Below are 230,686 nucleotides of genomic sequence, written 5' to 3' on the forward strand. Positions count from 1 at the left end.
CCGCGCCGGTCATCTCTCTTAATTCTTTTACCATTCCAGCTGTAACTGCTGCCATTTGATTTCCCTCCATCATTAGATTCATTTCGTATTATTCACAGGAACATTTTTCCAGTAAAAAATGCCTCGACCCGCTTCTCAAAGCAGGTCGAAGCATTCAATCGCCTGAATAATTAAGCCTCTACAGTCTCTTCTGTTTCCTGAGCTGCTTCTGCTTCCTCTGCTACTGCCTCGCCCTGGTTTGCTTCGATTACTGCGTCTGCCATCTTGGATACAATTAATTTAACGGCTCTTATCGCGTCATCATTTCCTGGGATCACGAAATCAAGTTCTTCAGGATCACAGTTTGTATCAGCGATACCAATTAACGGAATTCCCAGTGTATGAGCTTCCTGAACGCAGATTCTTTCTTTCTTTGGATCTACAACGAAAATCGCATCTGGAATCTTCTTCATATCTTTGATTCCGCCTAAGTTCTTCTCTAATTTCTCCCACTCTTTCTTAAGAGCAATAACTTCCTTCTTAGGAAGAACATCAAATGTGCCGTCCTGGGACATGGTCTCGATCTGCTTTAATCTTGCAACTCTGGACTGGATTGTCTTAAAGTTTGTAAGCATACCGCCAAGCCATCTCTCGTTAACAAAATACATACCGCAACGCTCTGCCTCAGATTTGATGGCATCCTGAGCCTGCTTCTTTGTTCCTACGAAAAGGATCTTGCCGCCTTCTGTAGCAATATCGGATACTGCTTTGTAAGCCTCATCTACCTTAACTACAGACTTCTGTAAGTCAATGATATAGATGCCGTTTCTTTCTGTGTAAATGTATGGAGCCATCTTAGGGTTCCATCTTCTGGTCTGATGACCGAAGTGTACGCCAGCTTCTAAAAGCTGTTTCATTGAAATAACGCTCATGTTACTACCTCCATTTGGTTTAACTTCCGCCCGCTTCTTATGCTTCCGGGGAGACCGGTATCCGGCACCTTCCTCTGGAATCCGCAGACGTGTTTTTTATCAGCTTAGCCAGTATAGCATATCTTTTTACACGATGCAAGTATTTTTTTACATTTTGTGTTCAAATTAAACAGAACCTACCATATTTTGTGTACAGATGAAACAGTTGGATCTATCGGCATATTAGGCTGATACGTAAATTCTGGTCTGAACATTTTTTCCTTAACCTTCCATATAAAAAAGAGCAGTTTTTCACTCTGCTCCTTTTTCTCCTGAAATCGGCTTTACATATCTTTGATATCCCGGCGCTCAGGCATATTTTTAATGGTTCCGGCCTTAATGGTTTTCAATTCATCAAACACCACATCATTCAGTACCTTAATATAAGTTCCCTTCATACCGGAAGATCTGGATTCAATCACTCCAGCACTTTCAAACTTCCGTAGAGCATTGACAATAACGGAACGGGTGATTCCTACGCGGTCAGCGATCTTGCTGGCTACCAGGATGCCCTCATTGCCATCTAATTCCTCAAAGATATGGGTAATTGCCTCTAATTCGGAAAAAGATAAGGTACTGATTGCAGATTTGACAATCTGCACTTTTCTGGTCTCTTCCGCATTCTCCTCATTAACAGATCTCATCATTTCCAGTCCTACCACGGTAGTGCCATATTCACTTAAAATGATGTCATCGATATCGTATTGAGAATCGGATTTATAAATAAACAGGGTTCCTAACCTTTCCCCTGCAATATCAATCGGTGTGATGATAGCCTGGTATTTTCTGATATTGTCACCAGTGAAACCCAGCGTTTCCAGATTAACGTTCTCCTTTGTTGATAAAATGCTGAGCAAACGCTCATTTAACATGGTATCAACATAACCGCCAACCTGGTCCGCGATCAGCTCCTGAATTTCCTCGATGTCCGGTGTAAGGCCTATGCCTAACACCTTTCCCTTCTTGCTGATCACAAGAATATTCGAATTCAGGATCTCGGTCAGCACTTCACAGATATCGTTAAATACAACCTTATGCGAATTATTGTTATGCAATAATTTATTAATTTTTCTAGTTTTGTCCAACAACTGTACGCTCATAGCCGAAAACCTCCTTAAGAATTTATGTGAAAAACTAAAATACACCTCTAATGATTAAATATTAACATTATTATATTCAAATAACAATAGTTTTTTGAAGATTTTCGATTTTCTTAATAATTATTCTTTTTCCTATTTGTCAGCGCTATATCCACATTGCTCATTTGAGCAAAGTAATTTGCTTCCCTTTTCAACCATGTAAGCTCCGCACTTGGGACAGGCTTTGGTGGAAGGCTTCTGCCAGGACATAAAATCACAATCAGGATTTGCCTCACAGCCGTAATAAATTCTGCCCTTTTTCGTTTTCTTTATTACTACCTCTTTTCCGCACTTCGGACAAGGCACGCCGATCTTTTCCAAATAAGGTTTTGTATTCTTGCATTCCGGAAATCCGGGGCAGGCCAGGAATTTACCATGAGGGCCGTACTTTATAACCATGTTCCGACCGCACAACTCGCAGATTTCATCCGTCACCTCATCAGCGATCGTCACAGATTCCAATTCCACAAGAGCTTTATCCACCGCTTCTTTTAAATCGGGATAGAAATTTTTCACAACAGTCTTCCATGGAACAGACCCATCTCCCACCTTATCAAGAAGGTACTCTAAATTGGCAGTGAAGGTAATATCCACGATGCTGGGGAAGCTTTGCTTCATCATGCTGTTAACTACTTCTCCAAGCTCCGTCACATAAAGATTTTTATTTTCCTTTGCCACATATCGTCTGGCGATAATGGTTGTAATCGTAGGGGCATAAGTACTTGGGCGTCCGATTCCTTGTTCTTCCATAGCCTTTACAAGGGAGGCCTCCGTAAAGTGCGCCGGCGGCTGGGTGAAATGCTGTCCGCTCTCAAGTTTATCCAGTTTCAGTATGCTGCCTTTTTCCAGATTACCTAACAATACATTGTTGTCTTCCTTTTCATCTTCCTGAACATATACGGACATAAAACCATCAAAAGACAGTTTGGAAGCGGAAAGTGTGAAAACGTAGTTTCCTGCTCCCACTTTAACTGAGGTGGTCGCGTAAACGGCAGGCTGCATTCTGCTGGCTGTAAAACGTTTCCAGATCAGTTGATAAAGCCTGAATAAATCCCGCTGCAGGGATTCTTTTACCATAACCGGTGTAAGAGCAATATCCGTAGGACGTATCGCCTCGTGGGCATCCTGGATCTTTGCATTGCTTTTTTTCGCCTGTTCTCCATTTGCTACGTACTTGCTGCCGTACTGCTTTCCGATATATTCCCTTGCCGCAACATCTGCTTCCTCTGCGATTCTGGTAGAATCTGTTCTCAGATAGGTGATAAGACCCACGGTACCATGTCCTGCAACCTCCACACCTTCATATAGCTGCTGAGCCAGACGCATGGTCTTCTGGGTTGAAAAATTAAGTACCTTGGATGCTTCCTGCTGAAGGGTACTGGTCGTAAATGGTATAGGAGCCTTTTTGACTCTTTCCCCATTTTTAACTTCCTCTACCTGATAAGTCTGTTTCTCAAGACCTTTCAGTATCTTATCCAATTCTTCTTTTTTTCCTATGGCAATCTTGCCGTCTTTGTCACCGTAAAACTTTGCTGTTAAAGATTTTTTGCTTCCTTCCTGCTTTAAAACAGCTTCCAGGTTCCAGTACTCCTCAGGAATAAATGCATTGATTTCTTCTTCCCGGTCGCTGATCAGACGCAATGCCACTGACTGGACCCTGCCAGCACTTAAGCCTCTCTTTACTTTTGCCCAAAGAAGAGGACTGATCATATATCCAACCATTCGGTCCAAAACTCTTCTGGCCTGCTGGGCATCCACCAGATCCATATCAATCGCTCTCGGAGTTTTTAAAGAAGCTTTTATCGCATTCTTTGTAATCTCGTTAAAGCTGATCCGGTAAACCTGCTTATCCTTGAGTTCATCCAGCTTTAAAGCCTTCATCAGATGCCAGGAAATGGCTTCTCCTTCCCGGTCAGGGTCAGTCGCAAGATAAATCTTATCGGCCTTCTTCACTTCTTTCCTAAGCTTGGCCAGGATATCGCCTTTTCCTCTGATTGTTATATATTTGGGATCAAAGTCATTCTCCACATCAATTCCCATCTGGCTTTTCGGAAGGTCTCTCACGTGTCCGTTAGAGGCATCCACTTCATAATTCGCTCCTAGGAACTTTTTTATCGTTTTTACCTTTGCAGGTGATTCCACAATTACTAAACAGTTCGCCATACCAAACTCCTCGCCTATAGTTTCTTACCATAATATTGATAGGATGTCTGTACAACACAGCCTTTGAGCTCTAATTCCAGAAGAGTGCTCAAACAATCACTGACAGACAATCCGCTTAAAGATATAATCTCTTCCAGATTCTTCGGTTGCAAATCTAGGCAACTATACACCATTTTTTCTTTTTTGACAAGTCCGTTCTCATTTTTTTCATGAACTCTTAATATATTACCACTCTGCAATTTGAAATATTCCAGCACAGAATCAGGACCTAACAACATTCCTGCGCCTTCGGAAATAAGCCGATTGCAGCCTGCACTTAAGGGGTCTTTCACCCTTCCCGGAAGTGCAAAAATTTCTTTTCCCTGCTCTAGTCCTAAGTTCACCGTGATTAAGGAACCGCTTTTTTCCCTTGCCTCAATCACTAAAATTGCATCCGACAGTCCGCTTATGATCCGGTTCCTCATAGGAAAATTACAAGGCCTTGGTGCTTCGCCTGGCATAAATTCCGTGATAATTCCGCCCTGAACCGCCATCCGTTCATACAATCCATAATTTTCTCTGGGATAGCAGATATTGATCCCGCAGCCTAGAACTCCAAAAGTATCACCGCCGGCCTCCAGCGCTCCCTGATGCCCTGCACTGTCAATTCCCCATGCCAATCCGCTTATGATCTGGATTCCGGCCCCGGAAAGCTCCCTGGCCAGATAGGAGGCCATTTGCTTTCCGTAATCAGTACAATTCCTGGCTCCGATTATGGAAACCGCCGGTTTTTCATCATCAGGCAGCTTTCCTTTAAAAAAAATTCCCATAGGGTATCCATAAATTGAAAGAAGCCGTTTCGGATATTCTTTGTCATATGGCGTAACAAAATGAGTTCCTCTATTTTCCAACTTTGTCAGCTCTGCTATGCAAGCGTCTTTTTTACGTTTCATCTCCTCAAAAATGGAAACTTCTGTCTGTTTTAATAGTCCTGACTGTTCCAGTTCTTTTCCTTCTATATTATATATTCCTTTATAACTTCCAATGTAATCATAAAGTCGTTTTATTTTTACTGCTCCCAGAGCGGGAACATGACAAAGCCAGTATAAATACTCCCGTTCCTCATGACCGTCCATATATTCCTCCCCAATACTTACCTTCCATGCTGCGCAGTCCCACCGCCTCTGCCAGATGTTCTTTTCTTATCCTCTCAGAGCCGACCAGATCCGCAATCGTCCTGGATACCTTTAGGATCTTCTCATAGCCTCTCACACTAAGTCCCAGATTTTCATATACCTTCTTTAAAAACTCCTGCTCCTCTTTCCCAAGACAGCAGTATTCCTCAATCTGGGCCTTATTCATGGAACTGTTAAAGTATATCCCATGCACTTTCAATCGTTTTTTTTGAATCATTCTTGCATCTTCAATCCGTTTCCGGATAGAGGCAGAGGATTCACCGCCTTTTCTTTCCCGCAATTCCTCGTATGTAACCGCTCCGGATTCCGCGCAGATATCGATCCGGTCCAATAGCGGTTTTGAAATCCTGCTTAAATATTTGCGTACCTGCAGTTCTGAACATCTGCATCTTGTCCGATCCGGATAAAATCCGCAGGGACATGGATTCATAGCCGCTGCCATCATAAAGTCCGCCGGGAATTCATAGGCACCGAGCATTCTGGAAACAGTTATTTTCCGCTCCTCAAGAGGCTGCCTTAGAAGTTCTATGGTATTTCTTTGAAATTCGGGTAGTTCATCCAGAAACAGAACGCCTCCGGATGCCAGGGAGATCTCGCCTGGTTTGGGTATTCGTCCTCCCCCGGACAGAGCCGTTGGACTGATGGTATGATGAGGACTTCGAAAGGGCCTTTTTATCACCAAAGGCTCTTCTTTGGAAAGGAGCCCGCATACACTGTATATCTTTGATATTTCCACAGCCTCCTCCATTGATAAGGACGGCATAATCGTTGGAATCCGCTTCGCCAGCATAGTCTTTCCGGTTCCTGCGGGGCCGATATAAAGAACGTTATGCATACCTGCCACTGCCACCTCTGTGGCCCGTCTTAGGAAAAGCTGGCCTCCAATCTCTGAAAAATCAACGTCATAAGCCTCCTTCCGCCTCATCCGCTCATCTTTTCCATAGGAGCCTGCTTTTTGTTTCTCCGGATGGTTCAGTTGATCCGTTAAATCTTTCAGATGATCCACACCAATAATTTCCATTCCTTCTATTATTAAGCCCTCCCTGACATTTTCACTTGGAAGAAAACATTGGCTCTTTCCGTCCTTTTTTGCAGCAGCAGTAATGGAAAGCGCTCCCCTTACAGGCTTAATCTCTCCATCCAATCCTAATTCCCCGGAAATCACACAATTACATAAAGCCTCAGGCTTAACCATGCCGGAAGCCGCCAGAATAGCCACCGCAATTGGCAAATCAAAAGCAGTCCCCTCCTTGCGTATGTCAGCCGGGGACAAATTAATTGTGACTTTTCTTGCAGGCAGCCGAAAGCCGGAATTTCTCAGTGCTGTTCTTACCCGGTCCTGAGCTTCCTTTACCTCAGAAGAGAGATAACCTACCATGGAAAAGCCCGGAAGCCCATCACTGACATCCGCCTCCACCAGGATCGGAACCCCTTCCACTCCCTTAATTCCCACACTATGAACTTTACTATACAAAAACCGCCTCTCCTTTCCTCATTTATGCCCGTGTTTTTTGGCATAAAGGTATACCCGTAGGGTGTTTCATTCTTCCTGCCCGCACTTTCTGGGCAGGGCCTAGCTTTACCGGTGTAAGTATACCCGCATGGTATTTCATAATTCTGTCTCATAAACAATAAGCTTGGAAAACATGCAGAAACGCATCTGGAATGTTCCTGAACCGGAACCTGATTTTATGATAACCGAAAAAAGGCAAAAAGGCAATGTTTTTCTCTCATGACCTGAAATCAGAAAGAATCAGGAATCCTTTAGACCATGGGAAAATTCAGGCATATAGGCCCGGTATCGGAGCGGCATATGATTACGCTGACAGACCGGATTTGTCCGCTCTTTTATGGATATGCTTTTTCTAAAACACTGAAAAAGCGCCTCATATTCGTCCTCATCCGACGCTTTTTTCATTCGTTCCTCCCATTCTGACGAAATCAGATCCACCAAAAACCAAGGCCGCAATGCCGGATGCATAACTGCCTTTTTCCTGTTTTCATCATAGATAACCCAATTCTCTCCTGACAGGCGGTCCATAAAATGAGGAGCAAGAAGAACAAGAACATCATTCTTTGGTCCGATCCGGCTTACCAAAATATCCCCCTCCATCTCCACAAATCGCACAAAGCCTGTGAGCAGATGAGTCTCATTATCAATATTACGGCACATCTGAAAAATTTCGAATACCTCCGGAACCTGAAGCATATGAACAACTTTGGCGCCTAAATGAAAGCCGTAAATTAAAAAACGGTATATTTTATCCCCGCGGTCCCTTTCCTTGCTTAATGCGGCTTTGTATACAACAATATAGGCTTCCTCCGATATCTTCTCCCTGATTGCCCGTACCACCTTGTCTGCATGACCGGCATTGACCGGGACCTCCTCATACTGACAGAACAGCTCCATGGTATCCTCATCTCCTATAAGCCCAAGTTTCACATTCGCATGTCCTTTTCTGCTGGTCCATGCCGCATATACGCCGCTGAGAATGCCTTCTACGCTATTCTCACACAAATAGACTGTCTTCATAGCCGGACTCCTCTCAAGTCTGTCAAAGCAGGTACATTCATGTCATCAAACAAAGAAAGCTGTCGGAAGGTTCCTGATGAACCGATGTCCCATACCTTCTTCTGCTCCTCTCCCAAAAGGTGACTGGTAATAAAGTCCTCCTCGATCTTAATGGGATACATCATCCTGCCGGAACAGGTAATAAAATAAAGCGCACGCTTTAATACAACACCAATTTTCTTTAAAGCATCAAAATCAAGAGGGCCATTCCTTCTGGCTGCAATGATGCGCTTCACCGACTTCACTCCCATTCCCGGAACTCTCAAAAGGGTATAGTAGTCTGCCCGATTCACTTCCACCGGAAATATCTCCAGATGACGCAAGGCCCAGTCACACTTTGGATCAAGAAATACATTGAAATTAGGACGATCTTCGGAAAGCAGCTCCCCTGCTTGAAATCCATAAAAACGCATGAGCCAGTCCGCCTGGTACAACCGGTGTTCCCGTAAAAGAGGAGGCCCGCCCGGAAGGGCCGGCAAACTGCTGTCCTGATTAACTGGAACAAATGCAGAATAAAAAACCCGTTTTAAATCATAGTTCTGATAAAGCGCCTCTGCTACCATCATCATCTGAAAATCATTTTCTCCGGTGGCTCCTACGATCATCTGAGTGCTCTGACCTGCGGGCACAAAGGACGGAGCCTTTTTGTATTCCATCAACTCGTAACGATTGGCGGTAATTCCTTTTTGAATCTGCTTCATGGGAGTAAGAATCTTACTCCTGCTTTTGCCGGGGGCCAGCTTCTTAAGACCATCGGCAGTCGGAAGTTCCAGATTGATACTCATACGATCTGCCAGAAATCCTGTCTTTTCGATCAATACCGGATCTGCACCCGGAATCGCCTTCACATGGATATAACCGTGAAAATGGTATTCCTCCCGCAGCTTTTTAAGGGTCTGATAAATCAGGTCCATGGTATAGTCTGCACTATGAAGGACTCCTGAACTGAGGAATAGCCCTTCAATATAATTGCGGCGGTAGAACTGGATCGTCAGCTGACACACCTCTTCCGGAGTGAACGCTGTCCTCACAACATCGTTAGAGCATCGGTTAATACAGTATTTACAGTCATAGATGCACTGGTTCGTAAACAATATTTTTAAAAGGGAAATACATCTGCCGTCTGCGGAAAAGCTATGGCAGATTCCGCATGCCGCCGCATTCCCAAGAGTCCCTGCTTTTCCCTTTCGGTCCACGCCGCTGGATGTACAGGCAACATCATATTTTGCGGCATCTGATAATATTTCAAGCTTTTCCTGAACACTTAATTCTTCCTGTATGAGCATTTCGTCACCTCGAACACACGTTCTTTTTCTATATTGTAGCATAGGCAAATACTTTTTTCAAGCACTTTCGAATGTATGTTCTTAAGTATTGAATTTTAATGCAATCCAAGCTTATGATATTTTTAACCATGACATAGGAATGTGGAAATACTTATAAAAAAGCAACAGAAAAAGAGAAAGAACACATGATCCTTCTCTTTTTCTGCTGCTATTTTATTATCTCAAATCTCACGTTATTTAAAAACTGAAGTAATGGACCTCCAGATATATTTGAAAATATTTCCGATCCGGTGGAAAATATTTCCGTCAGCATGAAAGTCTTCATCAATATTTACGTCTTCACTCTCCTGCTTATCTTTTATTTCCTCCGTACGCAGGATCATCTGGATGCTCCTGGGAGACGGATTCTTTGCCGATGTCATGGACACCGGAGAGGCCTCCAAATCAATGTTTAAAATGGTTGTATCTTCTATCGTATATTCATCCCATTTGTCATCAATCATCCCTTTGATTGTATCTTTTGCGTTTCTCAACACCTCAGTCTGATTCAGCCCAGTCCCTGCCTCATCTAACGTACCGGCAAGGCCGTTTAAGGTTTTTTCCGTACTGGTGTTTAAAGAATCGCCTACCACCTTCATCTGATTTTCAAGAGACCGGAAGAATACATTCATGGAATCAATGCCTCTGGAAGCGCTGTCCGTCATTTTTCCAACATCATTTAAGGTCGCAATCATATCATCATGGTGACGGTTTAAAATGCCATTTAATTCATCTGTGGAGTTGATCAGATCATCTGCCGTATCACAGATACGCCCTGTGGCAGTGGCTATGTCAATCACTCCGTCAATCGCTCCATTGATAGGGCCTCTTAAGGAATGTAAGTCTGACATCAGCATCTCGGTCATTCCAAGCATTTTTCCTAAATCTCCGGTCAGTCCTGCACCGCTGTTAACAATCTGCGGAAGAAGCGCGGCTATAGGTGCGGCTGCTTCCAGCATTTCCTTAGATCCATTGCTAGGCGTGGCCGTACGACCGGTAGCAAAAGCGGAAGACATATAGCCGGTAAGAGCATTGATTTCCGGAATCGAATAGTCCTTTTCATTAAACAAATAGGAAGATATCTCGTCTTCGTCCATCAGCCCTTCATCCTGGATCTCCTGGATTAACTCCTGCAAGTCAATGCCTTTCATTCCTGCCGCCGATTTACTGAGGGAATTGCTAAGGCCCACCAGCATTGGAAGCACCTGCCCAAGGGAAGCAAGTTCCTTTGCCAGCTGCTGTTGTTCCGTTGTCAGGGTATTTAAGTGACCTTCTATTTTTTTAACCTGCCCCATAAAAGCCTGGGACTTCATATCCGTCTGGGAATTCTTCGCCATTTTCCGCAGTTCTTCCACTTCATCTCTTAAGTACCGGACACCATCCTGCAGATCACCTAGATCTGGTGACAGGTCATCAAGAATTCCCACCATATGATTGGTCTGGGTCCTGATCTCATTTAAAGCATTTCCAGCATTCTGCGTATGGTTATAAAAGGGCCGCAGAGTCTGGGACAGATTGTCAAGAGCTGCCAGAGCCTCGTCTGCATCCTCATACACCTTACCCTTGGAAGCGGCAAATATCTGTCTGGTCTTATCAAGTCCCCTGAGACCATCTGCCGTATCTGCAATGCCTTTTTGCATGTTTCCCATGGTGTCTAACACCACATCCAGACTGTCGCTGATCGCATCTGCCGAATCCTCCATGGTTTCCTTAGCATCTCTTAAATCTGCAACCTTATCAAGCTGGCTTACCGTCAAAGGTACCATGGCAAAGACAATGCCAGGAAATTTAAAATCATCGGAGCCGATGCGAATGGAATAATGTCCTTCCTCTCCAGGCAGTTCAAAGAAAACAACCATATTTAAATTACCAATGGACTGTACCTGGGCGCCTTCCGCTTCCAGGCTTAAGTTTTTATCCATATCTACAACTGTACTGGCCATTAACGCCATATTATTCCGGTAGTAATCGGAAACACCTTTATTGGGAACCAGATCTACATTGATTTCGATCAGGCCCTTTTCACCGGCCAGTTCTTCTGCCTTTTTCTCTACACCATTTAAACGGTAACTTACTTTAATATCCCAGGGAAGCTGAGATTTCTCTGTTTGGGTCCGGCCTTCAAAATAAAACCGGCTTCCAGTCTCTTCCGGAGAGAAAGTGATAGAGCCATCCTCCCCTACCACGGGCTCCGAATGATCCGTTAAGTTCATTACTTTATCGTAAATCCCGTAATCCACTACCTTACTGTTTCCATTCATCTGGTAATTCTTTACAATGCTGCTTTCCTTGATCCCCCCATAAGGATCCATGGTCACATAAAGAGTTTCATCATACTGGGGCACATCAGGCGAGGCCAGGGCCGGCAGTACGGACTCAAGGGAGACTATGACAGCCAGACCCATACTTAGGATTCTATTATACTTCTTCATGATCGTTCACTCCTTTGATTTTCACTTTTCCATATCTTAAACGTCGTTTTTCTCTTCTCTTTGCCGCACGGAGCTGCTGATTCTGGATCTGCTTGTCAAAGGTGCTAAGCAAGGCAGGAAGAAGGGAAAGTACCAAAACCATGCTTAAAAGCGCTCCCCTTCCCACAAGGCGTCCCACCTGGGAAATCGCTTGTATGGACGACGTAAAAAACAAAAGATAACCTACTACCGTAAGAATACCGCCTGACGTCAGAATGGAAAGAGTACTTTTTGAAATAGCCGCCTTGGCGGAGTCCGTGTTGTTCATGGTTTTACGGAAGCCCAGATAATTATTGGTCATCAGGATGGAATAATCAATGGTAGCTCCCAGTTGCAGGCAGCTTACGATGATGTATCCGATGTATACCATGTAGTCTCCCATCACATAGGGTAACGTCATGTTTAAATAAATGGCCACTTCAATCGGTATAATTACAAGGATCGGTACCAGAACAGACCGGAAGGTTGCAAAAACAACCAAAGCCACTCCCGCCAAAGACAACAGGGAAACCTTATTGTAGTCATCAGTTAAAATGTCACGGATATCAATCGTCGTGGGGGTCATGCCTATCACATAGGCATCTTCCGGATAGTACTCCCTGATCAATTGTTCCAGCTTTTGACTGCAATCAAAGGCATACTGACTCTCCTGGACTGTATTTAGAGAAATCAAAAGCCTGGCGTACTTTTCACTGCGAAGCTGTTCGGTCACTTTATCCGGAAGAAAACTTTCCGGTATTCCCTTCGGAACGGTCCCTGCCATGGACATGGCATAATTTACAAAGTCTAAGTCCTCCAAAGCATCGGTCAGCTGCCGTTCCGTCACAACAGATCCATTTGGAACAATCCCGATGATCATATTTGATTTTCCAAATTCCTCATTAATGGCCCTGGTATCCTCATAAACCCTGGTACCCGGTCCGGCTCCAATGGCATCATCCCCGTAGTAAAAAACGTTCATACTCTGACCAAAGTAACAGGGAACAGCCAGAAAAATTGCAACAATAAATACTGGCTTCCGGATCTGGTTCATCAATTTAGCGAACCGGTCAAAAGAAGGAATGAACGGTTTATGGGCTGTTTTTTCAATCTTATCATTAAAGTGCAGGATCAGAGTCGGCATAAGGAATAATACAGTAGCCAAACTGCAAAGGATCCCCTTGGTCAGAACAAATCCCACATCCTTACCAATGGTAAAGCGCATGAACGCAATTACAAGAAACCCTACAATTGTGGTAGCCCCACTTGCCAGAATGGAACTGCAGGATTCTTTTACTGCCAATTCCATGGCTTCGTGTATCTCAACGCCGGTATTCTTGATTGCCGTAAAAGTATGTAATAGGAAAATGGAATAATCCATGGATACTGCCAATTGTAAAATGGCTGCCGTGGAAAACGTAAAGAATGATATGGATCCGAACATCAGGTTGGATCCCATATTCAGGACAATGGCTATGACCATAACAAAAATAAACAAAAACGGTTCCATCCACGATGTCGTGGTAAGGGCTAATATCACCCAGATGATTATCAGCGCCATTCCAATGGCCATGGTAATCTCTTTTGTTATGGACTCTTCCCGCTCCTTACTTGACACGGCGCTTCCTGCAAAATAGCCCCTGTCTTTTCCCACAATTTCATAAATCCCGTCTACCGCTTTCCGGGTCACCTGACTGTCATCGCCGTTTTCAAATATTACATCCATCAGAGCATACCCGTCACGATAATAATCTTCCATGGCAAATGCATCCACAGACATCATATCGGTAATCCCCTGGTTTACAAAGGAGGTTCCCATATAAACATCCGTAGTCAAATCCGGACCTATGACCAGATCTACCCCTTCCAGATCAGATATCTGCTGTCTTATTTTTTTTGCTTCCTGAAGGCTTACATCCTCAACCATAATCCGGGCCATTCCAGGATATCCAAACTCATCCTCCATCACATCAAGAGCCTGTTTCGTTTGGGCAAACTGCGGCAGGTATTTGCTCAGGTCATAATTGACCTTTACAAAAGGAAAACAGATGGCACAAATAATGGCTGCAAGAAAGAAAAAAGTCTCTATTTCCTTCCCGCGGAACACAATAATATGTACCATTCTATCAAATAAGCTTCTGTCTCTCTTCATAGTTTCCTCCACTACACTATTCTGTTAATAGATATATTATTGACTTTTGAACACCTGTACATTATAATACTCTTGTAGATAAGTTTCAATAATCAATGAATCAAGAAAAATCTATTAACGATCACGAAGTGATTATCAGTGCAATACTCAACACTTATTTATGTAATGTTCATGATTTTCGGAGATTCAAGCTCTGGAATAAGAAGCAAGCCAAGAAACACAATTGGAGGAATCGTATGGAAACTCAAAAACAGGATCGCCGCATCCGAAAAACACAGAAGGTATTGAAGGAAAGCCTTCTTGAACTTATGGAAAAAAAGGAATTTAAGAATATTTCCGTAAAAGACATCACGGAACTGGCAGACTTAAACCGGGGTACTTTTTATCTTCACTATGCCGATACCTACAATCTGTTGCAGGAGATGGAATCCGAAGTCTTAGATGATTTTCAGGATATGGTCAGTAACTGCCGCTATGCCTTTAAAAAGGGGTCACTTCTGCCCGTTGTCATACCAATCATTCATTATATAGAGGAGAACAAAAAGATATGTAAAATCCTTTTTGAGAACAGCTCCTCTAATGATTTCGTAAACCGCTTCCATACCCTTGTCTTAAATAACGGCACAGCAATCATCAGGGAACAGTATCCAACTGCCAGAGAAGTAATCCTAAACTATTACCTTGAATTTATCACCTATGGACTGACCGGTGTCCTAAAACAATGGCTTGATACGGACATGCAGCAGCCAAAGGAAGAGGTAGCAGAATTTGTGGATAAGATGATCATGGGAACTGCGCAAAAGCTCCTCGCCGTATAAAAATTCATTTTTTATCCGGAATCCTTATTTTTCATCTGGAATCAACCGATATATGGATAGCGATGTCATACAGCCATTTAGCTGTATTTTGCATCAATAATTACACAAGGATGAACTTTATGCAAAAACTTATAAAATCCAAAAACGAGAAGATTCCCAAGACACAACCGCAAAAAGGGAAGGCAGTAAAAAACAAACAAAATAAAGCGAAACCGGCCAAAGCTCCAAAAGAAAAAGGAAAAAAAGAAAAAGGAAAAAGTCTATTACCTAAAAATAAAAGAGTTCTTGTCTTAATGGCAGCTGCCCTGTTGATCGTTATTATGGGATCTGTTCAGGCCATTATTCTGCTCACATCCCAAAAGAAGGTACTGAAAGAAAAGGCGGAAGTAGCACCAACTTACTACTTTTCTAAAGATGAAGATATTTCTTCGGTGACTGAAATTGTAGGGGAACGTGATTTTGTAAAGCAGGAAGCTTCTGAAGCCAGCCTTGAAACAGAAACAAAAGAGACCGGTAATCAGACAGAAAAACCTATAGAATCTTCTGCCGACGCCGCCTCACAAACCTCTAGCCCGGGAGAGAGTTACAAATATCTCCATGTGGAAGATACTTCTGCTGATATAAAAAGCTACATGGATTATCTGGAAGGAAAAAAGAATTTCATTAACGTTACGGATAAATCCCAGCAAGCAGAGTCCGGACAAGCTTCCGCCGACGAAACTACTAAGGCCAGCTCAGAGATCTATCAGCTTGCCGGGCCGTCTAAAGATTCCGCTTCTTACCTTTCCATTACTCTGGAATCCGAAGCGGACAGCTATACCGTGACCACCAGTAAGGAAAGCCAGCCCTGGGGCACCTATTTTAAGGACCAGTGGAACCAGCAGAAAAAAATTATCGAAGATTTTGAAAAGCAGCCAAAAGCCGCTAATACCATAGAACAGGCAGAGGATGCTGTCCGCTCTCAGAGCCGGGAAAAACTAGGCCTGCCGGAAGCTTCTGATTCTTATGAATATATCGCATCACCTGGAATATCTAAAATAGATGGAAATAATTATTATACGGTCAGGACATATAAACGGCAGCCAGACGATACTTTGATTTATATTGCCACCTATTTGTTTGATTATAATACCAGCAGTGTAGCCTTTCAGTACAATGAAGTAACAGGAAAGGCATCTCCGCTGAACTGATTTCACGCAAAAAAGACGGACAGTCCTTACGGACTGCTTCCGTCTTTTCCTATTCTCCTTTTTATGTTATAGTAATCATATAAAAAATTGAAGGAGATGTTGTTATGGAATTTTTACAATTGGCAAAAGAACGTTACTCAATGAGAAAATTCAGCGACCGAAAAATAGAAAAAGAAAAACTGGATTTGATCCTGGAAGCCGGAAGAATTTCTCCTACTGCAGTGAATTTTCAGCCTCAACGGATTCTTGTCATTGACACGAAAGAAAATCTCGCCAAATTAAAATCCTGCACCCCTTATCATTTTCATGCTCCTCTGACTCTGCTGGTATGTTATGATTCCACTGTCAGCTGGAAAAGATCTTACGACAATAAGGATATGGGTGAAGTTGACTCAAGCATTGTTGCCACGCAGATGATGCTTGAAGCGGTAGAATTAGGATTAGGCAGTACCTGGGTAGGTCATTTTGATCCGGTATGCATCCGGACATCATTTGATATCCCGGAACATTTCATTCCAGTTGCTCTGCTTCCTATGGGCTATCCCGGGGAAAATTGTGCTCCCCACCCCCTTCATGAGAAACGGTTCGAGATAGACCATACCGTTTTCTTCAACTCCTTTGATGGCATTGACTCTCCCAAAGATCGGTAACCTTTCATGAACCCCCATATGTATGCATAAGATAACTATATACTGCGTTTTAAATTGCAGGATGGGGGCTTTATCATGAATAAAATATTGGATAACGAATATTATGACCTGATCATCAGTAATTCTTTAGTTCCCGGTTTTGATACCGAAAATAATATCACGGCCTTAAATGACAAATACTCTTTACTGCATATACGAAGAAACAATATGGATGCCTGTGATCTGGGACGATATCCTTATGATAATTTCCCTTCTCTTTTTACACTTACTTCTAAAGTGAGCATGGAAAAATCAGGCATCACCAGTGTCAGGAGGCATCCTGATTTAAACCTGATGGGGTTGGGAGTGGTGATCGGAATCATAGATACCGGCATCGACTACCAGCATCCCGCATTCAAAAACCATGACGGTACCACCCGTATTCATTCCATCTGGGACCAGACTGACCAGACCGGCATGCCTCCCAAGGACTTTAGTTTCGGTTCAGAATACACAAAAAAACACATCAATGCCGCACTGAAATCCAACGCCCCCTTATCCATAGTACCTACTTTTGATAACTATGGACATGGCACGGCAATAGCCAGTATCATCTCCGGTACTCCCGATGAAAAAAATTCCTTTACCGGCGTTGTTCCCCAATCCGAGCTTATCGTAGTAAAATTAAAAGAAGCAAAGCAAAATTTAAAAAGTCTGTTCTTTGCCCCGGAAAACGTCCTCTGCTATCAGGAATCCGACATTATGCTGGGAATCCGTTATCTTCTCTCCGTTTCAGAAAAAGCAGATCTTCCTCTTGTCATATGCATCGCATTGGGAAGCAATCAGGGAGGCCATGATGGGCTGGGAGTTATCAGCTCTTACTTAGAACACATCGTAGAATTGCCCAGAACGAACGTATTGGTAGCTGCAGGAAATGAAGGGAACAGCCGCAGGCATTATTACCATCATTCTACGGCAGCACCTTTATGCAATGGATTTAACTTAAAAATAGGAAGAAACGATAAAAAGTTTACAATGGAAATCTGGCCCTTCCCACCCGGAAAAGTATCCATTGAAATCTTCTCTCCTAACCGGGAAATCATTCGGAGCATATCCCCTTCTGCCGGAGTCTGCCAAAAATTCAGCCTTTCCATGGGCCAAACTACCATTTGGATCAACAATATCCTTTTGGAAGGCTCTACCGGTGATCAAGTTATTTTAGTGCGGTTTGACAATCCAATTCCGGGAATCTGGTATTTCCAGGTCTCAAGCATAGAAAATGAACCGTTTTCCTTCCATTCCTGGCTGCCGTCAGGAAATTTGATTTCAAACGAGACTTATTTCTATCAAGCAAACCAAAGCACCACCATTACTGCCCCGGGGAATGCCAGAAATCCCCTGACAGTTGCCGCCTATAACCAGTTTGATGGCAGTATTCTGGGAGAATCCGGAAGAGGCTATTCCAGATTCGGCCAGATCAATCCTGATATCGCCGCTCCCGGTTACCAGATCCCCTGTGCACTCCCAGGAAATCAATATGGAAGCCTTACAGGTACCGGAGCCGCCGCAGCCCACGCTGCGGGAGCCTCTGCCATGGTCATGGAATGGGGGTATTGCAAAGGCAACCATACTACCGTCACCGGCATCCAGATCAACCATATGATTATACGAGGGGCGCAGAGGGACAGCACCTATACATATCCCAATGATAATTGGGGATATGGGCAGGTCGACGTATATAAGCTGTTTCAGAGGATATCCATTATCTGATGATTCGCGGAATTAAGAATGGAAAAAGTTGTTTTAGCTGCCTAACCTATGGTTGGCAGCTTCTTTTTTATAATGCATCACTGCCCCAATGCCACCCAGTAAGGCAATCCCGGCCAGCAGCAGATACCCGGTCAATATTCCTTTCCTGGTGGCCAGGGCCCCGGTAAAGATCGGAAAGGTTGTCATGCCCACCGCATATACGGCCTGATACATTCCCATTGCCGTAGATTTTCTGTCTGCCGGAATGTCCCGCATTGCTTCCGAGGTTGCAAAAGAGAATAAGATACCAGTGGACATTCCCGGTAAAATTTGCAGCAGCAAAAGCACAGGGATGCTCCCTGCGGCCGGAACCAGAATACAATACGAAGCCACAACAACAAATACCAGCGGGATCCAGAACCTTGGACCTTTGCGGCTGCATGTCCCGGAAGCTGCGAAAGCTGCAAATCCGACTGATGATATCATGTAAATAACAGAGGATATCCCCACAATCCCGTCCGATGTGCCCAATTCTTTTAATATCTGGTTCGTAAATGACATGGCAGTTGTCAGCTGGATCCCCTGCTGGATCAGGGCCATGAAAGAGAACAGCCACAAGCGCCTGATATTACAGACTAAAAGCAGTTCTCCGGTCTTATGTATGCTGGGATGAACATCTGTTTCTTTAATCCCAATTGAAAGAAGAAAAGCCATCAGGCCCGCACATATACTTAACATGCAGATTCCTGCCATGCCGATGCGATGATAGCTGATTGTACTGCACAGAAAACCAAGAAGCATTCCAAAATTATTAAACAGTACGATCCGGCTGGTAGCGGCCTGCTGATCTCCGGCAGAAAAATGATTGGTGTAGAACACCATATAAGAAATCCACATGGCAGAAGCCAGTCCGGAGAAGAAATTGGCAACCAGAAACCCTGTGCCATTACACCAGAATACCCGGAAAACTGATGCAGTTCCGGAGGCAATCGCTCCTGCCATTATAAAATATTTATGCCTGCCAACAGAATCCGCACAAATGCCTATGGGAAACCTTAGCACCAATTGGGAAATTCCATAAGCCCCCACAACCATTCCGGTAAATGTGCTGCTGGCTCCGCTGGCAGTCAAAAAAGTTGTCTGGTATGGAATGTATACATATTGTGCAAACCAGAACAGAGATACCATAGCAAGGTAGTTGATTTCCTGTTTGCGCGTAAATGGAAGTTGTTTTAAAGTCTGTTCTTTCATGTTTTCTTCCTTTGAGCATATTCCTCTAAAATCCGGTGAATGTGGACAGCCAGGTACATCTCTTCCTGTTTGGACAGCTTTGATTCAAACTTTTCTCTGATAAAAACGCCAATTTTCTTCACGCATTCATACTCCCTTGGACAGCTTTCAAGCACATGAGTATAAAAGGAATCCTCATAATCATATAAATCCTGACCGCCGTTTACAAGCCTTTGCGCAAAGAGGCGTAAATGTGTCACAAAGCGGGTGTAACCGATTCCGTCCTCATCGTAAAGAATGGAGAAGTTGTATTTTACAATATCCAAAATGCCCTTGACTGTCTCAAATATCTTCTGGTTATCCGTACTGTTTAAATTATTTGTCTGTGCATTGATAAAATGAAAAGCAATATTCCCAGCCTCATCTTCAGGCAGTTCCACTGACAGCCGCTCCCTCACAAGTTGCAGGGCATATAAGCCAACTTGGAATTCCTTTGGATTGAAACGTTTTAAGGTCTGTGTATAAAAATTTTGTATTAGAATCCCCTCATTATTCCTTTTTACAGCAAAAGACAAATGGTCTGTCAGTCCCAGATAAATGTGCTCCATCAGTACCATTCCATAGGTATCAATGGCATAATCAATGACCTGTTTGGCCAGTTCAAAATAGGTACTGTCTATTTCCGAGGCAAGCCGGATGATATTCTTTGATATCGACCGGTCCTTTAAGACAAATACCTTTTCTATGTCTTCACTTTTTAAATGATGCCCAATAGACTTATTAAATCCAATTCCCTTACCCATCAGGATCACTTCCCTGCCGCTGTCATCAAGTGCCAGCAGCAGGGAATTATTCATTACTTTTACAACCCTCATAACCCAACCCCATTTCTGTTATTTTCACGAAAGCAAACTCAGAGTTCATCTCCATTGGTTTCAATCACTCGCTTATACCAGAAATAACTGTCCTTTTTTATGCGGCTCATATCTTTTAAATCATGGTCATCCCGATTGACGTAGACAAAACCATACCGCTTGCGGAAGCCCTCATGGGAACTGAGAAGATCCATAAACGACCAGGGAGAATATCCCATGACCGAAACCCCATCTTCAATTGCCTGGCTTATCGCCTTTATGTGTTCTCTTAAATAGCTGATCCGGTACTCATCATGGACTTTGCCGTCTTCTGTCAGGGTGTCGGCGGCTCCCAGGCCATTTTCCGTGACAATGAGAGGAAGGTGGTATTTCTGATAATAACTGTTTAATACGGTCCGAAGACCCAGCGGATCGATCTGGGCTCCATATTCGCTGGAAGCCAGATGCTCATTTTTAATATGATGGAAATAACCATATTGATCAAAATCCACTTCATTGATGGGGAATGCCCTCTCCCCTGCCGGATGTCCCTCATCAGTCGGCAGGTACCGGACACACAGGGTTCGGTAATAATTCAGGGCAATAAAATCCATCTTTGCGTCTTTTAATATTTCCTCGTCTTCCGGCTCCATAACCGGTACGATCTGTCTTTCTTCCAGATAACGCATGTAATATCCTGGATAACGGCCGTAGTAATGCATATCCAGGCAGTAGTCCGTCTTAAACCAGTCATTCATCCGGGCTGCCCAGACATCTTCCGGTTTGTTGCTTTCCGGATAGGTGCAGGTGGAGGATACCGCAGGACCGATCTTTCCGTCTGGTATGATGGAATGGCAGGCTTTCACCGCCAGGGCATGAGCCAGGAACATGTGGTAATCCATCTGGGCTCTCTGGCGGTCGGCTTCCCATGCATCGTCCGCAGTGATGTTCACCCGTTCGTTTACTCTCACCATAAGATTCTGCTCGTTGTGGACCTGCCAGTAAGTGACTTTGTCTCCAAAGGCTTTAAAACATACACTTGCGTAACGCTCAAAAGCCATTACACATTCTCTGGATTCCCAGCCATTGTATTTCTTAACAAGGGCATAAGGAAGGTCAAAATGATATAAGGTGATAAAAGGTTGGATGCCCTGTTCTAACAGACAGTCAATGATCTTATGATAGAAATCAATCCCTGCCTGATTTACCTCTCCATCCCCATCGGGTATGATTCTGGCCCAGGAAATAGAGAACCGGTAAATCTGCATTCCCATTTCCTTCATCAACCGGATATCTTCCTCCCAATGGTGGTAGAAGTCACTGGCCACCTTGCTGTCAGCCTGGATTTCCGAGCGTTTAAAGGAATTTACATCAGCAACTGTGATGCCTTTTCCCCCTTCAGCCCATCCGCCTTCTATCTGAAATGCCGAAGAGGAAGCTCCCCATAAAAAGTTTTTTGGAAAATTTGTTTTTGTTCCTTCCATATCTATATTTCCTTTACTGATTATTTTTAATTGCGATCACCGGTTTTTCAAGGGAAGCCCCTGATCCGGCAATTCCCGTTACCTCATGAAAAGCTGCGGTATTACTGATGATGATCGGAACAACCGTATCATATCCTTCCTTCTCTAAGGCTTCTATATCAAAGGATAAAAGTCTGGTTCCCTTACTGACATGGGCACCCTCTTCCACATGTTTTTCAAAATGCTTTCCTTCCAATTGGACCGTATTGATTCCAACGTGAATAATCATTTCAGCTCCGCTGTCCAGCATAAGCCCCAGTGCATGAAGTGTGGGGTAAACCAAGGTCACAGTACAGTCTTCCGGAGCGACAACCTCACCCTTTTCCGGGACAATCGCAATACCATTTCCAAGCGCCATAGAGGAAAAAACCTCATCGTTAACCGATGTCATGGGCACTGCCGTACCTTCTACCGGTGAGCCGATTAGTATGTCTGCCCCAGAAGTAATATCCAAAACATCCTGGGTTTCGGCGGCTTCTTCGTTTGAACCGGAAACTCGTCCGGTTTTTCCATTGATATCATCAAAGCCAAACAGGTAAGTTAGCCCCATTGCTCCAAAGAAAGATACTGCCACACCGACCAGATAATAAATAAAGGTCTTCATACCGAATGCTGCATAGGTTGCAAAGGTAAGCACCCCGTTATTGGCAAAGGAATCGCCGTACACGCCTCCCACACCCATAATAGCACCACCAATGGCACCGCAGATAATGGCATAGATCATGGGCTTTTTTAACCTCAGGTTACAACCGTAAATGGCAGGCTCCGTAATACCGCAAACAGAGGCGGATATGGCCGCAGAAGCTGCAACCGTTTTTAAATCCTTGCTCTTCGTTTTTAACATAACTCCAAGGGCCGCACCGCCCTGTGAGAAATTTGCAGCACCGGCAAAAGCCAGCAGGTTTTGGTGCCCAAACTGGGCCACATCATTGATACCAATGGGAAGCAGGGCTCTGTGTGCTCCGAATATAACAAATACACACCACATGCCGCCTACAAAAGCTCCGCACAGAGCAGGACTTAAATTCATCATCCCGGTGTAGATAAAATTAATTCCGTTACCGATGTAAATGCCGATAGGGCCAAATATCATAAAGGTTGCAGGAATCATAACCAGGAGAGATATGCCTGGAACCAGAATGATCTTTAATACTTCAGGAATTATCTTTTCTAAAAACTTCTGTACATATGCAAGTATAAAAACTCCGATAATAATAGGAATCACGGATGACGCATAACTCGCCTTGGTAATGGCAATACCGAACATGCTTACCGCATCTTGCCCGGTCATCAGGGAAACAACTGCCGGGTAGCACATGGTTCCGCCAAGAGCCATGGCAATAAATTCATTTGCCTTAAACACCTTTGCACTGGTGTAAGCAAGAATAATCGGCATGAAATAAAACAATGCGTCTGTGGCAGCCATAATGAGAATATACGTCTGGTTAACCGTAATATCCATTCCATGATTGGAAGCCGTAATTCTTGCAATGGTCAATAAACCCTTTAAAAGGCCGGAGGCCGCAATGGCTGGAACCATGGGAGTAAACATGGAAGAAATGGCAATTAAAATCCGGTTCCAGACAGACCCCTTTTCTTCACTGCCGTCTGCTGTATTTTCCTCTAATGATACCATGGGAAGGATTGCTTCGTAAACCTTTGTGACTTTTGTTCCCAGGACAACCTGGAACTGCCCGCCGCTTTCCACGACGGAAATAACACCTTCCAGATGTTCAATTACCTCCCTTTTTGCCTTCTTTGAATCTCTTAACTCAAACCTTAATCTGGTAAAACAATGGGTAAGACCCTTTATGTTTTCGGAACCGCCGACATTTGTTATGATGTCTTTGGCTATTTGATTATAATTCATTTTCCAAACCCCTTTCAAGTGATATCATATCTTATCATCCGGCCGGAATGACAAAATAAAAAAGACCCGATCAAGCGATATCAATCATAAGACTAAAAATAATAAGCCTTATCATTCTTTGCTCAATCCGATCTTGCCTGCATTACCAGTAACACGTCTTCCTGTTTTGCTATTTAGTTGTACTCAACTAGATACAATATAACACCATTTGTAAATTGATGCAACTATTTTAAATTTTTTCTGCATTTTCTCCAATTTTTTAACATGATAATCGTCTATTTCTTACAAAAAACTTGTTGTTTTTATTATCTGCTCCCTTTATTTTTAAAACTTTTGTTTTTCCGTCCTGATCGCAAATATTCTGAGAAACCGGAGCAAAACATCTCTGTCTGCTCCGGTCATTTATTTTTATTTATCTGCAACCGCCTTCATGATAAGTGCCGCTACAGCAGCCCCGGGATCTTTTAAGGAGCGGGACGCTTCTCCTCTTGTTGCCGCTCTTCCATGAACGGCTATCATGGTCGTGGTATGTTCAAAGCCTTCCCATGCAGCCGATGCTGCTTTCTCAAAGACTTCCTCAAGGGACTCTCCGGCTTCCACTCCAGCTTTTAGTACCTGCACTCCGGGATGAAATCCATCCAGAAAGGTTTTATCCCCTAAATTCGCTTTACCAAGATCTGCAACACCTGCTTCATAAGCTTCAAACAAGGCAGTAACATCTGTGCCGGACAATTCTGTCTTTCCTTTCAGCGTCTTTCCGGCGCGCATCAGTCCTGCTGCCATCAATGTCCCCATGGTAGAAGGAACTTTATTTCCCATGGTCTTTCCTGCTTTGTACAATAGCTTGCCCAGGTCCGGCTCCGATCCATCTGTAACCGCGTCGTAAGCCGCCTGGAATCCATCCGTCATCGTAAGTCCCAGATCACTGTCTCCCACAACACTGTCCAGTTCAATTAAGTAGTTTCGGTTTTCCACCATGATCTTACTTATTCTGCCAAGCATGGCTATCAGTTCCTGCTGGTTCATATCAGCCTCCATTCTGCCGCTGATACCGGCGGCATAATTAATCGTGACAAACGGTATGCGCTTATGTCATCTGCTCCAATCGGATCTTTAGACAATTCCCTGCTTAAAGAATGGTGTATCAGCCGGAGCATCCAGATAGCCCTTCAGTTCCTCATCCATTTTTAAAAGGGAAATGGATAAGCCTGCCATCTCAATGGAGGTTACATATTCACCTACATAATAACGATGTACCTTAATTCCCTTCTCTTCCAGAATCAGATTGACCTTTCTTGCAACAATATACTGCTCGTCAAGAGGAGTAGCGCCCAGTCCGTTTACCAGAACCGCAACCTCATCTCCGGCGCAGTATGGAATATCTTCAAGGATTTTCTCCATCATTTCCGCTGTGATCTCATCTGCCGTTTCTAGTTTTCCCCGGCGGATTCCAGACTCACCATGGATTCCCATGCCGATTTCCATCTCATCCTCTCCGATCTCAAATCCCGGATGACCGACTCTCGGAACGGTACAAGGGGTAAGTGCCACTCCCATGGTCCTTACATTAGCAGCCGCTTTCTCTGCGATCCGTTTTACTTCCTGTAAATCCTTCCCGGCTGCAGCAGCTGCTCCGGCGCACTTATATACAAAAAAGATACCGGCTACGCCTCTTCTGGTGTTCTTCTCTCCGGGAGCTGCCTTGGGAGATGCCACATCTTCCCCTGCAACAACGCTTTCAACATGAATATCCTCTTCCATATCCGCCATCTCTGCGGCCATATCAAAATTAAAGATATCCCCGTTATAGTTGCCGTATATATAAAGAACACCTGCTCCGGAATCAATGCTTTTCGTCACATGAAGCATCTGCTCTGCGCTGGGAGACTGGAAAACATCCCCGACCGAGCAGCCATCTAACATTCCTTTTCCTACATAACCCAAGAACAGAGGAAGGTGCCCCGAACCCCCTCCGGTTGCAATCCCCACTTTTCCCTCTACCTTATTGGAAGTGACCAGGCAGCGTAAGTCGCCTTCCGTGTATGTAACATAGTCCGGATGAGCAAGATAAATTCCCTCCAGCATTTCATTTACATAATTTTCCGGTACATTAATCAGTTTTTTCATTTATTCCTTCTCCTTCCCACAATTTATTGCAGTTCAGTCATGCCATTCATATGCGTTCCGATATACTTCTATGACCTGTTGGACAGTCGGTTTAAAAGGATTGTCCTCCATACAGGAATCCTTAAGCGCAACTTCCGCCAAAGCTCTAAAATCCTCAGGATTTACTTTAAGCTCTTTGAGACTCTGTGTAATCCCAACCTCTTTTGACAGCCGCCTGATACAGGCCACCGTTTCTTTCACGGCCTGTTCCCCTGTCATTGCAGCTGCCCCGGGAAGCTTAAGTCCCTCAGCCACCTTTTTATATCGTTCTGCAGCTACCGGCTTACTCCCGTTAAATTCCATAACAAAAGGCAGCAAAACCGCATTGCAGATGCCGTGAGGCAGATTCATAAGTCCTCCAAGGGAATGAGCCATGGCATGCACCATGCCAAGTCCTGCATTGGAAAATGCCATGCCCGCACTGTATTCCGCATAAGCCATCATCTCTCTGGCTTTTTCATTGTTTCCGTCAGCCACCGCTTCCGGAAGATATGTACCTATCACACCCATTGCCCAAAGGGCATCCTTATCCGTATATGGGGTTGCCCGCTTTGCCACAGCCGCTTCAATGGCATGGGTCATGGCATCCATTCCCGTGGAAGCGGTGAGGGCTTTTGGCATACTCATCATGAAATCCACGTCATTGACGGCAATGGTGACCAAGCAGTTTGGGTCCACCATACACATTTTGGAATGTCTCACCGGGTCAGTCACGATATAAAACGAGGTGACCTCAGAACCGGTCCCTGCTGTAGTATTCACCGCAACAATGGGAATTCCCGGATTTAAGGAACGGTCCACCCCCTCGTAATCCTCTACCCTACCACCGTTTGCCATCACTATGCTGACGGCCTTTGCAGTATCTATGGCAGAGCCACCGCCCACCGCCACCAAAAGATCCACTTCCAAAGTCCTTGCAGCCTCCAGGCAGTCACCCACAACCATGGTGGTGGGATTTGGTTCAACCAGATAATAAATGGCGTATTCCACCCCGGCTTTTAACAGACAGGCTCCTACTTTGTCTCCGGTGCCATTTTTATACAGGAAGGGGTCCGTAACGATAAGTCCCCGCTTGAATCCCCTTTTCTTAAGCTCATCCGGCAGCAGTCCGATGGAGCCGCGGCCAAAAAAGCTGGTTCCTACTGCATTGATTCTCTCAAGTGCCATGAGTGGCCTCCTTAGAATTCTATATTTCTGAAATCTCCCGGATCGATCCGTTTCAGCGCGCTTAACTCTTCCTTTGTTGGAAGGGGCGTATAGGCGATATTGGAGTATTTTATAGGAAATCCGGTCTTTTCTTCTACCTCTTCTAAGCTGGAAGTCGGGTGAATGGTTTCTAAAACCATTTCCCCATGTTCCATTTTAAAGATGCATAAAGGGGTGATGATCCGCTCTACATTTCCCCTGGTAGTTACAAAATCTACCTGGTTCACAAAGGTTCGCTTGTCATGCTTTGTTCTCCAAAGAATTGCTCTTTTCGCAGTTGGAATGAGAACGGCACTGCCTGCTCCTCCCGGCATCCTCACCTTTGGTTTTTTGTAATCTCCAATAACCGACGCATTGACATTGCCGCGGGAATCAAACTGGATTCCGCTTAAGAATGCCACATCCAGTTCTCCCCTCATAGCCAGGTCAAATACTTCCATTAAAGGAAAATAGGCTGTTGCTCGTTCCAAAAGCTCCGGACCTGCGCTGGTATACTTTTTAAGCCTCACCGGATCCGGATCTGTTCCGCCCGGAATATTCAAATGCACCGCCCCCGGCGCATGAAGGGCTTTTGCCAGAAGCAGCGCAATCATGGGCATATGGGAGGACACTCCGTGAAACACCTTGCTGCCGTCAGGTATGAGGCGGGCCATGGCGCAGACCATAATATCGCAGACTCTGTATTTTTCTTCCATCATGCCATGCCCCCTTATCCTTTGTAATCGGACTTTTCAAATGCCTTTAAATAGGCATTCAGGCCGCCCAAATCTTTCAGACCTTTAAATTCCTTTAAATTTTTTCCGTCAATATCATAAGAACCCGGACACGAACAGGGTGCAGCCCCTTTGGGAACCCTGACAACTGCTTCCACCAGAAAATGGGGAATATCAGCTTTTTTAGAACTGCCGGTAAACGCAGATCCATGGACAATATTCTCTGCCGTCAGGATGATTCTTTTCGCCGCCCTGGAGAATAAAACATCCTCAAATAATGGACCCGTGATCCTGGCGTTCCCTTCTTCATCCGCCTCTTGTACATGGATGACCGCAACATCCGGCCTTATGGCCTTTACCACTGTCACCGGTTCCTTTGTAAACGGATCCTCTACCCGCATAAAATAATCATTGGCGTCTATTAAGTCGCTGATCACAAGTCCCTTTACAGGCATAAAGCCTACTCCGTAACTGGCTGCCCGGAGCGCGGAGATCACGGTATAACAGGCATGTTCATTACCTTTTACAGTACCGCTTTCAACAGCCTTTCGGTAATGTCCGGCCAGGGAATATTCGCTTTCATAACTGATAAAGCCGGCATCTACGCTGGAAACGCAGCCTCCGAAGCAAAGCATGTCAACATCCATAGCCCCTGCAGTCTTTACAAGCTTTAAGTCCCTTTTATTCTGACGCACCAGTTCCCTGACCATTGCCATGGGCGCCCGATGGAGCACATTGCCGCCAAGACCCAGGATATCCCCGTCATGAATCCGGGCGGCCGCCTCCTGCAAAGTCATTATTTTGCTCATGGTCTGACCTCACTTTCTATCCTGCACTCCTTTATTTTGCTGCATTGCAGGCAATCTGGATGGCATCCCAAACACCGGAAAAGGGAGGTGCATATATGAGATCCGTCATTCCAAGCTCTGCCGTTGTCATCTTGCAATGAATTGCCACAGCAAATACATCTGCCCGTAAAACAGCCCCCTTTTGTCCGCAGGTCTGTGCGCCAAGCAGTCTTTTTGTTCCTTTTTCATAGATCAGCTTAATGGTGATGGGTGTTGGATCCGGATAGTACGCCGGATGGTCATTTGCCTGGATAATCAAAGTCTTATAATCTTTTCCCAGACGTATGGCATCTCCTTCTCCCATTCCCGTACGTCCAAGCTCCAGCCCGCAAACCTTGATTGCAGCAGACCCAAGGGCGCCTATAAATGATTCATGGCCCCCTGCCATATTGGTGCCTACGATCCTACCGCATTTGTTTGCTACGGTTCCGAGAGCCAAGAAGCTGTCTTCCTCTAAAACTTCATGATAGACAAGAATACAGTCTCCCGCCGCATACACATCCGGTATAGAGGTTCTCATTTCCCGGTCCACGATGAGACCGCCGTTTTTGCCCATGGAGATTCCTGTATTCTTTAAAAAATCGGTACAAGGACGGACCCCCACAGCAACGATCACCAAATCCGCCTCATAGGTTCCTTTATCTGTTTTTACACCCTTCACATAAAGACCGTCTCCATAAAACCCTTCCACCTTTTCTCCGGTGTTAAGAAGGATCCCTGACTTTACCAGTTCTTCATGGGCCAGGGAAGCGATTTCCTCATCAAAGGGCATAAGAATTCTGGGAGCTGCCTCAACCATGCGGACGTTCTTTCCAAGGTTTAAAAACGCTTCCGCACATTCTACCCCGATATATCCGCCTCCAACGATGACGATATTACGGATTTCCGGCATTTTTACATATTCCTTTAAAAAGATCCCGTCTTCCATGGATTTTAATACATGGACTCCCATAAGCTCCTTGCCCGGAAAGGGGGGAACCACAGCCGATGCTCCCACCGCTATCATCAATTTATCGTAGGAATCCGTAAATTCCTGACCGGTTTCCAGATTTTTTACAAGGACCTCTTTCTTTTCCACGTCAACGGATAGTACTTCGTGGCGGAGGAAGGTTTCTATGCCCATCTTGGTAAAGGTCTCTTGTGAACGGGCGATCATTTTGCGGTAATCATCGTTATAGTCTCCCACATAGTAGGGAAGTCCGCACGCTCCATAAGAGAGAAAACCTCCCTTTTCATAGACCGTTATTATCGCGTCCGGGTCGACCCTGCTGATCTTGGAGGCGGCACTCATTCCTGCCGCTACTCCTCCAATTATAATAATCTTCATGTTTTCTCCCTGATCAATCGTTACCGTTCAGTCATGCCATTTATCATTTGCCCGGCTTCCTTCATGGCTTCTTCTGCTGTCTTTATTCCGGAAAACGCCTCAAAAATTTTCTCATAAAGGACTCCGTTTTTCTCCCCTGCCTTTGACAGATTGGGAAGTGGCTTTGCAAGTTCCATCATCTTCTGCTGCACCGGAAACCAGGGGCAATCACCGGCCCCTTCCAGATAGCTTCCTCTTCTTATTGGAGCACCGCTCTTTCTCCCCACCTTCTGATCCACCTCAGGCGACCGAAGGTAGGAAAGAAATTCCTCTGCAGCTTCTTTTTTCCTGCAGCTTGCACAGATTCCAAAGGACCAGGTTACATTCCAGGCCGTAGAAAACGTGGAAAATCCCAGATCTTCTGGTTCCAGACAGCCTTCCTTAAAGACTTCTCCCATCTGGCCGCTCCAGGTAACCGCCATCGCTGCTCTTTTTTGCCGGATCTCTTCTGCAATTTCCCCGTTGCCGAAGCATTCTGTACCATCAACTGCACAGGCGTTCAGTTCCACGTAAGACTGAAGCCCCTTGATCACATCTTCCTTTCCGCAGGCCGCAGATCCATCGGGATCATAAGCATCTCCCCCGTACATGCGAAGGAAGGGAAGGGCATCGGTAAATATCTCGGACTTATCTGCCTTCATGGCCACAGCCTGTTCCCCGCAGGCCGCCTTGTAGGCTTTAGCCGCCTCTATGTATTCCTGGGGAGTGATGACGCTTCCAAGCTCCTTACCAAGCACCTGATTAAGCAGGCTTTTACGGTAGAGAATCATATGTCCGTCACAGAAAGAGGGAGATAGATAGGCCTTTCCCTTGTACTTCATTTCTTCTGCAATAACCGGAAGGATGTCCTCTTCCTTAAGTTCCAGTTCCGAAAGGTATCCTTTTTCTACAAAGTCACGAAGCCATAAATGGCCTGCAACCATGACAATGTCATAATCTGCCTCCCCGGCAAAAGCTTTCATCATCATTGGATAGTAATCCGCCCAGGGCACGATATGAAAATCCACCATTCCTCCATATCCGTCTAAAACCCCCAGTTCTTTATCCAGATAACCTTCCACCGCCGGATCAGCCACTGCCAAAACCTTAAGCGTTTCCTGTTCCATAAGCTAAACCTCTCCTATTACAATAAACCTTACCTTCCCGGCTGCGGCGGTGCATCTACAATGCCCACAATGTAGGCATCAATCGGTGCCGAACGGTCCAGCGCATATTGAGTCGTATTATCCGTGGTTACCAATACCAGTTCTCCAATCCCTGCACCAATGGTATCGGCCGCCACAAAAATATCCTTTTTATCCCCATAAAAAGGTTCTACCAAAAGAAGCTTGAACCCAACCAGGTTCCTGCATTTTCTCGTGGAAACCACAGTTCCCATTATTGTTCCTAATATCACCTAGCCTCTTCCTTTCTAATGGTTACCCACTGCCCCTGCTTTAACTGGAATGCATTGGCATCATCTGTGTCCACATGGAAATCCAGCCTGCTGTCATGAGTAACACGAATAAGCACATGACCGAGTAAACCGCCCTTTGGCCCATCGACCGCAACGCTTACCCTGTCCCGATCCGATACCCCGAACCATTTGGCATCTTCCGGTGTCATATGGATATGACGGTCTGCGATAATAACGCCCTCTGTCAGCAGGATCTCTCCCTTTGGTCCTTTGAGCATTACCCCGGGAGTTCCCTTTAAATCTCCTGACGATCTTACGGCCGGCTGTATTCCCAGGATCCTGCAGTCACCGGAGGCCATCTCCACCTGGCTTTGTTTTCTCTCCGGTCCAAGAATCCGAACCTTAGGAAGTGTTCCGGCTGGGCCGGAGACGGCAACCTGCTCTTCACAGGCAAACTGCCCCGGTTGGCTTAATGCCTTCATGGGAGTCAGCCGATAGCCGGCTCCGAAAAGTATTTCCACATGTTCCTTAGAAAGATGCACATGCCTTGCTGAGATTCCTACGGGAACCTGGTAAGGCTGTGTGCTAAGCCTCTTCCAGTTATCCAGGACCAGTGCGGTTACCTTCTGAATCAGTTCTTCCCTGTTTTCCATTGTAAGCCTCCGCCCTTAAGCACTTTCCTGTTCTTATTATTTAAGGAACGGAAGGATTCCGCCTATGGAATTATGTGGTCTTGGGATCACATGAACTGCTACTACCTCTCCCACTCTGGATGCTGCTTCCTCTCCTGCTTCCACTGCAGCCTTAACAGCTCCAACATCTCCCTGAACCATAACTGATACCAAACCGGAGCCGATTTTCTCAGTTCCAACCATTTCAACGTCCGCTGCTTTTAACATGGCATCTGCCGCCTCGATGGATGCGGTAAGGCCCCTTGTCTCAATCATCCCTAATGCTAACATTCCCTTTTTTACTGCTGTCTCTGCCATTTACTTTTCCTCCTTAAGTTTGTGTTGTTCTTCCTCAGGTTTTACAGATACCTTCTCGTTTTCATGCTTATCTATCATATTTAAAAGCTTGAGCACCTCCGGATGAGGGTTTTCAATGGATATGGATACTTTTACATTGCCATCTCCCACGATCCGTCCCGCATCTCTGGCCGCCTCCACGGCGGCACGAACCGCCGAAGTCTCACCCGCTAATACCGTGTGGCACATCCTTCCCCCCAGTTTCTTATGACAGCTTACGATTTCCACTTCAGCTGCCTTTAAGGCCTGGTCTACCACCACAACGGTATTGGCATAATAATTGATTTCTAAAACCCCTATGGCGTTTCGGTTTGTTTTCATGACGCCCACCTTTGCTGATGTCTATTTGATCCTTGGCAAAATTTTGTCAATGTCCTGATGCGGCCTGGGGATCACATGGACTGCTACCAACTCACCAATTCTGGACGCTGCCGCCTCTCCTGCTTCCGTAGCTGCCTTTACCGCGCCTACTTCTCCGGTTACAATGACGGTTACCAGACCAGAGCCGATTTTCTCGGTTCCCACAAGCTCAACGTCCGCCGCCTTTAACATTGCATCTGCTGCTTCGATGGATGCTGTTAAACCCCTTGTTTCAACTAACCCAATTGATGTGGATGCCATATCTTGCTACCTCCTGAAATTTATAATGTTTTTTTCCTCTAAAGATACTTTTGTTATATGAGACAACGCTTTTGTTCCCTCATATGGGTTTTCTATAATCTCTGTTAGAACCTCATTCGGACTGTTAAATTTAAGAGCTGCCCGTTCTGCCGTTTCACAGGCCTCTTTCACATCATCAATTCCGCCTTCAAATTTCACCTGAACCGTAAGGGGAATGAATGCGGACGTATCTTTTGGATTGATGGTGTCAATACCGATGATCCGAATATTTGCCGCTTTACAGGCCTTATCCATGGCATAAAGAACAGCACCATATCCTGCACACTCCAAAAAGCCGATTGCCATATGTACCTTCCCCTCTCTAGATGATCCGCAGGCCTCCTTCTGCCAGCATACACCTCCGTCTTCTGGTAAAGCTTCTTGCACAGGTAAGGCCTTCTCCGGTAGGACCTGCGATCGTCATGGTCGTATGGCCCTCTCCGCCGATCCCTACCCCTTTTAAGGTTGAGCCGTTCTTCGTAAAAATGGTTGTTTCAATCACTTTTCCAAACTTCGTCATGTTCTCAACATTTCTGGAGAACATGGATGCCGTATGGCGATTGCCCGATTCTGCCGCTACTGCGCACTCCACACATTCCTCAAAAGTCCTCAAACGTACAATGGGAAGTATGGGCATCAGCTGCTCTACCATCACAAAGGGATGGCTTCTGTCTGTCTCACAGATCAGAAGACGGACATCCTTGTGTCCGGAGACCCCTATAGCTTCTAAAAACAGAGCCGCATCCTTTCCGACCCATTGTTTATTCACTTCATAGCTGCCGTCTCGTTCAATCATGGCAAATTTAAGAATTTCATTTAACTCCGTGGAATTAAGCAGGTACGCGCCTTCCTTTACCAGCTTATTTACCAGTTCATCAGCAACACGTTCCATGACAAAAACTTCCTTTTCCGCCAGGCACAAAATGTTGTTATCAAAAGAAGCTCCACGGTAAATCTCTTTTGCCGCAAGATCTATATCAGCCGTATCGTCTACAATGACCGGCGGGTTTCCCGCACCAGCTCCGATAGTCTTCTTTCCGGAGCGAAGCAGGGCATTAACCATGGGCATTCCTCCAGTTCCAACCATGAGGCGGATTCTGGGATCAGCCGTCATTTTGCTCACTGCCTCCATGGTCGGCTCTTTCTGCATGGTGATTAAATTTGCCGGACCTCCGTTTTCCACAATGGTCTGATGAAGAAGCTTCAGACAATAGGCACAACATCTTTTTGCCCCCGGATGGACATTAAACACAACAGAATTTCCTCCAGCTATCATACTGATGGTATTATTAATTATGGTTTCTGTGGGATTGGTAGAGGGTGTAATCGCTCCGATCACTCCAAAAGGAGCATATTCCTCTATCATTAACCCTTCATCACCTGAAATGGCATCTGTGGTCAGACATTCCACGCCAGGAGTTTTATCAATAACAGCCATGTGCTTCTGGATCTTATCCTCAAAACGCCCCATTCCGGTTTCTTCCCAAACCATTTTTGCAAGGGTTTTTGCGTGGCTTTTTGCGGCCAGACGTATGGCTTCAATGATTCTTCGCCTGTCTTCTACCCGGTAACGCTGTGCCCACTCACGTTGGGCTATGTAGGCCGCCTGGATGGCATCCTCCACCCGTTCAAATACCCCGTTCTCACTTTGGGAAGGAATATTTATAGGCTTTGTAATTTTATTTTCAATGCCTGCAAGCACTTCCTTTACAATCAGTTCTATCTCTTTTGCCCCAATTTCCATGATTGCCTCCTAGTTTAGCTGCTCTATCACTCTTCTCACTACTTCGGCTATGATTTCCTTTTTTGCCTTTCCTAACGCTTCGGCCTCCACAGGCTTCTGATCCTCTATGGTCAAGGTCTTCTGCGCCACACCGGTACAGCCGCAGCCGGAGGCTGGCAAGCTCTCTCCCGGCCTTACAATGGATGTTACCCCTTTTAGTGACGTCCCTTTTCCTATCTGCTCTGCCGGACGGACATCTGCTATCGTGACCACATCCTTCATATTCGTTTCTTCTGCAGAACACGGGGGAATCCCGCCTGCCGTGATACCAAGCTTATGACGGATATCCAGCAGCTTATTTACCTGATCGCAGGAAAGCAGATTCTGGCGTCCGATGATATTGCCGGTATACATCAATATAGTCGCATAATATTCAATGGATTCCAGCCGGTAAAACGCCTGGTAAATATCTTTTCCCCAAGTCAGCGCTCCGTGGTTTGCAAGAAGCACGCCATTGTGAGTATTCACAAAGGGTGCAATGGAATTAGGAACTTCGTCAGTACCCGGTGTGGCATATTTTGCAACCGGGATAGACCCAAGCCCCAGCACCGCTTCCGTAAGGATTGCGGCATCCAGACTGATCCCGGCAATGGCAAAGCTGGTCGCCACCAAAGGATGGGCGTGGGTAACTGCCAGTACATCCGGATTTTCCTTATAAACCCTTAAATGCATTTTTACTTCCGAGGAGGGCTTCCATCTTCCCATCAGCACTTTTCCGTTTAAATCCATTTTCACCAGCATATCCTGAGTCATAAAACCTTTTGATACCCCGGTTGGCGTCGTCCAGATGGTGTTTGGCCCTACCTTACAGCTGATGTTTCCATCATTCGAGGCTACAAAGCCTTTTTCGTACATACGTCTGCCGATATCCAAAATTGCCTTTTTGGCTTCAAAATCAGACATGTACTTTACGCCTTGAACTGTCATCATATCTTTACCTCCAAAGTCCAAACAACTACGTGTTCTTTCTGTCCGAACTTTCATCTTTTATACTGTATTTTTACCATTTTTGTGTCTGTTTGTCAATGTTTTATGTTGTTTTATTTCTGTTTTTACTGTTTTATTTTTATTTCAGCTATTTCTTCTTTACATTTAAACAAAATAATTATACAATATACATATATGCCACATGATTTTTATGGTTTTATATTGCATTTTATTTTAATTAACTTTTATTGCCAGAAAGAAAGGAACATGCCTATGTTAGCAGTGACAAGGAAAGCCAAGATCAAAGATATTATTTTAGAAAAGAAAAGTGTTACGGTGACCGAACTTTCCAAGATCTTTTCCGTGACCGAAGAAACCATTCGGCGGGATTTAAAGCAATTGGAGGATGACGGATTCCTGACCAGAACATACGGCGGTGCATTCATTCAAGACGGGGTTGAGAATAATGTAGAATTAACGATCCGGGAAACCGCATATATGGAAAGCAAACAGATCATCGCAAAAAAATGCCTGTCAGTCATCCACAACGGTGACTCTATTTTCTTAGATGCCTCTACCACGGCCCTGCAGCTGGCAAAATCTCTCCAGGGGATGCGCCTCACCGTGGTGACAAATTCCCTGCTGATCATCAATGAACTTTATGACAAAGAGGACATCCGCCTCATCTCCATCGGAGGCTCTTATACGCCCCGGGACAAAGCCTTTGTAGGTACTACTGCGATCCGGAACTTAGAATCCTTTTACTTAGACAAAACCTTTATGTCCTGCAGAAGCGTTTCCATGGAACACGGGATCACCGATTCCAACGAAGCCATTGCTGCCATACGCCAGACACTGATGACCCGGAGCAATCATGTGTATCTGATCGCCGATCACTCCAAATTCGATAAAACCTCATTCATCCGGATATCCGGCTTCGAAACCATCAAAGGGCTGGTCACCGACAAGCAGATGAATGAACAATGGAGAGAATATCTTTTAAAGAACAACGTAGAGCTTCTTGAAGCTGCGGAAGCATGATCTGATTTTGGCAAGAGGATGTCTCAGTTCCTATGAGACATCCTCTTTTCATTTGCCAGGTTCAGCCGGCAATCACTTACATTTTCTTTGCTTTCAGGGCCTCTTCCTTCTTCTTAAATATTTCTTTTAATGATTCTGTATAGGGTGCTCTGGCGATCCCGTATTCCGTTACGATCCCTGCGATTAAATCATGATCAGTCACATCAAATGCCGGATTGAATACCTTTACACCTTCCGGTGCCATCCGTTTTTTATACCACATTTCCACTACTTCCTCTGCCGGACGTTCCTCAATGTGGATCTCCTTACCGGTAAAAGTGTTCAGATCAATGGTGGAGGTTGGGGCGCAGATATACATAGGCACACCATAGCGTTTGGCTGCAAGAGCCACCATGGAGGTTCCGATCTTATTTGCAGTATCTCCGTTGGCAGCCACCCGGTCACAGCCTACAAATACGGCATCAACCCAGCCATTTCTCATGACGGTCGCCGACATGTTGTCACAAATCACTGTGACATCAAGACCTGACTCCTTTAATTCGAAAGAGGTCAGTCTCGCTCCCTGAAGAAGAGGTCTTGTCTCGTCTGAAAAGATGCGGAAGTTATAGCCTCTTTCGTGTCCTAAGTACATGGGAGCCGTTGCAGTACCGTATTTTACCGTCGCCAGCTGCCCGGCATTGCAGTGGGTCAGAAGGCCGTCACCCGGTTTTACAAGAGACAGGCCATATTCCCCGATCATCTTGCAGACCCAGATATCTTCTTCCCGGATCTCAATTGCCTCTTTATGGAGAAGCTCAACGATCTCAGGGACGGTTTTCTCTTTGTTTTCTAAAACCACCTGTTCCATCCGTTTAAGTGCCCATGACAAATTGACGGCAGTGGGGCGTGCGGAATCAAGATAGTCCTTTGCCTTTTGAAATTCTGCATAAAAATCATCAAAACCATCTGCTCCTATCTCTCTCGCAGCCAGATAGATGCCAATGGCTGCCGCCACACCGATGGCAGGCGCCCCTCTTACCTGAAGAAGATAGATTGCATTCCAGATATCCTCCTGTTTTGTCAGGGAAAGGATTTCCGTATGATACGGAAGCTGCGTCTGGTCTATGATTACCAGGGCATGATTCTCTTCATCAAGGGCAACAGTATCATAGTCCATGATGGATTTTTTTGTTTCTTCGCTCATTTGTTATCCCTTTCTTGTTACCGGCTTTCAATCCCGCATTACCGGCTTTCAAACGTTCCTATTGCCTCTTTTATTGCATTTAAATAATCCGCTCCGCTCCGGAAGCTGCGACGGTTCATAATATAATTCTTTGCAAGCGTAATGACGATCTTTTCGGCCCTGGCCCGTTTTTCCTCATCAGGAATTGTAGTGATATCAATCACATTCGCCATTCCAACGGTACGGCGGATGGATTCAAGTCCTGCCACACCTGCAGTGTCGGAAAGGATGCCTTCTAAATACCACTCTTTAAATCCCGGGACTTTTGCCATGGTTTCCGTTACGTATTCGTCAAAAACCTTGTTGTATTTTTCAATGAATAAGTCCACAATATCGGAAATGGTCCTTAAGCACCAGCCGCAGAACTCTTCTTTTTCCCCTTCGTCTTCTATGGAAGCGTCGCCGTTGCACCATGCAAAAAACATATTTGCAATGACGTTGCCGATATCATAGCCCATGGGCCCGAAAAAGGCGAATTCCGGATCAAAGATGTAAGTGTGCTCTTTATTGATAAATACAGAGCCAGTATGTAAATCCCCATGGATCAGAGACTGGGCATTGTTCATGAACTCAAATTTTAACTTGGCAGCTTCCAGATGCAAGGCCTGATCCTCGTACAGTTCCTTCTTAACAAAATCCGCATTGGGCGGAAATACATTGTTCCTGTTGTTGTAATCAATAAAGGGCTCGCTGTATACTAAGTCCTCTGAAATCTCACATAAGTCCGGATTAATAAAGCTTTTAACCAGCTCTTTTTTCTCTTTGTGTCCCAGGACAATATCCGTTGTGCGCAGAAGGGAATGAACCATAAAAGTGGTCACATGATCCGCAAATTTGGGATAAATCTCATGCTTTAACAGACCGGTTCGCATCATGGTATGACCGATCATATCCTCCATAACCATGGCACACATGGTTCCGTCATATAAGTAAACCTTTGGAACCAGTCCCGGTGCATAAGAATCCTGGATCCCAAGAATCTTTGCTTCAATTCTTCCGCGGTCGGTGGAAACATGCATTTCTGCTGAAATACGAAGCGCTTCTCCTGCCTGCTTTACAATGATGGTTTTCCCGTTTGCAAGATCCTTTACACGGAATACGTAATTTAAGTTCCCGTCTCCGATCTCCTTACATTCCAGCCTGGCATCCGCATCAAAATAGGAGAGCTTCTCCTGAACGTAATCCGATACCTCTTCTGCTTTCATCAAAAAATAACTGTCGTATTTAGACATTTCTGTCACCTTCCCCTGATCAATATAACGTTTTTAGTTTACATTTTTTGTCTTGCCGCTTGCATAGGTCATGGCAAGGGCAATGGCAAGGACTGCTCCCTTTATAATGTTCATGGCATAATAAGGCACGGACATCATGATAAGACCATTTTCCAGCATACCCACAAGAACCGCTCCCGCAAAGGTACCAAAAGCATTGGCTTTTCCGGCTCCCAATACAGAAAATCCGATATAAGCCGCACATACAGATGGCATTAAGTACGCATCACCTGCTGAAATCTGCGCCGTTCCCACACGGGCCGCCAGACAGATTCCGCCGATTGACGCAAAAGTAGCTGAAAGAAAGTATGCAAGGATCTTATACTTTGCCACCGGAATTCCGGAAAGCTGGGCTGCCTCAGGATTTCCGCCCACCGCATACATGTATCTGCCGTGTTTGGTATAATTCAAGAAAAAGTATGCGAACAGCACCACACAGATCATGATGATGATCAGCCATGGTTCCTTTCCCAATGCCCGGAAGGCTTCAGGAACAAGACCGGGAGCCTGGGTCCCATCGGCGCGGGTCATGCGCTCGGTGATCGCGCCGCCCTTGGAGTAGGTCATGGAAACTCCCTGATACATGAACATTACGGAAAGTGCCGCAACCATATCCGGTATCCTGAATTTAACGATCAAAATGCTGTTGATGACCGCAACGCTTAAGCAAACGAGCACCGTAAGTATGATGGAAACACCTATATTGATATTGTGCCATACAAAGCACGTCATAACAAAAACATTGGCAAACTGAGCCGTAGCTCCAATGGAAAGATCCATGCCGTTTACCGCCAGGGCAAACGTAAGACCAATTGCGATAATGGTGGTAATGGATACCGCACGAAGGATCGTGATCATATTAGACTGGGTCAGAAACATGCTCGCTCCCGTATCCTTACTCCAGTTCCCAAACGTAAACAGGATGAACATGATAAGCATCGTTGCGATGGTACCCCATTTTGTCACAAAATCCCCAACGTTCAATTTCTTTTTTACCTTCTCTGCCCCAGACATATCATTTACCTCCTGTCGAATAGTAAAGCAGTTCTTTTTCGTTCGTATCTGCTGCATTTAATTCTTTAATGATTTCTCCGTCATACATCACATAGATGCGATCGCAGATACTTAATATTTCCTGGAATTCGCAGGTGGCATAAATAACGCCTTTTCCTTTGGCCGCCAGCCCTTCGATCAGCTCATACATATCCTGCTTGGCCCCCACATCGATTCCTTTGGTGGGTTCATCAAAAATATAAACCTCCGAATCCTTGTTCAGCCATTTTCCCACGACAACCTTTTGCTGGTTTCCGCCGGACAGCAGGGCTACGACCTGATTCTCTGACGGAGTCTTGATTCCAAGGCCCCGTATCATATTTCTGGCGTCCTCTTTTTCCCGCTTTTTGTTTACCACAGAAAGCCGGTTCGTATATTTTTCCATGGCAGCAACGGAAATATTGGATACAACCGGGTCCGTAATCAGAACGCCTTCTCTTCTCCGTTCCTCCGGCACCAGTGCAAGCCCATGTTTCACAGCCTGGGTCGGCCCTTTTGCCTTAATCACTTTTCCGTTAAGCTTCATGGTACCGCCTGACTGCTGGTAAGCAGAAAACAACGTCTTGCAAAGCTCTGTTTTACCTGCGCCAACCAGTCCTGCCACTCCGATAATTTCCCCTTTGCAGACGGTCATGTTGATATCTTTTACTTTCCCTTCCTTTTCCGAAAGGTTTTCTATCTCAAGCAATGGCCCGCCGATCTCGCACTTTTTCTTGATGTAATTATCCTCATAGCTGCGGCCTAACATATATTCGACAAGAGTATTCACTTCCAGTTCCCTAGAAAGCGGCAGTTCAGTCACCAGTTTGCCGTCTCTCATAATGGTAATATTTTCACAAATTTCATAAAGCTCACTTAAACGGTGGGAAATAAACACGACTCCCACGTTCTCTTTCGCCAGTTCACGCACCACCCGGAACAATTCCAATGTCTCAGAATTGGAAAGAGGGGCTGTCGGCTCATCTAAAATCAGGAACCGGCACTTTTCCGCCACGCATCTGGCAATGAGAATCATCTGCTTTTGTGCCAGTGTAAGGCTTGATACCTGTTTATTAATATCCACATCTACATTTAATTTCTTTAATACTGTTTCTGCTGCCTGCCTGATTTCTTTCCAGTGCACGATTTGCTTCCGCCCCATTTTATTGACCAGCGTGTTGAACATTACATTCTCAGCCACGGACAGATAGGGAATCAGCGCGGTGTCAACTTCCTGAAATACGATTTCTATCCCAAGATTTTTAGCGTCTTTGGGGCACCGGATTTCCACCGGTTCCCCTCCAACGTAAATTTGTCCTGTATAATGCGTATTGACACCGGCAAGCACTTTCATTAAGGTGGACTTACCTGCGCCATTGGCACCCACAAGCGCATGAATCGTACCACTTTTCAGACCAAAATCAACTCCATCCAAAGCCTTAACTCCAGGAAATTCGATGGATATATCTTTCATTTCAAGTTTTACTTCGGTCATGGCATCTCTTCCTTATTATGTAATGAATACAGAGCGTTTCTTTAATTTACATATTTGTTCTTGATCTCATCAGTATACAAAGCGCCCTTAGGATCTTCGGCATCGCCCCATCCATCAATGATGCTGCTCAAATCACTCATGGTTGTCTGAGCATTGAGCTGGGTTGTTTCGATGTTGCATGCATTTAAATTAAAGTAATCCGGTGTTTCTTCTCCCATAAATTTAAGAGCTAAAAGACGGGCATCTACAATACCGATCAGTTTCGGATCAACGGCTGCGGTAGATTTCCACACATCAGGATTCTTTACCATTAACTGAATGTCATCGTTTGATACGTCAATGGTGTACATCGGGATATCGGTACGTCCTGCATCGTTTAATGCCTGTAACACACCCTTAGCCAGCTCATCGTAGCATCCCCAGATGGCATCTACAGAACCTTCCGGATATTTTGGAAGAATAGCAGCTGTCTTATTGGTCATATCGCCGCGGGCATTAGCTGAATCAGATGGTGCGATTACTTCCAGAGTCTGGATCTTTCCCTCTGCTTCTAACTTGGTATAGATTTCGTTACGTCTGTCTAACGGAGGGATTCCAGGGCCCATGAAGGTCTTTAAAACTTTCATCGGGTACTTTCCGCCCTTTGCTTCAAACTCTTTCATCATGTAGCCAAGGGAAAGTTCGGCCAGTGCCTGATCGTTCTGAGCGGTAGAAGTTACTCCGGAAAGAAGCTCGCCGCTTGCATCGCCACCCTTAAATGGCATAGTATCAAAGGTGACAACCTCCATGCCTTTGTCTCTGGCAGGTTTTAACATATCATAGGAATAGGACAGCTGTCCGTGAGATACGATAATTCCCTGATAATCCTTTGCAATGACCTGAGCAACCGTCTCCTGAGCTTTTGCATCATCGCCGTCCGTTACAAAAGTGTCTACGGTCCAACCAAACTTCTTGCCCTCTGATACACAGCCGTCTAAAAACTGCTGGGTATGGTCTCCTGCTGCCAGGTTTCGCACAACTGCGATCTTCTTTCCTGCCAGAGAGCCTGTGGACTGGGCGTTTTCAACCTTCTCCGCTGTAGTTGCCTCAGTCTTAGCTGCTTCCGTTTTTGCTTCTGTGGATGCCGGTGCAGCTGTTGCGGCTGTGCCGCTGCTGCCGCATGCAGTTGTTGACAATACCATTGCCGCTGCAAGCACCATTGCTAACCTCTTTTTCATAAAGTAAACCTCCTTTAAAAATATAAAATATAGTTTTCTATTCCGGACACACCCAACCTGTCCTTCCTGTAGAAATTGTAGCATATTGTATCCGGTTTTGCAATATTTTTATTTGATTTTATTTATTTATTTTGTTTTATACTGTATTTCATTGTGTTTTATGTTGTTTTATGTCCTATTTAGGATGTGTTTTTCATTATTATATATATCGACCCATTTTCTTCCAACTAAAGTAGTATTAAATTAATAAAAATTATTTGCAATCAAGCTTATCGCTGTTTTACTTATGTTTAAAGTTATGCATTAGCTTTTTTCTTTTACCAAACTCTATTCTTTCATAGTCGATGATACGGCAAAAAAGGAGGAAACAGCAGCCTGCAAGCAGATCCAGCAAAAAGCTGTTTCTAACCGGCAGGGTACTGTTTCCCCCTTTCCCTATTCTATATGAAAGTCTTCTTTAAGGCATGGATAAATATTCTGCCACATCTTCCACAATCATTGAGGCAGCAGCCCGAACATCCGAATCTCCGTTCCGCAGTGTTGCACCGTTATAATCCTTAATCATCTGCAAGTCATTGGCACTGTCTCCAATTACCCTGATTTCATCGATTCCACCCCAATGCCTGGCGATCCATTCCACAGCAGCCGATTTGTTTACGCCCTTTGCCACAATATCCCCATTCCAAACATTTGCGTAAGCGGATATCTTGGGGAATCGGTCGTTCAGCCGGGCACACAATTCTCGGATCCACGGAACGTCTTTCCTGCGCCTGTGAATCTGAACAATCTCTTTCAGACAATGGATCTGGTCTATGGAAATCTGCCCGTCACAGGTTTTTTGGGTGGTAGCTCCGGAGCTTGAGAGCACATTTACCTTTCCGCCTCGCATGGATACGCCGCTTCCTTCTTCTCCAAGACCATGGAGGTACCAAAGCACTTCTCTGGCCGTATGATCATCAATGGTTCTGCAAAAGAGTTCTTTTCCTGTTCCATCTAATAAGATAGCGCCATTGTTGAGTATAAGGGCATCGGGCTTTATAGAATATTTCTCCAAAAACACACGGACAGAAGATTCATTGCGTCCTGTGGCAATGATAAACCGGTTTCCTGCTGCCTGCCACGCACCAATCGCATTCAAGTTATTGGCACTGATACAGCCGTCAATATACAAGGTCCTGTCAAAGTCACTTACCGCACATTTCATCTCTTTCCCGTATCTCCTTTCCACGGCAGAATACGCTGACCAGATTCAAATCTGAATCCACGATTGTAAGGTCCGCATCCTTGCCGGGTGCTATGCTGCCCTTCCTGTCTTCTGCATGGATATACCGGGCAGGATTTAAGCTGGTCATCCTCATGATATCCAACCAATCCACAGAGGTATGTCTGGCCATGTTCTGAATAGAGCCGATGTAACTTAACTCCAGTTCTCTGACTGCCTGATAATCCTTGGGATCCATCCATTCCTCCCTGCCGTCATAGTGTTCAATCCGTACCTTATCTCCCTCCTTTATAAATTTCATTTTCCTGACATAATGGTCAAATTCCGTCCGGGTCTGTGCAAGGCCGCTGCAATCCGTGGTCATGATGATGCGTTTACTGCCTTTGATCCGGTAAGCGATGTCAAAGGCCTCATGAGACACCGTCATACCAGTCTGCTTGGCAAATTCACACATCATGTCATCAAAATATAGGGCAGCGCCTGCCACTCCCAGCTCCCGGTGATGAAATCCGCGCATCCCGCTGAAGGTATGGGTAAAACCGCCGACTCCGGCATCCTTTATCTCTTTGATTTGGGAAAAGGTGGCTCCGCTGTGGCCGATGGAGGTCTGTATTCCCTTCTCTTTGCAGAATCCCAGCACCTCTCTTGCCCCCTCCTGTTCCACGGCAATGGTCATATACCGGCAAAGCTCTTTGTTCCGGAAGCTGTTATACAGATCTTCCATCACCGTAAGGCTTGGCAGAATGCAGCAGTCCTCCCGCTGCATGCCCCGGTAAAGAGGATTGATAAAGGGCCCTTCCAGATGAACTCCCAGCAGCTCAGCCCCAGAATAATCCGCCTCATAAGCATCATCAGCAGCTTCAATGCAGCGTTTGATTTCCGGAATGGTATCCGCTCCTGAGGTTGCCAAATAGGACGTAACCCCTGCATAAGGAAGGGTGCGGCACATCTCTTTTATTGCGGCCGCGCTTTTCTCAAACCAGAAAGAGCCTGTCGCCCAGCCGTGAATATGAATATCAATGAATCCAGGCAGAATGACAAAATCAGAATAGTCCTCATATTGCCCTGTAAACTCCTTATGCAGTGCCTTTATTTTCCCATGTTCCATCTCTAAAAATCCGTCAAATTCCTGATTCTCAAGAATTATATGTTTTGAATAAAGTACCATAATCCACCTACCTTAATGTCCAATAATCTTTATTTGCTTCCATCAGGTCATCTAATACCGCTTTTGCCTTAGAAGGATCCACAACCGTACGGTTTAATGTCAGCGCCATTAATGCCTTTGTATAATCTTTTTCTAAAAATGCTTCCACAGTCAGGAGTTCATAGGCGTACTGTCCTTCCATCAGTCCCTTGTAATAGGGCTTTATTGGTCCAAAGGGATACCCCTTTGCTCCGTCCTTTCCAATGGTTCCAGCTACCTCTACAATTGCTTCCGGTTCAAAGTTATCAATGATCCCCTGGTTTTTCACCATCACAATGAATTCCCTGTTTAAGTCATAGGCAATGGATTCCGCAACCTCTACCATCAGGTTCCCAAACACGCTGTTGGTCAGCATTTCCAGTCCATCCATATGATCTTTCCCTGCAGCCCCGGCGCAGAGTTCAAACACTTCCCTCTCCCTGGAATCCCGGGATTCATCGGCACGGGTGTAATCCGGGTCGCTTTCCGCCACGATTTCATCTGGAAACATGTAATACTGCATGTAGGTGGTAGGGATATATTCATCCATTAATTTCATGTATTTGTTCACCCTAACATAGGTATCCAGCCATGATTTTGAACGCTGCTCCGCATTAAAGGGCTTAAAGTCATGGTCTTTTAGATAAGACCGCAGCGTATCAAAGTAGTCATTTCCCTCCGTGTCCTTGAGTTCCGTAAACCACCCGAAATGATTCAGTCCAAAGTAACGTGCACGAAGGCTTTCCTGGGGCACTCCAAGAATTTTGGAGTAACTCTTCATCAAGGAAAAAGGCTGATCGCACAGGTTTAAAATACGCTTATCATCTGGGAACAGTCTGTCAAGTCCCAATGCCACAATAGCGGCAGGATTGGTATAGTTTAAAATCCAGGTATCCTTGGAATAGGAACGAACCTTTTCCACCATCTCCTTCATAGCTCCCAGAGATCGCATTCCGTAAGCAAATCCTCCGGGACCACAGGTCTCCTGTCCGACCAGTCCGTAACGCAGGGGAATCTTTTCATCCAGAGAGCGCATCGCAGTCTTTCCTACCCGCATCTGGCAGAAGATAAAGTCAACATTTCTGTATGCTTCGTCCTCATCCGTTGTAAATACCACTTCACACTCCGGATAATAGGATCTTAATACCAGGCGGTTATAAGCCTCCATGAATCCCATGCGTTCTTCATCTATATCATAAAAGATAATTTTTGAAAGGGGAAAACGTTCTTTATAGTTGACCAGCGTACCCACAAGCGCCGGAACACGGGCACTCCCCGCTCCGGAAATTGTAATCACATGTTGTTTTCTCATGTTACTCTCCTTGCATTCTTAATCATGAAAGGGAATGCCGCAATACACCGCCGCATTCCCTTGTTTGAATAAATACTGTTCTTTTATTCGCCAGCCGCAGTTTCCGTATCGCCGATTTTCTTTTCCGACTCCAATTTTTCTTTCAGCTCTTTTGCTCCTTTCAGAGCCTTCTGGGCCATCTCCTCAGCCAGCACGCTGCATAGCCCTGTGTAGTTTGCCGGATCGATCATGGTTTTTAATTCATCTGCCGTAAACATGGAAGTAAGCATTTCATCCTCTGTCAGCACATCATAATAATCCTTTCCTTCCAGTTCCACCTTCATGGCTTTCTCGTACATAAGCTCATGGGCCCTGTCCTTGCCGATTCTTTCAGCCACATTCATCATCACCAGTTCGCTGTTATCAAGGCCTTTATTTAGATTTACGTTTTTAAGCATCCGCTCTTTGTTAATCCGCAGGGTGCGGCTCAATTCCTCGGCTCTTATAAGCACCTCGGTAGTCAGTTGAAGACCTTCTTCCATAATACCATCAAACAACATATAGGAGCTGCTGTCTCCTTCAAACATCCTCACTGCCGAATAAAGCCCGACAGAAGGAAGGGAGTAAAGCTTTTGGGAATTGGCGATAATCCCCTTGGCTAGCTTGGGATTGATCTTCTGCGGCATGGTGGAGCTGCCGATGGTTCCCGGGGTGAAGGATTCGCTGACCTCAGAGAATTCTTCAACGCCGGTATAATAAACCTCTTCCGCCATTTTGTGAAACGTATTACATAGAAGAGACAGATTCATTAAATATTCTAATTTCATCTGACTCATGTTTCGGCTGGGCACATCCATAGAGCCCATACCCAGTTTATGAGCAACCCGATTCTGGATTTTCCGGCCCACAAGACCAGTCGAATTAAAGCCTCCTACGGCTCCTCCCATCATTGCTACAAATACTCGCTTCTCGCTTTCCTCCAACCGTTCCAGAGTGTTCATCAGCTCGCTGATCCAGACGGAAACTTTATAGCCATAAGTAATGGGTATGGCATGCCTGCCATGAGTTCTCCCTGCCATAACTGTATCTGCATGGTCATGGGCAAGCCTGCCCAAATTCTCCAGGATATCTGCAAGAAAGCTTTTAAAAACAGAATTTACCTGTTTTGCGATATAAAGCTGGGAAGTCTGCTGGATGTTCTGGGTTGTAACCCCGTAGTGGACATATTTTCCGCTCTCTTCACTGCATGCCTTCACCAGTACCTTTACAAAGGGGACAAAGCCATGGCCTACCTTTTCTTTGATCCGATCCATTTCCTCAAGATCCAGATCTTCAAATCGAACCGCCCCAATGCCCTTAGCAGCTTTTATAGGTATGAAGCCTTCCTCTGCCTGGGAAAGAGCCAGAGCAGCCTCCACCTTCAGCCAGGTCTCATATTTGAATGGTTCACTTAACAGTCTTTTAATCCCTCTGTCATCCAGTTTACTCTTAGAATCATAGAAAGCTCTCATCGTACACCTCTTATTTCTTCATAGCATCGTCTACCGCATGACGGACAAATTCCACATGAGGTCCAAATACAACGTGAATGTGATCCGTTGACGGGAAGAAGATACCCGCACAGCCAGAATCCTTGATTTTCATCTGATCCACCTTGGTTGGATCCTTTAAGTCCACCCGCAGGCGGGAAATACAGTTTTCCACACTCAGGATATTGTCCTTGCCTCCCAATCCCTTAATTACAACTTCCGCAATTGCCGGCCAGTTCTTTTCTTTCAGAAGAATGCTTGCAGATTCTTCGATTTCAAACCCTTCCCGTCCTGGTGTCTCTAAATTGAATTTCACAATAAACCATTTGAATACAAAGTAGAACACGATGAAGTTTCCGATTCCCAGAAGGATAAGGTTTAACCAATGTGTATTTTCATACAAAAGTCCGAAGATACCAAAGTCAAAAATCGTACCGCGGATATAGCCAATGGAGATATGAAGCATCTGGTAAGGAATCGCACCAATACCGCTCATGATGCAGTAAAGAATAAACAAAGACGGTGAAATAAACAGGAATGAGAATTCCAACGGCTCTGTGATGTTGCCTAAAAACGCAGTCAGGCAGCAGGTAAGGATTACGCCTTTTGCGATCTTTCTGTTCTTTAAGTATGAGGTTCGGTACATTGCCAGTCCTACAGCCGGTACACGGAATAAAGTAGTTAACATCTGTGCGCCTCCCAGATAACTGGTAAGGGTAGGCATGAGCTGGCCCCAGTACTCACTGCTGGGCCCTAAGTTAAACAGAACTTCATTGGTGGCATTTAAGATACCCACATATTCGGTCCCGTTAATCATATAGGTGCCACCGGCCTCGGTAAAACGAACCATGGAGGAAAGAACGTGATGCAGGCCAAATGGAATCAGTGCTCGGTTTAAGGCATAATAAATGGCGTTTCCTATGTACGGCGTTGTAAAGATAAAGGAAATGCTGATAAGGAAATTGGTCAGCAGACTCCAGAACACCGGAATGATCAGTCCGATAGGGATCATTGATGCAAACGTAATGATAGGAATGGATTTCTTCCCTCCAAAAAAGGCAAATGCAAGGGGAAGCTCCAGGCGGTAAAACCGGTCCGCCACTTTGGCAGCCACCAAACCTGAGATCAGGCCTCCCAGTGCCTCAATCTTAAGTGTCTGAATACCAAGAACCGTACCCTGCCCCACCTGAGCCGCAACTTCCGGATCAGCCAGAGTTCCCGTCTGTTTCAGATAAATACCCATTACCACGTTCAGTGTTAAATAGCCGACGACTGAAGAAAAGACAGCAATTCCTTTTTCATTCTTTGCCATTCCCTGAGCAACGCCCATGGCAAACAGCAATGGAATATTGTTAAATATAATACTTGTAATGGTTTGTAGGCTGGATAAAACAAGCTTTAAAACCTGGTTTCCCAAAAACGGGAATTTCTCTATCATGTAAGACTGCCCTAACGCACTGCAAATACCCATAACCATACCAATAGGTGCAAGAAGCGCGATTGGCAAAAGGAGCGACCGCCCAAATGTTTGGATGCTGTCTTTCCAGTTAGACTTTTTATTGCTCATATTTTTTCCCTTCCTTTGTTATGACATTGTGTGTTTAAGGCGCCTTATAAACTGTGTACATTATGGCAGATTCTATGAGTTGCTTCAAGGCAAAAAATTTACATTTTATTGTTGCGTTTAGTTGCCCTTAACTTTATAATGAAACCATTATAAGCATAACAGTACTGGAGGAATGTATCATGGGATTAAGCTACAATGATTTAAGCCTGCTGCGGTATATACAAAAAAGACAGCGCATTTCCCTTTCAAAGGTTGCCCTGCAGTTTCAAAAGGATGAAATATCCATACGCCGGACCATTGAGCGGATCAACCTTTTCTCCCACAAACCCTTGGTGGAAATACAAAAGGGCTTTTGCTTAAGCCCCTTAACTTACAAGGAATTTGTAGACTTTATTCAGCAGATCACCATGGCTGACTACACCAGTTCTTACATTGAGCGGATCCGTATCATGATCGTGACCATTTTTTTCGGCGGTTATGTAAATGCTTCTTCTCTATATGAAAACTGGGGGCTTTCCCTGACCACAAAAAAGCAGGATACCGCCCATTTAAGACAGCTCCTGGCCGGGCACGGTCTCTATCTTGTTACCTTAAAGAAAAAGGGGCTTACCATTGAAGGAGATGAACTGCAGCTCCGGTTCCTTGTCATCGACATTCTTCATCCCTTGTTAGAGTTTACGCCGGAAAACCGGATTGCGGCCCGCAGGGCCAATACACCCCTGGAAAAACAATGCTATGATCTGGCCAATGCCGATCTCCAGCCTGTCTCTCATCAGGCCGTGGAACAGTTGAACTTCTTTTTAACCGAATACAATCTTTCATTAAACTATCCTTCCAAAAAGTTTCTTCTGCTGTTTATCTGTATCATGGAGATTCGGCCTATTGATGAAACCATGAAATTTTGTTACCGCCTGCCGTTGGCGCCATTAAACATCCGCTTTGTTGATGACATCAAGAAAAACAAGCTGTACAATGTGGCCTTCAGCATGATGAACTTTTCCCGCAGTCTGGATTTTCCTTTTGACAAGCGCCTGTGGTATACCACCGAGCAATTTACCGAGCAGGTGGTGAGTCATCTAAAAAACCCGTTTACCATCCAGGAAGAATTCATCAATGAGCTTTACAACTATTTATACCGAGAAATCACCCTGAATCACTTTCATTGTACGTTTGTGGACAAGACCGTAGAAAATACGAAAGAACAGTTTTCAGACCTGTATGAAACCGTCGGAAAGTATGAGGTGTATTTTAAAGCTTCCTATAATTTTTCTTTCATGGATGAGCACCTTTCCACGCTGACCCTGCTGGTGCAAAAACACATTCTCCGCAACCGTACCATAAACCGCCAGTATAAGAAAATCGTTGTGATGACCAGCATTAACTTTGAGCGTGTCAGCTTTTTTCTGGAACAGATCAAGGAATATGTAGAGCTGCAGTGGATGGGGATCTTAAACATTAACGAAATCCACAGGCTGAAAGACTTAGATTATGACTATATCCTTTGCTTTTCATCCCGGATTTTTAATATCCTTCATGCCCATAACCTTCCTGTCCTCCGTATGAATTTCTTTGTAGACAGCAATGATATGAAAACCCTTCTGGCTAATGGCTTTTCTACCCGGAAACACCGGTTCTTAACCACCAGCTTTGTATCGGAAATCGGAGGAAAAAGCGAATCTGAAATGGAAGCATATTTAAAAGAGAATTACGGAGATTATTTTGTATAAGAAATCGAAGCAAGGATACGTTCCAAGGAAAGCACAAAAAAAGCACCTGACTTTGTCTATGATAATTTTTGAATTCATCATAGACAAAGCGGTGCTTTTAGAATCTTAAAGCAATTCCTCTATTGACTCTCCAATCATATCCTGAGCTTTTTGCAAACCGAAATTATCCAACACCGTTGCCCCGATCACTGCAAATGTATTCTGTTCCTTTAATTCTTCGCAGTTGGCATAAGAAGCCGAATAGGCCAGGAAAGGCACCTTTTCTTTTGTATGGTCGCTTCCCTTAAAGGTGGGATCATTGCCATGGTCTGCCGTAATCAGAAGCAGATCGTCCTCTTTTAAAAGCGGTAAAAGTTCTCCCAGCTTTTCATCAAATCGCTCTAATTCTGCACCGTATCCAATTGGATCCCGGCGATGTCCCCACAGGGCGTCAAAATCTACCAGGTTTACAAAGCACAGCCCGTTAAAATCCTTCTTTGCAATCTCTATGGTCTGTTCCATGCCATGAACGCTGCTTTGGGATTTATTGCCTTCTGTAAGACCTTCGCCGTCGAAAATATCAAAGATCTTGCCTACGCTGATCACATCCAGACCTGCATCCTTTAATATATTAAGAGCAGTGGTCCCAAATGGCTTTAAGGCATAATCATGACGGTTTGGAGTTCTTTTAAACTCGCCTTTCTTCATGCCAACATAAGGTCTTGCAATGACCCGGCCCACCTTCCATTCATCCCTTAAGGTGAGTTCCCTTGCTATTTCACAGCAGCGGTAAAGCTCCTGTAAGCCAAAGGTTTCCTCATTGGCACAGATTTGTAATACGGAATCCGCAGAAGTATAAACGATCATGTCCCCGGTAGCAATCTGATGCTCTCCCAGTTCATCCATGATTTCCGTACCACTGGCGGATTTATTTCCGACAATCTTGTGTCCGGTGCGTTTCTCCAGTTCATCCAGCAGTTCCTTAGGAAAACCTGTTTCCGTAAACGTCTGGAACGGCTTTGTAATGTAAAGCCCCATCATTTCCCAATGGCCTGTCATAGTATCTTTTCCCACGCTGGCTTCATTCAGTTTTCCATAATACGCCTTAGGCTCAGATACCGGTTTTACATGCTTTAAGGAACGTAAGTTTCCTAAACCAAGAGTTTCTAAATTCGGCAGATTCAGATGATCCACTGTGGCATCAATATGTCCAAGGGTATCGCTGCCCACGTCGCCATACTCGGCGGCATTATCCATCTCACCGATTCCTAAAGAATCAATTACAACTACAAATATACGTTTAAATCGTTTCATATTACCTCCCCGCGCTTTGATCGCATATAAAAGCAATCGAATTATATGATGGAAGTTTGTCTGACTGTCCTGGACAGAGACTTCTTCCTTGGAAAAGACTCATAATATTTAAATTAGGATCAAGTATATCTTTTCACCTTCATTATACAATTTTGTAGAATTTTTGCAATCTTTTTCTCTATTTTCTCTGAATACTTCAAATGTATTCCTTTGATTTTTAATTATACTAAAGATTATACAGGTGCAGGATCATACCCAATCACAGTCCAGATTCCGGTATCATCCTGACGGACCAGGCGCTTTAAATAAACATACTTTGCAATCGATTTTTCGTCTTTGATTTCTGCAATAGCATCAATTCCGTTATTTGAAATAATTTCGATATTCTCATAAGCAATCGGATAATCTCCCACAATACCTTCCGGCGACAGCAGCAGGCTCGCAAATACCTGGGCCACAAATGCCGGATCCAGTTTCCAAGGGGAATGACCTGCATCAACACTCTTCTGTTCATTTTCTTCTGCCAACTGATCCACCTCGACCTTGATTTTTGGTTCTCCTACAGTCTCAGTGCTTGCCGGCAGCTCAACCTTTCCACTCGCCAGACTCTCCGCGAAAACGGTCAGTTTCTCTAGAGGTACAGTCCCAAGTATACTGTATTCCATACCGCCCTCCTGCCAGCGGATCGATTTATCCGGTTCTGCAGTAATGATCTCGGCTTTGTTGTGATTCAGAGTTCCAAGAATTGCAGCGGAAGAAGGTGCAAGCTCTCCTGTTATTTCTGACTGGGTAAAGAGAATGGTATTTGCCGAATCATTGCTTGAGTAATATAATTTTACCGCTGCCCTGTCTCTCTCTACAGCAATCCGATTCAGTGTATACCCTTCTGCTGCCTGATCCGGAAGCCTGAGTGTAAAGCCGGCCAGCCTCTCTGCTTCTTCAAGGGAAGCCACCTCCTGCTCCATATTCGTATCAACCGCTTCATAGCCGTCCGGCATCTCATAAACAAGAAGGTTCTTTGGAATTTCATCAATAAATTCCATGGAGGTATATTCTGCTTTCATCTGTATGCCATTTTGCATTGCCGAAACCCTTTGCAGAGGCAGGTTTGTCTCCTCATCAACCCATAGGAAATATGGGTCCCCTCCCTCTGGAATGATTTGAAGCTTTGTAGTCTTTCTTCCATTGAGGGTCTCCAACCCGGCTTTTTTAACTGTCTGTGCCCTTGTGATGCTTTTAATTTCATTGCCAAGTTCAAAGGTAAAACGGGAAGCATCCGGAAATGCCGGTGAAAGGTAAGCGGCTTTTTTCTCAGGCAGAAGCTGCCACTTCTGTTCCCCATTGTTTGCGGTTATGGTACCTTTCGAAGTCCCTTCAAGATCTATGATATAATAATTCCCCTTCTCATCCGCCCATACTTCTCGCTTTGACTGGGTTATGGTTTCTCCCAAACCATTCGTCTCACTCACTTCCAGTATCCCATGATAGGCCCGGATTTCTTTCATTGCATTTTCCATTGCATATACGATTCCGGCGTCCCGGTTGGGAAGAACATAATATGCTGTCACGAAAAGCAATATAGCTGCGGCAGCAGAAGTGCAAATCATTGCATATTTTCTGATCCGATTCCTTTTTGTTTTTCTTTCTGTCAAAGAATTAACAAGATGCTGTTGGAACGAATCATCCGGATATTCCACCTCCCGCAGAAGCCTTGCTTTCCTTATGGCCGCAAGCAGAAGCTCATCCTCCTTCTGCAATTTCTCTTCATGCTCCCCGGGTTTCTTTCCGGCATTCAGATGATCAATATATTGAGATAGTTTCCTTTCATCCATTTTATCTTTCCTCCTTACCCTGTTCCGTTTCCAATAGTTTCGCCAGGGCTTTAACCGCGCGAAGCTGCATAACGCGAACAGCCCCTTCCGTTTTCTCCATCAGCTTAGCAGTTTCTACCACCGTATAGCCTTTCACAATTCGTAATTCGATAACTGTCTGCTGTTCTTGGGTCAAACGGTTGATAGCCTCTTCCAGCCTATTCTTTTCCGTTAACGAATCCGCAAAATCCTCCAAGGCTACCTCCTCTGGATTCACATCCTCGATATTGATACTGTTACGCCGCTTTTTCGATCTCCATTGATCACGAATGACATTCATTGCTATGAACTTTAAATATTTTAAACATTCAAGAATATTAACATCATTCCTATTCAGAAAAGAAATTGCCTTTACATAGGTTTCCTGTGTTATATCCTCCGCTTCTTCACGGTTTTGGACTTTATAATAAATGAAGCTGTACAGCTCCCGCCAGGTGTCCGCACAAAGTCTTTCAATCATTTCCCTGTTGTCCTGTCTATTCCTCATTCCTGCCTCCATAATGCTGCAACATGGCATCCTGTATTTTTAATAGCTAATATAATCCGGATTATGGTACGTACAATTATATAGACGTCCGCTGTATATGAAATGTTACGTGCTGATTTTATTTTATATAATGCTAGTTTTAATACAAAATTACTCTATTTCTTTGATAGACCTATCATCCGAACTTCTTCGTTGACAAATATCATTGGAAGAATTAAGATGTTTGTAATTATGAGTAATCGGAATTCGTATTAGCTAGATCTGATGAAGCTCAAATCGGCATTGATCATCAGATCGTATGCCGGTATGGCGGTGAGGAATTTGCCATATTTATGAAGGGTGTAGCCATGGAGAAGGATTGAGACAAATTGTAACCATTGTCAGTAGCACTGATCAATGCTGACCGAAAGCTTTATGAGGCAAAGGAAAATGGTAGAAATCAGACCAGGTGCTGGAATTACATATAAAGGAATATTTTGCAGGTGAGAACATGAAAATACGTGACGAATACACTTGTCCTTTAGAATTGACACATGATATTACGAAAGGCAAGTGGAAACCAATCATTTTATGGCAGCTTGGCAAAGGAGTTATGTCTTTGACCAAGCTTGAAAAAGACATTAAAGGCATCAATCAAAAAATGCTGCTGGAGCATCTGAAAGAGCTGCTGGATTATGGAATGATAGGCAAGCATTCTTTTGAAGGATATCCGCTAAAAGTTGAATATTATTTGACCGAACGCGGCAAAAAACTGTTGGATGCCATCACGATCATGCAAAGCATAGGCATTGACATTATGAAAGAAAACAATATGACTGACTTTTTTAAAGAAAACGGGTTTATAGACTGAGCATACCTACAAAAATGTGGGTAATTTACAGCCTGACTCTTTTGTGGTATCGTTTTCCTATAAAAACTCAGGAGGAACTTCAAATGATGAGGGATGCAGGGCAAACAATTGGCAATTTGATTGACAGGCAGGGAGTTGCATTTATAAGCTCCTTGGATGAGGACGGATTCCCCAATACGAAAGCAATGCTGCCGCCGAGAAAACGGGTTGGGATTAAGATCTTTTATTTTACTACAAATACCTCTTCCATGCGTGTCAAACAATTTCGCAGCAATCCAAAAGCATGTATCTATTTTTGTGACAAACGGTTTTTTCGCGGAGTTATGTTAAAGGGAACAATGGAGGTATTAGAGGATGCCGCCAGCAAGGAAATGATCTGGCAGGATGGGGATACCATGTATTATCCGAAAGGCGTTACGGATCCTGATTATTGTGTGCTTAAGTTTACTGCCCAGACAGGCAGGTATTATGCCAACTTCAGTTCTGAAAATTTTATGATTGAATAATCCTTGCGGCCAATAAAGGAGTCAACTAAAATCAAAGTTTTAGTTGACTCCTTTATTCATATCGTTTTTCATTTTCCGCTCAAAACTGCCAGAGATCCCCATCTCTTCCCGATATTTGGCAATAACTCTTCGAGAAAGACGACACCCCTTTTCACTCAGTAATTCTGCAAGCTTCGAATCACTGTACGGCTTTTCTTTCTTTTCTTCATTTATGAATTCACGTATTAATTCTTTGACGCCATCCGAATTAATCAAGCTGCCGTCACCTGCGGGAACTGACGCAGAAAATAAGTTTTTCATCAGAATACAACCTGCGGGATACTGAAGATATTTGTCTTTTACGGCACGGCTTATGGTCGAGGTACTAACCGACAGCTTTTCTGACATTTGTGTCATGGTACAAGGTTTAAGTTTTCCGGAATATCGAAAAAATTCATCCTGCTCTTCCAATACTGCATTTGTTATTTGAATAATCGTCCTGCGCCTCTGTTCAACCGCATGAATGAGAAATTTCGCCCGCTCCAACTTATTCTTAAAGTATTCAAAAAGTTCCTGCTCTTTTACTTCTGCCATCATCTGGAGATAATAATCGTTTAACTGATAGTCTCCGCACCAATGATCATTGATTTCTATATTCCATTTCCCCTCCGGACCCATAGAAACGATAACATCCGGAATAATATATTGCTTTTCATTCTCTCCAAACCCCTGCAGCGGCCTTGGATTTAAGGTACTAATCAGAGCAACATATCTTCTGGCTTGTGCAGATGAGATATCGAGTGCTCGGGTGATTGAGCTTATTTTCCCCTGAGATATGTCCGTTAAATGATATGAGATAATATTTTTTAGGTTTTCATCATCAAGTCCTAGTATTTCAGTCTGAATTAACAAGCATTCTACCAGATTCTTTGCAAAAATACCATTTGGTTCCAACTTTTTTAAATCGAATAAGCAGCTTTCGATTACCTGCTCATTCACACCGGTCAACTGAGCAATCTCAGGAACCTCCAAATCGATAAACCCATTACGATCCAGGCTCTGAATCAAAAAATCAATTACACGTAATTGTATATCCGAATAGCGTTCTAACTCCAGCTGCTCATAAACATAGGTATAAATATTATTCGCGTTTGAAGTATCAAACTCCTGAGTGCTCCCCTCATTGCCTTCTTCGAAATACCCTGCTGTATTTTTTAAAGGCTTGCTGTAATTTAATTGATACCACGCTTGATAATCTTCCTGAGTATAAGATTCAGTTCCAGAATTGGTTTGCTCCAGCAGAGGATTTTCCATATATTCATTTTCCATATACCGACTCAGCTCACTATTGCATAATGCAAGCAATTCCAGAGAAGAGATCTGGCTTTGAGACAGTAGCTGACGCTGCTCCACCGTTAATTTATGTTTCATGGCAACCTCCCTTTGCAACCATTGTATTATAAATATTATACCATAATACCTACAGACTTTGCAAAAAGAGCGAAGTTATCACCTCACTCTTTTTTATCACGGAGAACGTTACACAATTTATTCAAGAATTGTAACCCCATCAATTAATTCCTTTTCAAACTCCACTCTATGATGCTTTGTGTATAATCCAGGAGCTCCTCCTGTATGGATCATGATTATCTTCTCACCTTTTTTGATTTTCCCGTCCTTAACCATATCAATAATTGCGGCAAAACATTTTCCTGTGTAACAGGGATCTAGCAGGATGGCTTCTTTTCCTGCCATCAGACGAACCGCATCCCTTACCTCCTTTGAAGGGAGATTGTATCCGCCCCGGACATACTCCTTTTCAATATCAAAATCTTTTAGTCCGGCACTTATTTTCATTCCATACTTTTCTTTTGTGCTGTCAAACAGTTCCACAATGCTTTGCTCTTTGAAATCATCAAAGGGGGAAATCGCTACACCGGTTAATGCCAGGCCGGAATCTTCATTATGAAATCCGCAATACAGTCCCATATAGGTCCCTAAGCTGCCTGCTGCAGAAATAACCCGTGCATCACTGATTCCCATGGCGGCTGCCTGTTTTGTAAGCTCGACCGCACATTCATAGTAACCCAGGATACCGATATCATCAGAACCGCCAAGGGGTATGTAATAAACGGTTTCTCCCTGTGCCTCATATTTTTTGATTGTGTCCCTGACCAACTCTTTATACTGTTCAAGAGACGGACGGCCGTCATCCTTTTTTATGATCACTTCTGCGCCCATTAATCTGTCTAACAGTAAGTTTGCCGACAATTCTCCCGGGTAATCCCCGATTGCAACAATCGCACACCTCATATTGTACTTAGCAGCCACAGCAGCTGTCAACCGACCATGATTTGTTTGTACGCCGCCCTCAGTAATAAGCATGGTCGCGCCTTTATCTTGCGCTTCTTTTAAAATATACTCCAGCTTCCGAAGCTTATTGCCTCCCATACCCAGACCCGTCATATCATCACGTTTTAAATATAACTGGATCCCTAACTCTTCTGATATATTTTTAAGAAACTCCAACGGAGTGGGCAAATTCAATAATGAGACTTTTTCTTGACCTAAAACCATAATAATACCTCCTGATATCGATGCTATTATTTTCACGCCAATGCCACGAAAACCCGGTCTTATATATATTACATGTGGCAATGACTGTATATATTACAGATAAATATTTGTATCCCTTACCATTACTCGCCAATCATTATCTTAACAATTTCCCGGTCCGTCTCACGCATTCCGTCCTTACCAAGCCGTCCGACATTACGTATGGTTTCCTCGACATCACGGTTAATTATTCCTTCACCGGAACGGAACTGCTGCTCCCCATTTTTAAACATGTCATGGCCTAAAAGCCCTGCCATAATACTGGTAGCTATTTTCCCTGCACAGGAAGGCTTGGCTCCGTCACAGATCATGCCAGATGTAATGACAACAGAATTTACAAGAGTATGTGCGATCTCTTCAAATCCACCGCCTAATAAATAGGCAATACCACATGCGGCGGCACACCCGGCACTGACAGCGCCGCAATACGCTGACAACCGGCCAATTCCGGTCTTTTCATGGATGGAGATCAGATTTGCAAGGGCAAGGGCACGATATAATTTGTTCCTTGTCACATCCAGATCATTTGCATACTCAATCACAGGAACTGAAACCGTAATTCCCTGGTTCCCGCTGCCGGAGTTAATGATTACCGGAAGTTCGCATCCACTCATTCTTGCATCACTGCCGGCCGCTGCCTTGGCAATTGCACGATTACGGACATCATTTCCGTAAGAAGCCAGCCATGTGCTTCCAATGTTTGCGCCATAATCATTCTTTAATCCCTCTAAAGCAATCGCCATGTTGTAATTAATTTGAGGATCTAAAATGTCTTTCACATCTTTGACCAGCAATGTATCTGCAAATTCGATTATATCTTTTAAGTTTAGCAGGCTCTTATCTGTTAAGCCAACCTCCTGAGTGTTTTCAATACTATTTTCACTCCCCTGTTCCCTGCCGGCTTCCAAATTAAATAATGTTTCTCCATTTTTCTCAATCAGAATGATGTTTGTATGATATTGAGCAATTCTCAGTTTTACATACTCATTCCCTTTAAATAAAATGAGCACGATATCAAACGTCAGTTCTCCATCTATCGCTTTCACCGTAATCGGCACATGATTCATAAAGTCTCTTATCTCTGACTTTTTATCATTACTAACGACTGAAATAACCTCCAGAAGCTTCGTTGCGTCACCAGCAACGATTCCTGCTGCTACTGCTGCCTCAATTCCCTTTAAGCCATCCGTATTGGGTACAACAACGCTTTTTACATTTTTAATAATATTATAGCTTACATTTACTTCTACTTTATCCGGCAAACTGCCAAGCACTTCTCTCGCTTTTGCCGCGCCATATCCTAAGGCAATTGGTTCCGTACACCCCATTGCCGGTACTAACTCTTCTTTTAAAATCTGAACATAAGTTGTATAACGTAAATCCTTTGTATCCATATCAATCCTCCCCATTGCTCAGGCTTCTGATTTACCAAATAGTCCATCGGATATTCGCGATCCGCTTCACTACTTGATAAGGTCAAAAAGCGGGGCATATGAGGATTACTGACAGTTTCCTATATGCCCCCGCTTTTAAGATATTACAGTTTTTCTAATACCTCATCTAAGTCTAGGGTTTTGGTTCCGTCTTCAAGAATAAAAAACGGAATCCCAATACCACCGTTTCTTTTAACCGCTTCATATGCCGGTTCCGATTCACGGGCAGCAAGATATGCTTTTAAATCCTTTAAATCTGCTGACAAATTTTTAAAATCTACGCTGGCTTTCTTATCAATCAGCTTATTCAGCGCGTAAAGAGTGTCTGGGCAAAAGTGGCTTCCAATAATTGTAATTTTCATAAGTATCTTTCCTTTCTTTTATGCAGTAATATCTGATTTTTCAATTAGTTCTTTGTTGCTATGTGTTAAGCGATTATGAATCCAGTCTTTTCCTTCAACCATTCTGGCTACCATCATGGAGGCAATGGCATCACCAGATGAATTTAAGCAGGTAGCTGCAGGGTCAAACAGGAACCCTAAGGTTGCAATTAACGGAAATGCTTCTGGTGGAAAACCAAAAAGACCGACGATCAGCATTTCGCCTACCAGACCACCCCCTGGCGCTCCGGATAATACAAATGCAGACAAAATCGCTACAACAATTGACATGGCATAAGTTCCCACTCCTGTAAACGGCTGATGAAACACTCCAAACAAAAATGCAATCTTAACAATAGAAGATAATACCGAACCATCCATATGCATGGTAGCTCCCATGGGAAGAACAATCTCTCTAATATCCTTAGGAACTCCCATTTTGTCACAAGCATCCAGATTTACAGGCAGGGTAGCCATTGAGCTTTGAGTTGCGAAAGCAGTCAATGCAGGGGTAGGAACAAATTTCAGCATACGGCGAACCGCTTCTTTTCCGCCTGCTATATAGGAATACAATGGGAAGAATATTACTACATAAATTAAGCAGAGCGGATAATATAGGATCATGGAACGACCGTAATCGCCAATTAAGCTTGGACCAAACTCGCCTACTAAGTTGGCAAAATATGCACCCAGACCGATCGGAGCAAATTTCATGATTAAATTGACCATCTTCATGATGACATCATTTAAGTTAGTAAGCATTTTTCCAACAGGGCTTTCATCACCGCCGCATGCACTTACACAGAACCCAAACATGACAGAAAAAATAATCAATGGAAGCATGTTCTGACGGCTTATCAGATCTGGAAAATCGGAAACAGTAAGAGCTCCAACAATCATGTCACCAACCGCAGCAGTTTCCCCAACTTCCGTAGCACCCATAGCAATTGTAGTGCTTGCCGCAGGCGGGAAAAGATTTACAGCAAACAGGACCAGCACAGCTGCGACAGCGCCAGTGCCGATAAAAACAACAATAAGATTCATTAAAATACTACCAAGACGTTTCATATTCACCATGCTTCCCACAGCACTGGAAATAGAAACCATGACCATCGGCACAACGATTGTAAACATCAAGTTAAGGAAAATATCGCCAAGCGGTTTCACGATTGCCGCCTTCTCACCTGCAATTAATCCAAATCCTGATCCGATTAAAATTCCCAGCACTAACAGGATAGGGAACCGATAGCTTTTCCAGATATCTTTCTTATTCATAAGTACACTTCTCCTTTTCACCCCATAATTTTGATTTCAAGTGACTTTTATCATTTCTTTCTTTTACAGACGATTTACCGCATCCTCTAACTGTTTCATGGCTTTTTCCAGCACGCATCTGGGACATGCTGCATTTAATCTCATATAGCCGGAAAGACTCCGGCCAAAGGTATAGCCTTCATTTAATCCCAATTTTGCATCTTCAATCATAAACTTTCTTAATCTTTCATTATTCATTCCCAATTCCCGGCAATCCAGCCATACCAGATAAGTAGCATCCGGTACATTAGGCTTAATTTTAGGAATGTACTTCTCACAATAATCTCTGATAAACTCAAAGTTTTCAGAGAGATATGGAAGCAATTGTTCTAACCACTCTTCCCCCTCGTTAAACGCCGCTTCCATGGCTACGGAACTAAATGCATTATTCCTGTGGATGTCTAAATTCATCCAAAACTTATCAAAGGCGGCCTTCATTTCCAGGTTCGGGAAAACATTCGTTGATGCCTGTAATCCTGCAAGGTTAAATGTCTTCGTTCCAGAAATACAACTTATGACATGATCTTTGGCCTTTTCCGATATCATAGCGGTTGGAATATGTTTCTTTCCATGAAACACCAGATCAGAATGTATTTCGTCAGAAACCATCAACACGTCATTGGCGTAACAAATATCAAACATTTTCTGAAGCTGCTCCTTCGTCCAGACAATCCCAAGAGGATTATGAGGGCTGCACAAAAGAAAGATTTTCACATTTGGATCTTTTGCTTTCTCTTCAAAATCTGCAAAATCAATTGTCCACTTTCCGTCCTCTTCAACTAGTTGGTTTTCAACTACCTTTCTTTCCCATGCCTCCGTAATATCGTAGAATTCAGAATAAACGGGAGTCTGGATCATGATAGAATCCCCTTTATTGCTAAATACCTTGACAATAGCAGACAGTGCTGGTACTACTCCCAGGCTCCAGCTTACTTTTTCCTTGTCAATCTTCCAGCCATGCCTGCGGAACTGCCAGCCTAGTATTGCATCAAAATAGGAGTCCGGCCGGTATGTATATCCCCAGATCCCTTCCATTGCTTTTTCCACGCATGCATCAATGATTGGCTGTGCCGTTTGAAAATCCATATCTGCGACCCAAAGCGGTATCACATCCTTGGTACCAAACTTTTTTTGCCTCTCATCGTATTTTCCCGCTCGGTTTTCACTTCGGTCAACTACGACGTCAAAATTATACTTCATAAAATGCTCCTTTCAGTTTTCTATTTATATATAGAGCAACACACGTGCCAACTTTTTATGAAGAAGAAAATATATTAATAAAAACATAGAAAAAGCCTGTAAATGCTGCCTTTTCTACGTTTATACTTTTTACTTCATTTTGCAGAACTTTGCCGAGGAATGAAAACCTTTTTCTTTTGGTCTTTAATTGGTTGTAAATAGGTTTGAATATGGTTATAAACTAGGTTATTTTAACCATATTAATTGGTTATCCAATCGACTCCTTTTTTGGTAATACTACTTCCACCTCTGCCCCTTGTAACAATTACGTAGCCATTTTCCTCTAATCTGCTTAATATTTTACGCACCTGAGGCTGTGTTAACTTTATCTTGCGCATCTGAGCCTCCAACAGTATTTTATCCCGTCCAATAGACTGACCTGTACGCTCTGCATGATAAAGAATTTCCAGAATTACCCGCTCCTGTTCGGTAGGCAAATGCGATGTATTTTGATACGGAAGCGGCTTATCTGTATCGTATGCTTTCGGATCAGCATCTTTTGTCTCATTGGTCTCTTCTTCATATTTACCTATACGAAAGACCGGAGGCAAATCAGCAATCGTTATTACGGTATGGCCAGTAAAGCACAAATAATCCACGACATTACGCAGTTCCCGTATATTTCCCGGCCATTCGTATTTACGAAATAACTCCTTAATATCATCACTTAAACGGAATGTTCCTCCAAGTTCTTTACGAAAGCTATCCAGAATTAAGAATACATCTTCCGCTCTCTTTCTTAGCGGTGGAATTAACACCGGCAATGCGTTCAGTCTGTAATAAAGATCCTGCCGGAACGTGCCTTCCGCCACCTTTTGCTCAAGTTCTTCATTCGTTGCAGCAACGATCCTCACATCGACATGAATAATCTGATTTCCGCCTACCCGCATGATTTCACGTTCCTGCAAAACACGCAGCAGCTTTACCTGCAGCGCAGGGCTCATGCCTTCCACTTCGTCTAAGAATAGTGTCCCTTGATGTGCAAATTCAAATAAACCTGGACGGCCTCCTTTTTTCGCGCCGGTAAAAGCTCCTTCTTCATAACCAAACAGTTCACTCTCCAACAGATTTTCCGGCATTGCTGCACAGTTGATTGCCACAAATGGCTGATCCCTGCGCTTTGACGCATTATGGACGGAGTGCGCAAACAGCTCTTTACCGGTTCCCGTTTCCCCTATTAACAAAACAGGAGATTCTGTGCAGGCCATTTTATTCAAGATAAATTTAGTCTTTAATATAAGATCGGACTCTCCGATCACATCATCAAAACAATATTTGGCTCTATGCCCCTGGCCTTTTTTCATCAATTGACCCCGGAGTTCATTTTGCCGGCGCTCCATCTCATTGAACTTCTGCAAGATGGCGAAGGCGCCAATACAGACATCCCGCCTTAACACCGGCCGCACATAAAGGCTTACCAGATTTCCTGCAACTCTTACAACTTGAGGATTTGTCTCCTTTTTCTCCTCTAAGCATTTCCGGAATGGGATATAAGGGAATACTTCTTCCCCCATGTTTGTAAGACTAAGATTTTCAGGAACACGAGTGATATCAACAGCATTTTTGTTGATTGCATATATTTCTCCATGTTCATTTACCGCGATCACACCCTGATCAAGTACTTCCATGAGAATATCAAACTGACTCTCCAATCTTCTGGAACGATTGAACATCTGGTCAAAATAGTAGGTATTGGTGCATACCGATTCCTGATACTGTTTAAATGAGGCTTCTTCCAGCAGGTCGTCAAACCCCAGCCTGAACGCAGCTTCAATCATGGTATCGGCAGAGCAGGTCCTCTGCCCCAGATTTATAATTGTAGGAATCCCGCTTGGCACATAACGCTCTTCATCCGGAGTAACAGCAATCTCTGCCATATCAGTCAGCTTGCTTCCCGGAGCATAGAGTATAAACTTTAAATGGGTAATCCCCAGCTGTTCCAGCTGTGTCACTGCTTCCCTGGCCATAACCTCAGTGATATTGACAAAAATGACCTTTGTTCCCTTCGGAATCTCTTCCAAACGGCGTACCGCTTCTTTAAAATAAGTAACCTGAATTTCCATCCGTTGTGCATCAGACGGAATATACCGATTCGGATCCCCCATGGCATCAAAAGCATCCGTCGATCCCATATACAAATCACACGGTTCCATAGTCGCTGCTGTTCCATCCATCATGCTATAATTTCGTACAACTGCCCGTTCTCCAAACACTGACCGAACCTGCTGTGCATATGCTTTTCCTGCAAATGGGTCTAATGCAATAACCGCAATACTTTTTTTCATGCTTTACCTTCCTGTGCCGACAAAAAGATCTGATATCAGCTCACGATTTTCTTACTCCTGCTGCCTTTAGTATAACATAGCAAAAAAATCAGGTAAAGCTACCTTTCGATCATTTTCATCGCTCATTATAATTTAAAGGAATAATAATAAGACTTCCCCTTTTCTGTCATCCGCCGGATATCTACCTTAAAGATATCACTGATGCAGCGATGAACCCTGTGGTCCGAAGCTTCCTCATAAGCGACCACCTTTCCATTTTCCATCACAGCCAACCGGTCTGAGTAATTGAGAGCCAGATTAAGATCATGCAAAACCAGCACAATGGTTTTTCCAAGCTTCCTGTTTAAACTGTTTATAAGCTCCATAATTTCATAGGAGACATTAATATCAAGATACGTAGTGGGTTCATCCAGAATAATAACCGGCGTATCCTGAGCCAGTACCATGGCAAGAAAGACACGCTGTCGCTCTCCTCCGGAAAGCTGGCGCATATTTTTGTTTCGCAGAGACTGGCAGTATGTCATTTCCATGGCATATTCGGTCAGCCGTTTATCCTCGGCAGAAGAGAAACTGATTGGAGACTGATGTGGATATCTTCCTGACATTACCGCATCTTCCACTGCCATATCCGGTATGTAGCTGCTTTGAAGCAGCACAGATACACTCCTGGCAAACTCCTTTCGTTTCATAACGCCAATCTCTCTATTCTCTAAAAACACCTTTCCCTTATCCGGATGCAACAGACGGGAAGAAAGCTTTATCACCGTGCTTTTTCCACATCCATTGGGCCCGATGATGGTGGTTATCTTTCCTTTTTCAAACGTTAAATCCATCCCATGGATCAGCGGCTGCCTGTTATAAGAATAAGTCACATCCTCAAGCCTGATCATAATTTCCATCATTCCTTCCGCCTGTTTTTTAGAATCAGATAAAGAAAAAACGGTCCTCCCATCAAGGACATCAAAATACCCACTGGCAGCTCATAGGGCAGGAATAAAGTTCTGGCAAGCAGATCACACAAAATTACGAAGATACCACCTGTCAGAGCGCTTGCGGGTATGACATACCGGTTGTCCTGACCGATCATTAATTTCACCCCATGGGGAACCAGAAGGCCCACAAAACCGATCATCCCGGCAAAGCTGACCGCCGCGCCTGCAAGTATGGCTGCAATGGCCAAATAGGCACAACGGCAGGCATTTACATTCATTCCCAGGGTTTTTGCACTGTCTGCCCCAAGATTTAAAATGTTTAAACCCTTGGAGCAAAGCAGTGCCAGAATAAAGCCTGCAGCTATAAAAACCGAAGGATAGATAAGTACATTTGAAGTAACAGAGGAAAGTCCTCCCACCAGAAAATTTCCTGCGCCTACGTAGGCATCGGGATATAAAATCATAATCGTATTCATTCCTGCGCTGAAAATACTGTTTACCGCAAAGCCTGTCAAAACCAACAGAACCCTTGACAATCTTCCGGTCATGGTAATGGCAAGAACCAGCATACAGGCAAGGAGGGCACCGGAAAACGCCGACAAAGGCAGGAGGAGGGGGTCTGCCGGAAGAAAAGCAGATGCCAGCAAAACAAATAGTCCGGCTCCTGCATTCACGCCTATGATATTAGGACTTGCCAGAGGATTGTTTAACACGGACTGAATGATCGCACCGGATACTGCAAGTGCGCTTCCTGCAAGCAGGGCTGCTGTTACCCTTGGCAGGCGGACCGTAAGAAGAATCCGGTATAAAAAATCATCAGGCTCTCCTGCAAACAGGGTAGTTACGAGAACAGTTGGCCGGATGTTACTGGCTCCCAGGCATAATCCCAGCAAAACTGAAACCGTAAGCATCCCAGATGATAAAAGGATAAGCAGCCTCGCCTTATTATTTCTTCCCATATAGAATCTCCGAAAGGTATTGATAGCTTTCTGCCCATTTTTCATTTGGTTTATAAAGGAACTTTTCCTTTGGCAAAAGAATGTAACGGTTATTTTTAACGGCGGTAAGGCCATTCCATGCCCGATTCTTTTCAATGCTTTCCTTTAAATTCTTCATGGCAAGGGTATCGTCATTTCCCATGGGGATCACAAAAATATAATCCGGATCTTCTTTTACGATGCTCTCCATGTTAAACTCCTTTAACAGGCTCTGATTCTCGTCAGCTATGTTTTTACAACCCAGATCATTTAACATGTTTCCTGTCATGGTCTTGGAATTTTGCGCTACCGCTCCGCCGGAATAAGTAATGAGTAGTAAAACAGAGGGAGGCTCCTCAGTTTTTGCTCTGTCGAGGATTTCCCCAATCTCTGTTTTTACAGCCAGCCCATTTTTTTCATACAGCTCTTCTCTTCCGGTTATTTCCGTACAGGTCTTAAGCATGGACAGATAGTCATCAAAATATGTGACTTTAAAATAGGCAGCCGTAATGCCCGCTTGTTTTAAAACCTCTTTAAGCGCTGCATGCTCCTTGGTTTCTGATGACAATAGAACCAGATCCGGGTTTAAGGCTATGATTTTTTCTACATTGGGATTGTTATATTTCCCCACGGATACAGTTTCCTCCGAAAGCTCCAGTCCTCTTTCATCAAATGCATCATCCGTAACACCGGCCAGACTGCCTCCGGCTGACAGCCAGACTTCTGCAAAGCTCCCCATTAACGCCACCACACGCTCCGTTTTCCTGACCGTCACTTCCTGCCCAAGGGCATCGGTAAAGCAGTATTCCTCCGGCATCACAGCAGCCGGTTCCCCTGTCTTTTTGCCGCACCCGGCAAGCATATTTACTATCATAAAAAGCATCACTGCATACACCATGGATTTTTTCTTCAATTTATTAAGGCACCTTCTTTGCATAATTGTTTTCCGTAAGCGCAATAGCTGTCTTCTGCCATATAATCGCCGTCATGATAATATCCTGCCCGCGCACGGCAGCCTCCGCACTCTTCTTCGTAAATGCAGTCACGGCATGTCCCCTTATAATTCCGGGTGCGCAGGGTTTTAAACAGGCTGCTGTTTTTCCATATTTCATCAAACGGTTCTTTGCGGATATCTCCTGCTTCCTCAACCATATAGGCACAGGGGCGGACCTTTCCAACAGGGCTTACCACGCAGTAGGAAAGTCCGGCCAGGCAGCCTCTGGTAAAACGGGTATCAACTTCCATCTCCTTTGCCACTCTTGTAAATTGAGGGGCACAGGTTGGTTTGATATCAATGGGAACTTCCTTCTGCTTCTTCATGATAGTCTGCAGAAGCCTTTCGTACTCCATGACTTTCAGCGAGGTTTCTTCTAAATATCTCCCTCTGCCAACCGGAATCAGAAAAAACAGGTAATTGGCTACAGCGCCTGATTTCACGCTGAAGTCAATAATATCTTCCACTTCCTCCTGATTCCAATCCATGACCGTAGTATGTATCTGAAAGGGCAGGCCGGCTTTTTTACAATTTTCGATTCCCTCTAAAGTCAGCCGGTATGCATTTTCATCTCCCCTGAATCCGTTATGTTTTTGTTCATCCAGGCTGTCAAGGCTGATCCCCATGACTGCAGCTTTGCATTTCTTTAAATTCTTAGCCGCTTCCTCCGTAATCAGCATACCGTTGGTGCCAAAAACAGGCCGAAGGCCCACACCGGCTGCATAGGATACCAGGGTATAGATATCCGGGCGCATTAACGGTTCCCCTCCGCTGAATATCATAATGCGAAAACCAGCCCTGGCGATTTCATCGATCAGCCTTTTGGCTTCTTCCGTTGTTAATTCATCTGCCTTTTTACTGCCGGCATCCTGGTAACAATGCTTGCACTTAAGATTACACTGGTTTGTTGTCATCCACGAAACGATCATATACTTTCTCCTTGTACTATTCTTTAAACCATTTAATTCATCATAATTCCATCAGCTCTTTTTCATTCCATAATTTTTTGATTTTTACCGATTAAATTATATTAACCATTCATGGGAAACAGGTGTTAAAATATAGTTTTTAATAAATAGTATCAATAACGTTTCCTCATGTGTTGTAATTACAACAACAAAATGGGAAATCATATGTTATGATAAACATATCGAAGAATCCAGAATTTTATCGCATACAGAAAGGAAGAAAAATGGCACATTATATAAATATTACTGACACCATTTATGATATAACCGAAAAATTTCCCGAAACAATCGGACTGTTTGTTGCAAATGGGTTTGAGCAATTAAATAATCCAATCATGCGCAGCACCCTTGGTAAGACGGTCACTCTGGAAATGGCCTTATCCATGAGAAAGCTTAATCAGGAGCTTTTCATAGAAAAACTGGAAGAAACCATTAAGCAAAACCTTCCGGACCTCACTTCCGGACTTACCCCTACGAGAAAAGAAGAAGGCGGTGATATCCGCATTGAAGGGGTACTCCCCTGCCCCATTCGCCTTCCTCTTTTGGAAAAGTTTGAAGCCTGGATGGTTTCCCAGAAGGATTCCATGGACTATAAGGTGGACTACAATTTAAAATCTGCCAACCTTGGACTTGATGATGTAAAGGAACGGATCATCGCCGCAGACGGCAACGCGGATGCCTTATCCGATCTCTATCTTTCGGCTGGCTTTGACTTGTTTTTTGATAAAAGCCTTATGGGACGTTACCGGGATTCCGGTACCTTTGAAGATATTTCTGATATGAAACAAATAAATCCTGATTTTGACAATGACTCCATTTCTTTAAAGGATCCAAAAAATCAATATGCTATCATCGGCATTGTTCCTGCGGTTATTATGGTGAATACCGCTGTTTTAGGAGACCGTCCGTTTCCTGAAAGCTGGGCGGATTTAATGAAGCCTGAATTTGAAAACAGCGTCAGCATGCCAATGAAGGACTTAGACATGTTTAACGCATTTTTGCTGCACATCCACCGGTATTATGGGGATGAGGGCATTGAAAAAATGGGAAAGGCTCTTTTGCGCAGCATGCATCCGGCCCAGATGGTAAAATCCCATATATCAAAGGATGGAAACAAGGTTCCTGCTGTTACGATTTCCCCTTACTTTTTTGCCAGTATGGCAGATGAGAAAAGTCCCCTTAGGCCCGTATGGCCAAAGGATGGCGCGATCATCAGCCCGATTTTCCTTTTGGCAAGTACAAAGAACAGGGAGAAGGTCAAACCATTTGTGGACTTCCTGTATTCCAAAGAAATAGGTGAAATCCTTTCCTCTAACGGGAAATTTCCTTCTACCAATCCGCTGGTAGACAACCACTTAAAACCAGATCAGAAATTCATGTGGCTTGGCTGGGATTATATTCACAGCCATGATATCGGAGAGCTTATCAAGACTACAGAACAGCTGTTTTATCAGGCAGCGGAAAAGGAGGCTTTATGAATCTGATTATTGTATCAGGCCCCCCTTCCTCCGGGAAGACGTCTGTTATATTAAAAACCATCGCCTCTTATCAGAGCAGAAATATAAAGGTAGGTGTTGTCAAATTTGACTGCCTTTATACGGATGACGATGCTGCCTACGAAAAGGCCGGTATACCGGTAAAAAAGGGACTTTCCGGTGCCTTATGCCCTGATCATTTCTTTGCTTCCAATATTGAAGAGGTGGTAAATTGGGGCAATGAGGAAAAGCTGGATTTACTCATCACAGAATCCGCCGGTCTTTGCAACCGCTGTTCCCCCTATTTAAAGGAAATCAAGGGAGTTTGCGTCATTGACAATCTTTCCGGCATCAATACTCCAAAAAAGATCGGTCCCATGTTAAAATCCGCAGATTTTGTGGTGATTACAAAGGGGGATATCGTGTCCCAGGCGGAACGTGAGGTTTTCGCCTCCTGTGTAAGCTCCGTAAATCCCCGTGCCGTCACCATGCATGTAAACGGCTTAACCGGGCAGGGAGCCTACGAGCTTGGAAGCCTTCTCTATGATGAAAACCAGAACATTGAATCCGTCCAGGGCATGCAGCTTCGCTTCCCTATGCCTTCTGCTCTCTGCTCCTATTGTCTTGGAGAAACAAGGATCGGAGAAGCATTTCAGATGGGAAACGTTAAAAAAATCAATTTGGGGGCAGATAAGACATGATGGAATTAAGCTTAGACCAGCTTCTTAAGGAATATCCCTTTGTAAGCGCATACTTTGAACAAAACAGACTGGATATTGCAGGGTATGGAGATAAGACCTTCCGGGAATATTTAGAACATTTTACAGAGGAGGAATTAGAGGACCAGGCCATTGACAAGGAAAAACTCCTGTCCAATCTACCTGTTTACTTAGAACAGATGAGTGCATTTCTGGGTCTTGAAAAAAGCAACCGGGTCCTTTCCATGACAATCCTTGCGGGAAATGACAAATCCGGCAATCCGGAAGGCTTTACAGAACTAACGGCGGAAACCTCTCAGATTATATCCATCGTAGGGCCTACAGGGTCCGGCAAAAGCCGCCTTTTGGCAGATATCGAATGGGCGGCGCAAAAGGATACGCCTACAGGCCGCAGCATTTTGATTAATGGAAAGAAGCCGGATAACAAATGGCGTTTCTCCTCCAATAACCGGTTGGTGGCACAGTTATCACAGAACATGAATTTTGTTATGGACCTTACGGTGGAAGAATTTTTAAGGATGCATGCCGTAAGCCGTCTGGTGGAGAATCCCCAGACTGTTATTGAACAGATCATCCTGGCCGCCAATCATCTGGCAGGTGAAAAATTTGACTTAACCACTCCTGTCACCAGTTTAAGCGGAGGGCAGTCCAGAGCCCTTATGATCGCAGATACTGCTATTTTAAGCTCTTCTCCCATTGTTCTTATCGATGAAATCGAAAATGCCGGAATTGACCGTAAAAAGGCTCTTGAGCTATTGATTTCCTCCGATAAGATCGTGTTAATGGCAACTCACGATCCTCTTCTGGCACTTATGGCAGACAAGCGGATCATCATTAAAAACGGCGGTATCAGCAAAGTCCTGGATACCAACGAGGAAGAAAAGCTCTTGTTAGAGGAGCTTGAAAAGATGGATTCCCTGATACAGACTGCACGTCAGGAGCTGCGTAAGGGAAGTACCTTGTCTGCGAAAACCCTGGATATGGGACTCTAATACTATTTAGAGAAAAAAGAATCCTGTTTGTCAGCGGATTTGTTAAGACTTCCGCCGGCAAACAGGATTTTTGCTTATCCTATCGCAACACTTATTTACAGGAATAAATCCTCACTTCAAAGATCCCTGCTTCCTTGCTTCCATATGTAGAAATGGGACTGATCCGGATAGCATCTCCTACCGTTCCGTCAATGAAAAGCTGCTGTAGCCTCTGTCCATGGGACTGGGCCGCAATATGCTCCACAACTTCCCCTTCCAGAAGGATATCCACTTCATATTCTTTTAAAAGCTCCGACGGCGGCCCAGACTTCTGTCTGGATAGCACACCCTGGTTTATAGAAGGAGTAATCTCCCTGCTTAAATTGGAATCAAGTACCATACGTATTTCCCGGATGGGCGTCTTCCCTGGCAGGGATAGAAGCAGGGAAGGGCGGTCTTCTATAGGGGCACGCCAGCAGTTTGACTCTTCATATACCGTTCTCGCCACTCCGTTTACTGCCTTTTCCGGCTCAAATCCTGGAATATGTTGAGATGCTGTCACCACTGCCCGCCTGGCGATATCATCAGGATCCTGGTTGGCAGCATAGGGAATATAGCAGTCATCCTTTAAAAGCTCCTGCTGCAGTTCCCCCACACAATCAAGGATTTCCCTGGGCCCCAGATTCCTTTTTACTGCCATGGAAGCGGCCGTACCTACCGCCTGACCAACGACCGCACAAGTTCCCATAACCCTTGTGGAGGAAAATGCCACATGAGAACAACTGATTGCCCTGCCTCCTAAAAACAGGTTCCGGATGTTTTTTGAATACAAGCACCGGTAGGGTATAGAGTATATGCCGTTTACCTGGTTCCAGACCGTAGGATCATCGTTCTCATTTAAAAAGCCTTCTACCGTATGGATATCCATAGGCCAGCCCCCATAGGCTACGGCATCCTCAAACCGGGTGCTCTGGAGACAATCCTTTTCCGTCAGCACATAATCTCCTATGAGCCGGCGGCTTTCCCTTTTTCCAGGCAGAAAGCCCACCCATTCCAATTCCATACGCTCCGCACCGTGTTCTCCGCCGTTTTTAATATGATCCCATACTCCAAATACAGCCTTTAACAGATCATCCCGAAGCTCTTCCCCTTGGGAAATCACATCCCGTTCTCCGCCTCCCAGCTCGATCCACCAGTACCCGGAGGTGACATCACTGTGATCCCGCAGCCTAAGCTGCTCCTCGGTATAGGTATTGGCCCAGAAAGGCTTAATAAAGGGCACCTCATGTCCCATGTCCCGAGCCTTGAACATGAGGGAATTTCCCATGGTATAGGGGTCTTCTTTTTCCGGAGCCAGGGTCTCTCCATATTGGGAGCTGCTTTCCCTTCCAATCCGGTACTCTGCTCCCGCCTTAGCACCCAGAACGCCGTCACCCGTGGCATCCAAAAACAGAGTACCGAAAATGCGGAACGTTTTCTCCGTTGTCAACTGCAGGGCACATACCGCCTCGATCCTGTCACCATCGCACAAGACCTCCGTCATATGAGTATTTAAATAAAGGGTCAGGTTTTCCTGATAATGAACCTTTTCCCATAGAACGGAATCAAAAATCGGATACACCATCTCTGGATTTCTCCGCTTGTTTTCCAGAAGTATTTCTTCTATTATTCCGGTTTCACGGGCATTTGAAACCGACATGTGATGATCTGCCCCACAGATATGCATCCGGATTTCGGAGCTGGCATTGCCGCCTAAAACAGGCCTGTCGTGAATCAAGGCTGTTTTCACACCTCTTCTGGCGGCAGCAATAGCCGCGCAGATGCCGGACATACCGCCTCCGACTACGACAAAGTCATAATGATATGTGTTCACGGATTCACCCCCAATTCCATAAGGCGGCTCTGAATCTTTTTCACTTCAAGGTCTCTGGGCGCTGTTTCAGAAGCGGCGCACATGGCTGCTGCAATCCCCACCGCCTGCCCCATATTGGCGCAGATCGGCATGACCCGGTAATTAGAATGGGCCATGTGAGTTCCTGAAATATTTCTTCCCGCCAGATACAGATTGTCAATTTCCAATGGTACGAAACAGCCGTAAGGTATGGTATACCCTTTTGTCTGAGGAAAATGCTTTTGACTGCCGGTTTCGTCTAGGCCATTGCCTGTTAAATTGTGTACGTCAAAATTAAAGCAGGCCTTTGCCACCACCCAGTTGTCAAATACTCTGGCCTCCAGGATATCCTGCGGACGAATGGTCTCCACTCCCTTAAAATGCCTGGTTTCCCGGATTCCTACCAGGGATGCGGAGCTGATGATATAACAGTTTTCAAAGCCCGGTACATATCTTCTAAGGAAAGCAACTATTTTATCAATCTGCTCTCTGCATACAAGGGTTGCCTTCGTCAGATCCTCGGCATTTGTACCGTCCACTCCGGTACAGTTGGTCATATTGCAGGTGACCACTCCCGGAAGCGTTGTCTTGTAAAGGAGCACATGTCCTGCAGGCTCTGGCAGATGCTTCTTCCCCAGCTCCTGTAAATCCCCGTCGGGAAGGTCAAAGCTTTCTTCAAAGCCGCCGGGAAAAACACCTCTCTCCTCATCAACACCTGCCACCTTAAACATGATCGTAGCCGGCTGCATGAGTCCGTCGTCTTCTCTGCCCTTAAAATAGGGAGCCCCGGCCTTTGCCCCTATATCACCATCACCTGTAGCGTCAATGACGATCTTCGCAAGAACAGCCTCCCTACCAGACTTGCTTTCCAGGATCACTCCCTTGATCACATTCCCCTCCATAATAACATCACTGGCAAATGTATACAGCCTGAGACTAACCCCTGCCTCCATAAGCATGCGGAGAAAAACTGTCTTTAAGCGCTCAGGATTAATGATCTGCCGTCCTTCCCCGGAAAACTCTGCCGAACGGCTCAGGATTTCCTCGTAAAATCCCCCTTCCGTGCTTCCCGTCCAATGGCTCATAAGTCCTGCTGTGGCGATTCCTCCCACATCTCCTGCCTGCTCCACCAGCATGGTCACAGCGCCTTCTCTTGCTGCTGCAACCGCTGCCCCGATTCCTGCCGGTCCTCCCCCCAGCACCAGCACATCCACCTCACGTATTACTGGTATCTCTCTCTTATTTTCCGTTATATATTTCATATTCTCAACCTTATCCTTTCACTGCACCAGCCACCAGACCCTTGACAAGAAACTTCTGCCCTAGTAAAAATACGAGAAAAGCCGGAATCAGGGCAGAGGCCGCTGCTGCCATGACCAGATTATACTCCGTCACACTCTCTTCTATAAAATTCGTAAGGGCAATAGGAATTGTATACAATCGCCAATCGCTTAAAAATACCAATGGCTCCAGATAACTGTTCCAGTTCCACAGGAACACCACCATTGCAAGAGAGGCCATATTAGGCTTGGCAATCGGCACCATGATCTTTAGCCATATGAGAAACTCGTGGGCTCCATCTACCCTTGCCGACTCTCTCAGTTCATCCGGAATCTGCATAAAATACTGGCGCATGAGAAATGTGCCTGTAATGGTAATCAGTCCCGGAAGAATCAGGGTTAAATGGGTTCCGGTGAGCCCCATTTTATTAAACATAACAAACTTGGGGATCAGGGTTACCTGACTGGGTATCATCATGGTGGCCAGATAGATCAGGAAGAGGATATTCCGTCCTCTGAACTTTATTTTAGCAAAGGCATACCCTGCCAGAGTGCTGGTAAGCACGGATCCCGTCAGATTGATGACAGCGATCTTTATGGAATTCCAGTATGCCAGGCCGAAATGGTAATCCCTGACTGCCAGGCCTCCCACATTCCACACTTTCTTGTAATTATCAGGATAAAAATATTTTGGTATCCATTCAATCGGAAGCTTCATGACATCCAGAGGAAGCTTCATTGATGCCGAAAGCATCCATAAAAACGGGGTGACCATGGAGACAGCCAGAGCCCCTATGACTACGGTAAACAGGACCCTAAGGATGATCCGTTGATGTTTCTTCATTCCAGGCGCCACCTTTCTTCTTTATTGCCCATGTCCTTTGGGCATACAGGTATACCCGCAGGGTGTTTCTTCTTTATTGCCCATGTCCTTTGGGCATACAGGTATACCCGCAGGGTGTTTTCTTAATAGCTGACCCATTTTTTCTGCCCCGCCCATTGAAACATGGTTATGCCAAAGAGGATCAAAAACAATATCCACGACATGGCGGAAGCATATCCCATCTTGTAGAAGGTAAAGGCCGAAGTGTAAATATAGTAAACCAACACATTGGTGGCCGTTCCGGGGCCGCCTCTTGTCATGATCTGAATAGGCGCAAACACCTGGAACGAAGTGATGAACGTAGTAATGATCAGGAAAAAGGTAGTAGGCGATAAAAACGGGATCGTGAGCTTAAAGAATTTCTGAACCTCTCCTGCTCCGTCAATATCCGCCGCCTCATAAACATCCTGAGGAAGTCCCTGAAGTGCCGATGTATAGATCATATTGGCATATCCCACTCCTGACCATACGGTCATAAGCATCAGCGCGGGCAAAGCCCAGGTTGTATCTCCAAGCCACTGGGGAGGATTCTCCACTCCAAATAACTTCACCAACTGGGTAAATGGCCCCCAGGGGGAATACATCATCACCCAAACAATGGCAACCGCTACGATATTGGATATGTAGGGCATAAAAAGCGCCAGCCTCATGGGAAGTCTGGCAACGCAGTATTTATCAATGATGACCGCTAACACCAGCGCCAGAAAAACGGTCACCGGTACCACTCCAACCGCAAAAATGATGGTGTTAATCAGGGAACTGGTAAACCATTTATCCTGCCACATGTCAATAAAATTTTTAAGTCCGATAAAATCCCAGTTGCCGATCCCTTTGGTATAATCCCAGTTTGTAAAGCTGATGATCAAAGAAAAGATCATGGGAAATAAGGTGAAAAGGCATACACCGATAATATTGGGCAGAATGAAAGCATAGCCGGTTAGATCCACCTTTAACTGTCTGCTAAGCCTGATTTTCTTCATGTTCAGTGGTTCCCTCCTTTCTTCTTTTTATTATCCCGGGGCTGCGTAATGGAACCAGCAGCCCCGGGGATTTTTCTCTGCTTATTTCTGCAAAAGCTCATCAGCTCTGGCTTTGGCCTTATTCATGCCTTCCTCCGCCGTCTGCTTTCCGATGAAAATCCCTTCCAGTTCTTCCACCGCGATTTTCTTTACCTCCGCAATATGGTTGGTGATGGAAGGAACCGCGTAATTGTCTGCCGGTGTTATAAGGATCTTTTGAGTAGTTTCCGCATCTAAATAATCCTCGGCTCCCATGACAAACGCCTCTGTTACCTCTAGGGCATTATAAGTATTGGAAGCCGGCACCCGGCCACCTTCCACTACGGGAAGCATTCCCTCGTTCGCGTACCATTTTGCAAATTCCCATGCTGCCTCAATGTTCTGGGATTTTGGATTGATGCACAGATGATCCCCATAGCCTCCCTGGGTATAATTTCTCTGTCCTTTTTCCACCACTGGATAAGGAGCGAATGCCGTCTTAAAGTCATGGGGATAACTGGCCTGGTCCTTAACGCTTCTTACAATCCACGGTCCCACCGTCATGGCAGATTTTCCCGTCAGGAACATGCTTTCCTGAGACAGCTTTTGGGTCACAGAATCTGTATGAGTAGGAGATGTTTTATCCACATTCATCATGTTATTGATCAGCTCAACGGATTTAAGCACCACAGGATCATCAAAGCTGGTTTCCTTGTCATTTTTATACATGGGATCTCCGCCGCTTGTCTGGGCCACTAAGTAAGTGAAAAGATAGGTCAGATCCTGCTGGGAATTCCAAAACATGCCGTAAACTTTATCCTGGCCTTCTCCATAAGTAAGCTTTTTGGCGATCTCACGGAATTCGTCAAACGTCCATTCCGTAGGAATTTCAATCCCTGCTGCTTCGAACATGTCTTCATTTAAAACGATTCCATACTGATCCAGCTTTGTAGGAATGGAATAAGGCTTTCCGTTTATGTAATACGCCTCTGCCAGGGTCCCGAAATATTTTGTCAGTTGGAAATCATCACGGGCAATCAGTTCTGAAAGATCCAGTGCCATGTTACCCTCCGCGCGCTTTGTCAGAACATCGGTGCTGTAAGTCATATAAAGGTCCACACCGTCTCCTGAGAGAAGATTTGTTTCCAGCTTTAAATTTCCCGTATCATCATTTACAAACCGTTCGTACTCTACCTGTATCCCTTTGTCCTTGTAGAGCTGGTTAAAGTTATCACAAACAGCCTGAGGACCAGCTTCCGCAGGAACGCCTCCCCACATCCGCAAAACAACAGGTTCTCCATTTCCTGCTTTTGGCGCTTCTGTTTTTGATTCATCTGTTTTAGCCGTCTCCCCAGACGCAGTTACCTGTTCTGTTTTCTGGCCGCTTTGGCAGCCGGTTATCACTGACATTGCCATTAGAGATGCCATGCCGAGTGCCCCTAACTTTTTCCACTTTTTCATTATACCTTCCTCCAATAGTTTTGATTTCTTTTATACTATAGCAAAAACAGCAGACAAGTGATATCCCTCTGTCTGCTGTCTTTCTTTCAATTCTTTCGATTTCCGGCTTCATTGGTTTCTTCTTTTGCCAATAGTTTAAAATCCTGCTATTTTTCTTTCAGATTCTGCTATTTTCCTCCGCTTTCTTTAACCAAGCCTGGCGATATTCCAAAGGAGACTGTCCTACGCTCTTTTTAAACTGGGTGCTGAAATAATTTGGATTAAAGATTCCAACCTCATCTGCAATCTCATTTACCTTTAAATCGCTGCTTTCCAGTAAGTATCTAGCATGCTCCATTCTCACCCGGTATACATATTCCAAAAAGCTAATCCCTTCCTCCTTTTTAAATACATGGGAAAAATAGCTGCCGCTCATGTTCACCATCGCCGCAATTTCTGCGACCTGCAGTTCTTCCTTCATATGACTTCGGACAAAACTCTTTGCTTCGGCAACCTCTTTTCTCAATATTCTGCCGCTGTTAGATTCATACTCCTTTTTATACTGTTCCAACAATTCCAATACGGATTGCCTGATTTTTTCAAGATATGTATAATCATTGATGGAAGCCTCCATGTTTATTCCGTTCTTATCCAGGAACAGATCTATATCAGCTCTGCTGCGGGCAAAGGAGGCTGCCAGGGTTCCATAGGCCTTTCTCAGAAGATAGCGGATTTCCTCAGGCTCCCACCGGTTCTTTTCTTTCAGAAATTCAAATAAGTCCTCCAGAAACTTCCTCATCCCGAAAAAGTCGTGTTCTGCCGCCAGACGTTCTAAAACAGAGCTGTGAAACTCGACCGGAAGAACCGCCTCTTCCTTAACGCTCCTCTCGTATGGATGAAGCTTTCCAGGTTCCGAAAAAAAGCGCATGTTTAATGTACCCCGGTTCTGAGCAATGGCCTCCTTTAACCCTTTGATCCCCGTACATTCCCTGCTCAATGCTCCGCTTACCTCCAAACCGTAATACTGTCGGGCGCAGCTGGAAAAGATGCCAAACTCCTTCTCCATTGCTGTAAAAAAGGCCTTATGATCCTGATTTTCTTCCAGGTTTACTGCCACTGCAAAATCATATTCCCCGTATTGGAACACTTCTGCACGGTGATGGCGGTTAAACAATTCACTAAGGATATTTTCCATAGTAAATATCAGGAGCTCCAAATCCATAAAATCCCCTTTTTTTCTTACCACCTTAAAATCATCGATGGTAATGGAGAGGATATGGAACGGATGGTCAAAATTTACAGAAAGAGGCAGCCTCATCAGTTCCTCTAAATATTTCTTCAAAAAGGTTTCAGAGTTTAAAATTCTTTTAAATAATCCTCTTTTTATGACTTCCATATTCCGTTCCGCCAGTACAGAGGTTTCCTGGACTGTGTCGCTCCCTTTCCCTGAGGAGGTAGCTTCATCCATGATTTTCAGCAGTTCTTCCGGCTTCACTGTCAATTTAAAAACATAATCAAACGCCCCCATTTTCATGGCATTTCTCACATTGTCAAAATCATTATAGCTGCTTAAAACAATAAACTGGATGTGAGGATATTTTTCCCTGCACTCTGAGATCAGCTCAAAGCCATCCACCGGGCTCATCTTTAAGTCCGTAAGAACGATATCGGGCTGATACTGTTTGATTTTTTGAAGCGCCTCTTCCCCATCCGATGCATCACAGACAATCTGGTATCCATGGTTCTCCCATTTGATCAATGACTGAATTCCCAGACGCACCAAAACCTCATCATCTACAATCATCACCCTTTTCATCCCCTGATTTCTCCTCTCTGATTACCGGAAGTGTGAACAATACCACCGTCCCTCTTGTTTTAAGACTTTCTATGGTCAGCCCATACTCATTGCCGAAGGTAATTCGGATATACTCATCTACAGTTTTGATTCCGATGCCCGTCAGCTTGCTTTCCTTTATCCGGCCTTCCCTGGAGGCCTCAAATTGCCTGATAACATTGGGGGAAATGCCTACTCCGTCATCCTCCACATAGATTTTAAGGCTGTCCTCCTCTGCAGATCCGTAAATCCGGATCAAGATTTCCTCCCTATCCTTGTCATATCCATGAATGATAGCATTTTCCACAATGGGCTGAAGGATGAACTTGGCTGTTTTCAAATTCATGATGTCTTCCTCAAGATCCATTTCCAGCCTGCAATGATTTCCGTAACGGCAATTTTGGATATAAAGATAATTCCTGATGTTCTCCACCTCTTCCGCTACCGTCACCAGGCAGTTTTCCCTGCTCATACTGTATTTTAAAATATGAGCCAAAGCATCGATTCCATCTACGATATTATCCGCTCCTCTTATGATCGCCATCCATCGGATGGTTGACAGGGTATTGAATAGAAAATGGGGATTTAACTGTGCCCGCAGAGATTCATAACGGTATTTTTCCTTGATCTCGTGCTCATTTTTAAGCTCTTCAAATAAATGGCGGATGTTAATGGACATTTGCCGGAAGGAGCGGTTTAACTGTCCGATCTCATCGGACCGCTTCATATCGATATCTTTTAAATCCATATCCAGCGTGTAATTTTCCATCTGGCCGCTGAGTTTTACAATGGGCTTAACCAGCATCCGGATGGAAAGATACAGAATTAAGACCAGCGCGCATATAACGATCAGGACTATCAGATTCATCCTGCTCCCAATCATTTCCACCTGATTGGTCACTTCCTGATAATTGGTAAAATGAAAGACTTTCATTTGCTGATCATTAAACACCCACGGCTTTGGAATGGTATAATAGCTTATAAGAAAGTTTCCTCCTGCAGATTGATATCGCAGGTTTCCGCTTTTTTTCTTCTCCGTCTCCCGGAACAGATTCCTGATATCCTCTTCTTGAATAAGCCCCTGAATGTCGTTTTGTAAAAGTACGGATCCTTCTCCCACACAGACATAGGCCATGTCACCGGCATAGGCATATTCCATCAAAAGGTCGCTGAATTTTTTCTGGTCAATGCTGATAATAAGCGTTCCTATTACATTTCCCGTCGTATAATCCTTGAGCAGGGATTTTGCCAGGGAAATATAGGTCTGATCTTTCTGTTCACCAATAATGTAAGCCGGATTAAACATGGCCCATACAATATGCCCATTGTTCTCCCTGCTCTTTTTCACCCAATCCTGATCCAGGAGAAACTGGTAATCCTGGTAATTCATGCTCCAGTTGGAGTAAATTCTATTGTGCTCGTCAAATAGGATGATCTTCATATCCTGAACGAAATCAAATCCGCTGGCAATGCTGAGCTTATGTATCATCTGGTCAAAGTACTTCGTATTGTCATATTGTGACGTATTGGGATCTGTAATGCGCTTTTGCAGCTCCTCGTCATAAACAAAGACATTGGTCAAAGCCGCTATGTTCTGTAAATTATCGCAGATATTCCGTTCTCCCCTTGAAATGTTCTGAATGACCTTTTCACTCAGCTTTTCCTGGATAAAATGTTCCATGCTGACTCGTACGTAAATACATGTCCCTGCCAAAGGCAGGACCACGCATAGCAGTAACAGCAGAAACATCCGAACAGATAATTTAGAAGACTTTTTCATCCCTTTTCCTCTTTCCGGTAATAATTATATGCAGCTCCATATATCCGGCGCAATGAGCATTTAGAAATATGGTGATTTTTATTATAGCAAAAATTTTATTTCCTGCAAAGATGTGCATTTTTTTTAATATAAAAGTAAATCTTAAATTCCTCTTGGTATTTTTGACGAGTACTTTATCTGTCCCGTTCCGCAAACGGGCATAATAAACGGGACGCGTTATGTTTAACCGCGTCCCATCTTGTTTTGTTAGCTTGTTAATCCAGATTCTCTTTGATTTTTATAATTGTTTTTGTGATGTAATTCTCAGGAACATTATGCCTGTCATCTACAAAATAGTCAAACAGCATATGAACAGCCTTGTATCCTTGGGTCCATGGATCTTGGCAAAGAGTAAAATTAATAACTCCCTGATGCATAAACTGACGTACAGTCTCCACATCGTCAAAACTTATTACATGCAGACTGTCATTCTTTTTTAATTCAATAATCGCTTTACAAACACCGGTAATCGCTGCTGAAGTCATATAAACACAATTTATTTCGGGATGCTGTAATAGTATTTGTCTGGCGCTATCATAAGCAGATTCTTCATTCTCGTTAACCTGCATTTGTGCAACGATTTCATAATTCTGGCAATTGTTATTCATGGTATCTACAAAACCAGTTAATCTCTGGATATGGTTTGTCATTTGCCGTGTACCAGAAACGATTAAAAAATTGAATTTTTCATGATTTATGTTTGAAAATAGTCCTGCTGCCGTACTGCCTGCTTCATAGTAATCACATCCAATATAAAATAAGCGTCTGGACCCACTTAAATCATTATTGACGGTAACAACAGCAACTCCCCTTTTCGTAAGTTCATCAATGCAATCACGTATTTGAGGCTCATCAACGGTTGAAAGGCATAATGCCCCAAAATCTTCCTCCATTAACTCTTGGACCGCTCTGATATGCTCCTCGGCATGATATGCCCTGACTGGTTTGCAAATTACAGAAACGCCAAAATCCTCCAGCTCCCTGGCTGCAGCCTGTGCTCCTTCTTCTACTGCATAAAAAAATTCATTACCAATTTGTGGTACTACATATATAATCTTTAATGGCTGCTTGCGGGCAGCCAGAATTCTGCCTGCCCTGTTTGGAGTAAATCCCATTTCTTTAGCTAATTGCCTGATTTGTTCAGCAACCTGGGGATGGACACCTGGACGGTTATGTAAAGCCCTGTCCACGGTTGCCCTTGAGACTCCTAACTTCTCGGCTAATTCTTTCATTGTGACAGCGATTTCAAACACTCCTTTCATAAAGATTTATTTCAAATTATTTATCATAAAATAGGAAAAAGTCAAGAGAGATTTTTACAATTCAAGCAAATATTATAAAAATCTCTCCTGCCTTTCATAACCAGTTTTGTATATTATACCACATTAAACTCTATTTTAGTGTAGCATTAATCTCCCCTATTTTTTTAGCAGCGGTAGAACCCGCCTGTGCGGGCGTCTCAGCATCAATCAGCACAGCCTGAATCGCAATTTGTATATTTTCCGAAATTTCACTCCACTTAGGTGATGGTCCACGAGCAATCGCATAAGCCATTTGCTGTGCAAAAACCTGCATCGCATCATTTTCTGGATATTGTTCCTCTGCTGTCACATCGCTGCGGGGTGAAATGGTTCCAATGCTAGAATTAAAAGCTATACTGATCTCCTTACTTGTTGCATATGTAAGGAAATCCCATGCTGCCTCCATATTGTCACAACTAGTGGTAATCCCTATGTTCTCACCACCCATACAGGAAGCATTCGTTCCATCGGTTGGCAGAGAAATAATCTGATATTTTAAATCAGGAGCATCGGTGGCCAGATTTGGTATTTGCCACGAACCATTTAACATCATTGCAGCATTACCCGCTGCAAATTGCTTCTCAACATCTCCTTGTGCCCAGTTGATGACTTCATTACTGGCATAACCTGTATTTACCAGTGTTTTAATATTGGTAAGAGCTTGAACGCTTCCCTCGGAAGCCATATCATCTAGAGAACCACCTGCAGAATAAAGAAACGGAATAAACTGGAACGTACCTTCTTCACTTTTTGCAGCTGCAAAAGCAAACGGATACACGCCCGGATTTCTATCCTTCAGTTTTTTACAAGTTTCCAGAAACTCTGTCCAAGTTGTTGGCATTGTGTCAATCCCTGCAGCTTCGAACATTTCTGTATTAACCCATACAGCTAATGCATTATACCGAAATGGCAAAGTATAGATCTTATCCTGATAGGTACCGGTAGCCAATGGTCCTTCCTGAAATTGATTATGGTCTGTGGCGTTAAACTGCTCTGTAAGGTCAGTAAACAATCCCATTGCAGAGTAAGCGGCTGAATCTGGATTGTCAATAACAGCCAAATCCGGAAGGTCTCCGGTCGTAATCCCGAGAGTATATTTTTTCATTAATTCATCCCTGGGAATCAACTGCTGTTTTACCTGTGCTTTTCCACCGCTTGCATTATAGTCGTCAATTAATTTGGTCAAAGCATTTTGTGTAGCCTCACTCGTATAGTAATGCCACAAGGTTAACGGAACTTTAACCGGTTCCTGACTGTTTGAAGAAGACGTTTTTTCCGGAGCAACTTGATCAGTTGGGGTTGGTGTCTGATTTTTTGCACATGCCACAAGCAATAATGCAGTGGATGCAAGCATAAGAATACTACTAAATTTTCTCTTCATTTGTTCCCTCCTAAATTTTATTTATGAATCTTTTAAACAGGGCGTCAGCCTTTTACGGCTCCCCCGGTGATTCCACTTACAACATATTTCTGGGCAAAGATAAAAAGCAATGCAGGCGGAATGACCAGCATGCAACCGTAAGCCATAATCCAGTTCCACCGGATCCCAAATTCATTCATCAGGTTATAAATAGCGGCCGTCATTGGATACAGCTTGCTATCCGTATTAAAAGTCAGTGAATAGATCAAATCATTCCAGCCATGGACAAAGCCAAAACATACACAAGTAACAATTCCAGGTTTGACAGTAGGAAGGACAATCTTTATAAAAGCTGAAAATCGGTTGCAGCCATCAATACGGGCTGCTTCCTCAAGTTCCTTTGGTGTCGTTAAGAACATTGGTCTTAGAATAAGAAGCACAAAAGGAATCGTTATAGTCATAATTCCAAGAGTTGGGGCTATATAGCTATTTAGCAGACCAAGCCTTGAAAAATTCAAATACAAAGGTGTAAGAAGTAATGATGAGGGAAGCATTTGTGTTATCAGGAAAAGCATAATAATGACGCTGGATCCTGGGAGCTTAAATCGTGAAATGCCATATGCTGCGGGTATTGCAAGGATACAGGATAAAACCATGGCACTGACAGCAATCACCACAGAGTTTATGGACGAAACCAAAATGGAATATTTTCCGGTAAGCTGCTGGATATATCCGCTAAAGTCAATCTTCTGTGCTATAAGCGTAATGGGTCTGCTGAAAATTTCCGCATCGCTTTTCAGAGAACTTACAACTATCCAATAGAGGGGAAACAAAAACACTACGGCGATGAGTAAAGACAGAATCGTCCACAAGGCCTTCTTTGTTTTTTCACTGTGAAAGAAATGTTTAATAATTTGCATATTAAGCTGCCTCCTCCTTTTTCAACAATTTTAGATAAACAAGTGCAATACAGAACAGGATGAGAAACAGGATATTTGCTACGGATGCACCCTCTCCGAATTTATACTGAGAAAAAGACAAACGGTAAGAATAAGTAGCTAAAACCTCTGTTGCATCGATCGGACCTCCACCGGTCATTACAAAAATCAAGTCAAATACTTTGAATGTATACACAAATCCAAGCACCAAAACTGATAAGATAGCCGGCCTCAGCAGAGGGAGCGTGATGTACCTGAAACGTTTGAATGCGTTTGCTCCATCAATGGAGGCACTTTCATATACTTCATCCGAAATAGAAGAAAGCCCAGTAGTCAGTAATAACATGTTAAACGGAACGCCAACCCACGAATTAGCCATAATGGGGCCCCAAATAGCTGTTGATGTCTTCAAAAGCCACGGTATTGGCTCTTTAATGACTCCCAACTGCACCAGAAAATAATTAATGACCCCCACATCAGGGCTAAGCATGTATTTAAATAACAATGCAGTAACCGTTATAGGCATCATCCAACTGATAACCAAAGCCCCCCGAAGAGGTTTTGCAATAGCAAACTTTTTACTGAATAAAAGGGCAAATAACAACCCCAGGGTAAACTGAATGCTAATACTGATCACTGTGTAAATCGTTGTGTTCCTGATTGCGACATACATAGAGGGATTAGAAAATATAGCCTTATAATTTTTAAACCCGATAAAATTCTTAGATTTTCCCTGGGCGAGATTAAAGGCAGAAAGATCCGTAAAGCTGATGGCAATATTGTATAGTACAGGATACCCAATCATTAGTAACATATAAATAAGAGCCGGAGCAATGAATGCGTAACCCACCAGTCTTTCTTTCTGCCGTGCGTTCAGCCTGCCAAGTTTTATGCTATTTTGATTCATGAAACCCTCCTTTAAATAGAGTTACCCTCTGCTGCTACTATTTTTTCGTCTTTTAAAGCTTCCAAAGTTGCCGGCATAGTTCGCCTTTTGAAGTAATCCACTATAGTTCCTTGTACTTTGTCCTTCTGCTGTGTAAACCAGTAATATTTCAGCGTAGACCAATTTATCATATCGGTAGTCAGGGCTGCTTCAACCATAGGGATAACAGTTCCTTCCCGTACTAATGCTATCCCTTCCATGTCACCAGCCTGGATTTTTGACCAGCCACTTTTATAAACACGCCGGGTAAACAGTTCAATCCATTCACCTTCCGGCAGGTAAACGTTCCGTTCCCGGATTTCTGTAAACAAAGGGGCGACTAAAATATCATCTCCAAACATATATTGATCCTCAATGCTATTACACCCCGGATCGTCCGGAAATTCCAAGAACATTGCACGCATCATTGGATGCCCTAATTCACTGCATTTTATGGCCTGTCCGAAAATATAGGGCATCAGGCGGTAACGGAACTGCATCTGACGCCGGAACAAACCCAGGAAACTGTCCGAAAAGGCCCAAGGTTCTTTGGGTGCGGCTCCATGGCAGCGCATATGAGAGGTAAAAATCCCCATAAACATCCATCTGCGATATAATTCTTCCGGAGTCTGACGGACAAATCCTCCAATATCATGGCTCCAGTAGGAAAAACCACTCATTCCCAAAGATAGCCCTCCACGTAAAACGGAAAGCATGCCCATATCGGTATTTTCCGTATCACCGCCCCAATGAATGGGATACCGCTGGCTTCCAGCCCATGCGCTGCGAGCCCAGATAACAGCTTCTCCTTTGGATTCTTTTGTCGCATCGAAAACCGCCTTATTATACCGTAATGGGTATAAATTATGTTCATAGAATCCGGACTTGCCAGAATGATATACACCGGTAATCGGAGCAGCTTCTCCAAAATCAGCTTTTATGGCTGAAACTCCCTGCTGAAATAATGTTTTCAATTTTTCCTGATACCATGTAACTGTCTGCGGATTAGAAAAGTCAAGAACGGCATCCTCAGCTGGCAATGCTCCATCTGAATTAACTACGGCAAGTTTATTTTGACACAATTCCTTAAACAACCGATTGGTAGGTGTAAAATAAGGCAATTGCCATAAGGAGATACGGTAACCATCCTGCCTTAAATCCTGTATCATTTTTTGAGGATCAGGAAATCGCTCATAGGAGAATTTATAATCACAATTCCATTCTTCCTCAAACCATCCAGTGTCCAGGTGAATCACATCACATGGGATCTGATTTTCTTGTAACTTATTTATTACTTCACGTACCTCTTTCTCGGAACGGTAAGTAATCCGGCTCATCCACAAACCAAAGCTCCATAAGGGCGGCAAAGGACTTTTTCCTGTCAGATTAGTGTAGCCTGTAAGCACTTCTTTTGGATCGCCAGTGATAAAAAACAAATCCAACGCATTTTCACCGACAAAAACAGTCTGGGCCTCCTGATAATCGCTGCCGAAATCAAATACGCAGGGTGTGGAAGTATGTGTAAAAACACCATAACCTCTGGAACTCATATAAAATGGAATAGGTTTATACATCTCCCGTGTTTCACTTCCGTGAGGATCCTTTGTATATAAGGTCAGTCGCTGGCCAGTTTTGTCAAGTCTTGTAAAACTCTCTCCGCTCCCATAAATGTGCTCATCCGGCATAAGACTAAAGCTAATAGCTGATTGCTTACTGCGTGTAGTGTATGATTGAACAAAAGAAAGAGGAATCATTTTATCATTATGGAGACAAGCACTGTCCGTAGTGTTCAGGGTCCTTGTTAACAATTTTCCATTTTTATCCTTCAGCGTAACACGAAACGGGGAAAAACTGATATGGACGGACATTTCTGTGGTGGATAATATTACATCATTTTCATACTGCATCGCATGAACCTGTGTATATTCGCTTATTGGCTCAAGGATAGGGGATTCCACCGCTTCAGGTACATGATCATCAAACACGATATACATGCGAAAAATGTTTGCTGCATAAAAAAGAAATTGTATGCGAAAAGCAGGATTTTCCGGATAAACCGCCGGAAATGTCCATGAGGTTGCTTTTTCAAATTGCGCCGAGCAGCCGACAAAAGAATATCTTCCTTTTCTCTCCATACGTAAAAAATTTAATGTACCACTTTGCCGTTCCGGGTCATAATCCGTAAGATCACTTGCTAAAAAATAGGTATTGCCTAATGTATAAAATGCACTGCTTACATCAATCTCATCACCCAGATATTCCATGTTCGTAATTTTCACTTCAGTCCTCCATGCATTCGGGCACGTGCCCGAAATAGTGTAAAAAAAATATTTTAAATAAATCGTTAGTCAATCGGATATTCGCAATCCGCTTCGCCACTTGCTTACGGCATGCCCCCATCTATCGAACATATCCTCATTTGGCCTTATTGGGCACGTGCCCGGAATAGAATAAAAAAATAAGAACGTTCTATAATTAAATTATCACAATAGTGATTTTATGTCAATACATGCGATTTATTTAGTTTTATTTTATGCAATATGTATAATAACTTCTAAATACACACTCCAAAAATCCGAAATATAGGCTTAACATTGTTCAGATTAACTAATACAAAGGGCTGTGTACTAAATAATTAGTGCACAGCCCCAGCCGGAATCTATTTATACCGCTCTATTTATTCTGAACATTTTTTAAAACTTGAACAGCCTGTTTTACTTTTTCTTCTGATGTCTGCCATAGGGCATATTCATCTCTTTCAGGAAGCCCCATGCTGCTTCCTGCTTTTCGATATATCATCATGCTGTCCACCTCAATTTTTCCTGACATATGAATAGAGGTGATTCCTGTAAGCGGAATTAATTTATCCATTACATCAGCATTAATTCCTCCTGCTGCCAGGATTTCGATTCTTCCTGCACTTTTCTCATAAAGCTCTTTTAACATCTCTCTGCCGTCCCATGCACTTCCACATTGTCCTCCAGTCAAAATGGTTTTCATTCCTAAAGAAACTGCCTGTTCCATCGTTTCCATTGGGTTTATGCAGGCATCAAATGCTCTGTGCAGTGCAGTGTCCATGTTTCCGGCTAATCTTTCCAGCTCGGACATTCTTTCCACATCCAGCCTGCCATCCGGTCTTAAGATTCCCATTACCACACCGTCAGCTCCCAACTCACGATACATCTGTACTTCTTCTTTTAATTGTTCGAATTCATAGGCATTATAACAATAATCACCGTATCTGGGACGCAAAAGGACACGGACTTTAATATCCGTATATTTTTTTACCAGCTTAAACAGCGCAATTCCTGGAGTCACACCTCCGATTACCAGATTGCTGCAAAGCTCAATCCTGTCTACTCCTGCGTTATCCGCATTTACCGCAGACTGCACACAATCTGCACATACTTCTAATACCGAATGTTTCATAATAACCTCATACTCTCAGAATCATTATTTTACCAGAAACTCGCCTGCCTATTCTATCGCTAATATGTTTTAAACCATAACTTCTTACCTTAAATGAGCGTAAAGGTAAATCGCAGGCACTCTTTGTTATTAAATATGCCAGATTCTATCCGCATATTTCTGTTCAAGAGTATTATTAAACTCTCTTCCTCCGTCAATGTTAGCACTCTTGTAAACCGGAGGCTCATATCCTTTCGACATCATATCTTGCACCGCTTCATAAATCATTTGCTGCAGAAGAAGGCATGTGCTGAGCGAAGAGGTTCCACAGACTTTGTAGTCCAGCCCTTCAACTTCCAAGGCAGCATCCCCAAATGTGGAATGGTTATCCAAAACCACATCCGCGAACTCATATAGAAGCTTACCGGAAGAATGTCTGGAGGTTGAACTTTTTGATACCTCCAATGCAGTTACTACTATTAGCTTGTTGCCTTTTTTCTTTATGTAATCAGCCATTTCTATTGCAAACGGGTTTCTGCCGGAGTTAGAGATCAGTATGAAAATATCATTCTCTCCTATGTTAACCTGGCGCATTAAAAATGGTGCATTTCCTTCCACACTCTCATACATTCCTTCTGCTTTGTCACGGATAAGCTTGCTTGGAATCAAACCTCCGGCTCTCCCGCATACTTCGATTGCACCTGCATAGGAATGCCCGCTTCCAAATGCCTGCAGGATCCCTCCGTTTCTGATAGAATCAGAAACCAGTAAGGCCGCCTCATGAATGTGCTCCTGTTCCGCTGCTTCCAGTTGTTCCATAATCTTTTTTGATTTGTTAAAAAACTCTAATCCCATAATCTCTCTCCTTACTGTATTATTTCATGTTCCACCATTCCCTGACCGGAACATTCCTCTCCTTTGCCGGGAATGGTATGTTGTCTGTTTATCCCAAAAATCCAATTGCTGCAAAAATGATGGATGCCGCCATAACAATTAAGATTGCCTTCGTAGAGGTCATCTTTTTCTTTCCAAGTAAAACATAGATCGCGGCTACAATCAGAACCGGAACAAGGCTTGGCATGATCTGATCTAATATGTCCTGTCCTGCCAAAGTAACTTCTCCTGTTGTAAAGGTTGCTGTAATATTTGCTCTGACTACAGTCGGAATCAAAGCACCGACCACGGTAATGCCAAGCAGTGTTGCAGCACTTGTCAATGCATCTAGCTTATCTTTTGCTGAGGCAATTAATTTTGTACCCTCTCTGTATCCAATTCCTACTGTCAAATAACGGAATGCCATGATTGCAATATTAACTAATATCCAGATAACGACACCAGTTACATTACCCTGCTGTCCCATATAAGCGGCTATAGAACCGCAAATCGTTGGGATCAGGACTCCAAATATGGTATCACCAACGCCTGCAAAAGGCCCCATCAGACCGGTTTTAATACCATTTGCTGTTTCAACTCCATCTTTGCTGCTGTTTTTTCCTTCTGCCTCTGTTGCAATATCAATGCCTAGAATAAATCCGCCCATATGTGGAGTCGTATTAAAAAACTGCACATGATTTTTCATTGCTGCTTTTAATTCTTCTTCTTTTTTATATAATTTACGTAAGACTGGGAGTATGGAATACAGATAGCCTATTGCCATCATTTTTTCATAATTCCATGTAATCTGTGATGCCAGAATCCATCGTTTGCTTACACTGTTTATATCCTGGCTAGTAATCTTTTCCTGATTAGTCTTCATATTCTCCATCTAACAATCCCTCCTGAACTGCACCCTGATTTACTACAACAACGTTCTGGTTTTTCGCCGCTTCCTGCTTAAATGCAATGATAGCCAGCGCCACTCCCATGATTGCCACTCCAACCATTGGTACTTTTAAATACGCTGCTGCAATGAATCCAATGAGCAGATAAGCAATATAATTTTTAACAGGAAGATATCTTAAAAGGATTGCAATACCAACTGCAGGAAGCAGTCCTCCTGCAACTGACAGACCGCTCATTAACCATTCCGGCATATACTCTGTAATGGCGTTAACAAGATTCTGCCCGAAAATTAACATCAGAAAAACTGGAATCGCTCTGGAAAGCCCCCATGAAAAAGCTCCCAGCCATGTATTCCTCGCCATCCCCTTAAAGTCCATTCTTTCGATTGCTGCTTCAACTCTCTTAGAAAAGAACACATTGGAAAATCTTGCAAGGACATCCAGCTGTACCATCAAGAGTCCTACAGGCACCGCCAGTCCCATACCAAACTCCATTCCCTTTCCTGACGTGATTGCAAATACGGTCCCAATCATGGCACCAGTCACATAATCAGGTATGGATGCCCCCCCATATGTACCCACTCCCAGGATCATCAGCTGAAGGGTCGCCCCTACTGCTAATCCGGTTCCTATATCCCCCATAACAATACCGGTAATTGTCCCTATGATAACCGGCTGGTTTGCAAATATAGATGTAGATAAGCCTTCACAAATAAAAAAGAAAGCTAAAAATGTCAATACCATTATCTGCCACACTTGAATTCCCATTTCCTATGCCTCCTCTTTAATTTATAAAAGATGTAAATTTCTTCTTATCGTCATTCGGTACCATCTGGGCATATACTAACACTCCGGATTTCTCTATATCCTGAATATCCTTCAGTTCTTCCTTCGTGCAGTAAACGGATTTAAATATTTGTTTCCGTCCGTTTTTCAATCCCATGTTCCCAATGTTTACTTCTTTTACTTTGACCCCTGCTTCAAGCAGCTCACGGATTGTATTCGTCCTCCTTACAATGAGGAATACCCTCTGTCCTGTGTAAGTACCTTTGTTCAGCTTCCTCGCTGCGGAAGCTACTGACAGGACACTTAGCCTGATCCCTGAGGGAACTGCTGCCTGCAGAGCCTTTTTGCTGATCTCATCACTAAGGATGTCGTTGTCTACTATCATAATCCTTGTGACGCCAAGGGTACGTGTCCAGAAGGTTGCCACCTGGCCGTGAATCAAACGTTCATCCAGCCTGAAATTCACAATACCGTTATTATCCACCGGCTCAGAAGATTCAACAGCTTCCTTTGACCGCTTTGCAGAGGATACCCCTTCTCCGGTAATTATTTCTCTTGACTGTTCAATCGCACTCTCTAACGTATCACCTATATTCAATGCAATCATCATACCCAGACATAATCCTGATACCAGTGCAATTGTTGGATACTCATGTCTTATAACAATTGCTGCATTATAGGGCGTCCCCCCCTTTATGTCAGAAATAATTGCCTGGCACTGTTCCTCTCCTTTTTCTGCAATAATCTTTCTGTAGGCATTCTCAACCGATTCTTTCGTCATTTCTTCTGTAAATGTCACCACTGAAAAATGGGGTGCTGCTCCGGTAATCATTTCGCAGCTCTTTTTACAAGCATCAGCATATTCCCCATGTGAAGCAATAATATAATACATATCCCTTCCTCCTAACGTTTTCACTATCTTTTTATTGGCTATGTCACCCTCCCCATAATTTACGGTCATTAGTAGCCGTACATCTTTTACTCCTTTCATGACTGAATTTTACAATTTACTATGCATAATAACTTGAAACTTATTATAAATAAAAACACAATAAAAATCTTTTAATTTCGCTTTTTGGAAACTTTTTTAGCAACTTCCCCTTAATTGTACAAACATAATTTAGTAATTTCTCACAAAAAAACAGACTCCTCATGAAAGTCTGTCTTTTCTCATTTTAACTATTTTCTCTTTTCTCTTTTTTGATTTTTCTGTAGCAGTCCACAATCAGATTCACGACGATGCGCTCAATCATCAAATGATTCTGCACTACCGTCGTTAAGTGGTATAACACAGGATACGTGATACATGGGTCATACGCAGCCTCTTTATTCGAGGTGATGAGCGCTATCCGACCCTTCGTTTTTTTGATAAATAATTTGGAAGAATTCAAAGCTTTCATCCCATCCCTATAAATGTACTGGCCTGAATTGGAGAATATAATAATCAGAGTATCCTCGTCTGCCTGATTAATAAATTGCTCCTGCTTTATATCAAAGAGATTTGTTTTTATATATTTTCGCTCCTCTGCAAACATATACATAAAATCCATAGCAACCGTTTCTGAATAAACGGCTCCGAATGCAGCAATTTTATCATATTCATAAATAGCCTCTGCCAGCTTTTGAATCTGCCCCATGTTAATTCCCGACAGGAAATTCTTAATATCGCCAGAAAGAACATTCAAATATCGTTCAATTCCTTGTGCTTCAATAAATTCGTTCATTGACAATTTTTGTTCATTTCCGGTATATTTACTTCGTTTCTTCTCATTCCTCACATTATCCCTAAACTCTTTGTAATCCTCAAAGCCAAGGCGCTTTATGAATTTAGAAAGTGTTGACTTGGAAATGTGGCATCTATTCGCGACCTGGTCAATCGGCAAAAACTCAACCTCGTATATCATATCCAGTAAACGTTTCGCAATATGCGCATCTGTAGAATCAAACTCACAGTCATTTAGTAAATTTAACAAGCGATAAGCCACAATATACATCCATCATCATCCCCATGCAAGAAATCTATATTTCTTTTATTGTAAGTATAGTGTATATTCTAAATTTGTCAACTTCTTTATCCTCAGTTATTTCGAATCATCCTACGCACTTTCAATCCCCGCGGACAAGCGTAGGGTATCAATGTTTTTGTTTATTCATGTAATATCTCTTTTTATATTTCACGCCGGCAAATTTACTTATCTTACGAATGATGTTGTAATTTACAACGCCACCCACCGCTCCTAACAATGGGATCCCTTGTATGAATTTTGCGACTAACAGCGACTCCGATAGCATTCCTGCTGTGGTTTTTATAAGTTCTTCCAAGTCAATTACCGGAATCCTCTTATCATCGATGTCCTCGCCTAATTTTTCAAGCTTTTGATAAAATTCTTTCTGCTGCTCCTGTTTCGACATTGCAGTACAGATCAAAAGCAGGATATAAGCTTTTTCTTCCTCTGTTTCATAACGATATCCATAACTTAATGCAATTTCATAAATAGATTTCATGACTAGAGATAAAAAAAGCGGAATATCCGGCAAGCCGATTCCCAATGCCCCCAAAACTCCTCCTTCCAATACAGAAATAGAAGAATTAAACATCTGGGACTGCTTGGAATGCCGGTCCAGGCGTTTCAAATATTTTCTTTTGGTTACTTTGTCAATGGCATAATTATTTAAATCATATTCCAGCTGTATTTTATCTTTATCATAAGTTTTCTCTATATAAATATATCCTTTTTCAAAAACCAGCCGGAAGCCTTTATAGAATGCCGTCTCCAGGGCGGTTTTCAGTTTGCCGGGAATATAATTTTGAATTTTATCAGCAACAGGCTCTATGGAAGCTTTTAACAATGGATTTTCCTTTTTATTAAGCAATTTATATTCATCTTTTTTTATCTGCTTCACCTGCTTATCGAATTGCCGTCTCATATATGTCAGCCTCCCCTTCAGTGTGTTCTTGGTTTTAGATTACTTTATCCAATACTGATATGACAAAAGAGCTATGTTACCATTATTTATCGTGGTCCATAGCTCTCTTATCGCCCTATTTAAAACTTCCTGGTTCCTCCTACTTTAGAAAGATCTGCCTTAATCGCTTCAAAATCCATTCCGGCAGCCGCATCAATGGAGGCAACAACCGCGCCCTCAACTAATGGGCAATCTACCATTTCCACCTTTTTGTCCTCCAGCATTTCGATTACCATCTCAGTGGTCATGACAGCGCTGCCCATATCCATGAGCACCAGTACTCCGTCGTCGGTATAAACAGATTCAATCGCAGCCTTGATTTTCTCAAAGCTGGTGCCAAAGCTTCCGTCTTCGAGTCCACCGGCCGAGACAATCTGCGCATTGGACGCCATGATTTTTGTCAGTTCCACCACACTTTTTGCCAGCGAATCACTATGAGATACGATGACTAATCCAACCATACAATGTTACACCTCCCTTCAGCCTGCTACCTTATAAATCTCTTCCAACATAAAAGAATAAGACGTAGCCCCCGGGTCCTGATGCCCCAGACCCCGTTCACCCACATAACTGGCCCGGCCTTTGGTGGCAATCAGATCCTTCGTATGCTCCGCTCCGGACCATGCTGCCTTGACTCCGGCGTTAAGAACTTCCTCTGCCGCTTTCCCTTCTTTGACAGCTTGTTCCATCGCCTGATAGGACGGTACCATGGCATCCAGCATGGTCGCCTCCTCTACCACTGCCTTACCACGAAGTTCTACTGCTTCGATGGCAGTCTTTATGATCGTCAGAAAATCGGTGATGTCCGCATCTTCTTTTCCAGCCATGGCCTGTCCGGCCTTCATGAAAGCAGATCCGTATAACGGACCAGAAGCTCCGCCGACAGTGGAAACAAGGGTCATACCTACTGTCTTTAATATGGTCCCGATATCCTTGCCTTCCAAACCGGAAAGCTTTTCATTTACCGCAGCAAAACCACGGGCCAGGTTAATACCATGATCGCTGTCACCAATCGGCTGGTCCAGCTCCGTAAGATAATCCTTTTGTTCTTCCATTTTTAAACTGATTGCTTGAATGATCTTCAATACCTTTTTACTGTCTGCCATGGCAATCCACCTTTCCTGATACAAATTTACATTGACAAAGTCCCCGCAATAAGCGGGGACTGAAAAAATACATAAAAATATCCCTTTAATTCCAAGCCGGTGTATCTGCTGCCGCATCAAGCAGCTGCTTCATTTCATCATCCAGGCGAAGAAGGGAGATTGAAAAGCCCTGCATCTCGATGGAAGTCATATATTCTCCGACAAAGGTTTTATGTATCCGTATCCCTTTTTCTGCAAGAACATCAGAAACACGATTGTTAATGATATAAAGCTCCATTAACGGGGTTCCGCCGGCTCCATTAATCATAACTGCTACTTCGCTGCCTGAATAATCAATATCTTCAAGAATCTGGCTCAGCAGCATATCAACGATCTCATCCGCCTTTTTAACCGGCTCTCTATGGGTTCCCGGCTCTCCGTGGATACCAATTCCGATTTCCATCTCATCATCAGAAAGTGTAAAACCTGGTTTCCCCGCTGCCGGAACTGTACAAGGTTCAATCGCCGCTCCCATGGTTCTTACATTATCAATTACTTTTTGCGCAGTTGACTGCACTTTATCAAGATCTGCGCCGGTTTCAGCCATAGCACCTGCTATTTTATGAACAAAGACTGTCCCAGCCACTCCTCTGCGGCCGATCGTATAAAGACTGTCTTTTACTGCCACATCATCATTCGTGACAACATGCTTCACAGTGATGCCTTCCATCTCCGCCATCTCTGCTGCCATCTCAAAGTTCATGACATCACCGGTATAATTCTTAACGATCATAAGCACACCAGCATCGGTTGCGACTGCCTTAATGCCCTCATAGATCTGATCCGGAGTCGGGGAGGTAAAGACCGGTCCCGCAACTGCGGCATCTAACATTCCGGTTCCGACAAAACCGCCATGAGCCGGTTCATGCCCGCTTCCGCCGCCGCTGATTAAAGCCACCTTACCCTCTTTCTTCTCGGCCCGCACAACGACATTACCGCAATCCAGCTTTTTCAAATGCCGGGGATAAGCCTTCACCATCCCTAAAATCATCTGTTCTTCCACTAATACCGTATCGTTAATAAATTTTTTCATTGAGAACCCCCTTGTCCATACATTATATTATGAATTTATTCATCTTCACCCAGACAATTCATATCATTTAAGCCGCAAGTTGTATCCTCTTCTTCATCCTCTACGCAGTTCATATCATTTAAACCGCAGGTTGTATCATCTTCTTCTCCAAGACAATTCATGTCATTTAAGCCGCAGGTTGTATCTTCATCTTCGGTTATCCCGTTCATATTGTTGATATCCATTTTCTTGATCTTCATAGAAAGTCCTCCTTCGACTAATTATATACAGCAACGCAGGGCCTCAAAAAGGCCCAAAGTTATCTACACCTCTTTTGTCGCTACGATATCTACTCCTGTTCCTGCCACATTAGACAAGATCACATCGCCGATCCGGACAGGCGCTTTCACAGTGATGCCTTTGAGTGCTTTTACACACTCAGAGATTTTATCTTTGGGTATATCCTCTCTGGTTTTTACCGATACCATATCGGATTTTCCGCCTTCCACCTTCACGGTGGATGTGACGATCCTGGTGGGATTGGTAACTTCCTTTCGGCCATATACCTCACCTCGCTTACAGGTATATCCTGTAATATTCACGATTTCCTGGCCTTCCAATTCCACGGTCAGAGGGCAGCCCATTGGACAGCTGATACAGATAAGTTCTCTTTTTTCCATGACCTAGGCCTCCTCTACCCTTATTGTAATCCTGTCAATATCCGGATGCAACAGTAACTTTTCTTTTTCCAGTTTTATTTCTTCCATTTCTCCTGGCGCCATCACCATCCGTTTCCGATGCAATACCCTCTCGTCATTAAAGTATACACCGATATAGCAATTTTTATAAACATTTCCAACCCGGAAGCGAACAATCTGAGTTGCCTCCATACGTTCTGGATTAATCGTGCTTGGAACCGTATAACGGACCCCATCAGTTCCTTCAAGGATGATTTCCCGGCCGTTCGGTTTTTGCTCCCCGTTTTTCACATAATTTGATGCATTCTTTCCGGCAGCAGCAGCTTCTTCTGAAACAAAATCCACCAAATCATGTACATGAAGTACATTTCCGCAGGCGAAGACTCCCTCCACATTCGTTTCCAGACTTTCATTTACAATCGGGCCTGATGTGACCGGATTCATAACAACTCCCATGGCTCCTGAGAGCTCATTTTCCGGTATCAATCCTACCGATAAGAGCAAGGTATCACAGGAATATTCCTCTTCTGTTCCTGCAATTGGTTTTCCCCTGTCATCCACTGCCGCCAGAGTAATTCCCTCCAGCCGCTCCTTGCCTCTGATCTCGATTACCGTGTGGCTTAGTTTTAGCGGGATTCCATAATCATCCAGGCACTGCACAATATTCCTTTTCAGCCCTCCGGAATATGGCATGATCTCAGCCACCACTTTAACCTTGGCCCCTTCCAGGGTCAATCGTCTGGCCATAATCAGACCGATATCACCGGATCCAAGAATCACCACCTCGCGCCCGGGCATGAAGCCTTCCATATTAACCAGACGCTGTGCGGTACCGGCTGAAAAAATACCGGCCGGCCGATATCCAGGTATATTGAGAGCTCCCCGGGAACGTTCTCTGCATCCCATCGCCAGGATGATCGCCTTGGCCTGGATATCAAACAGTCCCTCCTCTCTGTTCATTGCCGTAACTACCTTTTCAGGGCTGATTTCAATAACCATTGTATTAAGGACATATTCAATCTCATATTTTTCCACTTGTTCCGTGAATCGAGCTGCGTATTCCGGTCCAGTCAATTCTTCCTTAAATGTATGCAGTCCAAAGCCGTTATGAATGCACTGATTTAATATCCCTCCCAGCTCTTTATCCCTTTCCAGGATCAAGATACTCTCAGAGCCGTTATCCCGGGCCGCAATCGCTGCAGCAAGGCCAGCAGGACCGCCGCCAATTATCACAATATCATATTTTTTCATCCGAAGCGCGCCCCCTTTTTATATTCTGTCCTTGTTATATCCGACTAACAGCTGTGAATCCCCGCCGGATTTCGTAATCTCTGTCATTGGAATGCCCAGTTCCCGGTGCAGGATCTCCATTGTTTTAGGCGTACAAAAACCCGCCTGACAGCGTCCTGCTCCCGCCCTGGTCCGACGTTTGATACCATCTAAGGTACGAGCACCTAACGGCCGGTGAATGGCATCTAAAAGCTCCCCTTCCGTGACCATCTCGCAACGGCAGATAATATTACCATATGCCGGTTCTTTCTCAATCAGGGCTGCTTTCTCCTCTTTTGACAGAGTATCCAGATCAATATTTCCTTTGCGGGTTCCGTTAAAATCAGGATTTACATCCAGGTCCAGCTTTTCCCGTAAAATTTCTGCTACCATTTTGCCGATCGCCGGACTGCTTGTAAGACCTGGCGACTCAATACCTGCACAGTCCACAAAACCCGGTGCATCTTCCAGCTCCCGGATTATAAATTCATGATGATCTTCATGGGCTCTTAAACCTGCAAAAGAGGTGATCACTTGTCTCATCGGCAGATTCTTCACGTTCAAACTGGCCTTTGAAAGTTCATCAAGACCCTCCCTGGTGGTTGCCGTGCCTTCCTTATCTTCAATATCAACAGCAGTTGGGCCGATGATAAGATTTCCATGTACCGTAGGAGTTACCAGTACCCCCTTGCCATACTTACTCGGCAATGCAAAAATTGTCCGGTTCACATGCTTTCCTGCATTTTTGTCCAGTAGAAAATAATCGCCGCGCCTGGGAGTGATATGGATCTTTGATTCACTGACCATATTATGAAAACGGTCTGCATAAACACCGGCCGCATTCACCACATACCGGGTCTCATACGCGCCCTGGCTGGTCTCCAGCTTCCAGCCACCCTCGATCGGCTCTATACTCTCTACCTCGGTATCAAATTTAAAGTCAATGCCATTCGTATAAGCATTTTCTGCCAATGCAATATTCAAATGAAAGGGACATACAATCCCCGCTGTCGGAGCAGATAAAACTGCAACCACCTCATCTGTCAGGTTTGGCTCCATTTCCCTGATTCTTGCCTTATCTGTAATAATTTCCAGATCCTCTACACCGTTTTTAACGCCCCGGTCATAAAGGGCCTGCAGATTCGGCAGAGATGCTTCATCCAGGCATACAACCAAAGACCCGCACTGCTCAAAAGGAATATCAAGCTCCTTGGAAAGTTCTGGCATTATTTGATTTCCTTCTACATTCAGCTTGGCCATCAAGGATCCTTCTGCCGCATCATAGCCGGCATGGATGATGGCACTGTTGGCTTTAGAGGTGCCGCAGCACACATCCTCTTCTTTTTCCAGAACACAGGCATTCACCTTATATCGGGAAAGTTCACGTGCGACGGCACTGCCAGACACACCTGCTCCAATTATAATTACGTCATACATACTTTAAGTGTCCTCCCTTTCAGATATTGCCAAAAAACGGCGCAAATAAGACGTGTTTCCACGCCTATTTGCGCCGCTCCATTCTCCCGCAATCTATATATGATTATTATCGTTCAGAATGATTGTATGATTATCTTAATATTATGCCCAGGGAATTGCCTGATACAGCAGTACTGCAGCAATCGCACCAATAACTGGACCGATGATAACAACTGGTGCATAACCCCAATTAGAATCGCCTTTGTCCTTAATCGGAAGAACACTGTGGGCAATACGCGGGCCAAGGTCACGAGCCGGATTAATTGCATATCCGGTCAGCCCGCCAAGAGACATACCAACAGAAACGATAATACCAAATACCAGGAGCTTATCCAGACCAGTAGCAATGCCGCTAACCTGTGAGATACCCTTAATACTAAATACCAATACGAATGTACCGATCGCTTCGCTTAAAATATTGCGTCCCATATTGGGAATGGAAGGTCCAGTTGAAAATACACCCAGCTTGGTAGCCGCAGATTCCGTTGCATCAAATTGATCCTTGAACAGAAGATAAACAAGAACCGCCCCACAAAATGCACCGGCAAACTGAGCCACGATATAACCGGGAACCAGTGACCAGGCCATGCTTCCATCCACAGCCAAAGCAATTGTTAATGCAGGATTAAAATGAGCACCAGAAGCTGCGCCGAAGATAAAGGCCGGAATTAAAACAGCAAGACCCCATGCAAAGGTGATTTGGATTGAACCAGCACCTTTCATACCAGACTTGTTTAATGTTACGTTTGCTACAACACCATCGCCTAAAAGAATCAGAATCATAGTTCCGATAAATTCTGCTATATATGGCAACATAATGTATCCCCCTAGTTTATTTTTGTACACCTGTCAATAGTTACAAAAATTATTTTTATTCATCCTTTGACCAGCCATAAGAATACTTAACAGCTTTATTCCAGCCATTTATCATTGTATTCCGCTTTTCTTCAGAGATCTCCGGTGTAAATGTTTTATCAATTGCCCAGTTTTTAATAACCTCTTCCTTATTTGCCCAGTAACCAACTGCAAGACCTGCCAGATATGCAGCGCCCATCGCAGTTGTCTCGACACACTGAGGACGGTTAACCGGTGCATCAATGATATCTGCCTGTGTCTGCATCAGATAATTGTTGGCACTTGCGCCACCATCTACTTTAAGAGCAGCCAGCTGAATGCCGGAGTCAGCTCTCATCGCCTGCAGTACATCGTTCACCTGATAGCAGAGGGAATCAAGAGTTGCCCGGATAATATGGTATTTGTTTACACCTCGGGTAATTCCAACTAAAGTACCTCTGGCATACTGATCCCAATGAGGTGCACCAAGACCTGTAAACGCCGGAACCACATAACAGCCGTTGGTATCCTTAACCTTATTCGCCATATACTCGGAATCCTGAGCAGAATCGATCAGCTTTAATTCATCACGCAGCCATTGAATCGCAGCACCTGCCACAAAAATTGAACCTTCCAGTGCATAATTCACTTTTCCATCCAATCCCCAGGCGATGGTTGTTACGAGACCATTCTTAGAGAATACCGGCTTCTCACCAGTGTTCATCAACATAAAGCATCCGGTTCCATATGTATTCTTCGCCTCACCGGCATTAAAGCAAGTCTGGCCAAACAGCGCGGCCTGCTGATCACCTGCGGCTCCGCCGATCGGAATGATGCCGCCGAAAAACTGCGGATCACTTTCCCCATATACGCAGCTTGATGGCTTAGCTTCCGGAAGCATTGACTTAGGAATATTAAGCTCTGCCAGAATTTCATCATCCCATGTTAACGTATTGATGTTAAACATCATGGTACGGGAAGCATTGGAGTAATCCGTTACATGAACCTTACCCTTAGTCAGCTTCCAAATCAGCCAGGTCTCTACTGTACCAAACAGTAATTCACCCCTTTCGGCACGTTCCCGGGCTCCTTCTACGTTATCAAGAATCCATTTTAACTTTGTTCCTGAAAAATAGGCATCAATTACTAAACCTGTTTTCGCACGGAAGGTGTCAACTAAGCCTTTTTCTTTCAAAGAGTCACAGTATTCGGCGGTTCTCCGGCACTGCCATACAATCGCATGATATACGGGCTCCCCAGTCTCCTTATCCCATACAATTGTTGTTTCACGCTGGTTTGTGATACCGATGGCTGCGATATCCTCTGCGCGTGCGCCGATCATTGATATAGCCTCAACTGCAACTCCCAGCTGCGTTGACCAGATTTCATTTGCATCATGCTCTACCCAGCCTGGCTTTGGAAAATACTGTGTGAACTCCTTTTGTGCCACACTGCACATCTCACCCTTTTCGTTAAAAAGGATACATCTGTTACTTGTAGTACCCGCGTCCAATGCCATTACATACTTAGCCATAAAAACCCTCCTTCTTAGTAGTTGATACCATTCTTCAGTGTCATTTATACTCAACTGCTTTCCTAAAAACAGCTCAGTTCCTTCTTACATTTTCCATACCATCGGATTGGTTGTGGATACGGATATCGCACCTGCGGCGAGAGCCTCCATCACATCCTCTTTGTCCGATATCAGTCCCCCGGCTATCACCGGCACCTTGACCAGACTGCATACCCTCTTAATCACCTTCGGCATCAGACCTGGCAATATTTCAATAATATCCGGCCTGGCTATACTCATCAGCCTATCTATATTCTCAAAGGCCATAGAATCCAAAACAAATATTCTTAATGTTGTAAATAATGATAATTCTCTAGCCCGCTTAATCAGTGCCGGCTTCGTTGAGATAATGCCGTCTGCATGAGTATTATCCTTGATGAAATCGACTGCAATTTCTCTTCCGCTTAATCCTGTAATCAGGTCAATATGTACCATAGCAACTTTATCCGCATCTTTTATCTGCTTAACAATCGAACTCAAGTTGCAGATATCTCCAAACAGGATAAATACCACCCGGATCTCCTCCATGCTACAGCAGTCGGCTAAGCCTTTCATATCCTTTACCGCCGCTATAACAGGATTGCTCTCAAACAAGTCATAAAATTTCTGGTCCATTGGAGCTCCTCTCTATTTCACATCACAGCTGAAAAAGAGCATAGTTTAGAACCAACATTTCTGTTGTTCTGCTATGCTCTCATCATCTCCGCATGATTATTACCTTGAACTCAATATAGCACATTGTATATACTCTTTCAATAGTTCAAATTTTTTTCTACAAAACCAAACAGTTTCCCGGTGCAACTAGCCATATTTTTGTGCACTTTGTATATTATTTTAAGTTTTTTATTATTTTTTTAGTTATTTGTTTAACAATGTGACAATTTCCTCTATTGTCTTGTTCCCCATATGGATTTCTTTATCATTAAATATGACCATGGGAACACGCTCAATATTATACTTTTCAACCAGATCCCCATAGAGTGCCGCGTCGATCATTTCCGCCTCGATAACCGGATTTAAAATGGCAATCTGCTGGCAGGCCGTCACCACCACAGGACAATGATGACATGACAAGGATACACATATCTTAATATTGGTTTTCGTTTTGAGCTTGGATATCTTTTTTTTCAGGCCGCCGGATATCTTTTGTCCCGGGCCAGCCAGATTATAAATAGCCAAAATAAACGAATTAATTTCTTTCCCGCCCGGAATTCCGTGAAAAGCACATCGGCCATAGCTTCCCGCCTTGTAAAGACCGGTAACCGGCAGAAAAGCCGTATCCAACTCCGAAACCTGATCCCCCTCCTCTGGAGAGTAAAGCTCCAGTTGCAGTTTTTCATTGAGAGAAACAATCGTTTTCAGAAACGAAGCCATCTGCAGATCTTTCTCCCGGGAAATATCCACCACCGCTTTGATCGTCACCGGGTCTTCCATCTTTTTTAATATGTCAGACAGCTGTACTTTCAGCTCCTGATCAATCAGATCACTTTCCGCCGATATTGTTGTAATATCAAGCATAACAGGGCACCTCCTCATATGTTGTCCGTTTCTATACCTCATTGAATGAGATACAATGAATATTCTTCTGTATGCCTATTTTATCGAAAAAAATGCTGACTATCAATAGTAAAATTTTAATTTGTCTCACAATAATTATTATTGAAGAAAAAAATGCCATTCTGATTCTAATTATATCATACATAGTACTATCTTTGTCCGCAAAAAAAACACGTATCTTAAATATATTTATGCATATATTATAAAAATTAGTAAAATCCTTAAGAGGCCACGAATGCGCATAAGTAATTTAGGTACAATCACGCTAGTTGGACGAATACTGCAAGTCCATAATGCAGTGGTTGAAGAGGTTTTTCTTATTGATAGCGCTACCGGATATCTGGACATTATCTATGCCAACTATGAACAAAATGAAGCCATATCCAAATCATTAAGACTTAACGTAGACATCAACACTGTCATTCTCAATTCATTTGGCTATCATATATCCTTATCAGACATCGAAGAAGGCATGCTGGTAGATTCCTTATTTTCACCTATTAAGCAAGGACTCACTCCGCCACAGGCTGATGCAGATTTAATTGTTGCAAGAACATACGATCAGCCGCCACTGAATTTTATTATAGATCGAATCGCAAAAGTAGATATCGATAACTCTCTTCTCTTTACCGGCGATCCAAATAATGCAGATAATCAAATTAAATTTAACATCAGCGATATCACTACGATTCGAGACAAAGATAGCAACCCTGTTCCTCTTCGTTCACTTCATCCTGGTTTATTGGTAGATGTGCTTGTCGCTCATACCAATTTTCAAAATGCGGTGATTCCGAATGAAGCTGATGCACTGCATGTCCAAATATTATAAATATAATTAAAAAAGACTACTAAATAATATCACTTTTAGTTGTCTTATGATATAATTCATAGTTTTTCACTTTCGTCTTCTTTCACAAACTTTTCACAGTTTCATCAAAATCCCGTCACACTTTACAGGTATATTAATAAATGTAAAGAGGCTAATCACCCTTATAAATAAAACTTTTTTTCATACAGCCGGCAGGATTCCCCCGATCTTGCCGGCTCCTCCCTTTTTATCGGGTATAATCCAACTTCTTTCTATTTTTTCAATAATATTTTCTCTGCTTTCATTCCTGATTTTTCGCAGATTTCTGAAGTATCTCCTTTATCTGAGGTATGGTTTTGCCATCTTGGCGCATATCCCTTATTTCCTCAATTCGGATTATTGCTTCTATACGTTTGAATCTCCTGGTCAGATTCGTTTCTGCCTGTTCAAAAGGAAGCATTCCCTCTTCCGTATAGAACTTAAGGGTACTGTATCTGGTATTGGTCAGCCGCACCAATTCTCCGATTGATACATATTCCGATTCCATTATTTTTTCAAGTGTTCGCTGCCTCGACATATCCAGTTCCTCACAGATTGTAACGACGTAATCTCACTCCATGGATTGGCATTTTACCGCTAATAGCTCCAGGGATTAATTCATATTTAATATTATCAATTTTTACAACCGGTACTGCACCATCTCGAAGTACCTCATATACATGCCCCTGTGAAGATATTCGATCCAGTACATTCTTCAATCGCAACTGTGCGTTTGGAAAATATTCTTCTGTATCGATAAAAATAGATTGTCTTCTTTCAAAGAAAGGGAATATGAAATTAAATCCTTTTCCTGTCTCGGTAGCAGCTGCCTGGCTTTTTATACGTAAAAAACCAACGACTACCGTACTCCATAAAGAACGCACCGTAATGGGATAAAGTGCTCTTGCCAAGGTGCTTTCACTGCGAAGACCTGTCAACCTCTCTGTAATTTTATTTTGTTCATAGACAGAGAAAACCTCAAAGAAGCATAGGGACTCCTGCAGCAGCCATACCAAAATAATACTTTCCTCTGAGATGGGTCCTTCTTCTAAAAACTCAGCTCTTAATAAATCTAACTGGCACTCAAATTCCCTTGTTTCGCTAACATAGGTTTTTAGCTTAATATTTTCATCATAAAATAAATCACAGCCTAACAAACTAGAAACCTTAGAAAGCAGCTGTTTACTTTGTAACCGATCAGCGTACGTTCGCTCCAATGCCTTTTTATTTGCTTTTTTAATAGCAGCTTTTATTCCTTCTTCATTAAAATTCCATTTACCTGTCGCTGGGTCGTAGTTTTCCTCTAAAAATACAGCAGCAGCCAATACCTTTAATACATTCTGCTTAGCAGTTTCTCTATGCTCACTCTCTTTACCGTTAAAACTAATTAGTGCAAAACGTTCTGATAATGTTAAATCCATAATAATCCTCCTTTAGCTGTATTAATAATGGGTCCACCTACTATTCACTATGTTACTTACTACTTACTACTTATGATTTATATTACCACTTTGTGAATAAAATTACAATACCTTACGTTGTTAATTCTAGATGATCATTTGAATTATTGGATTAAATACTTTTTCTCGTTAGAACGTTACCCACTAGGAAAACCGAAAAAAGTAGCCCCCATATAAATGGGAGCTAACATTATACATCCTCCAAATCCCTACTCCATATTTTTCTGCTGTTCATCAATCAATCGGATATTGAAATGCTCTGTTTCATTCAGCACATTTTCTTCAAACTCTCTTGGGTCAATCATTCCTTCATACCAGCTGCATTGATTAAAATACCTCTGCAACTCTTCATCCGCAAACCGTCTGCCATGTCTTGCATAAATCTCATTTTTTGCAATCCGCAGCTGACTGGCGGAAAGATTCCATAAATCAGGCTCCTGCAACAGACTATCGCTGCTGTTAGGAAATACAAATTCAGATCCATCATATTTTGCCGTATCAGACTGAATACGGAAAGTGTCCTGTATTTGACTGATCTCATTATGCATTTTATTGTATTCCTCCATTATTGCATTGTCTTCCGTATAAAACGTCACATCTGTAGGCTCTGACATTACATAAACATAAGGACCATCATATCCCCATATATGATAGTCTGGCAGATTAACATAGCTGCAGTCCGAATATGCCTGAATATAGAATAAAACCCCATCCCCTATCAAGTCATAGGATTTTTTTTGATGGTAGCTGCACCCTCCTTTAAACTCATTTCTGACTGCCAGACTATTCCATTCTTTCGGCAAATCCATCTCAAAGCCCGGCGCCTGAGTATTAGAAGCCTGATAAGTCGGCTCTCCCTCCGTTTCAGATATCTCTGTTTCCATCTGCTCATCTTCTGCCTTCTCTGCAGCAGTTGTTTGTTGTATGTGTTCTTCGACTTTCGTCTCTTCATATGTTATCGTTTTACTAGTTTCCCAATGATGTGGTTCCATTAACATAAGAATTCCAAACAGCACCATGTAAATGCCAAGAACTCCGGTTAAAACAATCCGGCATACAAGGCCGGTCTTATCTTTGAGAAAGCCTGGAGATTCTACATAGGTACAAGCTCCATGTTCCATTACCTGCCTGACTGCTATATTTTCAGGGCTGTATGAAAGAAGATTGCCACAGATATTTTTTGCCTTCTCCATTTCACCTGCTTGTTCATAAACTTTCATCTGAATGGGCATTAGCGGTATGCGACGATATGAATCTGAATAACGATCACAATATACATTTACATAGGCTTCCACCTGTCCAAATTTCTGTTCAATATAAGCCTTCCTGATTTCAGATAAAAGAAGGATCGCCTCCCCCATCCTTTTTAGTCCGGGATGTTTTTTTACAAGCTGCTTCTGGTACGAATATTCTGCCTCAGCATCTAAAAGCCTGCCCAGACCTATGAAGCATACGTAACATAAATTACTGTGAGCAAGCTGCATCAGTTTCTTCTCCTGAGCACCTTTCCAGCCATAATCTGCCAGCCTTAAAGCCTGCACATATCTTCCGGCCCTGGAAAGTCCGACGGCAGCATTATGTACTTGTTTCTTAAAGTAAGACTGATGACGATAGGGACCATATGCTGCCTCCATAAGAAAAGCTACTGCTGCAGTAAGGGGCCGATTCTCTTTTGTAAGTACCTCCATATACATTTTTGCCCAACAAACTTTCAAAGTACCACCTAAACCTAGAATCACCAGAGTTAAAATAAAAACAATTCCTATATAGTCTAATGATTTCAGAATGACCCATTTGTATAAATATTCCTGGAACATGTAAAAACCTGATCCACAGGCAAAAAATAATATCAGGCACCGGTTCCAGTATCGTCTTCTGTCATGAATCAAAAACCATCGCTTTCCGGCCTCAAATGCTGCCTGATTCTCTGGGTCATCCATAAATTCCAACAAACTTTCCTTTGCATAACTTCTATTTTCACCATTGTTTCTAAAAAGCAGAAATACACTCAGTATCCCAAGTATGACAACGACATACAGGTAAAGGTACACCCGAATATTTGTCATCTCTCCTTGACTAAAGTGTATCGAAGTCACCCCCACAGAACTTAATATTTCCCATTGCCAATTATCTGTATTGTCAAGGCCAAACAGCAAAAGATGGATTGGCGTGCTGTCTAATGTTTTACCCTTGATATTTCCACCTATTGTTAGTCTCATTTGCTGCTCATCCAACCTGCCTGTATAATAGATCGCAGCATGAACGCCTTTTTCAGCAGCAAAAATATCGACATCCTTACTATTTGCCCCGATATTAATAGCAAAATTCTGCTTTGCAGGCATAATTTCTATCTCTAAAAAGTGAAGCCTCTTTCCTTCACTAAAAGAAATCCACAATAAGAAGCAACTGATCAAAATGCCCAACCCATAATACAAGAGCCGCATTCTGCTTAACTTTACTCCGCCTTTTTTATTCATTCTTCCTCCCCCGTAAAAAATATAGAATAATTTAATGATAGCATAAAAATGAATGAAAAGAATAACAAATTCATAAATATTTCCAAACGAATTACTTTAAAAGCAGGCAGGTAACCGATGGATTTGTCCCAGAATCCATGTGACATACAAAAAAACAAGGTACAGATTATTATTCCTGCACCTTGTTTTCTACTATTGGCTGATGAACAAATCATAAGCATAATTTTTGATATAAAATTCGTGACAAACATCATACTTCATTTTCATAATACAACTGTCCGCATGCAGCACTAATTTCAGAACCAAATTGCGTTCTAATGGTTACGCTTATACCGGCTTTCTTTAGAGTACTGCAAAATTGCCTGATAGCATTTGAAGATTGAAATCTAATTGTTGTTTTATCAGTAGAATTATAAGGGATTAAATCAATGTGATATAAATGTCCCCACGAACCACGACTTTTCAGTAAACCTGCAACTGCTTCTGCATGATCTTTGGAATCATTAATTCCATCAAGCATGATATAAGCAATAAACACCCGCCGGCCCGTATGAATGATATGTTCATCCAATGCTTTCATCACTTCATTCAATGGAAATCTTTTATTTACAGGCATTAAATCGCTTCGTTGTTTATCAAATGGTGAATGAAGGGAAAAGGCCAGATTCACTTGTGGGAACTCTTTGGTCAATCGTTGAATTCCCGGAATAATGCCAACTGTTGAAATAGTAACTCTTCGCTGACCTAATCCAAATAATTTCTGATCCGTTAAAATTTTTATTGCATCAAATAACTCTGGATTTGCAAAAGCCTCACCCATTCCCATAAACGAAACACTACTTAGTCTATGATTGTTAAAAAGGAAATAAAGTAATTGGTCCGTTATCTCATCAGCAGTAAGATTGCGTTTAAATCCAGCACTTCCCGTTGCACAAAAACGACATCCAAAACCACAACCACATTGGGTAGATATACAAAACGATTCCCACCCCTGTTTATATTTTAGTCCAACAGCTTCTATTTTTTCTCCATCAGTTAATTCGAAGAGTAATTTTTCAGCTTGTTTGGAATCTTGTATAAAAACAGATTTTACACTTGATACACGATTTCCAAACTCATTTGTTAAAGCCTTCCTTAACGCTTTTGGCAATATCTGCATATTATCAAATTGATCGATTTTTTGATGAAAAATAGCATTAGTGAGCTGTTCGTATCTATAATCAGGTAATTTCAAATCTGATACTATTTGATTCATTTTATTATATTTTGTTTTAGTCTGTTTCACGCAGGCTTCCTCCTCACTTTTAATTGTTAGGAAGCAAAGCCAGTATGATTAGCGACTTATACTACTCCATGCAAGCGTCGCCCAAAACATCCGGCTTTGCATGGAGCCTATTGTGTGTTGCTATTAAAAACTCCTTAATCATATTAATTTCCTTTTCTACTTTACAATTTAATTGTTTTTGTTGCTACATTTTCACAAAATGTTCTGTCATGCTCGACAAACAAAATTGTAAGTTCCTGCTCCGTTAATAACTTCTCAATCTGCATACGGGAAATGACATCAATAAAGTTCAATGGTTCATCCCAAATATATAAATGTGCCCGTTCACACAGACTTTTTGCAAGCAGTACCTTTTTCTTCTGCCCACCGCTAAAATCTTCGATATGCTTTTCAAACTGTTCTCTTGAAAAATCAAGTTTTCTAAGCATGGATTTAAATAAGCTTTCATCAATACCCTGCTTATCTGCATACTCAGATAAATCACCATACAAATCTGAAGTATCTTGTGAGACATACGAGATGATTAGCTTGTTGTTCTTTCTTACAATTCCACTATGTGGGATGTCATCTCCATAAATCAATTTCAATATACTTGATTTTCCACTGCCGTTCTTTCCTTGAACAGCAATTTTTTCACCTTGCTCGATCGTGAAACTTATTCCTTCACAGACTATTTTATCGTCATATTTAATTGCAACATCTGTAAGCTCTACAAGTCTTTTATCATGGAACGAAGACGGTGCTAATTTTAAGCTTTCATTTGATTCAATATTTTTAAGAAGCTTTGACTTTTCCTCAATCATGTTTTGTTGTCTGGCTTCAATATTTTTGGCACGCTTCATCATTTTAGCAGCTTTATGTCCTACATATCCTCTGTCTAATTTGCTTCCGGAATTAGTGGTTCCATACTTACTGCTTTCAACACTATCTGACCAGGTGGAAGTCCGTTTCGCAGCGCTGGAAAGTCTGGTGATATCCCTTTTTAATTTCTCATTTTCTGCCAGCTCGTAACGATCCTGTAACTCTTTGTTACTCCACCATGAAGAAAAATTTCCCTTTTGTATTTCAATATTAGTTTTATTAATGGATAAGATATGATCGATACAATTATCCAAAAAGGACCTGTCATGGGATATAAGAATAAATCCTTTCTTTTTCTTCAAGTAATCACTCAGCTTTTGTCTGGCTTCTGCATCCAAATGATTGGTTGGCTCATCGATCAGTAAGAAGGATTTCTCCTTCAAAAACATAGCAGCCAGTAGTGCTTTGGTCTGCTCCCCTTTCGATAGTGTGTAAAACTGCCTGTATAACGTGTCATAGTCCATATCTAATAATGATAATTCTTTAACTATCTCCCAATCCTCCGAATTTGGACTGATTTCCTTTATAACATCCATGGTGAAATTACTTTGTTCCTGCACTTCATAAGGAAAATATTCAAACGTTATATTCGCTGAAATGCTTCCGCTATATTCGTATTTACCCAGCAAAAGATTTAAAAACGTTGTCTTTCCTCTGCCATTTCTTCCGGTAAAGCCTAATTTCCAATCGGTATCAATCTGAAAGCTTACATTTTCAAAAATATTATCATAACTACCTTCATAAGCAAAGGTAAGGTTTGCAACATTTATTAAAGACATATATTTGTCCTCCTCTGAATTTAATAATTTAAATAACAAAGTCGGAACAATAGGCGACCTTATTATTACTCCATATAAGTGCCGCCTGCAGTATCCGACTCTATATGGATAGAAACATGTGTTAGTAACGTGTCTTTATTTATCATAATATAATTACTCCTCCTTTTCGATTAAATAAAAATAGAGCTGCAAGAATTAATTATTCTTACAGCTCATAAATATACGCAGTTAAGCTAAACATGATAGCACAACAAAAGTGTATAAATTAAGAGAAAAAGAATATTTTTCTTGCATGAGTACAACAAAACAAACAGGACACCCCTGTTTCGCTTCGTATTCATTGTACTGGAAAAATTAGCAAGAAAAATTAATCATCTTTTCACCTCAATTTATTTTTTACCATTGTACTATCAATTGCTTGAAAAGTCAATATGAGTTTCCTGTGTTCGATTCGAGATTTCATCCTCTATAAAGTTTTTCGAAATATACATTGCACTTATGATAGGCGCAAATCGCCTGTATTGGATTGTTTCTTTGTCATATTTATTTTGAGCCTTCTCTGTTTTGCTTATGATTGATTGAACAGGCGGTAATGCTTTTAATAAATCTGTATCCGTATACATCCCTTTATTACTATCATTTTCTATTAAGGCTTTTGAAATATACAGAGCCTTTATTCTGTTTTTTAAAAGAGAATGCTGTGATGTGCCCTCTGCAAATTTCAATTGCATCTTTTCACAATTATTTATAGTAGTAACTATGAGTTGTAAGACAGCATCCAGCTCTTTTTGTGAATGATTTTCCATGTATTTCTCCTTTTAAAATCCGATAAACCATTGGCATATCTGTATCCTATCTTGCCAGCCAGCACGAGTATGGCGGCTCCCCTTTTTATTATAACAGATATATTTTATTCGTCTAACACCTTTCACTTGTCTTTCGCAAGTTTTACTATTTTGCTGTTAGTCATAAGGATTAGAAGTGTCAAAAACAGCAAGAGTCCTATAAATACTTTACCGATATAAGACAACATCGCCGTTGTCAATGCTGTAATTTCAAACAACTGCGGCAGTATCCACAGCGCACCAAACGCCCCAAGCACCATCGTTACGCAAATAAATACACGCAACTTTGTAAATGGCATACAACTTTTAATAACCGACATCATTGATATCAAAATTAAAAGCATGTACATAATTGTCTGCCTTTGCTGTGTTTCAAATGGTAAGGTAAGGCTGATAAATATGACCCCAGCTGTTATTGTCAGCGCAAATGGTGCTGCATTTGCCAATGCTGTCCTTAAGAAAGATCTGCTGGATTTCTTTGTATTCGATTCAAAAATTGTCAGAAACGATGGATATGCTTCGATAAAGGCGTCAATCAACGTTATTTGAATTGGAATAAATGGAAACGGCATATTAAATAACAGAAAGAACAGGGACAGCAGCAAAGAATAGATCGTTTTAATAAAGAATACCCCTGCTGTTCTGGTCACATTATTAATTACTTTTCTGCCTTCCAACACCACCTGCGGCAGATTTGCAAAATCTGAGTCCAACAAAACGATCTGTGAAATCTGGCGGCTGGCATCGCTGCCTTCGGCTATCGCAATGGAACAATCTGCTTCCCGGAGTGCCAAAAGATCATTCACCCCATCGCCAGTCATTGCCACCTGATGTCCTGCCCGCTTCATTGCCATTACAAGTAACTGCTTTTGTTTTGGTGTCACCCGGGCAAATACGGCATATTTCATACATATGCTGTCATAATCCGTATCCTCTCCAAAGGAGGATAAGTCGACTGCGTTTTCCCATTCCTTTAATCCCGCTTTCTGCGCGATTTTAGACACAGTTTTGACATGATCGCCAGAAATAATTTTTACGTCCACACCTTCTTTGCGAAAATACTCCAGTGTTTTTTCAGTACCTTTTCGAATGCTATCTTCTAAAATAACGGCACACATCGGTTTAATCTCATCCGGCAGTTCTCTTTCATTATCCCATTCACCATCGTAAAAACCTATTACAACAGCACGGTATCCCTTTTCGATCTGGTGTTCCACAGCCGAAGGCAAAACGTTCATAATCCGCTCCGCCGCACCGATGAACACGGTTCCGGCAGAGTTAAAGCTGACCGCGCCCCACTTCCGAAGGGAGGAAAAAGGAATCTTATAGGCCTGCTGGTATACGGAATTTGTTCCAAAATACTCTTGGAGAGCCTGAAAGGTTGCGTTATTATCATCGCACGCAGCAAGATAAGACTGAATCAGCGGCGACAGTTTTTTAATCGGGGAATCCGATAGAGGCAGCACTTCTTTAACTTTCATCTTACCATCTGTAATGGTTCCCGTTTTATCAAGGCACAGAACATCCACATGCGCCAGCGTCTCCAGGGAATAGATATTCTGAACCAGAATCTTCATATTTGCCAGGCGGATCACGCCGGTAGCAAGGGAAACGGCAATCAGGAGTACCAATCCTTTGGGCAGCATCCCCAGTAATGCAGCCGAAGAAGATACGATCGCTTCTGAAACCAACACATGCCTGAGCGTTATTGCTTCAAGGAATAACAGAATCCCCAACGGTACAATGAGAAAGCTTGTAAAGCGGGTCACCTGTTTCATGGAGCCAAGCAATTCAGACGATACCCTCTTTGTCTTTTTTGTTTCCTCCATGAGCTTCACAGCATAATTCTCACTGCCTATGTGCGTTGTTTTTGCATAACATTTCCCTGAAACGACAAAGCTTCCGGAATAAAGCTCACTGCCCTCTGTCTTTAAAATGGCATCACTCTCGCCGGTTAACAGCGATTCATTAACTTCTGCCATACCGTCAAGCACGATCCCGTCATTGCAAATTTGATGTCCGCTTTCCAGTACCATCACATCATCTATTACGACGTCCCCGGTTTCAACGACAATTTCTCTGCCATCTCTTACCAATTTTGCCTTTGGCCGGTTTAAGATCGACAGCTCGTCTATGAGCTTTTTGGCCTTTAGTTCCTGTGCAATTCCGATCGCAATATTGACGATGATGATCACAATAAAAATCATATTAGAATAAGCGCCGACAGCAAAAAGCAAAGCTGCAATGATAAAATTGAGCAAATTAAATAATGTAAAAATATTTTCTTTCAATATCTGCGCTTTGGTCTTTGTAATGGAACCTGGTATGTTTCCCAAATCTCCGCATTCTTTTCGGTCCATTACTTCCTGCGTAGATAGACCTTGGATTGATTCTTCCATGTTATTCCTCCATTTATAACCAGACTTATTTTCCGATTACTTAACCATATTATCTCAACATAAAGTCCAGTTAAATTGAAGTTAAACTCTTCATAAACTATAAAAATGGTTTTGTTCATTTGACAAAACCACTTTTCTGTGCAATATAATAAAGTGGCAATTATTTTTATATTGTTTATGCAGGGTTTAAGTCTAACCAAAAAAATTATGTTATACTTTAGAATATTGTTTACAGGGTGGTGTTTTATATGATAATAAAAACAATATTTAATAAAAAAATAACAATAAAAAAACGACTTGTTATTTCCAATATTTTGATGATCATCGTACCGGTAATAATCACTTCATTTATTGGGATTATTTGCGCGGGCATTCTCTGGTTTGTCGTCACATCTGGCGCGGGACTGGGTTTTAATGACAGCGAAGACTTTTATAAGGCCAGTCGGGGCATTTCCATGATTGTCGAAAAATCACTGAAGAAAGATAAACATGAAAACCTTGTGAAAGATTTGTCTTGGATCAGCGGAATACTTGACGAAAACGCCATGGCGTTATCTGTGGATTCTTCCGGTAAAACGCTCTATCAGTACGGGCGAGCAACCGAAGCTGATGGAATTCTAATGGAAGCTGAAGCCATCTTGGGAGGCAAAGGCTTCGTTTCCAACGGGACACGTGAGCTATATGTTCAGCAAGTTGAAAATGATGGTGCCGTTTACCGCATCGCAATCTTTGCCAGCCCTTCGGAGCTATCCCACCGGACCCTAAAAGTTGTTCTTGTAATATTGGCGTTCATTCTTATGTTTGCCATACTCATCTCCATCCTGATTACAAACCGATTTCTCACTAAATTTGTATTCCAGAAAATCGAACATCCGCTGGACATTCTCTCTGACGGCGTAAGGCAGATCAGCGACGGAAATTTAGAGCACCGCATTGTATATGAATGTCAAGACGAGTTCGCACCTATCTGTGCCGATTTTAATGAAATGGCCGCCCGGCTCAAAGCTTCCGTGGAGCTGACTAAGCAGCATGAGCAAAGCCGCAAGGAACTGTTAGCCGGTATTTCCCATGACCTGCGCAGTCCGTTAACTTCTATACGCGCTTATGTGGAAGGGCTTTTGGATGGCATTGCCAAAACACCGGAAACCCAAAAAGGATATTTAGAAATCATCAAAAACAAAGCTGAAGACATCGATCGTATGTTATCCAAGATTTTCCTGTTCTCCAAGATGGAGCTGGGTGAATATCCAGATAACCCGGAGCTCCTACGGCTTGACGATGAAGTTCGGCAGTTCATACGTGCATTAGGTACGGAGTACGAGGAAAAGGGACTGGTTTTGTCCGCCAATGCTCTCGTACCGGCAACGGTGTTGGCTGATCCGGATCAGCTTCGGCGTGTGCTGACCAACATTATAGAGAACAGTGCTAAGTATAAAACAAAGGTTACTGGTACTCTGACCATCTCCCTGCGGGAGGATAAAGGCGGATACCGCCTTTCCCTTTGTGACGATGGTCCCGGTGTCCCGAAAGAAGCACTGTCCCACCTGTTCGAAGTGTTTTATCGCAGTGATCCTTCCCGGCAGAATCCTCATTGCGGCAGCGGTCTTGGTCTTGCTATCGCCGCCAATGCGATACTGCGTATGAAAGGAACGATTGAAGCAAAAACCGGCAAAAATGGTGGTCTGGAAATTGTGATTTGGCTGCCAAAAGCGGAGGAATAACATGGAAAGAATACTGATTATAGAAGATGATACAGATATCGCAGCGATTGAGCGAGATTATCTTGAGATCCATAACTTTAAAGTGGAAATTGCGACGAATGGGAATACCGGTTTGGAAAAAGCATTGCAGGGCTGCTACGATCTAATCCTGCTTGACCTAATGCTTCCCGGTATTGACGGCTTTACCATCTGCCGCAAACTGCGGGAGACACTGGACATTCCTATCCTGATGGTCACGGCACGATGGGAGGATATTGATAAGATACGCGGACTGGGACTTGGTGCGGATGATTACATTGAAAAGCCTTTTTCTCCCAGTGTGCTGGTAGCACGGGTTAAGGCAAACTTGGCACAATATGCCCGATTAAAGAAAACGGATAAGACTGAGCCGATACAGATTACAATCGGCAACATCCGAATTAGCTCCGATACTCGCAGGGTCTATGTAAATGACATTGAAATCGAGTTAAAAAACAAGGAATATGAGCTCTTGCTGTTTATGGCGCTTAACGCAGATGTGGTCTTCAGCCGGGAAACGCTTTACGAGCGTATCTGGGGTATGGAGGCCATAGGCGATAATGCCACTGTCGCCGTCCACATCAACCGGCTGAGGGACAAAATAGAGGAAGATCCGGGCAACCCCCGGTATATCCAGACGGTACGGGGTGCTGGTTATCGGCTTATGGCGTAAAATTCACAAACAGGCACCTCTGGCACATTTTCGTGCCAAGGGCAGCCTATTTGTGAAATCTGCTATTATGTTTAAGCGAATCCTCCCATCAGCTCCCGCAGCTGCTCCAGCAATGCGCCGCTGCCGGCTACGTTGATATTGCCGACCTGCATGCAGATTCGTTCCAAACACTCTAACTCCTTTAATTTATACAGCGTTTTATTCTCATCCATGAGCTTTGCCGTATTTAAAAGTGACCGAGTGGAAGCCACTTCCTCTCTCCTGGTGATAACATTGGCCTGAGCTTTCCGTTCGGCGATCAGTACGGTATTCATAATCTCCCGGATCTCTCCCGGTAAGATAATATCCTTAATACCTACGGTCATAAATTCAATGCAGTAGTCATCCTGCACTTCTTTCAGCTGTGTGCAGATAAAACCGGAGATTTCTTCTTTCTGCTCCAGTATCTCATCCAACCGATATTTGCCGATGTATTCTCTAACCACCAACTGCACGCAGGCATATATCTGAGCTTCTTGATTCTTAATGGTCTCAAGCATTCTTTTCACCTGAGTGACCCGGTAAGTGCATAAAAGATTGACTCTGATACCGATTCGGTCGGCTGTCAGGATTTCCTGGCCGTTGATCTCTATGGATCTCGCTCTTAAATCAATCACCTGACATACTACGTCTTTGGCATAAGTCCAATAAAAGTAGGTACCAGCCGCCAATTCGCCCACCATTAGGTTGTCAAAATACAAAACACCGGTTTCACCCGTTTTAATCTCAATTTTCTTATAATATTTTAGCGGAATATGAGCCAGATAGGACTTGGTGATCTCCGCCTTCATTTTCGGCTCTCTCATATCCAACAGTTCATAATCATATCGATTCCAATTGTTCCAATACAGATATACCGGTTCAGTCAGCACCTGCTGTACCACACCATTTAATCGCAGAATGCCGATGTGTCCCTCGGGTATCTTAATATGTAAAACTTTATCAGCAAATGTTTGATCCTGCAATAATACCTCTGCAGGCAATGTGCCAAAACCGACGGAACCTTCCATTTTTTCTATTACAACTTGATAACCGAGCATTCCTGGATACCAGTATTTTCCGCAGTATAAGGTTTTGATAAAAATACCATCCTTTATTAAAAAACCACATTGGTTCTGATTAATTATATATTTCATAGCTTTCACCTCTTATTTATGATTCACGCTTGTTATAGATGTCGTTTGAGAATGTAAGCCTGATATCTGCCGCAGAGATGCTGCGGACCGATCGGCTTCAGCCTGGTTTCTGATCTGGTACCCGGCCGCCCGGAAAGCAATCTTTTGACTTTCCTTCTGGACGGGCATGAGACCGAAAACTGTACTGCAGCGAATGATCAGTGCGAGGCTGCTCCTCTGTTGCCATAACTGCATGACGGGACCGATACCGACGTCCCCTGGTTACCGGAGCTAGTCGGTTATCTAATTCCGCTAGCAGACTGGCAGGCAGATACCATGTTTACATTTCATAAAGTGGGACACTTAACAGGTGTCTTTTTGATTTCTCTACCATTGAGATACGGTTCCATAACCGGCAGGATTTGAACCTGCAACAAATCAATTTGGGCGATTTTGTGGATTTATCTTCCACCTCGCATTTATATAATTCCTGCGGCATACCGAACTGTATTACAGCCGGCACCATCCAGCTCTGTACGCTGGTATATAGCAGGCAATTACCCTTTTACCACTGCGACGGTCTTTAGCTGAGATACAATCTCTACCAAATCAGTCTGATTTTCCATCACAGTCTGTATATCTTTGTAAGCAAATCGGCTTTCTTCTGCCACATCTGCCTTTTTTGTTTTACCCAGGACAATCCCCTGTTCTTTCAGATCATTTAAGACCTCTTCACAGCTAAACGCGGCCATTGCACCCTTACGGGAATAAGCCCGGCCTGCACCGTGGGAAGATGTGCAAAAGCTCTCTTCATTTCCCTTTCCTTTGACTACATAGCTATAGGATCCCATTGCACCAGGAATTACTGCCAGTTCCCCATCGCGGACTCTGGTGGCACCTTTGCGGTGCACCCAGACATTTTTATCATAATGATTTTCCAAAGCTGCATAGTTATGATGACAGTTAATCTCCTGACCAAACAAGACCTCCTGGTTTAAGTATTTCCGAATCTTCAAGGCAACAATTTCCTTTACATTTTCCATCATCCGGGCCCGGTTTTCAAAGGCATAGTCCATAGCCAGATTCATCCAGGTAATGTATTCCTGTCCTTCGTTTGATTCAACCGGCAGAAACGCCAGCCGATATTCATCGGGCACCTGTGAATACCACTCCGTATTCAAGGCTCTGGCTTTCTTATGGTATACATCGCAGATGCTCTTGCCAAAATGGCGGCTGCCGGAATGTAACATAATTCCTAAATAACCATCCTGATCTTCCTGCAGTTCAATAAAATGATTTCCGCCGCCCAGGGTACCTACCTGGTAATAAGCAGAATCAATCAAAGGAAACAGCTCCGGATTGCTTTGGTATTGTTCAGCACGAGTAAGAGCTTGATCCAGTACCTGGGATAGCTGTTTTTCTTTATGGGATTTAAAACCCACCGGAACATTTCGCATAATATCTGCAATGATCGTCTGTACCAACGTACCGTTACCAGTCATTACTTCTTTAAGTTCGGCAGCCTTAATATCGGTAGAGACAAAGTTCATTCCGCATCCGATATCCACGCCAACTGCGTTGGGAATAATGACGCCTTTGGTAGCAATCACACCACCGATGGGCATTCCCTTGCCGGTATGCGTATCTGGCATCAGGCATACCCACTTATGTATAAAAGGCAGATCGGCCAGGTGGTACGCCTGCTCCAAACAGCTTTCCTCAATCTGATCTATATTTTCCAGCCAGACCTTGATCGGCTTTCTTGTTTTTTCATTATAAATAACAAACATTTTTTCTTTCCTCCGTTTCCATCTTTTACCATGGCTATATCATAGCACCGTATTTTCTATTTATCATTTAAAAAAAGTTGCGAACTTAACCATTGTCCTTATATAATAGACTCAACGAATACATTTCAATGAGCAGGAGCACAAAACCATGGCGGAATTCAACGAGCTAATCAAACATTTTAATAAAGTACGCACTTATGTCCGGGATTTCTATGTCTATGGTTTCAAATCTCGGATGGATTATCCAGAATCTGGCCGGCGCACTTACGACAATGAGCGGCGACGGATTGAAAGCTGGTTTGCTGATTATATTCAGTACGACTATGATTCTAGCCATAAAAAATCGGTTGCCATCACTATGGACAGCAACCGAATCGACAGTAATCCTTTATTTAATGTATGGAAAACCAAAAGCTTTACAAATAATGATATTATGCTGCACTTTTTTCTGCTGGATCTGATGCAGGACGGGGAATCCCGCAATGTGGATGCCATAAACGATGAATTGATAGAACGTTATCAGGTTCTGTTTGAAGTACAGACGGTTCGGAATAAACTGATGGAATATGAACAGAACGGGCTGTTTATGGTAAAAAAAGAAGGCCGGCAGCACGTGTATATGGCTTACCCGAATTGGCTGACCAGCCATCCGGATCTATATACTGGACTGAAAGAAGCAGTTTCTTATTTTCAGACCGCCGCCCCCTTTGGTTTTATTGGAAGCACCATCCTGGATTCACTCCGATGCCGGAATGATCATTTTCGGTTTCGCCACGATTATCTTGCACATACCCTGGAGGATGAGGTTCTGCTGCCACTGCTTACAGCCATTAAGGAAAAACAACGAATATCAATTCAGATTAAGCATATCAGAAGTGGGCATATAAATGAGTTTGAGTGTGTTCCGCTAAAAATCCGGGTCAGTACCCAGACCGGCCGCCGCTACATATGTGTCCGCAGGCTGGCAGACAGGCGTCTGTCGACTTACCGGCTGGACAGTGTTCAAAATGTTTCACCGCTTAAATCCGAATCGGATTATGATCGATATTTAACCGGCTATGAGAAGAACAACCGCTATACCTGGGGTGTTTCCTTTGGCTGCCGCCGGGAGCCAGAACAAGTTTGCATGCAGATAAGCCTGGATGAAATGACTGAAGGCTACTTGATTAACAGACTTAATCGGGAAGGCCGTCATGGACAGCTGAAACGAATCCAGTCAGATATCTACGAATATACGATTGAGTGTTGGGACAGTGCTGAGATGATTCCCTGGATTAGAACTTTTACCGGACGCATTCTTAAATTCACCTGTTCAAATAAGCAGGTAGAACTACGTTTCTGGCATGATATGAAGCGAATGCAAAAGATGTATGCTGAGGATACCAGCGAAACCATGTCTTTAGGAGGACAGTAACATGGAACTCTTTTCAGAAATATATAATTGTTATTATCAGGTTGTTGCCAGAATACTGGAGGAAGCCTCCCAGACAACGATAAGTCCAGCCGAAATGGCTAGAATTGCCGAGAAATATGGTTACGACGAAAGTGCGCTTACCATCATTCCTCATCTGCTTGATGGCGACTGGGCTTTGCTTATACCGGACGAAGGTGGTAAGAATTTTGCTTCCCGATTGTCGCAGCCCGTCCGCGTTCCTTTTACCTCGCTTCAAAAATCCTGGCTGAAGACGCTGCTTGAAGACGAACGGATCGGCCTATTTTTCACTGACGAACAATTGGAACTGCTACGGCAGCTATTGGCAGATACCGCCCCACTGTATGATCCGTCCGCTTTTCAATACTTTGATCACTATCAGGATCGGGATGTAATTAACTCCTCTTTTCGGCAGCACTTTCAGCTGATTCTAAAAGCTATAGAACAACACCAAACACTTAAACTCTCCTATTACTCAGTTAAAGGACGACTGATGGAGTTTACCTATCTGCCCTGCAGGATTGAATATTCCGCCAAAGACGGCAAGTTCCGGCTCTACGCCCTTTATCGCCGACGAAATGGCTGGCGCATGGATATTTTACATATTGGGCGAATATTAAAGATAGAAGAAACGGGATATTATATCGAAGAGCCGATTGATATGGACCAATTTACAGAAGATTCCCTCTGTCAGGAACCGATTGTTATAGAAATTTCAGATGATCGAAATGCTTTGGAAAGAACCATGCTTCATTTTTCCTGTTACCAGAAAAAGGTCGAAAGAATAGATGAAACAGGTAAGTATCGCTGTTCCATCTATTATGATAAAACCAGGGAAACCGAGCTATTAATTCAGGTGCTGGCCTTTGGCCCAGTGGTACGGGTACTGGGACCGGATTCGTTTCTGAATCAGGTCAGGGAGCGGGTCAGCCGGCAGCAAAAACTCACAATTTCTTTCTAATGTTTTTCATGATAAACCCGCTTTCAGGCAAAGTTGGAATTCTTGAAAGGCTGTAGGTTAAGTCTTGTTCCGGAACTTCAAAGTCAACTTTATTTACAAGAAAATTTATACTTGCTTTCATCATTTCAATTGTAATACCTTCACCAGGACAGCGATGCCCTTTTCCTGGATCGCCACCGCCTTGAGGAATAAAACTAAATGTCCTGTCTTTTTGTTCTTTAAAGCGCCCTGGCCGAAACTCATCAGGATCACTCCATATTTGGGAATCATGATTCATCCCATAAACATCAAGCAATACCAGTACTCCTTTTTTAAATTCGTACTGATTCCATACAAAGTCCTTGTGTACCCTGGCTCCTAAAAATGGGGTAAACGGATAGTATCTGCGTACTTCCTGCACAAACATTTCAAAATAATTGTTATCGCCATGCATCAATTCTTCATGGCACTCAGGATGTTCATACATAGCTAAAGCTGTAAAAGTAATGTATGTTGAAATAGCAACAATAGGTCTTATTACATTAATAAGTTCTTTTGCAGCCATTGGTAACTCCATTTGGCTGCCATCAGGCTCTCTGTGAAAAGCCATTAAATGAAGTGCGGAATCTTTTTTTACTATGAGCTTCTCTTGTCTCACATCGTCTATAATTCCTCCTATCCATTCCTCGGTCCTATTGCGTGCCGCCTTTCCTTTCCAGTATCTGGGTCCGACACCACCCAGTCCGTCAACCATAGCGCAAAAGTCATCTGCCCTGCTTTCGACATCAGACTCCGCCAATGGAACTCCGGTCCAGAAACATGCTATCTTACATATAACATTTTTAGCTTCGTGAAATAGTACTACTTCTTCCATATTCGCCCATTTATTAACGGAAGCTTCCATTTCTTTCTCAAAAAGTGCCGCAAGTTCTTTTTGATGAACCTCAGTCATTAAAGACATAAATAATAGTTTTCGCTGAATATGTGCCTGATTGTCCATCCCCTGAATGGCATTAACTCCAAACAGTGTTTTTTGTATTCTCTTTGGCATTGCACCTTTTCGTTGAAATAGCTCTTCATTATAAAAAATTTTACATGCTTCTTCTCCACTAATGCAAATTGCTTTTTCTCCCATGATATGAGTTTCGAAAATATTGCATTTATAAAGATCCATTCTGTTTTTAATGAATAAATACCCTTCTTCCAATAATTTAAGAGTGTGATCTAAGCCTTTATCCTGCACAATTCTCTCTTTAACTTCCATTCCTTCTCTACCTTCAATTTCTATTATAATTTTATTTTACTGTAAATACTTTTGGGTTTATTATCGCTATATTATCGATAAATATTCATAGAAAACAGACCTTAATCCACTGTTTCTTTGCAATGAAAGCAAATGGTTTCTGAGATCAATGATATTTAAAAGGCAGCTACTATTTAACAACAAAAGGTTGTCAAATGGTAGCCGCCCACTATAGGCTTCCTGCTATTTCGTACCTGTTATTTCACATTCTCTCGGAGAACGGACTCCAATTATATCTTTCTCATCATACCAACAGACTTTGGAGCCGAATACTCAAACCCAAATTTTTTATATAGTTCATCTGCCGGAATATCAGCAATCAGGCTAACATAAGAATTTTTCGGAATGTTATTCTTCAGGTATGTATCTATTTCTGACATAATCCGTTTACCTAGTCCATTTCCTTGATATGAGGGGGCAACGGCAATGTCCACGATATGATAAAAGCAGCCTTTATCCCCTATAATTCTTCCCATACCAATTAGTTTTTCAGAATCCCTTAAAGTAACAATAAAGATGGAGTTTTTCAATCCAACTTCTGATCCCACTTCATCTTTTGGACTCAATCCGGAAATTATTCGTAAATTATTATATTCCTGTGCATCTGGAATTTCGTATGAAACAGCTATATCCATATTCATAGTTCCTTTCCCTGATTTTTATATTGAAAATCAACTATCTATTCTAATCTCAAATATATCCGCTATTAAGTGGCAGGTAATTATACTACTTTTCTGCTCTCCCTTTAAGTCTTAAATTAATAAAATAAAGAATCCCCGCCAAAAATGGGAATATAGCCATCCATGCAAACATCATTTCATATCCTGCAAAAGTGGATATGATTCCTGCCAAAACTGCACCGGCCCCGATCCCGCCATCAAAACCCGTAAAAAATGTGGCATTTGCGGCACCGGTTCTTTCCTTAGGGACTTTAATAATTGCCATTGTCTGTAAACTGGATTGGGCTGCACCTATGCCAGTACCATAGATCACCGCACAAATCAGAAAAGTAATTAAGCTGTTACTTACTGAAAGCAACAGTAATGCGATCGGTATTAGAAGTACCCCCGACCAGATACCTACGCCAAATCCCCTGCGATCAACCAGCTTTCCAAAGAATGGACGAGTAATTAGCATACTGATAGCATATACAGTAAAAAAGGCTCCTGTACCTGAAATGGATTTTTGTACTCCATACAGCGCCAAAAAGGTAATGATCGCCCCCCATGTAATCATAATTAAAAATATAACTACGGAGGGTAAGGCAGCTTCTTTCGCATACAAAGATGGTCTTGGAGTCATCGAACTCTGTACAGCAGGACGGTTATTAAAATTCATGATAAATACCAAAAAAATAGCAATTATTAGAAAAGCAGCTGCCAGTATAATATTTTTCTGCATCCCAAGCGACAAGGAAATCGCCGGAGCAAGAGCCATAGCAATACTGCTCGCAAGGCTAAAATATCCCATACCCTCAGAAAAACGTTCTTTTTGTATGTTATCGGAAGCTGTCGTGCTGCACGCAGTATTAGCGATTCCCCAGGCCATTCCGTGAGCGCATCTGATGACAATGATAATTTCAATCAACGGAAAAAACCTATACGATGTTGTTATTAATAGCATACCGATTAATCCCATAACAAAAATCCATTTTCGTCCGTATTTATCCAATGCAATACCGGCAAAGGGACGAATCAGCAATGTGGCAATTGTCATGATTCCTTGCAGCCATCCCAGAACACTGTCATTCGCTCCAAGTGATTTCAAATAAGGCGGTAATGCCGAAGGAAATAATTGAAATGAAAAAAACATAAAGAAGTTCACCAATGTAATGATCACTAAATTACTTGTCCAAAGCTTTGTTTTATTCATTTTCGTACTCTTTCTCTGATAATAGCATATTCTCAGAAATAATATTATTCAAGACCTTCTGCATGAGAGTCAGGAGTTGTGTAATTTCAGTCTGAGATAGCTCTCTTGTTGATACTTCAATAATTTTCTGAAATATACTCTGTACAAAAGGAGATTTTTCCCGCCCTTTTTCTGTCAGATACAAATGCTCTAACCGGCCATCCTCTTTGTCTTTCTTTCTTATGACATACCCCTTTTCCGTTAGGTTTTTCACTGCTTTTGCGGTAGTAGATTTGCTTATGTGCAAATGCTCACTTAATTCTTTTTGTGACAAGCCTTCTCTCAAAGAAATAACAAGGAAAAAATCATATTGTCCATTTTTTATATCTAAATCATTTAAAGTACTACTAAGCAGAATTTGTATATTGCGATAGATCGCAGCATTTACCTGTCCTACGTTAATGTTATTTTCCATACTAATCACCTCTTTCAATATAGTTGCAAAGGAAACTATCTCTAGTTTAACACAAACTAGTTTCCTTTGCAACTAATTTTTATCACTGAATGCTATCGTTTTACTATGTCGCATTCCATGCCGAAATATAACCAGTCTATATCGGCTGATCGCGGCAGATACACAAAAAAGGTACTCCAACCGTCTGTAAAACGTTTGAAGTACCTTTTTCCATATCTTATTCTGCTTTCGGAACCACTGGTATATCCGCCTCCGGAACAGTAGTCTCCGAACCACCAACCCCAGGTCCGATCTCAGAATTCTCCTGCGCTTCCGTGGTCTGCGGCTGTGTCTCTATAGGCGGCTGGGATTCGGTTTCCGCCGGAGGCACTGTGGTATTCCGGCTAATGACTGCAGGCTTTCCTTTATAAGTACTATTATGAAGCGGTTCTTCCTTTATCACCGTATCTCCCTTTTTATACACCCGGTAGCTTTTGTAAACGCCACCGATGGTACCCTTATCGACTACTTTTTCTGTTCCATAGGGCAATGCAGGATTTTCCTCATATACAGGCTCCAGCGGCTCCAAATCACGGATTTTCTCGGAACGGATTGACACTTTCACCCCATCCTCCAGGACAGGAAGTCCCACCAGAGATATCTTTAAACTTTTTCCGTCAAGTGCAGCCCGGATCGCCAAGGGTTGATTGCTGGTATTTACAAATTTCAGATCCGGACCAGCGTAGCCATCAAAGCTGACCATAGCATCCTGTCCCTTTTCCACATAAGACGGCGCAAAGCTGTGAGCATTGCGCTCCGTGGTTTTAAAACCGACTTCAATGATTGCATGATACAGGGTGGTAGACACCTGGCACACGCCTCCGCCCGGTTCCTCTATCAGGACTCCGTTCCGATATGCGCCGGCAGGCTGATATCCTTTTTCCTTTGTACGGTTCCCTGTGGTATTGTTAAAGGAAAACTCTTCTCCTGGCTTAAGAATAAGTCCATTTATGGAATCCACTGCCAGACGAATGTTTTGATTTCTATTTTTATTATCCGTTGTTGTCGTTGTAAAGGTTCCGATGACCTCGTACTGCTCTTTTGCCTGGGCCTGAGTCCTTTTAGGAGGTGTTACCGTAAAACCAGCCATGATTTCAGCCTGGTAATTCCCTGATTTTACCGCATCCAACAGCTGCTCCACCAACTTTTCCTGATCCAGAGCCCGGCCGTTCTGTTCTTTTGTATACACGAAAGCTCCGGTTGTCTTATTAAAAGACTCCAGCTCGGAGTTAACTGCGCCTTTATCCCAGCGTTCAGCAAGCGAAGCTGCCTGACTGATAAATGGCTCTCTTAATGCCTCATAATCAATTTCATACTGCTGCGCTTGATCCGGGGGTGTTTCCTCCAATTGCTTCTTTATCGCCTGAAGCTGTGGTTCTATAAGATTGTCCAATAAAACAGAATCCTTCCCGTCACTGACAATCAACTCCCACTGATAACGCTCCATCAGGGTTTCTTCTGCCTCCTTTACCGTAAGCCCGGTCAAGTCTGTCTGTCCAACCCTGGCTGCGGAAAGGATTTTATCCGTTAAGTCTGCGGTGGTTTCCTTTTCTGTCTCTCCGACCGGCTGTAGACTGTTGGAACTGGCCCTGGAATACAGATAGCCTCCGGCCGACAGGGCCGCTATGAAGAGCACGCCAACAGCTATGTTTCTATTTCTTTTTCTTCTTTTTCTTATTTCCCTATACTTACCCATTGATTCTATTCCGCTCTCCTTTCATCGTCTCCGATACTTTTCATAGTATCCTAGGAAAGCTGCCCGCTTGCATAGCCAAATGCAACTTAATAATTAGGAGCCACTACCCTAATGCTGCATCTCTTTTGCAATGTAATGTTTTTCATTTCTGTACTTTTTATAGTTACAGTTTGTAACTGTAACTATATCATTTACACTTCCTTGTGTCAAGGGTTCTGGTAAGATTTCATGACAAATATTGTCAACAGATAAAAGCATGAATTCAAGCAATCTCAGTTATCTGTTCATATACGATGCGATGTTGTATTGTTGTAAAAATCTTCTAGGAGATGTACCATATACCTCATTAAATACATGGTAAAATCTTCCGGAACTTCCAAATCCCGATTCATATCCAATGTCCGTGACAGAATAATCGGAATGGAGCAAAAGATTGACAGCATAGTTCAATCGCTGACGGTTCAGATATGTGGAGGGAGTCACCCCAAAACACTGTTTAAAGGTACGACAAATATGCTCCTTGCTGCGGCCACTGGCGATGCAAAGAAAATCCAGCCCTTCACTACGATGTTCGCCGGACTGCCAAAGGGTAAGCGCCGAGGCAAGCCACGACGGAACTGTCTGATGAAATGCCGAATCTTCCTGAGGCGGAAGAAAATAATGGGTCACAACGTCAAACAGGAGGTGGCGCAATATGGTCCGAATTCGCTCTCCTTCATTCACTGGAATCGTATTTAGCCATTGCATCTTTTCCTGCAGTGCTAAAAATTCCGGTTGTCCAAGCTGAACCGGCGGAACCACGATCATGTCGAGAAGGCGCATTTCTCCTTTCGGGTCGCATAAATAATAAAAGAGCGCCTCAATTGCCGACGACGGAAACGCCAGATTAATATGAGCACTTTCTTCTCCCGCTTTGGAGTGAATATCGCCGGGGCGAATCAATGCTATCTGCCCAGATTGCAGGACGAAGCTTTTTCCGCACAACGTTAATTTCAGAACACCATCCGTCACAAGGACAATCTCATAAAAATCATGAACCTGTGGGTACTGTGATAAGTCGATCTGAGTGTAAAAACGATAATGGGTTTCTGTATAATGGTTGATGAGCATCGCATCATTCACAATATGCAACATTTGAAATGCCTCCATTTATTCTTTAACATCAATATACAGCATAATTGAATAGAAAAGCAAGAAGATTTATTCCGCTTAAATCAGTATACTGGAAGAAAAAAAGGAGCTTGTACTCATGTCACAAATCAAACTCGGACTCGGGTTATACCGCCATATGCTGACAGATGAAAACTTTGCATTCGCCAAGCAGTGCGGGTGCACGCATCTGGTTATCCATCTGGCGGACTATTATTCCAATCAAATCGTCACAGCTACAGATGATAAAACTAACTATGGACAGGCAAAGGCACTGGAACCGATCTGGCAGGCAGATTCTATGATTGCATTGCAAAAAAAAGCACAAAGTTATGGCCTGACGATTTACGCCATTGAAAATTTCAGTCCGGCAGACTGGTACGACGTTTTGCTGGACGGACCTAAGCGCGAGGCCCAGATGGAACATCTGAAAGAAATCATCCGCAATGCAGGAAAAGCCGGAATACGGTCGTTCGGCTACAATTTCAGCCTTGCCGGGGTATGGGGCCACCAAAAAGAACGCTCTGGACGCGGCGGCGCATATGGAACTTGTTTTGATGCATCAAGGATCAAATTGGACGCACCGATTCCAAACGGCGAAATATGGAATATGACCTATCGTTCAAACGAACAAGGCGTTTTAGCACCAATTACTTCTGCAGAACTTTGGGCACGTCTTCGACGCTTTTTAGAAGAAATTCTTCCCGTCGCAGAAGAGTCCGGTGTAGAACTGGCTCTGCATCCAGATGACCCTCCCCTGGAAGGGCTTCGCGGTATGCCCCGGTTAGTTTATCAGCCGGAACTTTATCAGAATGTCATTGATATTTCTTCCAGCAATGCTAACAAGCTGGAATTTTGCATGGGAAGCATTCAGGAAATGACCCATGGTAACATCTACGATGCAATCAGTCAATATGCCGGACAAAACCGCATCAGCTATATCCATTTCAGAAACGTAAAAGGAAAAGTACCAAAATATCAGGAAGTTTTTGTAGATGACGGCGATATTGATATGCCGAAAGCTCTGGCGCTTTTGGAGCAATATGGCTTTGATGGCGTCATCATACCGGACCACACTCCAGAAATCACCTGCGGCGCTCCCTGGCATGCTGGCATGGCTTACGCACTGGGATATATGCGTGCGGTGCTTCAAATGCTGGATAAACAATTATCTTAATATATAAATGAGGTGAAACATAATGATGAAATCCTGGAATAACGAAGACGAAATGTTTGAGCTGATGAAAGAAAAACTGTACACTCCTGTAGTAGGCGATATTCTGGATCTTATGGGTCATAGCCATCAGTTCCTGCCGCCCCACATCCATCCCTTAAAGGATGACATGAAGATTGCGGGCCGTGCCTGCACGGTTCTGGAGCACGACGTGTATGGCCCACAGAAAAAGCCCTTTGGTTTGCTTACAGAAACGCTGGATCAGCTGCAGAAAAATGAGGTATACGTGGCTACAGGCGCCCATAACAGCGCGTTATGGGGAGAACTTCTCACTGCCACCGCCCGCACTCGCGGAGCTGTTGGCGCCGTGCTGGACGGCTACACCCGCGACACACCGCAGGTGCTGGAACAGAACTTCCCTGTGTTCGCACAGGACCGCTGGGCGCAGGATTCCTCGATACGCACCAGCGTGGTGGACTTCCGCTGCCCCATAGAAATAGGCCAAGTGACCATTCACGATGGGGATCTGGTATTCGCTGATATCGATGGCGTACTGATCATTCCGAAAGAAATTTCCGAAGAAGTCATTGAGAAGGCGTTTGAAAAGGCCGCCGGTGAAAAGCTGGTTCGAAAGGCCATTGAGGGCGGTATGTCTGCCACGGAGGCTTTTGCCCATTTTGGTATCCTGTAAAGCGATTCTATCAAAACAACCTTTTTCCATCTGATATATCGATACCTAGCTCTTTTGCCATACTGTTTTGCTTAAATGGATTTATTTTTTCGACTATACCATTTCGTTTGAATAATGAGCCTGTATTTTTGAACCAAAATGTTGTATTTGCTTTTACGCATTGTTCACGGATATGAAGGACCCAATTATAATCACATTCACGAGCCTCTCGACCTGTTTCACCGCCAACGGTAACATGATCTACTCCGTGAAGATACGGTGTTAAATCTATCTCTTCTAAAAGTGGGGCACAAGCGATAAAGCGTCGCTTTATCGGATAGGATAAAAATAATGGAAGTCTGTAATCAGCTGATTTTTGATTCTCGACAGTACATCCAATATTAACATTGTCATATCCTGTGCCCCAATCTGCTGGAAGTGATACAAGGAAACGGTCAATTCGTTTTGTCAAAATCAAAAACTCTATGTCTGTTCTTTCCTTGATGATAGCCCAAACCTCTTTACGCCATTCATCCGCTTCGGGAAGAAAAAAATCAGTAGCAAAACAGGTCGCAAGAATTTTGTTCCCTTTGATGTTGTATTCCCCTTTTGTATTTTTCCTTATAGGCCAATCGAATTTATCTGTTTTTTGTATCGTGTTTTGACCATAGCGTTTCGCATGTGGTCCATAAAAATAACAATTTGTGCAACCATCACTTGCTTTGTAACAACCTGTCCATGGCTCCCAGTTCATAGGTATCCTCCTTATTTGATTTCCTTTCTATCATAATACAAGAAACTTCTCTAACAATCAATATTAAGTCTCCTATGTACGATAAACGTTATTCAACAATTCCAACAATCTCACATTCAATAAAATCATTAAGCTTTTTCATTTGTCGCCAGCTTTAAACTTTTCAAACAAATCCCAGAATTCTGATCTGTTGCGGTTTCCTTTCGTTCTTAATGAATAATATTCATTTAAGCTTCTCCCTTTAATGTCATATGCCACATTAGATATATAAATAGTTGTATCACCATATTCTTTTACCACTTTTCGATATAACCCAAGTTGCCTAGTTGGAAAATTCGTAAGTAAATCCTCTTCTATAAATACAGTCATATTAAATCCTCCATTTTCTTTATTAAATATTTAGTTTAAAGCAATAAATCAGCCGGTAGCATTTGACAGCTACCGGCCTATTCATATTTTATTATACAATTTTATAAGTAAATATGATTTACCAAATTTTTCCTTATTAATTTATAGAGCTTATTTTTGAAACTTCCGTCGTCTCTAAAAAGATGAGTTAAATGGGAATGATTCATAAACGCCTTCATAGTCTCAACAGTAATATAAAGATAGGATAAAGAAAACATTTGACCCCTTAACTGCCATTAAATCCTATGTTTAATCAACCGATATAAGATTGTCATACAAAATACCTAAGAGGTTTATACTTCTGAAAATTACTGTTAGGAGGTTTTCAATGTCTAAATTTACAAACTCAACATGGATCGGACTTGTATTTGGTGCATCTCTTATTGTCGGATCTGTATTTGTATCTGGTCATGCAGAACTATTTTGGAACGTGCCCTCGGCTTTTATTATTTTCGGTGGAACCATCGGAGCCACTATAATGGCATTTCCTCCTCAAAGGCTTAAAACCATAGGAACCGTAACTAAAAAGGCATTTTCAAATTCCCACTTTGATTTAAAAAAGGATATTGCATCTTTAGTCAGATGCGCTGAAATATCCCGGAAGGATGGGCTTCTGGCTCTTGATAATCATATTGATGATTTAACTGATGATGCATTCCTTAAGATGGGAATTCAACATATCATTGATGGTGCTGATGAAGATCAGCTGAGAAATTTATTGGAAGGTTCTACCTATTTCATGAAACAGCGGCATCAAAAGGGCGCCGCAATGCTGGATATGATAGCGGCTACGGCTCCTGCACTGGGGCTTCTTGGAACCTATGTAGGCCTTATCCCCATGCTGAATAATCTGGATGATGCAAGTACACTGGGCCCAATGATGGCGCTTGAACTGGTTTCTTCCTTTTACGGAGCTTTTGTCGCCTATGTCATCTTTTCTCCTCTGGCTAAGAGGCTGAAAATTATGAATAAAGAAGAAGAAACAAGAAGAGAGCTGTTGATTGAGGGACTGGCTGGAATACAGCAGGGGAAAAATCCAAGGTTGATCAGAGAAGAATTGCAGGCATTTGCAAATATAGCCCTGGATACGGAAGAGGAAGATGCTGAAAAACCGAAATCTCGTTTTAAATCAAGGAGGTGACTGATTCGTTATGGGCAGATCCCATAGGATTGAAGAGGAATATGAGGAGGAAGAGGCAAGCTGGCAAGACAGCTACAGTGATTTAATGACTGATTTACTTGCCATTTTCGTAATTTTGTTTGCATTTGCCATGATGAATCAAGCACTTACGATTCAGGAAAACAAAAGAGAAAAAGAAGCGGCTGCAATCCAGCAGCAAAACAATTACGTATTGAATGCAGAAGAGTTCAACAAACTCTATGAGTACATTAAAACATATATAGAGGAAGAACAGCTTACCGATGAATTAAGCGTTACGAAACTTGGGAACGATCGTATTTTGTTACGTGTTGCGGCTTCCGTTTTTTTTGATTCGGGAAGAGCCGAAATCGATGAGGCTGCAGAACCTGTGCTTCAGAAAATTTCCGAAATATTGGTAACATACCAGGACTCCTTTAAAATGGTAAGGATCGAAGGCCATACAGATAACCGTCCAATCAATACTTATCTCTATGCCAGCAACTGGGAGCTTTCAACAAGCCGTGCCGTTAACGTTCTTAGGTGGCTTCTGGATACCTCCGGTATTGAAGCGAAAAAATTTTCTGCCATAGGCTACAGCGAATATTATCCTGTCGAAGATAACTCTACCAATGAAGGCAAAAGAAAGAACAGGCGAGTGGACTTTTTTATAGAGGGAACAGACGATTAAGCGAAGATTCGATATAAAAGAAAGCCATTCCCAAACTTCCTAAAAACAGGAACCGGAAACGGCTTTCTTTTTTTTTAAATTATGTTTTATTTATACAGACAAGGCGCTACTTCTGCTGAGTCCATATTCGAGGCATCATACCATAGACAGCCTGTATCTATATCGTTAACTGATTGCCCGGTAGCCGCCTTTGCTGCCAGCATAACCGCCTGATATCCGATTTGTACCGGATTCTGGGTAATGGAGCCTGCCAGGATCCCGTTCTTTACCGCATCAAGCTGAATGGAGCCGGAATCAAAACCTACGCCGATCACTTTATCCGGTCCCAGCTTCTGAAGGCTTTCATTGGCAGTTACCAAATTCTTAGCCGTAAACTCATTGGAAGCATAGATGGCAATGAGATCGTTCTTATTTAACAGAGTGCTGGCTACGATTACGCAGGCTGCGTCATCCACGGTTGCCGGAATTCCTACGTCAATAATCACCTTTGCCCCGTCAGCCTTTACGTTGTACTTGTCATGTCCTTCCACCGCACAGTTGTTTTCTCCGATCAGGGTACGCATTTTGTCAATAAAGCCTCCGGTTCTCTCTCCAATAGACTGGGAGGTGGCATCCTGGGAAACTACACCGATTCTTACTACCTGGGCTGGATCTGTTACCTTTTCCTTGATGATGTCGTACATCTTTTCAGCTGCTAGACCTCCAGCCACATAATTATCCGTTGCCGCATTTGCTACAATTGCGCTTTTGGGCGCATCCGGAACACCAGAATCAAAGCCTACGATAGGGATGCCTGCCGCCTGGGCATTGGAAATGGCATCCAGAGAAGACTGGGTATCAAGGGCTGCCAGACAGATGGCGCTGGGCTGTTTATTAACCGCATTATTTAATTGCTCAATCTGTTCAGCTACGGCACTTTCATTAGCCGGCCCTACAAAATTAGTGGATTTTAAGCCTAAATCCTTTGCTGCCTGCTCTGAACCCATCTTAACTGCCTTCCAAAAATCATGCTGAAATCCTTTAGCCACGATCTCCACCGAAATACTGCTGTAGTCGATCGTACCGCCCTCTGCTGCCTTCGGACTTTCGGTCTTTGAAGCCTCTTCCTTTGGGGCAGGGGTCTCTGTCGAAGCCGGTGCCTTTGTCTCTCCGGAACATCCAATCAGAATTGCAGAAGTCATTGCCGCGCATAGGAATGCACCAAGTAAACGATTTTGTTTCATTTGAAAACCTCCCTATATAATTTTTTTATAATTTCCCGCTTTTAGCGGAAGATTAATTAATAATAAATGGTTCTCTTTAAGCTTTTCCCTGCTTTCTCCGATTCAGCACATCCACAAAGACTGCTATCACAAGGACAAATCCGGTAATTAAAAGCTGGTAATGAGGCTGTACCCCTATAAAGGGAAGACCGGTCTTTAAAACAGCCATGATAAATACGCCAATCAGGGTTCCTGCAATGGAGCCAACGCCGCCCGCCAGGCTGGTTCCACCGATAACAACTCCTGCTATGGCATCCAGTTCAAAACCGTTTCCCGTACCTGGCATCAGAGTAGAATATACGGCCGCATAGGATACTCCTGCCAGACCGGCAAATAATCCGCTGATGACAAAGGCCAGAGTTTCATATTTCATCACATCCACGCCGGACAGCCGTGTAGCCTCTTTATTGCTTCCCAAAGACAGAATGTAGCGTCCCGGACGTGTTTTATTCAGAAGAACAGCCATAGCCACAGCCAGAATGATAAGCAAAATAAATCCTGTTGGTATTCCTGCCTGGGGAAGCCCCGGTGCTTTCAGCTTAAAAAGGCTTCGAAAGGCTCCTCCGGAAGCCGTTGCCTGTGGGAAGGTCACAGTAGCTGTATTGGTGACAATAGAGCCTAAGCCTCTGGTAATCATCATCGTTCCCAATGTGGCGATAAAAGCCGGGAGCTTCATAACCGATACCATAATTCCGTTAGCCAGTCCGAATAATCCTCCCAAAAGAATAGCCAGAACCACACACACCGGCATAGGCAACCCGGCCTTGGTAAACAGAGTTCCTGTTATAAGGGAGCAGCAGATACAGGAGGTTCCTATGGATAAATCAATACCACCGGTAATGATTACAAAGGTCACGCCAATTGCCATGAATCCGATATAATAAGAAGAATCCAGGATACTGATAATGGTGCTGTATTTTGCGAAATTTTCCCCAAAAAACCAGAAAAACAGGAATAATACTACTAATGCGACAATTGCTACTAATTTTTGAGTACCGATAGCCTGAAGCAGGCTCCCATGGTCTTTTTTTGTCTGATTGATATTATCTTCCATTTTCATAATTCCTCCTAGTTAATTTCTTATGGTGGCAGCATGCATGATCTTTTCCTGGGTCGCCTCATCAATGTTTATTTCTCCAGTCTTGCGTCCCTCACACATAACCAGAATACGGTCGCTCATCCGAAGAACCTCGGTCAGTTCTGAGGAAATCATGATAATTGATTTTCCCTGTTTGACCAGTTCATTCATCAGAGTGTAGATTTCACTTTTCGCCCCCACATCGATTCCTCTGGTTGGCTCATCAAAGATCAGGATTTCACAGTCCCTGGTAAGCCATTTGGCAATCACCACTTTCTGCTGGTTACCTCCGGATAGATTTCTCACCTGCTGATGAACAGAAGGAGTTTTGGTTTTCAAGGCTTTCACGTACTTCTCCGCCGTCCTTACCTCCGCCTTGTTGTCAAGAAACAGCCCTCTGGTAAACTGCGGTACAGAAGACATGGTGGTATTTACCACCACCGACTTTTCCACGATAACGCCATACCGTTTCCGGTCTTCAGATAAATAGCCGATTCCGGCTTTTACCGCATCTTTCGGGGAACGGATATCCACCTTTTTTCCATAGACGAAAATTTCTCCGCTATCCTTTTTATCCGCACCGAAGATAGCCCTGGCACTCTCCGTGCGTCCAGCTCCCATAAGCCCGGAAAAGCCCAGAATCTCCCCCTTATGAAGTTCGAAGCTTAAATCCTTTACAGCTCTTCCTACATTTAAGTTCTCCACCTTAAGAACCACCGGAGCATCCTCTGGCACGCTGCTTTTTATCTTAGGCGCCTCATAAACGGTCCGTCCCACCATCATGCGAATGATATCATCCTTCGTACACTCCTCAGTAATCAGGGTCCCCACATATTCACCGTCACGCATGACGGTAACACGGTCCGTGATCTGATTGATCTCATCCATCCGGTGGGATATGTAAATAATTCCGATTCCTTTGTCACGCAGGTCCCGGATGATTTTAAACAGCTCATTGATTTCAGACTCCGTCAGGGCCGCCGTTGGCTCATCGAATACAATTACCTTGGCCTCTGTGGAAATAGCCTTTGCTATTTCACACATCTGCTGCCGCCCTACCGTCAGACGCCCCATATTTTCCTTTGGATCTATTTTTATATTCAGCTTACGAAAAAGCTCTGCTGCATCCTCTGCCATCTTTTTGTCATCTACAAGCCTTCCGTTCATCCGCTCTCTTCCGATAAAGATGTTTTGGGCGACGGTCAGATGATTCATCATATTTAACTCCTGATGAACGATCACGATTCCTGCGTCCTGGGCCTCCTTCGGGTTTTTAAACTGAACTTCCTGTCCTTCAAAGACAATGATTCCTTCGTCTCTGCTGTAAATGCCTGTCAATATTTTCATTAACGTGGATTTTCCTGCGCCATTCTCTCCCATAAGCGCATGAACCTCTCCCCGTTTCAGCTCCAGACCGGCCTTTTTCAGCGCATAAACCCCTGCAAAGGATTTGTCAATATCCTTCATGGTCAAAATAACTTCTCCCACTGATCTCCCTCCGTTCCTCTCCGTCTCTTAATCTTGACTCAGTATATCAGGATGAGGTTTTTTAAAAAATCGAAAAACCTCCCAAAATAGGTTAAAATATTACTTTTTCAAGTATTTTAACCCTTTTTGGAAGGTTCTTTTCCTTCTTCTTTCTATTGGCTGTTGATCTCTTCTTTTTTCGTTGCCCTGCTTCCCAGAAATGGAAACAGCAGCTTTTCATTTTCCTCGGTAAAGATATCCCCCACAGTAACAAGCTTAGAGCCGGAGTTTAAAAACAGATCGGTTTTTTCTCCTTCTATGCGTTTCACTGCCTCTTCAATCCCCAGATACCCCATATTAAACGGATTCTGAATAGCCAGGGCCTGATATACACCGGATTCCAGAAGCTGAATCTGAGATACGGAATTATCAATTCCAAAGGTTTTAACCTTACCCTTAAGCCCCAGATCCCGTACTGCGCTGGCGGCACCGAGCGAGGAATACTCATTAAATCCTGCAATAATATTGATTTCAGGATGCCTTTCTAAAAGCTGTAAGGTAACATCATAGGCCTCCTGATAGATAGAATCACAGAATACCACTTCTTCAATGGCTTCAGCCTCTTTTCCCAGGCCTTCCCTTATTCCCTTCTCCCGGTCTATGGCAGTAGAGCTGCCTTTTACATGTCCTACCAGACCGATTTTAGGGTTCTCCGGAAGAAGTTCCTTCATATACTCCCCCAGCCTTCTTCCAATTTCCACATTGTCCGTGGCAACAAGAGGAATCGACAAGCTTTCATTGATATTGGAATCAATGAGAACAACCTTAACTCCCTGATTTACTGCCTGTCTGATGCTGGATGTCGTTTCCTCATAGGAGCAGGGACTGACTAAAATCGCATCCGGCCTTTTCCCCGCCGCTTCCAGTATCAGCCGGTTCTGCCCTTCTACATCCGTTTCTGTTTCCGGAGCCATCAGGCTTAATTCTACGTTATACTCTTTTGACGCAACCTGAGCTCCAGCTATAACGGATGACCAGAATTCGTTGCTCTCGTCAATCTTTTTGGGAATCAGAATAATCTTTGGTCCTGCCTTCTCTCCGGTTGTTTCATAAAGCTGATAGCAGATTCCAAAAACTGCTCCCAGTAAAAGCAGGTACGTTCCCAGCTTAATGACTGTGCTCTTTTTCACCTTCACCGCCTCCCTCCATGTCCGGGATTCGGACAATAGCTGCAGTTCCACCCTCGGGGCTGCTTTCATAACAAAGTCCGTATTCCATGCCATAATATAGTTTCAGCCGGGTCTGCACATTATACACTCCCACTCCATTTCTCTCATAGTTGACCTTATGCTTTTGAAAAATAGATTTCATCTGTTCTTCAGTCATCCCTTTTCCGTTATCCGTTACCTTCAGTATAATATCCCTTCCCTCCGGGTAGGCCTCAATCCGGATAAGCCCCCTGCCGCTTTTATATTTAATGCCGTGGTAAATGGCGTTCTCAGCCAGAGGCTGCAAGACCAGCCTAATCACCGGCTTCTCCAATATAGCTTCATCAATGGCCATTTCATAATCCAGCTTGTCCTTATAGCGCATCTGCTGAATATCCAGGTAGTTCTTTACATAATCGGTTTCCTGCCTTATGGTAAAAAGTTCCTGATCGCTGCTGATGGAACGCCTTAAAAGCCTGGCTAAGGCCATGGTCATATGGACCACCTCACGGTTCTTTCCGGCTTCGGCCATCCACACAATGGAATCCAGCGTGTTGTAGAGAAAATGGGGATTAATCTGAGACAGCAGAGCCTTCATTTCATTCCTGCGTTTTTCCTCCTGTTCCCGGATGTTTTCCGCCATCAGCTTCTGAATCTCATCTGCCATCATGTTGAATGCATTACCCAAAGTTCTGATTTCATGGTCAGGAATTCTGGTTAGATCCACCTGTTCAAATTTTCCTCTTTCCACCCGTTTCATGGAATCCTGCAGAAGAATCATGGGCTTTGTTATTCTGCGGGAAAGAATTGTCACGGCTGCGGTCAGAACCAGGCACAACAACAGGGTAACCAAAGTATAGATCAGCTGGGTCTGAGAACGGTTCTTTAAAAGCTCTGAAGTATAGGCTACTCCCACTACCGTCCAGCCTGTTTTTGGGGATACAGTTATGGTATAAAGTTTCTGTTGCATGCCCTTACCGCTTAAGAAATATTCCTCCCTGCAGTCAAGCACATCTTTAATCTGTTCTTCCTTTAAGCCGCTGTAGATCAACTGCTGCTTGGGATGGTAGAGAATGTTTCCCTTTTTGTCCAGAATAAATACATATCCTCTGGCTCCCAGGTCAATTCGTTCGCACTGCTCCTCAATGGCCTTGTAATTTAAATCAATAAAGAAAACTCCCTGATTTTTTGTTCTGCCCGGATACCTTAAGGGACTGCTTAAGGTCACTACCCAGGGGTATTCGTTCATGATGATGTTCTGTACCCGGGAGGATGAAAGAACCGTCATCCCTTTACCGGTCTCCAAAGCGTCCCGGTACCAGGCCTCGTGGAGAATATCCGCATAAGGATTTAAAGTCTGGGTTCCGTCATTTATCAGGATATTATTCGGACCTGCCACAGCGCCGATATTGTAAATATCATCCCGTGTTTCCCTTACCAGCCGGAACCGTTCCAGTACGCTGCTTCTTAACTCTTCCCTGCGGACCGGTTCCTTTTCCGAAAATAAATACCGAAGCAGGTCCTTATCGCCTGACATCAGATAGGAAATATTCTCCATATAATCGAGATAGGAATCTATGTTATGGTTCGCCTGCTCAATCAGCTGCATGGTGCCGTTTACGGAATTGTTCAGAACATTTTTTTCCGTATACCGGAAGGAAAAACCATAGATCAGAAGCAGGGCAGAAAGGATGATTGGAAGGAAACAGATCAGCATGCCGGAGCGGATGCTTTTAAATTGAAAACGGAACCTCATTTATCTCCTCTTTTCCTTTGCATATTCTGTAGGCGTCTTCCCAGTTGCCTTTTTAAAGGCAAGGCTGAAATAATGGGGATCTGTGAATCCGGTCTTCTCGGCGATCTGATAAGTTTTTAAGCTGGTAGTTTCCAGAAGTTCTCTGGCCTTTTCCATGCGGGTATCACTTAATACCTCTACGAAGCTCTTTCCGATGCATTCCCGGAACATGGCACTGAAACGGCTGGGACTCATGGCCAGATAGCTGCATATGGACTGAAGATTTAAAGAGCTCTCACCATAATGGCTTCTAATATAATCCACGGCCAGTACCGCCCGCTCATTTCCCTTCTTATCCTTTACCTCTGCCACGGCATCTACAAGTCCTCCGAACATCGCCTCCAAAGCTGACCGTTCTTCCTCCAGAGACTTTTTTCCGTCTATTTGCGAGATATATTTATTTACCTGCTCGTACGCCTCAAAGCCTTCCATACCCATTACCTCCAGCATGGACCTGGCCTCAGAGAGCGTATGAATGATGATGCTTTTGGCACGGTCCTTTTTTAAAAAGGATTCCTGTATCCGCATGCAGAGACTGAAAAGGGCCTCTCCGGCTTTCCTTTTTTCTCCTTCCCGGACCGCGTTAAGTAAATTTTCCTGCAGTTTTTCCCATTCTTCAAAAACAGCCGCTTTCTCAGCCCTTTCCCTGTAAAGAATGGCTCCCGCCTCCTGGCTGTAGCGGTATTCCAGCATATCCTCTGCCTCCTCATAGGACAGATAGAGCTGCGCCGTACTGTTTACAGAACATCCGATTCCAATGGTAAGCCTGATTCCCATGCAATCTTTCACGCTGTCTGAAATTACTTGAAACAGCTTTTCTGCCTTTTCCCCCCAACGTTCATGAAAGTTCCCAAGCAGCAGAAAAACAAGCTGGTGGTCCAGTTTCTGAATCACATACCCAATACCTGATCTTCCAATGATCTCAGCTGCAATATTATAAACAGCAAAGCACAGAAGTTCTGCTGACTCCTTATCCTCTCCCCTGATTTCCGCATCCCCGACAGCGACCATACACTTAGAACCACGAAGAGCAATGCCATAGGATTTAAGCTCTGTCTCCAGTTCAGCAGCAGAACTGTTCCCACAGATCAGGCGCATCAGAAGCTTTGACTTTAAGACCTCTCTATTCTTAAGCAATTTTCTTCTTTCCCGGCTTTCCTGATCCAACTTTTCGCGTATGCCGTCAAGGGCCTGTCCCAGTTCTTCAAGAGAAAAAGGCTTCAGAATATACTCCCTTACCCGGTATTTTAAAGCCTGTTTGGCATATTCAAAATTATCATAGCCGCTTAATATGACCACACAGATATGCGGATATTCCCTGGAAATCAAGCGACTTAGCTCCAGGCCATCCATATAAGGCATACAGATATCCGTCAGAACTACCTCTACCGGATTGTCACGGATATAATCCATGGCATCCTCCCCATGCGGAAAACACCCCTTCAGTTCAAATCCCCTGCTGCCCCAGTCCATGGTATCCTTTACTGCCTCACGGACTAAAAATTCATCATCAACAAGAACCACACGATACATAAACCTTCCCCATTTCTGACTCTCATTATAATACACAGTGCTTCTTTTGCCTAGAAAAAAACAAGGCTTAAGCAGACGAATCCTCTTAAGCCTTTGGTTTTTTGCTATTCTGTTATTTTTGATCCACGTCCATGATTTCCACACCTTAGAACCAGTAAGAAGTTACAGCAAGAGTGATATCCACTCCTAATTTTTAAACTGGTCTGCACAGGTTGCACTTTCTGATACTCTTTTGATGGCGGTTTCTGAATTTATTACAATTACCGGTTCGCTGTTACTGTAGAGAATATTCTCCTCAAAAATTTACTTTCCCCAAGTATATTCGTAATTTGATTCTTCCTAAATAATATTTTGATATTTCTATTATACTATTACCGTCACTTTGTTTCTTGTGATTTAATAGCAAAAAACATAATAATATTCATGTTTTCACCCAATAATGCCAAAAAATAGAAAGAAGGGCTTACACTATTTTAACCTCAATGAACAAAATGAACAAAACCCAGCATTAACCCTGGGTTTTGTCATTCATTTTTATCGGATGGGCAAAAATCACCTCGATTTAATTAAAAAGTCAAAAGGAATTTATGGATGCAAGAGTTCTTCTTGTATTACTTATGAAATATCTTCGTATTCAAAAAAATCAAAATCCGCATAATGTTGGTGAAACATTCGATCTGCACAGGTCATACCTACAAATGTTCCTGTAAACTCTCCATATTTACAATATTCATCTGAAAACTTCGTAGTATCAAACTCTTTGCCAATACGAAAATACTCTTCTCCATCGTAACTCCATTCAAAGAAGGTCTTACGGTTTTCAATTCGAAGCCGGAAATAAAGAGGCACATCCTTTACCGGAATTCTAGTATCCAGATACTCTGTTCTTGTTCCGTTTTCCAACTGTATCACGGAAATAGCACTTTGTCCCAATGTCTGACTATAATATTTTCTTAAATTGATATAATTCATATTATCATAATACAGAATTAATCCTGCACTATGCTGATATATCTCCGGCTTAAATTCCATTTTAGTGGTTATGACTGCATTTACTGAGGTTAACTTTCTGGCAAGAATGCTCACTTTGTTTAATGAAGTTCTGGATTCCTGACCTCGGATACGCACATATCCCGGCCTTGCTTTGACATCTGTAAAGCTTTCCGGTGAAATCCTTGGTGCATAATACTGGATTCCTAATGTATCACTGTTAAAATCATCAAAGTCCGGGATCTGTGGCATCGGGTATTCCGGAAGCTTACTTTCTTCAAAACTTTCTTTTGCTAAATTGCTTTGATCTGCCATCCGCAGCCACCCATCATCTGTCCACATCATTTTCTGCATGGCTGTTTCTCTTCCCAGCGTGCACCGCAGCTCTGGTACAAACGGTCTGGCTGTTAAGTGTACCAGATAAACTTCTCCCAATTCATTTTCCACGTAGCTTCCATGCCCTGATTTTTGCAGCATTGACTCTGGATTGTAATATTTCGGTTTCAAATGATCCGGATCTTTTCTTTCGTTAAACTCTCCGGGAATAGAAGTCACGATTGGATTCATGGGATCTTTTTCATAAGGACCCCAGACATTTTCTGAACGTCCCATAGTTACACTGTGACCATACCCTGTACCGCCTTCCGCACACATAATATAATAAAATCCTTTGCGCTTATACAGATGCGGTGCTTCAATGCAGCCCCTGTCTGTCCCCCCCTGCCAGAAACGTTTGGGATAACCGATAATCTTCTTTTCAACAGGGGAATACTCTGCAATACAGACTGCCCCCGGCTTTTCATATCCTTCCCTTGTCTCCCATTCCAGTGAAACAATATATTTTTTCCCGTTATCATCATGGAGGATGGACGCATCAAAGCCTGCCGAATGAAGATAGATTGGTTCACTCCATGGACCCTTTATATCGCTGGCTGTAATCAGATAGTTATCGACATCGAAATATCTTGCGTTCATAGAATTCATAACACCGTAGATCACATAGAACAGCTTCTCTTCTTCGCAATATGTTAAGCATGGTGCCCAGATTCCTTTCGCAGACGGTAATTTTCTAATATCTGCCTGTTCTTCACTGCGAATGACATGAGTATACAATTCCCAGTTTTTTAAATCTTTTGAATGATATATGGGAAGCGCCGGCATCCATTCAAAAGTAGATACTATGACAAAATAATCATCTCCGGCCTTGCAGATACAGGGATCGGGATTAAACCCTGGAAATATTGGATTTTTCATCATATGATTCGCCATCTCCTTCTTTATACATGTTCAACGGGAAACCACCCCTGAGCTGCTGATTTGCCAAAATCCCAGGAATCCCAGCCAATCCATACCGGTTCATTGACTGTATCCAGCAACAGCTTATAATTCCAGTAAAAATATCCTTTTCCGCAATTCCATGCATCCAACTGTACTTTTGCAAGTTCCTCATAGATTTCCTTTTTTTCCTCAGGTGTATAAGATTCCTTTTCCACCCCTTCTATGCCATTAAGTACCGATTGTCCGCCTTTGGTGTCATGGCCGCATACAAGCGAATTAAACAAGCACCATTCTCCGCAAATGACAGAACAATACTGCGCCATCTCTTTGATGGAGGCCTCATATTTTTCTTTCACATAAGTGACATATCCATCCACAATTTGCGGACAACCGTCTATTTCTGCCATCATCAGATATTGGTGGGTATCCAAAATAATATTTTCAAACTCTTCTTTCTGCATGAAATCCTTCCAGGCGGAAAAATTAAATCCATCATGAAATACTACTGCCTTTTCTGCCGTCATATGTTTCCGAATCCGCCCATACGCTTCTGTATAGAATTGTTTGAGAAACTCCATGGGAACCGGAGCGTTATTCTTTGCCATTTCCTTATCTACCGGCTTGTACCTTTCCTCTATATTGAAAGAGTCCCATGCCGCTTCTGTTAATGGTTCATTGACAGGTTCAATGCCAAGAAGACCTTTTCTATTTCCATATCGTTCTGCTAATTTTTCCAAAAGGTCTAATGTGAATTCCACATTTTCTCTGCTGCTTGCCCAAGTACACACCCCGGATAATCCACCATTATCAAATCCATTCTGGCTGCCTGGCACGGTATGTAAGTCAATCAAAATCTGCAATTCATACTTTTCTGCCCAGCCAAATGCTTTATCCAGTTCTTCAATACAACCAATAAAAGGGGGGCAATCACCAAATATAAAATAGGGAACTGGTATTCTGACAGCATTCATATGGTGAGATTTAATAATTGCAAAATCCCTTTCCGTGATATACTCACTGCGATGCACCTTTATTCTTGCCTCATACACTTCTTTGGACAGCTGTCTGGGAAGATAATATTCATCTTCAGCTGTTGTTCCGGCAAATAATGCCGGACTCATCCATTTCTCCAGCACCAGCCAATTTCCAAGATTTACGCCTTTTATCTGCATTGTTCTCCTCTCCTTCTTCTCTTTACTTAACAAGGAAATCTTTGAATTTTTCTGTCACTTCTATATCATCATCACTATCCACTAGTAATGTCAGCGGCTGCTCCAAATCCAAACTGAAAATTCCCATAATAGATTTTGCATCTACATAATATTTTCCCGTCTGTAGATCTACATCACAGCTATATTTTGAACATATATGATTAAACTTCTCTACTTCTTTCATGCTGTTTAATTTTACACTTTTTTTAATCAAATCTTAACCTCCTGTGATTTTCTATATTTATTTGGCCGCACGTTCTTTTAAGTCTGCTATAATTCCATCAAATTCTTTATCCAGTTTCCAGAACTTCATAATAATCAATCCGATTACATATACCCCTATTGGTATTAATACAAAGCAGATACGAATAGAAAACAGTGCGGAAGCGGACTGTACTGCCGCTCCTCCTATGTATCCTCCCGCTGCCAGAATCCATCCAAGCATTGCAGAACCAAGGCCGCTTCCAACCTTGTACCCGAAACTGCAGGCGCTGTTCACCAATCCGGCTGTCCGGTATCCTGTCTTCCACTCTCCATAATCAATGGTATCTGATACCATTGCCCACATGGTAGCTCCGCCACAGGCTCCGCCGATACCGCGAATAATACTGGAAATGATTATTAACGCTGCGGAACCGCCTGAATAACTGAGAACCAGCATTCCTACAATACTTACAACTAACCCTGCCGCAAATACATTTCTTTTTCCAAATCTCTTTACAAAGTTTGCGATAAGAAACATACAAACAATCTGAGCTACATTCATTGTGCTGTTAATGGTTGCTACCAAATTAGAATCGCCAAGAATTTCTCTTGCAAAATAGACAGTTGCCCCTCCACTGATCGAAAGATTCAGAAAGAAAATGGCAAGTAATACCGTAATCATAATCCAATACTTATTTTTTAATAGTGCTTTAATTCCTTCTTTAAATGAGACGACAGTTTCTTCCCCTGTTTTCTCTTCCTCTACCGTTTTTACTCTTTCCTTCGTGCCAAAGAAATTAATTAAAAATGCAACCACTGACAATAACCCTAACACACAAAATGTCTTTGTCCAGGCACTGGCATTATTACCAAAGAATTCCACTAACGGCAAGGTAAACGTATTAATGATCAATGTTCCTGCTGTTGCAAGCAGGTTTCGGAAAATACTGAGTACGGAACGTTCATATGGATCCTGTGTCATTAACGCATTTAATGTAGAATAGGGAACATTAATTGCAGTATAGATAACGGTAGAAGCCAAATTATATGTTATAAATACATACACTAATTTAGGTGTCTGTGCCCATCCCGTGGGTACTGAAAACAATAAAACTCCCGACACTGCAAATGGGATGCACATTCTTAACAGCCAAGGTCTTGCTTTCCCAAATCGAGATTTTGTTCTATCTACAATCACCCCCATAATAATATCACTGATTCCGTCAAAAACTCTTGATACAAGCATAATCGTTCCTACAGCCGCTGCACTTACCCCAGCATAATCCGTGTAATAGAATAACAGAAAAGCCGTCATTGAAGTGTAAATTATATTACACCCGAAATCTCCACACCCATAGGAAAAACGCTCCACGAATCTTCGCAAAGTTAATTTTGTCTTTATTTCCATAATTTTCTCCTTACTTTTACAAAAACGTTTGCAATAAAAGTCTATATAAAATTCGGCGCGCTTTATATTGTGCTTAAAATATATCATAAGTATTTTTTTCATCATAGATTTTATCTTGACGATAAGATAGGTCAATATTGACTTTTTCCCTTCATGTATTATACTTAATTTGAATCCATACAGAACCGGATAGATATCAAGGAAAACAAATTATCATAACTTAGTTTGGGAAAGGCGCCTATATGAAAGAACCAGCAGAACAGCTTCGCATACACGAATATGTGGAAATACCGTCTACAAAAGATATTTATTTTAAACATTATTTTGATCAGGGGCGTCTGGTATCTAATCACTGGCACAATGAAGTGGAGATTATTTATTTGTTAAAAGGAAATCTGGATGTCTCCATTGGCAGCAAGACCTTGCATTATCAGGAAAGTGACCTTGTTCTTATTAATTCCAAAGTAGTTCATTCAACCGTATGTACAGCACCTAATGAATCTATATTGGTGCAAATCCCTTACACTTTTTTAAAACGGTACATTCCGGACATCGATAGATATATGTTTTATATAGACTGTTTTTCTACAAATCCGATTGTCCAGACAAAAATTTCCCAACTAAAAGAAACGCTAAAAAAAATGCTCATTGTTACAGAATATCACCCTGAAGGAGAATGGTTACACTTCGGGTCCCTTCTATTTGAATTGCTATATCTTCTATACCACGATTTTAAAATTACAGATCCTCAAGCCGGTTTTCAACAACAAGCGAAAAGTTTAAACAAATTGGATTCTGTATTAGATTACACGCAAAAGCATTACAGCAAATCGATTTCTCTGGATGAAATTGCTGATATTGCAGGATTCCAGTCCCAGTATTTTTGCCGTCTGTTTAAAAAAAATATGGGGGTGACTTACCTGCAATATCTAAACGAAATCCGCTTATCACACATTTATCAGGATTTAATTACAACTGAACTTCCGATCCAGGAAATATTGGAGCTTCATGGATTTACCAATTATAAATTATTCCGAAAAGTATTTGCTCAGAAATTTCATATGACACCTTCAGAGATCAGAAATTTACAAGGTGGAAAGCAATAATAACTATACTTCCAAGTTAGAGCTCGCCCATGCCAAGCAAACCCAAAAAGCGAGCCGCATTGCACTGCTCTCGCAGCGCCTCGGCTCGCTTTTTGTTATATATCAGGAACTAAAAGTTGTTAATCGCAATTTATTTTACCGTTGTCCAATCGGCAGGCTGCACCTTCAGAGGCGATTTTCTCTTTAGTTTCTGCAACACCTCGGACAGCTTTTATAATTTGTGTTAGTGGCTGTGCACCATTGATTTGATATTTTCCATCTAAAATGAGGCTTGGAACTCCATTGATGCCATATTGATTTGCAAGAAGTAAGTCTTTCTCCACCGCTTCTTTTGTATCACCACTGTTATAATATTGCTCCCATTTCGTAAAGTCTATGCCACTTTGCCTGATGCATTCGTTAATGATATCCAGATCCTCAATGTTGTGATTTTGTACGAATAAGGCATTTTGCAGGGCGTCAAAAACGTCCCAATATCCTGCGTCGCCTGCAGTGAAGTATGCCGCTTTACATGCAGTAAGTGCTTTCATGGAAGCCGGGAATGGAAATTCTGCCTTATGCATTCCAGAGATGTTAAACCTATGCAGGTCATCATTTTGATTTGCCTGTTCCCAGTGGCTCAAAATTTCGATCTTAGCCGCTGCTCTTGAACCAAACATCGCCTCAAAGTCGCGTTCCGATTTGACCAATGCATAAGATCGATGCACGATTTGCGCTTCTGGCATCATTTTTTGTAGCTGGCGCATCCGATATGACATTGGGAAGCAAAAGCTGCATATTACATCATGGAAAAACTCTATAGTCACATCTTTCATAATAACACTCCTTATCTCTTCTATTTCATAGTATGAACAATATCCATTCAGTTCTTTGTATTTCTTTATATATATACTCTTCTATTCTAGTAAAAAATACTACATCGCTTATTTCTAATTATTGAAATTGTACCAGCTTTGCATTTGGACCATTGGCTGCTATAAACTGTTGAATTGCAGTTCTAATATTTGTATTCATATCATTGTCCTCCCTTTTATTATATCATCTTATACTGTGCTCGACGCCCACAATCGACCATCTTTTCAAATTGGATTATATTCGGATATTCATCTTTTATGTAATTAAAAAATTGCTTTCCAAAAACTCCTGCAACACCTCGCCCAATTGTCCACTCATTTCCATAAAGTTCAGGAAGCGTAAAAGAATCGCCAGGCTTGTACTGCTTCAGAGCTCTTTTTACAGCCTCTGCTGGCGTAAAGATTGTAGTTAAATTAAACAACCTATTACGAATGCAATCTTGAATGGATATCCCATCCTGCTTTGCCATCTCTTCTAACTTCTGATAATATTCTTCATTTAATGAGAATTTGATTGTTGGCATACCTGCTTCTCCTAATCTAATTTGTTGATTGTTTACATTTTTATTGGCAATGATTTTGTTTTCTGTCTTATCTCTCTGATACAATGCAGGTCCATGCATGAATATATAATACTCCGCAGGTCCCTGTTCTGTCAATAGATTTTCTGTTAAATAAAGACCGACCAGTACTTTTACCAGTCGGCCAAAATCTTTCTATTCATTATATACCACTTTGCCATTTTACCTTCTCCACAAACAATCTACTTTATCACAATATTGTAGAGATGAATTATAAACACACCTAATTTTTGCAGCCATTTTCGGTAACAATGGCACTCAATGTTGCGCCACCGATAACAGGGCTTACATTAAACGTAACTACAACCAGATAGGTGCAGCAGTCATTCATACAGGTGGCGCAATCACATACATTGAAGTTAAAAGTATCAGACACCGTTGTAGCAGCTGATCTGGAATAAACATATATCCCACTAACCGGAATGAGGGCCACCTGATCTGAACATTCTTTAAAGATTTGAAATCTGTAGCTGCCTGTTACTCCTGAAACAATATTCGCAGTAAATGAAAGCAGAATACAAGGATGCTCAAATTCTGAGGTATTAATCTGTAATGTAGCAATTGTACGCGTTATATCTACTCCAGTTAAATTAGGAAATGAAACATATCCTGGACTTCCGCATCTTAATACAGTTGCGTTTAATTTCTCTTGTTCTTTCTCACAACAACAGTCATCGCAATAGTATTCACATTCACAGTCATGATTCATATTAAAATCTCCATTGTTTATATATTTAAGTCAATCGGATATTCGCAATCCGCTATGATACTTGCTCATGCCCTATAGCTGCAGCCGAAGCTTGTCAGATAGGGCTTGCCCATGACACAAGTAGGTTACCACCCACCTCTTGCCTTTCCGGCATTGAAGCGGTGATTTCTTGATGAGGTTATATTTATAACAATTTTAATACTTTTTACCTGCATCTTATACTGTATTATAGTATGAAAATTTTAGAATTGTGAGTAGCCCAGTATAATTATACTTCTAGATGACACTCTTGCGAATATATCAAGGCAAAAAGCCTGCTTGTCCTCATAGCTATTACTGTCTCAGTTGCTCAAATAACGAAAGATAGGGCGATTCTGCCTAGGCTAATAACCTTGGCATTCAGAACAGTTATTACAATAGTTTTGTAATTTCTTATTGATGCAATTTTAATGACCATCAGTCCTGGCATCTCCTTGGTATCAGGATGTATCTTCAAGTTTCGATGTCTAATATAATAAAAAACTGCCAACAATAAACCCCCTATGTACTGAGGACTTTAGTCTTAGCAGTTTTCCATTTATTATTTGGTACAAACAGTATGATAGCCCATCACCCTCTTTAAACTCCACATTTACGTTTGTGTGCCTGCCTTTTGGGAGAAAGAAATACAACCGCCTACACATATGCCGGGACAGTAGTTCTATACTATATAATGAAACATATTGAAATTATATCATTGAAATTTCATCCTCTTAATACAATCTTCTAATGACTCCATCAGAACCTTTGCCTCTTCAAATTCATTCTTTTGAAGCAACTGTTGAATTCTGGTTTCTGTCTCTTTTTTCTTTTGTTCCAGCAGCAGATAATCTTTGTCGAAATGATTGGCATAAATCATCTGTCGGAATTTACGGTTGCTCATTCTGCGCACAGTATTGTCTTCTACGAAAAGTACATAGTCCATGCAATTGGCGACCGTATAATAATCATGGGATACCATAAGAATTGCACCTTTATACTCTGAAATTGCCTGTTCTAATGCAATCTGTGCATAAACATCCAAATGCCCAGTCGGTTCATCCAGCAGTAGGAAGTTGGCGTTTTCTAATGAGAGCACCGCTAATTGAAACAAATCCTTCTCTCCACCAGATAATTCACTTACTTTCTGATCAAGCGTCTCTCCTTCAAAACCATATTTTTTCAAATAGTTCTCTATATCATTTTTTGTACTAAACCCTTTTTCTTCGAAAACATCGATCATCGTTTTCGCGTCGTCATATAGTGTACCAGTAATCTGGGAAAACATGCTAACCTTTGCATCTTCGCTAATCCTGATCGTTTCTTTCTTATTTTCAAAGATTTCACGCAGCATTGTTGTTTTTCCGGTTCCATTATTCCCCACAATTGCTACATGCTCTGAAGGCTTCATCTCAAAATTCACATGTTCTAAAAGCTGTTCATCAAAAGCAACGCTATAATCCGTCAATTCCAGAATATTTTCATCTGCCACTTCGTTTTCCAGTCCAAAATAAATCTCCGGCTGTTTGATATCTACGAAAGGAGCCTTTGTTTTTCTTGCTTTCAGCCGATCCACCAAGGTCTGCCTTGCGTGTACCGCTCTTCCAAGGGATGCGTTGTCCATTTGAGTCGCTCTCGCTCTGGACTTTTGTAAGATTTTACTTTGACGGTCGATCTCAGCCTGCTCGGCAGCTGCTACTTCTTCTAAATCAATCTTCGTGGCGAGAAGTTCATAATTATACTCTGTATAGGTTCCATCAAATTCCTGAATATCCATGTTTTCCATGTGAAGAATCTTGTTAAAGCAATGGTTTAACAAGTACCGGTTGTGCGTGATAATAAGAAGCGTTCCTTTGTGGGCATTGATCAGATTTTTTAACGCATTCAGATGTTCAAAATCCAAAAACACATCCGGTTCGTCCATGATTAAAAACCTTGGACTCAGCATCATCTCTCTGATTACCTGAACCAGCTTAAATTCTCCGCCACTAAGACTACTGATCTTCTGTTCTTCTAACTTTTGCAGATTGGCTAGTTTTAATTGCTTCTTAATATTGATTTCGTAAGACTCTCCATCAATTGCATTCCACTCATCTAATTCTTTTTGATACTCCTCAAAGATTTTTTCCAGATCTACAGCTGTTTCCATTTCCTTATAAAATTCAAAGAGTTTCTGCTCATGCTTTACAAACTCATCGCTAATATACTGGAACACGGTCATATCTTCTTTTGGATCTAATTGCGAAAATTGACTGACATATCCAATTCTGTCTGTGTTGTCAATTATTATTTTTCCATCGTACAGATACTCTTCAGAATGCATCAGTAAATCGAGTAACGTACTTTTTCCCGTACCGTTAGTACCAATCAATGCACAATGTACATCATCTTCTATTGTAAATGAAACTTTTTTATATAAGTCCTTTTGCGGATACGAATAGGACAAGTTTTGAACCTTAATCATGGTTGCCTCCTATGGCATTTATTTTAGACACAATTCGACGCAAACCAATTATAACATGACAGTTTCTATTTATCGAGGTCTAATTTAATGAAGGTAAAAGCTGCCAGCAATAAAACCCACAATATAAAACAAGGCACAGATTTTATCTCTATCCCTTGTTTATACTATCGGCTTTTGAGTATTTACAATAAATGTGCTGAGCGTTTATATAAGCTGAATGCCTGAAAAACATTCCATTCAATTCAATTTCCCATTATGCATATCAGTTGGTTATGAATATTTATGTAATAATTCTTTAGGAATATGACAATAATCATTCGGGCACCTATCTAATCGATCTTGATGTTCATCTGCACTTTTAACGTAATTCATAAGTGGCATGACTTCCACTACAATTTTTTCCCTATCTGCTCTTTCTGTTATATAATTCTTGGCATCTTCCAAATGTTGAGGCACTTTACTGTATACACCTGTACGATATTTTTTTCCAACATCATTCCCTTGTTTATTCATACTGTATGGATCTATAGTCTCAAAAAAATAATCCATTAGTTGAGAAATAGTTACAATATCAGAGTCAAATTCTGTTTTTACGCATTCAGCATATCCATCATACTCGCCTTCGAGAGTATTTGAGTGACCATTTGCCCGTCCTGCTTGAGTATTAATAACACCTTTTAGTGTTTTGATAAATGCTTGTACACCCCATAAACAGCCACCTGCAAAATATATTGTTTCAACCATAGCATTCACCTATTTTCTTTCGTCAAATATAAATAATCTATACTTCAAATTGGAATTTATTTATCTTATAGGCACTGCCTAACCATATTTGAGGAGGTTGCCAACATCTAAAAATAACATAGGCTATTCGTAGGCAATCCCCCCATAACAGGGCTTTTGATTCCTATAAAACAACGTATTTATAAGGAAAATAATACCACTGTATCCACATTACTTGATTTGCAAATCTCTGTCTCGTTTATTGTTCCCCATAAATACAGCTCCCCTTTACTCAAGTGCCTCTTTTAACCCTTCAAAATCCAAATAGTCCTCAATAAATTGTTTGCGTAGTAAGTGAAAAGGAATAAACTCGTTATATTTACCGTCAATCTGTATTTTCTCAGGTAAAGGAAGCTCATATAAATCCAGATCAGATTTTATAATATCGGAAATAATATATTCCAATTCTTCTTTCGTTCCAGTAAAATTCACCTCTAAATAGACACAAGTAATCCAAGGATGTTTACTTTTTATTTTCCTTTTCAACAACGCATAATGTAGAGTTAATAGCTGTCGTGTCCCCACCCAAGGGAACACCGCATATTTTATATCGGAAAGAGGGGTAACCAGATTTTCTAAAATACCGCTATTTCGAGCAATGTATTGTATTTCCGTTAATCGTTCACGGCACCTTTCACTCAAGTACGGATACGACAAATCACCTTGAAGAATGCTGCGGACCTTTTTTACTAAAACAGTATGCAGCTCCGCATCGAAATCCACGTCCCAGTCAACGACTGAAATACCTGGTACTTTTTTAACAAAAATAACCTTTGATTTTGTATTGACATCAACCGTTTCCCATGTCATGCCCGCCAATGCAAAACGAGTTCCAACAGGGTAAATCTTATCAACAGTACCGATTGTGCGGTTTTCATCTTTAACAAGCAAATATTCCGGTGCAAGGAAAACCGTGAGAAAATGATGACTATTTACAATCTTTTCTCCTTCTCTGCCAATCATCACCCCCCCATGTTCTGTTCTCTGTAATTGCTCAATGTTAATAAGATGAGTCAATAACTGTTTATAATCCTCCTGGGAAATATGGCGAAAGCAGCCCAAAGTAAGGATAGCCTGCGCAAGAGCTGCAGGGGACAGTTCACCACTGCTTTTTAAGTGGCTCATCGTTTGATGGTACAAAAGGTTATACGCATGATGATGGGGATATATTGGTTCTATCCAATGGTCCTTTATATACAGCTCAATAATAGCAATCGTTCGGATAAACTCCCAATTGATAGGCCCCAGTGTATCAGCTGGATTGATTCGGATATCTTCAACAAAGGTAAATAGGAGTTGCGGAACCTGGCCTCGGCGTCCACATCTGCCAAGCCGCTGTGCAAAACTGGAAACGCTAAGCGGGGCGCCGATCTGTACTGCCTGATCGAGCGAACCAATGTCAATACCTAACTCCAATGTAACAGTTGCACCTGTGACAATTTTATCATCACTTGATTTCATTTCATCCTCCGTGTTTTCACGAAGCAACGCAGAAACATTTCCGTGATGAACCCGGTAAACATCTGGCGCCTTTTTTTGTAGCGCAATTTCACGAAGATTCGCCATAACAAGTTCGGTTTCTTCCCGGCTGTTTGTAAAGATGATAGTCTTTTTGTCAAGCGTCATCTTAAATAAATATTCATAATGCTCACGATCACCCATATTCCCGCCTGTTACAACCTTGTTATCGCTTGCGTCGTTGTCAGCGATATCACGCTCATCGTGTAGGTTAACAAAACGTTCTACGTGAAGCTTGATACGCTTCTTTCCATCTTCCGTTATGGGAGCGGCACAGTTACGTCCAGTTCCTGTATTGAGCCAGTTCTGTGCGGAAGAAACATCACCGAGCGTTGCCGAAAGGCCGATGCGCCTTGGATTTACGCCAGTCAGCTTTTGAAGACGTTCTAAAATGCATAACAGCTGAATACCGCGTGCATCGCGCATAAACTGATGTACTTCATCAATAATGATAAACCGCAAATCAGAGAACATTTGGAGACATGCGCCACGCTTATTGGTTAGAAGGCTTTCAAGTGATTCCGGGGTGATTTGGATAATCCCTTCCGGATGCTTGATTAACTCATTTTTCTTGGTTTGTGATGCGTCACCATGCCATTTGCAAACAGGAATATGGGAATCAACAAGTAATTGCTCAAGACGTTTGAACTGATCGTTAATAAGAGCTTTCAGCGGTGAAATATACATTACGCCTACCGAACGGGAAGGTTTCTCATACAGCTCTGTAAGCACAGGCAAAAAAGCCGCTTCGGTTTTACCAGAGGCTGTGCCAGAGGAAAGCAGTAAATTGTCATCACTGCCCCAAATGACCTCGCAAGAGGCAACCTGATTTCCACGTAATTCCTCCCATTTGTTCTGATATATGAAATCCTGTATGAAAGGAGCAAGTCTGTTAAATACATCCATCTTCGTTTACACCTCGAAATCTAAAAAATCACTGTGTATCGTTTCATCGGACAGACCACCCTTGGCCATCTCAAAGCTGTTGCTGCCTAAAATATCAGACACACTTCTATTTGGGTTCTGATGCAGAATATTGACAAGTTCGATGAAATCACGGATGATTTCTCTCGGAGTGATATGTGTGCCTGCACCAACACGATTATATTCCACGGTCAGAAAGTACAATAAATCCTCATGATTCATCGTTGGTGTATAGTTGTATAGCTGTGCATGAATGTCCCGCAGCTTTTCAACGAGTACATACACCTCTTCTTGCGTAAGCATTTGCAGCCTAATAATAGGAGCGGTTAAGTCCTTCATCTCGTCAGTGGCAAAATGTCCTTCTGCAAGGCGAGACCGAAGAGCTTCATAACTGAACATACCTTTGTATTTATCTTCAATGCACTGAGGTGTACCGCCGATTAAAAATCCAATATGCTTTGCCTTGCCCTGTAACACGTCATTATACATAGTCAGAATTTTTTCATAATTATTTTGTCTTGTGATGGAGTTTGGAATCTTATAAATATTGACAAGTTCATCAATGAAAACCAATAGCCCTTTATATCCGGCGTTTACTAAAAAAGCAGCAAATAATTTCAAAAAATCATACCATGTTTCATCCGTAACAATGAAATTAATATCCAAATCTGCCTTTGCTTCTTTACGGGATGCATATTCGCCACGAAACCACTTCAGTACATTTGATTTCATTGCGGCATCATCTTGTTGGTAGGCTCTCCAATAAGCAGCAACTGCCTTGGCGAACTCAAAACCGTTGACCATGCCCTCAAGAGAACCAGCTACGGCATATATCTGTTTTTCAACTAATCGATTGAACGCTTCGCCTTCTGCATCGGACTGTGCTCTTATGGACGCCTGTATGCCTGAGATCCATTTTTCCAAAATCAACGGCAGTGCACCACCATCCGGCTTAGATTTCGTTGAAAGGTTTTGGATCAGTTCTTTGTATGTTGCAAGTCCCTGCCCTTTTGTTCCCGCAAACCGTCTCTCAGGGGAAAGGTCAGCATCAACCACAGCAAAGCCTTTTGCTGTAGCATAATTGCGTATGGTTTGAAGTAGAAAGCTCTTACCGCTGCCATACTTACCAACAATAAATCGAAAAGAAGCACTTCCATCCTCAATCATTTCAATATCATGTAAAATCGCTGCGATTTCCTGTGTTCGCCCTACGGTGATGTATTCAAGTCCTATGCGGGGAACGACACCGCCCTTTAATGCATTTATCAGTATATTGGCTATCCTCAACGGCAACTTATTTTCCATTATATTACACCATTTCCTTAATTTTATTTATATATTCTTCATATATAGTCAGACTATCGTCAAGTTCAAGAATGTTATCACCGATTGTGTCAATCGCCTTTTCATTAATACTGTCAGCCAACACTTCCAGCATAACTCCGTTGGCATCTGCAAAATGCTTCAGATTTGTATCCCCTTGAAGTATTAATTTAAGCGCATTCACTTCTGTTTCGCCGAGTATATGAAAAAGACTTGTCCAATTGTCTTGCATTGCTATAGGAGCGTCGGTAAAAACAGTTTGAGATATAGCAGGACTAGTCTCTGCTATGCTTGATTCAAAATACATCATAGGTTCGATATCTGGCACGATCAGTTTTTCCTGAGTGTCATCAGCTTCAAGTCTTATTTTATGAAGAGAAGTTTCATCCACGGATACAACAATTTTCGTTGATTCTTTGTAATACTCAATCACCGCTTCGTGAATTATATTTTCAAGGGAAAGGCCCACAGATTCAAGTTTCTTTATAAGTTCTTTGTCAACTAAATGAATATCAGCAGACAGCTTGTGTTTAAATTTTGTAACTTTTCTTAACTCGGATTCTGTTTGTTTCATAATATAGCCAATGAGTTGCCGACCGCTATTCATAGCCAGTGTGGAACTAAAAGACCAAAAGTTTTGAGAACATATATATATTTCTTTATCGGAAAACACAACTTTCTTATCCGGTCTATTAATTGCTGAATAAAACAATGCATCCTTGAAAGGCGTCCATACAGACATCTTATTCGTCGGATAAAAAATCAAATCGTCAAAAATGATACCTGCACTATTAAAAACAAATCTAAGTTTTTGGATTACCGTACAAAAACAATCACTGAGCTGCCCTTTTGTATCATCGGTAAAAAAAACTGATTTTCTGACATCATACTTTGAAACATTGCAAAATAAATCAAAGTTGTCGTTCATGTCTGTTTCGTACATGAATACTTTGGCATAATGTGCTTGTAGATTGTTTTCGCAGACAAATTCCTTAAATGGCTTCGGGAGATCATAATAAATATGGTAGTCCTTTATCCACTTAATCATATATTTATCAATCGAAGAGTCAAAACGCTTGAAAGCTCTCCAGAAAAACATTAGCTTATCAAGTCCTTCCTGAGAGTCAGCCGCTCCGATATTATGAATCAGCTCGTAAATATAAACAAAGGCATATGATAATGAAACATTTGTGACATTACCTTTTCTTACATCAGTCCGCCATGTAAAATATGTTCTGAGCTGCGCATAACTCATTTGCTGGTAATAAGGAAAATAGTTCGAAAATTCTACATAGCCATTGTAATCATCCTCGTAATCCTTCATGAAAACAGCTTGTTTATAGAATACTTTTGAATTACTAATCCGTGTTTGTTTGTTATAAAAATGAGAATTGAAATTAGAAGGAAGCTGGGTATCTCTTGCTATTTGTCTCATTTCATTAAATATCTTACGATTCTCATCAACGATAGGATTTACTACTTGCGGCTGAGGTGTAGAAAATGCCTGATTGTTGTTTGTTCCTCCGTCAATTTCAATCTCAGCAAAAACCTCATCTTCAAAGGATACAGGAGTGACATTTTGCAGAAACTGTTTTAATTGATTTTCCTTTTCTTCAAAAAAAGAAATCTGGCCCGGTATTTTAACAGATTTATATTTCTTGTCAATTTTGTTCATACGCATTTTAATTACGAGAAATACCCGCTACCTCCTTTTTTTGATATAACTCTCTCTTAAAAGTCTATTCCTTTCAATCTTTGACTGCTGTAAACAAACTCAATTAATTATCATCTTCATCACAATTCTTTTATTGCGGCCTATAGAGATAATATACCATATTATTATGGATAAAGCAAACAAATGTTCTTATTGTTGATTTCCTCCACACTGTGTGTTCAAAGCAACACTCACAATAGAAAACAAGGCACAGTTTATTATTCCTGTCCCTTGTTTTCTACTATCGGCTGTTTCTCCACACCATTCTCAACAGCATAAGCATTTCCATTTTCTGAATCAATAAGACTAACCTCTGACTCTTTTTTTCTAATCATTCAACGTGAAAAATGTAAATTACCAATTTTAGAATCGATGACATCTTCCAACAGCAAAAACAGATACAATTTTAAATGGAACAGGTAAATAACCCTGTTCCAACTATATATAATCGGTACTAAATATACCATTATGCTATTACTGTAGATTGATTTCCAGTGCTATTGTCACTTGTTCACCAATGATTCCATCTACAGTCAAACCATTGTCTTCCTGAAATTTCATCAATGCACTTTTCGTCTTCTTCCCCATAATTCCGTCTGGCGTTCCACAGTCATATCCTCTTTCATTCAATGCTCCCTGTACCGCCTTTACCGTTTCTGTATCTTTTGATACCGTCTCTACCGTAGTTGTTGATGCAGTTGTTGATACCTTTGTCTTATAAGGGCAAACACCGCCACTGTGTAAATGAGCTGGGTATCCGCCACAATGATAATGGTAACTTCCAAGCCCGCTTTTATTTTTGTTGTCCTTATGTCCACCACTTGAATCAGTTCTTCCCGAATGAGCTTGTGCAGTAATCAAAACTGGGGTTTCGAATGCAGATACAACAGGTGACACCGTGACAACAAATGCCAGCAAAACAGCTAATAATAATTGACAACTCTTTTTCATCAAATTCCCCTCCGGATTTAATTATTTCTATCATCTTACCATGTTATAGTCAATACGTATATTATAATCTAAGTTTTCATTCGACAAATCTCGACATTAGCATACAGATCCCCTGAAGTGTAACAAAATTTCCCTAACCGATTGCTCCGGCGACTGATCTGAGGTGTCAAGCCAAAATCCAATTTTAGGAGTTTCCCTAATGAAGTCCGCATACAGTGCTTCTGGCGTAAAACCGATATACCCAACCTTTCCCCGCAATGCCTCACGCTTCTTTACTGTTTCCACATTTGGACAAAGCACTATTACATGAACACTCCGATCCCCCAGCATATCTAATATGTGTGAAAGCTCTTCGCCGTAGTAATTATCCTGCATTACAACGGAAAACCCGCTATCATAATAGGTTCTGGCCACATCTGCGGTCAAGCGATAGCGCAGATGTAACTGTCGGACTGCTTCGTCGGACGGCTGTACGGACATCTCTGCACGTCCTGATACAATCATTGTACGAAATATATCACCGCGCAGGTGTACGCAGTTTCCAAATTCTGAAGCAAGCAGTTCCGCAACCGTTGATTTTCCAGATGCCATAACACCAGTAATTAAATATATTGCCTTTCCCAGCATAACACACCTCCTATTGATGCTTTTCAAATCCGTAAAGTATTTTATCCCAACGATAAATTCAAATTTGTCACTTTACTTCTCTGCACTAAAACGTTTAATCACGGTCACAACCTGGTCCATACAATCGGCAAAGTCCCGTAATTTATGTGCAATCCTTTTACGCATGAATTCATCCTGTAAAACATCCAGCGTGACGTTAAAGCCACCGCCCAGTGCTTCTAAATCTGTGCCATTATCATTATTCCAGTAGCGTCCTGTTTTTGCATAAAGTGCAATCACGTCATTGATAAAAGTCATATCGGGATTCAGTTCAAGTGCCTTTTCCAAAAAGCCCTTACAGCCGCCGCTGTTCGTGGCAAGACAGCAAACATACACGGTATGCATATCCCAGTTATTAAATTCACCGATTTTTACCCGCTCAAAATAGCCGCCGTCAATTTGGTCTGCCCATATGCGAAACGCCTTTACTCCAAAGCAGTAATGTCTGTTTTCATAACCGAGCATCTGCGGCAGGGATAAAATCCGCTCCCGACAAATTTCCCCTAAAGCCCTGTTTTCCTGCTTTTCACCGATAAACAGCCAGCCGTGGCAGTGGCCCGTTTCGTTCTGATAGTCGTCCGTCAATAAATCAGCAGCAGAAATCCGATCCGGCTCTTTTCCGCCTCCACACATATACAACAGAGTTTTTCCGTAATCCTCATAACCGACTAAAACACCGAACCCAAAGCGGTTATGCGGGTTTTTCCCATAATCATTCAAAATGACGGGAATGCTCCTGTCAATATAGGATATTAGGGATTGGATATACAACTCCTTATTTTTGAGAATTTGTACAAGGGGGACAAAGGTGGATGCATATCCGATTTTTGTAAAAATTTCTTCCACCACGGTATGATTCCCGGGTTCACTCATACGGTAATCCATCACACCGTCCCCCCGAAAATGGTCCTTTGAATAAACCTGTACGAAGTTTTCACCTGTCAAACCCGCAAAAAACCAATAGTCATAATCTTGTTCACCTAAACATTCCATAACATAAGCCGCACAGCCGTTGAACCAATAGTTCTGCCCGTATTCGCCGTGTACAATTTGGCGCAAATTCGGTAAAGTGTTATTGCTTTGTTTCACATTCATTTGCAATGCTCCCTGTGTGGTATTTGTTTTCGGTGCAGTTTTCAGCTGAGAAACCTTAATGGAACGGAACAACTTTTTCCCTTGTCCGTTGGTTCCGATAATAATGGACTGGGGTGCTTGCAGATATAAATTCATATTCATATATGGGAAATTTACACCACAAAAGCGAACTTGGCTGTTTAAAACAACCGCAAAATGCTTTTCCCCTACAATCCATGTCAGCCTGTTATACCGGTCATGAGGAATATCCCCGATTTTTGGATATGAATACTCATTCTCCAGCACTGGCTGCTGAAAAGCTATCGCATGCTGCTTCAAGGCATTATCCGCATAGTTCTCGGCATTTATGGTGTAGGTGCAGCTTCCGTGGGAAAACCATAGGCTTCCTTCGGTGGTTCCCCAAAGGTACTCTTCACTCTTTTCCTCGGCAAAAAATTCAATATCGACCCGAAAGGGAAGCCTTACCGCCACGTTGGTATCCAGCTTCCTTTGAGAAATCCAAGCGATAAATTCAGCTTCTCCGTTTTCTAAAACCTGAAAATGAGGATGATAAACCGGTGTGATTTTATGAAAATCAACCATATATTCCCGCAAAATGGGGTTTGCTTTTTCGATTTCATCAAGTGAGGTGTTTTCTGTTGTTTCAAATTCCGGATAATCCGTAAAGTTTGGCTTACGCTGCCGGACAGGGAGATAGAGGTTAATTCGCTCCCGATTGTTTTCAGGAGAAAATACTGCTTCTATTAACGTTTCATGGCGTGGGCTGCCACTGTGCAAAAAATCAATCTCATAGCCAGGATTATCATCAAAGCCTTGCAGCATACGGTGTTGTAAAGCCCTTAGGTCCTCGTCTGCATACGCCGACGAAACTGCGAACAAGCCGCCCGAAAACTCCCTACATTCAAACGGGCATTCCTCTGACAAGCTGTCCGCTCCTTTCATATTGGCAATTTGTTCCGGGAGTTTTTGCATGAGAACAATATCCTCTGAACTTTGATACTCAAACAGTGTACGGCTTCCCGGTTTGCCAAAAGGGATTTGATTGGCGGAAAGCCAGTCCCAAAAGCTTTCTATTTCCGACCTTCCATTATCTGTTTTTATGGAGGTAATCACAAGCATAGGTGGCAGAGCCACAATATCCATATTCAGCGGCTTTGCCAGCCTTTCCGAAAGAGTATTCAACTTCTCCATTGTTAAATCCTGCTTAGGTGCAGACAATAGTTCTTCTTCCACCTTCTCGTAAAGCAGGGGCAGCGCGGAAATCTGCGTGATCCCATGTTCATTCATAGCTTTCATAAAGTCATTCACATAGGATTTTAACTGGGATAATGTGTTGATTTCGCTGTCGATTGACTCCATACGATTTACAAAGCTTTGCACCAGAGTTTCCATGTCCTGGTACTCATAAATCCTTAAAATGTCCCTAATTGGAATTTGCATTTTACGCAGTACTAAAATCTGTTGAAGACGGTTGATGTTTTCGCAGTCATAGTAGCGATATTTTTCAAAGGACGGACGCTCACTTTTCAGCAGGCCTACCTGCTCATAATAGCGGAGCGTTCTTGAAGAAACACCGAATTTTTCTGTCACTTCAGTTATTTTAATAAAATCCATTTTAGCCCTCCTTATCAATCTGCTGTGATTATACCACTTGACCTAACGTCAAAGTCAATATCTGCTTTCCCTATAATGAAGCAAACTTATTTCCAAGCCCGTTGATCTTTCAAAAGAGAAGTTATGAATAAATTATGCGAAAACTCGAGATGTTTACACCACCTACCGCAAAGCAGGCTATTCCCAAAAGTTTTATGCGGAACACCATACTGAGCCTGCTTTGCATAAAGTAGCAAAGGCGGCTTTTAATGAATTGGGTGTAAAAAAGTTGCCTACGGCTAAGACCTTGCAAGCCGAATATGCAGAACTGCTTTCGATGAAAAAAAAGCATACTGAAATGTCCGAATATCACCATTGCTTGGACTTATTTATGCTGTTATCTCAAACAGATAAAAAGCCGCTTGACTCTGACACCGTGTCAAGGCTTAAGGTCAATTTCAAAGGAGGGATATGAAAATGAATTTTAAGATTTACTCGAAGCAAAGCATTATAACTAATCCCAAGCAGTTTATAGACAAATACAAAGATTTACCAGCATCTCCGAAGGAATTACTGAAAATAGTGCAAGGATTAGTCATTCATGGTGACCAAGGAAAGCTGTACAACACTACGTTCAGCAAAAGACAGATGGATGAAGAATTGTTACGCACTGTCCCGCAAATGTTAGAGAAATTATTACAATTCAACCAAAGTTCCCTGTTAGACACAAGACCCGCAAATCTGCGTCTGATTGGAATGTGCAGAGATTACTCTCTACTCTTCTTATCTTTTCTACGGCATAAGGGTATTCCTGCAAGACTGCGTGTTGGCTTTGCCAATTATTTTGAAAGTGAACTAATGTATGAAGATCACTGGCTTATTGAATATTACGACAAAGAAAAACATCATTGGGTGCGTGTAGACGCACAGCTTGATGGCATTCAGAAGGCTCATTTTGGGGTGACTTTTGACACAGAAAATATGCCGTCAGATGCAGGATATCTACTTGGAGGGCAAGCGTGGACGCTATGCCGTTTGGGAGAGCGACATCCGGAGGATTTTGGCTACAATAAAAACTGGAAGGGTTGGCATTCCGTCAAAGGGAATCTATTACATGATTTCAACAGCCTACTTGCTATGGAACTCCTGCCGTGGGATTTGTGGACGGAGCTTAGTACGAAAAAATATAATAATCTAAGTCGACAGGAAAAGGACATTTTAGATGAAATGGCTATGCTTACCACAAATCCTAACATCACGGAAGAAGAAATCTTAGCATTTCAAAAACGTTTGCCTGCGGAGTACATGGAGGCTATCCATTCAAAACTTAAGCTGTTTGGTATTGAGGGGCAATACGAAACGTTGAGCCCCGATATGCTGGAGACAAAGTTTTCTATAATTCCTTCAGCAAAAGAACGAACTGTAGTTACCCCCGTGAAAGATAATAACCATCAATTGGTGTTAAAAGGGTGTCGTCAAAACAACTTAAAAAATGTGAATGTGACCATTCCAAAAGAAAAGCTAACTGTCATCACAGGTGTAAGTGGAAGCGGTAAATCGTCTCTAGCTTTTGACACAATTTATGCAGAGGGAAAACGTCGATATCTCGATAATATGTCAAATGCTGCTAAAATGCAGGAACAGATAGAAAAACCGGATTTTGATACGATACAAGGGCTCACTCCCACCATTGCAATTGAGCAGAAAAAAGGAAGTCAAAACCCTCGTTCTACCGTTGGAACGCTGACAGGTATTTTGGATCATCTGCGAATGCTATATGTTGCAATCGGAATACCCCATTGCCCTTATTGCGGAGTGCCTGTTCAAAAAGATAGCAAAAGTAAAAATCGTTGTCCTGTTTGCGGTAGCCTGTTTCAAGGGCTGACAGCATCAACGTTTAATGCCAATGCTCATGTAGGGGCATGCCATACCTGCAATGGGCTTGGAATTTTATATGAAGTTAACCCGGATACTATTGTGGTGAATGGCGACCTATCTGTATTAGATGGAGCTACTTCCTACTTTGGAAAGCTGCGTGGTAAAAAACCAACAGGAAACTGGATGCTTGGAGAATTATATGCAATAGCAGCCGATATGAACGTGGATTTAGATCTGCCTTGGAATGATTTACCCAATGAATTCAGACAAGCAGTATTTTACGGCACAGGGGATAAAATTTACAGCTTTAAATATAATTCCGGAGGACGTGATACAGAAATCAAACGCCCCGCAGCTGGAGCAGTAAGCCATATACAGCGATTATTCCGAGAATCCAAGTCAAATGATAATCCACAAAAAGAATATATGCGGGAAATTCCCTGCCCCACCTGTCACGGAGAATTGTTGTGCTATGAAGCCCGCTACACAACAATTATGGGATACCGTTTGCCCGAACTAACAAAGATGCCCATTGACAAGCTCTGGAATTGGGTATGCAACTTGCAGGAATTGCTTTCAGATAATCAGAAAAGCAAAGCCGAAGAAGTTCTGCTCGAAATTCAAAATCGAATTGTAAATCTCTTACAAGTTGGTTTGCCATATTTAACTTTGAGTCGAACCGCTCCAACCCTTTCAGGTGGTGAATTACAGCGTGTACGGTTGTCTAGCCAGCTTGGCAGTGAACTAATTGGTCTTACCTATATCCTTGACGAGCCCTCCATCGGGTTGCACCCACGAGATCATCATCTGATGATTGACACAATCAAGCATCTACGGGATAAGGGAAATACCGTTATTGTTGTAGAACATGATAAGGATACAATGTTAAATGCTGATTATATCGTTGATGTCGGCCCTGGTGCGGGAACTTTCGGCGGTGAAATTGTGGCGGCAGGAACTGTGAATGAAATCATGAAAAATACATTGTCTGCTACCGGACGTTTTCTTAGCAATAGCAAAATATGTGAGCCAGAAAATACAATAAATCCTCACAAGTGGATGACTCTGAACGGATGTACTGGAAACAATCTCAAAAATATCAACGTCCGTTTTCCACTTCATACAATGTGCTGTATTACTGGTGTAAGCGGTTCCGGGAAAAGTTCACTCATTTTTGGTACCTTGATACCGGCACTGAACAAGGTGATTAACCATCAAAGGTGTGTCGATTCCAGCTATCTCTCTTTTGAGGGATATGAGGATATTGATGGGTTTGTCCAGATGGATCAAAGTCCAGTTGGGAAGTCTTCACGCTCAACCCCTGCAACCTATATTGGTGTTTTTGACACTATCCGCAGCGTATTTGCAAAACAACCCAGAGCTTATGAGCTTGGGCTTAGTGAAAGCCATTTCAGCTTCAACTCAAAGGACGGTGGATGCCCTGTGTGTGAGGGGCAGGGGCAAATTAAAGTCGCTTTTCAATATATGGCGGACACTTACGTTACTTGTCCAGAATGTAAGGGCAGCCGCTATCAGGAGGGTGTGCTAGAGGTTCTTTACAAGGGAAAAAGTATTGCAGATGTCTTGCATATGGATGTGTCGGAAGCAATATTACTTTTTGAAGATGTTAAAGAAATTGTGCAAAAGCTGTCCCTAATGGATGAAGTAGGTCTGCCTTACCTAAAACTGGGCCAAAGCACTGTTACTCTTAGCGGAGGTGAAGCACAAAGACTGAAGCTTGCCAAGGAACTGAGCGGAAAGCAAAAAAGGCATATGGTCTATATATTGGATGAACCGACAACTGGGTTGCACTTTCAGGACATTGAAAAGCTGCTATTGATTTTCCGCAAATTGGTTGATGCAGGACATTCATTATACATTATTGAACACAACACCGAAATCATCGGAGCCTCAGACTGGATTATTGATATTGGGCCAGAGGGAGGAAATGCTGGAGGGCAGGTTGTGGCCGAGGGAAGTCCGGAGAAAATTAAAAGAAATCCTGCAAGCGTTACTGGCAAGTATCTGTGAGGAGGGAACGAATGAAAATATGGTCGAAAGAATTATGGCAGTATAAACTCACGGCGTATATGTTGAGCCAAGGAATATCCCTACTTGGTTCATCGGTTGTATCGTTAGCAATTATCTGGTATGTCACGCTGGGAACTGGCTCTGGTAGTTTGGTTGCAGGTGTTACCATCACAACTTTTCTGCCACAGGCTGTGGTGATGCTATATGGTGGCATACTTGCCGACCGTCACCCACCTAAGCGTATTGTGATTTTAAGCGACTCTATGATAGCAATTTCCACTTTTATACTGGCTATTTTTTTTATTACTGGTATGGATAATATAGGCTGGGTGTTTTTCTTTAATGCTTTACGTTCTTTTGGAACAGGCATCCAACTTCCTTCTTCAAAGAGTATATTGCCACAGATTGTTCCAAAGGATCAATTGATGAAAGCAAACAGTATCAATACCGGTGTGTGGAGTGTCATTCAATTGATATCGCCGGGGCTTGGCGGTCTTGTTATGAGCCTTATGGATATGGAGTATGTGTTTTTAATTGATGTAGTGACTGCTGTAATCAGTATTATTATTTTAACTACCATCATCGTGCCATCGACCGAAATACGGCAAAGCAATGAAAACACACGAGAGGAGCTAGTGCAAGGTTTTCGTTACATCATGAATTCTAGGGCATTGCGCAATGCAATTCTATTATACACCTTATTTCAGTTCTTGGTCGTTCCGGCTTCACAGCTTACACCACTGTTAGCCTCTAAAAATGTGGGCGGTGAAGTTTGGGTACTCAGCGTGATAGAAACAGCGTTCTCAATCGGCGCACTGTCAGCAAGTCTTTTTATGGCGTATAGAGAGCTAAAAGCTCCCCATTTCAAACTCATTGGGTTGTCCTCTATTGTTTTTGGAATGACAATGCTCCTGTTATTGCCTGCACGAGGTATTCTACTGTTTGCAGCAATGATGTTCCTAATGGGAATTGGCAGTCCTTTGTATTACACACCGCTTATCACTCACATACAAGAGAGTACCGAGGACTTTTATATGGGTCGTACCTTTTCATATGTAGATTTATTGTCTTCACTTGCAACACCACTTGGCATGATGATATTTGGTCCTTTAGCTAATGTCAGTATCCTTCTACCTTTTGTAATTCCAGGTATTGCACTAATCTCATTGGGCATTTGGGTTCGAAAGAAAATGCAAAAAAAATAGGGCTTGCCCTAAGGGGCAGCCCATCTTTTCAAATCATACTTCAACTAGCGGGATTTGTATCTCTGTTAGGTATTCTTCTGGGTTATCAGTATCCTCATGGTCGATAATTGTGACCTGACGAGACGGACTTCCCATAGTATATGGGTGGTTTTTGTCAATCCAATCTGCAAAAGAATAGTAAGCACCTGCAATATTTTCATATGGACCATAAACCATCATGCAAGCCATTTTATCAATATTTTCAAGCATGCGATAAGTAAAAGCTCCTTTACTCTTGCCAAACCGCTTCACAATAAGACATACTTCAATATCAACACCAGAGTCCATGTGTTCATCGTCGTGATAAATTGCAACATTGTTTTGACTGCATCTATCAAACTCAATATGCTCTTGATGGACAAAATCCATAAGTTCACTCCAAAGTTTACCTTCATCAAAATGACTATCAACCTTACGGCGAAGCGATATAACAGGATATGAAGGTATGGATTTTATAGTTACATTATAATATTGGTCAAATTTGTCCGTCTCAATATGTGCGATAGCAGAACGAATCTGTTCAATACGCTTTTTCTCCATTTCAATAACTTCTTCAATATCTCGAATTTTGTTATTAAGGCTTTGCATTAGATATGTATCATTCCAGTTTTGCAATAACTGCGTAGTTTCAGCTACTCCAAAATTAAGGTCTCTCAGTAGTACAATTTTTTGCAACCCCGGCACCTGATCCGCAGAGTACAGCCGATAGCCAGTCGCTGGGTCTATATAAGATGGTTTAAGCAGTCCTTGATTATCATAATAGCGCAGCATTCTTACAGAAACGTGCGTCAATTTTGAGAAATCACCTATTTTTAGCATTTGTTCACCCCTCTCGTTCTTAGTATACGATTTGTTTTTTTATACTTCAAGTCACAAAATGTAAACTATAAGTCTTGACATTTCTCTTCAATCATATCTCATTCCAGCCCTTCTATCCCCCTAATCTCCGCTCCAAAAGGCAGTGACCCCATCACAACTTTTTCCCAAGGTGTTCCTATAACAGAATCTAAGACAACGATTGCTCCTTTATCTTCCTCTGTTCTAATTAACCGTCCACATCCTTGTTTTAATTTAAGTCCCATCTCAGGATAATCAACTGTTATGACGGGATCTAATCCTTGTTCTCTTGCCTCTTTACGTTGTACTTCAATGAGAGGATCTAGAGCCGGGAAAGGTAGCTGCCAGACGATTAGTAAGGTTAATGCATCACCTGGTACATCGATTCCTTCCCAAAAATTTGCACCAATCAATACCGAGAATTCCTCCTCTTTAAACCTTCGTACAAGGTGCCCTCTCTCCCCTTTATCTTCCCACAGAATATCAAATGGAAATTGATATCCTTCCAATCTCTTTCTGATTTTACGAACTTCTTCCATCGAATTGGTAAGTACGAGAGCCCGTCCCTCATTATTATTTAATAGGGATACTAACTTTTCAATGCCGTGGGTAGACTTTTCTTCTAAACTGTGTGAGGACTGTGGTAAGTAGACAACAACTTGTTTTTCTAAATCAAAAGGACTTTCCACCGTAGATTTGGAAGGTTCCTTTAATCCAAGCATTCGTATAAAATAATCAAAATCCCCTTCATTACTTAACGTTGCTGAGGTAAATATCACTGGTAACTCCTTCTGAAATAAGTGTCGGTTTAACATCTCATTTAAATTCCTAGGAACAACCCAAAAACTACCATCCCCTCTATCAATCCAAGCTATCATATCTGTACTGTTATTTCTACAGAATCTGTCTAGTGCCATTATGGCTCTTTCAATTTGCCCTTCATATGCTTGTATTTGGTTTGCGGATAATGACTCTATATATAGTTCTTGCTCAATCTGCATCTCTAGATGAAGGTGATCTAATGTCTTTCGAAATACTTTAGCCGTCTTTTGCAACGTCTCATTCATCCGAATGGATAGTCTTTCTGAGCTTTCTGCTATTATCACAGATCTATTTATTTTTTCAAAAAAGTCATAAGAAGCCTGTTCCATCGCAGCTGTTACTGAAACCAATGAATCTCTTGCTCCCTGTATTTCCGCAAGGGTGAAGACTATATTGTCAATCTCCTCCTTGTTTATTTGTTGTCCTGCTTGCATGGCTGCTGGTAGCAGTATTTTATGCCCTTCATCGAAAATAACTGCAGAATAATTTGGAAGTATCGGCAATTGTCCATTCGCTAATCGTTCTTCCCTTGTCCATAAGTCATTAAAAAATGTTTCATGATCTACAATAATTAAATCTCTCGCAAGTCTATAATATTCTCTTGCCTTAACAAGTTTGCAATATCCACGGTTCATGCAAATATCACACGACATAGACTCATTCCAACCAATCCTCTTCCAAATACGATCTGGTACGGTAGATATTTCTGAGCGTTCACCTAATTTTGTTTTATTTAACCACTGATTAATCTCATCCGACATCATATCGAATTCTTCTAAATTTTCATTTACTCGAACATCGCATATATACTGACGTGAGTCTTTTGCCATCCTAGCATCTATCTCTAATCCAAGTAACCTAGAAAGGGTTTTAATATCCCCCGCGTCACCAGCAAGTTGTTCTTGAAGTGCTGTACTAGCACACGCAATTACTACAGGTTTTCCACTAAACCTAGCATAGGGAATTGCTGATAATAAATAAGCGAATGTTTTGCCTGTTCCAAGTCCTGCTTCCGCTAAGTGAACTTTTTTGCTGCAAACAGCATCAGCCATCTGAAAAGCTGTAAATATTTGTTCGTCCCGAACTTCGTATCCATGCTCAGGAAGGATATCATACAAAACGTCACCAATCCAATCAACTAATTTAACTTGAAAATCTTCTCTATTACTATAATCAAAGGGCTCTTTTACCCTTGTGTTAATTGTACACAATGCACACATGTTTCTTTTTCTCCTATAATGCTAAACTTATACCTTTTTGTATTACTACCCGCTTTAACGAACTTAATCCTCTATCCCCCTGTTAAAAGGAGATAGAGGATTATTTATTTTAAACACTATTGGGATATTTTCTTAGTTCTTTCTGAATCAGTCCCGATATTCTTATGTCTCTGTTGAACTTTTCCAACACCAATCTTTTTTTCACCATAGAAAAAATTACTTTTAGATTTCTTCTCCTCTATTAATTGTTTCATTTTATCCATATCTTTCATTGACATTTTATATTCCTCCATTTAATTACTAATTCAATTTTTTACATTTGTTTAGATAGTAGACATACCGTCTCCACATGCTTCGTTGCTGTAATTCGGATGACTATAGAGCATAGTACCCCCTTGGCATCAAGGTATATTTATTTTTACTATTGGCAAAGCCAATTGCTCAACTAGTGCGCAAACATAGAGCCTTTGTGATGGAGCGAATTTCCGATCTACGTTTCGCTCGTACTGCCTATCTCTAGTAGGTTCCCCTCCGGATCTGCAACGTAAAAGTTGCGGATGCCGAAAGAAAAGGTTATGGGTTCTCCAGTTGGAAATTGCACGCCCAGCTTCAATAGTCGCTCATATTCCGCATCCACATCGGCAAAACAGGGCAACCAAAGGGCAATTTCAAATGTCTGATTGATTCCTTTTGGAGGAACGTAGCTCTCCCCAATTGCCTGCACGAATGCTTTCCTGCTATACATGAACAAGGATAGTTCACCGCTTGCCGTTTCAAACTCTGCGAAATCCCCACCATTCCATTGAGTATCAAAGCCCAATGTATCTCTGTAAAATCGAACCATGCTATCCATGTTGCCAGCTAATAGGCATGCGCCTACTCTTACATCTTTTCCGTTCAATGTAATCCCTCTCCTCTATAATCACAAAATTAATTGTTTAGGATAAATTATTTTACTTTCTGCGGAATTCAAACCCTTTGCCAAAACATTCATTTTACTTACCCCACCACGGTACTCGGAAACATATTTTACTCTGAACCACTACAAAAAACAAACCTACATATCCTGCCCAAATTTCCGAATCCCTTTGACTTCCTGGGCTTTCCACTCCAGCAGAACCACCGTTTCAACATTCGCCGTTTGTGGATTGTAAATCATATTTTAGTATTTTATAGTATATTATAGCACTTTTCGGATCATAAAGTCTACTAAGTAAAAGGAACTAAAACACAACAAAGTATTTTTTAACACATTTCAGAATTTATCAGCACTTGTTGAGCGTTGACATATCGTTGACATTGCCAATCAATGCCTTAAAATCATCATGATTTAACGCAATGGCCGCTTTGCATAGATTATGTACCTTTTCTTTATCACTTTCAATTATGCCCATATCCCCATTATGCCTCCTTCGTATCTATTATTTCCATTGTAAAAAGAACTGGTGTCCCCATTACATTAGAGATAAAGAAGGTTGCGGCGCCGATCATACAAGCTGTGGATTCTTTCGGCAGTCGGATACTAAAAAGGAAAAAAACAGGCCAAAGGCAGCCAAAGTGGTTTGAGCAATATTATGATAGGTAGGATATCATATCCTCGTAAATTGCAACTTCTAAAACTTGACCTTTTAGGAATACTGTGTGAGACATACACACATCATTAAGATTAATTGACATGCCATTATAATTGATTAAATTGATTGCTTTTAGATTGACCATGTGGCTTCCCTTTCTGCCACCCTACATAACTATTATAACATGCCATAAGACGATTGCAAAGTACTTTTTAAGGCGGGTCCGAACTATGCTTTTTTATATTTTATCAATGCTTTTTCTAATATCCCGTATGGACAAATTGTCGAATATTGCGAGGAAATAAGAATAAATAGTCAAGTTTATTGTTGACTGATTGTATAAATAGTGAGAAACTATAACTAGTAATTACTATCCCTATAATAATTACTTATGATATCTTCGTTAGGGGGGAGATATCTATTATAACCTGTTGCTTAACAACAATAAGATACTTTTCAGTAAAGGGGGATATGAAATATGAAATTAAGTAAAAAATTCAAAAAAACTTTTGCCATTATATTAACACTAGCAATAAGTGCCTCACTAAGTATTGCAACATTTGCAGCAACTCGTATTGTTTATGACGATTATTGTTTAACCGATACAGAATGGAAAAGTGGTAAATGGGGTAATAAAGATAGTGTAGTTAACTTAGTTATAAATGATGATGATAATTACCAGTTCTCAATTATAAAAAGGAGCGGTAAGTGGACAAACGGTGGATCCATGAGATTCGTGCGAATATCAGATAATGAAGTTATGTGGCGAGCAATACAGAATAACGCCAGTGATTGGTATGTTCATACTATATCTGGTGAAAAATTAAACTCTCTTTATCATATAGCTGATGGAGATTACAGGTTGACTTATGGATATGGATCACCATCTGATGGTAATAGATGGAATATGTATTACAGTAAAATAATAAGAGTAACACACGCCAAATAGTAATACACTGTAAGATGTTGCTAGATATATTAGTACTTTGAATTTAGTTTTAAGAGGAGTAAAGTTTTAATTACTTTGCTCCTCTTAATTTTATAAGGATAATCCTAGATAATATAATGAACCGTCATGATCTGGTGTTAATGTCACCGGCTCCGTTACCATCTTTCCATCAGCATCAACGGCATAAATCTTTCCGGAATTCTCCACAAGCTGTGAAGTGCACATAGCTCCGCCTGGGCCAAGGTAATACCAGTCACCCTTATACTTGTACCAAGTATTTGAATTTAAATATCAGTTTTATAGTTAAAACATCAGCTTCCGTACAGGAATACGTTAATCAGCTCAGGTTGAGAGGTCTTGCACGATCATTACAGGGATAATAGGCAAATAGTCTCCACATTTGCCGTCGAAGGAAACATATCCACACAACAAACCTTCTCCACCCGATACCCTCTCTCTTGAAGAACAACCAAATCTCTCACCAAACTAGTCGGCTTACAAGAAACATAAACCATCCTGTCCACGCCAAAATCAATAATCTTCCCCAACGCCTTCGGATGAATCCCATCTCTCGGCGGATCCAAAATAATCAAATCCGGCTTATCTTTCAACTCATCAATAATCTTAAGTACATCCCCGTCAATAAATTCACAATTCTCAAGGCCATTCAGACCTGCATTCTCTCTCGCCGCTTCCACCGCCTCTTTAACGATTTCAACGCCCACAACCTTTTTGGCCACCGGAGCAATGATCTGAGCAATGGTACCCGTTCCGCTATATAAATCAAAGACAACCTTATCCTTAGTCTCCCCCACATATCCTCTGACTGTCTCATACAATACTTCCGCCCCAAGGGAATTGGTCTGGAAGAAAGAAAACGGGGAAATTTTGAACTTCAGCCCTAAAAGCTCCTCATAAAAATAATCCTGTCCATATAAAATATCGGTCCTGTCACTCTTAACCACATCTGCCAGACTATCGTTTAAAATATGAAGAATGCCCACAATCTTCCCATTTAACGAAAGTCCCAGCAACAGATCTGTCAGTGGCTTCAAATCCACCTCTTCCTGTGTCGTGGTAACCAGGGCTACCAGGATCTCACCGGTCTTAACAGCCCGGCGCACCAAAAGATGACGCAGATATCCCGTATGCTGCATCTTCTTATAAAAACCGGTTCCCAATTGTTCGAAATACTCCTTAACCGTCTTCAGGATGTCACAAAAATCCGGATTGACTATCTTACATTCCGTAGTAGTCACCACGTCATAAAAACTTCCCCTTTTATGCATTCCCAAAGCCAAGGGGCCATCCTTATATTCATCCCCAAAGGAGAACTCCATTTTATTCCGGTATTCCGCTTCCACAGGGCTTGGCCGAATTCCCTCAAATTCATAATCCTCACAAACTCCGTCTATAAGATCCTTTACCTGCTGCTCTTTGATCTTAAGCTGCTCCGCATAGGGAATTGTCTGATATACACAGCCCCCGCAGCTTCCAAAATGAGGACATGGATTTTCTGCCGATTCCAGGCTTGAATGCTCCAATACCTCAAGAATCCGCCCCTCACAGCGTCCTCCTCTTTTTTTGTTTATCATAACCCGTACCTTCTGGCCGGGAAGTGCATGCTTTATTGTAATCTTCCCTTCCGGAAGTTCAATGACTCCCTTGTCAGGAAAATCAAATCTACCAATCGTACCTTCGTATATCTCGCCCTTTTTCACTATACGTGCTCCTCTTCTATCTTTATTTCTGCAAGCGATGAGCCGAGTGCAGGAATTTTTTCATTCCCGCATCTGGCAAATGCTGCAGGCTATATATTTTTTTTCAATTTCAATCGAGCAAAAAAGCGTGTCTCACTGTCTGAGGCACGCTCTCTCTTTATAATGCCGATCCTACTCTTCAGAACCTTCGCCCGGTTTATCATCTTCAAAGAAATCATCGTCGAAATCATCATCAAAATCGTCTTCGAAATCTTCTAAATAGTCCGGTGTGAAGAAACGGTATACGGTATAGGCAATTCCTGCCACCGCCGCCACTGCACCTATGATAGCCAGTATCCAGAGGATACAGTTTTTCTTCTTTTCTTCCTGTTCCCTTCTATGAAGCAATTCATTCACTCTGCTTGAGTTCATAAGATCTTCCAGCTTACTCATGGCTTCTTTACTCATTGCATCAAATCTGTTCATAACTCCACGTCCTTTCTGAGAGCCTTGCTATTTTATGCCCATTATTCAGGGCTGAACCCACCACACTTTATTGGGTGTAAAGGTATGCCTGTAGGGCATCTCCTTCATATTTTCCGGCTAAGTTTTAGTCTCTCTGCCTGTCGCAGTTATTATACCATTATATTGATTCTTTTACTATCATTTTTGCTTTTTTTTAATAAATTATGTATTTTTAGATCAAACTCGTACAAGTTTCAGCTTTGCAAAGGAAGCAAACATTTTTTTGACGCCTGCCTGATCAAACTGAACTGTGACTTCAAAATCCCTTCCGCCGTCCTTGATCTCCAATACTTCGCCTTCCCCAAATTTCACATGGCTGACCCGGTCCCCTTCTTTATAGTTTAAAGAAGCTGATTTTTCTACAGTAAATGCTTTACCAAAACCAGGTGTCGATACAGGCGCTGAAGTTTTTGATGCATAGGAGTTGTTTCCGGGCCCAAAGCTGCTGACACCTGACGTCCTGCCGGATGACTTCGGTTTTCCCCATGGCAGGCCGCTGTCATCGTAATCAAGCGTACGCGCAGCAGACAGTCTTGGCTCCAGCTTATTTGAATCCAAAAGCGTATCAGGAATTTCATCTATGAATCGGCTGACTTTGGAATATCTGGTTTCTCCATTGACCATTCGTTGTCTCGCCGCCGTCATCATCAGGAAATCCCGAGCTCTGGTGATTCCCACATAGCAAAGTCTGCGTTCTTCTTCCACATCCTCCTTATCATCTGAAGAAATGGACATCATGCTTGGGAACAGTCCGTCTTCCATGCCGCTTAAATACACTCTTGGAAACTCAAGCCCCTTGGCGCTGTGCAAGGTCATAAGGGTTACTCTGTTTTCAGAATCATCCATTCGGTCCACATCGGCTACCAAAGCCACCTCTTCCAAGAATTCACTTAAATTAGGATGCTCATGCTCCCCTTCAAAGCTAACCGCCTTATTGATCAACTCTTCTATATTTTCCAGACGTGTCTGGTACTCAATTTCACCTTCTGCTTCTAATTCCTTCTGATAACCGGTTTCATCCAGGACATCTTCGATCAGTTCATGGATCGAATACGTCTCTTCTTCAAGCCTTCTCCGGAAATCCTCGATCAGTTCTGTAAACTTTAGAACTTTCTCCGCTGTTTTTCCAAGTCCCGGCACAGCCTTTGCACGGCAAAAGGCATCATAAACGGAAAATCCATGTTCAGAAGCAAACGCCTGCACTTTCCCCAGGCTGGTCGCTCCAATTCCCCTTTTGGGCACATTGATGATTCTTAAAGATGCTAAATCATCCTGTGCGTTGGCAATGGTCTTTAAATAGGACAGTACATCCTTGATTTCTTTTCTCTGATAGAAATTAACGCCACCCACCATACGGTACGGAACATTATGTTGAAGGCATTTTTCTTCAATCAGACGGGACTGGGCATTGGTCCTGTAGAGGACCGCGCAGTCCTGGTAGTCAGAAGAGCTGTTTAAAATATCACGGACAATGGCATCTGCCTCTTCCGAAGCGTTATCAAACTGCTTAAACTGTACCAGAGGACCTTCCTCATTGGCGGTCCACAGGGTTTTATCCTTTCGTCCCCGGTTATGGCGTATCACCTCATTGGCTGCATTTAAAATGCTCTGGCTGGACCGGTAGTTCTGTTCCAGCTTAATAACCTTAGCCCCAGGATAAGCCTTTTCAAAGTTTAAGATATTTTCAATGTTAGCGCCGCGGAATTTATAGATGGACTGGTCGTCATCTCCCACAACACAAAGATTCCTGTATTTTCCTGCCAGCAGGCTTATGAGCTTAAACTGGGCCGTATTGGTATCCTGATACTCATCCACCATAATGTATTTAAAACGTTCCTGATAATAATCCAGGATTTCTGGATTATTCTGGAATAGCTGTACGGTTTTCATGATTAAATCATCAAAGTCCAGGGCATTGTTCTTTTTTAGCTGACTTTGATATTCTTTGTAAATCTGCGCCACTTTTTTCTGCCTGAAATCACCGCCGGCATTCAGTTCAAACTCCACGGCTGTCACAAGCTCGTTCTTTGCTGTGGAAATAAATCCCAGCATCGCCCGGTCCTTATAGATCTTCGGATCCATATCAAGGCCCTTTAGTACATGGCGCATTAGAGTTTTCTGGTCATCCGAATCATATATAGTAAAATTCGTTGTATAACCAAGGCTTTCAATGTGCCGCCTGAGAATGCGCACACAGGATGAATGAAAGGTGGATACCCAGATACTGTCCGCACCAAAGCCCACCAGGCGGTCTACACGCTCCCTCATCTCACCAGCCGCTTTATTGGTAAAAGTGATGGCCAGGATATTCCACGGATTGATGCTTTTCTCTTCTATTAAATAGGCAATGCGGTGTGTAAGAACCCTGGTCTTACCAGACCCGGCTCCTGCCAGCACAAGAAGCGGTCCGTCCGTATGGAGTACCGCTTCCTTTTGCATTGGATTCAATGTATCATAAATACTCATATATTATACCGTACTTTCCTTTCCTCTTTACTGCCCATCTTTTCAGGGCATAAAGGTATACCTGTAAGGTGTTTCCTCTTTACTGCCCATCTTTTCAGGGCATAAAGGTATACCTGTAAGGTGTTTCCTCTTTACTGCCCATCTTTCCAGGGCATAAAGGTATGCCTGTAAAGCGTTTCATCTTTCATGCTTACTCTTCAATCCCCAAATACTTTTTTAGTTCCCCCATATGTTCTTCCGCCAGACGCCGCCCATCCCCGTACAGGGCCTCCAGCTTTCGTTTATCTTTTTCAGTTCTCTGTACTGTAACGTGCTTATCCGGACGAATAACATAGATTCTTCCCTCTTCTTCCAAACGGTCAATCTCTTCTTGCATCCGGTTATACCGGTCCGGGACCTCATTTAATGCCTTCAAAAACTCAGGCAGAGGGGCAAAATAGCGTTCATACCCTTTTTTTGTCCATTTATCAAGCGGAGGTTTCCGATATCCGTGCTCCCTGGTGAGTATCACAACGATCTTATCATATCCCAGATCAATAGCTCTCTGATATGCAATGGACATGGAGCAACCCCCATCCAGATATTTTTTCCCTTTTACAGGGATCATGCTGGATAAAACAGGGAGACTGCTGGAAGCCTTGACAGCACCAATAAAATCATCGCAGGAACTCTTTTCAAAATATTCCGGTTTTCCTGTTTTACAGCGGGTGGCAACCACCTCAAAGGTCTGCTGGGACTTCCCAAAAGTATCATAATCAAAGGGAACCAATGTATCGCACAATTCCCCAAACAGGAAATCAAAATTAAAAATGGAGCGGTTTTTTACCATATTCCGAAAGCTTAAAAACCGTTTATCATTGACGTAATCCAAATCCACTTTAATGGTACGGCCGATCTGTTTGCTTACATAGCTCATGCCGCACATAGAACCGGCTGATACTCCGTTCACATAGGACATCTCAATTCCCTGTTCCATGAATACATCCAAAACCCCGGCCGTAAATACGCCCCTTAGGGAACCCCCTTCTAAAACCAATGCTCCTTCTGTCATCTTATATCACCTCGCCTTCTATTCTATTGCATTTCCACCGTCCGGTCAATCTTTTTTCCAATCCATGGCTTATTTGAAAGCTCATGGCATAAATCAGCACGCCCCACTTTGTGGTATATTTGCCCCTAATTCAGCTGGTGCAGTGAACTGCAATGCCTTCAATTGGAACAAAATTCCCACAAAGTATGCGTGCGTCTTTGAATAACAGTTTTATGACACTCCTTAGGAAAACTGGCTCTGATAGAGTTTATAGTAGGCGCCTTTTTGATCCATCAGTTCCTTATGGCTTCCGGCCTCCATGATATTTCCCTGGTCAATGACAAATATACGGTCAGCCTTGCGGATCGTAGAAAGACGATGGGCAATGACAAAGGAAGTCCTGCCCCGTAAAAGTGCATCGATTCCCTGCTGTACCAGAAGCTCAGTATGGGTATCAATGCTGGAGGTTGCTTCATCAAGGATCAAAATCCCAGGCATTGATACCATGGTTCTTGCAAATGCCAGAAGCTGCCTCTGTCCGATGGAAAGGCCTGCGCCTCTCTCACTGATCACCGTATCATATCCGTTTTCCAGCTTCATGATAAATTCATGGGCATTGACCGCCTTAGCTGCATCTATCACCTCAGTATCAGACGCATCCAGACGTCCGTATTTGATATTGTCCCGTATGGTTCCGGAGAACAGGAAATTATCCTGGGTCATGATTCCCATCTGACTCCTTAAGCTATTTAAGGTCACTTCTTTTATTTCGTGTCCGTCAACAAAAATCTTTCCAGCGGTCGTTTCGTAAAATCGGCTGATAAGATTTACTATGGTAGTCTTTCCAGCGCCAGTCGGTCCTACCAGCGCTATGGTTTCCCCGGGTTTAACGGAGAAATTCACATCATCAAGAATCAGCCGGTCCGGCTCATCTCCATAAGCAAAGGATACGTGCTCAAAGACTACCTCACCCTTAATCTCCGGTAAGGCCACAGCTCCCTCCTGATCTGTAATTTCCGCTTCCGTATCAATGATATCAAAAATACGTTCCGCAGCGGAAATATTGGTGGTCAGTTTATTATAAAAGTTAGCCAGATTCCGGATAGGGCTCCAGAACATAGCGATATAGGTTGAAAACGCAAGAAATGTACCGATTCCAATGTTTTCTACTCCGACGATCCGGATTCCTATGAAATACAGCAGGAAACCTCCCAGCCCCCAGGTTATTTCTACCAGAGGACCGAAGCCATCCGCTACAATAACCGCATCCATGAAGGCTTTATAATGCTGGTTAACCAGATCATGAAATACCTCTTTTGTCTCAGGTTCTGCTGCAAAGCTCTGTATGATCCGGATGCCGGATAAATCTTCGTGTACATAAGCATTTAAATTTGATGTTTTTTTACGGTAGATCTGCCACCTTCTATGAACCGTGGTCTCAATCAGAAACATACCCACAGCCAATATCGGGAGCGTCAGCAGTGCCGCCATTGCCAGGCGGTAATTCTTTATCAGCATGATGATCGCCACACAAACAACTGTAAGCAGATCCGGTATCAGCTGAGTCACACTGTCCGACAACACATCCTTTAAGGCATTTACATCTCCAATAATTCTTGCAAGCACCTTTCCCGTAGGCCGGCTGTCAAAAAAGCCAAAACCAAGGGTCTGAATATGCTTATAAAGCTCTTCCCTGATATTTAAAAGCACACGGTTGGATACGTCTGCCATAAGGCGCATGCGCATCTTTGTGCCTGCAAGGAACATAAGGAACAGCACGGTAGCACCGGCGCCCAGCCATAAAAGGCCTGCCATATCCTTTTTAGCCACACAGGAATTGATGGCATATTCCATCATAAGCGGCGCTGACATGCTGATGGCTATGGTTCCGGCCATGATAAAAAGAACGATGATAATCTCTTTTTTAAAATCCAGGAGATATCGATACAGGCGAAGCAGGGTGTCCTTTTTAAAAACTTCCTTCTGATCTTCATCTATTCTGCTAGAATTGACTGCCATTTCATCTCCTCCTCTCCATACTGCACCTGATAGGTTTTATAATATTGTCCACGCATTCTCATAAGCTCCTCATGAGTTCCCCGTTCCACGATCCGTCCTTCATCTAAAATCAGGATCTCATCGGCACGGCGCACCGCTGAAATTCGGTGGGCAATAATGATTTTCGAACTGTCCTTTAATTCTGCAAGATGGGCCTCGATCTCCTTCTCTGTTTCCATATCTAGAGCTGAGGTGGAATCATCGAGAATTAAAAGAGGCGTTTCCTTTGCAATGGCTCTGGCTATGCTGATCCTCTGCTTCTGTCCCCCGGAAAGTCCGACTCCCCTCTCCCCGATTACTGTATCATACTGCTCGGAAAGCTTCTGAATGAAGCCGTGAGCCCCTGCTGAGATAGAGGCCTGCTGCACGCTTTCCCATTCCGTTGCATCCTTATTTCCAGTCTTAATATTTTCCGTAATGCTGTCCGAAAAAAGGAATACATCCTGCATGACCACCGATACCTGACCCCTTAGAAATGCTAAAGGCAGATCCTTTACATTGATCCCGTCTAAAAGGATTTCTCCCTTTGTTACGTCATAGAAACGCTCGATCAGATTGACAATGGAACTCTTTCCGGAACCGGTGACTCCCATGATACCAAGGGTTTTTCCCTTTGTTAAGGTAAAATCAATGTCGCTTAAAATACTCTTTCCATCCAGTTCAAAGTCCACATGTTGAAAGGACAGTTCTCCCTGGATCGTATCCGGCAGGACCGGGCTTTCCGGATTTTGGATAACCGGCTGCTCATCCATGATCTTTTTGATCTTTTTGTTGGAGGCCACCGCTGCTGCAATATCATTACTGAGCCAGCCCACCATTTCCATCGGCCAGATAATGTTATTGGCATACTCGGAAAATGCCCCCAGATCTCCAATGGTCATCTTATCGTTAATGACCAAAATACCGCCTGCAACAATGACTGCCATTAAAAGAACCTTTGATAAAAAGGATATGTTAGGCTGGTAACGGACGATCAGTTTGGCCTGCTTCATGTTTAAATCGTAATACCGTTTATTATGTTTCCTGAATTTCTCGATCTCGTAACCTTCTCTTGCAAAGGCTTTCACGGTACGGACCCCTGCCAGATTTTCCTGCGCTACCGTATTTAATTCGGCGGTCTGCTCACTGATCTTATCGTAAACCTCTCCCAGACCGTTTTCCATCTTGACCGCATACCAGGCGATCAGGGGGAGAATCACCAGCGGAATCAGAGTGAGGCTGGGGCTTAGACGGTACATACAGACGATTACAATGACCGTATGAATGGAACATTCTAACACCAGCATTCCTACAAATCCGAAAGCATTCCAGATTCGTTCCGCGTCATCCTTGATTCTGGCCATCAATTCTCCTGTGTTGTGGCTGTCAAAATACCCCATAGACAGGGTCTGGATGTGGTCAAATAAATCCTTCCTTAAATTGCATCCGATTCCGGATGCGGCATAGTCAAATATAAATTCCTTTGTGTACTGAAGTACCGCTCTACCAAGTCCGATTCCCACAAGCCCTAAAAGCAGCCTCATGAGAATCTGCATCTGTCCCCCCACAATGACATCATCAATAATATGCTTTGTGATCTGGGGGGCCATTGCATCCAAAAGGATGCTGACGACCATAGCCACAATCGCCAAAACATACAGTAAACTGTACCTCTTTCCATACTTCCATAGATTTTTCATACTTTTCCTCCTTTACTTACTGCAAGCATGAATGGGCTATTCGCCCTTTTATGTAAAAAAAAACCGAAAAAAACTGCATAGTGCGGTCTTTTTCGGTAAATTGCAAAAAAATAGCCGCAGTCAATTCAGACTGCGGTTAAAAACTCATTGAAGCAGCTCCTGATTAGAGCCGTCAATCATCCCATGACATCTATAATCATGAGATTCTATCTTCATTGAGGCAGACTGAATTAATATAAAATAATTTTTCTATTCTATTCATTCCAATTGCATTATAGTAACGCTTCATAGTATCTGCCTCCTTTTCTTAGAATTATTGGTATTAATTGTACAATTACTAGAATACTTCCAATTTATTATTTTGTCAAGCAATATATCACATTTATTTATCTATTACATTTCTTCAATCCGTTCAATCCTTTTTTCCATACAAAAAAGCGGTTTTGGCACTGTGTACGCCAAAACCGCTTTCTGTCTACTTTCTATTTATTTAACCGGATAAAAACCAGAAGGGGATTCACTTAAGTTGATCATGATATTCTTTGTCTGGGTGTAGTGTTCCAGAATGACCTTATGTGTCTCACGGCCAATTCCCGAAGTCTTATATCCGCCGAAAGGTGCTCCCTCAGGAATGGAATTATAGGTATTAACCCACATACGTCCGGTCTCCACCGCTCTGGCAACCCGTATAGCCCTATTGATGTCCCTGGTCCATACTGCTCCGCCCAGTCCGTACTGGCTGTCATTGGCCATGGCCACAACCTCATCCTCTGTCTTAAACTTAATAATACATGCCACAGGTCCGAAGATCTCTTCTTGTGCCACTCTCATGTCGTTTGTCACATTGCCAAGGAGTGTGGGCCTTAAAAAAGCTCCGTTTTCCAGTCCATCCTCCAGAATCTGTTCTCCGCCACAAAGTACGGCAGCTCCTTCCGATTTTCCTATCTCTATGTAGCTTAATATTTCCTTCATATGACCTTTGCTAATCTGACTTCCCATCTGGGTATTTTCATCCCACGGAAGGCCGACCTTTACTTGGTTAAACCGTTTAACCGCTTCTTCCACAAATTTATCGTAAATGCTTTCCTGCACAAAGACCCTGGAACCCGCACAGCACACCTGGCCCTGGTTAAAGAGAATACCCAGCTGTAAACCATCCATGGCCATCTCCCAATTACAGTCCTCAAAGAAAATGTTGGCTGATTTGCCGCCCAGCTCCAAAGTAGCCGGAATCAGCTTTTCCGCTGCTGCAAGGGCCACGTTCTTTCCTACTTCCGTTGAGCCGGTAAATGCCAGCTTCCGGAAACCTTCATGTTCCAGAATATACTGCCCGGACTTGGAACCTGCTCCGGTAATAACATTGAATACCCCTGCCGGGATCACATCCTGAATCAGCCTTGCTAATTCCAGAACGCTGAGAGAAGTGGTGCTGGAGGTCTTAAAGACGGAACAGCAGCCGCTTGCCAATACTGGTGCCAGCTTCCAGGCTGCCATCAGGAATGGAAAATTCCAGGGAACGATTTGACCAACCACGCCGATAGGCTCTCTGAGGATCAGGCTTAGTGTATTTTCTCCCAGCATATTGGCGCTGCCCTCTTCCGCAAGTATGCAGCCTGCAAAATAGCGGAAATGCTGAGCTGCAAGAGGAATATCGACCGCCATGGTTTCCCTTATGGGTTTCCCGTTGTCCAGGGTTTCCACCATGGCAAGATGTTCCCTATTTGCATCTATGATATCCGCAATCTTATTTAAAATGGCAGCTCTCTGGTTTACCGGTACATGCTTCCAGGTCTCAAATGCCTTCCATGCTTCCCGGACCGCCTCATCCACGTCTTCCTTTGTTGCTTCGGCGCACTCAGTCAGCACCCTCCCATCGGCCGGACAAAAACTTTGAAAAGTTTTTCCATCAGAAGCATCCTTCCACTGTCCGCCTATGAATAACTGATATTTCTTTTGAAGCTCTACGTTCTGCATAATTTTATCTCCTCTCTTTTATTTTCTTTGGTACTCAAATCTTTACTTATGTTTCCATTATACTCCCGGTATTTAATCTGTCAATTTAAATATTTATTTAACATTATTGATATTTAATTATCTTTCAATGTTTATTTTTTAACATTATGCAATATTTATGCTTATTAACCAATTTTTCTCAAAAACCAATCTTTAAATAGATTGATATTATTAATGCTGAGGAATCTCTTCTATCGTAATCCGAGTTAATTTTATATGATAATTTGTTATCTTTTTCACATTTTAGTTCTTTTTCAGCATTAGTCTTTTAGGTATTTTCAGTAAATAAAAAACCGCAGTTCATCCGGACTGCGGCCAAAAATTTATTAAAAATGTTCACTCTCCCAGCAATTCTTTTTGTTTCTTCTTCGTCAGCCCGGCTAATACCAGACGGTATGATTTTTCCAGTAAATCCTTCAGCAAATCATCAGGTACGTTTCCATCTGCTTTAATGGAATTCCAGTGAACCTTATTCATATAATAGCCGGGGATGATATCCTCATACTGCTGCCTTAAAAACTGGCCTTCTACCGGTTCCAGCTTTAATGTGATCAAAGAGTCTATGCCCTGGTCATTCTTACACACCGCCGCAAACATCTTATCGCCAAGAAGATACCTGGTCCAATTCCATTCCTCCTTGAAATCACTGGATACCCCATTCATTGATTTCAAGTATTCATCAATCCACTGATACCTCATATATTTCCTCCGAATCATTTTTATTACTTTTTATTGGGCCTTCTTTTTATCTTTAACAGCTGCATCATATCATCGAAAAGCGATTGGTCCTTTATCATAAACATGATCCATTTTCCATCGTGGTAGGTCGTTGATTCATCGTATACCTTCTGGACCTCCGGGGAATAGTTCTGCCGTTCCCGTTCAAAGGTCTCCCGTTCGGCTTGTCCCAGAATTACCATGAATCCAAAGCAGTCCTCTTTGGCATACAACGCGCAAAGGGTCTTTCCGCCTCTGCGGTATTTGTACTCGTACTTCCACCTTTTGCCGCCGCTGTTCCACTGGCGTTCCATATCATACTTCTCTTCGATTCTTTCACAAAGGCTTTTCCATGATTCAAATAAAGTCTCCCCTATCAGGGAAGTCATCTCTTCTTGTGATGGAATCTTTTCCAGCATAAAATCCCCCTCTTTCAACAAGTTTTTCAAACATAAGATACCGGTGCATTCATTCGCTTTTCCGTTACCTCTACTTCCAGTAGCCCAGAAAGCGACTGCATATGCTCTTCAACTTCAATTATTATAATTCTCCATCATACCAAAATAAAACAATACCGGACTCTTTCTGACTGATATTTATGAAACGTCATATCTCCTGCTTTTCTTTGACATTATATCACCCCAAATACGACAACAGTATGTCACTGTTGGGGAACAACCGCAAAGAAAATCAAGTCAGCTTCGCTATCATTAATCAGGCTGTGAGCATACCCTTTGGGACAATAGTGACACAGTCCTGCCTGTACGGCTTCTTCTCCGCCATCAAATAGCATTTTCCCTGTTCCCTGTAGAAAATATATGATTTCACTGCTTGTATCGTGGGTATGCATTCCTATGGATGCGCCCGGCTCCAACTTTCCATAGAGAATCTTATTGTTCTTATCTACAAGCATCTTTGACTTAAATTCTTTTTCTCCGCCGTTAAAATGGGGGAGTATGGTTTCCTCTATCCCGTCAAAATTTATGATCATGTTCATCCAGCCTTTCTTATTTTATATCTCCTGTTTCTGCAGCTTTTCTACCCGGCCATTAAGAAAACAGAGAAGAATCCTGTCCATCAATACTGGCATGATCTCAGGATACGTCAGGGAATCAGGCATCTCATCCAATAGCCGAATCTTTTCTATCTCAAACCCCGGCGGTATCTCTCCAAGTTCTTTGACTTCACTATAAAACAGCATTCCAAAAGATTCTTTTGAACTTTCCTCGTTCTCATCAAGATTCTGAACCGAATATCCACTGACCGGTTCCATGATATATTCTATTGCTCCCGTCTCCTCATAAAGTTCCCGGTTGGCAGTTGTTACGATATCCTCCCCCTTTTCCCGGTGTCCTCCAGGGATTTCAAGGGTGTTCCGGTTCTTGTGCTTACAGAATATCCATTTATTCCTGTACCGCGAAGCAATGACTGCATACTCCAGTAAATGATCCTCAACAGAATCATAAAATGTTACTTTTACCATCAGATCCCCTCCTATTTGATATCAACTTACCATGTATGAAAAAGAAAAACAATATATTTTTTATGTAATTTAGGTCTATAAAAACAAAAAAAGCAGCAGACAATCATGAATTAAAATAAAACCATCTTTGTCCGCCGCTTAAACAGTCAATGTACTTATTTGATCTTCCCGGGAGTATATCCTGCTTTTCTCACTATCTCTTTCAGCTCATCCTCCGTCATCTGCTCTTTCATATGTATGACTGCCAGTTTTTTCTTTAAATCCACAGAAGCATATAATCCTTCCCGGCTATTAAACTCATTCTCCACTCTCTTTTTGCAATTACCGCAGGTCATTCCTTCTACCTCCAGGGTTCGGGCATAGGGATAATGGGAGATATCTTTATCAGCAGCTTTAATTTTCTTCACTTCACTGCCGCCGCTTCCGCAGCAGCCATACTTCGTCCTTTTTATGGTACCTCTTAATCCAAAGTAGCAAAATACAATTAAAATACCACAAATTATTGCAGTGGACATCCTGTAACCTCCTCTATCCTTTTTCTTCATTTTTATACAAATGTATCAATGAGATATGCTTTCCTATCCAGTTGATGCCCGGTAAAACTGGGCATGCTGTTCCAAGCAAATCCAGCCAATCCTATTATAATACAATACTATAAAAAAAGGACAGAATTACCTGATTATTTTTATCAACAACTTTATTTTTCTCTCACAAAAATAAAACGGCAGACCGTAAGATTTTTTCAAACTCCTACCGTCTGCCGCCTGCATTTATGATCTTCTTTCAATAATAAATTCTGTTACAAGCTCTTCTTCCCCGCTTATACAGTACTCCGGGTGGACTGGTGCTCCCCAGCTGTCATCACCGCCTACGCCTCTCATGGCACCTAAAATATTTACTACCGTATATCTTGGTGCCGGAAGCTCTTCTCTGTGGGTAGCCGATTCAAGTTCCTCCGCCGTATAGGGAAGTACGGAAGCATCAAACGCCTGACCTGCTGCGCAAAAACCGATGGAATGGCCCTCCATATCCGAAACATTAAGCCAGCGGACTCCGGTTCTGTTGCCGCACTCCTGAGGTACCAGATAACGGGAAAGGTTATTATCCGGCGTATCCTCATAGATTCCCAGCCTCGCCCCTTCATTCCTGTCGCAGTAATTTTCCTCAGGTCCTCTTCCATACCAGGTGAATTTCTTAGCTGCATCCGGTGTGATGAGTCTCATTCCAAAGGCAGGAAGTTCTGGCAATCCCTTTTGACCCCGGAATACGGCCCTTACATGAATCGCTCCCCTTCCATCTACTTCGTAGGTAACCTCTGTCGATGCCTTGGGAACCGTAGAAAGTGCATAGGTATAGGTGACCTTTATGCTTCCTTCCTTCTCTTCCACCGCACAATTCTCGTAATAAGGGAACCTGCCTGCCCCATACCACACGGAACTTGCCACGGAAAATTTATTTCCTTTATCATTATCTGTAGTCGCTCTCCAGTACACCGGCATCATTGGTCTTCCGACCCATTCCTTTCCGTCGTAAACCAGCGAAACGATACCGCCTTCCTGCTTGGAAAATAAGATCCGGAAGCCATCTCCCGTAACGCCGATGTTGACGTCGCCATGAATAACTTTCAAAGGCAGCCCACAGCATTTCTCCTTCTTTCCTTCTATGACTGAAACCGCCTCGCCAAAGGCTGTTTCAAAGCCGGAATCTGCCCATAAGGTATCATTTTTAAGAATTGCCGAAACCTGGCAGACATATTCCCCCGGCTCCGTAAATTCCGGTACCGGAACGGCTTCATACCTTGTATCCAAAGGCTTTACCAATGCATCAAAGCTCTTCTGATAAACCGGTTCCCCGTCCTTTAAAACCGAATATACAAATTCAAGGTCAGAGGTATCCGTAAATAATCTCCTGTTTTCTATAGATACGCCTTTGGAGTCAGGAATCAGACGGATATCCTGATATAAGTATTTGACCTCCTGAGCCTTTGGAGAGATAGTTCTGTCTGCATAAGCGATCCCATTTCCACAGAAGCTGTAATCCGTGGGCCTGTCGCCAAAATCCCCGCCATAAGTCATATGCTCCTTGCCGTAAACGTCCTTTTTCATCAGGGACTGGTCTATATAATCCCAGATAAAACCACCCTGATACATCTCATATCTATCTTCCAGATCCGTGTACTTTTTCATCCCGCCAAGGGAATTGCCCATGGCGTGCATGTATTCACAAAGGATAAAGGGCTTCTTTGGATCTGTATTTAAATATTCCTCTACCTCAAATGGCTTTGCATACATCCGGCTTTCCATATCGCTGGTACGGTCAAATTCCCGGTTCCAGAACACACCCTCATAATGAACCAGCCTGGAAGGATCCCGTTCCTTGAAAAACTCTGACATAGCCAGAATGTCCTCTCCTGCATAGGATTCATTTCCACAGGACCAAATCAGTACACTGGGATGATTCTTATCCCGTTCCAGTACGGACCTTGCCCGGTCCACCACGCAGTCCTTCCACTCAGGAAGGCTTCCAGGTACATTCCAGGATGGCTCACAGGCTCCCATCTTCTGCCAGGAACCATGGCTTTCTAAATTCGCCTCATCAATGAGGTAAATCCCGTATTCATCACAAAGCTCATACCACAGGCTCTGATCCGGATAATGACAGGTCCTGACCGCATTGATGTTGTGGCGCTTCATAAACCGGATATCCCACATCATATCTTCTTTGGTAATGGAACGGCCTCTTTGTACATTGAATTCATGACGGTTGACCCCCCGGAACACAATCCGTTTTCCATTAAGGCACATCAGACGGTCTTTCATTTCAAAACGACGGAATCCCACCTTCTGAGGAACGATTTCTTTCATATTCCCCTGCTCATCGTATAAAATAACGGTGAGTTCATACTGATATGGATCCTCACCGCTCCATAAACGGGCATTGGATATGCGGGCGGAGAATTCCACTTCTTTTTCTGCCGGGATTGGTCCCCAGGAGGCGACCATTTCCCCAGCCTTATCCTTTAATATAGCGCTGATACTTCCCTTTATTTCTCCTGTAAGAGCCAACTCTGCACGGAACAGGCCATCCCGGTAGTCATCGGATACGTCCCCATGAATGAATAAATCCTCCACATGGCATTCTGGAACCGCATATAAATACACATCTCTGAAAATCCCTGAGAACCGGAAGAAATCCTGGTCCTCGATCCAGCTGGCACTGCTTCTTTTATAAACCTCTACTGCAAGGCGGTTGGAACCCGGCCGAACAGCATCCGTAATTTCAAATTCGGAGGGCGTAAAGGAATCCTCAGAATATCCGATAAAGGTTCCGTTCAGCCAGACATAAAAGGCCGTTTCCACTCCCTGAAAGGACAGGAACAGTCGTTTCCCCTTAAGCGGTTCCTCCAGCTCAAACTCCCTTAAGTAGCTTCCCACCGGATTATTCTGCCAGTCAATATGGGGAGGCCTGATGTCAGACAGACCATCCCATGGATACATGGTATTGATATACTGGCATCCGCCATATCCCTGAAGTTCCATATGTCCCGGAACCTCAATGGTACCAAAGCTGTCCAGATTAAAATCACTTTCGTAGAAATGCTCGTTCCGCTCCGTAGGATTTTCTGCATAGGAAAACTTCCATGTACCATTTAAGGATTGGCGCTGTCCCATGATCCCCCTTAGAGCTTCTGCTTCCGTTTCATAATAGCAGTGATCGGAATGGGCAGCCAGACGGTTTACCGCGAAAACTCGCGGATCCTCCAGCCATTCCAGTTTTGCGGTCTTTTGATCCATTGAAAGAAACCTCCTTCTATAAATATTAAGTCCATTATAATCCACCACTTTAAAAGAATCCATGGCATTTCTTACGATTTCCTATATCTTTTATTCTTTCACCGCTCCGGCAGCGATTCCTGCCAGAATGTACTTCTGGAAGAAAATATAGATAAGGATGGTCGGCAGCATAATGATGATGATACCTGCCGCCAGCTTCTGCCACGAACCCTGCTGGGCATTGGCATAATTCATCAAAAAGGTGGTTAGCGTACGAAGCTTGTTCTTTGGCATGTATAAGTATGGAATATACATATCATTGATGATGGTAATTGCCTTGATGATCACCACAGTAGCTGTGGCAGGCGCCAGCAGAGGAAAAATGATCCTAGTAAACAGGCCGAAATAAGAACAGCCGTCCAGGAGCGCGCTTTCATCAAGAGATACCGGAAGGGTCGAAATGAACTGCCGGTAAATATAAAGCTGCATCAGATCCGATGCCACATAAATCACGATGGGTGCCCCAAGAGTATTGTAAAGGCCGATGCCGTTTATGATTTTAAATCTGGCAATTTCCGTTACAAAGCTTGGGATCAGCATACCCAGGAAAAAAAGGCTCATGATCACCTTTTTAAGCTTAAACTCAAAACGCTCCAGAATAAAGGCGGTTATCGTTCCAAAGAGCACATTAAACAGAATGCTGACTGCAAGTATGATGCCCGTATTCTTAAAACCAATCAGTAGATATTTATCCCCTATTACCTTTTGAAAGTTTGAAAGAGTGATCCGTTCCATTGGCGGCAAAAGCAGGGGGGAGGTATTCACCATATCCGCCTTAGTCTTGAAAGCGGCAAACAGGGTCAGAAGGATAGGCGCCAGAACGATCAGGACCATTCCTATGCAAATAATCTGTTTTAATCCCTGTTCCATTGTACGTCTTTTCATCTTATTTTCTTCCCCCTTTCAGAATTCCATGAATGATCTTGTTCTGAACCAAATAAATAACAACGATCATGACCATAATCGCCACCGCCATGGTAGAAGCAAGGCCAAAGTTGCTGTATTTAAAGGCCGTATCAATGGTATAGAGCGTAAAGGTGGAGGAGGCATATCCCGGTCCTCCGCTGGTCATGACATAGGGGATATCAAATACCTGAAGAGCGCCCCGGATGTTATCAAACAGGACAAAATCCACCATGAGCATAATAGACGGTATCTGAATGTACTTGAACATTTGCCACGCATTTGCTCCATCCACTCTGGCTGCTTCCTGTACATCCTGGGGAAGAGACTGTAAGGCCGCCATAAAGAGGATGACATGGTACCCGGAAAATCTCCACAGGGATACAAAGGCCAGCACGAAATTGACGATTTTAGGATCGGACAGCCAGTTTCTTATCAGACTCTCTAAATCAAATACGGTTAAAATCTCATCAAATGCTCCATTTATAGGAGAAAAGAAATAGGAAAAGGCATAAGAAATTGCAACCCCATTGATGATATATGGCATAAAAACCATGGTTTTATAGAATTTTGACGCCCTGAGCCTTGAGGTTAACAGCACTGCAAACATCAGCTCTATGGGAATAAATATTAAATGCGCGAAAAAATACACCCCATTGTTGCGGAGGGAAAGCCATAAGTCCCTGTTCCGGAACATGGCCGTATAATTGTTAAAACCGATATGATCATAGGTTTTAGAATATCCATCCCAGTTTGTAAAACTCATGCGGATTAAGTCAAAGGCCGGAAACACCACAAACCCGATAAGCAATACCATAGGAACAACAAGGGAGCATACAATAAACCTTTTTTTCTGTTTTTCCAGAGAATTCATAGATACCTCCTGATTCAAGTCATTGGAAGAAAAGGGGGGCAGGGCTTCATCACCCTGTCCCCCTTTCCAATCTGTTTATTTAATTCCAAGCTTTGTTCTGGCTTCCGCCCATTTTGTATTGAGTCCATCCAGTTCCGCTTTTAAATCAAAGCCATTGGTAAACATCTGGGCTCCCAGCTTCTTGTAATCAAATGCGATATCATTCTGGATCGCCTGGAAATTGTCTCCGCCACCGTCATACATAACCAGTTCCTTATCCGGCTGCTGCTCATCTGACTGGGCAAGGATCGGGTCCTTTTCCTTGGGGAAGTTCTTCATGGAAGATGCGCTGGTTACATAATTGATGTATCCTGGGTACCAGTCTTCGCTGTAAAACCATTCTACGAAAGCCTTTGCCAGCTCCGGATTCTTACTATGGGTGGTTACACCCATGAAGGAGTCGCCCTGTACGATAACACGGAAGGGATCGTCTTTGGAATCTCTTACCGGAAGGTAGAAGGTGCCAAGTTCTGAAGCATCATCGGTACCGCTTTGAATATTCTGCAGGCCCCAGTCTCCCAGAGCAATGATAGCCGCTTTTTTCTGTGCAAACAGGGACGTCACCTGATCGTTGCCCATGCCAAGAGGATCTTTGCCGAACACATTTTTGCCAAATAAGCTGTAAACCTTATTGTATGCCTTGTTAATGTCGGTTCCATCTGCGAACGGAGCATCTGTCTTTGCCATATCGTTCCAGTTCTGTCCATTGCCGCCTTGAAGTGCAGGCATAAATTCCATGTACGGATAATCCGGCCATTCATCTTTTGCGCCAAGGGCGATTGCCATGAAATCCGGGTCGTTTTTCCCATAATAGTCCTGAAGAGTCTGAGCTGTTTTCTCGAAATCTTCCCATGTGGTAGGAACCTCAACACCAGCTTCCTTAAACATGTCTTTCCAATAATAAACGTATTCATAACCCGCTGTCATTGGAATTCCTAAAACCTTGCCATCCATTGCGTATCCGGAGGCCAGTTCGTTGTTTTTCGATGCTTCCAGCCCGGATAAATCCACCAGATAGTCCTTGAATCTGGATAAGGTGAAGGGCTTGTTAAACATTACATCTGGAAGCTGGTTTGCTGATGTTCTCATCTTCATGGCATTCCAGTACTCGGAATCATCCTTGATCTTTTCTACTTCAATATCTGCATTGGGATATTTCTCCTGGAATTTCCCAACCATATCATTTTCATCAATATAATCCATCAGGTTATTGTCCCAGATGGCAAATACCAGACTGCCTTTTAAGTCTTCCTTAGCTTCCGGCTTTCCTGCTTCTGTCTGGGCCCCATCCTGACCTTTCGCCGTGGTTTCTTTTGGAGTTTCCCCGGTTCCATTTGATGAGGAACAGCCGGTCATAGCTCCTATTGCCATTGCTGCACAAAGCCCCAAAGCCAACACTCGTTTTCTCATTTCTGTAATACCTCCCTTGTTTTGATGAGATTATATTACCATTTCAAAACATCCTTCTCCATGAGTTATGGTTTGAAAACTTGATCTATCGTTAGGTCTTTATTTCCGGTACCCGCCCGGACTTACTTTGCACAGCTTTTTAAATACTCTGGTAAAATGCTCCACACTGTTATAACCAACGCTCTGACTGATTTCATAAATCTTTAAATCCGTTGTCTCCATCAGCTCCCTTGCCTTTCGAATGCGGACCTCGGTCAAGTAGTTGCTGAAGGTCAGCCCTTCTTCTTTCGTAAATCTGGTGCTGAAATATTTTTCATTCAGACCGATGAAACTTGCCACGCTTCCCAGCGTCAGCTCCGGATTGGCATAATTGTCCATAATGAACCGTTTTGCACGGATCATCATATCCGCCTGTTTCCGATCCGCATGGTGGGCATTATAATCCATGATCCAGCGGAAATAATTATTCAGCCACAATTCCAAGCTCCGCATTTCATCCAAACGGCCGATTTTCTCATAATAATTGACCTCTTCTGCAAACAGAGCACTGATGTCATCGTGGTTATCCGAAAGCTGCCAGGCTATGCTGCAGATGAGATGGAGGCAGGCCTCTTTGGCAGCTTTTAATTCCATTTTATAAAGTTCAGAAAAGAATCCCTTCTTTTCCGACCATACGGTAAATTCATCGCCTATCATCAGTCCCTTTATAAGCTTTTCATAATCCTGTCCCGCCTGCCGGACCTGCTGGAATGAGACCGCATCTTTTTCCCATGGATCGCAGATCTTCCCTTTCCCTTTTAAATACTTTAGCCTTAACTGCTCTCCTGCCTCTTCAAATCGGTTTAAGAAATCCTTTGTACCATTTCCCGGGCTGCTGATCCCTGCGGAAACGGAGAGATTCATAAAGTGCTTCCAAACATTGCATAACTGCTTACAGGCGGAAACCGCATTTTCCCTATACTGCTCCGGATCGGTGATACGATACAGCAAACAATAGCGGGAAGGCGCCACTGCCCCAAGAATGCAGCGGGATGCCACCCGGGGAATCTGCCCGGCAAGCTCTAACATGGGCTTTATTAGTTCTTCTTCAAAATCCTCTCCAAAACGGGCCGATGCCTTATGGAAGTCTTCTATTTCAAATTGTATCACCAGGTATTCCTGTTGAAAAAAAGTCTCCTCAAGGGATCGTCTTCCCATGGCCATATCTACAAGAAGAACAGAATCCGGGATTTTTACCACCGGATTCTTCTCTCCTCCTGTTTCATTGCCGTGATCGTGAAATACCTCTTCATCCAAACGTTTCAGCATTGCTGCAAGAGTTTCCTCTGTTAATCCGGTCTTTAACAGGTAATCGCAGGCCCCCAGACGGAAGGCATCCCGAACCAGCTTAAAATCGTCATAGCCGCTTAAAACCAGTACTGCCGGAATGGTTTTTAAACGGTTTAACTCCTCTAAGAGGCCGATTCCATCCATAACCGGCATTTTCATATCGGTGATCACCAAATCCACCGGATGATCCTTGATATATTCCAATGCCTGCTGTCCATGAATGGCATCCGCGGCAATCTGATACCCCATCTCTTCCCAATTGATCAAAGAGCGCAGGGTAATTCGTACTATGGTATCGTCATCCACGATCAGGACATTTCTCATAGGTCTTCCGGTTCCTTTCTTTTTATGGGGATGCGAATGGAGGTTCTTGTGAACCGGCCCTTTTCGCTTTCCATCTCAAATTCACAGCTTTCGCCATAATTAAGCGTAAGCCTGGTTTTTACATTGGTGATTCCGATTCTTACATGATCCTTTTTCCCTTCCTTTTCCTCTTCCCCATTCAGGATCTGGCTCATCTCTTCTTCCGACATTCCCTTTCCGTTATCCCGGATCTCAAGGAACAGATATCCATCTGCTTCATGAGCTGTCAGCCAGATGAATCCCATCTCGTCCATCAGGCCGCTAAAGCCATGGACAATGGAGTTCTCCACAACAGGCTGTAATATAAGCCTTGGGACCAGGCAGGAAAAACAGGATTCCTCTATCTCATACTTTATGTCAAACCCGTCGGAATAGCGGATTTTCATCAGATAGATAAAGCTATCTAAAACCTCCAGCTCCTCTTTTAAAGGATAAAATCCCGTATTGCTTCGGAATGAGCAGGATAATATTTTAATGAGCGCCTCTGCCATGCGGGCTATGGACTCATATTTTGACATCTGTGCGATAAATCGGATTGAATTTAATGAATTTACCAAAAAGTGAGGGTTGATCTGAGACTGCAGCGCCCTGATTTCTGCCTCATGCTTTTTCTGCTGCTGTTCCTCATTTTCCTGTATCAGCTGCTTTAACCGTCTTGTCATACGGTTAAAAGAATGGATCATCAGGCGCAGCTCTTCCTGTCCTTTTGGTTCCACATGGACCAGAAGGTTTCCCTCCTCCACCTTTTTCATGCCCTCAACAGTATGATGGATGGGGTCAATGATGCTTTTTAAGAAATAACTGGAAAAACGGTAGAACAGTGCAAACAGGAGGAGCGTAACTGCTACAATGACGGCTGCAGTCCTGTTAAAGCTTCTTGTAAGGGCTTCATAAGACACTACGCTGATGATCTTTAAGCCGGTCACCGGTTCTTCGGTCACCACTCCCATATAACGTCTGCCACTTGCCTGATATCGGAATTTGGGCTGTTCTAAGGAAATATTCCGGGGTAAAAGGTCCATCGTACCTTCTGCGTCAAAAATGGCCTTTCCTGACTTGTCCGCAATTATGGTAGATCCCAGCAGCCGTTCCTTATTATAATCTTTTATCAGACCTCCGGTCCTGGATGAGACAAACAGTGCCGTCATCTCTATCACTCCGTCCCGGTCCACATCCATCCCAGGAGACAGGCCTGCGGCAATGGTCAGGGTATAGGCATTTTTTCTGGAATTGGTCACACTGCGGTCATAAAAACCTACCTTTACCACATTGGGAGCTGCCAACGCCTCCTGATACCAAGAGGAGGTCCTAAGTTCATTCCTGTCCAGGGTAATATCATCCTTCATATAGGTATGGTCTCCGTCTTTCATATAAAATACGGCAGACAGGATGTCCTGCACCGGAACCATGGCATAATGAAAGGATTCGGTAAGGATTTTTGTATAAAGATATCTTTCAGCCACATCTTTTGTATTGGTTTTCGCTGCGTTTTTTATGACTTCATTGTCGTTAACATATACGAAATGGGATAAACGGAGAGATACATCCTTTACTTCTCCGCCCAGAGTAGAGGCGATGTTATCCTGGGCACGCCGGATGTTGGAAACTGCGGAATCCACCATCATGGTACGGATAATGAGGATGGACAGTAAGATTATAAAAAGAATAGGAAACACGATGAGGGCGAAGAAGCTGCTATAATAAGAAGCCTTTAAATTCTGCTTTTTATTCATCCACATCTTCTTACGCCCTCCTCGCTGCTACCTGTTTATGACTTTATTATACAGCGGAAAAACATTAAAATCAATGCATCATTCTATCGGATTATGCTCTCCACCCTCGTTTCCAGCCGGATAGTTTCCCCTTTTTTTATACGATAAGAAACCGCCGGTATGGATGAATTGGGATACAGCACGTTGGTATTGGGATCTGCCTCTATTACCAGGCCTGCTGCCTCCGGGCCTTCCCCATACACCATACAATCCTGCTTTCCAGAGGATACAAATGCTCCCTTCCCCTCTGCCTTCTGCTCATAAGTTTCTGTGAATTTCTCCACGGAGAAGCCGCAGTCATAGGCAGTGCAGTCGTACTGGCTTTCAATCTCGTGAATCCTTAAATGGCCGTACTCTTTCGGAATAATGGTTGATGTGACCATGATTCCCGGGAACGGATGCCATCTGCTGACAACCCGGTCTTCCAAAACCTCATAGGAATCACTGTATTTCCGGACGAATACATAATCATCTCCGTCAATGACAAAGGCCAGAGAAGAATCCGGAGCATTTTCATGAAGCACGATCTGGCTTTTTGCAACGGAAAATCCAAAACGGGTGGAATAGGCAAACTTGGAGTATTTTTCCGGCACATGGCCGTGTCCGTATTTCTCGCAAACTCCTGCCGGATAGGAAACTACATCCTTTCCATGGCGATGCATCACCATATCCGCTTGTTTTAACATTTTTACCGGCTCCAGCTCTGGTAAGTCCTCCGCCTTTGCAGACCAGAAGGGATGATCATCGGGAAGCCCCAGGCACAAAAGGGTCTTCATCCCCCAGTAAGGAGAACCCGGCGCATTGTAGCGTTCTGCCATGACTAAGTTTGGATATCCATATCCAATGGTCAGCACGCCGTCACGGTCAAAGATCTTCTGCTCCGTCCACCAGTTCAAATGGCGGGCTATGATTCCCTTTACAACTCCTGCCGGGATATCATCAAGCCCTGCAAATACATATGCAGACCAGAATGCTGCCTCTCCAAAACGGTAGGACAAGCTTCTTCCGTAAGGGAGAGCGGATCCGTTTTCATCAAACCAGTATATAAAATCGCTGGCAAACCGCTTTGCACGTTCCTTAAACAGAAGGCACCTCTCCGGCTCTTCATCCTCCATTGCCACCGCATACAAAAGCCCGTAATAATGAATGGCAAAGGAAATGTAATAATCCTTCTGACAGGAGCCGCCATCCCGGTACCAGCCATCTTCAATATAATAGCTTTCAATTTTTTCAAGACCAGATGCCAGCCGTTCTTTACTGTACCGGCATCCCAGCTTTTTTAAAGCAACGTTCACAAGAATCATAAAAAACTGCCAGTTGCATTCAGGAATGATATACTCATTGATTCCGTAAAGCCATTTTGCCAGATTCTGTTTTCCTTCCTCGCTTAAAGGCTCCCATAATTTTTCCGGAGTAAAAATCAAACCGCTGGCGATGGCCGCCATTTCCACAAACCGCTGGTCATAATCCTTAAAACCTCCCCAGTATTCCGGATGAGAAGGATCGGTGCCGTTTGCAAGGCCTTTCTGATAAATCTCTTCAAACCCCTTGCCTCCCCCAAGCCACAAGGGAACCAGTGACCATAAAGGCCGGGAAAATGCCTCCATCTCGATGCTCACCTTAGGATATGTGACACCGCTGTCTCCAAGGGGAAGCCTGGCGCACCCTTCGCTGTACAATGGCTTTAAGGGGTTTAACACCTGGAACATCCATTGCTGGAAGTCCTGTTTTGTTTCAAGTTTCATCTATATTCGCCTCTTTTCGAATTATTTCGATTATTACCAATATGGATTCCAATCCTTAGACAGCCTGGTTAAGGCTTCCATGTAGAAATAATCTCCCCAAATGTTGCACTCATCCACGCCTTCCGGTGTGCAGGTGTTGTAAGGGGATTTCTTGGAATACGTGCTGTGAAGCACCAGCCCATTGGATTCCTGCAAATCTTTAACCGCATAATGTTCCACAACGGATTCCATGATCTTTTTTGCTATGGATACGTAGCAAGCGGCATCGGATTCATCCAGATACTTTGCCATTTCAAGCATTCCGCATGCTGCAATGGAAGCAGAGGAAGAATCTCTCGGTTCCTCAGATCCTTCGCCAAATTCCAGATCCCAATATGGTACCAGATCCGAAGGAAGGTGGTCTAAGAAATATCCGGTCACGTGCTTAAAATCCTCAATGTATTCCGGCCGCTTTGTATACCGATAGGCAAGAGCGCAGCCATAGATTCCCCAGGCCTGTCCTCTGGCCCAGGCGGAGCCATCCTTATATCCCTGGCAGGTAGCCCCATGATCCGGCTCCCCTGTCTCCATGTTCATGAAAAACGTATGCCAGGTGGAATAGTCCTCCCTTATGACATTTGCAATGGCGGTATGAATGTGTTTTTCCGCTATCTCGCGGTATTTCTGGTCTCCGGTTTCTTCCGTGGCCCAGTATAATAAAGGGAGGTTTAACAGGCAGTCAATGATAAAGCGGTAATTTTCAGGCTGGTTCATAGGGCCCCAGGCCTGGATAAACTCACCCACCGGCTGAAAACGGCTGATCAGCTGGTCTGCCGCTTTGATTGCCGCCTCCTTTGCTGTTTCATCACCCACCAGCTTATAAGCAGCTACGCAGGAAGGGGTATACAAAAAACCCATATCGTGGTGATCCACTTCTATTTTGCGGTCTATCCGGTCCAAAAAGCTTTTCGCCTGGATCTGACCGGCCTTTTTCAGTTCGTCTGTCTTGCTCCACTCATAAGCAAGCCATATCTGTCCGGTCCAGAATCCGGTGGTCCAGTTTACATTGGGAGTTGGATTGTAGAATCCATCTTCACTGTATGCTTTTTTAAAGGAATCCGTAAATTCTTTTAAATTATCCTCCACCTGCTTCACGGCGAAATCCATGGCCTCCCGGCACTTCACCTCTGTTAGCTCTGTTTTTTCCCTAAGCAAGGTCTCCGTCTGTTTGTTCACGTTTTCTTACCTCCTCGTAATATTCCTTCATGATTAAAAAGGCAGGTTTCTCCCGCATCCGGTCCGCTGTTACCAGACCCTTGATGTTGTATCCTTTTTGATACGTTCCAAGCCGTTTCGGCGTCCGGTAATCAAATAGAATCCAGGGTGCCGTACCCTGAATATAATCGATCTTTCCAAACATTTCTACTTGCTTTTTATAAATTTCCATCTGTTCTTCCTCAGAGCCCCGGACCTTACCGCCTTCCGGACCGGAAGCAAGATACCCGTCCCCGCCGAACTCGCTGATAACAACCGGTTTCTCGGGTTTGGAACCATCTAATATATCAGCCAGCTTTCCGTAATCCGGATCATACCAGCCATAGTATTCATTAAACCCAATGATATCTAAATGCTTTTCCAACCTGTCGGAAATCCTTAAATTTACGGCATCCACCAGACAAGCAGCGGATACCAGACGGCTGGAATCGAATTCCTTTGCCGTTTCTGCAAGCTCCTTCATAAAGTGATAGCGCTCATCCGTATCAGGATTCTCATTTCCTACGGACCAGATAATCACACTGGCCCGGTTATAATCCCGGTTCATCATCTCTGTCAGCTGGTTTTTTCCATCCTCTAAGGTCCGTGAGTTTGCAAAATCGATCCACCAGTAAACCGGAATTTCTTCCCATAAAAGAAGGCCTGCCTCATCTGCCAGTTCCGAAACCCACTCCGTATGTGGATAATGTGCCAGACGGAGGAAATTGCAGTTCATCTTTTTTGCCCAGTCAAATGCCTGACGGATATCCTCTTTTGTAACAGCCTTTCCATGGTCTTCTGTCTCCTCATGAAGGCATACACCACGAAGGAAAACCGGCTCTCCATTTAAAAGAATTTCTCTGCCCCTGGTTTCCACGGTACGAAAACCTACCCGGTCTTTTACCTGATCCTGCGTTTTATTGTTAGATCTAAGATGCAGGGAAACCTCATACAGCTTGGGATTTTCCGGGCTCCACAGAGAAAGTTCGCCGGCTTTTACGGTCAGCTGTCCCCGTCCGTCTGCTCCCAGAGGAACTACCTCTACCACTTTAAGCTCCGGTATGGAGAAAACTACCTCTCCATCCTTAAAGTCCTCAAAACCTCCAAGAGCCACGGATACACTGATTTCCTTTTTCTCCCGATCCGACAGAGACACCTTCATATCCTTAATATAAGTCTGAGGCACGCAAAGAAGAGATACACTCCGGTATATGCCGCCGTATAAAAACCAGTCCGTATTCTCACTTGGTATCTGATCCTGCCGTCTGGTGTTGTCTGCAACCACGATCAGTCTGTTATCCTCTTTTAAGTCTTCCGTAACCTCAACACAGAATGGGGTTGATCCCCCTTTATGAACCCCAAGGAATGTTCCGTTTAAAAAGATCCTGGCTTCATAAGATACCGCCCCGAACCGCAAAAACACATGTCCTTTTGTGGAATCCTTAAAAGAAAACCGGCGGCTGTATACCGCCGGTCCTTCATAATAAAAATATTCCGGCTTTGCAAGGTTCCATACTCCTGGTACCTGGATTTCCTCCCAGTCGTCAAAGCCATAATCCAGAGGGACCCTAAGGCCCTCTGAATTCACCTCCTGCTCCAGAAACCATTTGGCCCTTAAGCAGTTATCATACATGTCGACGGAAAAGTTCCAGTCACCGTCCAGGGACTGCGCTGGTCTGCCGCCTGGGATCACATAGGAATTGGTCCCCAGGCAGGGGGAGGCGTAACTGTCCTTATAAGACTCGTTATGGATGTTATCCACGAAATTCTTTATTGTTTCCATTTCTTTATCCTTTCACTCCGGTAGCTGCAATGCCTTCTACAAAATATTTTTGCAGGGACAGGAACACAATGAGGACCGGGATCAGGGAAAGTACCGATGCAGCCATAATCAGGCCATATTCGGAACTGTACTGGCTGATAAACATCTTAAGTCCTAACTGCAGGGTCTTCTTCGCTTCTGTTTTCAGGTAGATCAGGGGCCCTAAGAAATCGTTCCAGGTACTTACAAAGGTAAAGATGGTCAAGGTTGACAGCGCGGGCTTTGACAATGGCAGCATGATCCTTCCGTAAATCTGATACTCGCTCATGCCGTCGATTCTGGCAGCCTCACACAGTTCATCGGGAATCCCCTGATAGAACTGGCGCATCATGAATACGCCGAACGCAGAGAACGCCTGAAGGAAGATGATGGCAAGATGGGAATCATTTAACCCGAATTTTCTCATCATCATGAACTGGGGAACCATATATACCTGCCATGGAACCGCAATGGTGGCAATATAAGCCATGAATAAGAGATTGCTGTATTTGAATTTCAGCTTTGCAAATGCATAGGCAGCAAAGCTGCTGGTCAAAAGCTGTAAAAAGGTAACGATCAAGGTAATCTTCACCGTGTTTAATACAAAGGTCATAAGCGGGATCTTTGTCCAGATATCCAGATAATTCTGCCATCTTGGATTTTCCGGTATCCACTGGATCGGGAAAATGAATACGTCCTTATCCAGCTTTAAGGAAGCCGAGAACATCCATGCAAATGGAATCAGCATAACAGCTGTCAGAATGATCAAAACCACATAGAGGAGGCATCTGCTGATTTTATAATTTGTGCTTTTTACTTTCATTTCATTTCCTCCTTATTCTAGTTTGCATATTTCTTCTCGCCGCGGAACTGAACCAGCGTGATGGCAAGAACCATTAAGAACAGCACCATAGCTACCGCACTTGCATAACCTAAATTCCAGTTGCGGAATGCCTCTTCGTAAATGTGGTAAACCAGAACCATTGCCTGGGAACTTACAATTCCGTTGGAACCTCCTGCCAGCATGTATACGATGTCGTAAACCTTAAAGCAGTTGATGGTCAGAATGATGGTAACAAAGAAGGTGGTTGGCTGAAGCTGGGGCCATGTGATATACCGGAATCTCTGCCAGGAATTGCAGCCGTCAAGGCCTGCCGCCTCATAAAGCTCTCCATTGATTCCCTGCAGTCCGGCCAGATAGATAACCATGTAATAGCCCATATTTTTCCAGACACTGAACAGTACAATGGTAAACATCACCCAGTTAGGATCCGCGGACCACTTTGGAAGACTTTTTGCATTGACGCCCAGATGATAAAGGATCATGTTAATGGGACCGCTTTTCTGAGGGCTGAACAGCATATTCCATACGGCTGCCACTGCTACTAAAGACGCCACATAGGGAAAGAATCCAACTGTACGGAAGAAATTTCTTCCTATGACTTTCTGGTTTAAGACCACGGCCAGACCTAAGGCACAGGCCAATGTCAGAGGAACCGTTGCAATACAGTATACAATGGTATTGATAAAGGACGCATGGAATCTGGCATTTCCAAGCATATCAATGAAGTTCTTAAGTCCGGCAAATTCCAAGGGGCTGTTGCCATCCCATTTCATAAATGCCAGAATAAAAGCAAAAATAATGGGGCCAAGTGTAAATACTGCAAATCCGATAAAGTTGGGAGCGATGAAGGAGTATGCAACCATATCCCTCTTTTCCTGACGTGTGAACCGTTCCCCTGTCCGCACCTTTTTTATTTTCTCATCTATTGTCTCGATTTTCGCAATCAGGACATCCCGCTTACGGGTTCCTTCAGCCTCTCTCAATATAAGGCTTAAAGCATCCCGCTTCTTATTTAACTCTGCGATTTTTTCCTGTTTTTGCGCTTCTGTTATTGTCTTCGCCATATTGCTTATCCTCCTTTTCCCGTTTTTTTCTTCTAAAGAATCAAGCGGATATGCTTTCATATCCAGTTGACGCCCGATGAAGCAGGGCACGCTGTTATTTCAATCGTCAAATCAAATCAGAAGTTTCTTTAAATGAGGCGGGCTTTTGGCTGCCCGCCTCTGTGATATCATGTTTGTTTAACAGTTACTGAGCCAGAATTGTACTAACCTTTTCATCCATCTGGGCAATGCCTTCATCTACGGACATGCCGCCTGACATGATCGCATCATGGGCTTCGTTTAATACAGTTTCAATTTCGGAGTTCTTTGCATTTACAGGCATCTCTAAGTATAAGTTAGAGGTGTTAAGAGCTTCTACGCTGGTTCCGTCATCCTTAGGGAATCCGTCTGCACTGGATACCAGATCAGAAACTGTGCTGTTCATAACGGCCGGAATCGTACCGGTAGATGCAAGGATTTCTGCGCCTTCTTTTCCGCATACGAAGTTGATAAATTCCCAGGCAAGATCCTTATGAGGAGCTTTGGCCGGAATTCCTAAAGTGGTAATGGTCGCAAGGGTGGAGCCTGGTTCTACTCCATCTGCATGTGGATATTTAGCAATACCCCAATTGGTGCAGTCTGTGTACTCGCCGGTGCGTACCTTATCCATTAAGGTAGAGATAAACCATGTACCCATGTTCATCATTGCAACATTTCCCTGAGCAAATGCGCCGGAATAATGTAAGCCGCTGGTCTTTAATGTAGCATAGTCCTGGCATACTCCGTCTTCCTGCTCTCCAAGAACCATCTCATAGTATGGTTTTAAGAATTCGTATTTTCCATCAATAATGGTGTTCTTTCCATCCAGTACGCCGAAAAGCTGTACGGCTGATCTCCATGTATGGTAATGAGCGCCATAAACTTCCTGTCCGGGAGTCTCTACCGCCAGGCTTCTTGCCAGAGCGTCATACTGTTCAAATGTCATATCATTGGTTGGATAAGCAACGCCTGCTTTGTCAAAGATATCTTTATTATAGAATAACACCCAGAAATCATTGCGGAAAGGAAGCTCATATAACTTTCCGTCAACCGTAATCTGTTCGGTAAGGCCTTTGTACTGTGTCAGATCAACACCAGAAGACTGAATGTAGCTGTCCAGGGGTTCTAATACGCCTTTGTTCACAAGCGTCATATAGCCAGGAACATCCTTAATGGTAACCACGTCAAAGTCAGAACCGCTTCCGGTAAGCTCTGTTGCCAGAACCGTCTGATAATCGGTGGAGCCTAAATCAACCATTTCTATCTTCACATCCGGATGCTCCTTTTCAAAAGCATCGATGAGCGGCTGGTAATAGGTTGTTAAGCCAATATCCCATACGGACCATTTTAATGTGGTCTGTCCTCCTGCTGCCTCTGTGGCTTTCGTCGCTTCCGCTGCAGCACCTTCTGTGGAAGCTGCCGTGGTTTCCTTGGAACCGCCGCCGCATCCGGCAAGGCTGACTGCTGCCATAGCACATGCCAGAACAATACTCAGTGTTCTTTTTTTCATTGTAATCCCTCCTGATTTGATTGTTTTTCAGTAAATCCCGCATGATCCCCGTGATTTACCATGGATCCTATTATAACGCTGGATTGTTGTTTTAAAAATGGAATTTATCTTTCATAATATTCACTTTTTATTCACACTTCTTTTACACTTTGTTAAAACATGCACTTTTTTATGATAAGCAGTAATATTTCTCTTTTGTATACAAATTAACACGTTTGTATATAAAAAGCAGCCGATTTTTCATTGACATTTTACATTAAATAAGCTACCTTTGTAGATGTTATTACCACTCATACAAGCTACCCATTGAAAGAAGGGACTTTATTTTATCATGTGGAAAAAGTTCATCCCAAAGACCATAAGAGGAAAAATCATGGTACTCACAGCAGCCATTACGCTGCTCATCACCGTTCTGACTACAACTGTCTGTTTCTCAGTTTTCCAGTCCTTCTTAAGAAAAAACCAGATCCAGTCTGCGGAATTCAGCCTTTCAGTCGTAAGCAACAACATTGGAGCAGATATGAAGGATATTATCTATTTCAGCAAATGGTGCTGCTCCAACAGTGCCGTACTGGATTATCTGGAAGCGTTTAAAGACAAGCCAAAGCTTGCCACCGCCGCCAGGGACTTTGATAATCTGCGCCCTATGGCTCTTTCCTCCCACAGCCGTTTAAAGGAAGAGTATTACAACACCAGGGCCTATGAATACATGTCTCGGGTCATCGTTTCTTCTTCCAATGAAAGCAACTTCCTTCAAATAGCGGCATTGGCAAACGCCTCCTCCTCTTATGCAGCCAGAATCATTAAAAATCAACCTTTCTTTGATAAACTTTACAGCTCCGACGATTTTCTCTGGATTGGCCTGGTAAAAGATCCATTTACCAATACAGGCATGGACCAATTTATTCCCATCGTACGTCCGGTTTCCATCGAATTTAATTCTGAAGTCATTGGCTGGGCTTATGTGGAAATTTCCTCCCGAATCTTTACCGATTACCTGGCCTCCTACCCTCTTCCCGAGGACAGTATTCTATATATTACCATTGGAGATAAAATCTATGGTTTTAATTCAGACGGCTTAAAGGAAATGGAAATGCCCTACACCAATCCGGAAAAGCTGGCCGGAAACGACTCTCTCTCCAAAGGAACCAGGGTTCTCTCCGTTACCATGAACGATGGAAAAAAACGCACCCTGGTGGAACGGCCCATTGAGGGCATGGCTGGCTGGAGTTTATCCCAGGTACTTTCTGAGCAGCAGCTTGGCCAGCAGAAAAACTTATACACCCTTTTAATCCTGGCAACCTGCCTTGCCATTGTCTCTTTGGGCATACTCCTCGCCTTCCTGTTAAACAAGATTATCATGGATCCCATTCACAGGCTCAGCAGTAAAATTCATGATATCTCAACCGGGGATTTTTCCAGGGATTCGGCCATTGAGTGGAATCATGAATTGGGAGAAGTCGGCAAAGGAATCAATAATATGTCAGAAAATATTAACACCCTGATGGAAAAACGGGTAACTGATGAAAAACAGAGAAAGGATTTGGAATACCAGATTCTGCAAAGTCAGATTAATCCACACTTCCTATATAATACCTTAAATTCCATCAAGTGGATGGCAACCATTCAGAATGCAGACGGTATTGCAGATATGACCACAGCATTGGCCAGGCTCCTTAAAAATGTTTCAAAAGGCACCACTTCCATGATCCCCTTAAGGGAAGAGCTGGATCTGGTAAAGGATTATTTCCTGATCCAGAAATATCGCTACGGCGGAAGTGTCACCATCGAATATTTCATTGAGACAGAGGATTTATATAATTGTCAAATTCACCGTTTTACCCTCCAGCCCATCATTGAAAATGCTTTGTTCCATGGAATAGAGCCTGCAAAAACAGCTGGAAAAATCACAGTATCAGCCCGAAGCATCAATCTGGGTCTTAAAAAGGCACTTAAAATAGATATCACCGATAACGGCATAGGAATGTCCAAGTATACCATTGATAAAGTTCTCCATGAGAAGACCGACAGTCAGAACAAAACAGAATTTTTCCGGCAAGTTGGAATCAGCAACGTAAACAGGCGCATCCAATATGATTTTGGCCCGGAATATGGAATCACTATTGACAGCTGTCCTGGTAGTTTCACCACCATGACCATTTTAATACCTTATGCCCTTAATTCAGAAAATCAACCAGCCGAAAGGTAATATATATGACGAAATTATTGATTGCAGATGATGAGCCATTGGTTCAGATCGGAATAAAATCCATGATAAACTGGGCGGATTACGGCATTGAGATCTGCGGAACTGCTATGAACGGGCAGGATGCCCTTGAAATGATCGCGGAATATTCGCCGGAAATTGTCATTACCGACATCCGCATGCCAATCATGAACGGGCTTACCCTGGCAAAGACCTGCCGGGAAACCTACGGAAAGATCCCCCTGTTTATTTTTCTAACAAGCTACGAAGAGTTCCAGCTCATCAAGGAGGCAATGACCTATGAAGCCGTAGATTATTTAATTAAGCTGGAATTAAACGCCAAGGCACTGGAGGAAGCTGTCAAAAAGGCCCTCTCCCGCCTGGAAACCCTTCAGGTCTCCATAGGTTACAAGGATTCCGGACGTCCATTATTACAGAGCTATTACGAAAAATTTTTTATGCGGCTCTTGCATAACCTCTTTGACAGCGAGGAACAGTTCGAGCTTCAGTCTAAAGATTTAAGGCTGGATTTTACGGAAACCTGTTATTTTACCGCCCTTTGCCAGATCCAGGAAGGAACCAGCAAGGAAATGGATTATGGAAAACTCATAAACCTTTATAACAGTGCTTTGCAAATGGCAAAGGAAATTATCGGAAGGCATCTTCCTGCCTACGTGGTAAGTCTGGATATGAAACACTTTGCAGTGGTATTTCACCTCTCTGAATTAGCAGATTATAGAAAAGAAACTGTTTTTGATGCGTTTTGCAATGTTGCGGATATGATCCGGAACTATTTTAACGTTACGATTCTAACGGGAATCGGGACTCCTGTGAACCAGCCCTTAAAAATCAGCGAATCCTATCAGGAAGCCCGCCAGGCATTTGGACGGGCTGGTACCGCACAGCCCATCGTCATGTTCTCAAGCGATGATACCGCATCGATCCGCAATGCTTTCAACATCTCCGTATTTAAAAGTGAGATAACCAAGGCCTTCAATGAGTTTGATACGGATGTTCTATCCCGTACTCTGACCGAAATCATTAAACTGTTTGAAACTCATCCCCTGCGGTTTTCCCAGGCTGCAGACGGAGCCTGCAACATCCTTTACTTGGCGCTCTCCCTTCTGCCTGACGGAGAGGAAAATATGACGGAGATTTTTTCTTCCTACAGTGACGGTTACCGCTCCATCTACCGTTTTACGAATGTAGGCCAGATTGCCGAATGGATGACGATTTTCCGGGACGGCCTTTGTGAAGTGTTAAAATCCAAACGAAAAACCTATAAAGCTCATGTCATAACCAATGTACAAAAATACATCAACAACCATGTATCAGAAAAGCTGACCTTAAACGAAGTGGCAGGAGTATTCGGTTTAAGCCCTAATTATTTAAGCATCCTGTTTAAGAAAAACTGCGGGATCGGTTTTTCCGAATATATTGCTCAGGCGAAGGTCAACCGGGCCAAGGCCCTCCTTATGGAACAGGACATGAAAATCTATGAGGCAGCTGATCAGCTGGGCTTTGAAAGTGCCTTTTATTTCAGTAAGGTTTTTAAAAAAGTCACCGGGCTTTCTCCCCGTGAATTTATACAGCAAAATACAATAAACCCTGACGAAAACAAATAAGGAGTATAAATGCCATGATTACAGAATTTGCAAATGACCGAAAAAAACCTTTATCCTGCTTTTCCCCCTTTCCCCAGGCTTCTGACCGGAAATCCTGGGATTCTCTGCCGGAGGAGCTGACAAGCCGCCTCATCAAAAACGGAGAAGCTTATTTAAACTTTGACTATCCTTCTTTAACTGCTGTCGATTATATGGAATTTACCAGAAACGGAAACAGGAGCCGTTTTCAAGATAAGCTGTTCTTAAGAAGGACCGCTCTCAATGCCCTGGTCCTGGCTGAATGCGCAGAATATAAGGGGCGGTTCCTTGATGATATCATCAACGGACTATCTTTGATCTGTGAGGAAAATGCATGGCAGCTTCCTGCCCATAACTCCTACATCCGTGATACACCGCCTTCTATTCTTCCTGATGTTACCCGCCCAGTTATTGATCTGTTTGCAGCGGAAACAGCCTCCGTACTGGCCGTGGCAGAGTATCTTTTAAGACAGGAGCTTGATTCCGTCACTCCTTTTCTTTCAAAGATGATTAATAAAAATCTTGAGGAGAGAATTTTCACTCCTTATCTGAATGAACACTTCTGGTGGATGGGTGACGGGATCAGCCACATGAACAACTGGACTGTCTGGTGTACCCAAAACGTGCTTCTCTCCGCCTTTACAAGAGAACTTCCCCAGACCCAGATGGAGGATATATTTAAAAAGGCATGCAAAAGCATTGACTATTTCCTGGCAGAATATGGGGATGACGGCTGCTGTGATGAAGGTGCCCAATACTACCGCCACGCAGGTTTGTGCCTGTTTAACTGCCTTGAGGTTTTAAATGGAGTTTCAGATAATGCCTTTCTTCCTGCATACAAAATCGAAAAGATCAAAAACATTGCCTCCTACATACTGACCGCTCATATTCATGATGTCTATTACGTGAATTTCGCCGACTGCTCCCCCATTGCCGGACGATGCGGAGCCAGGGAATTTCTCTTTGGCAAGCGGACGAAAAATGAGGAACTGATGTCCTTTGCCGCAGAGGATTACCAGAACAGTGAAGATCCTTTAACCATAGAGGAACATAACCTGTTTTACCGTTTGCAGACAGTTTTTACCCACGGGGAAATGATTTCCTTTGCCAAATCTCCCATTGTTCACCGTGACTTCTGGTTTGAAAGCGTGGGTCTTTTCATAGCCAGAGATGAGCATCTTTATCTGGCCGTAAAAGCCGGGGATAATGACGACAGCCATAATCACAACGATACAGGGAGCTTTACTATTTACAAAGACGGGAAACCTATGTTTATAGACGTTGGGGTGGAGACCTATACGAAAAAAACCTTTTCAAAAGACCGGTATGACATCTGGACCATGCAGTCCCGGTATCACAATCTGCCTACCTTTTTTGACGGCGGGACCCAGATCATGCAAAGGGATGGATCTGATTACCGGGCAAAAAACGTGAACCATCAATTAGGCACCTCTGTCTGCCATATTACCATGGATTTAGAAGCTGCCTACCCGGATGAACGAATTAAATCCTACACCCGAAACGCTGTACTGGAAAAAGGAAAAGAAATCACGATAACCGATCATTACGAAGGAGATCTCCCGCGCCCCGTACTGTCTCTTATGTTCTACGAGGAACCCATGATAAGTGAAAATACCGTACAGATCGGTAATTTAGGCAGCCTTCTTATCGAAGGTGCAGTAAGAATACAAAAAGAAGTGATTCCAATAACGGATGAACGTTTGAAAACTTCATGGAAGCATGATGTATACCGGTTACTGGTTACTATGGATCATAAGGATCTGACCTTAAGGATCCGCTAATTGCAGGAAACGGCGACCAAATTATGACATCATAAGAGATTTGTCTATTGAGTTGTAGCATATTTTCTTCTTTATAATATAATGTAGTATACCATGATGGTATAACGAAACATTCCTAATTATTAAGCAAAATGGAGGTCACATCATGAATGATCTTGATATGAGAATATGTGAATGCGATTGTGATGAATGTGAGGACTGCAACTGCAATATCGTATGTGAGCGTCCCAGAAAGCACTTAAAGCCAAACAGAACTATATTAAAATGCGGCAGCCAGGGAGGCGTAACCATTCCATTGGCAACAATTGCCGGTGCTGCATTTACTCTGGCCACTGTAAACGTTGATACAAAAGCTTTAAAAAACCCATGCATTAAATTTGAATTTGCAAGTAATATCGTTACTACCGCTGCTGTAATTACTCTGAATTTCCAGGTATTCAAACAGTGTAAAGGCATACTGACTCCTATTCCCGTAGGACCAATCTGGACTTTCTCACGGCTTGTAGCTATTACTGATGCTAACACCTTCACCTTCTTCGTTTGCGACTGTGATCTGTGCAACGATGACTGCTGCACTTACAGCGTAGTTGCTACGGTTGCTGGCGTTGCTACGGTTGGCGTTACTGCTATTAACAATGCTACCCTTGCTGCAATTATTGTAGATAATGACTGCTTCTAATTCTTGGTTCAAATGGTAGGTACAAGGGATGCATGTCCAATAGCTGCATAAATTAACTTTCTATCATAGATAGAGTGTTTGGCCAAACCTGGTTGAATACTCTATCTATGAGCATTCAAATAAGGAGCTGTGGCCATTATGTATAACCGCTTATTCAGTATGTCATGCCGTCCTATTTTTTCATATCGTAATACACCCAATAGGAATATGCAGCTTCCCCAGCCAATCCAGCCCAAAATACTTAACCACAGCCAGTGTATACAAAATGTTCAGGAGTGTTCCTGTGATTCATCTCCAGCAAATCGGGCCTTAATAAAATGTTCTGCTATGGGAGGTATCATTTTACCTGAACATACAGAAAAAAACGCTACATATAACGTAGCTTCGCTAAATATAGATACATTTAGCTACAGGAATTTTTTAATTCATTTTAACTTTTCCTGTAATATCCTTACCACCAGCGCCCGTATGCATCTCAGATTTCAGTTGTTTAAACAAGGAAATGATCTGACGGCTTTAACACCTGTCAGTTCCAGTCTGGTTTACAGCAGAAATGATGATAGCAGGGAAACAAATACCTTTTCTTTCATTGCCTATGATCAAGACTCCATGAGTTGCAGATGCTTAAATTACAGTGTATATGTGGAAATTATGGGCTTTGATACGATTGGCACCATTATGATAACAAATCCAATTCTCATTGCATCTATCATTGAAAATAATAGTGGAATTGTTTAGAGGGGAATTTCATGAAAAATCAAACAAATTTAAGATTTAAAAACTCTACCATAACCATTGAAGAAAATACGCTCAGATGGGAAAATCATATGATTAAAACTGCAAATATTTCTCATATATGGATGGGAAGCTGTTCAGATAAAACATTTCCTTACCATTTTGTACTCATCCTACTACTCATAGCTTTGTCTGGTTCCAGCCCTGCAAGCATCATTGGGATACTGCTGGCTCTGATCCTATACCCTATCGCCTGGTTTTACTGGCATCGGAAACAGGAAAGTTCCATAGGGATCAATTTTGAAATCAGCTCCGGTGTAATTTACTCATTTGTTTGTAAGAATGAGGAATTTACCCTCCAGGCCTACGACCTAATCAGCAATCTTATTTCAAAAAATAATATGGCTTCAAGACTTCAAATTAGCTTTCTTGAGGATGGAAAAATCATTGAAAACACCGAAATAGAAAAGGAATCTTCTTCTAGCATTCAGAACGTCATGGCAAGCGGAATAAATGAACCAATTATCAGGGAACTTCAAAAGTTAACTTTGTACTATACAAAAAATAGTGAAATTAATAATGAAATTTTGAGTTTGATCGAAAAAACGATCCAATCAGTAAATATGAATGATAAAATTGAGGCAAAGAAGCTCTACAGCAGTTTTATCACCATGGGACTTATTAACGATTGCAACGAATTAGGGCTGAATACTCTGATTAATGAAATTAAAGCTAATATCTATTGACCGGTATCTGTTATGAAAGTTCTTTTGATTCTATACCATCAGAATAAAACGGCTTGTCCGCTTATTATAGACGCTCCTTTTTGATAAGTATTATGTTGTTAAAATTCTTATCGAAAAGGAGTATTTTTATGTTGAGACAAATTTTCAACTTATACTTGTTAAACTATCTACAATCATTTCCTATGGGGAAAGCCTTGGCTCTGCTGCTCCTGCTATCTATAAATCCAGTAGTTTCTTTACAATTATTCTCGCATATTTCCTTTCCAATTAATAGTGATGTAGATGCTATTATTAAGTTCAACCATTTTCTAACAAACTTGTCATTTAATACATATCATAAGGTATAAAGGAGAACGAAAGTCCTTTATATTCTGATTTTTATCTTGTATAGAACGCTTATAAGCAGAAAATCACAATATCACACCTTAACAGGAGGGAGTTATAATGAATAATTGCAGAAATTGGGATGATAGACGCTGCTGTGATGAATGCTGTTGCCCAGGCCCCCGAGGCTGTCCAGGACCAACTGGCCCTAGAGGCCCTCAGGGACCAACCGGACCGACTGGACCTAGGGGGCCACAGGGACCGACCGGACCGACTGGACCTAGAGGGCCTCAGGGACCGACCGGACCAACTGGACCTAGGGGCTTCACGGGACCGACTGGGCCACAGGGACCGACTGGACCGACCGGACCTAGAGGCATCCAGGGACCGACTGGACCGACTGGACCGACTGGACCGCAAGGACCTCAAGGGCCGCAGGGACCTGCCGGACCACAGGGACCAATAGGACCTCAGGGACCTCAGGGAATACAAGGACCAACCGGACCGACCGGTGCTACCGGACCTACCGGTGCTACCGGACCTACCGGCGCTACCGGTGCTCAGGGACCAACTGGACCTACCGGACCTACCGGCGCTACCGGCGCTCAGGGACCAACTGGACCTACCGGACCGACTGGCGCTACCGGCGCTCAGGGACCGACTGGACCTACCGGACCGACTGGCGCTACCGGCGCTCAGGGACCGACTGGACCTACCGGACCGACTGGGCCGACTGGACCTAGGGGGCTTCAGGGACCGACTGGACCTACCGGACCGACTGGCGCTACCGGTGCTCAGGGACCAACCGGACCTACTGGTGCTACTGGCGCTCAGGGGCCAACTGGACCTACCGGACCGACCGGTGCTACCGGTGCTCAGGGACCAACTGGACCTACTGGACCGACTGGCGCTACCGGCGCTCAGGGACCAACTGGACCGACTGGCGCTACCGGTGCTACCGGCGCTACTGGACCGACTGGGCCGACTGGCGCTACCGGTGCTCAGGGACCGACTGGACCTACCGGACCGACTGGCGCTACCGGCGCTCAGGGACCGACTGGACCTACCGGACCGACTGGGCCGACTGGACCTAGGGGGCTTCAGGGACCAACTGGACCGACCGGACCCACTGGCGCTACCGGTGCTCAGGGACCAACTGGACCGACTGGACCGACCGGTGCTACCGGCGCTCAGGGGCCAACTGGACCGACTGGGCCGACTGGTGCTACCGGTGCTACCGGCGCTACTGGACCGACTGGACCAACTGGACCTACCGGAGCAACTGGCGCTCAAGGACCAACTGGACCAACTGGCGCTACCGGTGCTCAGGGACCGACTGGACCGACCGGCGCTACTGGCGCTCAGGGACCAACTGGACCGACTGGACCAACTGGTGCTCAGGGACCACAGGGATTGCAAGGAATACAAGGACCTCAGGGACCACAAGGACTACAAGGACCGGAAGGACCCGAAGGACCCGAAGGACCCGAAGGACCTCAGGGACCTCAGGGAATACAAGGACCTCAGGGAATACAAGGACCCGAAGGACCCGAAGGACCGGAAGGACCCGAAGGACCCGAAGGACCTCAGGGACCGCAAGGAATACAAGGACCTCAGGGACCACAAGGACCTCAGGGAATACAAGGACCTCAGGGGCCAACTGGACCTACCGGCCCGACTGGACCAACTGGTGCTACCGGTGCTACCGGTGCTACCGGCGCTGACGGAGCTGACGGAGCTGACGGAGCTACTGGTGTTCAAGGACCTACCGGACCGACTGGACCTGCAGGACCATTTACGCAATTACGTGGATTTGACTTACAGCTCACTGGAGGTACCTCAGTAGCAAATGGAAACCGTGTAATATTCAATACCATTTTAAACAACCAGAGCCTTAATATTTCTTATAACACAACAACAGGCGTTGCAACACTTAATGCAGAACAAAATTACTATGTATCCTGGTGGGTAACTACAGATGGCGCAGGCCCAGCTACTTTTGTTGAATTCTCTTTAGAGATCAATGGAAGCAGCGGTATAGCATCATGCTCGCCAATCGTAACAGGTCAGTTAAGCGGAATCACCCTGATTACTGTAGGCGCAATCCCAACCACCATTGCACTCGTTAACACAACCGGGCAGACCGTTTCTTACGGTGCGACCCCAGTTCAGGCACACATGACTATTTTCCAGGTTTCCCAGTAATACTGATGCAAAGTCTTTTTAAAGATATATGATTTTTAAAAATGCGTCGGAAGTATATGCTTCCGACGCATTTTTACATAAACAACAGTATATTCCTATTGCTCTACATAAGCGGTGCAAACAGTCTGAGCGCCCGCCCTGCCCACACTTCATACCAGGGATAATTTCTGCAATCTTCCATGGTGATTCTGCGGCATTGAGCCAGAGTGTCATGAAAATCTCTCTGTATATCCCGAATAACTTCATTCCGATACAAGTAGACGGCACATTCAAAATGAAGGTAAAGGCTTCTAAAATCCATATTAATGGTTCCGACTACTGCTTTGATGTCATCGCTTGCGTATACCTTTGCATGAACAAAGCCTGGTATATACTCATAAATCTGGACCCCAGCCCTGATCAGCTCTCCATAATGAGACCTTGCAAGCAAGAACGCGTATTTCTTATCCGGTATCCCCGGCATAACGATGACCACCTCCACGCCCCGCTTGGCGGCATACGTAAGAGCCTGGATCATTTCATAATCCAGAATCAGATATGGCGTCATAATGTGGACATAATGTCTGGCAGAATTTATGATATCCAAATAAACTTGTTCCCCAACCGTTTCCTGATCCAAAGGACTGTCCCCATAAGGAATCACAAATCCATCCATGTTAAGCTCCAAGGGATAAAAATATTCAGGATCTCTTAAATATTTCCCGTAGTCCTCAGGCACTTTTTCAGAAATGTTCCACATCTGCAGAAACATCATGGTAAAGCTGGTAACGGCATCCCCCTTCAGCATGATTCCTGTGTCTTTCCAATGACCAAAGCGCACACGCCGGTTAATATATTCATCTGCCAGGTTTACTCCTCCGGTAAAAGCCGTAAGACCGTCCACCACCAGGATCTTTCTATGGTCCCGGTTATTCTGGTAAGTGGTAAATGCAGGCTTAATGGGAGAAAACATCTTTGCATTAATTCCCCTTGCCTGTAATTCCTTTGGATAGCTAAAAGGAAGCAGGGCCAGGGAACACATGCCATCATACATGAACCGGACTTCCACCCCCTCTTTTGCCTTTCTCTCCAGAACTTCCAATATGGCATCCCACATTTCCCCGCGTTCTACAATGAAAAACTCCATAAAAATAAACCGCTTGGCACCCTCCAGCTCCTTCTTCATCTCTTCAAACATGGTTTCGCCCAGGGGAAAATACTGTACATTGGTATTTTTATATGCTGGGTAATGACCTGAATGTTTGATATAATGAGCTAGATTGGCATTGCGCCTGCTGATTCTGGACAAATCTTCCATGACCCTTGGGCTCTGGGTCAGATAGGTTTCCGTATTTTCCATGTTGACCCGCAGCCGTTTATTTGCTAGTTTTCCAACGATCTGCAGCTCCACAAACAGATAAAAAAACGTTCCGAATACAGGAATCGCTGCGACTGGGATCATCCAGGCCAGCTTAAAGCTAGGATTTTCCTCTTTGTTCAGAATATAAATGATAACAAATGCACCGAGCAGAGCAGAACCACCATAGAAATAGGCAAGGTAACGGCTTAGAAAGCGGTATGCCGCAAAAAGAATAGCCACTTGTATGATAAGAGAAACGACCGCAAACGTAGTCCGGCCAAAAATAATCCTCAGCATCCTCCTGATCAGTTTCATCTTGTGCACCTCCTATGCTGCCAATTCAATGAATCATATCTTATTAATTATACATCCTGCATCTTTATCTTGCAACATCTCACAGGCTCTGTATCCTTTTCATAGACGTCAAAAACAACGGGAAAACCGCTGATACCGCAGTCTTCCCGCTCCTCATACTTTTTCTTTTACTGCTCCAGTGCCTGCCTGATATCTTCCATAATATCCTCTGCATTTTCGATTCCAACACTCAGCCGGATCATGGACGGATCAACTCCTGCTTCAACAAGCTGTTCATCGGTCAGCTGTCTGTGGGTATGACTTGCCGGATGCAAAACGGAAGTGCGTGCATCTGCCACATGAGTCACAATAGCCGCAAGTTTCAGTCTATCCATGAACTTAACTGCAGCTTCCCTTCCTCCCTTTAAGCCAAAAGAGATTACACCGCAAGTGCCATCTGGCATATATTTTTTTGCCAGATCATGATATTCGTCCCCTTCCAGTCCCGGATACTTGATCCACGCCACATCTTCACTTGAGCTTAAATACTGGGCTACCTTCAATGCATTTTCGCAATGACGGGGAACCCGTAGATGCAGGGTTTCCAGACCAAGGTTTAAAAGGAAGGAATTCATTGGGGAGGGAATCGCACCCAGATCCCTCATCAACTGAGTCGTTGCTTTCGTAATATAGGCCTTTTTCCCGAACTTTTGAGTGTATACAATACCATGGTAGGATTCATCGGGTGAGGTAAGCCCCGGATAATGCTCTGCATGAGCTTCCCAGTCAAAGTTTCCGCTGTCAACGATGCAGCCGCCTACGCTGGTGGCATGGCCATCCATGTATTTTGTTGTAGAATGTGTGACTATATCTGCGCCCCATTCAAAGGGACGGCAGTTAATCGGGGTTGCAAACGTATTATCCACAATCAGAGGAACGCCGTGCCTGTGTGCAAGCCTCGCGAACTTCTCAATATCAAGAACCACAAGAGACGGATTGCCGATGGTTTCACCAAATACCGCCTTTGTGTTTGGCTTAAATGCCTTTTGAAGCTCTTCTTCTGAAAGTCCCGGATCCACCAGAGTGGATTCAATCCCCATCTTTTTTAAAGTTACGGTAAACAGATTGGTGGAGCCGCCGTAGATTGTAGCAGAGCTGATTACATGATCTCCCTCCTGGCAGATGTTAAGCAGTGCATAAAAATTGGCAGCCTGTCCGGAAGAAGTCAGCATAGCAGCCTCTCCGCCTTCCAACTCGCAGATTTTAGAGGCCACTGCATCATTGGTAGGATTAGCCAGTCTTGTATAAAAATACCCCTCATCCTCCAAATCAAACAGCCTTCCCATCTTATCGCTGTCATCATACTTAAATGTTGTGCTCTGAAAAATCGGAAGCACCCTGGCATCGCCGCTTTTCGGCTGCCAGCCGCCCTGTATGCAAACCGTCTCTCTGGAACGCCCGTTCTGACTCATCTTATATCCTCCTGTGAACCGTAGTCGAATTCTTCTCCTAGTTTAGCATAAAAAGGTCTGGAAATAAAGTCCAAATTGTCTTCTTGAATTCCCTGACTATTTACAGTATAATTAGCGGTATCATACCACTCATTAAAGGAGACCGAAATGGAAAAATCAAAGGTTTACTATACGAACTTTCATGCCACCTTTCAGGAAAACCTTCCTCAGAAGTTTAAGAGACTTATAAAAACTGCCGGAATGCTGGAGCAAATTGATTTTCAGAATAAATACACAGCCGTAAAGATTCACTTTGGCGAGCTTGGAAACCTGTCATTTCTCCGTCCTAATTACGCAAAAGCAGTCGTGGACCTAATAAAATCCCAAGGCGGAAAACCATTTTTAACGGATTGCAACACCCTGTATGTGGGAAGCCGGAAAAATGCCCTGGACCACCTGGATACCGCTTATGAAAATGGCTTTTCCCCCTTCCAAACCGGATGTCATGTTTTAATTGCCGACGGTTTAAAAGGAACTGACGAAAGCCTGGTTCCCATTAACGGGGAATACATAAAAGAAGCAAAAATCGGACAGGCTGTTATGGATGCCGATATCTTTATTTCTCTTACCCATTTTAAAGGCCATGAGAGCACCGGCTTTGGCGGAGCTTTGAAAAACATTGGAATGGGCTGCGGCTCACGGGCAGGAAAAATGGAGATGCATAACTCCGGGAAACCCCATGTTAGTGAAGAAACCTGTATTGGCTGTCATGCCTGTGAAAAGAACTGTGCCCACAGTGCTATCTCCTTCCAGGATAAAAAGGCATTCATTGACCACAACAAGTGCGTAGGCTGCGGCCGCTGCATTGGAGTCTGTCCTGTGGATGCCGTTGAGACGGACTTTGATGAATCCAATGACATCCTGAACTATAAAATAGCAGAATACACCCAAGCAGTTCTCGGAGACCGGCCAAATTTCCACATCAGCCTGGTTATGGATGTATCTCCTTACTGCGACTGCCATTCCGAAAACGATATCCCCATTATTCCTAATGTAGGAATGTTTGCTTCTTTTGACCCGGTAGCTCTTGATATGGCCTGTGCAGATGCCGTAAACCGCCAGCCTGTTATGGCCGGAAGTATACTGGAAAAGCACGGCAGCCATCACCATGACCATTTTAAAGACACTCACCCTAACACAAACTGGAAATCCTCCATTGAACATGCGGTGAAAATCGGTCTGGGAAATGCGGAATACGAATTAATCACGCTGTAATACAACATTGTTTAAGAAATACGCTTTTATGTAAACCACAAACAGGGAGGGCACAAAAATATTGCGCCTCCCTGTTTATTCTAATCAATTCAAATCTCTGATCTTATTCGGCCAGTGATGGGTTTTGCTCTCTCCCAGTGGAACCTTGTCCCTTCCGATCTGCCAAACGGAAAGCGCTGAATCCTTCATCTTCTTTTCAGGAACACCTTTTGCTATAATAAGCTCCGGCCAGACAAACGTGGTTTCCACAGCCTTTCCATCAAGGCAGATCCTGGAATATGGAGTGAAATTTTCTCCGTAAACCAAAACATTGGAATCATTGTAAACCACATGGTCAACAATGATATCATCAATTCCCATCTTAAGGTCCGTGGACTGGTAAGGGCTTTCTCCGCCGTACACTTCACGGCCTCCATAAAGAATATCATATTCCAGAGTTTTCATATCCCTTAAATAATTTTCTTCTTCTGTTTCAGGGTTACTGAAATATTTCTGATGGAACCTCATCATAGTCCCCTCATGAATGTTAAGCAGATCCAATACATGAGCCGCAAGCTGATAAGCCTCCACATTCTTTTTCTCCACGGGAAGATTCATGTTGTTCCAGATTACATATTCGGTTTGAAACAGGGAACGGTTCTTCATCTCGTCCTCCGACCACTCAAATCCAGGTAAATGATCCCCGTACATGACCAAAACGATCGGTTCCTTCCTGGTCCTTAAGGTATTGACAAGGGAACGGATAAACTGATCCATCTCCCCAATCTGCTGGCAGTAATACTCAAAGTTTGGATATTTCCCATGCCCCTGAACGGAAATGGTATAGATAAAATCAGGTCCTTCCGTAGAATCCAGGGTCCTGATGATCTCACCGGTTAAAATCTTGTCCTTACACCAGCCCGTTGGGTTTCTTTCTATGTTATTCATATATTCAATGGGAGTAAAGGTATCAAAGCCAAGCTGGGAAAACACACGGTTTCTGTCATAAAAAGTGGCCTCATTATTATGGATTGCATGAGCACTGTAACCTAAGTTTTTCAAATCAAAAGCTACGCTTTCGCAGGGAGTTTTCTTTAATACAGTTTTATAGGGGTACTCTCCGGGGCCGAAAAAATCCAGATTCATGCCTGTAATTGATTCAAACTCCGTATTTGCGGTACCTGCTCCCACAGAGGGTACGCTTAAATATCCTCCCGGATAGCTCTGTTGAAGGTGGTGGAAAAACGGGATGGGATCATAATTGACCGGATTGTTTTTCCATAAGGAAGGATCAAAAAAAGATTCCAGCTGAATCATGATCACATTCGGCTTTGTATCCTCAGACAGCGCATAGGTATTCTCCGGAACCAGCTCCTCATCCCGGATCTCTTCCATCGTCTCAGTCCCATATCCCTCCGGCTTGGATATTCCGGTGTTAAACAGGGAATTGGAAAAGCAGTATGGGAATCCATAGCTTTTAAATGCCTCTCCGATATTGCCAAAATGAACTGCCACCAATCCCGTTTTCATAGCGGCGCTTGTCATTCCCAGAACAACCACCCCGCTTATGGCTATAAGTCCTACTCCAAATCCGTACCGTACCTTTTCCTTAGAAACAGGCGCTCTGCGCCAAACTGCGGCTAAAAATATAACTGCAGACACAATGCCAGCCCCGATGAAAATAATCTGCATCCAGGTAAAGTAAACCGTGGCCAGGCTGACTGCATACTTTACCAGACGAAAATCAGCCGCAGTAAAGGGAGTGGTGCGGAAGATGAGCAGAATGCCGTTAACCACTCCCATAAAACACCATAGTAACGATATGGTAATGCAGGAAAATGCCTTACGCTTCGTCACAAATACAACCGTAAAGGGAAGGGTGATGATCAAAGTGTTTAGTAGAAAAACCGGAAAACTTTTCCATATATAAGAGCCAAGGCTTGTCAGAGATTTTCTGCTGGCCAATTCAATAAAGACATTTATAATGGCAGCAAGTGCAAAAAGCCTTCCAAGCCATTTGACATATAGTTTCATGATATACCTCTTTGCAGCTTATTTCTTTTCATTTTCAGAGTCGGATTTAGTCTACCACATTTTACGGAAAATTTACATACTTTTTTTTAAGTGGAAATAACAAACTAAAAGCCGGCTTTTTAAGCCGGCCTTTTTAAGTAATTATTCCTGTTCTTCTGTAGGTTCAAATGCATCTTCACTAACCGTATTAATTCCGGCTGTCGGATTTACTTCCTCTGCAGGCGCTGCCTGTTCCACTTCCTCTACAATATCATCTTCTGTATCAGCCTTCTGGGATGCTTCCTTTACAGGAGCTCCGCACTTTCCACAGTAATAGGAACTTTTCGGAACTTTGGCTCCACACTCCGCACAGATACGGGTTCCCTCGCTTTGGCTCAGTTCGATCTCCAGAGCGGCAATTCTTTCCCGGCTGGCCCTAACAGCTTCATAAGCCTTTGCATAAGCTTCATCCGGCTCTTTGTTCGCTTCGTAAAATTGTTTACCGATGACCGCATAAGCTTCGTCCAGCTTCGTCTTCTCTACACTGATCTGCGTCTTTAGCTGTATCGTCTCAGTCAGCGCTTTCGCCTTGGTTGCAACCTCTTTGCCGGTATCACTAATCGTCTTTCCCAGCTCTTCAAAAAATGCCATCCGTGATTCCTCCTTTGACTTATGCTCCTATCATTTTAACTTCATTGGAAGAAAAAGTCAATGAAAGACTGCTTACACATCTTCTTTTATCTTACTAATTTCATTTTTAACGGATTCCGGCAATTGATTTAATTGAATGGTACAAGAAGTTTCACTTCTTCTTCCCCCTGATTCCGTAACAGCTGAGAAGGTGACCCGTTCTTCTCCCCTGCCGCCAAAAGGATTCATGTTGGAATACCCATCGATAGCTGCAATGCTCATGATCTGACTGATTTCTTCCTCATCAGTGATTGTCAGATATTGGGAGCCTTTATCTTCATAGGTGGAACGATAATTATTGAACTGATAGATATCAAAATTGATCTCTTTGACATTTTCCAGGCTATTCCATTCCTCTACGTTAACCTCGCACTCTTTTAATAATTCCAGTGTATTTTTAAAGGAAGGATAGATCGGATAATATCCTCTTGAAGTAACATCACTGTATTTCCAGGAGCTCTGAATCTCTTCCCGCTTTGTTTCCGCCTTTGCCTGCATCTTCGTTAAAAACTGGATGGTAGCCACTGGATTTTCCTTTTGCATGGTTTCCACTTTTAAATTCTTTAAATCCTCCTGATAAGCAAGGAGTAATTTATCTGTCATCGCTTTCTCTGTTCCATTTCTGTCACGGCTGACGACGTTGGTCTGCTCTCCCCTGCTTACCCTTACCCAGGCAGTATCTTCAGGTGTCTGAAGAAGGAGGGGATAAACCGCTTTGGCAAACTCCTGGTTCTCAAAGATCTCCGCGATCTCCGGACGGGCCTCATCTCCGGATAAATGGTAGGTGCGGTAAATATTCTTACCGTTTTTCAACGTGTATCTTATGGAAAAATTATAGCTTACTTTTCCATTCTCATACGTATCAGAATAATCACCTCCATGATACATCCTTTGGTTATCAGCCACTGCATCACGTACCAGGGCCAGAACCGGCGCCGTATCCATAAGCTTCATATGGTTGAATATATATTCATCCGAATCCTGATAATCCCAGTAATATTCTCCCATGGAATTTTGCTGTGCACTTCCATAAGAAACCCAGAAGTTCACATCCGGCATGGATACCGCTACGGATTCAATGGAAGATTCAGATGGTATATATTTGTCATACCCAAATAAATCATAACGGAACCCGCAGAATATTACTGCCGCCAATACGGCACAGGCACCCATTTGCTTCCAATTGGAAAACAGTTTTCTGAATTCAAAATGATAAATGATTTCAATGACGCAGTGGGATAAAAGCATTCCGCATAACAATCCAAATATTCCCCAGCCTACGCTGGAACGCATGGACCAGAAAAAAATGCTCCCGCCAAGAGACGATAAAACCACAATCGGAATCCTGATTATCGGCATGCTGATCTTAAACGCCATGGCTCTCCCTGCTGCTTCGGAACCTCTTTTTTTATATAACAGGTAAGAAAGAAGGGTCAAAACTACAGTCACGGCCAAAACCGCAAAAACCCTGACAGCCTGGGCTCTCCCAGAAGTCCCCAACTGCAGCCGTTCCATGTTAACCATAAACAGTGCAAACGCCGAACACTTATCCATGAACCGGTTAAATACATTCCCGCCTCCCCGGTAACTGGTATAGAAAAAGCGGCTGTAGCAGAATTCCAGAATTCCTATCACACATACAAAATAAAATTGTAATACCAGATTTCCAAGTATGCCAACCAATACATTTCCTGTAAGAATCATGGATATCACAGTCACAGAATACATCATGCAGTAATGGATCATAAACAGCAGGAATCCCGAAAGGGCTGTTTTCCATACCTCAAAAGGAGAAATACCGTTAACAGCAATCACTCCCATGGCAATGATTAAATTTACCCCATACACAACTGCCGGAATAAGAATCCCATTAAAATAATTCACCCAGAACAAATGCTTCCTGTTTACCGGAATGCCATGATAAAAATCTACCTTCTGCCTGGAATGAAGATAAGAGAAGCTGGTCACTCCCATAATAAGGGACAGAAGGATAATCACTGACGCAACCCAGCCGTTCTGAAAGCCCAGCCAGGATTTCAGGGTGGATATGATATAGGTATAATCAATTTCTCCTCTCATTCGTTCACTTAAGGAAAGTGCGATTCCCACCGGGAAGGTAAAGAAAAACACTAAAAATGACAGTGCCATGGACCAAAGGCGTCTTTTGCCATCTTCTCTTAATAGATTATAAAATAAGCTTTTTGATGTCATATCCTGCCACCTCCGTCTCACTGATAAATATTTCTTCCAGAGATAAAGGTATGATCTCATAAAATACCGGATGGTACGATTCCATCAATCCTTCCACTTCTTCTCTGGTCCCCCTTACCGTTATGGTATAGAGTTTTCCTCTTGTTTCTGTCTTAATACGCTGCATGGCCGTTAAGTCTTCGGCAGTCATTCCATCCTTTAAAACACACTGCACCTTATGGATGTTAAGTTTCATATCATCAAGATCCCTGGAAAGCAGTATCCCTCCCCTGTGAAGAAGGCCTACATGATCACAGATATCCTCTAGTTCTCTTAAGTTATGGGACGCAATGATAGGCGTTAAATTTCTTTCAGACATATCATTTGCAAATATGCTCTTCACAGCCTGGCGCATCACCGGATCAAGCCCGTCAAAGGTTTCATCGCAGAAAAGGTAATCCGTATTGGCGCATACCCCACAGATGACGGAAAGCTGCTTTTTCATGCCTTTTGAAAAGGTATGGACCTTTCTCCGGGCTTCTAATCCAAAGCTTCCTAAAAGCTTGTGAAAGCGTTCCTTGTTAAATTGCGGGTAGATTCTGCTGTAAAACTCCATCATATCAAGAGGCGAAGAGTTATTAAAATAGTACTGGTCATCGGAAATGTAAAAAAACCGGCCTTTCACCTTTTCATTTTCAAAGATCTGTTCTCCATCAATGGTAACAGTTCCTTCGTCAGGCTTTAGAATACCGCTCAGCATTCTCAAAAAGGTACTTTTTCCTGCGCCATTGGTTCCAATCAGACCAAATACACTTCCATCCCGTATCTGTGCGCTTACATGGTCTACTGCCACTATATCGTCAAATTTTTTTGTCAGATTTTCTGCTTTTATCATCCTCTCTCTCCTCCCCGGTCAAATATTCTTGTCTTACCCATTCCTCTGCAACCCATGTATGAGTTTTATCCTCTGTCAGACCCGCCCGCTTTGCTTCCTGGATCCAGTTAATCAGCTCCAATTTCAGTTCACTGTTCTTAAGTGCCCGAATGGAACTGGTATCTGCCACAAAGCTGCCTCTTCCCTTAACGGAATAGATGAATCCTCTTCGTTCCAGCTCTGCATAAGCTCTCTGAATTGTATTGGGATTAATGGATAAGTCTGTTGCCAAAGTACGGACTGACGGCAGCTGCGCATCTTGTTCCAATACGCCGCAAATCATAAGATCCTTCAGCTTTTCTACAACCTGCTCGTATATTGGTCTGCGGTCTTTGTAATCAAGCAGTATCATATTTCACCTCCTAATCTGTATTAATACTCCTAATACACTTAGTATAGCAGAGAACCTCTGATCTGTCAATCAGAGGTTCCATATTTTTCTAGGGTCTTTGGTCTTCAACAATCAGGATACGAATGGCATCCTCTACATTCTGCCAGTTAAATACGTACAGAGTGTAGGAAGCATTGCCCCGTATATAGATATCAGAGGTCAAAAGAAGACTTCCGTTACGAGCGCTGCTGTTAGACACTGAAACCGTATAAAAGCCGGTTGAAACATACTGGAAGCTGGTCACTTGCATGTAATTCACATCAAATAACGTCACGGTTCTTCCGTTTAAAATCACGTGAATCCCCTGGTTCGTTATGGATAAGTTGCATACGCGGAAACAGCCTGTGTTTATTCCGGCATTGCAATACATATCCAAAATCACCATTAAATCCATTCCGTGATCCGTATTAATGATTGCAACAGTAACCGCACGATCAAGCGGAACCGTAATCTGCTTTTCAACGTATACATACCCGTTCTGCCCGCCTACGGTTATGGTCTGCTCTCCTGCAGAAACCCGTCCATACTGGCTCATTTCTCCGTTATTTAATCCGTTCACTGCCAGCTGATTATTTATATAAATAAGAAATGGATTATAGCCGGCTGCTGCATTTAAAAACCGGACAAGTCCGTTTTGATTCGTCTCACAGAAGTAGCACGGGATGATCGGTTTTGGAAATACCGTAATAATCGAGGTCCCTGTGCCTTCAGGGCCTGCTGGAGGAAGTGGGAAGTTGGGAACAGGCTGTTCCGGTTCCAGACTCGGCGCAGGTGTGCTCACTTTATTTTCTTCCGATGGTGCCTCTCCTGTTTCAACTGCATTATTTTCGTTTTTTTCATCCGCTGGAAACTCGTCTTCTTCCGGAGCTGGCGTTGGATTCGGCTCCATATCCGTATCATTCTGCATATAAAATAAAC

192 protein-coding genes and 3 pseudogenes (2 of these 195 only partly in view) are annotated in these 230,686 nt (G+C 43.1%); 34 read left to right on the forward strand and 161 right to left on the reverse strand.

Going from position 1 to position 230,686, the window contains the following annotated elements; all coding sequences use genetic code 11:
• The 10 genes from tsf to ACHZES_RS03920 form a co-directional block, all read right to left on the reverse strand.
• Nucleotides 1-55, reverse strand: the beginning of a protein-coding gene (gene tsf / locus ACHZES_RS03875) for a translation elongation factor Ts (RefSeq protein WP_395547842.1). The gene continues 869 nt to the left of window position 1, outside the view; the window shows 55 of its 924 coding nt (coding positions 1-55); its start codon is at nucleotides 53-55; the stop codon falls past the left edge of the window.
• Nucleotides 56-170: 115 nt separating this feature from the next.
• Nucleotides 171-911, reverse strand: coding sequence for a 30S ribosomal protein S2 (gene rpsB / locus ACHZES_RS03880; protein ID WP_038281695.1), 741 nt, complete (start codon nucleotides 909-911; stop codon nucleotides 171-173).
• A gap of 323 nt (nucleotides 912-1,234) precedes the next feature.
• Nucleotides 1,235-2,050: a GTP-sensing pleiotropic transcriptional regulator CodY gene (codY, locus tag ACHZES_RS03885; RefSeq protein WP_038281693.1), complete on the reverse strand. Its 816-nt coding sequence runs from the start codon at nucleotides 2,048-2,050 to the stop codon at nucleotides 1,235-1,237.
• 132 nt (nucleotides 2,051-2,182) lie between these two features.
• Nucleotides 2,183-4,252: a type I DNA topoisomerase gene (gene topA, locus ACHZES_RS03890; RefSeq protein ID WP_395547841.1), complete on the reverse strand. Its 2,070-nt coding sequence runs from the start codon at nucleotides 4,250-4,252 to the stop codon at nucleotides 2,183-2,185.
• A gap of 14 nt (nucleotides 4,253-4,266) precedes the next feature.
• Nucleotides 4,267-5,367: a DNA-processing protein DprA gene (gene dprA, locus ACHZES_RS03895; protein WP_154524160.1), complete on the reverse strand. Its 1,101-nt coding sequence runs from the start codon at nucleotides 5,365-5,367 to the stop codon at nucleotides 4,267-4,269.
• Nucleotides 5,354-6,901, reverse strand: coding sequence for a YifB family Mg chelatase-like AAA ATPase (locus tag ACHZES_RS03900; RefSeq protein ID WP_395547840.1), 1,548 nt, complete (start codon nucleotides 6,899-6,901; stop codon nucleotides 5,354-5,356). Before ACHZES_RS03900 ends, dprA begins: the two co-directional genes overlap by 14 nt.
• Nucleotides 6,902-7,180: 279 nt before the next feature.
• Nucleotides 7,181-7,960 carry a TIGR03915 family putative DNA repair protein gene (locus ACHZES_RS03905; RefSeq protein ID WP_154524166.1) on the reverse strand — a complete coding sequence of 260 codons (780 nt, stop codon included), beginning with the start codon at nucleotides 7,958-7,960 and terminating at the stop codon, nucleotides 7,181-7,183.
• Entirely contained in the window at nucleotides 7,957-9,285 is a 1,329-nt protein-coding gene (locus ACHZES_RS03910) for a putative DNA modification/repair radical SAM protein (protein ID WP_395547839.1), read from the reverse strand. The genes ACHZES_RS03905 and ACHZES_RS03910 overlap by 4 nt, the downstream gene beginning before the upstream one ends.
• Before the next feature lie 233 nt (nucleotides 9,286-9,518).
• On the reverse strand, nucleotides 9,519-11,756 hold the full coding sequence (locus tag ACHZES_RS03915) for a hypothetical protein (protein ID WP_395547837.1): 2,238 nt from the start codon (nucleotides 11,754-11,756) through the stop codon (nucleotides 9,519-9,521).
• Nucleotides 11,743-13,926: an RND family transporter gene (locus ACHZES_RS03920; protein WP_395547836.1), complete on the reverse strand. Its 2,184-nt coding sequence runs from the start codon at nucleotides 13,924-13,926 to the stop codon at nucleotides 11,743-11,745. The genes ACHZES_RS03915 and ACHZES_RS03920 overlap by 14 nt, the downstream gene beginning before the upstream one ends.
• A gap of 236 nt (nucleotides 13,927-14,162) precedes the next feature.
• On the opposite strand from ACHZES_RS03920, the gene ACHZES_RS03925 reads away from it, so the two are divergent.
• From ACHZES_RS03925 to ACHZES_RS03940, 4 genes are all read left to right on the forward strand, one after another.
• The gene (locus tag ACHZES_RS03925) at nucleotides 14,163-14,744 is read left to right on the forward strand and encodes a TetR/AcrR family transcriptional regulator (RefSeq protein WP_038281672.1); all 582 of its coding nucleotides are present in this window, start codon (nucleotides 14,163-14,165) and stop codon (nucleotides 14,742-14,744) included.
• A gap of 119 nt (nucleotides 14,745-14,863) precedes the next feature.
• Complete coding sequence (locus ACHZES_RS03930; protein WP_395547835.1) at nucleotides 14,864-15,934, forward strand: hypothetical protein; 1,071 nt, start codon at nucleotides 14,864-14,866, stop codon at nucleotides 15,932-15,934.
• A 104-nt stretch (nucleotides 15,935-16,038) separates the two neighbouring features.
• Nucleotides 16,039-16,584: a nitroreductase family protein gene (locus tag ACHZES_RS03935; protein ID WP_154524181.1), complete on the forward strand. Its 546-nt coding sequence runs from the start codon at nucleotides 16,039-16,041 to the stop codon at nucleotides 16,582-16,584.
• Nucleotides 16,585-16,659: 75 nt separating this feature from the next.
• The gene (locus ACHZES_RS03940) at nucleotides 16,660-18,333 is read left to right on the forward strand and encodes a S8 family peptidase (protein ID WP_395547834.1); all 1,674 of its coding nucleotides are present in this window, start codon (nucleotides 16,660-16,662) and stop codon (nucleotides 18,331-18,333) included.
• Between the two features lie 33 nt (nucleotides 18,334-18,366).
• Here ACHZES_RS03940 and ACHZES_RS03945 read toward each other — a convergent pair whose 3' ends face one another.
• From ACHZES_RS03945 to ACHZES_RS04035, 19 genes are all read right to left on the reverse strand, one after another.
• Nucleotides 18,367-19,563 carry an MFS transporter gene (locus ACHZES_RS03945; RefSeq protein WP_395547833.1) on the reverse strand — a complete coding sequence of 399 codons (1,197 nt, stop codon included), beginning with the start codon at nucleotides 19,561-19,563 and terminating at the stop codon, nucleotides 18,367-18,369.
• Nucleotides 19,560-20,417 carry a PRD domain-containing protein gene (locus ACHZES_RS03950; protein WP_395547832.1) on the reverse strand — a complete coding sequence of 286 codons (858 nt, stop codon included), beginning with the start codon at nucleotides 20,415-20,417 and terminating at the stop codon, nucleotides 19,560-19,562. Before ACHZES_RS03950 ends, ACHZES_RS03945 begins: the two co-directional genes overlap by 4 nt.
• A gap of 38 nt (nucleotides 20,418-20,455) precedes the next feature.
• Nucleotides 20,456-21,880 carry a glycoside hydrolase family 1 protein gene (locus ACHZES_RS03955; RefSeq protein ID WP_395547831.1) on the reverse strand — a complete coding sequence of 475 codons (1,425 nt, stop codon included), beginning with the start codon at nucleotides 21,878-21,880 and terminating at the stop codon, nucleotides 20,456-20,458.
• A gap of 13 nt (nucleotides 21,881-21,893) precedes the next feature.
• Entirely contained in the window at nucleotides 21,894-23,789 is a 1,896-nt protein-coding gene (locus tag ACHZES_RS03960) for a beta-glucoside-specific PTS transporter subunit IIABC (RefSeq protein WP_395547830.1), read from the reverse strand.
• Nucleotides 23,790-24,197: 408 nt separating this feature from the next.
• Nucleotides 24,198-24,815 carry a dihydroxyacetone kinase family protein gene (locus ACHZES_RS03965; RefSeq protein WP_395547829.1) on the reverse strand — a complete coding sequence of 206 codons (618 nt, stop codon included), beginning with the start codon at nucleotides 24,813-24,815 and terminating at the stop codon, nucleotides 24,198-24,200.
• Between the two features lie 87 nt (nucleotides 24,816-24,902).
• The gene (locus tag ACHZES_RS03970; protein WP_395547828.1) at nucleotides 24,903-25,916 is read right to left on the reverse strand and encodes a dihydroxyacetone kinase subunit DhaK; all 1,014 of its coding nucleotides are present in this window, start codon (nucleotides 25,914-25,916) and stop codon (nucleotides 24,903-24,905) included.
• 33 nt (nucleotides 25,917-25,949) lie between these two features.
• Nucleotides 25,950-27,122, reverse strand: a complete 1,173-nt coding sequence (locus tag ACHZES_RS03975) for an iron-containing alcohol dehydrogenase (RefSeq protein ID WP_395547827.1) — start codon at nucleotides 27,120-27,122, stop codon at nucleotides 25,950-25,952.
• 11 nt (nucleotides 27,123-27,133) lie between these two features.
• Entirely contained in the window at nucleotides 27,134-27,859 is a 726-nt protein-coding gene (locus ACHZES_RS03980) for a CoA-transferase subunit beta (RefSeq protein ID WP_395547826.1), read from the reverse strand.
• A gap of 11 nt (nucleotides 27,860-27,870) precedes the next feature.
• On the reverse strand, nucleotides 27,871-28,683 hold the full coding sequence (locus ACHZES_RS03985) for a CoA transferase subunit A (protein WP_038281649.1): 813 nt from the start codon (nucleotides 28,681-28,683) through the stop codon (nucleotides 27,871-27,873).
• 31 nt (nucleotides 28,684-28,714) lie between these two features.
• Complete coding sequence (locus ACHZES_RS03990; RefSeq protein WP_395547824.1) at nucleotides 28,715-30,049, reverse strand: CoA-disulfide reductase; 1,335 nt, start codon at nucleotides 30,047-30,049, stop codon at nucleotides 28,715-28,717.
• A gap of 20 nt (nucleotides 30,050-30,069) precedes the next feature.
• Nucleotides 30,070-31,194, reverse strand: coding sequence for an extracellular solute-binding protein (locus tag ACHZES_RS03995; RefSeq protein WP_154524208.1), 1,125 nt, complete (start codon nucleotides 31,192-31,194; stop codon nucleotides 30,070-30,072).
• Nucleotides 31,195-31,223: 29 nt separating this feature from the next.
• Complete coding sequence (locus ACHZES_RS04000) at nucleotides 31,224-31,484, reverse strand: EutN/CcmL family microcompartment protein (RefSeq protein WP_089995837.1); 261 nt, start codon at nucleotides 31,482-31,484, stop codon at nucleotides 31,224-31,226.
• Nucleotides 31,481-32,137, reverse strand: a complete 657-nt coding sequence (locus tag ACHZES_RS04005) for a phosphate propanoyltransferase (RefSeq protein ID WP_395547823.1) — start codon at nucleotides 32,135-32,137, stop codon at nucleotides 31,481-31,483. Before ACHZES_RS04005 ends, ACHZES_RS04000 begins: the two co-directional genes overlap by 4 nt.
• A gap of 36 nt (nucleotides 32,138-32,173) precedes the next feature.
• Nucleotides 32,174-32,473, reverse strand: a complete 300-nt coding sequence (locus tag ACHZES_RS04010; RefSeq protein ID WP_025232812.1) for a BMC domain-containing protein — start codon at nucleotides 32,471-32,473, stop codon at nucleotides 32,174-32,176.
• A complete protein-coding gene (locus ACHZES_RS04015) occupies nucleotides 32,474-32,833 on the reverse strand; it encodes a BMC domain-containing protein (protein WP_038281640.1) in 360 nt (119 codons plus the stop codon).
• 21 nt (nucleotides 32,834-32,854) lie between these two features.
• Nucleotides 32,855-33,133, reverse strand: a complete 279-nt coding sequence (locus ACHZES_RS04020; protein WP_038281638.1) for a BMC domain-containing protein — start codon at nucleotides 33,131-33,133, stop codon at nucleotides 32,855-32,857.
• Between the two features lie 6 nt (nucleotides 33,134-33,139).
• Nucleotides 33,140-33,478 carry a BMC domain-containing protein gene (locus tag ACHZES_RS04025; protein ID WP_038281636.1) on the reverse strand — a complete coding sequence of 113 codons (339 nt, stop codon included), beginning with the start codon at nucleotides 33,476-33,478 and terminating at the stop codon, nucleotides 33,140-33,142.
• 16 nt (nucleotides 33,479-33,494) lie between these two features.
• On the reverse strand, nucleotides 33,495-34,916 hold the full coding sequence (locus ACHZES_RS04030; RefSeq protein ID WP_395547822.1) for an aldehyde dehydrogenase family protein: 1,422 nt from the start codon (nucleotides 34,914-34,916) through the stop codon (nucleotides 33,495-33,497).
• Nucleotides 34,917-34,925: 9 nt separating this feature from the next.
• Nucleotides 34,926-35,885 (reverse strand): class II aldolase/adducin family protein, encoded by a 960-nt coding sequence (locus tag ACHZES_RS04035; protein ID WP_395547821.1) that lies wholly within the window; start codon nucleotides 35,883-35,885, stop codon nucleotides 34,926-34,928.
• 270 nt (nucleotides 35,886-36,155) lie between these two features.
• Between ACHZES_RS04035 and ACHZES_RS04040 the strand changes: the two genes are divergently transcribed.
• Nucleotides 36,156-36,923 carry a DeoR/GlpR family DNA-binding transcription regulator gene (locus ACHZES_RS04040; RefSeq protein ID WP_038281630.1) on the forward strand — a complete coding sequence of 256 codons (768 nt, stop codon included), beginning with the start codon at nucleotides 36,156-36,158 and terminating at the stop codon, nucleotides 36,921-36,923.
• A 76-nt stretch (nucleotides 36,924-36,999) separates the two neighbouring features.
• Here the strand turns inward: ACHZES_RS04040 and mtnA are convergent, their stop codons facing one another.
• From mtnA to ACHZES_RS04090, 10 genes are all read right to left on the reverse strand, one after another.
• The gene (gene mtnA, locus ACHZES_RS04045) at nucleotides 37,000-38,106 is read right to left on the reverse strand and encodes an S-methyl-5-thioribose-1-phosphate isomerase (RefSeq protein WP_395547820.1); all 1,107 of its coding nucleotides are present in this window, start codon (nucleotides 38,104-38,106) and stop codon (nucleotides 37,000-37,002) included.
• Between the two features lie 38 nt (nucleotides 38,107-38,144).
• Nucleotides 38,145-39,377: an S-methyl-5-thioribose kinase gene (gene mtnK, locus ACHZES_RS04050; protein ID WP_154524223.1), complete on the reverse strand. Its 1,233-nt coding sequence runs from the start codon at nucleotides 39,375-39,377 to the stop codon at nucleotides 38,145-38,147.
• 33 nt (nucleotides 39,378-39,410) lie between these two features.
• A complete protein-coding gene (locus ACHZES_RS04055) occupies nucleotides 39,411-40,430 on the reverse strand; it encodes an ABC transporter permease (RefSeq protein ID WP_395547819.1) in 1,020 nt (339 codons plus the stop codon).
• Between the two features lies 1 nt (nucleotide 40,431).
• The gene (locus ACHZES_RS04060) at nucleotides 40,432-41,943 is read right to left on the reverse strand and encodes a sugar ABC transporter ATP-binding protein (protein WP_395547818.1); all 1,512 of its coding nucleotides are present in this window, start codon (nucleotides 41,941-41,943) and stop codon (nucleotides 40,432-40,434) included.
• A 41-nt stretch (nucleotides 41,944-41,984) separates the two neighbouring features.
• A complete protein-coding gene (locus ACHZES_RS04065) occupies nucleotides 41,985-43,160 on the reverse strand; it encodes a sugar ABC transporter substrate-binding protein (protein ID WP_038281619.1) in 1,176 nt (391 codons plus the stop codon).
• A gap of 457 nt (nucleotides 43,161-43,617) precedes the next feature.
• Nucleotides 43,618-44,364, reverse strand: coding sequence for an HAD family hydrolase (locus tag ACHZES_RS04070; protein ID WP_154524229.1), 747 nt, complete (start codon nucleotides 44,362-44,364; stop codon nucleotides 43,618-43,620).
• Entirely contained in the window at nucleotides 44,345-45,550 is a 1,206-nt protein-coding gene (locus ACHZES_RS04075; RefSeq protein WP_395547817.1) for an N-acetylglucosamine-6-phosphate deacetylase, read from the reverse strand. Before ACHZES_RS04075 ends, ACHZES_RS04070 begins: the two co-directional genes overlap by 20 nt.
• Before the next feature lie 7 nt (nucleotides 45,551-45,557).
• Nucleotides 45,558-46,880, reverse strand: a complete 1,323-nt coding sequence (locus ACHZES_RS04080) for a 6-phospho-alpha-glucosidase (protein ID WP_395547816.1) — start codon at nucleotides 46,878-46,880, stop codon at nucleotides 45,558-45,560.
• Nucleotides 46,881-46,963: 83 nt separating this feature from the next.
• On the reverse strand, nucleotides 46,964-48,370 hold the full coding sequence (locus ACHZES_RS04085; RefSeq protein ID WP_395547815.1) for an adenylosuccinate lyase family protein: 1,407 nt from the start codon (nucleotides 48,368-48,370) through the stop codon (nucleotides 46,964-46,966).
• Between the two features lie 10 nt (nucleotides 48,371-48,380).
• Nucleotides 48,381-49,955, reverse strand: coding sequence for a PTS transporter subunit EIIC (locus ACHZES_RS04090; RefSeq protein WP_038281610.1), 1,575 nt, complete (start codon nucleotides 49,953-49,955; stop codon nucleotides 48,381-48,383).
• A gap of 179 nt (nucleotides 49,956-50,134) precedes the next feature.
• On the opposite strand from ACHZES_RS04090, the gene ACHZES_RS04095 reads away from it, so the two are divergent.
• The gene (locus tag ACHZES_RS04095; protein ID WP_395547814.1) at nucleotides 50,135-51,682 is read left to right on the forward strand and encodes a helix-turn-helix domain-containing protein; all 1,548 of its coding nucleotides are present in this window, start codon (nucleotides 50,135-50,137) and stop codon (nucleotides 51,680-51,682) included.
• A 105-nt stretch (nucleotides 51,683-51,787) separates the two neighbouring features.
• On the opposite strand, the gene ACHZES_RS04100 is transcribed toward ACHZES_RS04095, so the two are convergent.
• The 3 genes from ACHZES_RS04100 to ACHZES_RS04110 all read right to left on the reverse strand — a co-directional run bounded on the left by ACHZES_RS04100 (nucleotide 51,788) and on the right by ACHZES_RS04110 (nucleotide 55,333).
• Nucleotides 51,788-52,975, reverse strand: a complete 1,188-nt coding sequence (locus ACHZES_RS04100) for a phosphopentomutase (RefSeq protein WP_089995790.1) — start codon at nucleotides 52,973-52,975, stop codon at nucleotides 51,788-51,790.
• 233 nt (nucleotides 52,976-53,208) lie between these two features.
• A complete protein-coding gene (locus tag ACHZES_RS04105) occupies nucleotides 53,209-54,807 on the reverse strand; it encodes an outer membrane lipoprotein carrier protein LolA (protein WP_395547812.1) in 1,599 nt (532 codons plus the stop codon).
• A gap of 1 nt (nucleotide 54,808) precedes the next feature.
• A complete protein-coding gene (locus ACHZES_RS04110; RefSeq protein WP_395547810.1) occupies nucleotides 54,809-55,333 on the reverse strand; it encodes an RNA polymerase sigma factor in 525 nt (174 codons plus the stop codon).
• Nucleotides 55,334-55,823: 490 nt separating this feature from the next.
• Between ACHZES_RS04110 and ACHZES_RS04115 the strand changes: the two genes are divergently transcribed.
• Together ACHZES_RS04115 and ACHZES_RS04120 are read left to right on the forward strand one after the other, a co-directional pair.
• Nucleotides 55,824-56,183, forward strand: coding sequence for a winged helix-turn-helix transcriptional regulator (locus tag ACHZES_RS04115; RefSeq protein ID WP_395547809.1), 360 nt, complete (start codon nucleotides 55,824-55,826; stop codon nucleotides 56,181-56,183).
• A gap of 86 nt (nucleotides 56,184-56,269) precedes the next feature.
• Nucleotides 56,270-56,689, forward strand: coding sequence for a pyridoxamine 5'-phosphate oxidase family protein (locus tag ACHZES_RS04120; protein WP_154524587.1), 420 nt, complete (start codon nucleotides 56,270-56,272; stop codon nucleotides 56,687-56,689).
• Nucleotides 56,690-56,728: 39 nt separating this feature from the next.
• On the opposite strand, the gene rpoN is transcribed toward ACHZES_RS04120, so the two are convergent.
• The 11 genes from rpoN to nirJ2 form a co-directional block, all read right to left on the reverse strand.
• A complete protein-coding gene (gene rpoN / locus ACHZES_RS04125; protein ID WP_395547808.1) occupies nucleotides 56,729-58,099 on the reverse strand; it encodes an RNA polymerase factor sigma-54 in 1,371 nt (456 codons plus the stop codon).
• Nucleotides 58,100-58,216: 117 nt separating this feature from the next.
• A complete protein-coding gene (locus tag ACHZES_RS04130; RefSeq protein ID WP_154524256.1) occupies nucleotides 58,217-59,245 on the reverse strand; it encodes a 1-aminocyclopropane-1-carboxylate deaminase/D-cysteine desulfhydrase in 1,029 nt (342 codons plus the stop codon).
• 122 nt (nucleotides 59,246-59,367) lie between these two features.
• A complete protein-coding gene (locus ACHZES_RS04135) occupies nucleotides 59,368-60,678 on the reverse strand; it encodes a serine dehydratase subunit alpha family protein (RefSeq protein ID WP_395547807.1) in 1,311 nt (436 codons plus the stop codon).
• A 143-nt stretch (nucleotides 60,679-60,821) separates the two neighbouring features.
• Entirely contained in the window at nucleotides 60,822-61,079 is a 258-nt protein-coding gene (locus ACHZES_RS04140) for a glutaredoxin (protein WP_395547806.1), read from the reverse strand.
• An 18-nt stretch (nucleotides 61,080-61,097) separates the two neighbouring features.
• Nucleotides 61,098-62,372: a dicarboxylate/amino acid:cation symporter gene (locus ACHZES_RS04145; RefSeq protein WP_154524262.1), complete on the reverse strand. Its 1,275-nt coding sequence runs from the start codon at nucleotides 62,370-62,372 to the stop codon at nucleotides 61,098-61,100.
• A gap of 63 nt (nucleotides 62,373-62,435) precedes the next feature.
• Nucleotides 62,436-63,611, reverse strand: a complete 1,176-nt coding sequence (locus ACHZES_RS04150) for a MalY/PatB family protein (protein ID WP_395547805.1) — start codon at nucleotides 63,609-63,611, stop codon at nucleotides 62,436-62,438.
• Nucleotides 63,612-63,850: 239 nt separating this feature from the next.
• Nucleotides 63,851-65,935 (reverse strand): sigma 54-interacting transcriptional regulator, encoded by a 2,085-nt coding sequence (locus ACHZES_RS04155; protein WP_395547804.1) that lies wholly within the window; start codon nucleotides 65,933-65,935, stop codon nucleotides 63,851-63,853.
• A gap of 125 nt (nucleotides 65,936-66,060) precedes the next feature.
• Nucleotides 66,061-66,837, reverse strand: a complete 777-nt coding sequence (locus ACHZES_RS04160) for an ABC transporter ATP-binding protein (RefSeq protein WP_395547803.1) — start codon at nucleotides 66,835-66,837, stop codon at nucleotides 66,061-66,063.
• The gene (locus ACHZES_RS04165; RefSeq protein WP_395547802.1) at nucleotides 66,834-67,826 is read right to left on the reverse strand and encodes a FecCD family ABC transporter permease; all 993 of its coding nucleotides are present in this window, start codon (nucleotides 67,824-67,826) and stop codon (nucleotides 66,834-66,836) included. The genes ACHZES_RS04160 and ACHZES_RS04165 overlap by 4 nt, the downstream gene beginning before the upstream one ends.
• Nucleotides 67,813-68,718, reverse strand: a complete 906-nt coding sequence (locus tag ACHZES_RS04170) for an ABC transporter substrate-binding protein (protein ID WP_395547801.1) — start codon at nucleotides 68,716-68,718, stop codon at nucleotides 67,813-67,815. The genes ACHZES_RS04165 and ACHZES_RS04170 overlap by 14 nt, the downstream gene beginning before the upstream one ends.
• A 35-nt stretch (nucleotides 68,719-68,753) precedes the next feature.
• The gene (gene nirJ2 / locus ACHZES_RS04175) at nucleotides 68,754-69,767 is read right to left on the reverse strand and encodes a putative heme d1 biosynthesis radical SAM protein NirJ2 (protein ID WP_310580320.1); all 1,014 of its coding nucleotides are present in this window, start codon (nucleotides 69,765-69,767) and stop codon (nucleotides 68,754-68,756) included.
• Between the two features lie 263 nt (nucleotides 69,768-70,030).
• Between nirJ2 and ACHZES_RS04180 the strand changes: the two genes are divergently transcribed.
• The 3 genes from ACHZES_RS04180 to ACHZES_RS04190 are packed head-to-tail and all read left to right on the forward strand — an operon-like array spanning nucleotide 70,031 to nucleotide 72,992.
• Entirely contained in the window at nucleotides 70,031-71,284 is a 1,254-nt protein-coding gene (locus ACHZES_RS04180) for an ABC transporter substrate-binding protein (protein ID WP_395547800.1), read from the forward strand.
• A complete protein-coding gene (locus ACHZES_RS04185) occupies nucleotides 71,281-71,982 on the forward strand; it encodes a GTP-binding protein (RefSeq protein WP_038281541.1) in 702 nt (233 codons plus the stop codon). The genes ACHZES_RS04180 and ACHZES_RS04185 overlap by 4 nt, the downstream gene beginning before the upstream one ends.
• Nucleotides 71,979-72,992 carry an ATP-binding cassette domain-containing protein gene (locus ACHZES_RS04190; protein ID WP_395547799.1) on the forward strand — a complete coding sequence of 338 codons (1,014 nt, stop codon included), beginning with the start codon at nucleotides 71,979-71,981 and terminating at the stop codon, nucleotides 72,990-72,992. The genes ACHZES_RS04185 and ACHZES_RS04190 overlap by 4 nt, the downstream gene beginning before the upstream one ends.
• Before the next feature lie 91 nt (nucleotides 72,993-73,083).
• On the opposite strand, the gene ACHZES_RS04195 is transcribed toward ACHZES_RS04190, so the two are convergent.
• The 30 genes from ACHZES_RS04195 to ACHZES_RS04340 all read right to left on the reverse strand — a co-directional run bounded on the left by ACHZES_RS04195 (nucleotide 73,084) and on the right by ACHZES_RS04340 (nucleotide 106,107).
• On the reverse strand, nucleotides 73,084-74,844 hold the full coding sequence (locus tag ACHZES_RS04195) for an FAD-dependent oxidoreductase (protein ID WP_395547798.1): 1,761 nt from the start codon (nucleotides 74,842-74,844) through the stop codon (nucleotides 73,084-73,086).
• Nucleotides 74,841-76,124 carry an FAD-dependent oxidoreductase gene (locus ACHZES_RS04200; RefSeq protein WP_038281534.1) on the reverse strand — a complete coding sequence of 428 codons (1,284 nt, stop codon included), beginning with the start codon at nucleotides 76,122-76,124 and terminating at the stop codon, nucleotides 74,841-74,843. Before ACHZES_RS04200 ends, ACHZES_RS04195 begins: the two co-directional genes overlap by 4 nt.
• A gap of 10 nt (nucleotides 76,125-76,134) precedes the next feature.
• On the reverse strand, nucleotides 76,135-76,986 hold the full coding sequence (locus ACHZES_RS04205) for a carbohydrate ABC transporter permease (protein ID WP_038281532.1): 852 nt from the start codon (nucleotides 76,984-76,986) through the stop codon (nucleotides 76,135-76,137).
• A gap of 122 nt (nucleotides 76,987-77,108) precedes the next feature.
• The gene (locus ACHZES_RS04210; RefSeq protein ID WP_395547797.1) at nucleotides 77,109-78,005 is read right to left on the reverse strand and encodes a carbohydrate ABC transporter permease; all 897 of its coding nucleotides are present in this window, start codon (nucleotides 78,003-78,005) and stop codon (nucleotides 77,109-77,111) included.
• A gap of 81 nt (nucleotides 78,006-78,086) precedes the next feature.
• On the reverse strand, nucleotides 78,087-79,484 hold the full coding sequence (locus ACHZES_RS04215) for an ABC transporter substrate-binding protein (protein WP_395547796.1): 1,398 nt from the start codon (nucleotides 79,482-79,484) through the stop codon (nucleotides 78,087-78,089).
• 157 nt (nucleotides 79,485-79,641) lie between these two features.
• The gene (locus ACHZES_RS04220) at nucleotides 79,642-81,279 is read right to left on the reverse strand and encodes a response regulator (protein ID WP_395547795.1); all 1,638 of its coding nucleotides are present in this window, start codon (nucleotides 81,277-81,279) and stop codon (nucleotides 79,642-79,644) included.
• Nucleotides 81,254-83,077 (reverse strand): sensor histidine kinase, encoded by a 1,824-nt coding sequence (locus ACHZES_RS04225; RefSeq protein WP_395547794.1) that lies wholly within the window; start codon nucleotides 83,075-83,077, stop codon nucleotides 81,254-81,256. The genes ACHZES_RS04220 and ACHZES_RS04225 overlap by 26 nt, the downstream gene beginning before the upstream one ends.
• A gap of 254 nt (nucleotides 83,078-83,331) precedes the next feature.
• Nucleotides 83,332-84,378 (reverse strand): substrate-binding domain-containing protein, encoded by a 1,047-nt coding sequence (locus tag ACHZES_RS04230; RefSeq protein ID WP_395547793.1) that lies wholly within the window; start codon nucleotides 84,376-84,378, stop codon nucleotides 83,332-83,334.
• A 130-nt stretch (nucleotides 84,379-84,508) separates the two neighbouring features.
• Complete coding sequence (locus tag ACHZES_RS04235) at nucleotides 84,509-85,798, reverse strand: extracellular solute-binding protein (protein ID WP_395547792.1); 1,290 nt, start codon at nucleotides 85,796-85,798, stop codon at nucleotides 84,509-84,511.
• A gap of 44 nt (nucleotides 85,799-85,842) precedes the next feature.
• On the reverse strand, nucleotides 85,843-86,697 hold the full coding sequence (locus ACHZES_RS04240; RefSeq protein WP_395547791.1) for a carbohydrate ABC transporter permease: 855 nt from the start codon (nucleotides 86,695-86,697) through the stop codon (nucleotides 85,843-85,845).
• Nucleotide 86,698: 1 nt separating this feature from the next.
• Nucleotides 86,699-87,622 (reverse strand): carbohydrate ABC transporter permease, encoded by a 924-nt coding sequence (locus ACHZES_RS04245; RefSeq protein ID WP_395547790.1) that lies wholly within the window; start codon nucleotides 87,620-87,622, stop codon nucleotides 86,699-86,701.
• Between the two features lie 11 nt (nucleotides 87,623-87,633).
• Nucleotides 87,634-89,919 carry a TIM-barrel domain-containing protein gene (locus tag ACHZES_RS04250; protein WP_395547789.1) on the reverse strand — a complete coding sequence of 762 codons (2,286 nt, stop codon included), beginning with the start codon at nucleotides 89,917-89,919 and terminating at the stop codon, nucleotides 87,634-87,636.
• 394 nt (nucleotides 89,920-90,313) lie between these two features.
• On the reverse strand, nucleotides 90,314-91,069 hold the full coding sequence (locus ACHZES_RS04255) for a copper homeostasis protein CutC (RefSeq protein WP_395547788.1): 756 nt from the start codon (nucleotides 91,067-91,069) through the stop codon (nucleotides 90,314-90,316).
• A 129-nt stretch (nucleotides 91,070-91,198) separates the two neighbouring features.
• Complete coding sequence (locus ACHZES_RS04260) at nucleotides 91,199-91,903, reverse strand: SIS domain-containing protein (RefSeq protein ID WP_395547787.1); 705 nt, start codon at nucleotides 91,901-91,903, stop codon at nucleotides 91,199-91,201.
• An 88-nt stretch (nucleotides 91,904-91,991) separates the two neighbouring features.
• Complete coding sequence (locus ACHZES_RS04265; RefSeq protein ID WP_154524310.1) at nucleotides 91,992-92,813, reverse strand: PTS system mannose/fructose/sorbose family transporter subunit IID; 822 nt, start codon at nucleotides 92,811-92,813, stop codon at nucleotides 91,992-91,994.
• Nucleotides 92,794-93,597 (reverse strand): PTS sugar transporter subunit IIC, encoded by an 804-nt coding sequence (locus tag ACHZES_RS04270; RefSeq protein WP_089995714.1) that lies wholly within the window; start codon nucleotides 93,595-93,597, stop codon nucleotides 92,794-92,796. The genes ACHZES_RS04265 and ACHZES_RS04270 overlap by 20 nt, the downstream gene beginning before the upstream one ends.
• Nucleotides 93,598-93,613: 16 nt before the next feature.
• Nucleotides 93,614-94,507, reverse strand: a complete 894-nt coding sequence (locus ACHZES_RS04275) for a PTS mannose/fructose/sorbose transporter subunit IIAB (protein ID WP_395547786.1) — start codon at nucleotides 94,505-94,507, stop codon at nucleotides 93,614-93,616.
• Nucleotides 94,508-94,790: 283 nt separating this feature from the next.
• Nucleotides 94,791-95,609 (reverse strand): MurR/RpiR family transcriptional regulator, encoded by an 819-nt coding sequence (locus ACHZES_RS04280; RefSeq protein WP_038281507.1) that lies wholly within the window; start codon nucleotides 95,607-95,609, stop codon nucleotides 94,791-94,793.
• Between the two features lie 139 nt (nucleotides 95,610-95,748).
• Nucleotides 95,749-96,543 (reverse strand): EcsC family protein, encoded by a 795-nt coding sequence (locus ACHZES_RS04285; protein WP_395547784.1) that lies wholly within the window; start codon nucleotides 96,541-96,543, stop codon nucleotides 95,749-95,751.
• A gap of 119 nt (nucleotides 96,544-96,662) precedes the next feature.
• A complete protein-coding gene (gene dhaM / locus ACHZES_RS04290; RefSeq protein ID WP_038281502.1) occupies nucleotides 96,663-97,043 on the reverse strand; it encodes a dihydroxyacetone kinase phosphoryl donor subunit DhaM in 381 nt (126 codons plus the stop codon).
• 18 nt (nucleotides 97,044-97,061) lie between these two features.
• Nucleotides 97,062-97,688 carry a dihydroxyacetone kinase subunit DhaL gene (dhaL, locus tag ACHZES_RS04295; protein WP_395547782.1) on the reverse strand — a complete coding sequence of 209 codons (627 nt, stop codon included), beginning with the start codon at nucleotides 97,686-97,688 and terminating at the stop codon, nucleotides 97,062-97,064.
• An 85-nt stretch (nucleotides 97,689-97,773) separates the two neighbouring features.
• Nucleotides 97,774-98,760 carry a dihydroxyacetone kinase subunit DhaK gene (gene dhaK / locus ACHZES_RS04300; RefSeq protein WP_395547781.1) on the reverse strand — a complete coding sequence of 329 codons (987 nt, stop codon included), beginning with the start codon at nucleotides 98,758-98,760 and terminating at the stop codon, nucleotides 97,774-97,776.
• A gap of 35 nt (nucleotides 98,761-98,795) precedes the next feature.
• Nucleotides 98,796-98,999, reverse strand: coding sequence for a hypothetical protein (locus ACHZES_RS04305; protein ID WP_038281495.1), 204 nt, complete (start codon nucleotides 98,997-98,999; stop codon nucleotides 98,796-98,798).
• Nucleotides 99,000-99,062: 63 nt separating this feature from the next.
• Nucleotides 99,063-99,419: a DUF1667 domain-containing protein gene (locus ACHZES_RS04310; protein WP_038281494.1), complete on the reverse strand. Its 357-nt coding sequence runs from the start codon at nucleotides 99,417-99,419 to the stop codon at nucleotides 99,063-99,065.
• 3 nt (nucleotides 99,420-99,422) lie between these two features.
• Nucleotides 99,423-100,688 (reverse strand): NAD(P)/FAD-dependent oxidoreductase, encoded by a 1,266-nt coding sequence (locus tag ACHZES_RS04315; protein WP_395547780.1) that lies wholly within the window; start codon nucleotides 100,686-100,688, stop codon nucleotides 99,423-99,425.
• Nucleotides 100,689-100,706: 18 nt separating this feature from the next.
• Nucleotides 100,707-102,143, reverse strand: a complete 1,437-nt coding sequence (locus tag ACHZES_RS04320; protein WP_038281490.1) for an NAD(P)/FAD-dependent oxidoreductase — start codon at nucleotides 102,141-102,143, stop codon at nucleotides 100,707-100,709.
• Nucleotides 102,144-102,284: 141 nt separating this feature from the next.
• The gene (locus tag ACHZES_RS04325) at nucleotides 102,285-102,998 is read right to left on the reverse strand and encodes an MIP/aquaporin family protein (protein ID WP_038281487.1); all 714 of its coding nucleotides are present in this window, start codon (nucleotides 102,996-102,998) and stop codon (nucleotides 102,285-102,287) included.
• A gap of 55 nt (nucleotides 102,999-103,053) precedes the next feature.
• Nucleotides 103,054-104,550 carry a glycerol kinase GlpK gene (gene glpK, locus ACHZES_RS04330; protein WP_038281485.1) on the reverse strand — a complete coding sequence of 499 codons (1,497 nt, stop codon included), beginning with the start codon at nucleotides 104,548-104,550 and terminating at the stop codon, nucleotides 103,054-103,056.
• Between the two features lie 84 nt (nucleotides 104,551-104,634).
• Nucleotides 104,635-105,204, reverse strand: coding sequence for a glycerol-3-phosphate responsive antiterminator (locus ACHZES_RS04335; RefSeq protein WP_038281483.1), 570 nt, complete (start codon nucleotides 105,202-105,204; stop codon nucleotides 104,635-104,637).
• 243 nt (nucleotides 105,205-105,447) lie between these two features.
• Complete coding sequence (locus ACHZES_RS04340; protein ID WP_395547779.1) at nucleotides 105,448-106,107, reverse strand: thioredoxin family protein; 660 nt, start codon at nucleotides 106,105-106,107, stop codon at nucleotides 105,448-105,450.
• A 274-nt stretch (nucleotides 106,108-106,381) separates the two neighbouring features.
• Between ACHZES_RS04340 and ACHZES_RS04345 the strand changes: the two genes are divergently transcribed.
• Nucleotides 106,382-106,975 carry a hypothetical protein gene (locus ACHZES_RS04345; protein WP_051835195.1) on the forward strand — a complete coding sequence of 198 codons (594 nt, stop codon included), beginning with the start codon at nucleotides 106,382-106,384 and terminating at the stop codon, nucleotides 106,973-106,975.
• A gap of 280 nt (nucleotides 106,976-107,255) precedes the next feature.
• Here ACHZES_RS04345 and ACHZES_RS04350 read toward each other — a convergent pair whose 3' ends face one another.
• The 7 genes from ACHZES_RS04350 to ACHZES_RS04380 form a co-directional block, all read right to left on the reverse strand.
• Nucleotides 107,256-107,531 (reverse strand): MerR family transcriptional regulator, encoded by a 276-nt coding sequence (locus tag ACHZES_RS04350; protein ID WP_154524328.1) that lies wholly within the window; start codon nucleotides 107,529-107,531, stop codon nucleotides 107,256-107,258.
• Between the two features lie 10 nt (nucleotides 107,532-107,541).
• Nucleotides 107,542-108,414: a hypothetical protein gene (locus ACHZES_RS04355; protein WP_038281476.1), complete on the reverse strand. Its 873-nt coding sequence runs from the start codon at nucleotides 108,412-108,414 to the stop codon at nucleotides 107,542-107,544.
• A gap of 248 nt (nucleotides 108,415-108,662) precedes the next feature.
• Entirely contained in the window at nucleotides 108,663-110,930 is a 2,268-nt protein-coding gene (locus tag ACHZES_RS04360; protein ID WP_395547778.1) for a YARHG domain-containing protein, read from the reverse strand.
• 250 nt (nucleotides 110,931-111,180) lie between these two features.
• Nucleotides 111,181-112,215 carry a Cfr family 23S rRNA (adenine(2503)-C(8))-methyltransferase gene (locus tag ACHZES_RS04365; RefSeq protein ID WP_395547777.1) on the reverse strand — a complete coding sequence of 345 codons (1,035 nt, stop codon included), beginning with the start codon at nucleotides 112,213-112,215 and terminating at the stop codon, nucleotides 111,181-111,183.
• 161 nt (nucleotides 112,216-112,376) lie between these two features.
• Nucleotides 112,377-113,855, reverse strand: a complete 1,479-nt coding sequence (locus ACHZES_RS04370; protein ID WP_395547776.1) for an Lsa family ABC-F type ribosomal protection protein — start codon at nucleotides 113,853-113,855, stop codon at nucleotides 112,377-112,379.
• Nucleotides 113,856-114,265: 410 nt separating this feature from the next.
• A complete protein-coding gene (locus ACHZES_RS04375; protein WP_395547775.1) occupies nucleotides 114,266-114,661 on the reverse strand; it encodes a hypothetical protein in 396 nt (131 codons plus the stop codon).
• Between the two features lie 122 nt (nucleotides 114,662-114,783).
• Nucleotides 114,784-117,099 carry an HAD-IC family P-type ATPase gene (locus ACHZES_RS04380; protein WP_395547774.1) on the reverse strand — a complete coding sequence of 772 codons (2,316 nt, stop codon included), beginning with the start codon at nucleotides 117,097-117,099 and terminating at the stop codon, nucleotides 114,784-114,786.
• 248 nt (nucleotides 117,100-117,347) lie between these two features.
• On the opposite strand from ACHZES_RS04380, the gene ACHZES_RS04385 reads away from it, so the two are divergent.
• Together ACHZES_RS04385 and ACHZES_RS04390 are read left to right on the forward strand one after the other, a co-directional pair.
• Nucleotides 117,348-118,820 carry an ATP-binding protein gene (locus tag ACHZES_RS04385; RefSeq protein ID WP_395547773.1) on the forward strand — a complete coding sequence of 491 codons (1,473 nt, stop codon included), beginning with the start codon at nucleotides 117,348-117,350 and terminating at the stop codon, nucleotides 118,818-118,820.
• A gap of 1 nt (nucleotide 118,821) precedes the next feature.
• Nucleotides 118,822-119,511 carry a response regulator transcription factor gene (locus ACHZES_RS04390; protein WP_395547772.1) on the forward strand — a complete coding sequence of 230 codons (690 nt, stop codon included), beginning with the start codon at nucleotides 118,822-118,824 and terminating at the stop codon, nucleotides 119,509-119,511.
• Nucleotides 119,512-119,582: 71 nt separating this feature from the next.
• On the opposite strand, the gene ACHZES_RS04395 is transcribed toward ACHZES_RS04390, so the two are convergent.
• Nucleotides 119,583-120,686 carry a slipin family protein gene (locus ACHZES_RS04395; RefSeq protein ID WP_395547771.1) on the reverse strand — a complete coding sequence of 368 codons (1,104 nt, stop codon included), beginning with the start codon at nucleotides 120,684-120,686 and terminating at the stop codon, nucleotides 119,583-119,585.
• 536 nt (nucleotides 120,687-121,222) lie between these two features.
• Entirely contained in the window at nucleotides 121,223-122,455 is a 1,233-nt protein-coding gene (locus ACHZES_RS04400; RefSeq protein WP_395547770.1) for an RtcB family protein, read from the reverse strand.
• A 148-nt stretch (nucleotides 122,456-122,603) separates the two neighbouring features.
• Between ACHZES_RS04400 and ACHZES_RS04405 the strand changes: the two genes are divergently transcribed.
• Both ACHZES_RS04405 and ACHZES_RS04410 read left to right on the forward strand, forming a co-directional pair.
• The gene (locus tag ACHZES_RS04405; RefSeq protein WP_395547769.1) at nucleotides 122,604-123,869 is read left to right on the forward strand and encodes a WYL domain-containing protein; all 1,266 of its coding nucleotides are present in this window, start codon (nucleotides 122,604-122,606) and stop codon (nucleotides 123,867-123,869) included.
• A gap of 1 nt (nucleotide 123,870) precedes the next feature.
• Nucleotides 123,871-124,848 (forward strand): WYL domain-containing protein, encoded by a 978-nt coding sequence (locus tag ACHZES_RS04410; RefSeq protein WP_395547768.1) that lies wholly within the window; start codon nucleotides 123,871-123,873, stop codon nucleotides 124,846-124,848.
• On the opposite strand, the gene ACHZES_RS04415 is transcribed toward ACHZES_RS04410, so the two are convergent.
• The 6 genes from ACHZES_RS04415 to ACHZES_RS04440 all read right to left on the reverse strand — a co-directional run bounded on the left by ACHZES_RS04415 (nucleotide 124,832) and on the right by ACHZES_RS04440 (nucleotide 131,325).
• Nucleotides 124,832-126,091 (reverse strand): cytochrome P450, encoded by a 1,260-nt coding sequence (locus ACHZES_RS04415; protein WP_395547767.1) that lies wholly within the window; start codon nucleotides 126,089-126,091, stop codon nucleotides 124,832-124,834. The genes ACHZES_RS04410 and ACHZES_RS04415 overlap by 17 nt on opposite strands.
• Before the next feature lie 269 nt (nucleotides 126,092-126,360).
• Nucleotides 126,361-126,771, reverse strand: a complete 411-nt coding sequence (locus tag ACHZES_RS04420; protein WP_038282270.1) for a GNAT family N-acetyltransferase — start codon at nucleotides 126,769-126,771, stop codon at nucleotides 126,361-126,363.
• Between the two features lie 85 nt (nucleotides 126,772-126,856).
• Complete coding sequence (locus ACHZES_RS04425; RefSeq protein WP_395547765.1) at nucleotides 126,857-128,002, reverse strand: MFS transporter; 1,146 nt, start codon at nucleotides 128,000-128,002, stop codon at nucleotides 126,857-126,859.
• Complete coding sequence (locus ACHZES_RS04430; protein ID WP_038282273.1) at nucleotides 127,995-128,456, reverse strand: MarR family winged helix-turn-helix transcriptional regulator; 462 nt, start codon at nucleotides 128,454-128,456, stop codon at nucleotides 127,995-127,997. Before ACHZES_RS04430 ends, ACHZES_RS04425 begins: the two co-directional genes overlap by 8 nt.
• A 217-nt stretch (nucleotides 128,457-128,673) precedes the next feature.
• The gene (locus ACHZES_RS04435) at nucleotides 128,674-130,191 is read right to left on the reverse strand and encodes a VanW family protein (protein WP_395547764.1); all 1,518 of its coding nucleotides are present in this window, start codon (nucleotides 130,189-130,191) and stop codon (nucleotides 128,674-128,676) included.
• A gap of 276 nt (nucleotides 130,192-130,467) precedes the next feature.
• A complete protein-coding gene (locus tag ACHZES_RS04440) occupies nucleotides 130,468-131,325 on the reverse strand; it encodes a helix-turn-helix domain-containing protein (protein WP_395547763.1) in 858 nt (285 codons plus the stop codon).
• Between the two features lie 115 nt (nucleotides 131,326-131,440).
• Here ACHZES_RS04440 and ACHZES_RS04445 point away from each other — a divergent pair, with 115 nt between their 5' ends.
• The gene (locus tag ACHZES_RS04445) at nucleotides 131,441-132,517 is read left to right on the forward strand and encodes a mannonate dehydratase (protein WP_154524357.1); all 1,077 of its coding nucleotides are present in this window, start codon (nucleotides 131,441-131,443) and stop codon (nucleotides 132,515-132,517) included.
• A gap of 25 nt (nucleotides 132,518-132,542) precedes the next feature.
• A complete protein-coding gene (locus tag ACHZES_RS04450; RefSeq protein ID WP_395547987.1) occupies nucleotides 132,543-133,205 on the forward strand; it encodes an RraA family protein in 663 nt (220 codons plus the stop codon).
• A gap of 10 nt (nucleotides 133,206-133,215) precedes the next feature.
• Here the strand turns inward: ACHZES_RS04450 and ACHZES_RS04455 are convergent, their stop codons facing one another.
• Both ACHZES_RS04455 and ACHZES_RS04460 read right to left on the reverse strand, forming a co-directional pair.
• A complete protein-coding gene (locus tag ACHZES_RS04455) occupies nucleotides 133,216-133,938 on the reverse strand; it encodes a DUF5131 family protein (RefSeq protein WP_154524359.1) in 723 nt (240 codons plus the stop codon).
• Between the two features lie 138 nt (nucleotides 133,939-134,076).
• Nucleotides 134,077-134,307 carry a hypothetical protein gene (locus ACHZES_RS04460; protein ID WP_395547762.1) on the reverse strand — a complete coding sequence of 77 codons (231 nt, stop codon included), beginning with the start codon at nucleotides 134,305-134,307 and terminating at the stop codon, nucleotides 134,077-134,079.
• 367 nt (nucleotides 134,308-134,674) lie between these two features.
• Between ACHZES_RS04460 and ACHZES_RS04465 the strand changes: the two genes are divergently transcribed.
• Nucleotides 134,675-135,487 carry a motility protein A gene (locus ACHZES_RS04465; protein ID WP_038282282.1) on the forward strand — a complete coding sequence of 271 codons (813 nt, stop codon included), beginning with the start codon at nucleotides 134,675-134,677 and terminating at the stop codon, nucleotides 135,485-135,487.
• A 10-nt stretch (nucleotides 135,488-135,497) separates the two neighbouring features.
• Nucleotides 135,498-136,175, forward strand: a complete 678-nt coding sequence (locus tag ACHZES_RS04470) for a flagellar motor protein MotB (RefSeq protein ID WP_395547761.1) — start codon at nucleotides 135,498-135,500, stop codon at nucleotides 136,173-136,175.
• An 86-nt stretch (nucleotides 136,176-136,261) separates the two neighbouring features.
• Here the strand turns inward: ACHZES_RS04470 and ACHZES_RS04475 are convergent, their stop codons facing one another.
• The 10 genes from ACHZES_RS04475 to ACHZES_RS04520 form a co-directional block, all read right to left on the reverse strand.
• Nucleotides 136,262-137,398: an ABC transporter substrate-binding protein gene (locus ACHZES_RS04475; protein ID WP_395547760.1), complete on the reverse strand. Its 1,137-nt coding sequence runs from the start codon at nucleotides 137,396-137,398 to the stop codon at nucleotides 136,262-136,264.
• Nucleotides 137,399-137,474: 76 nt separating this feature from the next.
• Nucleotides 137,475-138,491 (reverse strand): ABC transporter permease, encoded by a 1,017-nt coding sequence (locus tag ACHZES_RS04480; RefSeq protein ID WP_395547984.1) that lies wholly within the window; start codon nucleotides 138,489-138,491, stop codon nucleotides 137,475-137,477.
• Nucleotides 138,492-138,509: 18 nt separating this feature from the next.
• Nucleotides 138,510-140,003, reverse strand: coding sequence for a sugar ABC transporter ATP-binding protein (locus ACHZES_RS04485; protein WP_353655189.1), 1,494 nt, complete (start codon nucleotides 140,001-140,003; stop codon nucleotides 138,510-138,512).
• A gap of 152 nt (nucleotides 140,004-140,155) precedes the next feature.
• Nucleotides 140,156-141,172 (reverse strand): substrate-binding domain-containing protein, encoded by a 1,017-nt coding sequence (locus ACHZES_RS04490; RefSeq protein ID WP_395547759.1) that lies wholly within the window; start codon nucleotides 141,170-141,172, stop codon nucleotides 140,156-140,158.
• Nucleotides 141,150-142,946, reverse strand: coding sequence for a sensor histidine kinase (locus ACHZES_RS04495; protein ID WP_395547758.1), 1,797 nt, complete (start codon nucleotides 142,944-142,946; stop codon nucleotides 141,150-141,152). Before ACHZES_RS04495 ends, ACHZES_RS04490 begins: the two co-directional genes overlap by 23 nt.
• Nucleotides 142,947-144,518, reverse strand: a complete 1,572-nt coding sequence (locus ACHZES_RS04500) for a response regulator (RefSeq protein ID WP_395547757.1) — start codon at nucleotides 144,516-144,518, stop codon at nucleotides 142,947-142,949.
• Between the two features lie 615 nt (nucleotides 144,519-145,133).
• A complete protein-coding gene (locus ACHZES_RS04505; protein WP_395547756.1) occupies nucleotides 145,134-146,765 on the reverse strand; it encodes a glycoside hydrolase family 43 protein in 1,632 nt (543 codons plus the stop codon).
• Between the two features lie 20 nt (nucleotides 146,766-146,785).
• Nucleotides 146,786-147,958 (reverse strand): glycoside hydrolase family 5 protein, encoded by a 1,173-nt coding sequence (locus tag ACHZES_RS04510; protein ID WP_395547755.1) that lies wholly within the window; start codon nucleotides 147,956-147,958, stop codon nucleotides 146,786-146,788.
• Between the two features lie 22 nt (nucleotides 147,959-147,980).
• Complete coding sequence (locus ACHZES_RS04515; protein ID WP_051835218.1) at nucleotides 147,981-148,211, reverse strand: HPr family phosphocarrier protein; 231 nt, start codon at nucleotides 148,209-148,211, stop codon at nucleotides 147,981-147,983.
• A gap of 27 nt (nucleotides 148,212-148,238) precedes the next feature.
• Nucleotides 148,239-149,609 carry an MFS transporter gene (locus ACHZES_RS04520; protein ID WP_051835219.1) on the reverse strand — a complete coding sequence of 457 codons (1,371 nt, stop codon included), beginning with the start codon at nucleotides 149,607-149,609 and terminating at the stop codon, nucleotides 148,239-148,241.
• Nucleotides 149,610-149,851: 242 nt separating this feature from the next.
• Between ACHZES_RS04520 and ACHZES_RS04525 the strand changes: the two genes are divergently transcribed.
• The gene (locus ACHZES_RS04525; protein ID WP_404820326.1) at nucleotides 149,852-150,715 is read left to right on the forward strand and encodes an AraC family transcriptional regulator; all 864 of its coding nucleotides are present in this window, start codon (nucleotides 149,852-149,854) and stop codon (nucleotides 150,713-150,715) included.
• 119 nt (nucleotides 150,716-150,834) lie between these two features.
• Here the strand turns inward: ACHZES_RS04525 and ACHZES_RS04530 are convergent, their stop codons facing one another.
• From ACHZES_RS04530 to ACHZES_RS04585, 12 genes and pseudogenes are all read right to left on the reverse strand, one after another.
• Nucleotides 150,835-151,530, reverse strand: a complete 696-nt coding sequence (locus ACHZES_RS04530; RefSeq protein ID WP_395547753.1) for a DsbA family protein — start codon at nucleotides 151,528-151,530, stop codon at nucleotides 150,835-150,837.
• A gap of 218 nt (nucleotides 151,531-151,748) precedes the next feature.
• Nucleotides 151,749-152,228: a DUF1413 domain-containing protein gene (locus ACHZES_RS04535; protein ID WP_395547752.1), complete on the reverse strand. Its 480-nt coding sequence runs from the start codon at nucleotides 152,226-152,228 to the stop codon at nucleotides 151,749-151,751.
• A gap of 145 nt (nucleotides 152,229-152,373) precedes the next feature.
• Nucleotides 152,374-152,859: a DUF4489 domain-containing protein gene (locus ACHZES_RS04540; RefSeq protein ID WP_154524379.1), complete on the reverse strand. Its 486-nt coding sequence runs from the start codon at nucleotides 152,857-152,859 to the stop codon at nucleotides 152,374-152,376.
• Nucleotides 152,860-153,592: 733 nt separating this feature from the next.
• Complete coding sequence (locus ACHZES_RS04545; RefSeq protein ID WP_395547751.1) at nucleotides 153,593-155,341, reverse strand: ATP-binding cassette domain-containing protein; 1,749 nt, start codon at nucleotides 155,339-155,341, stop codon at nucleotides 153,593-153,595.
• Between the two features lie 270 nt (nucleotides 155,342-155,611).
• Nucleotides 155,612-156,085 (reverse strand): peptide-methionine (S)-S-oxide reductase, encoded by a 474-nt coding sequence (locus tag ACHZES_RS04550; RefSeq protein ID WP_395547749.1) that lies wholly within the window; start codon nucleotides 156,083-156,085, stop codon nucleotides 155,612-155,614.
• A 267-nt stretch (nucleotides 156,086-156,352) separates the two neighbouring features.
• On the reverse strand, nucleotides 156,353-158,548 hold the full coding sequence (locus ACHZES_RS04555) for a DEAD/DEAH box helicase (RefSeq protein WP_395547748.1): 2,196 nt from the start codon (nucleotides 158,546-158,548) through the stop codon (nucleotides 156,353-156,355).
• A gap of 6 nt (nucleotides 158,549-158,554) precedes the next feature.
• The gene (locus ACHZES_RS04560) at nucleotides 158,555-159,871 is read right to left on the reverse strand and encodes an ATP-binding protein (protein ID WP_154524387.1); all 1,317 of its coding nucleotides are present in this window, start codon (nucleotides 159,869-159,871) and stop codon (nucleotides 158,555-158,557) included.
• Between the two features lie 4 nt (nucleotides 159,872-159,875).
• Complete coding sequence (locus ACHZES_RS04565; protein ID WP_395547747.1) at nucleotides 159,876-161,564, reverse strand: TerB N-terminal domain-containing protein; 1,689 nt, start codon at nucleotides 161,562-161,564, stop codon at nucleotides 159,876-159,878.
• 513 nt (nucleotides 161,565-162,077) lie between these two features.
• Complete coding sequence (locus tag ACHZES_RS04570; protein WP_404820384.1) at nucleotides 162,078-162,233, reverse strand: peptidoglycan-binding protein; 156 nt, start codon at nucleotides 162,231-162,233, stop codon at nucleotides 162,078-162,080.
• Nucleotides 162,234-162,320: 87 nt separating this feature from the next.
• Nucleotides 162,321-162,554 (reverse strand): annotated as a pseudogene (locus ACHZES_RS04575) (YHYH domain-containing protein); the annotation flags it as partial.
• A gap of 96 nt (nucleotides 162,555-162,650) precedes the next feature.
• Nucleotides 162,651-163,181, reverse strand: a complete 531-nt coding sequence (locus tag ACHZES_RS04580; RefSeq protein ID WP_038282320.1) for an AAA family ATPase — start codon at nucleotides 163,179-163,181, stop codon at nucleotides 162,651-162,653.
• 72 nt (nucleotides 163,182-163,253) lie between these two features.
• Nucleotides 163,254-165,929, reverse strand: a complete 2,676-nt coding sequence (locus tag ACHZES_RS04585; protein ID WP_395547746.1) for a MerR family transcriptional regulator — start codon at nucleotides 165,927-165,929, stop codon at nucleotides 163,254-163,256.
• A gap of 127 nt (nucleotides 165,930-166,056) precedes the next feature.
• On the opposite strand from ACHZES_RS04585, the pseudogene ACHZES_RS04590 reads away from it, so the two are divergent.
• The 3 genes and pseudogenes from ACHZES_RS04590 to ACHZES_RS04600 all read left to right on the forward strand — a co-directional run.
• Nucleotides 166,057-166,278, forward strand: a pseudogene (locus ACHZES_RS04590) (relaxase); the annotation flags it as partial.
• A 107-nt stretch (nucleotides 166,279-166,385) separates the two neighbouring features.
• Entirely contained in the window at nucleotides 166,386-169,817 is a 3,432-nt protein-coding gene (gene uvrA / locus ACHZES_RS04595; protein ID WP_395547745.1) for an excinuclease ABC subunit UvrA, read from the forward strand.
• A gap of 11 nt (nucleotides 169,818-169,828) precedes the next feature.
• Nucleotides 169,829-171,022 carry an MFS transporter gene (locus tag ACHZES_RS04600; protein WP_038282326.1) on the forward strand — a complete coding sequence of 398 codons (1,194 nt, stop codon included), beginning with the start codon at nucleotides 169,829-169,831 and terminating at the stop codon, nucleotides 171,020-171,022.
• Nucleotides 171,023-171,055: 33 nt separating this feature from the next.
• On the opposite strand, the gene ACHZES_RS04605 is transcribed toward ACHZES_RS04600, so the two are convergent.
• From ACHZES_RS04605 to ACHZES_RS04625, 5 genes are all read right to left on the reverse strand, one after another.
• On the reverse strand, nucleotides 171,056-171,880 hold the full coding sequence (locus ACHZES_RS04605; protein WP_395547744.1) for a MerR family transcriptional regulator: 825 nt from the start codon (nucleotides 171,878-171,880) through the stop codon (nucleotides 171,056-171,058).
• A gap of 98 nt (nucleotides 171,881-171,978) precedes the next feature.
• A complete protein-coding gene (locus ACHZES_RS04610; RefSeq protein WP_395547743.1) occupies nucleotides 171,979-173,940 on the reverse strand; it encodes an ATP-dependent DNA helicase in 1,962 nt (653 codons plus the stop codon).
• Nucleotides 173,941-174,056: 116 nt separating this feature from the next.
• The gene (locus ACHZES_RS04615; RefSeq protein ID WP_156961205.1) at nucleotides 174,057-174,218 is read right to left on the reverse strand and encodes a hypothetical protein; all 162 of its coding nucleotides are present in this window, start codon (nucleotides 174,216-174,218) and stop codon (nucleotides 174,057-174,059) included.
• Between the two features lie 212 nt (nucleotides 174,219-174,430).
• Nucleotides 174,431-174,841 carry a VOC family protein gene (locus ACHZES_RS04620; RefSeq protein WP_092246554.1) on the reverse strand — a complete coding sequence of 137 codons (411 nt, stop codon included), beginning with the start codon at nucleotides 174,839-174,841 and terminating at the stop codon, nucleotides 174,431-174,433.
• A 364-nt stretch (nucleotides 174,842-175,205) separates the two neighbouring features.
• Nucleotides 175,206-175,334 (reverse strand): hypothetical protein, encoded by a 129-nt coding sequence (locus tag ACHZES_RS04625; protein WP_286173424.1) that lies wholly within the window; start codon nucleotides 175,332-175,334, stop codon nucleotides 175,206-175,208.
• A 658-nt stretch (nucleotides 175,335-175,992) separates the two neighbouring features.
• Here ACHZES_RS04625 and ACHZES_RS04630 point away from each other — a divergent pair.
• A complete protein-coding gene (locus tag ACHZES_RS04630; RefSeq protein ID WP_395547742.1) occupies nucleotides 175,993-176,463 on the forward strand; it encodes a hypothetical protein in 471 nt (156 codons plus the stop codon).
• Nucleotides 176,464-176,553: 90 nt separating this feature from the next.
• Here the strand turns inward: ACHZES_RS04630 and ACHZES_RS04635 are convergent.
• The 6 genes and pseudogenes from ACHZES_RS04635 to ACHZES_RS04660 all read right to left on the reverse strand — a co-directional run.
• Nucleotides 176,554-176,718, reverse strand: a pseudogene (locus tag ACHZES_RS04635) (cell wall-binding protein); the annotation flags it as partial.
• A gap of 113 nt (nucleotides 176,719-176,831) precedes the next feature.
• On the reverse strand, nucleotides 176,832-178,184 hold the full coding sequence (gene rlmD / locus ACHZES_RS04640) for a 23S rRNA (uracil(1939)-C(5))-methyltransferase RlmD (protein ID WP_353655190.1): 1,353 nt from the start codon (nucleotides 178,182-178,184) through the stop codon (nucleotides 176,832-176,834).
• Between the two features lie 171 nt (nucleotides 178,185-178,355).
• A complete protein-coding gene (locus ACHZES_RS04645) occupies nucleotides 178,356-178,649 on the reverse strand; it encodes a hypothetical protein (protein WP_025232686.1) in 294 nt (97 codons plus the stop codon).
• Between the two features lie 216 nt (nucleotides 178,650-178,865).
• Entirely contained in the window at nucleotides 178,866-181,154 is a 2,289-nt protein-coding gene (gene pcrA / locus ACHZES_RS04650) for a DNA helicase PcrA (RefSeq protein WP_154524405.1), read from the reverse strand.
• A gap of 190 nt (nucleotides 181,155-181,344) precedes the next feature.
• Nucleotides 181,345-182,205: a patatin family protein gene (locus ACHZES_RS04655; protein WP_038282367.1), complete on the reverse strand. Its 861-nt coding sequence runs from the start codon at nucleotides 182,203-182,205 to the stop codon at nucleotides 181,345-181,347.
• 1 nt (nucleotide 182,206) lies between these two features.
• On the reverse strand, nucleotides 182,207-182,305 hold the full coding sequence (locus ACHZES_RS04660; protein ID WP_404820327.1) for a hypothetical protein: 99 nt from the start codon (nucleotides 182,303-182,305) through the stop codon (nucleotides 182,207-182,209).
• Between ACHZES_RS04660 and ACHZES_RS04665 the strand changes: the two genes are divergently transcribed.
• On the forward strand, nucleotides 182,270-182,410 hold the full coding sequence (locus ACHZES_RS04665; protein ID WP_404820328.1) for a DUF6783 domain-containing protein: 141 nt from the start codon (nucleotides 182,270-182,272) through the stop codon (nucleotides 182,408-182,410). The genes ACHZES_RS04660 and ACHZES_RS04665 overlap by 36 nt on opposite strands.
• A 17-nt stretch (nucleotides 182,411-182,427) precedes the next feature.
• On the opposite strand, the gene ACHZES_RS04670 is transcribed toward ACHZES_RS04665, so the two are convergent.
• The 20 genes from ACHZES_RS04670 to ACHZES_RS04765 all read right to left on the reverse strand — a co-directional run bounded on the left by ACHZES_RS04670 (nucleotide 182,428) and on the right by ACHZES_RS04765 (nucleotide 208,872).
• Complete coding sequence (locus ACHZES_RS04670; protein ID WP_395547741.1) at nucleotides 182,428-184,203, reverse strand: ABC transporter ATP-binding protein; 1,776 nt, start codon at nucleotides 184,201-184,203, stop codon at nucleotides 182,428-182,430.
• A complete protein-coding gene (locus ACHZES_RS04675; RefSeq protein WP_038282369.1) occupies nucleotides 184,179-185,921 on the reverse strand; it encodes an ABC transporter ATP-binding protein in 1,743 nt (580 codons plus the stop codon). Before ACHZES_RS04675 ends, ACHZES_RS04670 begins: the two co-directional genes overlap by 25 nt.
• Before the next feature lie 486 nt (nucleotides 185,922-186,407).
• On the reverse strand, nucleotides 186,408-187,895 hold the full coding sequence (locus ACHZES_RS04680; RefSeq protein WP_038282372.1) for an aldehyde dehydrogenase family protein: 1,488 nt from the start codon (nucleotides 187,893-187,895) through the stop codon (nucleotides 186,408-186,410).
• A gap of 375 nt (nucleotides 187,896-188,270) precedes the next feature.
• Entirely contained in the window at nucleotides 188,271-188,633 is a 363-nt protein-coding gene (locus tag ACHZES_RS04685) for an MmcQ/YjbR family DNA-binding protein (RefSeq protein ID WP_038282375.1), read from the reverse strand.
• Nucleotides 188,634-188,656: 23 nt separating this feature from the next.
• On the reverse strand, nucleotides 188,657-189,070 hold the full coding sequence (locus ACHZES_RS04690) for a DUF3788 domain-containing protein (RefSeq protein ID WP_154524411.1): 414 nt from the start codon (nucleotides 189,068-189,070) through the stop codon (nucleotides 188,657-188,659).
• A gap of 242 nt (nucleotides 189,071-189,312) precedes the next feature.
• Nucleotides 189,313-189,648 carry a cupin domain-containing protein gene (locus ACHZES_RS04695; protein ID WP_395547740.1) on the reverse strand — a complete coding sequence of 112 codons (336 nt, stop codon included), beginning with the start codon at nucleotides 189,646-189,648 and terminating at the stop codon, nucleotides 189,313-189,315.
• Between the two features lie 15 nt (nucleotides 189,649-189,663).
• A complete protein-coding gene (locus tag ACHZES_RS04700; protein WP_395547739.1) occupies nucleotides 189,664-190,134 on the reverse strand; it encodes an NUDIX domain-containing protein in 471 nt (156 codons plus the stop codon).
• A gap of 155 nt (nucleotides 190,135-190,289) precedes the next feature.
• Nucleotides 190,290-190,649: a heavy-metal-associated domain-containing protein gene (locus ACHZES_RS04705; RefSeq protein ID WP_395547738.1), complete on the reverse strand. Its 360-nt coding sequence runs from the start codon at nucleotides 190,647-190,649 to the stop codon at nucleotides 190,290-190,292.
• Between the two features lie 255 nt (nucleotides 190,650-190,904).
• A complete protein-coding gene (locus ACHZES_RS04710; protein ID WP_395547737.1) occupies nucleotides 190,905-193,928 on the reverse strand; it encodes a glycoside hydrolase family 2 TIM barrel-domain containing protein in 3,024 nt (1,007 codons plus the stop codon).
• A 90-nt stretch (nucleotides 193,929-194,018) separates the two neighbouring features.
• A complete protein-coding gene (locus ACHZES_RS04715; protein ID WP_038282384.1) occupies nucleotides 194,019-194,852 on the reverse strand; it encodes a carbohydrate ABC transporter permease in 834 nt (277 codons plus the stop codon).
• A gap of 1 nt (nucleotide 194,853) precedes the next feature.
• The gene (locus tag ACHZES_RS04720) at nucleotides 194,854-195,744 is read right to left on the reverse strand and encodes a carbohydrate ABC transporter permease (RefSeq protein ID WP_395547736.1); all 891 of its coding nucleotides are present in this window, start codon (nucleotides 195,742-195,744) and stop codon (nucleotides 194,854-194,856) included.
• Between the two features lie 75 nt (nucleotides 195,745-195,819).
• Complete coding sequence (locus ACHZES_RS04725) at nucleotides 195,820-197,193, reverse strand: ABC transporter substrate-binding protein (RefSeq protein ID WP_038282390.1); 1,374 nt, start codon at nucleotides 197,191-197,193, stop codon at nucleotides 195,820-195,822.
• Nucleotides 197,194-197,292: 99 nt separating this feature from the next.
• Complete coding sequence (locus ACHZES_RS04730; protein WP_395547735.1) at nucleotides 197,293-198,846, reverse strand: response regulator; 1,554 nt, start codon at nucleotides 198,844-198,846, stop codon at nucleotides 197,293-197,295.
• Nucleotides 198,843-200,624: a sensor histidine kinase gene (locus ACHZES_RS04735; RefSeq protein ID WP_395547734.1), complete on the reverse strand. Its 1,782-nt coding sequence runs from the start codon at nucleotides 200,622-200,624 to the stop codon at nucleotides 198,843-198,845. The genes ACHZES_RS04730 and ACHZES_RS04735 overlap by 4 nt, the downstream gene beginning before the upstream one ends.
• 77 nt (nucleotides 200,625-200,701) lie before the next feature.
• Entirely contained in the window at nucleotides 200,702-202,402 is a 1,701-nt protein-coding gene (locus tag ACHZES_RS04740; RefSeq protein ID WP_395547733.1) for a DUF2264 domain-containing protein, read from the reverse strand.
• A gap of 33 nt (nucleotides 202,403-202,435) precedes the next feature.
• On the reverse strand, nucleotides 202,436-203,617 hold the full coding sequence (locus ACHZES_RS04745; protein WP_395547732.1) for a glycoside hydrolase family 88 protein: 1,182 nt from the start codon (nucleotides 203,615-203,617) through the stop codon (nucleotides 202,436-202,438).
• Nucleotides 203,589-205,418 (reverse strand): glycoside hydrolase family 2 protein, encoded by a 1,830-nt coding sequence (locus tag ACHZES_RS04750; RefSeq protein ID WP_154524435.1) that lies wholly within the window; start codon nucleotides 205,416-205,418, stop codon nucleotides 203,589-203,591. The genes ACHZES_RS04745 and ACHZES_RS04750 overlap by 29 nt, the downstream gene beginning before the upstream one ends.
• A 4-nt stretch (nucleotides 205,419-205,422) precedes the next feature.
• Complete coding sequence (locus ACHZES_RS04755) at nucleotides 205,423-206,259, reverse strand: carbohydrate ABC transporter permease (protein WP_038282402.1); 837 nt, start codon at nucleotides 206,257-206,259, stop codon at nucleotides 205,423-205,425.
• A gap of 17 nt (nucleotides 206,260-206,276) precedes the next feature.
• A complete protein-coding gene (locus ACHZES_RS04760) occupies nucleotides 206,277-207,344 on the reverse strand; it encodes a carbohydrate ABC transporter permease (protein WP_084719692.1) in 1,068 nt (355 codons plus the stop codon).
• 184 nt (nucleotides 207,345-207,528) lie between these two features.
• Nucleotides 207,529-208,872: an ABC transporter substrate-binding protein gene (locus ACHZES_RS04765; protein ID WP_395547731.1), complete on the reverse strand. Its 1,344-nt coding sequence runs from the start codon at nucleotides 208,870-208,872 to the stop codon at nucleotides 207,529-207,531.
• Between the two features lie 373 nt (nucleotides 208,873-209,245).
• Here ACHZES_RS04765 and ACHZES_RS04770 point away from each other — a divergent pair, with 373 nt between their 5' ends.
• From ACHZES_RS04770 to ACHZES_RS04800, 7 genes are all read left to right on the forward strand, one after another.
• Nucleotides 209,246-211,081 (forward strand): sensor histidine kinase, encoded by a 1,836-nt coding sequence (locus ACHZES_RS04770; RefSeq protein WP_395547730.1) that lies wholly within the window; start codon nucleotides 209,246-209,248, stop codon nucleotides 211,079-211,081.
• Nucleotides 211,082-211,086: 5 nt separating this feature from the next.
• On the forward strand, nucleotides 211,087-212,703 hold the full coding sequence (locus tag ACHZES_RS04775; RefSeq protein WP_154524441.1) for an AraC family transcriptional regulator: 1,617 nt from the start codon (nucleotides 211,087-211,089) through the stop codon (nucleotides 212,701-212,703).
• Between the two features lie 14 nt (nucleotides 212,704-212,717).
• Nucleotides 212,718-214,523, forward strand: a complete 1,806-nt coding sequence (locus ACHZES_RS04780) for a heparinase II/III family protein (RefSeq protein WP_395547729.1) — start codon at nucleotides 212,718-212,720, stop codon at nucleotides 214,521-214,523.
• Between the two features lie 145 nt (nucleotides 214,524-214,668).
• Nucleotides 214,669-215,202 carry a DUF4489 domain-containing protein gene (locus ACHZES_RS04785; protein ID WP_154524445.1) on the forward strand — a complete coding sequence of 178 codons (534 nt, stop codon included), beginning with the start codon at nucleotides 214,669-214,671 and terminating at the stop codon, nucleotides 215,200-215,202.
• Between the two features lie 327 nt (nucleotides 215,203-215,529).
• On the forward strand, nucleotides 215,530-215,940 hold the full coding sequence (locus tag ACHZES_RS04790; RefSeq protein ID WP_166429739.1) for a DUF4489 domain-containing protein: 411 nt from the start codon (nucleotides 215,530-215,532) through the stop codon (nucleotides 215,938-215,940).
• 11 nt (nucleotides 215,941-215,951) lie between these two features.
• Nucleotides 215,952-216,683 carry a hypothetical protein gene (locus ACHZES_RS04795; protein ID WP_395547728.1) on the forward strand — a complete coding sequence of 244 codons (732 nt, stop codon included), beginning with the start codon at nucleotides 215,952-215,954 and terminating at the stop codon, nucleotides 216,681-216,683.
• 444 nt (nucleotides 216,684-217,127) lie between these two features.
• Entirely contained in the window at nucleotides 217,128-219,212 is a 2,085-nt protein-coding gene (locus ACHZES_RS04800) for a collagen-like protein (protein WP_404820329.1), read from the forward strand.
• 103 nt (nucleotides 219,213-219,315) lie between these two features.
• On the opposite strand, the gene cls is transcribed toward ACHZES_RS04800, so the two are convergent.
• Nucleotides 219,316-220,866 carry a cardiolipin synthase gene (gene cls / locus ACHZES_RS04805; RefSeq protein WP_038282411.1) on the reverse strand — a complete coding sequence of 517 codons (1,551 nt, stop codon included), beginning with the start codon at nucleotides 220,864-220,866 and terminating at the stop codon, nucleotides 219,316-219,318.
• Between the two features lie 167 nt (nucleotides 220,867-221,033).
• Nucleotides 221,034-222,317: an O-acetylhomoserine aminocarboxypropyltransferase/cysteine synthase family protein gene (locus tag ACHZES_RS04810; protein WP_395547726.1), complete on the reverse strand. Its 1,284-nt coding sequence runs from the start codon at nucleotides 222,315-222,317 to the stop codon at nucleotides 221,034-221,036.
• Between the two features lie 147 nt (nucleotides 222,318-222,464).
• Between ACHZES_RS04810 and ACHZES_RS04815 the strand changes: the two genes are divergently transcribed.
• Nucleotides 222,465-223,571: a DUF362 domain-containing protein gene (locus tag ACHZES_RS04815; RefSeq protein WP_395547725.1), complete on the forward strand. Its 1,107-nt coding sequence runs from the start codon at nucleotides 222,465-222,467 to the stop codon at nucleotides 223,569-223,571.
• Between the two features lie 84 nt (nucleotides 223,572-223,655).
• On the opposite strand, the gene ACHZES_RS04820 is transcribed toward ACHZES_RS04815, so the two are convergent.
• The 6 genes from ACHZES_RS04820 to ACHZES_RS04845 form a co-directional block, all read right to left on the reverse strand.
• On the reverse strand, nucleotides 223,656-225,584 hold the full coding sequence (locus ACHZES_RS04820; RefSeq protein ID WP_038282416.1) for an LTA synthase family protein: 1,929 nt from the start codon (nucleotides 225,582-225,584) through the stop codon (nucleotides 223,656-223,658).
• A gap of 141 nt (nucleotides 225,585-225,725) precedes the next feature.
• Nucleotides 225,726-226,214, reverse strand: coding sequence for a zinc ribbon domain-containing protein (locus ACHZES_RS04825; protein ID WP_038282418.1), 489 nt, complete (start codon nucleotides 226,212-226,214; stop codon nucleotides 225,726-225,728).
• Nucleotides 226,215-226,286: 72 nt separating this feature from the next.
• Entirely contained in the window at nucleotides 226,287-228,464 is a 2,178-nt protein-coding gene (locus ACHZES_RS04830; RefSeq protein ID WP_395547724.1) for a DUF6449 domain-containing protein, read from the reverse strand.
• Nucleotides 228,439-229,338 (reverse strand): ABC transporter ATP-binding protein, encoded by a 900-nt coding sequence (locus ACHZES_RS04835; RefSeq protein WP_154524457.1) that lies wholly within the window; start codon nucleotides 229,336-229,338, stop codon nucleotides 228,439-228,441. Before ACHZES_RS04835 ends, ACHZES_RS04830 begins: the two co-directional genes overlap by 26 nt.
• Entirely contained in the window at nucleotides 229,304-229,729 is a 426-nt protein-coding gene (locus ACHZES_RS04840) for a GntR family transcriptional regulator (RefSeq protein ID WP_038282424.1), read from the reverse strand. The genes ACHZES_RS04835 and ACHZES_RS04840 overlap by 35 nt, the downstream gene beginning before the upstream one ends.
• 88 nt (nucleotides 229,730-229,817) lie before the next feature.
• A protein-coding gene (locus tag ACHZES_RS04845; protein ID WP_395547723.1) for a DUF4397 domain-containing protein crosses the window boundary here: on the reverse strand, nucleotides 229,818-230,686 show its 3' portion. The gene runs 7 nt beyond the window's last position; the window shows 869 of its 876 coding nt (coding positions 8-876); its start codon lies off the right edge, out of view — the gene reads right to left on this strand; the stop codon is at nucleotides 229,818-229,820.

This window comes from Lacrimispora sanguinis, assembly GCF_044987295.1.
Classification (GTDB): domain Bacteria; phylum Bacillota; class Clostridia; order Lachnospirales; family Lachnospiraceae; genus Lacrimispora; species Lacrimispora celerecrescens_B.

Bases quoted from the DNA above. Each gene is read 5' to 3' on its own strand.
- ACHZES_RS03935 (WP_154524181.1), top strand. From the start codon at position 16,039: ATGGAATTTTTACAATTGGCAAAAGAACGTTACTCAATGAGAAAATTC.
- ACHZES_RS04360 (WP_395547778.1), bottom strand. From the start codon at position 110,930: ATGAATAAAAAAGGCGGAGTAAAGTTAAGCAGAATGCGGCTCTTGTAT.
- ACHZES_RS04810 (WP_395547726.1), bottom strand. From the start codon at position 222,317: ATGAGTCAGAACGGGCGTTCCAGAGAGACGGTTTGCATACAGGGCGGC.
- ACHZES_RS04015 (WP_038281640.1), bottom strand. From the start codon at position 32,833: ATGAAAACAAACCGAAACGCCATAGGGGTTTTAGAAATCAATTATTAT.
- ACHZES_RS04475 (WP_395547760.1), bottom strand. From the start codon at position 137,398: ATGAAACAAAATCGTTTACTTGGTGCATTCCTATGCGCGGCAATGACT.
- ACHZES_RS04830 (WP_395547724.1), bottom strand. From the start codon at position 228,464: ATGACATCAAAAAGCTTATTTTATAATCTATTAAGAGAAGATGGCAAA.
- ACHZES_RS04555 (WP_395547748.1), bottom strand. From the start codon at position 158,548: ATGGATGTATTTAACAGACTTGCTCCTTTCATACAGGATTTCATATAT.
- ACHZES_RS04005 (WP_395547823.1), bottom strand. From the start codon at position 32,137: ATGGAAAACAGGGAAGAACTGATTCAGAAGGTAACCGCACTGGTCCTG.
- ACHZES_RS04165 (WP_395547802.1), bottom strand. From the start codon at position 67,826: ATGGGAAGAAATAATAAGGCGAGGCTGCTTATCCTTTTATCATCTGGG.
- ACHZES_RS04840 (WP_038282424.1), bottom strand. From the start codon at position 229,729: ATGATACTGCTTGATTACAAAGACCGCAGACCAATATACGAGCAGGTT.
- ACHZES_RS04450 (WP_395547987.1), top strand. From the start codon at position 132,543: ATGAAATCCTGGAATAACGAAGACGAAATGTTTGAGCTGATGAAAGAA.
- ACHZES_RS03965 (WP_395547829.1), bottom strand. From the start codon at position 24,815: ATGAACCAGCAGGAACTGATAGCCATGCTTGGCAGAATAAGTAAGATC.
- ACHZES_RS04780 (WP_395547729.1), top strand. From the start codon at position 212,718: ATGATTACAGAATTTGCAAATGACCGAAAAAAACCTTTATCCTGCTTT.
- ACHZES_RS04670 (WP_395547741.1), bottom strand. From the start codon at position 184,203: ATGGCAGTCAATTCTAGCAGAATAGATGAAGATCAGAAGGAAGTTTTT.
- ACHZES_RS04270 (WP_089995714.1), bottom strand. From the start codon at position 93,597: ATGGGAATTCAAGTGTGGCAGATAATGGTATTGACATTTTTAGCTTTC.
- ACHZES_RS04740 (WP_395547733.1), bottom strand. From the start codon at position 202,402: ATGAAACTTGAAACAAAACAGGACTTCCAGCAATGGATGTTCCAGGTG.
- ACHZES_RS04380 (WP_395547774.1), bottom strand. From the start codon at position 117,099: ATGGAAGAATCAATCCAAGGTCTATCTACGCAGGAAGTAATGGACCGA.
- ACHZES_RS04425 (WP_395547765.1), bottom strand. From the start codon at position 128,002: ATGAATAAAACAAAGCTTTGGACAAGTAATTTAGTGATCATTACATTG.
- mtnA (WP_395547820.1), bottom strand. From the start codon at position 38,106: ATGAGCGAAGAAACAAAAAAATCCATCATGGACTATGATACTGTTGCC.
- ACHZES_RS04545 (WP_395547751.1), bottom strand. From the start codon at position 155,341: ATGATTAAGGTTCAAAACTTGTCCTATTCGTATCCGCAAAAGGACTTA.
- ACHZES_RS04225 (WP_395547794.1), bottom strand. From the start codon at position 83,077: ATGAAAAAGTCTTCTAAATTATCTGTTCGGATGTTTCTGCTGTTACTG.
- ACHZES_RS04775 (WP_154524441.1), top strand. From the start codon at position 211,087: ATGACGAAATTATTGATTGCAGATGATGAGCCATTGGTTCAGATCGGA.
- ACHZES_RS04530 (WP_395547753.1), bottom strand. From the start codon at position 151,530: ATGAAAGATGTGACTATAGAGTTTTTCCATGATGTAATATGCAGCTTT.
- ACHZES_RS04835 (WP_154524457.1), bottom strand. From the start codon at position 229,338: ATGATAAAAGCAGAAAATCTGACAAAAAAATTTGACGATATAGTGGCA.
- dprA (WP_154524160.1), bottom strand. From the start codon at position 5,367: ATGGACGGTCATGAGGAACGGGAGTATTTATACTGGCTTTGTCATGTT.
- ACHZES_RS04085 (WP_395547815.1), bottom strand. From the start codon at position 48,370: ATGAGAGCTTTCTATGATTCTAAGAGTAAACTGGATGACAGAGGGATT.
- ACHZES_RS04580 (WP_038282320.1), bottom strand. From the start codon at position 163,181: ATGCTGGGAAAGGCAATATATTTAATTACTGGTGTTATGGCATCTGGA.
- ACHZES_RS04040 (WP_038281630.1), top strand. From the start codon at position 36,156: ATGTTAGCAGTGACAAGGAAAGCCAAGATCAAAGATATTATTTTAGAA.
- ACHZES_RS04825 (WP_038282418.1), bottom strand. From the start codon at position 226,214: ATGGCATTTTTTGAAGAGCTGGGAAAGACGATTAGTGATACCGGCAAA.
- ACHZES_RS04405 (WP_395547769.1), top strand. From the start codon at position 122,604: ATGGCGGAATTCAACGAGCTAATCAAACATTTTAATAAAGTACGCACT.
- ACHZES_RS04070 (WP_154524229.1), bottom strand. From the start codon at position 44,364: ATGAAATGTGCGGTAAGTGACTTTGACAGGACCTTGTATATTGACGGC.
- ACHZES_RS04690 (WP_154524411.1), bottom strand. From the start codon at position 189,070: ATGCTGGAAAAGATTCCATCACAAGAAGAGATGACTTCCCTGATAGGG.
- ACHZES_RS04470 (WP_395547761.1), top strand. From the start codon at position 135,498: ATGGGCAGATCCCATAGGATTGAAGAGGAATATGAGGAGGAAGAGGCA.
- ACHZES_RS04260 (WP_395547787.1), bottom strand. From the start codon at position 91,903: ATGGGATTAGAGTTTTTTAACAAATCAAAAAAGATTATGGAACAACTG.
- ACHZES_RS04695 (WP_395547740.1), bottom strand. From the start codon at position 189,648: ATGAACATGATCATAAATTTTGACGGGATAGAGGAAACCATACTCCCC.
- ACHZES_RS04630 (WP_395547742.1), top strand. From the start codon at position 175,993: ATGAAATTAAGTAAAAAATTCAAAAAAACTTTTGCCATTATATTAACA.
- ACHZES_RS04705 (WP_395547738.1), bottom strand. From the start codon at position 190,649: ATGTCCACTGCAATAATTTGTGGTATTTTAATTGTATTTTGCTACTTT.
- ACHZES_RS04665 (WP_404820328.1), top strand. From the start codon at position 182,270: ATGGCTTATTTGAAAGCTCATGGCATAAATCAGCACGCCCCACTTTGT.
- ACHZES_RS04370 (WP_395547776.1), bottom strand. From the start codon at position 113,855: ATGTCTTTAATAAATGTTGCAAACCTTACCTTTGCTTATGAAGGTAGT.
- ACHZES_RS04010 (WP_025232812.1), bottom strand. From the start codon at position 32,473: ATGGCAGAGACAGCAGTAAAAAAGGGAATGTTAGCATTAGGGATGATT.
- ACHZES_RS04230 (WP_395547793.1), bottom strand. From the start codon at position 84,378: ATGAAAGGAGTGTTTGAAATCGCTGTCACAATGAAAGAATTAGCCGAG.
- ACHZES_RS03950 (WP_395547832.1), bottom strand. From the start codon at position 20,417: ATGAGGGTTGTAAAAGTAATGAATAATTCCCTGCTGCTGGCACTTGAT.
- ACHZES_RS04455 (WP_154524359.1), bottom strand. From the start codon at position 133,938: ATGAACTGGGAGCCATGGACAGGTTGTTACAAAGCAAGTGATGGTTGC.
- ACHZES_RS04265 (WP_154524310.1), bottom strand. From the start codon at position 92,813: ATGGAGAATATGAAGACTAATCAGGAAAAGATTACTAGCCAGGATATA.
- ACHZES_RS04325 (WP_038281487.1), bottom strand. From the start codon at position 102,998: ATGTTGCCATATATAGCAGAATTTATCGGAACTATGATTCTGATTCTT.
- ACHZES_RS04815 (WP_395547725.1), top strand. From the start codon at position 222,465: ATGGAAAAATCAAAGGTTTACTATACGAACTTTCATGCCACCTTTCAG.
- cls (WP_038282411.1), bottom strand. From the start codon at position 220,866: ATGAAACTGATCAGGAGGATGCTGAGGATTATTTTTGGCCGGACTACG.
- rpoN (WP_395547808.1), bottom strand. From the start codon at position 58,099: ATGAAACATAAATTAACGGTGGAGCAGCGTCAGCTACTGTCTCAAAGC.
- mtnK (WP_154524223.1), bottom strand. From the start codon at position 39,377: ATGTCTAAATACGACAGTTATTTTTTGATGAAAGCAGAAGAGGTATCG.
- ACHZES_RS04430 (WP_038282273.1), bottom strand. From the start codon at position 128,456: ATGGAAAATAACATTAACGTAGGACAGGTAAATGCTGCGATCTATCGC.
- ACHZES_RS03925 (WP_038281672.1), top strand. From the start codon at position 14,163: ATGGAAACTCAAAAACAGGATCGCCGCATCCGAAAAACACAGAAGGTA.
- ACHZES_RS04145 (WP_154524262.1), bottom strand. From the start codon at position 62,372: ATGAATAAGAAAGATATCTGGAAAAGCTATCGGTTCCCTATCCTGTTA.
- ACHZES_RS04170 (WP_395547801.1), bottom strand. From the start codon at position 68,718: ATGATAGTAAATATGCTTGCCGGGTGCGGCAAAAAGACAGGGGAACCG.
- ACHZES_RS04510 (WP_395547755.1), bottom strand. From the start codon at position 147,958: ATGCAGATAAAAGGCGTAAATCTTGGAAATTGGCTGGTGCTGGAGAAA.
- dhaM (WP_038281502.1), bottom strand. From the start codon at position 97,043: ATGGTTGGATTAGTCATCGTATCTCATAGTGATTCGCTGGCAAAAAGT.
- ACHZES_RS03945 (WP_395547833.1), bottom strand. From the start codon at position 19,563: ATGAAAGAACAGACTTTAAAACAACTTCCATTTACGCGCAAACAGGAA.
- ACHZES_RS04520 (WP_051835219.1), bottom strand. From the start codon at position 149,609: ATGGAAATAAAGACAAAATTAACTTTGCGAAGATTCGTGGAGCGTTTT.
- ACHZES_RS04395 (WP_395547771.1), bottom strand. From the start codon at position 120,686: ATGAAATATATAATTAATCAGAACCAATGTGGTTTTTTAATAAAGGAT.
- ACHZES_RS04645 (WP_025232686.1), bottom strand. From the start codon at position 178,649: ATGAACAGATTTGATGCAATGAGTAAAGAAGCCATGAGTAAGCTGGAA.
- ACHZES_RS04060 (WP_395547818.1), bottom strand. From the start codon at position 41,943: ATGACCGAAGTAAAACTTGAAATGAAAGATATATCCATCGAATTTCCT.
- ACHZES_RS04685 (WP_038282375.1), bottom strand. From the start codon at position 188,633: ATGAGGTATCAGTGGATTGATGAATACTTGAAATCAATGAATGGGGTA.
- ACHZES_RS04340 (WP_395547779.1), bottom strand. From the start codon at position 106,107: ATGCTTGATATTACAACAATATCGGCGGAAAGTGATCTGATTGATCAG.
- ACHZES_RS04655 (WP_038282367.1), bottom strand. From the start codon at position 182,205: ATGACAGAAGGAGCATTGGTTTTAGAAGGGGGTTCCCTAAGGGGCGTA.
- ACHZES_RS04800 (WP_404820329.1), top strand. From the start codon at position 217,128: ATGAATAATTGCAGAAATTGGGATGATAGACGCTGCTGTGATGAATGC.
- ACHZES_RS04285 (WP_395547784.1), bottom strand. From the start codon at position 96,543: ATGAGACGGCAATTCGATAAGCAGGTGAAGCAGATAAAAAAAGATGAA.
- ACHZES_RS04065 (WP_038281619.1), bottom strand. From the start codon at position 43,160: ATGAAAAAGAGGTTAGCAATGGTGCTTGCAGCGGCAATGGTATTGTCA.
- uvrA (WP_395547745.1), top strand. From the start codon at position 166,386: ATGAATTTTAAGATTTACTCGAAGCAAAGCATTATAACTAATCCCAAG.
- ACHZES_RS04280 (WP_038281507.1), bottom strand. From the start codon at position 95,609: ATGTATATTGTGGCTTATCGCTTGTTAAATTTACTAAATGACTGTGAG.
- ACHZES_RS04390 (WP_395547772.1), top strand. From the start codon at position 118,822: ATGGAAAGAATACTGATTATAGAAGATGATACAGATATCGCAGCGATT.
- ACHZES_RS04720 (WP_395547736.1), bottom strand. From the start codon at position 195,744: ATGAATTCTCTGGAAAAACAGAAAAAAAGGTTTATTGTATGCTCCCTT.
- ACHZES_RS04565 (WP_395547747.1), bottom strand. From the start codon at position 161,564: ATGAACAAAATTGACAAGAAATATAAATCTGTTAAAATACCGGGCCAG.
- ACHZES_RS03905 (WP_154524166.1), bottom strand. From the start codon at position 7,960: ATGAAGACAGTCTATTTGTGTGAGAATAGCGTAGAAGGCATTCTCAGC.
- ACHZES_RS04205 (WP_038281532.1), bottom strand. From the start codon at position 76,986: ATGAAGAAACATCAACGGATCATCCTTAGGGTCCTGTTTACCGTAGTC.
- ACHZES_RS03995 (WP_154524208.1), bottom strand. From the start codon at position 31,194: ATGGAACAGGAAACGCTTAAGGTTTTGGCAGTGGCTGATCCGGCGGTG.
- ACHZES_RS04375 (WP_395547775.1), bottom strand. From the start codon at position 114,661: ATGGAAAATCATTCACAAAAAGAGCTGGATGCTGTCTTACAACTCATA.
- ACHZES_RS04400 (WP_395547770.1), bottom strand. From the start codon at position 122,455: ATGTTTGTTATTTATAATGAAAAAACAAGAAAGCCGATCAAGGTCTGG.
- ACHZES_RS04415 (WP_395547767.1), bottom strand. From the start codon at position 126,091: ATGGAAGTTAAAGAGAGAATTGTGCAGGATAAAGGCTTAGATCACACT.
- ACHZES_RS04410 (WP_395547768.1), top strand. From the start codon at position 123,871: ATGGAACTCTTTTCAGAAATATATAATTGTTATTATCAGGTTGTTGCC.
- ACHZES_RS03920 (WP_395547836.1), bottom strand. From the start codon at position 13,926: ATGAAGAGAGACAGAAGCTTATTTGATAGAATGGTACATATTATTGTG.
- ACHZES_RS04625 (WP_286173424.1), bottom strand. From the start codon at position 175,334: ATGGGCATAATTGAAAGTGATAAAGAAAAGGTACATAATCTATGCAAA.
- ACHZES_RS04305 (WP_038281495.1), bottom strand. From the start codon at position 98,999: ATGAAGATCAAGAAAATGGATATCAACAATATGAACGGGATAACCGAA.
- ACHZES_RS03955 (WP_395547831.1), bottom strand. From the start codon at position 21,880: ATGGAAGGAACAAAAACAAATTTTCCAAAAAACTTTTTATGGGGAGCT.
- ACHZES_RS03910 (WP_395547839.1), bottom strand. From the start codon at position 9,285: ATGCTCATACAGGAAGAATTAAGTGTTCAGGAAAAGCTTGAAATATTA.
- ACHZES_RS04610 (WP_395547743.1), bottom strand. From the start codon at position 173,940: ATGTGTGCATTGTGTACAATTAACACAAGGGTAAAAGAGCCCTTTGAT.
- ACHZES_RS04770 (WP_395547730.1), top strand. From the start codon at position 209,246: ATGGTACTCACAGCAGCCATTACGCTGCTCATCACCGTTCTGACTACA.
- ACHZES_RS04785 (WP_154524445.1), top strand. From the start codon at position 214,669: ATGAATGATCTTGATATGAGAATATGTGAATGCGATTGTGATGAATGT.
- dhaL (WP_395547782.1), bottom strand. From the start codon at position 97,688: ATGGCAGACAGTAAAAAGGTATTGAAGATCATTCAAGCAATCAGTTTA.
- ACHZES_RS04115 (WP_395547809.1), top strand. From the start codon at position 55,824: ATGAAAATACGTGACGAATACACTTGTCCTTTAGAATTGACACATGAT.
- ACHZES_RS04180 (WP_395547800.1), top strand. From the start codon at position 70,031: ATGGCACATTATATAAATATTACTGACACCATTTATGATATAACCGAA.
- rpsB (WP_038281695.1), bottom strand. From the start codon at position 911: ATGAGCGTTATTTCAATGAAACAGCTTTTAGAAGCTGGCGTACACTTC.
- ACHZES_RS04500 (WP_395547757.1), bottom strand. From the start codon at position 144,518: ATGTATCGTGTGGTTCTTGTTGATGATGAATTTTTAGTCCGTGAGGCA.
- ACHZES_RS04030 (WP_395547822.1), bottom strand. From the start codon at position 34,916: ATGGAAATTGGGGCAAAAGAGATAGAACTGATTGTAAAGGAAGTGCTT.
- ACHZES_RS04130 (WP_154524256.1), bottom strand. From the start codon at position 59,245: ATGGTTTTAGGTCAAGAAAAAGTCTCATTATTGAATTTGCCCACTCCG.
- ACHZES_RS04235 (WP_395547792.1), bottom strand. From the start codon at position 85,798: ATGAAGAGAAAATTTAGTAGTATTCTTATGCTTGCATCCACTGCATTA.
- ACHZES_RS04240 (WP_395547791.1), bottom strand. From the start codon at position 86,697: ATGCAAATTATTAAACATTTCTTTCACAGTGAAAAAACAAAGAAGGCC.
- ACHZES_RS04035 (WP_395547821.1), bottom strand. From the start codon at position 35,885: ATGATGACAGTTCAAGGCGTAAAGTACATGTCTGATTTTGAAGCCAAA.
- ACHZES_RS04525 (WP_404820326.1), top strand. From the start codon at position 149,852: ATGAAAGAACCAGCAGAACAGCTTCGCATACACGAATATGTGGAAATA.
- ACHZES_RS04220 (WP_395547795.1), bottom strand. From the start codon at position 81,279: ATGAAAAGGGTGATGATTGTAGATGATGAGGTTTTGGTGCGTCTGGGA.
- ACHZES_RS04135 (WP_395547807.1), bottom strand. From the start codon at position 60,678: ATGGATACAAAGGATTTACGTTATACAACTTATGTTCAGATTTTAAAA.
- ACHZES_RS04095 (WP_395547814.1), top strand. From the start codon at position 50,135: ATGGGATTAAGCTACAATGATTTAAGCCTGCTGCGGTATATACAAAAA.
- ACHZES_RS04585 (WP_395547746.1), bottom strand. From the start codon at position 165,929: ATGGATTTTATTAAAATAACTGAAGTGACAGAAAAATTCGGTGTTTCT.
- ACHZES_RS03985 (WP_038281649.1), bottom strand. From the start codon at position 28,683: ATGAGCAAAATAATGACTTTGCAGGAGGCGGCCGCCCGGATTCATGAC.
- codY (WP_038281693.1), bottom strand. From the start codon at position 2,050: ATGAGCGTACAGTTGTTGGACAAAACTAGAAAAATTAATAAATTATTG.
- topA (WP_395547841.1), bottom strand. From the start codon at position 4,252: ATGGCGAACTGTTTAGTAATTGTGGAATCACCTGCAAAGGTAAAAACG.
- ACHZES_RS04615 (WP_156961205.1), bottom strand. From the start codon at position 174,218: ATGTCAATGAAAGATATGGATAAAATGAAACAATTAATAGAGGAGAAG.
- ACHZES_RS04820 (WP_038282416.1), bottom strand. From the start codon at position 225,584: ATGAAACTATATGTCAAATGGCTTGGAAGGCTTTTTGCACTTGCTGCC.
- ACHZES_RS04155 (WP_395547804.1), bottom strand. From the start codon at position 65,935: ATGAAAAAAAGTATTGCGGTTATTGCATTAGACCCATTTGCAGGAAAA.
- pcrA (WP_154524405.1), bottom strand. From the start codon at position 181,154: ATGAGTATTTATGATACATTGAATCCAATGCAAAAGGAAGCGGTACTC.
- ACHZES_RS03930 (WP_395547835.1), top strand. From the start codon at position 14,864: ATGCAAAAACTTATAAAATCCAAAAACGAGAAGATTCCCAAGACACAA.
- ACHZES_RS04420 (WP_038282270.1), bottom strand. From the start codon at position 126,771: ATGAATATGGATATAGCTGTTTCATACGAAATTCCAGATGCACAGGAA.
- ACHZES_RS04245 (WP_395547790.1), bottom strand. From the start codon at position 87,622: ATGAATCAAAATAGCATAAAACTTGGCAGGCTGAACGCACGGCAGAAA.
- ACHZES_RS04025 (WP_038281636.1), bottom strand. From the start codon at position 33,478: ATGGCAATCGGCTTTTTGGAGTGTGCAGGATATGGTGCTGTTCTTTAT.
- ACHZES_RS04460 (WP_395547762.1), bottom strand. From the start codon at position 134,307: ATGACTGTATTTATAGAAGAGGATTTACTTACGAATTTTCCAACTAGG.
- ACHZES_RS04200 (WP_038281534.1), bottom strand. From the start codon at position 76,124: ATGAAATATATAACGGAAAATAAGAGAGAGATACCAGTAATACGTGAG.
- ACHZES_RS03960 (WP_395547830.1), bottom strand. From the start codon at position 23,789: ATGAATTATAATCAAATAGCCAAAGACATCATAACAAATGTCGGCGGT.
- ACHZES_RS04465 (WP_038282282.1), top strand. From the start codon at position 134,675: ATGTCTAAATTTACAAACTCAACATGGATCGGACTTGTATTTGGTGCA.
- ACHZES_RS03940 (WP_395547834.1), top strand. From the start codon at position 16,660: ATGAATAAAATATTGGATAACGAATATTATGACCTGATCATCAGTAAT.
- ACHZES_RS03990 (WP_395547824.1), bottom strand. From the start codon at position 30,049: ATGAAGATTATTATAATTGGAGGAGTAGCGGCAGGAATGAGTGCCGCC.
- ACHZES_RS04540 (WP_154524379.1), bottom strand. From the start codon at position 152,859: ATGAATCATGACTGTGAATGTGAATACTATTGCGATGACTGTTGTTGT.
- ACHZES_RS04765 (WP_395547731.1), bottom strand. From the start codon at position 208,872: ATGAAAAAAAGAACACTGAGTATTGTTCTGGCATGTGCTATGGCAGCA.
- ACHZES_RS04335 (WP_038281483.1), bottom strand. From the start codon at position 105,204: ATGGACCAGAAATTTTATGACTTGTTTGAGAGCAATCCTGTTATAGCG.
- ACHZES_RS04790 (WP_166429739.1), top strand. From the start codon at position 215,530: ATGGGAGGTATCATTTTACCTGAACATACAGAAAAAAACGCTACATAT.
- ACHZES_RS04210 (WP_395547797.1), bottom strand. From the start codon at position 78,005: ATGAAGAAAATCAGGCTTAGCAGACAGTTAAAGGTGGATCTAACCGGC.
- ACHZES_RS04315 (WP_395547780.1), bottom strand. From the start codon at position 100,688: ATGAAAAAATATGATATTGTGATAATTGGCGGCGGTCCTGCTGGCCTT.
- ACHZES_RS04755 (WP_038282402.1), bottom strand. From the start codon at position 206,259: ATGAAAGTAAAAAGCACAAATTATAAAATCAGCAGATGCCTCCTCTAT.
- ACHZES_RS04760 (WP_084719692.1), bottom strand. From the start codon at position 207,344: ATGGCGAAGACAATAACAGAAGCGCAAAAACAGGAAAAAATCGCAGAG.
- ACHZES_RS04100 (WP_089995790.1), bottom strand. From the start codon at position 52,975: ATGAAACGATTTAAACGTATATTTGTAGTTGTAATTGATTCTTTAGGA.
- ACHZES_RS04075 (WP_395547817.1), bottom strand. From the start codon at position 45,550: ATGGTACTTTATTCAAAACATATAATTCTTGAGAATCAGGAATTTGAC.
- ACHZES_RS04320 (WP_038281490.1), bottom strand. From the start codon at position 102,143: ATGTATGACGTAATTATAATTGGAGCAGGTGTGTCTGGCAGTGCCGTC.
- ACHZES_RS04310 (WP_038281494.1), bottom strand. From the start codon at position 99,419: ATGGAAAAAAGAGAACTTATCTGTATCAGCTGTCCAATGGGCTGCCCT.
- ACHZES_RS04680 (WP_038282372.1), bottom strand. From the start codon at position 187,895: ATGCAGAACGTAGAGCTTCAAAAGAAATATCAGTTATTCATAGGCGGA.
- ACHZES_RS03980 (WP_395547826.1), bottom strand. From the start codon at position 27,859: ATGATGGAAGAAAAATACAGAGTCTGCGATATTATGGTCTGCGCCATG.
- ACHZES_RS04120 (WP_154524587.1), top strand. From the start codon at position 56,270: ATGAGGGATGCAGGGCAAACAATTGGCAATTTGATTGACAGGCAGGGA.
- ACHZES_RS04080 (WP_395547816.1), bottom strand. From the start codon at position 46,880: ATGAGAAAACAACATGTGATTACAATTTCCGGAGCGGGGAGTGCCCGT.
- ACHZES_RS03915 (WP_395547837.1), bottom strand. From the start codon at position 11,756: ATGAAGAAGTATAATAGAATCCTAAGTATGGGTCTGGCTGTCATAGTC.
- ACHZES_RS04020 (WP_038281638.1), bottom strand. From the start codon at position 33,133: ATGGCATCCACATCAATTGGGTTAGTTGAAACAAGGGGTTTAACAGCA.
- ACHZES_RS04105 (WP_395547812.1), bottom strand. From the start codon at position 54,807: ATGGATGAAAGGAAACTATCTCAATATATTGATCATCTGAATGCCGGA.
- ACHZES_RS04435 (WP_395547764.1), bottom strand. From the start codon at position 130,191: ATGGGTAAGTATAGGGAAATAAGAAAAAGAAGAAAAAGAAATAGAAAC.
- nirJ2 (WP_310580320.1), bottom strand. From the start codon at position 69,767: ATGATCGTTTCGTGGATGACAACAAACCAGTGTAATCTTAAGTGCAAG.
- ACHZES_RS04110 (WP_395547810.1), bottom strand. From the start codon at position 55,333: ATGAGGAATAGACAGGACAACAGGGAAATGATTGAAAGACTTTGTGCG.
- ACHZES_RS04140 (WP_395547806.1), bottom strand. From the start codon at position 61,079: ATGAAAATTACAATTATTGGAAGCCACTTTTGCCCAGACACTCTTTAC.
- ACHZES_RS04560 (WP_154524387.1), bottom strand. From the start codon at position 159,871: ATGGAAAATAAGTTGCCGTTGAGGATAGCCAATATACTGATAAATGCA.
- ACHZES_RS04185 (WP_038281541.1), top strand. From the start codon at position 71,281: ATGAATCTGATTATTGTATCAGGCCCCCCTTCCTCCGGGAAGACGTCT.
- ACHZES_RS04090 (WP_038281610.1), bottom strand. From the start codon at position 49,955: ATGAGCAATAAAAAGTCTAACTGGAAAGACAGCATCCAAACATTTGGG.
- ACHZES_RS04700 (WP_395547739.1), bottom strand. From the start codon at position 190,134: ATGGTAAAAGTAACATTTTATGATTCTGTTGAGGATCATTTACTGGAG.
- ACHZES_RS04190 (WP_395547799.1), top strand. From the start codon at position 71,979: ATGATGGAATTAAGCTTAGACCAGCTTCTTAAGGAATATCCCTTTGTA.
- ACHZES_RS04675 (WP_038282369.1), bottom strand. From the start codon at position 185,921: ATGAAAAATCTATGGAAGTATGGAAAGAGGTACAGTTTACTGTATGTT.
- ACHZES_RS04385 (WP_395547773.1), top strand. From the start codon at position 117,348: ATGATAATAAAAACAATATTTAATAAAAAAATAACAATAAAAAAACGA.
- ACHZES_RS04600 (WP_038282326.1), top strand. From the start codon at position 169,829: ATGAAAATATGGTCGAAAGAATTATGGCAGTATAAACTCACGGCGTAT.
- ACHZES_RS04350 (WP_154524328.1), bottom strand. From the start codon at position 107,531: ATGTCGAGGCAGCGAACACTTGAAAAAATAATGGAATCGGAATATGTA.
- ACHZES_RS04055 (WP_395547819.1), bottom strand. From the start codon at position 40,430: ATGTCTGGGGCAGAGAAGGTAAAAAAGAAATTGAACGTTGGGGATTTT.
- ACHZES_RS04480 (WP_395547984.1), bottom strand. From the start codon at position 138,491: ATGGAAGATAATATCAATCAGACAAAAAAAGACCATGGGAGCCTGCTT.
- ACHZES_RS04550 (WP_395547749.1), bottom strand. From the start codon at position 156,085: ATGGTTGAAACAATATATTTTGCAGGTGGCTGTTTATGGGGTGTACAA.
- ACHZES_RS04345 (WP_051835195.1), top strand. From the start codon at position 106,382: ATGCGCATAAGTAATTTAGGTACAATCACGCTAGTTGGACGAATACTG.
- ACHZES_RS04710 (WP_395547737.1), bottom strand. From the start codon at position 193,928: ATGGATCAAAAGACCGCAAAACTGGAATGGCTGGAGGATCCGCGAGTT.
- ACHZES_RS04215 (WP_395547796.1), bottom strand. From the start codon at position 79,484: ATGAAAAAGTGGAAAAAGTTAGGGGCACTCGGCATGGCATCTCTAATG.
- ACHZES_RS04725 (WP_038282390.1), bottom strand. From the start codon at position 197,193: ATGAGAAAACGAGTGTTGGCTTTGGGGCTTTGTGCAGCAATGGCAATA.
- ACHZES_RS04440 (WP_395547763.1), bottom strand. From the start codon at position 131,325: ATGTTGCATATTGTGAATGATGCGATGCTCATCAACCATTATACAGAA.
- ACHZES_RS04275 (WP_395547786.1), bottom strand. From the start codon at position 94,507: ATGTATTATATTATTGCTTCACATGGGGAATATGCTGATGCTTGTAAA.
- ACHZES_RS04750 (WP_154524435.1), bottom strand. From the start codon at position 205,418: ATGGAAACAATAAAGAATTTCGTGGATAACATCCATAACGAGTCTTAT.
- ACHZES_RS04605 (WP_395547744.1), bottom strand. From the start codon at position 171,880: ATGCTAAAAATAGGTGATTTCTCAAAATTGACGCACGTTTCTGTAAGA.
- ACHZES_RS04715 (WP_038282384.1), bottom strand. From the start codon at position 194,852: ATGAAAAGACGTACAATGGAACAGGGATTAAAACAGATTATTTGCATA.
- ACHZES_RS04445 (WP_154524357.1), top strand. From the start codon at position 131,441: ATGTCACAAATCAAACTCGGACTCGGGTTATACCGCCATATGCTGACA.
- ACHZES_RS04505 (WP_395547756.1), bottom strand. From the start codon at position 146,765: ATGATGAAAAATCCAATATTTCCAGGGTTTAATCCCGATCCCTGTATC.
- ACHZES_RS04160 (WP_395547803.1), bottom strand. From the start codon at position 66,837: ATGATGGAAATTATGATCAGGCTTGAGGATGTGACTTATTCTTATAAC.
- ACHZES_RS04150 (WP_395547805.1), bottom strand. From the start codon at position 63,611: ATGAAGTATAATTTTGACGTCGTAGTTGACCGAAGTGAAAACCGAGCG.
- dhaK (WP_395547781.1), bottom strand. From the start codon at position 98,760: ATGAAAAAATTTATTAACGATACGGTATTAGTGGAAGAACAGATGATT.
- ACHZES_RS03975 (WP_395547827.1), bottom strand. From the start codon at position 27,122: ATGGCACTTGAGAGAATCAATGCAGTAGGAACCAGCTTTTTTGGCCGC.
- glpK (WP_038281485.1), bottom strand. From the start codon at position 104,550: ATGGCTAAGTATGTAATGGCATTGGACGCGGGTACTACAAGTAACAGA.
- ACHZES_RS04735 (WP_395547734.1), bottom strand. From the start codon at position 200,624: ATGTGGATGAATAAAAAGCAGAATTTAAAGGCTTCTTATTATAGCAGC.
- ACHZES_RS04495 (WP_395547758.1), bottom strand. From the start codon at position 142,946: ATGAGGTTCCGTTTTCAATTTAAAAGCATCCGCTCCGGCATGCTGATC.
- ACHZES_RS04355 (WP_038281476.1), bottom strand. From the start codon at position 108,414: ATGGATTTAACATTATCAGAACGTTTTGCACTAATTAGTTTTAACGGT.
- ACHZES_RS04255 (WP_395547788.1), bottom strand. From the start codon at position 91,069: ATGAAACATTCGGTATTAGAAGTATGTGCAGATTGTGTGCAGTCTGCG.
- ACHZES_RS04730 (WP_395547735.1), bottom strand. From the start codon at position 198,846: ATGAGAAATGTCCTGATCGTGGATGACGATACCATAGTACGAATTACC.
- ACHZES_RS04795 (WP_395547728.1), top strand. From the start codon at position 215,952: ATGAAAAATCAAACAAATTTAAGATTTAAAAACTCTACCATAACCATT.
- ACHZES_RS03970 (WP_395547828.1), bottom strand. From the start codon at position 25,916: ATGAAAAAACTGATTAATGTACCGGAAAATTATGTAAATGAAATGCTG.